The following is a 227,134-nucleotide window of genomic DNA, read 5'->3' on the forward strand; positions in this document are numbered from 1 at the left end:
AATACCTTGACCATGTTGTCGCCGTCGGCGATCCAGCGCATGGACGACTTGGTCGGCATCGAGATGCCGATCGCGCCCTTGTCTGCGGCGCTTGCCACGGGCATTACCGCCATGCCGGAGATGGCCAGCGCCAGGCTCGCGGTCAGCATTTTCATTGTTGTTTTCATTTCAGGTCTCCACCGTCTTCGATAGTTGAATGTGCCAGGGCCGTCGTCCAGCGGGCGGGCTCCGTGCGAATGGCCGATTGCGGGCCACGGCTGATACTAGTTTGTCCCTCCATCCCTCACCAATCACTTTTTTCGCATAGCCGATATCCAAAACGATATCGATAGGCCAATTGATGCGATGCGCCATTGCATGCTTTCCCGCCTGCGGAAAGGACGGGAACGGGGGCCGGGCGGCGGCTTTTTTTGGTGCACTGCAATACCAATAATCATCATTCAATTTGGTGATTTTCGTAATTGCGGCGACACAGGGCGGCGCGCAGAATCGGTCCGGACTTGAAGACCAGCCATCCCGTCACGACCTTTTGAAAGCTTGCCATGCAGCCGATTTCCCCCGCCTCCCTGTTGCCCACCGACCTTGCGCAGGCCCTCCTCATCGGCCGTATCTGGCGCGACGGCCCCTGCGTCGTTGCCGTGCGCGGCGGCGAGGTGGTCGACATCACGCAAACGGTAGCGACGGTGGCCGAGCTGTTCGAACGCAGCGATGCGCTCGATATCGCCCGCCATGCGCCCGGCACTGCGCTCGGCTCCGTGCAGGCGCTGCTGGAGCAGGCGCTGGCCGCGCCGGCCGGCGAGCCTTTGCTGCTGGCGCCGTGCGACCTGCAGGCCGTCAAGGCCTGCGGCGTGACCTTCGCCGTCAGCCTGCTCGAACGGGTGATCGAGGAACAGGCGGGCGGCGACGCGGCGCGCGCGGCAAGCTTGCGCGCCGCGCTGCAAACGACGCTGGGCGGCGACTTGTCCGCATTAAAACCCGGCTCGGAGGCGGCGCAGCGCTTGAAACAGCAGCTGCAACAACGCGGCGCCTGGTCGCAATACATGGAAGTGGGCATCGGCCCCGATGCGGAAGTGTTTACCAAGGCGCAGCCGATGTCGTCGGTGGGCTGCGGCGCGCAGGTGGGCTTGCTGCCATCGTCCGCCTGGAACAACCCGGAGCCCGAGATCGTCCTGGCCGTCAACAGCCGTGGCGAGGTGCTGGGGGCGACCTTGGGCAACGACGTCAACCTGCGCGACATCGAAGGGCGCAGCGCCCTCTTGCTGGGCAAGGCCAAGGATAACAACGGCTCCTGCGCCATCGGCCCCTTCATCCGCCTGTTCGACGAGCACTTCACGCTCGACACCGTACGCCAGGCGGAAGTGTCGCTGCTGATCGAAGGCGCGGACGACGGCTTTGTGCTCGAAGGCGCCAGCTTCATGCGCGAAATCAGCCGCGATCCGCTCGACCTGGTGCGCCAGACGGCAGGCCAGTACCACCAGTATCCGGACGGCTTCATGCTCTTCCTCGGGACCATGTTCTCGCCCGTGAAGGACCGCGGCGCGCAAGGCGGCGGCTTCACGCACCACCTGGGCGACCGCGTGACGATTGCCAGCGCCGCGCTGGGTGCGCTGGTCAACGAAGTGCAGCGCTGCGATGCGATTGCCCCCTGGACGTTCGGCGTGCGCGCGCTGTACCAGAACCTGGCGCAACGCGGTTTGCTTTGATCCGATTTTTTGAAAAGAGAGACACCATGCAGCATGCAACCTATCCCAGCCTGGCTGATAAACGCGTCGTCATCACGGGCGGCGGCACCGGCATCGGCGTGGCCATCGTCGAGGCGTTCGCGCTCCAGGGCGCCCACGTCACCTTCCTCGACATCGCCCGCGAAGCGTCGCTGGCGCTGCAGGAAAAGCTGGCGCACCTGGCGCAGCCGCCCGTTTTCCGCTATTGCGACCTGACGGACCTGGGCGCCCTGGCCGCCACCTTCGCCGAGATCGCACACAGCGCGGGCGCCACGGATATCCTCGTCAACAACGCGGCCAATGACGACCGCCACCAGCTGCAGGACGTCACGCCCGCCTACTGGGACGAGCGCATGGCCGTCAACCTGCGCCACCAGTATTTCTGCGCCCAGGCAGTGGCGCCGGCCATGCGCGCCAAGGGCAGCGGCGTGATCCTCAACCTCGGCTCGATTTCCTGGCACCTGGCGCAGGCGAACCTGTCGATCTACATGACGGCGAAAGCCGGCATCGAAGGGCTGACGCGCGGCCTGGCGCGCGACCTGGGTGCCGACGGCATCCGCGTCAACTGCATCATTCCCGGCGCCGTGCGCACGCCGCGCCAGGAGCGGCTGTGGCATACGCCGGAAGCGGAAGCCGTGATCCTGCAGGGACAATGCCTGCAGCTGCGCGTGGAGCCGGAAGACGTGGCGGCGCTGGCGCTGTTCCTGGCGTCCGACAACGCGGCCAAGTGCGCGGGCCGCGAATACTATGTCGACGCAGGCTGGTACGGCGCATGAGCACCCCAGGCAACCGCCAGGCGCGGCGCTTCCGCTCGCAGGACTGGTTCGACAATCCCGACCACATCGACATGACGGCGCTGTACCTCGAGCGCTTCATGAACTACGGTATCACGGCCGAGGAACTGCGCTCGGGCCGGCCCATCATCGGCATCGCGCAAAGCGGCAGCGATATCAGCCCCTGCAACCGCATCCATCTGGAGCTGGCCCAGCGCGTGCGCGACGGCATCCGCGACGCGGGCGGCATCCCGATGGAATTCCCGCTGCACCCGATCTTCGAGAACTGCCGCCGTCCCACGGCCGCGTTGGACCGCAACCTCGCGTATCTGGGCCTGGTGGAGGTCCTGCATGGCTATCCGATCGACGCCGTGGTGCTGACGACGGGCTGCGACAAGACCACGCCGGCGCAATTGATGGCCGCCGCCACGGTGGACATTCCCGCCATCGTGCTGTCGGGCGGCCCCATGCTCGACGGCTGGATGGACGGCGAACTGGTCGGCTCCGGCGCGGCCATCTGGAAGGGCCGCCGCCAGCTGTCCGCCGGCTTGATCGACAACGACAAATTCCTGCAGATCGCCGCCGCCTCGGCGCCGTCGGCCGGCCACTGCAACACCATGGGCACGGCATCGACGATGAATGCGCTGGCCGAAGCGCTGGGCATGTCGCTGACGGGCTGCTCGGCCATCCCCGCGCCGTACCGCGAACGGGGCCAGATCGCCTATGCAACGGGGTGCCGCATCGTCGGCATGGCGCATGACGACGTGCGCCCGTCGAGCATCCTCACGCGCGAGGCATTTTTGGATGCCATCATCGTCAACGCGGCCATCGGCGGCTCCACCAACGCCCAGCCGCACCTGATGGCCATGGCGCGCCATGCGGGCGTGGCATTGCATTCGAGCGACTGGATGGAACATGGCTACGATGTGCCGCTGCTGTTGAACATGCAGCCGGCCGGGAAGTATCTGGGCGAGCGTTTCCACCGCGCCGGCGGCGTGCCGGCCGTGATGTGGGAGCTGCAGCAGGCGGGCCTGCTGCACGCGGACCGCTTGACGGTCACGGGCCAGAGCATGGCGGCCAACTTGCAGGGCCGCGAGAGCGCGGACCGCGAGATGATCCGCCCGTTTGCCGCGCCGCTGAAGGAAAAGGCCGGTTTCATGGCCTTGCAGGGCAACCTGTTCGATTTTGCCATCATGAAAACCAGCGTGATCTCGCCCGCTTTCCGCGAGCGCTACCTGTCGCGTCCCGGCAGCGAGGGCGTGTTCGAGGCGCGCGCCATCGTCTTTGACGGTTCAAGCGACTATCACGCGCGCATCAATGACCCGGCGCTCAATATCGACGACAGCTGCATGCTGGTCATGCGCGGCGCCGGCCCTGTCGGCTGGCCCGGTTCGGCCGAGGTGGTCAACATGCAGCCGCCCGACGCCTTGCTCAAGGCCGGCATTTTGAACCTGCCGACCCTGGGCGACGGGCGCCAGTCGGGCACCTCGGACAGCCCCTCGATCCTGAACGCGTCGCCGGAAAGCGCCGTGGGCGGCGGCCTGGCGCTGCTGCGCACGGGCGACATCATCCGCGTGGACCTGAACGGGGGCCAGTGCGACATGCTGGTCGATGCGGCTGAACTGGCGCGCCGCGCCCAGGAACTGCCGCCGCCCGTCAACGACAGCGCCACGCCGTGGCAGGAAATCTACCGCGCCAGCGTGGGCCAGCTGGAAACGGGCGCCTGCATGGAGCTGGCCCTGAAATACCGCGCCGTGGGCCAGACCCTGCCGCGCCACAACCATTAGCAGTCGCAGCACGTAGGTCGGGTTAGCGCTTCGCGCGTAACCCGACACCACCACAGACATAAATTTTTTCAGCAGTACCCGCAGTTAAAAAATGTAGCTAAAAAATCCACAAGGAGACACACAATGAACAAGATCATCAGTGCAGCCATCATGACCGCCATGCTGGCATTGAGCAGCAGCGCCGCCCTGGCCGATGCGAAAAACCCGAAGATCGGCTTTTCCATCGACGACTTGCGCGTGGAACGCTGGACGCGCGACCGCGATTTCTTCATCGCCGCCGCCGAAAAGCAGGGCGCCAAGGTCTTCGTGCAGTCGGCCGACGCCAGCGAGCAGCGCCAGATTTCGCAGATCGAAAACCTGATCTCGCGCGGCGTCGATGTGCTGGTGATCGTGCCGTTCAACGCCACTGTGCTCAACAACACCGTCAAGGAAGCGAAAAAGGCCGGCATCAAGGTGTTGTCGTATGACCGCCTGATCCTGAACGCCGATATCGATGCGTATATCTCGTTCGACAACGAGAAAGTGGGAGAGATGCAGGCCGAAGGCGTGACCAAGCTGCAGCCGAAGGGCAATTACTATTTGCTGGGCGGCTCGCCCACCGACAACAACGCCAAGATGCTGCGCGAAGGCCAGATGAAGGTGCTCAAACCGTTCATCGACAAGGGCGATATCAAGATCGTCGGCCAGCAGTGGGTGAAGGACTGGAGCGCCACCGAAGCGCTGTCCATCGTGGAAAACGCGCTGACGGCCAACGGCAACAAGATCGACGCCATCGTCGCCTCGAACGACGGCACGGCCGGCGGCGCCATCCAGGCCCTGGCCGCGCAAAAACTGGCCGGCAGGGTGCCGGTCTCGGGCCAGGACGCCGATCTGGCGGCGGTCAAACGCGTCATCGCCGGCACGCAGTCGATGACCGTCTACAAACCCTTGAAAACCATCGCCGCCGAAGCGGCCAAGCTGGCCGTGCAACTGGCGCGCAATGAAAAGCCCGCCTACAACTCCAGCTATGACAACGGCCTGAAAAAAGTCAGCACGGTGCTGCTCAAACCCACGCCCTTGACCAAGGCGAACGTGAACATTCTCATCGACGACGGTTTCTATACCAAGGCGCAGCTGGGTAATTGATTACCCGCTTGCTGTCGGCTTACGCGCTGCGCGCTAAGCCGACCTACGATTGCCCGCATCGGCCGTTATCCGACAATCGCCGGCTCCGGAAACGCCGGTGGTGGTGTCGGCCGTCCGCATCGACCGTAGGTCGGATTAGCGGCGCCATGGGCGCCGCGTAATCCGACATTTCCCCCGTATCCGCAACGAGAGTGAGCATGTCCGACTATCTGCTTGAAATGAAAGGCATCGTCAAACAGTTTGGCGGTGTCCGCGCGCTCGACGGCATCGACCTGCAGGTGCGGGCCGGCGAGTGCATCGGCTTGTGCGGCGAGAATGGCGCCGGCAAGTCGACCCTGATGAAGGTGCTGTCCGGCGTGTACCCGCACGGCACCTGGGATGGCGAGATCCTGTGGGATGGCCAGCCCCTGCGCGCGCAATCGATCCGCGACACGGAAGACGCGGGCATCATCATCATCCACCAGGAACTGATGCTGGTGCCGCAGCTGTCCGTGGCCGAGAATATCTTCATGGGCCGCGAGCTCACCCTGCCCGGCGGGCGCATGCATTACGCGGCCATGTACAAGCGCGCCGACGAGCTGCTGCGCGAACTGAAAATTCCCGAACTGAACGTAGCGCAACCCGTGATGAATTACGGCGGCGGCCACCAGCAGCTGGTGGAAATCGCCAAGGCGCTCAACAAGAATGCGCGCCTGCTGATCCTCGACGAGCCGTCGTCGTCGCTGACGGCGTCGGAAATCGCCGTGCTGCTCGATATCCTGCGCGCGCTGAAGGCCAAGGGCGTCACCTGCATCTATATTTCGCACAAGCTCGATGAGGTGGCGGCCATCTGCGACACCATCGTCGTCATCCGCGACGGCAAGCATATCGCCACCACGCCGATGGCGCAGATGAACGTCGAGCGCATCATCGCGCAAATGGTGGGCCGCGAAATGAGCCAGCTGTATCCGCAGCGTGCGCAGCCGGCACCTATCGGCGAAGTGCTGTTCGAGGCGCGCCACGTAAGCTGCATCGACGCCGACAACCCGCAGCGCAAGCGGGTCGACGATGTGTCGTTCACCCTGCGAAAGGGCGAGATCCTCGGCATCGCCGGCTTGGTGGGGGCGGGGCGCACGGAGCTCGTCTCTGCCCTGTTCGGCGCCTACCAGGGGCCGTGCCAGGCCGAAGTGTGGCTCGATGGCCGCCGCATCGACACTGCGTCGCCGCAAAAGGCCATCGCCATGGGCCTGGCCATGGTGCCGGAAGACCGCAAGCATCACGGCATCGTGCCGGATCTGGACGTGGGGCAGAACATCACCCTGGCCGTGCTGGAGGAATTTTCGCGCGCCACGCGCATCGATGGCGAGGCGGAATTGACGGCCGTGCGCGGCGAAATCGCGCAGCTGGAACTGAAGGCGGCCAGCCCGTCGCTGTCCATTACCAGCCTGTCGGGCGGCAATCAGCAAAAGGCCGTGCTGGCCAAGATGCTGCTGACGCGCCCGCGCGTGCTGATCCTCGACGAGCCCACGCGCGGCGTGGACGTGGGCGCCAAATATGAAATCTACAAACTGATGCTGGCGCTGGCCGACCGGGGCGTGGCCATCATCATGGTCTCGTCGGAACTGGCCGAAGTGCTGGGCGTATCCGACCGCGTGCTGGTGATGGGCGAAGGCCGCCTGCGCGGCGATTTTATCAACGATGGCCTGAGCCAGGAAACCGTGCTGGCGGCGGCGCTCGACCAGCGCCCGGCGCCCGCCGCCAACACCGCAAACAAGGAACCCGCAGCATGAAACCGCACAGTATCAAACAGCTGTTCACCCAATACAAGATGCTGGCCCTGCTGATCGCCGTGGCGCTGATCTGGGCCTTCTTTTCGTGGAAAACGGAGGGCAGCTTCCTCACGCCGCGCAACCTGTCGAATCTGCTGCGCCAGATGTCCGTCACCGGCATCCTCGCCTGCGGCATGGTGCTGGTGATTATCGCCGGCGAGATCGACCTGTCGATCGGCTCCCTGCTGGGGCTACTGGGAGGCATCGCCGCCGTGCTGGACGTCACGCAGCACTGGCCGCTGGCGCTGAACCTGATGGCGGTGCTGGGCTGCGGCCTGGTGATCGGCCTGCTCAATGGCTACCTGACGGCGTACCGGGGCATCCCGTCCTTCATCGTGGGACTGGGCGGCATGCTCGCGTATCGCGGCATCCTGCTGGGCATCACGGGCGGCATCACGATCGCGCCCGTCTCCGAGCCGATGGTCTACCTGGGACAGGGCTACCTGCCCGCGGTGCCCGGCATCGTGCTGGGCATCGGCCTGTTCCTGCTGGCCGCCTTCCTGACGTGGCGCGCGCGCGCCAGCCGCGCCCAGCATGGCTTGCCGCAGACGGCGCCCTGGGCCGACGGCCTGCGCCTGGCCGTCATCGGCGCCGTGCTGTATGCCTTCGTGCGGACCCTGAACGGCTATGAAGGCATTCCGCTGCCCGTGCTGCTGTTGCTGGCCTTGCTGGGGCTGTTCAGCTACATCACCAGCCAGACCGTGTTCGGCCGCCGCATCTACGCCGTGGGCAGCAATATGGAAGCGACGCGCCTGTCCGGCATCAACGTCAAAGCCGTCAAGCTGTGGATCTTCGGCATCATGGGCCTGATGTGCGCGCTCGCTGGCCTGATCAACACGGGCCGCCTGGCGGCCGGTTCGCCGTCCGCCGGCACCTTCAGCGAACTCGACGCCATTGCCGCCTGCTTCATCGGCGGCACCTCGATGCGCGGCGGCTCGGGCACCGTGTACGGCGCCCTGATCGGCGCGCTGGTCATGGCCAGCCTCGATAACGGCATGTCCATGCTGGACGTGGACACCTACTGGCAGATGATCGTGAAAGGCAGTATCCTCACCCTCGCCGTGTGGGTCGATGTCAGCACGCGAGCCGGACGCAGATAGCCGTGAAACGATCTGGCACGGGAGGAGACACCATGAAGATGCCGACCGCGCACCGGATCGCGCTGCTGTTTAACGGGAATAAGATCTACGACCGCGACATCATCGCGGGCATCGCCGCCTACCTGAACACCACGCGCGTGTCGTGGGACCTGTTCCTGGAAGAGGACTTCCGCTGCCGCCTGCCCGGCATCGAGCGCTGGCAGGGAGACGGCATCATCGCCGATTTCGACGATCCCGCCGTCTGCGCGGCGCTGGCGCACAGCCGCCTGCCCGTGGTGGCCGTGGGCGGCTCGTATGCGCGCGAGGACGATTACCCGGCCGGCATCCCGTACGTGGCGACCGATAATTTCAAGATCGTCAAGCTGGCCTATGAACACCTGGTGGAAGCGGGACTGAGCCGCTTTGCCTGTTTCAGCCTGCCCGAGGCCGATGTCAACCGCTGGGCTCAGGAACGCGAAACGGCATTTTGCGCCCTGATGGAGCGCGACCACATGCGCGCCGACGTGTACCGGGGCGTGGCCACCAGCGCGCCGTCTTGGGACGAGGCGGTGGAGCAGCAGATCGCCTGGCTCAACAGCCTGGAAAAACCCGTCGGCATCATCGCCGTGAGCGACGCGCGTGCGCGCCAGTTGCTGCAAGCGTGCATGCATGCGGGCATCGCCGTGCCGGAGCAAGTGGCCCTGATCGGCATCGACAACGACCCGCTGGCGCGCATGCTCACGCGCATTCCCTTGAGCTCCGTGATCCAGGGCACCGAGGAAATGGGCCGCACGGCCGCGCATTTGCTGCACCAGATGCTCAACGGCGCGCGCCTGTCCGGCACGCGCATCCTCGTGCCGCCGGCGGGCCTGAACGTGCTCGCGTCCACGCGCCACCAGCCCTTCCAGCATCCGCAGGTGATGCAGGCGCGCCACTTCATCCGCCAGTACGCCTGCCAGGGCATCAAGACGGAGCAGGTGGCCGATTACGTGGGCGTGTCGCGCTCCTCGCTCGAAGCGCACTTCCGCCACGAGCTGGGGCGCAGCGTGCACGACGAGATCCTGCATTTCAAGCTCGATGCGGCCAAGACCCTGCTGGCGCGCGGGCCGGGACAGGTGGCCGAGGTGGCCGTGCGTTGCGGCTTTACCACGGTGCAGTACATGCACGCCGTCTTCAAGCGCGAACTCGGCTGCACGCCGCGCGAATTCCAGCAGCGCAGCCGGCCGCCGCCAGCGCCCGGGCAGGCGCCATGATGCATCTGCTGCGCAATGCGCGCGGCATGCGCGTGGCCATCGACGCGCACGATGCCAGCGTGCGGGCCTGGTGGGCGCCCGACCGTTATGGCCGCCTGGCCGACGTGCTGGGCGCGGCACCCTCTGCGGCGCACGCGTCCACGGGCTGGCGGTGCGACCCGCCGGACGACGGCCGCTTGCTGCTGCGCCTGGCGCAGGACGGCCTGTCGGTGCGACTGGCCTACCGGCTTGACGACGATGGCAGCTTGCACCTCGACTGCGCCGCCACGGCCGATGCGGTTTCCCGTTTTGCGCTTGCCGCGCCCCGCTTCAATCTGCAGGGCGGCCGCGCTGCAGTGGGAGACCATGTGCTGCGTCTGGCAGCGGACCGCTACTGGCCTGGCGGCCACTCTTGCAGCGCTCCGCTCGACGTGGCGGGCAGCGCGTTTGACTTCCGCCAGCCGGCACCGCTTGCTTCACGCCTGGCCTGGCCTGCGCTGGCGCAATCGGCGGGATTCCGGCATGACTTTTACTGGACGGGCAGCGGCCAGCTGCGCGAGGCGGCGCGGGTTGCCGACCCCGCTTCCGGCCGCGTCCTGCGTTTTTCCAGCACCCAGGACAGCTGTCATCTGTATTCCGATGCGCGCTGTTTTTCCCTGCTGGCGCAGGGCGTGCAATTGCAGCCGGGACAGGTGAGGCGGTTCCAGCTCGCCTACCGTTTGGGCGTGCAGGATATCGATGCGTTTGACATATCCGAACCGGTATCAATGATGTCAAATAAGTGATTGGTCAGATATGCGGGGCAGTTCTACCATGGGGTAGTTTTTCCCTCATTTATTTTTGCCCTTACCGACGCTGCCAACCTGCCCATGAACATACTCACCATCGATGCCGGCACCACCAATACGCGTACCTTGCTGTGGCGCGGCGGCGCCGTCGTCGCCCAGGCGCAGCTGGAAACGGGCGTGCGCAATACCGCCATCGATGGCCATAACGGCGCGCTGAAACAGGCGCTGCGCGACACCATCGCCAGCGTGCTGGCCAGCGCCGGCATCGCGCCGTCGGCCGTGGACCTGGCGCTCGCTTCGGGCATGATCAGTTCGCCCATGGGTGTGCAGGAAGTGCCGCATCTGCCGGCGCCTGCCGGCCTGGCCCAGCTGGCGCAAGGCATGCAGGCGGTGGACTTGCCCGACGTGCTGGCGCAGCCCCTGTGGTTGATTCCCGGCGTGCGCAACCAGCATGGCGCCGTCGGCCTGCATAACGTCGAAGCGATGGACATGATGCGCGGCGAAGAGACGGAAGTCGTCGCGCTGCTCGAGCGCCTGCAGTTGCGCGGCGCGGCGACCCTGATCATGCCCGGCTCGCATACCAAATTGATCAGCGTGGACGAGCAGCGCCGCATCCTCGGCTGCAGCACCACCATCGCCGGGGAATTGCTGCAGGCGATCACGCAGCACACCTTGATCAAGCAATCGGTCGATGGCGGTTTTGCCCAGACCCTGGTGCCGAAAATGCTGCTGGCCGGCGCGGCCGCGGCGCAAAAAACGGGGCTGGCGCGCGCCTGCTTCAGCGTGCGCACCCTGGGCCAGTTCAGCGCCATCGAATGCAATGAGCGGGCCAATTTCCTGATGGGTGCCGTCCTCAGCGGCGACCTGCTGGCGCTGCGCAACAGCACCGCCATCCAGATGCGGCCCGATACGCCGCTCGTCATTACGGGCAAGCCCATGCTGCGCCAGGCGCTCGGCTTGCTGATCGAAGAACACGGATTTTTTTATGGCAAGCGCATCATCGTCGACGACCAGCAGCAAGACTATCTGGCCGGTCACGGTGCGCTGCTGATCGCCGCCGCGCGCGGCTTGATTTCCCCGCAGGAGACAGTATGAGCAGCAACAAGAACAAGCGTCCCTTGCGTTCGCAAGCGTGGTTTGGCGGCGACGACAAGGACAGTTTCATTCACCGCAGCTGGATGAAGAACCAGGGCTATCCCGGCGACGCTTTCGATGGCCGTCCCGTCATCGGCATCTGCAATACCTGGTCCGAACTGACGCCCTGCAATGGCCATTTCCGCGACCTGGCCGAGATGGTCAAGCGCGGCGTGCTCGAAGCGGGCGGCTTTCCCGTCGAATTTCCCGTCATGTCGCTGGGCGAGACGAATCTGCGCCCGACGGCCATGCTGTTCCGTAACCTGGCCAGCATGGATGTGGAAGAATCGATCCGCGCCAACCCCATCGACGGCGTGGTGCTGCTGACGGGCTGCGACAAGACCACTCCCGCGCTGCTGATGGGCGCGGCCAGCGTGGACTTGCCCACCATCGTGCTGTCTGGCGGCCCCATGCTGAACGGGAATTACCGGGGCAAGCCGATCGGCTCGGGCACGGACGTGTGGAAGTTTTCCGAAGACGTGCGCGCCGGGCGCATGACCTCAAACGAATTCAAGCAGGCCGAATCGTGCATGTCGCGCTCCGCCGGCCACTGCATGACCATGGGCACGGCATCGACCATGGCCAGCATGGTCGAAGCGCTGGGCGTGACCCTGCCCGGCAACGCGGCCATTCCCGCCGTCGATGCGCGCCGCAAGCTGCAGGCGCAGCTGACGGGCCGGCGCATCGTCGACATGGTGCATGAAGACCTGAAACTGTCGCAGATCCTCACGCGCGAAGCGTTTGAAAACGCCATCATGGTCAACGGCGCCATCGGCGGCTCGACCAATGCCGTGATCCACCTGCTGGCCATTGCCGGGCGCATCGGCGTGGACATGCGCCTGGGCGACTGGGACCGCCTGGGCCGCGACATTCCCTGTTTGCTCAACCTGATGCCGTCGGGCCAGTACCTGATGGAAGATTTTTATTATGCGGGCGGCCTGCCCGTGATCATCCGCGACTTGCTGGGCAAATTGCATGGCGGGGCGCTCACCGTCACGGGCGCCAGCATGGCCGTCAACGTGGCCGAGGCGGAAAATTTCAATCCCGAAGTGATCACGCCGCTGGCGCAGCCATTCAAGGACGAAGGCGGCATCGCCGTCCTGCAGGGCAACCTGGCCCCGCGCGGGGCCGTCATCAAGCCCTCGGCCGCGTCGCCCGAGCTGATGCAGCACCGTGGCCGCGCCGTCGTCTTCAACAGCATCGAGCATTACAAAAAGCGCGTCGACGATCCCGCGCTCGATATCGATGCCAGCTGCGTGATGGTGCTGCAAAATTGCGGCCCGCAGGGCTACCCTGGCATGGCCGAGGTGGGCAATATGGGATTGCCGAAAAAACTGCTGGAGCAGGGCGTGCGCGACATGGTGCGCATCTCGGACGCGCGCATGAGCGGCACGGCCTACGGCACGGTGGTGCTGCACGTGGCGCCGGAAGCGGCCGTGGGCGGGCCGCTGGCGCTGGTGCGCGACGGCGACATGATCGAACTGGACGTGGCGGGACGGCGCTTGCACCTGGACGTCGACGAGGCCGAGCTGGCGCGCCGGCGCGCAGAATGGCGCGCCCCCGAGCCGGCCATGAAGGGCGGCTACCAGTCCATGTACATCAAGCACGTGACGCAGGCCGACGAAGGCGCGGATCTGGACTTCCTCGTCGGCTGCCGTGGTTCGGCAGTACCACGCGAATCTCACTGAAAGAAGGAATAGACATGGGGACACAGGCCCAATTACTGGTCGATGCGCAGAATTTCCTGGGCGAGGGTGTGCGCTGGTGCGAACGCAGCGGCCGCGTTTTCTGGACGAATATCGAAGGCTGCCAGCTGCATGCGCTGGTGCTGGCCACGGGGGAGCGCCAGCGCTGGGACATGCCCGAGCGCCTGGCCTGTTTCGCGCTGACGGACCGCGACGACATCCTGTTGCTGGGACTGGCCTCGCGCCTGGCGTGGTTTGACGCGTGCAGCGGGGCCGTCACGCCCTTGCATACGGTGGAGGGCGACCTGCCCATGACGCGCCTGAACGATGGCCGCTGCGACCGCCAGGGACGCTTTGTCTTCGGCACGCTCGATGAGCGCCCGTGCCGCGATGCGATCGCCAGCTTCTACCGCCTCAACCTGGACTTGAGCCTGGAACGGCTGCCGCTGCCGCAGATCGCCATCTCGAACAGCATCTGCTTCAGCGTCGATGGCACGGCCATGTATTTTTGCGATTCGATGAAGAAGGCGATCTACCGCTGGGATGATTACCTGGGCGGCGACGCCAGCCGGGTACGTGTGTTTGCCGTGCTCGATCCGGGGCCGGGCGCCGCCGACGGCGCCACCATCGATGCGGATGACCACTTGTGGAGCGCGCAGTGGGGCGCGGGCAGGGTCTTGCGCTTCGCGCCGGACGGCAGCGTCGAACGGGCGATAGCCTTGCCCGTCTCGCAGCCCAGCTGCGTCAGCCTGGGCGGCCCGCATTACGATGAATTGTTCGTCACGACGGCGCAGGAAAGCTTGACCCCGGTCCAGCTGGCGGGCGAACCGCTGGCCGGCGGATTGTTTCATGCGCGCCAGGTGGGCGTGCGCGGTTTGCCGGAAGTGCGCTTTGGCGCCCTGCCGGCCTGACAGGAGAGAGCCGATGCAAAAGCACATGGTTTTCAATGGCATCCTCGGGCGGGGCATGGTCGGCATCGTGCGCGCCAATTCGGCGCAGGCGGCCGTGCAGATCGCCGAGGCGTGCATCGCCGGCGGCATCACGGCGCTGGAAGTGGCGTTCACCACGCCCGATACCCTGGGCGTGCTGCGCACCTTGCGCGAACGCCATGGTCCTGACGTGCTGCTGGGCGCGGGCACGGTGCTCGATACGGAGACGGCGCGCGCCGCCATCCTGGCCGGCGCGCAGTTCATCATCTCGCCCGGCGTGAACGTGGAGACGATTACGCTGTGCCAGCGCTACCAGGTGCTGTCCATGCCGGGGGCGATGACGCCGACGGAGATCGTCACGGCCCTGCAGGCGGGCGCCGACATCGTCAAGGTCTTCCCCGCCGAGATGTTCGGCCCCGCCTATATCAAGGCCCTGCGCGCCCCGTTGCCGCAAGCGCCGCTGATGCCGACGGGCGGCGTGACGGTGGAGAACCTGCCGGAATGGTTTGCCAGCGGCGCCGTGGCCGTGGGCATCGGCAGCAGCCTCAGTGGCCCGGGCGCCACGGGAGATTACGCGGCCGTGACGGCGCGCGCGCAAGCTTTCGTGGCGCAGATGGCGGCCGTGCGTATGGCTAAGAGCCTATCCCAGTAGATGAATACATCCCCTGCTGACGCCCCTCAGGAGCGGGGACTGCGTTGATCGTCGTCGCGTGGCTCGCCACGCGTCCTCCTCACGCCTTGTCCGCGCTCCTGATGCGTTGCCAGCAGAAGACGCTCCCTACCGGGATAGGCTCTAAGTCTTCTGGCTAGCTCCCGGCGGGACGGGAATCTGCTACGCTAGGCGGGCAATGTCGCACGCCTCATAGACCAGAATATGCCCAACATCGCCCGCATCCTGCAAGACAGCCGCATCATCGCCATCGTCGGCATGTCCGACAAGCCTGAACGCGCCAGCCACGAAGTGGCCGATTACCTGCTGCGGCAGGGCTACCGCGTGTTGCCCGTCAATCCGGCCCTGGCCGGGCGCGACGTGCTGGGCCAGCGCGCCTATGCCACCCTGGCGCAGGCCGCGGCGGCTGTCGCGCCGGCGCGCATCGACATCGTCGACTGCTTCCGCAAGCCGGCAGATATCCTGCCCATCGCCGAGGAAGCCATCGCCGTCAAGGCGGGCTGCCTGTGGCTGCAGCTCGACGTCATCAATGAGGAGGCGGCGCAGCTGGCGCGGGCGGCGGGCCTGGACGTGGTGATGGACCATTGCACAAAAATCGAGCACCGCAAGCTGGCGGTGGCGGCATGAAGGCGCGCACGCAATTCCGGGCCGGCAAAGGTTTTGATCTGAACGAGGAATTCGCCGGCAAGCGCCTGCTGGGCGCGGCCACCAAGGCGGCCAACAAGAAGCTGACCCCAGCCCAGTGCAAGGCCCTGGACCGCGAGGAAACCGTGGCGTTGACGGCGCAGATCGCCGAGTGCCAGAGCATGCTGTACGCGCAGCACAAAAAGAAGGTGCTGCTGGTCCTGCAGGGCATGGATACCTCGGGCAAGGATGGCACGGTGAAGGCCATCTTCAGCAATATCAACCCGATGGGCATCCGCGCCGTGGCGTTCAAGGGCCCCACCGATATCGAACTGGCGCACGATTACCTGTGGCGCGTGCATCAGCACGTGCCGGTGAAGGGCGAGATCGCCATCTTCAACCGCAGCCATTACGAGGATGTGCTGATCACGCGCGTGCAGGACATGATCGACAAGGCCGAATGCCAGCGCCGCTACGCGCAGATCCGCGATTTCGAGCGCATGCTGAGCGAGACGGGCACCGTCATCCTGAAAGTCTTCCTGCATATTTCGAAAGACGAGCAGCGGGGACGGCTGCAGGAGCGGCTCGACGATCCCGACCGCCAGTGGAAGTTCGATCCCAACGATATCGCCCAGCGCAAGAAGTGGGATGGCTACCAGCGCGCCTATGAAACGGCGATCCGCGAGACCGATGCCGATCACGCGCCGTGGTACGTCGTGCCATCGAATTCCAAAACGCAGCGCAACCTGGTGGTGGCCTCGCTACTGCTGGAAACGCTGCAGGCCATGAAACTCGAATACCCGGCGCCGGACCCGAAACTGTCGTCTTTCAAGGTCGAGTAGTTCCGCCCATCGCCTGCGGAATCGGCCGCGCTGTGGCATAGTATCCCTCGTCGATAATTCAAACCAGACCGGAGATCCATATGCTGCAGTTGAAAGATCCTACCTTGTTGCGTCACCAGGCTTACGTGAATGGAGCCTGGGCGGATGCCGATGGTGGCCAGACGATTAATGTGAGCAATCCCGCCACCGGCGAGCATATCGGCACGGTGCCCCTGATGGGCGCGGCCGAGACGCGCCGCGCCATCGAGGCGGCCAATGCCGCCTGGCCCGCCTGGCGCAAGAAGACGGCCAAGGAGCGCGCGGCCGTGCTGCGCCGCTGGCATGACCTGATCCTGGAAAACGCCGACGACCTGGCGCTGATCATGACCACCGAGCAGGGCAAGCCCTTGCCGGAAGCGAAGGGCGAAGTGCAGTTCGGCGCCTCGTTCATCGAGTGGTTTGCCGAAGAAGGCAAGCGCGTTGCAGGCGATACCCTGCAATCGCCGTGGCCCGACCGCCGCCTGGTCATCACCAAGGAGCCGATCGGCGTGTGCGCCGCCATCACGCCGTGGAATTTCCCTGCTGCCATGATCACGCGCAAGGTCGGCCCGGCCCTGGCCGCCGGCTGCCCGATGGTCCTCAAACCGGCCGAGGCAACGCCGTTTTCCGCGCTGGCGTTGGCCGTGCTGGCCGAGCGCGCGGGCGTGCCGGCGGGCGTGTTCAGCATCGTCACGGGCGCGCCGAAAGACATCGGCGGCGAAATGACATCGAACCCCATCGTGCGCAAGCTGACGTTTACGGGCTCGACCCAGGTGGGCCGTTTGCTGGCGGAACAGTGCGCGCCGACGATCAAGAAACTGTCGCTGGAACTGGGCGGCAATGCGCCGTTCATCGTCTTCGACGACGCCGACCTGGATGCGGCCGTGGAAGGCGCCATCGCCTCGAAATACCGCAACGCGGGCCAGACCTGCGTGTGCGCCAACCGCCTGTACGTGCAGGACAGCGTGTATGACGCGTTTGCCGACAAGCTGGTGGCTGCTGTGGCCAAGCTGAAAGTCGGCAATGGCATCGAGGCGGGCGTCACGCAAGGCCCGCTGATCGATGCGAAGGCCGTCGCCAAGGTGGAAGAGCACGTGGCCGACGCGCTGGGCAAGGGCGGCCGCCTGCTGGCCGGCGGCAAGCGCCATGCGCTGGGCAACGGCTTCTTCGAGCCGACCATCATCGCCGACGTGACGAACGACATGCGCGTGGCCACCGAGGAAACCTTCGGCCCGCTGGCGCCCCTGTTCCGCTTCAAGACGGACGATGAAGTCATCGCCCTGGCCAACAACACGGAATTCGGCCTGGCCGCCTACTTCTATTCGCGCGACATCGGCCGCATCTGGCGCGTGGCAGAAGGCCTGGAAACGGGCATGGTCGGCGTCAACACGGGCCTGATCTCGAACGAGATCGCCCCCTTCGGCGGCGTCAAGCAATCGGGCCTGGGCCGTGAAGGATCGACCTACGGTATCGAAGACTACCTCGTGATCAAGTACATCTGCATGGGCGGCATCTAAGGCCGCTTAACGCGAGCCGCGGCGCGCGGCGAGGCGGTCCAGCATGCCCTTGACCGCTTCCATCTGCGTGCCGCTCTTGCGGTAGAAATCCGGGTCGATCGGGTTGATGCTGGTGTAGCCCCAGAAATCCCAGCAGCCTTTCGGGTTGTACGGATAGACGGGGCTCGGTTCGGCCTGCGGATACAGCACGATGATCTTGTTGGCGTCCGCCACCTGGTTGTAGCCGGTGCTGGTATAGAAACGGTCGCCGATCGCCTGCGTCGTTTGCAGGCAGCCGTGGAACACCACGTGCACGCGGCAGCTCTCGCTGTCGCACGCTTTCGGGATGTAGGCGTAGCCCGTATTGTTCATGCTCGAATACGCGTTCTGGATGAAGCTGCGCTGGTTGAAGGCGATCAGCTTGCCCGTCAGGGTGGTCGACGACGGTTGCAGGTCCGGGTACAGGTGCTGCAGGATGTCGCGCGCCTGGACGTAGTCGCAGTCGTTGATGAACGGCGACTCCGTCACGGCGCACGGCTTGTCCTGATTGCTGTCGGTCAAAATGGCGTGGCCCGCGCCTAGCGTGTCGACGAAGCGGATCTGCGCCGCCGGCGTGCCTGCCAGTTGATAGAATTTCCCCACCTGTTCCACCACCGGCCGCGTCACGGTCTGGTCTTTCGTTCCGCTGAACAGATACACGCGCTGGCGTTTCAGGTTGGCCGTGTCATCGATGAGACGTTCGCGCGCAAAATCGTTCGCCGCGCGCAGCAATTCGCTGGCGACGGGCGGCGCCACTTGCGCGCTGCCCGGATTCATGCAAGTGGTCAGGGCATTCGTCAGGTAGGGAATATACGGGAAGCGGCCCGGCTGGCCCGAGCAGAAATACGGGCCGCCCGCGATGATGCCGGCGCCGGCGACGGTGGCCGAGTAGGCGACGGCAAACTGCGCCGCCATGAAGCCGCCCGAGGACAGGCCGGACACGGTGGTCTGGCTCAGATCGGCCTGGTAGGCGGGCAGGGCGGGGGCGTCCTTGGTTGCGGCGGGCTTGGCGGCTTTGGCCGTCGTGGCGGCGTGCGTGCTGGCTGGCGCCAGGATGAGCAGGCTGGCGGCCAGCAGGGCGGTGGGTAATGCGGTCAGGTGAGGGAAGGGCATGGCAACTCCACAAGGCAGGGACAGGAAGGCCGAGCATAGGTAAAAAAACTGTGCGCTGGGCAAGTACTGCACCGTCGTTGATGTCGCTCAAGCTATCGCTGTTGTTGTCCGTCTTGTACGCGCGCGCGGCGTTTGACATAGAATGGTTTTTTTCCGTTCAACCATGGTGCCCCTCATGTCCAAGACCCTTGCCCAGCTGTTTGCGCTTACCACCCTTGCCGCCGGCGCCAGCCTGGCCATGCCGGCCCATGCCGCCGAAACCGCGCCAGCTGCCATAGCTCCGGCCGCCTGCCCCGCCATCCTCAAGCAGACCTTCAACCGCCTGCAGGATGAAGCGCCGCAAAACCTGTGCCAGTACGCAGGCAAGGTCGTGCTGGTCGTCAATACGGCCAGTTATTGCGGTTTTACCAATCAATATGAAGGTCTCGAGGCGCTGTACGCCAAGTACGGCAGCAAGGGCCTGGTGGTGCTGGGTTTCCCGTCGAACGATTTCGGCAAGCAGGAGCCGGGCAACAGCAAGGAAATCGCCGATTTCTGCTACAACACCTATGGCGTGAAGTTCCCCATGTTTTCGAAGTCCGTCGTCTCCGGCCCCAATCCGAACCCGCTGTATGTGGACCTGATCAAGCAGACGGGCAAGACCCCGGCCTGGAATTTCCACAAATACCTGATCGACCGCCACGGTAAAGTGGTGGAAAGCTTCCCCAGCAAGGTGACGCCGGACGACAAGAAACTCGTTGGCGCGGTGGAAAAAGCGCTGGCGATGTAAATTGCAGATACACAAGCAGGCTTGAACGCCTGCTTTTTTTTTAATGCCGTGCTTGTCGTCTTGCCATCATTATCCTAAGCTGGTTGTTCGCGTTTGTCACAACAAAGGAGATCATCATGGCATATGTCGATGGATTTGTGGTGCCCGTACCGAAAGCCAAGCTCGATGCTTATCTGGCCATGTCGCGCAGTTGCGGCGCCGTCTGGCGCGAATATGGCGCGCTGGAATTTCGCGAGTGCGTGGGTGACGATGTCAAGCCGGGCAAGCTGACTTCGTTCCCGCAGGCGGTGGACTTGCAGGATGGCGAAGTGGTGGTGTTTTCATGGATTGTGTATGAGTCGCGCGCCAAGCGCGATGAAATCAACGACAAGGTCATGAAAGACCCGCGCCTGGCCGAGATGATGGACCCGGCCAAGCTGCCGTTCGATGGCAAGCGGATGATCTACGGCGGTTACGAGATGCGTGTCGATCTTTAAATAAGAGCAGCCGGCAGCGCCCCGCGCAGCGCATTGCACACGACGATCGCCTCGGCCCGCGCCAGCATGGCCCGCGTGATGATGGTTTCCTGCGCGTTCCAGGCGGGATCGGCCAGCATGGCTGCGCGCTGCACGCCGGGCAGCAGGCCGCAGGACAGGGGCGGCGTGTGCCAGCGGCCATCGAGCAGGACGAAGACATTGCTGCGCCCGCCCTCCGTCAGCTCGCCCCGCTCGTTAAAGAACAGCATGTCGAAGGCGCCTTGCGCCTCGGCCGCGCGCCACGCTGCGTCATAGCGCGCGCGCACGCTGCTCTTGTGGCGCAGGAACAGGTCGTCGGCATTCGTGGCCTCGGGCGCCAGCAGGATGTTGACCGTCTCCGGCAAGGGCGACAGGGCGCCGCTTTGCGTCGTAAACTGGCCGTCCTGGCGCAGCGCCAGGCGCAGGCGGAAGGGCGCATCGTCGGGGCGCGCGGCGCAGGCGGCCTGCAGCGCGGCGCGGGCCGCGTCCGCATCCCAGGCAAAACCGAAGTAGGCGCAGGAGGCGGCCAGGCGCGCCAGGTGGCGCTCCTGCTGGCGGCAGCCGCCGGCGCGGCTCGCGTGCAGGGTCTCGAACAGTTCGAAGTCATTGGTCAGCCCCGTCAGGAAGCGGGCCTTGAGCTGGCATTCCGCAAATTCCTCGTGCGGGTCGCTGTCCAAGACGATGCCGGCGCCCACGCCCATCTCGCCACGCCGCAGGCCGTCAGGGCCCGCCGGCTGCAAGGCCAGGGTGCGTATCGGCACGGACATGCAGAAGTCACCCACCGGGTGGGCCGCGCCGATGGCCGGCGGATCGAACCAGCCGATGGCGCCCGTGTAGATGCCGCGCGGCGCCGGTTCCAGTTCGGCGATGATCTCCATGGTGCGGCGTTTGGGCGCGCCCGTGATGGAACCGCACGGATACAAGGCCTGGAAGATGTCGGCCAGGCTGGCGTCGTCGCGCAAACGCGCCTGCACGGTGGACGTCATCTGCAGCACGCTGCTGTAGCGCGTCACCTGGAACAGGGCGGGCACCTTGACGGAGCCCGTGGCGGCGATGCGGCCGATGTCGTTGCGCAGCAGGTCGACGATCATCAGGTTTTCCGCGCGGTTTTTCGGATCATTGGCCAGGGCGGCGGCGCGGCGCGCGTTTTCGTCCGTTTGTTCAGGCGGGGCCGCCGGCGCCGTGCCTTTCATCGGGCGCGCCGTCAGCTCGCCCTGCGCATGGCGCACGAACAGTTCCGGCGACAGCGACAGCAGGGCGCCGCCATCGGGCAGCATCACCAGCGCGCCATACGGCACGGGCTGGCGTTCCCGCAGCCGTGCATACAGGGCCAGGGGCGAGCCGAAGGCGTCGAAGCGCAAGCGATACGTGTAATTGACCTGATAGGTGTCGCCGGCCACGATGTAGTCGTGGATGCGCCCCAGCGCGCGCGTGAATTCGGCCTGATCCACGTTGGCGCGGATGCCGGCGATGCCGGCCGGCGTTTGCGCCGCCGGCGTACGAGCGGCCAGCCACTGCAGCACCTCGTCCTGCGACAGCTGGGTGCAATGTTCGAAGACGAGCACCTGCGCCAGCGGCGGTGCGCCGGGATCCGCCGCGCGCGGCGGCATGGCCAGCAAGTGCGCGCCCAGCTCGTAGCTGCACACGCTGACGGCATACTGGCCGCGTTCCAAGGCCGCTTGCAGCCCTTCGAGCAGGGCCGGCCACTGTTCCCCCTCGCTGCACCGCAAGACCGCCGTCAGGCCCGTGTACAGGCGCGATGCGGCGCCGGGCGTGCTGGCGTCGTCGAGCAGGGCGAAACAGTCGGTATGCATGGGGACAGCCGCGGCGGTGACTTACCCCAGCAGCATGGCGATTTGCAGCGCCGCTTCCTGGGAGGGATTGATCTTGAAGCCGCTCTTGGCGTAGCGGTGCCAGCGTCCGATGACGAAGCTGACGATCAGGGTGGCGCGCGCCGCCACTTCGCTTTCCTTGCCATGGCCTTCGGCGGCGGCCACGCGCAAGGCCTGCTTGAGCGCCAGCTCCACGCGGTCGTAGAACTGGTTCATGCGCACTTGCAGGCGCTCGTCCTCATTGACCAGCGCATCGCCGATCAGCACGCGCGTCATGCCCGGATTGCTGATGGCGAAATTGAGCAGCATGCCGATGATGTCGCGCGTCTGCGTCATCCCGTCGCTGTGCTTTTCCGCGATCTGGTTGATCAGGCCGAAGACGCTCGACTCGATGAATTCGATCAACCCTTCGAACATTTGCGCCTTGCTGGCGAAATGGCGGTACAGGGCCGCTTCCGAGACGGCCAGTCTGGCCGCCAGTGCGGCGGTGGTGATCTTTTCGCCTTTCGGCTGCTCCAGCATTGCGGCGAGGGCCTGAAGAATTTGTAGCCTGCGTTGGCCCGGCGGTGTGCTTGCCATATTTTCTCTTGTCGTTAAAAAAAATGCTGCCTTGATGGGGAAGTCCGTCACCGCCGCTAGCGGTGCGGCTTCCGGCGTCAGCCGGAAGTCCAGGAGTCCCCTTCAACGCAGACGGTGAAGGCGGCGTGCCAAATGCCGGACAGATTTTACTTTGACATCGACGTAAGCGGGGCGATTTAACGCCTTGGGCAACTTCGCCACGCCGATCGGGTCGGCCATTTTCAGGTATTGCGTGACCCAGGCCGTGCGCAGGCCCAGTCTTTTTGCGCCCTTCAGGTTGGCGAGGGTGTCTTCCACCAGGATGCAGCGGCCAGGGCGGATCTGGTGCTTGCGCATCAGTTTGCGCAGCATCAGCGTCGATGGCTTGGGCCGCAGCTGGCGGTGCACCTGCATCGCCTCGATGGCGACGTGGTGTGAAAAGTGCCGGCGCAGTCCCAGGTGGCGCATCACGTCGCTCGAATAGCGCAGCGGCGCGTTGGTGAGTAAAATTTTACGGCCAGGCAGGCGTTTGAGTAAAGCCCCCAGTCCCCGCTCGGCGCGTATCATGGCGCGCAAATCGTCGAAGGCGTGCGTCTCGTGCAAAAAATGCGCGGCCTGCACCTGATGGTGCTTGACCATGCCCAGCAAGGTGGCGCCATAGCGGCGCCAGTAGGCCGCGCGCGCCGCATTGACGATGGCGTCGTCGGCCGGCGTCACGCCGTCGCCCAGCACCCGGGCAATATACGTGTTCATATTGGCCGTGATGGTGGGGAAGATGGCGTGCGAGGCATTGTGCAGCGTGTTGTCGAGGTCAAACAGCCAGACCGGCGACGAGCGGTTAAGATGGGACACAGGCACGAGAGTCTTTGCTAGCGAGAGAAGATGAAAAATTCAACAATCAGGAAAACCATGCGACGCCAGATTATAGTGATGTTTTGCGGATTATTCTTGCTGCCGTTGCAGGCGGCCTTCGCCGAAGCGCCGCCCGTGGCGCAAAACCGCGGCGCGCTGTTTAAGGTGCAGGACGTGGCCCACACCCTGTATCTGTTCGGCACCATCCATGTCGGCGCGCCCGATTTTTACCCGCTCGAGCCGACAGTAACGCAGGCGCTGCACCGGGCCGGGGCGCTGGCGCTGGAGATCGACCCCGGCGCCGATCCGCGCAAGGCTGTGAGCGCCGTGCTGAAATACGGCATGGAGGCGCCGGGCAGCAAAGTGCCGGCCGACTGCCGCCAGACCCTGGCCCCGCGCCTGGCGCCGCTGTTGCAAAAATACGGCATTCCGGCCGAATCGGTGGCGCCGATGAAGCCATGGATGCTCGCCAGCGTGCTGGCCATCGGCGAATTTTCCACCCTCGGTTACCGCTCCGACCTGGCCGTCGACAATTATCTGTCGCAGCAGGCCAAGGCGCGCAAGATCCCCGTGGTGGAACTCGAATCGATGGAAGGCCAGATGGCGCTGTTTGGCGCCATGTCGCCGTTTGAGCAGTGCCGCTTCCTGGAAGACGGCGTGGCGTCGATCGAGGATCAGGAACAAAGCCAGGAAGCGCGCGAGATCGCCGATGCGTGGCGCAACGCCGACGCGGCCGCCTTCGACAAGCTGGCGGCAAAGGCAGCGACGGACCCCTCGTTCGCCGCGCAGTTCGTGCAAAAGGTGTTGCTGGACGGCCGCAACCCGGCCCTCGCCGACGGCATCGCCAAACTCCTGGCGCGTGAAAAGCACAGCCTGGCCGCCATCGGCGTGCTGCACCTGGTCGGAGCAAAAAGCGTGCCGGATTTATTGCGTCAGAAGGGCTTGAAGGTCGAGCGGGTGTATTGAAACGCGGAGGCGATGCGGGCGACGGATAGCAGAGCAGATGGAAAAATGTTCAGGGCAAGGCGGGCTGACGAAGACAGTACGAATGTACGGCGAGGAAGGACAACGCCGCCATGGGCATTTTTACAGCTGCGGGGAAAGGATACTGGTGCCCTTGACGTGGATCGAACACGTGGCCTCTCCCTTACCAAGGGAGTGCTCTACCACTGAGCTACAAGGGCATAAAAAATCGGCGCTGGGTGAATTGCGCCGAATTATTTTTAGTGCGAACGGATCATAGTACCAAAAGCCTGCTCGGTCAACACTTCCAGCAATAATGAGTGTTCGATGCGGCCGTCGATGATGTGCACCGTGTTCACGCCGGACTTGGCGGCGTCGAGCGCGGACGAGATCTTCGGCAGCATGCCGCCCGAGATCGTGCCATCGGCGAACATCTCGTCGATTTCACGCGCGGACAGGTCGGTCACCAGGTTACCCTGCTTGTCCTGGACGCCGGCGATGTTGGTCATCATGATCAGCTTTTCCGCTTTCAGGATTTCCGCGATCTTGCCCGCCACCACATCGGCGTTGATGTTGTAGGCCTGGCCATCCTGGCCGAAACCGATCGGCGAGATGATGGGAATGAAGGCGTCGTCCTGCAGCGCCTTGACGACGGCCGGGTTGATCGCGTCGATCTCGCCCACAAAGCCGATGTCGAGGAATTCGCCCGGATGTTCGCGGTCCGGCATCTGCATCTTGCGCGCGCGGATCAAGCCGCCATCCTTGCCCGTCAGGCCGACAGCCTGGCCGCCGTAATGGTTGATCAGCATGACGATATCCTGCTGCACTTCGCCGCCCAGCACCCACTCCACCACTTCCATGGTTTCTTCATCGGTGATGCGCATGCCTTGCACGAAGGTGCCCTGCTTGCCGATTTTTTTCAGCGCGTTGTCGATCTGCGGTCCGCCGCCGTGCACCACGACCGGGTTCATGCCGACCAGCTTGAGCAGGATGACGTCGCGCGCGAAGCCGTGCTTCAGGCGTTCGTCCGTCATGGCATTGCCACCGTATTTGATGACGATGGTCTTGCCGTGGAAATTGCGGATGTAAGGGAGGGCCTCGGCCAGAATCTGCGCCTTGATTTGCGGCGACACCGCCGTCAAGTCGTCATTCATGTCCAGGTTCAAGTTAGCTAGTTGATTCATGGCGAGTCCGGAAAATAGATTTGTGCGATTTTACAGGGAAGAAGAAAATCCTGGAGGCATTATAGGGCGATCTTGTTGTATTTTCCCTGATGATCCTATAGTCTGGCCCGATATGTTCCCCAGCCAGCCCTTTTACTGCCCGTTACATCTGCGTCGCGTCCCGGCGCAGCATGACACACACTTGCCAATTCAAACACAGCCATGAGCCAGTGCAGCCTGTGCGGCGCCACCTTCCAATGCGGCCAGACCGACCCGCAGGCCAGCGGACCGTGCTGGTGCACGGCCCTGCCGCCCGCCATGCCCGTGCCCGGCAGCGCCGCCGTGGGCTGCTGGTGCCCCGCCTGCCTGCAAGCCCATATCGCCACCCTGGCACCTCCTGTCAAGCCTAACGTCGGCTAAATAAGTGCTTCGGCATGCAATTGCTTTGCAATAAACCTTGCATTTCGTAGGGGAATACGTTCAGACTTCGATTTTCAAGAATTTCTTATAGGAAAGTTATGCGCTTCAGGGATATCAGTATCGGCGTGCGCATCAATGCCGGTTATGCCATGTTGATCGTGCTAATGCTGGTCGTCATCGTCCTTTCCGGCAGCCGCATCTACGCCATCCGCGCCGAGACCGACGATATCCTGCAGCGCGACTGGGTCGCCGCCAAGGCCACCAGCAAGATCCACGGGCTGGCGCGCGAGGCGGCCACGCGCATCGGCAATCTGCCGAACCAGCACGAGCGGGCGCTGCGCCAGGCGAACCAGGCGCGCCTGGAAGCGATCAAGCAAGGCATCGATGAGCAGGTGCGCATTCTCGACGGTCTCGATGCGCGGCCCGAGGAACGGCGCCTGCTGGAACAGATGCACCTGGCGCGCGCCGAGTACTACGGCTCGCTCAAGACGATGTTCGAACTGGTCGAGCGCGGCGAGGATGCCCGCGCCGAGCAGGCCATACAGACGCAGACCTTGCCGATGCTGGAAAAAGTGCTGCTGTACGTGGGCCAGCTCGACGATTTGCAGCAACAGCTGATCCGCGACAGCGCGGCCAGGATACGCAACGACATCGACACTTCGCTGCTGCTGATGGGCGGCATCGGCCTGGCGGCCCTGCTGACGGGCCTGGCCTTTGCCTGGTCGGCGCGCTCGATCACGCGTCCGCTGGGCGAGGCGGTGGCGATCGCCACGCGCGTGGCCAATGGCGACTTCAGTTCCGTCATCGAGGTGACGTCGCGCGACGAGACGGGCGAATTGCTGCAGGCGCTCAAGAACATGAGCACCAGCCTGGCCGTCGAGCAGGACCTGCGTCACGCCGTCGAAGTGGCCGAGGATGCGACCAAGATGAAGTCGGACTTCCTGGCCAATATGTCGCACGAGATCCGCACGCCGATGAACGGCATCATCGGCATGACCCATCTGGCGCTGCAGACGGAGCTCACGTCGACCCAGCGCAACTACCTGGAGAAGGTGGAATCGGCTTCGAAGAACCTGCTGGCCATCATCGACGACATCCTCGATTTCTCGAAGATCGAGGCGGGCAAGATGGCCTTTGAAAAAGTCGATTTCTTCCTCGAGGACGTGCTGGCGCAGATCGCCGACCTGTCCGTGATGCGCGCGCAGGACAAGGGGCTTGAACTGCTGTTCGACATCGCCCCCGACGTGCCGAACGCCTTGCAGGGCGACCCGCTGCGCCTGGGCCAGGTGCTGATCAACCTGACCAACAACGCGATCAAGTTTACGGACAAGGGCGAGATCGTCGTCACCATCCGCCTGCAGCAGCTGGAAGAGCATGCGGCCGTGCTGCGCGTCGACGTGCGCGATACGGGCATCGGCCTGACGCCGCCCCAGCGCAGCAAATTGTTCCAGGCCTTTACCCAGGCCGACACCTCCACCACGCGCCACCATGGCGGCACCGGCCTGGGGCTGACCATCAGCAAACGCCTGGTGGAAATGATGGAAGGCGAAATCGACCTGGTCAGCGAAGCGGGCGTGGGCAGCACCTTTTTCTTCACGGCCCGCTTCGGCCTGGCCGCCGTGCCGCGCGATAATCTGCCGCAGTTGCAACATCAACAGCAGTTCCAGGGCCTGCGCGTGCTGGTGGTCGATGACAACCCCAGCGCGCGTGAAATCTTCGTCAGCATGCTGGCGGCGCTGGGCTTCGAGGCGCGTGCCGTGTCTGGCGGCGTGCTGGCCATCGGTGCCGTGGCGCAGGCGCGCGCCGAGGGGCGTCCGTACGGACTGGTGCTGATGGACTGGAAAATGCCGGGCATGAACGGCCTCGATACCCTGGCCGGCATCCGTGCCGATGCCGCCGGCATCGATGCGACGCCGGCCTGCATCATGGTCACGGCCTTCCATCGCGAAGCGCTGCTGGAGGCGGCGCGTCAGCGCGATTTGCCGCTCGACGGGATATTAAACAAGCCGGTCAGCGCCTCGACCCTGCTCGACCAGATATCGTTCGTGTTTGGCGGCGTGACGGGACAGAGCCGCAAGACGCAGCGCCAGAGCAGCTACCGCGACGACGAGCGCGCCCTGCGCGGCGCCTGGCTGCTGCTGGTCGAGGATAATGAAGTGAACCAGGAAGTGGCGCAGCATATTCTCAACGACGCCGGCATCCGCGTCGACATCGCGGGCAATGGCGCCATCGCGCTGGCGAAGATCGAGGAAAACGCCTATGACGGCGTGCTGATGGATTGCCAGATGCCGGTGATGGATGGCTACCAGGCGACGCGCAAGCTGCGCCAGGACCCCCGTTATTCGAATTTGCCCGTGATCGCCATGACGGCCAATGCCATGGTCGGCGACAAGGAAAAATGCCTGGACGCCGGCATGAACGATTTCATCGCCAAGCCGATCGACGTGGCGCAGCTGTTCGGCACCCTGGCGCGCTGGATCGCGCCGGCCGCGCCGCAGGCAATGACGTCGGTAGCGGCGCAGCCGGAAGCGGAGCTGCCCGTGATCGCCGGCCTGAAAATGACGGACGCCATGCGCCGCGTGGGCGGCAATGCCGCTTTGATGCGAAAATTGCTGGACCGTTTTGTGGAAACCCAGTTCGACGCCATGCAGCGCATCGTTGCCGCCATCGAGAACAACCAGCTCGAGACGGCGATCCGCGAAGCGCATACCCTGAAGGGCCTGGCCGGCAATATCGGCGCCGGCGGCCTGGCCGACAGCGCCGCGCGGGTCGAGCACTTGCTCAGCCTGGGTTCGCACGACGGTTTGCCGCAGGCGCTGGCCGCCTGCACCCTGGCGCTCGACGAACTGGTGCCGAAGATCGTGCTGGCCATGCAGTCGCGCGGCAATACGGCCGAAGCGGGCGGCGCGGCGGTGGCGCACGTGGCGCCGGTGGACCGGGCATACCTGGAAGCAGGCTTGCGCGAGCTGTCGCAACTGCTGCAGCAGGACGATGCGCAGGCCGTCAAGCACCTTGACGGCATCGGTCCCGTGCTGGTCGCGGCGGGGCAGGCGGAACATGCGCGCCAGTTGAAGCGCATGCTGGGACAATACGATTTCGAAGGTGCGCTGGCGCAGCTGGGCGAAGTGGCCGATGCGCTGGAGCTGACACTGTGAGAAGGATAACTATGCAGAACGAAGGACGGGTATGAGAGCGCCGGCAAGCAAGCCAACCATCCTGGTGGTCGACGACACGCCAGACAATATCGATCTGCTGCGCGCGGTGCTGGAAGACGATTACCGCACCAAGATCGCCGTCAATGGCGAGCGCGCCCTGAAGATTGCCGCCGGCAGCGACCAGCCCGACCTGATCCTGCTCGACATCATGATGCCGGGCATGAGCGGTTACGATGTATGCCGCGCGCTGAAGGCCGATGCCGCCACGGCAGGCATCCCCGTGATTTTCGTGACCGCCATGAGCGAAGTGGCCGACGAGCAGCTGGGCCTGGCCCTGGGCGCCGTCGATTACATCACCAAGCCGATTTCGGCACCCATCGTGCTGGCGCGCATCAAGACGCAGCTGGCGATGAAGCAGATGCAGGATTTCCTGCGCGACCAGAACCAGTACCTGGAAACGGAAGTGGAGCGCCGCGTGCAGGAAGTGGCGGCGCTGCAGGACGTCACCATCCACGCCATGGCCTCGCTGGCCGAGACGCGCGACAGCGAGACGGGCAACCATATCCGCCGCACCTCGCACTACCTGAAGGCGCTGGCCGAGAAGGTGCGCAACTTGCCGCGTTTCCGCGATTTTTTGACGGACAAGAATATCGAACTGCTGTTCAAGACGGCGCCGCTGCACGACATCGGCAAGGTGGGCATCCCCGACCATATCCTGCTCAAGCCGGGACGTTTCGAGCCGCATGAAATGGCCATCATGAAGACGCACACCACCTTGGGACGCGACGCCATCCTGGCGGCCGAGCACGAACTGGGCATCGAAGTCGATTTCCTCAAGTATGCGAAAGAGATCGCCTACAGCCACCATGAAAAATGGGACGGCAGCGGCTACCCGCAAGGCCTGGCGGGCGAAGCCATCCCGATTTCGGCGCGCCTGATGGCGCTGGCCGACGTGTATGACGCCCTGATCAGCCGGCGCATCTACAAGCAGGGCATGGACCACGCGCAGGCCGTGCAGATCATCGTCGAGGGACGCGGTTCGCACTTCGACGCCGAGATCGTCGACGCCTTCCTGCAGATCCAGGACCAGTTCATCGCCATCTCCAACCGTTATGCCGACGGCGTATGCGAGATCGCCGACAAGCAGCGGCAGATCGCGCCCTACACCGAAAACATCAGCTGACGGTCTTGAAGAAGCGCAGCATTTCCCGGCTGGCGTCCGGCCCTTTGCCGTCCGTATAACTGCCGTTATCGCTGCCGCCGGACCACGCGTGGCCGGCGCCGTGGATGACCCAGTGTTCGCCCAGCGGCGAGCCGTCGGCCTGGCTGTGCGTGGTGCGCGTGTAGCGGTGGCCGTTCGGCACGCTGCCGTCGACGGATGCGGCCTTGGCCGCCTTGCCGCCCGCCTGGCTGCGCACGCCCTGCGCGATCAGTTCATCGCCATTGCGCGGGTTGACGGTGGTGTCGCGGTCGCCGTGGAAAACGATGATGGGCACGCCGCCGGCCGGCGCCTTGCGCTGGGCATTGGGCATGGCGCCGCCCTTCATGGCTGCCAGCGCCGACGGCAAGTCCTGCGCCGAGGCGAAGGGCAGGCCGGAATGCACGCCGACGGCGGCAAACAGGTCGGGGTACAGGGTACCGACGATGACGGCCATGGCGCCGCCCGCCGACAGGCCGGCGACGAACACTTCACGCTCGTTGACCGGGTAGTCGTCGATGACTTGCTGGGCGATGCCGGCGATCAGCGACGGTTCGCCCTGGTCGCGCTGCTGGTCGATGGCGTTGAACCAGTTCCAGCAGCGCGAACTGTTGGCACCCTGCGTCTGCGCCGGGTAGACGACAAAACACTCCTTTTCTTCGGCCAGCGCATTCATCTGCGTGCCGGCGGCGAAATCGTCGGGATTTTGCGTGCAGCCGTGCAGCATGACGATCAGCGGCATGGCCTGGCCGTGGTAGCTGCTGGGGATATACAGCTTGTACGAACGCGTACCCGCATGGTTGCGGTACACGCCATCGATGAACTGCGCGCCGGCGGGGATTTCCACCGGCGTGGCGGCCGGCGCGTTGAAGCCGGGCGGGTGGAAATTCGGCAGTTCGAAACTGGGCATGTCGAAGCTGTGCTGGCCCAGGCCGGCCGGCACGCCCAGGCGCGCCATGAAATCCTGTGCGAAGTCCTGCGCCGCCTGCGCGGGCGTGGGCGGCACCGATGCCGCTTCCGGTGCGGCGTCAGCTTGCGGCTGCCCGGCCCGGGCCTGTGCCGGTGGCGGCGCAGGTGGCGGATTGATGTCACGCATCGGCTGCGGTGGCGGCGCTTGCGTGGCGGCCGCTTGCGGCGCCAGGCCGGCCGCAGACAGCGCCTGCTGGATCGCTTCGGTGGCGGCGGCAGGGCCGCTGCCCATCAGATTACGGGTCGCGGCGCGCATCTGCGCCAGCATGTTGAGAGGTAGTTTCATGACCATCCTTAACGGTGCCGCGCATCGGCCGGGTCATCGCCGCGAACCAATGCGCTAGTGAATTCGCCCTGCGAGCGCCGTCTTGACGACGGTGCTGGCGTGCAGGGCACCTAATACGAAAATCGACTCGATGGTGGCCAGTGCCAGTTCCACCGAGACGTCGCTGGCGATGCTGGCCAGTCCCAGCACCTGTATCTGCAGGCGCTGGCCGGCTGCCTGGATCGCTTCCAGGTCGGCGCGCGAGTAATGCTGCATGCCCAATACCAGGCTTTTACGGGCCACGGTTTGTTTCACCACGTCGGCGTGGATACCCAGCTGGTTGCGTATGGCCGTACGGATCAGATCCGTGCGGTTGGAATAAAATCCCTCCTGGACCAGCAGATCGATCTGCCCCAGGTCAATCAAGCCGAGGTTGATCGTGATTTTCTCGGATTCCCCAATTTTGGGCTTGCTGTCTTGCTTGGCCATATCTCTCCATAAACTCCACGTGGCATCCATTTGCCATCTGTATGGATGGTAGTATAGTTCTGAAATGACTCAAGTCAAGCAGGATCTGGGCTGATCGTGTTGTAGGACGGGCACCCGCAGAGTGAGAATGTGTGCAAAATATATTTCCGGAACAGCGGTTGTTGAGCATTGTTTCCCTGGAAAATATATTCACGGAAACATTGCAGGGCGATGCCATCGCCTCGCCGGCGCCGTTTCGCGGCATAATGAAAGTCTTCACGTTTACCGATGCCGCTCCATGATGGTCGCTCCCCCACCTCCGCCAGCCGTTCCGCTCCCGTCGCCGGTGCCGTCGCCCTGCGTCAGCCTGTGCAAGATGAACCGCAACAGCGGCTTGTGCGAAGGCTGCCTGCGCACGCTCGACGAAATCATCGCCTGGAGCAAGGCCGACGACGACTTCAAGCGCGCCGTGTGGGCCGAATTGCCGGGCCGCGAATCTTTGCTCGATTTCGAGCCCGACTACTGAGGAAGCCATGCCGCGATCGCCAGCGCTGTTCCCCGATGCCATGCAGGTGTTCGAACGCGGCTGGCTGTCGTCGAACAACATCCTGTTCCAGGGGAAGGATGACACGGCCCTGATCGACAGCGGCTATGTCACGCATGCGCCGCAAACCCTGGCCCTGCTGCGCCACAGCCTGGCCGGCCGGCCGCTGGACCGCCTGTTCAACACCCACCTGCACTCCGACCATTGCGGCGGCAACGCGCTGCTGCAAGCCGAATACGGCTGCCATACGGCCATTCCCGTGGCGGAAGCGGACAAGGTGCGCGCATGGGATGTCGATGCCCTCAGCTTCCAGGCCACGGGCCAGCAATGCCCGCGCTTCCGCTTTGACGCCACCGTCTCGCCCGGCGACACCTTGATTTTGGCCGGCATGGCCTGGCAGGCGCTGGGCGCGCCGGGCCACGACCCGCACTCGCTGATTTTTTACTGCGCCGGCGAGGGCATCCTGATTTCCGCCGACGCCCTGTGGGAAAACGGCTTTGGCGTGATCTTTCCCGAACTCGATGGCGGCTCCGGCTTTCCTGAAGCGCGCGCCACGCTGGACCTGATCGCCAGCCTGGACGTGCGCGTCGTCATTCCCGGGCATGGCCGGCCATTCACGGAGGCCGCCGGCGCCCTGCAGCGTGCGTATTCGCGCCTCGATTACCTGGCGTCCGACCCCGTGCGCAATGCGCAGAATGCGGTCAAAGTGCTGCTGAAATTTTTGCTGCTCGAGCGCCAGCGCATCGCCCTGACCGGGATACCGGCCCTGTTGCGCGGCATGCCCGTCTTCGAAGAGGCCAACCGGCGCTTCCTGCGCCAGGAGGCAGCCGCGCTGGCCGAGTGGGCCGTGTCGCAACTATGCAGGGCGGCAGCGGCGCGGGTCGAGGGTGAGTACTTGCTCAACGAAGGTTGAACCGGCCTTGCGATAAATTCAGCACGATCGTACTTTTTCTGCACTATAATCAACGTTCAGTGTGTCTTTCACGTCCGATCAACTTTCCAGCGAGTCCGCCATGGCATTGCCTGTTGCGTTGCAAAACCTCTCCTTACCCGTTATCGCCTCGCCGATGTTCATCGCCAGCGGCCCGGCCCTCGTCGCGGCGCAGTGCAAGGCCGGCATCGTCGGTTCCTTCCCTGCCCTGAACGCGCGTCCCGCCGAATTGCTCGACACGTGGCTGACCGACCTGCAGGCCGAGCTGGCCGCCTTCCAGGCCGCCCATCCCGATAAAAAAGTCGGGCCGATCGCCGTCAACCAGATCGTGCACCAGTCGAACGACCGCCTCGCGCATGACGTGGAAGTGTGCGTGAAACACCAGGTCCCCATCATCATTTCCTCGCTGCGCGCGCCGCCCAAGGAAATGCTCGACGCCATCCACAGCTATGGCGGCATCGTGCTGCATGACGTGATTTCGATCCGCCACGCGAAAAAGGCGCTGGAAGCGGGCGTCGATGGCTTGATCCTGGTCGCCAGCGGAGCCGGCGGCCACGCGGGCACCCTGTCGCCGTTCGCGCTGGTAGGCGAAGTGCGCAAATTCTTCGACGGTCCGCTGGCGCTGTCGGGCTCCATCGCCACGGGCGACGCCGTGCTGGCCGCGCAAGCGATGGGCGCCGACTTTGCCTACATCGGCTCCCGCTGGCTGGCGACCAAGGAATCGAACGTCAGCGACGGCTACCGCGAGGCCATCGTGGAGTCTGCCGCGGCCGACATCGTCTACACGAACCTGTTTACGGGCGTGCACGGCAATTACCTGAAAAAATCGATCGAAGCGGCCGGACTCGATCCGGAAGCCTTGCCCGAAGCGGACAAGAGCGCGATGAATTTCGGCTCCGGCAGCGCCAAGGCCTGGCGCGACATCTGGGGCGCGGGCCAGGGCGTGGGCTTGATGGATGACGTGCCGAGCGTGGCAGAGATGGTGGCGCGCCTGAAGGCCGAATACGATGCGGCGCGCGCGCGGTTGAAGCTGTAACGCTGGTGGGTTTGTCGGATTACGCGCGGTGCGCTAATCCGACCTACGCCACCGGGCACTGGTAGGTCGGATTAGGCCAAAGGCCGTAATCCGACAACACCACAATCACTCCTGTTTCAAATCCTCGGGCTTGATAGCCCACAAACCTGGCAAGTTGCGCCAGTAGCCGTACGCATCCATGCCGAAGCCGACGACGAAGCGGTTCGGTATCACCAGGCCGACGATGTCGGCTTGTACGGGCTTTTTCTTGCCGATGGCCTTGTCGGCGAACACGGCCAGGATGACTTCGGAGGCGCCCATGTCCAGCAAGCGCTGCTTGACGTGCGCCAGGGTTTCGCCTTCGTCGAGAATATCGTCGAGCACGATGACGGTGCGGCCCGCCACGTTCGAGCGGGGGATGACTTTCCACACCACTTCGCCACCCTTGTCGTCGTCGCCGTAGCGGCTCACATGGATGTAGTCGAATTCGAGCGGGAAGCTCAGTTGCGGCAGCAGGCTGCCCGTAAACACGACGGCGCCGCCCATCACGCCCAGCACCAGCGGGAACTCTTTCGAATCCTCGGCGTTGAAGCGCGTGTTGAGCACATCGGCCATGCGCGTGATCGACGCCTGCACGGTATCTTGGTCGAACAGCAGTTCCGCGTTCTTGATCAGGTCACGGGCACGGTTGTGATGAAATTCTTGCATGGACTCTTGCATGGCGATGAAAGGGGCTGATGGTCAATGCCGGTATTATCCCGCAAATCGGCCTTATTTGTAATCGCGCATGTCGTCGATGATTTTCCCATCCTGGGCCAGACTGCCCACCGCCACCAGTACCACGTCGCCGCGCAACTTGGTCAGTTCGCGGATCGAACCGATGATGGCTTCCACGCCGCTGGCGTCATGCGGATCGTCGACTTCGCAATGCAAGGCCATCTCGTCGTTGGCCATGCGCCCCGACACCACCAGCCGCGCCTTCCTGATTTGCGGGTGGCGGCGCGCGATTTCATGCACCTGCGACGGATGCACGAACATGGCGCGCACCTTGGTGGTTTGATCGGCGCGCCCCATCCAGCCTTTGATGCGCGTATTCGTGCGCCCGCACGGCGACTGCGGCGCGTCCATCAGCACGGCCGACAGATCGCCGGTGGCAAAGCGGATCAGCGGGTAGTCGGCATTGAAGACGGTGACGACGACTTCGCCCACCTCGCCCGGCGCGACGGGAATGCCGCTGCCCGGATGGACGATCTCGAGCAGCACGTTCTCGTCGACGACCATGCCTGGATTGAGCTTGCCATGGCTGGCCGTTTCATAGGCGATGCTGCCGATATCGGCCGAGGCATAGGTCTGGAACACGTGCGGCACGCCGTTCTCGGCAAACCAGCTGCGCAAGGATTCGGGCAGCGCTTCCGCGCCCATCACGGCCTTGGTGACGCTGCTGATGTCGGCGCCCATTTCGCGCGCTTTTTCGATGATCAGTTTTAAGAATGAGGGCGTGCCGATATACGTGTCCGGCTTCAGGTCGGCCATCGCCTGCACCTGCATTTCCGTCTGGCCGATGCCGGCCGGGATGACGGTGCAGCCGATGCGCGCGGCACCCCCTTCGACCATGAAGGCGGCCGGCGTGAAGTGATACGAAAAACAGTTCTGCAGCAGGCCGCCGGCGCGCACGCCGGCCGCATACATGGGGCGCGCAAAGCGCCACCAGTCGGGGCCGCGGCCTTCCGGATCGAAGATGGGACCGGGCGAGACGAACACGCGCGACAGGGCGTTTTTCGGTGTCGTGTTCAAGCCGCCGAACGGCAGCTGCGCGTGCTGCAATTGCTTGAGGTCGGACTTGCGCGTCACGGGCAGCTGCGCCAGCGCGGCGCGGCTGGTGATGCCGGCCGCATCAACGCCGTCGAGGATGCGGGCCCAGCCCGGCGCCTGTTGCGCGCGCGCGATCAGCTGCGGCAGGCCGGCCATCAATTCGCGTTCGCGCGCTTCGGGGGCGCGTGCTTCCAGACTGTCGAGCGTATCGGTCATGTCAGTCATTCTCCAATTGTCATTGCATGTTGATTCGCACGCCTAGCCATCAGGACCGCCGGGCGCGTTGCAGCCAAGGTTTTTGATGGATCACGCCAGCCAGCGCTTGCGGCGGCGGTAGAACTTCATGTCGCGGAAGCTCTTGCGCCCGGCGCTGGACACGCCCAGGTAAAACTCTTTGACGTCTTCGTTGCTGGCCAGTTCCTGCGCTTGCCCTTCCATCACGACGCGGCCGTTTTCCAGGATGTAGCCGAAGTCCGCGTAGCGCAGCGCCACGTTGGTGTTCTGCTCGGCCAGCAGGAAAGACACGTTTTCCTTGTGATTCAAATCCTTGACGATGCCGAAGATCTCTTCGACGATCTGCGGCGCGATGCCCATCGAGGGCTCGTCCAGTAAGATCATCGACGGCTTGGCCATCAGCGCGCGGCCGATGGCGCACATCTGCTGTTCGCCGCCCGAGGTATAGCCGGCCTGGCTGCTGCGCCGCGTTTTCAGGCGCGGAAAGTAGTGGTAGACCTTGTCCAGCGCCTCTTTCAGCTCGCCGCGCGACAGGCTGCGCGTGTAGGCGCCCGTCAGCAGGTTTTCCTCGATGGTGAGGTGGCCGAAACAGTGGCGGCCCTCCATCACTTGCGACAGGCCCCGCTTGACCAGCTCATTCGGCGTCAACTGATCCACGCGCTCGCCCTTGAACTGGACTTCGCCCTTGGTGACGTCGCCGCGTTCGCCGCGCAGCAGGGTCGAGATGGTTTTCAGGGTGGTCGACTTGCCGGCGCCGTTGGCGCCCAGCAGCGCCACTATCTTGCCCTGCGGGACTTGCAGCGACACGCCCTTCAGGACCAGGATCACGTGGTCGTAGATGACTTCGATATTGTTGACCGACAGGTAGGGCGGCGCGGTGTCTGGTGTTTGCGTGGCAGTGGGTGTCATGGCTGCTTCGTTTTCATATGTGTTGGCGATGCTGTCGGATTACGCTACGCTAATCCGACCTACGTGAATGCGGTGTTGGTCGGCGTAGGTCGGGTTAGCGCGTAGCGCGTAACCCGACGCCACGTCGAGAGCCGCTTACTTCATGCACGCCGGCGTGATCTTTTTCTCTTCGGCGTACTTGCCGGACGATTCCTCGACCAGCTTGCGCACCAGGGCCTTGTCGCCGACGATCCATTTCGGCGTGATGGCGGTCCACTTCTTGCCGTCCCACTGCTGCACCTTCACGGCGCCCGAGCCTTCATGGTCGTCGCAGCTGGTTTTCACGGTGGGGAACATGCCCAGCGCACCGACGGCCTTCTGGCGCGCATCGTCGACGTTCAGGTTTTCCAGGCCCCAGCGCATCTGCTCGCCCGTGATCGGCTTGCCCTTGCCGAATTTTTCCTGCGCCGTGCGGATCGCTTCGACCCACAGGATGCCGGCCGTCACGCCGCGCATGTGGTAGACGGAGCCGATGCGCGACTGGTCGGACAGGTTGCCCTTGCCGGTGGCGTAGAGTTTCTTGCGGATGTCGTCGAGCACGGGGTAGTTGCCCGGCGTATTGAACGTCATCGCCGTGTAGCCCTTGGCCGCGTCGCCCGATGGAATCGTGTCTTCCTCGGAGCCGGCCCACCAGACGCCCAGCATTTTGTCGCGCGGGAAGCCGTTGCGCTGCGCCGTTTTGATGGCAACGGAGTTCATCACGCCCCAGCCCCACAGGATCACGTGGTCCGGCTTGGCCTGGCGGATTTGCAGCCATTGCGATTGCTGTTCGCTGCCGGGCGGCGCGACGGGAATCTTGATCAGTTCGAAGCCGTACTGTTTCGACAGCGCTTCGAGCACGGGCAGCGGCTCCTTGCCGAAGGCCGAATCGTGGTACAGGTGGACGATTTTTTTCCCTTTCAGCTTGTCCATGCCGCCATCCTTGTCGCCCAAATACTTGATCATGGCGGCGGCCTGGCTCCAGTAGCTGGAGATCAGCGGATACACATACGGGAAGACCTTGCCGTTGGCGGCGTCCGAGCGGCCGTAGCCGATCATCGTCATGGGAATCTTGTCCTGCGCCACGCGGTCGAGGATGCCGTAGGCGACGCCCGTGGACAGGGTTTCGACCAGGGTGGCGCCGCCCTGCTTGGTTTTCAGGCGTTCATAGCATTCGACGCCGCGCGACGGGTTGTATTCGGTTTCGCATTCTTCCCAGCTGATTTTCACGCCATTGACGCCGCCGGCCTGGTTGACCAGGTTGAAGTAATCGATGATGCCGCCGTAGAAACCGGAGCCGCCGGCCGCGTACGGACCCACGCGGTAGGAGGGCAGGGCGATGTACTGTTCCTTGTCCTGCGCCTGCGCGCTGCCGGCCATGGTGAGTGCGGCACTGGCGATGGCGGCGGCCAGCATGAGCGATTTGATGTGTTTCATTGTGTGTCTCCTCTTGTTTTATTTGGTATTCAAGTGAACCGACATCGACTGCAAAAACTTAATGGGGGAAGGGCCAGAGTCGCAACTTTTCCTTGGCGATCTGCCACAGCCTGGCCAGGCCGTGCGGCTCGACGATCAGGAAGAAGATGATCAGCGCGCCGAACACCATCAGTTCCAGGTTCGAGGCCACACTGGTCGGCAACGCCAGGCCATGCGCGATGGTGTTCAGGAAGACGGGCAGCAGCACGATGAAGGCCGCGCCCAGGAAGGAACCGAGGATAGAACCGACGCCGCCGATGATGATCATGAACAGGATGCGGAAGGACAGGTCCAGGTTGTACGCTTCCGGCTCCACCGTGCCCAGGTAGGCGTACGCATACAGGGCGCCGGCCACGCCGCAGTAGAAGGAGCTGACGGCAAACGCCAGCAGCTTGGTGCGCATCAATCTGAAACCGATCACCTCGGCCGCCATGTCCATGTCGCGCACGGCCATCCACGAGCGGCCCACGTTCGAGCGGATCATGTTCTTGGCCAGCAGCGCCATGCCGGCGACGATCGCCAGCACCAGCAGGTATTTGCTTTGCGGCGTGTCGAACTGGTAGCCGAGGATGGTCATCTTCTGCACCGTGATCACGCCCGAGGAACTGTAGTTGGTCAGGTACGGGATCTTGGTCAGGCACCAGACAACGAAGAACTGCGTCGCCAGGGTGGAGGCGGCCAGGTAAAAGCCGCGGATGCGCAGGGAGGGCAGGCCGAAGGCGATGCCCACCATGGCCGCGCACAGGCCGCCCAGGATGAACGACACCAGCAGCGGCAGGCCGGGCAGGCGCGCCATGAAGTTATACGAGGCAAACGCGCCCACGGCCATGAAGGCGGCCGTGCCCAGCGACAGCTGGCCCGCGTAACCGGTCAGGATGTTCAGGCCCAGCGCCGCCAGAGCGAAGATCAGGAACGGGATCAGGATCGCCGACAGCATGTACGGCGAGGCGAAATACGGCAGGAGGAAGACGGCGACGAGCAGTGTGGCCGTCAGCGCCAGGCGGTCTTGCCGGATAGGGAAAATCTGGTTGTCAGCCTGGTAGCTGGTCTTGAATTGTCCTGCTTCACGGTAAATCATGGCGTGTCCTTTGCTCACTGTTGGGGTGTTTGTCGGATTACGCCTTCGGCTAATCCGACCTACGATGCTCTTGGGGCCTTATATTCGACGGATGATCTTCTCGCCGAACAGGCCTTCCGGGCGCACGAGCAGGAACAGCAGGGCCAGCACATACGGGAACCAGCCTTCGATGCCGCCGCCCACCATGGGGCCGAGGTAGACTTCGGCCAGCTTTTCCGAGGCGCCGATGATCAGGCCGCCGACGATGGCGCCTGGCACCGAGGTAAAGCCGCCGAGGATCAGCACGGGCAGCGCTTTCAGGGCGATAAAGGTGAGGGCGAACTGCACCCCGTTGCGCGCGCCCCACAGCAAGCCGGCCACCATCGCCACCAGGCCCGCCACGCCCCACACCACTGCCCAGATGCGCTGCAGCGGGATACCCACGGCCAGCGCCGCCTGGTGGTCGTCGGCGACGGCGCGCAGGGCGCGGCCCACCTTGGTTTTCGAGAACAGCAGGGCCAGGCAAATCACCAGCAGCGCGCAGATGCCGGCCGCCACCACGTCGAACTGCGAAACGATGATGTTGAAATGGTCCATCAGGAAGGGCATCGGCACGTCTTCGATGGGCAGGTCCAGCTTGTGTACCTGCGAGCCCCACATCAGCTGCGCCAGGCCTTCGATGAAAAAAGTCAGGCCGATGGTGGCCATGAAGAGCGTGATTTCCGGCTGGTTGACGAGCGGCCGCAAGACCACCCTTTCAATCGCCATGCCCAGCACGATCATGGTGAGCATCGTCAGCGGGATGGCCAGCCACAAGGACAGGCCGAACTTGTCCATGATGCCGACGCAGGTGAGGGCGGCGAAGAACACCATCGCGCCCTGCGCGAAGTTGAACACGCCCGAGGCCTTGTAGATCAGAACGAAGCCGATCGCCACCAGCGCGTACATGACGCCCGACAGCAGGCCGCCGATCAGCACTTCAAAGAAAAAATTGATATTCATTGCTATTCCTTGTCTGGAGCTAGTGCGCGACACCCAAATACGCGTTGATGACATCCTGGTTGCTGCGCACCTCGTCGGGCGTGCCGTCGCCGATCTTCTTGCCGTAGTCGAGCACCACCACGCGGTCGGAGATATCCATCACCACGCCCATGTCGTGCTCGATCAGCACGATGGTCGTGCCCAGCTGGTCGTTGACGTCGAGGATGAAGCGGCACATGTCCTGCTTTTCTTCCACGTTCATGCCGGCCATCGGTTCATCGAGCAGCAAAATTTCCGGTTCGGCCACCAGCGCGCGGCCCAGCTCCACGCGCTTTTGCAAGCCGTAGGGCAGGCGCCCCACGGGCGTCTTGCGGATGGCCTGGATTTCCAGGAAGTCGATGATCTCCTCGGCCTTCTTGCGGTGCTCGATTTCCTCGCGCCGCGCCGGTCCCCAGTACAGGGCCTGCAGCAGGAAATTCGACTTCATTTTGAGGTTGCGCCCCGTCATGATGTTGTCCAGCACCGTCATGCCCTTGAACAGGGCGATGTTCTGGAAGGTGCGCGCGATGCCGGACTTGGCGGCCGCGTAGCAATCCATGCCGCGCCGATGCTCGCCGCGGTAGATGATCTCGCCCTGCTGCGGGCGGTACACGCCATTGATCACGTTGAGCATCGAGCTTTTGCCCGCGCCGTTCGGACCGATGATGGCGCGGATTTCATGCTGCTTCACGTCGAACGAGATGTCGGTCAGCGCTTTCACGCCGCCGAACGACAGCGAGATGTTCTTCAGGTCGAGGATCACGGGACCCGTCTTGCGGGCCGTGCCGAAATGGGCGTCGGGTTCGTTCATTTGCATCGTGCTGTGCTCCATCATGCGGCCAGGCCCTGGGGCCGGTACGTTTTGCTGTCCCAGATCTGCAGGTTGGCGCTGGTCGAACCAAGGCGGCCATCCTCGAATTTCACCTGGGTCTCGATGTATTGCGTTGCCTTGCCCTCGTACAGGGCGGAAATGAGCACCGCGTATTTTTCGGCGATGAATTTGCGGCGCACCTTGCGCGTGCGGGTCAGCTCGTCGTCATCCGGGTCGAGTTCCTTGTGCAGCACGAGGAAGCGGTGCACCTGCGTGCGGTCCATCAAGGGGTCGGCCGCCAGTTCCGCGTTGACCTGCTCGATGCAGTCGCGGATCAAGCCATAGGTTTCGGCGCGCGCCGCCAGGTCCGTGTAGCCGGAGTAGGCGATGCCGCGCCGTTCGGACCAGTTGCCCACCGCTTCGATGTCGATGTTGATGAAGGCGCACACCTGGTCGCGCGCATGGCCGAAGGCCACCACTTCCTTGATGAAGGGGAAGAACTTGAGCTTGTTCTCGATGTAGTTGGGGGCGAACATGGCGCCGCAATTCATCTTGCCCACGTCGGCCGCGCGGTCGATGATTTTCAAATGGCCTTCGCTGTCGAACACGCCCGCGTCGCCCGTGTGGAAGTAGCCGTCGTTGTCGATCACTTCGGCCGTGGCGTCGGGACGCTTGAAGTAGCCGCTCATGGTGGCGGGCGACTTGACCAGCACTTCGCCATTGGCCGCCAGCTTGACTTCCACGCCTGGCGCCGGCAGTCCGACGCTGTCGAACTTGATATTGCCGTCCGGTTGCAAACACACATAGGCGCAGGTTTCGGTGGAGCCGTACAGCTGCTTGAGGTTGACGCCGATCGAGCGGTAGAAGCGGAAGAGGTCGGGCCCGATCGCGGCGCCGGCCGTGTAGGCGACGCGCACGCGCGACAGTCCCAGCACGTTTTTCAGGGGGCCGTAGACGAGCAGCTCGCCCAGCTTGTAGCCGAGGCGGTCCGCCAGCGAGATTGGTTTACCGTCCAAAATCTGCGCGCCGCAGCGCTTGGCCACGTCCATGAAATGGCTGAACATGCGGCGCTTGATGCTGCTCGCGTCTTCCATGCGTATCATCACGCTGGTGAGCATGTTCTCGAACACGCGCGGCGGCGCAAAGTAGCAGGTGGGCCCGATTTCGCGCATGTCGATCATCACCGTGTCGCCCGACTCCGGGCAGTTGACGGTAAAGCCGGCCACCATGGCCTGCGCCAGCGAGAACAGGCAGTCGCCGACCCACGCCATGGGCAGGTAGGACAGGATGTCTTCCTCGTCGGTGAGCTGGTCGAAGGCGACGCCGCCTTCGCCGGCCGCCAGCAGCGCCGTATGGCTCTGGCACACGCCCTTCGGCTTGCCCGTGGTGCCCGAGGTGTACAGGATCACGGCCGAGTCGCTGCCTTGGACCGCTGCCACGGCGGCGTCGAAAAAGCCCGGGTGTTCGCGGTCATAGGCGCGGCCCAGCGTCTGCAGGGCGGCAAAGGACGTCAGCTCCGGCTGGCGGTAATGGCGCATGCCGCGTTCATCGTCATAGGCGATGTGGGCGACGTGCGGATACAGGGCCTTGAGTTCGAGCAGCTTGTCGACCTGCTCCTGGTCTTCGACGATGGCGTAGCGGATTTCCGCATCCTGCAGCACGTAGGCCATGTCGGCGGCCGGCGCGTCCTGGTAGAGTGGCACGGGCACGCCGCCCAGGCTTTGCGCGGCCAGCATGGCCCAGTACAGGCGGGGACGGTTGTCGCCGATGATGGCCAGATTCATGCCGCGCCGGAAGCCGATGGCGGCCAGGCCGCAGGCCAGCGCGCGCACTTCCTCGTTCACCTCGGACCAGGTCCAGGTTTGCCAGATGCCCAGGTGTTTTTCGCGAAATGCGGGCTTGTCGGATCGTACTGTCCCGTGTTGCAATAAGCGCCGCGGAAAAGTCGGCATTGCTGCTGTGGTATTCGTTTGCACCAGTGTCTCCCTGTTGCTTGTCTCAGGCCCCACCTCGTTGGATGGCGCTCTGTGTTTTTTATGTGTAAGGCGTTTGTGCAATGATAGTAGCCTGCGTTAGTTTGCCAAGTTGTCTTTTCGGGGACATTTACCCACTTTTCGATGGTGCATCGCACAATGATCAATCCTGATATCAGCCTCAAGGATGCCGTGCGCGCGGCCCACTGGGCGCAGCTGCTCGACCCCGTGCAAATGGCCCGGGTCGAGGCCGATGTGTTCGAGACTTTCGTGCCGAAAGGCGGCTTTGTCTGCCGCAAGGGCGAGCCGGTGGACAACTGGATCGGCGTCATCAGCGGCATGGTCAAGATGAATAATTTTTCCGCTTCCGGCAAGGCCATGACGTTTACGGGCTTGTCACCGGGCAGCTGGTTTGGGGAAGGTTCGCTGCTCAAGCGCGAGATGCGCAAATACGACACCATCGCCGTGCGCGATACGCGCGTGGCGCGCCTGCCCGCCACCACCTTCCACTGGCTGCTGGAAACGAGCCTGCCATTCACGCGCTTCCTGCTGATGCAGCTCAACGAGCGCCTTGGCCAGTTCATCGGCATGATGGAAAACGAGCGCCTGCTCGACCTGAACACGCGCGTGGCGCGCTGCCTGGCCTCGATGTTCCACTCGCACCTGTACCCGAGCGTGGACACCCTGGTGCAGCTGTCGCAGGAAGAAATCGGCCTGCTATCCGGTTCCTCGCGCCAGCGCGCCAACCAGGCCTTGCAGGTGCTGGAAAAAAAGGGTTTATTGCGCCTCGATTACGGCGGCATCCGCGTGCTGGACCTGGAAGGCTTGCGCCGCTACGAGGCCGATGATGGAGACTGAGATCTCCAGCCGTGCCGCAGCGCTGCGTGCACGCCTCGAGGGCGCTGCCGTCGACCATGCGCGTTTCGCGGGGCCGCCGGTCGATTTCAGCGACTGGACACCGGAAGAATTGGGCGCCATCTGGGGTGCACTGCACCGCGCGGCGGGCTTCGGCCATGACGATTATGCTCGGCGCGAACTGGCGCTGGCGCTATTGGCGCAAGCGAGCAGCATGAACCTGGCACCGGCGCTGGCAGGCGAGATGTTCCTCGACGCGCTGGACGCGGCCCGCGTGCACGACTGGGACTACGCAATCGGCTGCCTGGCTTGCCTGCGCGGCGCGCCACCGGAAGGCAGCGCGCAGCTGGCGCTGCGCATCCTCGATGAACCGAAGCATTGGGGCGAACAGCATTTTGCCGCCTGGCTGCTGGCGCAGCTGGCCGGCGGCGACGCCCTAACCCAGTTCGGGCAGATGATGGATGAGCGTCATGCGCGCTACCCGATGCCCTTGACCTTGCAGGAACTCACCGTGCTGCCGCAGCTGGCGAAAACGTCGCTGCTGGCGCTGGCCGGCTCGCGCTACAGCGGCCACTGGAACCGCGACAGCATCGGCGAGGCCGATCCCGCCGACGTGCTGGCCGACGATGCGGTGTATGTCGATTTTGCGCGCACGATACTGGAGCAGGCGGCGCGCCATATCGCCGCCATCCATGACGGCAGCGTGCCGTATGCTGCCGATGCCGCCTTTGCCACGGCAGATTCTCCGGTGCTGGCGCGCGCCGCGCGGGTGGCGTCCTATCGCGACGATGCCTGGTTGAGGCCCGTGATCACCATCCTGTTGCCGTTGGCATGCGTGGCGCCCGGCGCGGCCAAGAGCGCGCCGTCGCAATCGTTGGCGATGGCGCTGGGCCATGCGGTGGAAACCATTCCCACGCCCGAAAGCCTGCAGGCCCTGCGCGCGGCGCTGGCCCAGGTGCGCCATGCGGGCATCCGCAAGAAACTGGAACGCAATCTGAAACCGGCCGAACGGGCGCTGGCCGAACGGCCCGATATCGCCTGGAGGATCGGCATGCCGGGTCCCATGGGCAAGCGGCGCCAGACCATGCTGGCGCGCCGCCTGGAAGCGGGCTACGCCAGCGAGGTGTGGTTTGGCCTGGACCAATGGCGTGGCCTGCGCGACGATGCCGATATCGACGCGGTGGCGCGCGCGCTGGTCTGGCGCACGGGCGATGGGCTGGCCTTCATGCTCGACGGGAAGGGCGCCATCGATGCGCAGGGGCAGCCGGTGGATGTGCCGGAGCAAGGCGAGATCGGCCTGTGGCACCCCTTGCATGGCAGCGGGGAAGAGCGCGCCGCCTGGCAAGCCCTGCTCGCTCGGCGGCGCCTGCGCCAGCCGCTACGCCAGGTTTATCGCGAAATATATGCACCGCCCGGCGACGGCGGCGCCCCATTTGCCGGCTACCAGCTGTCGTTGCCCACCTTGCTGGGACTGGCGCGCCGCGAAGGCTGGCGCCTGGACCACGATGAAGGCCTGTCGCGCCAGTTCGGTGCCTGGTGCGTGTCGCTGCGCATCGAGGGACACGTGTATCCGGGGGCGGGCGGCGCCTGCACGTCAAACGGGCTGGCGCCCGCGCAGATGATGCCGATGGCGCCGGTGGCGTATTCGGAAGCGTGCCGCGCGGTGGACCTGCTGGTCAGCGTCAGCGCCTTGGCGCTGGTGGAGGAAGAGCAAAGCGTGGAGCGCGAACAGCGCCTGTTTTACCTGGCCAACCTGGCACCGGGGCCGATGGCGGGCATGCGGCGCGCCGTGCTGGAACAGGTATTCGCGGACCAGATCGAGGATGGCCGGATGACGCTCGAAGCGCGCCACCTGATGGTGGGCCGGCATGCGATCCACCTGACCACCGGCAGGGTCACGAAGGATGGCGCCGAGGCGGTGATCGAGGCGGTAGCGCAGGGGAACAAGCTGGGCGCCGTGCCGTGGCTGCCCTACGACGAGGCGCTGCTGGAAAAAATCGCCGCCGCCGCCGGGGCGCTGCTGGCGTTGCAGCGAGTGCAACCCGGCTGCTAATCGCGGTATCATAGACGCTTCCCAGCACCGCTCCATTTTCGCTCCCATGCAGACACCAGACCAATCCACCCCCGCCTCCCGTTTGTCGCAGCTGCGCGGCGCCATGCGCGCGCAGCACATCGATGCCCTGATCGTGCCATCGGCCGACCCGCATTTGTCCGAGTACCTGCCGGCCCGCTGGCAGGGCCGCGAGTGGCTGTCGGGTTTTACGGGGTCCGTCGGCACCCTGGTCGTGACGCAGGATTTCGCCGGCGTGTGGACCGATGGCCGCTACTGGGAGCAGGCGGAAGACGAACTGGCCGGCAGCGGCATCGTCCTGAAGAAAATCCCGTCCGGCGCCAGCGTGCTGTATATCGACTGGCTGGGCGAGACCATGCGGCCGGGGCAGACGGTGGCCGTCGACGGCGCCGTGCTGGGCCTGGCCAATGCGCGCCTGCTGCAGCAGGCGCTGGGCGCGCAAGTGACTCTGCGCACGGATACCGATGTGCTGCAAGCCGTCTGGCCGGATCGTCCGGCCATGCCCGCCGCGCCGGTGTACGAGCATGCGGCCGCGTATCCAACGCTGTCGCGCATGGAAAAACTGGCAGCCCTGCGTGCCGGCATGGCGGCGCACGGCGCCAGCCACCACGTCATTTCCACCCTCGACGATATCGCGTATTTGTTCAACCTGCGCGGCGCCGACGTCAACTACAACCCCGTCTTCCTCGCCCATGCGCTGGTGGGCCCCGAGCGCGCCACCCTGTTCGTCGCCGACGGCAAGTTGCCAGCGGCCCTGCGCGGCACGCTGGAGAGCGAAGGTGTGGACGTGGCCGCGTATGACCGCGCGGCCGCCGCGCTGGCCGCCCTGCCGGCCGGCGCCACCCTGCTGCTCGATCCGCGCCGCATCACGTTCGGCACGCGCCAGGCCGTGGCCGACGGCGTGCGCGTGGTCGAATCGATCAACCCGACCACCCTGGCCAAGTCGCGCAAGACGGACGCTGAAGCGGCGCACGTGCGCGCCGCCATGGAGCAGGACGGCGCCGCCCTGTGCGAATTTTTCAGCTGGTTGGACGCCACCCTGGCCGACACGCAACGCGCGCCGTTGACGGAAATCGGTGTCGACGAACACCTGACGGCCGCCCGCGCCCGCCGCGCCGGTTTTGTCAGCCCCAGTTTCGGCACCATCGCCGGCTTCAATGCGCATGGCGCCATCATGCATTACCACGCCCATGCGGGCAGCGAGGCCACCATCGAAGGCGACGGCCTGCTGCTGATCGACTCGGGCGGCCAGTATTGGGGCGGTACCACGGACATCACGCGCGTGGTCCCCGTCGGCACGATCACGGCAGAACACCGGCGCGATTTCACCCTGGTCTTGCGCAGCATGATCGCCCTGTCGCGCGCGCAGTTCCCGCGCGGCGTGAAGTCGCCCATGCTCGACTCGATTGCCCGCGCGCCCCTGTGGGCCGAAGGCATCGACTTTGGCCACGGCACGGGCCATGGCGTGGGTTTCTTCCTGAACGTGCACGAAGGGCCGCAATCGATTTCGCAGTCCGCCATGCCGGAGCCGCAGACGGCGATGGAACCGGGCATGATCACCTCCATCGAGCCGGGGATCTACCGTCCCGGCCAGTGGGGCATCCGCATCGAGAACCTGGTGCTCAACATTCCCGCAGGGACGACGCCCTTCGGCGAATTCCTGCGCTTCGAGACATTGACCCTGTGCCCGATCGATACGCGCTGCGTGGAACGCTCGCTGTTGCGCGACGACGAGGCGGCCTGGCTCAACGACTATCACGCCACCGTGCGCGCGCGCCTGGCGCCGCACCTGGCGGCGCCGGCCGATGCGCCTGCGCTGGCGTGGCTGGAACAGCGCACGGGAGCCATCTGATGCGCTCGACCCGCGCCACGTCCGCCATCGAGCGGCTCAAGGAACGCACCGGCAACCGCCTCTACACGATGGCGCGCACGGGCGATGAACTGTTCTTCCTCACGGAAGGCCCCGGCTTGCCGCCCCTGTGCCCGCCGCTGGAACTCGACGCCTTTGTCGCCTTCGTCAATGGCCTGGGACCGCAAAAGGCGCGCCGCGTCAGCAAGCTCGACGTGGCGTTTGAAAAGCAGCTGACCAAAAAACCCCAGGATTAAATGCCGACCATCGACTTCCTGCGCGCCTACTGGTCGCCGGCCGAGCTGGCGACGAATGGCGTGATCCTGCTGAACCTGCTGGGCGCGCTGCTGCTGGGCTTGCTGGTGGGGTACGAGCGTTCGTATCACGGGCGCGCGGCCGGCATGCGCACCTACAGCCTCGTGTGCATGGCCTCGGCCGCGCTGACCGTGCTGGGCGGCTATCCCGAGTTCTGGTACGGCGGCCATGGCGCCATCGTCGGCAGCGATCCCACGCGCGTCATCCAGGGCATCGTCACGGGCGTGGGTTTTCTGGGCGCCGGCGTCATCATGCGCGAGGGCTTCAATATCAGCGGCCTGACGACGGCCGCCTCGATCTGGGCTTCGTCCGTAATCGGCATCATGGTGGGCATCGGTTTTTATCTGTCGGCCATGGGCCTGGCCTTTCTGTGCGCGATGGCGATGATTTTTCTGTCAAAATTGGAGAACTGGCTGCCGTCGCGCCATGCGGTGGCCATCACCATGCGCTTCAAGCAAGGCTTCATTCCGCGCGAGGATGCGCTGCGGCGCATGGCCGCCAAGCGCGGCTACGACATCGCGGGCGGCTCGCTGACCATCGGCAGCACGGACGGCATGCAGGAATGGCGCTTTGTCGCCATCGCGCATGGCAAGAACACGGGCGCCAGCCTGTCGGCCATGTCGGCCGAACTGGCCGCCTTCGACGGCATCGCCGGCTTCCAGCTGTCGCATGCACGCAACTGAAAAGGATGGACATGGACCCCCAGGCTCAAAAAGTACTCGATTTCTGGTTCCTGCCGCCGGATCACCCCGGCCACGGCCAGGCGCGCATGGAATGGTTCCGCAAGGATGACGGTTTCGATTTGCTGATACGCGCGCGTTTCGGCGCGCTGATCGATGCCGCCATAGCCGGCGGCTTGGGTGAATGGGATGCGACGCCGCACGGCGCGCTGGCGCGCCTCATCGTGCTCGATCAGTTCACGCGCAATGTGTACCGCGGCACGCCGCGCGCCTTTGCCGGCGACGCCTGGGCGCTGGCGCTGGCCGTCGCCATGACGCAGCAGGGGCTGGACCAGCAACTGCCGCCGATGCTGCGCGCCTTCGTGTATTTACCGTTCGAACACGCGGAAGACCTGGCCATGCAGGCGCGCGCCGTCGAGCTGTTCCAGCGCTTGTCGCAGGCGCAGCCCGGTTTTGACAGCATGCTCGACTACGCCGAGCGCCACCAGGAAGTGATCGCCCGCTTCGGCCGCTTCCCGCACCGCAACGCCATCCTCGGTCGCCCCTCGACCCTGGAAGAAGTGGAATTTTTGCGCCAGCCGGGATCGAGCTTTTAGACAATCATCATGAACGTGACATTGAATATCATCGGCGCCGGCCACGTGGGCAAGGTGCTGGGCCGTCTGTTCGCCGGCGTGGACGGGATCGCGGTGCAGGATGTGCTGACGCGCTCGATGGCGTCGGCGCAGACGGCCGTGGACTTCATCGGCGCCGGCACCCCCGTCGACAGCTATACGGCCTTGCGCCACGCCGACGTCACCATGCTGGCCGTGTCGGACGACCAGATCGGCCCGGCCTGCGCGGCGCTGGTGGCCGAGGGGCGCCAGGCGGGCGCCATCGTGTTTCACTGCAGCGGCGCGCTGGCCTCGAACGTGCTGCTGGCGGCCACGCAGGCCGGTGCCTTTGTCGCCAGCGCCCACCCGATCCGCAGCTTTGCCGACCCGCAGCAGGTGGCCGCCACCTTCGACGGCACGTTTTGCGGCGTCGAAGGCGACCCGCTGGCGCTGGTTTTCCTCACGCCGGCCTTGATCGCCATCGGCGCGCGCCCCGTGCCCATCGATCCGGCCGCCAAGACCCTGTATCACGCCGCTGCCGTCTTCGCCAGCAATTACCTGGTGACGGTGCTCGACGCGGCCTTGCGCGCCTACCAGGCGGCCGGCATTCCCGAACCGGTGGCGCGCGAACTGGCGCAGCCGCTGGTGACGGAAGCGGTGGCGAACGTGTTTCGCCTGGGGGCCGCGCCCGCGCTGTCCGGCCCCATCGCGCGCGGCGATTCGGCCACCGTGCAACGTCAGCAGCTGGCCGTGCAAAGCTGGGATGCGGCCACGGGCGAGTTGTACCGGGCGCTGGTGGCGCCCACGCAGGACCTGGCCCGGCGCAAGTCCGCGCTTTAGGCGGCGTGCAGGCGGTTGCGGCCCTGCTCCTTGGCCTGGTACAAGGCGCTGTCGGCGCGTGAAAAGAAGGCCGATTCGCTTTCCTCCGGCCGGTACTCGGTCACGCCCAGGCTGATCGTCACGGGGACGCGCGGCTCGGGCAGACCGAAATCGTGGCGTTCGATGGCGGCGCGCAGGCTTTCCGCCACTTCCGCCGCTTTGGCCAGGCTGCAGTCATTCAGCAGCACCAGGTATTCCTCGCCGCCCCAGCGCGTGATGACGTCGCTTTCGCGCACGGTGGCGCGCGCCACGTCCGCCACGCCACGGATGACCTTGTCGCCCCACAGGTGGCCGTGGGTATCGTTGACGCGCTTGAAGAAATCGATGTCGAAGAGGATGGCCGACATCGGCTGCTCATTGCGTTTGGACAATAACATCGCGCGCTGGAACAGCAATTCCAGCGACTGGCGGTTCAATAGCCCGGTCAGCGCATCCGTCGAGGCGATGCGCTCGATGCGGCGCTGGTAGCGGTTCACCGTCAGCAGGGTCAGCAGCAGTACCAGCAGGGTGACGCCAAAGCTGATGGCCAGGTTGAAGATGAACACGCGCTGCAGCGACTGGACTTCGTCGCTGACGTTTTGCTCGACCACCAGGTACCAGCCCAGTTCGGGAATGAAACGCGAGTTGACGAGGATTTGCGCGCGGCCGAGCTGGTACGACAGATGCGTCGGCTCGCTGCGGTGGTTGATGATCTGCTCGGCAATGGCGTTCACGCCGGGCAGGCTGCGGATGTTGCCGTGCCCGTTGCGCACGCTCTTGCCTGCCAGCACCAGGGAGCCGGCGGCATCGACAAAATAGATGTTGCGGTGGAAGCGCGCCTGGTAGCGGTCGATGATGTGGCTCATGGTGGCCAGGGTCAGGCCGATGCCGGTGGCGCCGATGAACTGGCCATCGTAGTCGACCACGCGGTGGTTGATGAAGATGGTCATGCTGTCGCGGTTGGCCATGTCCACGTCGACATTCGTTTCATAGTCGGTCTTGTCCATGGCGCGCACGCGGTAGTACCAGATGTCGCGCGTCGCCTCCGGACTGACGGATTTCAAGGTGCCTTCCGCGTAATAATATTTGCTGCTCTTGTCCGAGACGAGAAAGCTGGTGATGGCGCCGTACTTTTTCTTGACTTCGGCCAGGTAGCGCACGATCTGTTCCGGCTTGTTTTCGCCGGCCAGTATCCAGTCGCGCACGAAGGTGTCGTGCGCCATCAGCGAGGAGATGAAGACGGGGCGCAGCATGTCCTTCTGGATTTCCGAGTAAATATTGTCGCCCGTCAGCGGCAGGGTCTGGTCTGCGATGCCGTGCTCGATGGCCTGGCGCGAAGCCAGGTAGCTGGCCAGGCTGGTGGCCATGAAGCCCGCCCCCAGGATCAGGGTCAGGAGGATAAGCAGGCGGTATTTGATCGACAGAAGACGCATGGAGACGAGGTAGTGGCAGGCGGGAAGGCCATGGTGAGGCAAGCTAAAAGTATGCAGCAGGGCGGATATTGGCGCAATGATAACTGGTTTTATTGACAATTTATGCTGGCGAACGCGACAAGATAACCACGACTTACCAAATAAAAGTGCCGATTTGTCGACAAAGATGCAAATTAGCAATAAGATTTGATGAGGGGAATCATTGCGCATCGCCCCTGTCTTGCCGCCCGTTTCAGGCGCGGGACATTCCGCGCAGGGAGTGTTGCATGTTATTTTTAAAGAGTACGTCCGTTAGCAAGGCCCCCGGCATCTACGAGGTCGACATCGCCGCCAAGCCGCCAGGCAAGACCTTCGGCATTTTTCTTGCCACCGATCCCGACCATCCGCCGCTGGCCTTGCTGGAGCAATTGAAGGCGCTCGGTTTCGAGAACACCTATAGTTCGCCCTACCTGCACAAGGATTCGGGCAAGGTGCTGGACCTGCATTTCCAGAAGGATGGCACGGATATCTTCAAGGGCTGGAAAACCGAGGAGTGCACGCACAACCTGGCGGCCATCACTGCCCTGTTCGAAGAGCACGGCATTACCATCGCGCCACGGGTGATGTCGATGGCCGAAGCCTACGCGTAATTTATCTCAACCGCTTCAACCCGCCTCCACGCCGATGTGATACAGCGCCCACGGGCAGCTGGCGAAGCGCTCGGCCAGGGGCAGGGCCGCCACGGCCGCGATGCGGTCCGCGTCGTGGATCGCCCATAGCGGCCCCAGGCCGCCCAGCGCCATCGGCTGCCCATCGAGGTGGGTGGCGACAATAAAACGCTGTGCGCGCGCCTGCGCCATGGTCAGCGCCGCCGCATAGCCATCCACGGCGCGCAGCAGCAGGCGGACCTCGCCTTCCTCGGGGGCGCCCGCCGCCTTCAAGACATCGACCAGCAGCGGACCGCGCAGCGCATGCGCCTTGCCGTCGTATTCCAGGGTGGGGCGAATCGTGTGTGCCGGCAAGTTCGTCAGCGCCGCAAAGTCGAATGCCCGCGCCCGCTCAAAACTGATTTTCTGCTTGTGCATCATCTGGTCGCGCACGGCGTCGAACGGGCCCCGGTTCGGCTTGTCGACGCTGCCCGTGACGGTCAGCAGGGCAGGGCCGCGCAGGCCGGCGGGCGCCGCCCGGCCGATGGCCGGCAGGGTGGCCGCCGCCATGGCGGCGGCGAGAAACTGGCGTTTGTGCATGCACTGCTCCTTCGGACTGAAAATCATTAATGTTCTTAAGTCTAGCTTAAGTTCGTTCAACGGTGCGCATTTTACGGTTATTGTCAGTTTGCAATCTCCGCTTACATCTTGTCACAGTTCTTACGCAATGGAGAAAGACGTAGCTTTTTTCGGCTGTTATTGTGTACTCATCGCACTTCGCTGAACTGCGAATCCAGGCACCATTCACTAATTGAGAGAGAGAGAACATGATGAAGAAGAAAATCCTGTTTGCAATGATCGCTTCCGTTACTGCACTGACCGGCATGAGCGCCGCACACGCCGAAGGCGCCTATGTGGGCGCCGGTGTCACGGGCAACCGCTACAACTTCGATATCCCTGGCGCCACCAGCGCCGATAATCACAGCGGCTACAAGGCCGGCGCCAAGATCTTCGCCGGTTACGATTTCGATAAAACCTGGGCGGTCGAGGGCGGCTACGCCGATTTCGGCAGCAAGGATTACAGCTATGTCACCGGCGCCGGCAACGGTTCCGTGAAAAGCGATTCGCACGGCTACTACCTGGCCGGCAAGGCCACCATGCCCGTGAGCGATAAAGTCGGCGTGTTCGGCAAGCTCGGCGTGGCCAAGGTCAAGAACAGCTTGAGCGGCACGGGCCTGTCGACCGGCATCAGCGGCAACGACAAGACGGGCGTGTACGCTTCCGTCGGTGCCCAGTACGCGATCAACGAGAAAGTCTCGCTGACGGCGGAAGTGGAACACTTCGGCAAGAGCGCCGACCAGGGCCGCAAGGCCACCGGTTTGGCACTGGGCGCACGCTACAACTTCTAATTTACTGGAAGTTTGCTGAAAAAAAAGGCAGTTACCGCGAGGTAACTGCCTTTTTGCATTGCCGGACCTAAATTACGTGGTCAAAGGCTTGTAGCGGATACGCTTCGGTTTCGCGCCTTCTTCACCCAGGCGCTTCTTCTTGTCGGCTTCATATTCCTGATAGTTGCCGTCAAAGAAGGTGACCTGTGAATTGCCTTCGAACGCCAGGATGTGCGTGGCGATACGGTCGAGGAACCAGCGATCATGGGAAATGACCATGACGCTGCCGGCAAATTCCAGCAGGGCGTCTTCCAGCGCGCGCAAGGTTTCCACGTCCAGATCGTTCGACGGTTCATCGAGCAGCAGGACGTTGCCGCCCATCAGCAGGGTTTTCGCCAGGTGCAGACGGCCGCGTTCACCGCCGGACAGGTTGCCCACTTGCTTTTGCTGGTCCGAGCCCTTGAAGTTGAAGCGGCCCAGGTAGGCGCGCGACGGCATTTCGAAGCGGCCGACCGTCAGCATGTCGGCGCCGCCGGAGACGTCTTCGAACACGGATTTGTTGTCAGCGAGACTATCGCGGTTCTGGTCGACGATGGACACGCGCGCCGTCTGGCCGATGGCCACTTCGCCGCTGTCCGGCGTTTCCTTGCCGGTGATCATCTTGAACAGGGTCGACTTACCGGCGCCGTTGGGGCCGATGATGCCGACGATGGCGCCTGGCGGGACGGTAAAGCTCAGGTTATCGATCAGCAAGCGGTCGCCGAACGCTTTCGACACGTTCTTGAACTCGATGACTTCATTGCCCAGGCGCTCTGCCACGGGAATGAAGATCTCCTGCGTTTCGTTGCGCTTCTGGTATTCGTGCTCGGACAGCTCGTTGAAGCGGGCCAGGCGGGCTTTCGACTTGGCCTGACGCGCTTTCGGGTTCTGGCGCGACCATTCCAATTCCTTCTGCAGCGCTTTCTGGCGCGCCGATTCCGTCGCTTCTTCCTGCTTCAGGCGGGCTTGCTTCTGGTCCAGCCAGGTCGAGTAGTTGCCCTTCCATGGAATGCCGTGGCCGCGGTCCAGCTCCAGGATCCACTCGGCCGCGTTGTCGAGGAAGTAGCGGTCATGGGTGATGGCTACCACGGTGCCGGGGAAGCGCAGCAGGAATTGTTCCAGCCAGTCCACCGATTCCGCATCCAGATGGTTGGTCGGCTCGTCGAGCAGCAGCATGTCCGGTTTCGACAGCAGCAGCTTGCACAGCGCCACGCGGCGCTTTTCACCGCCGGACAGCACGCCGATGGTGGCGTCCCACGGCGGCAGGCGCAGCGCGTCGGCGGCCATTTCCAGCTGCAGATTCAGATTGCCGCCGTCGGAGGTCGAGATGATCGCTTCCAGGCGTGCCTGTTCCGTGGCCAGGGCGTCGAAATCGGCGTCTTCCTCGGCATATGCGGCGTACACGGCTTCCAGCTTGGCTTGCGCTTCAAACACTTCGCCCAGGCCCGACTCGACTTCCTGGCGCACGGTTTTTGCCGGGTCCAGCTGCGGTTCCTGCGGCAGGTAGCCGATGTTCAGGCCCGGCATCGGCACGGCTTCGCCCTGGATGTCGGTGTCGATGCCTGCCATGATTTTCAGCAGGGTCGATTTGCCGGAGCCGTTCAGGCCCAGCACGCCGATCTTCGCGCCTGGGAAGAAGGAGAGGGAAATATCTTTCAGAATCTGGCGCTTGGGCGGGACGATTTTGCCCACGCGATTCATGGTGTAGACGTAATTTGCCATTAGAAATCTCGGGTGATATACAAAGACGGACAGGATACGGTAAACGCCCGCTTCCGGCCAGCGCTGCGCGCTGCCGGAACGGACCGATCAGGCGGCCAGGCGCGCGCGGCGGCTACTCCACAGGCCTTCGGCCGCATACAGGCCCAGCGCCGTCCAGATGACGAGGAAGCCCAGCATGCGTTCGGGCGTGAACGATTCGTGGAAGACCCATACGCCGATCAGGAGCTGGCCCGTGGGGGCGATGTATTGCAATAGCCCCAGCACGGCCAGCGGCAGGCGGCGCGCGCCGGCGGCGAACAGCAGCAGGGGAATGGCCGTGATGGGGCCGGACGCCAGCAGCAGCGCGCGCGTGGCGGTGGAATCCGTATTGACGAAGCCGCTCTGGCCATGCCAGGCCAGCCACAGCATGTAGGCCAGCGCCAGGGGAAATAAAATCAGGGTTTCGAACGACAAGCCTTCCAGCGCGCCCAGCGCGGCCGTCTTGCGCAGCAAGCCATAGCCGCCGAACGTGGCGGCCAGCAGCAGGGCGATCCATGGTACTTGCCCCGCCTGCCAAGTGAGCCAGGCCACGCCGCAGGCGGCCAGGCCGATGGCCAGCCACTGCAGGCGGCGCAGGCGTTCGTGCAGCAGCAAAAAGCCCAGCATGACATTGATCAGGGGCGTAATGAAGTAGCCGAGGCTGGCGTCGACCACGTGGCCGTTGTTGACGGCCCAGATATAGATGAACCAGTTGGCGGACAGCAAAAACGCGCTGGCGACGAAGCTGGCCACCACCTGCGGCTGGCCTTTCAGGGCGCCCAGCCAGCTCCACTGGCGGCGCACGGTCAGCACGATGCCTAGAAACAACAGCGACCAGACCATGCGGTGCGCCAGGATTTCCTGTGGTGCAATCTCGCCGATGGCGTGGAAATACAGGGGAAACAGGCCCCAGCACAGGAAGGCGAGGGAGGCGTACAACATGCCTGGATTCATGATGGGCTTCGCTGGAGAGTAGACAGTCTGTCATTATGGCTGAAAACATCGGGGGCTGCCCGGCGCCGCTGGCGAAGCGTAGAATGGCAACAAATCAATGGCCGCAAGCCCGCGCAGCAAGGCGGAGCGGCACAAAACCACGACTTTGGGGCAGCCCGTAACCATGCAAAAATACTCTTGCTATTTGCTAATACCTATCATATTGTGCGATGCAACAAAACAAAAACGGGTGCAATCTTGACGTCGGAACATAAAAAAAGCGGCCTGGCCGGCTTGACGCTGGCGGCCGTCGGGATCGTTTACGGCGATATCGGCACCAGCCCGCTGTACACCCTGAAGACGGTCTTCGACCCGGCCCACGGCCTGGCGCTCTCGCCCGAGAATTTGCTGGGCATCGTTTCGCTGATTTTCTGGGGCCTGACGCTGATCGTCTCGCTCAAGTACGTGACCCTGGTGCTGCGCGCCGACAACCGCGGCGAGGGCGGCATCATGGCCCTGATGGCGCTGGTGCTGTCGTCCGTCAGCCGCCTGTCGCGCTGGCATTTTCCGCTGATGGTGATCGGCGTCTTTGGCGCCACCCTGTTCTATGGCGACAGCGTGATCACGCCGGCCATTTCCGTGCTGTCGGCGATCGAAGGCCTGGAAGTGGCCACGCCCGCCTTCAGTCCCTACGTGGTGCCGCTGACCATCGCCGTGCTGGTGGGCCTGTATTCCGTGCAGTCGCACGGCACGGCCGGCATCGGCCGCTATTTTGCCCCCGTCATGGTGCTGTGGTTTGCCGCGCTGGCGGGCATGGGCGTGGTCAACATCATCAAGTCGCCCGCCGTCCTGGCCGCACTCAATCCCCTGCACGCGGCGACCTTCCTGATGAATAACGGCTTCGTTGCCTTCGTCGCCCTGGGCGCCGTGGTGCTGGCGCTGACGGGTGCCGAGGCGCTGTACGCCGACATGGGCCACTTCGGCAAGAAACCGATCCGCCTGGCCTGGTTCCTGATCGCCTTCCCCGCGCTGGCGCTGAACTACCTGGGCCAGGGTGGCTTGCTGCTGGCCCATCCCGAAGCCGTCTCGAATCCGTTTTACCAGCAGCTGGGCGCGTGGAGCGTGTATCCGCTGGTGATTTTGTCGACCATGGCTACCGTGATCGCCTCGCAGGCCACCATTTCCGGCACCTTCTCGATGACCAAGCAAGCGATCGCGCTGGGTTTCCTGCCGCGCATGCGCGTGCGCCACACGTCGGAAAGCGAAATCGGGCAGATCTACATCCCCGCCGTGAACTGGCTGCAGCTGGCCGTGGTGCTGCTGGCCGTCATCGGCTTCGGCTCCTCGGAAAACCTGGCCGCCGCCTACGGCATTGCGGTCACGGCCACGATGCTGTCGACCACCATCCTGACCTTCTTCGTCATCCGTTACCGCTGGAAGATGAACCTGGCCCTGTGCTGGGCCGCCACGGGCTTTTTCCTGATCATCGACATCAACCTGGTGTCGGCGACCGCCTTGAAACTGTTCCACGGCGGCTGGTTCCCGCTGCTGCTGGGTTCGATCTTGTTCATCGTCATGCTGACCTGGAAACGGGGCCGCCAGCTGGTGTTCCAGAACCTGGAAAAGCATGCGATTCCGCTCAACGATTTCCTTTCGTCGCTGTTCATCGCGCCGCCGCTGCGCGTCCCCGGCACGGCCATCTTCCTGCGTGGCGAAACGGATGGCGTGCCGCATGCGCTGCTGCATAACTTGCTGCATAACAAGGTTCTGCACGAGCGCGTGATTTTCCTCACCGTCTTCATGCATGAAGAGCCGTGGGTGGCGCCATCGGAGCGCGTGCGCGTGGTGGAGCTGGGCCACCAGTGCTACCAGGTCAACGTGCATTACGGCTTCAAGGATGAACCGGACATTCCGGCTGCGCTGGCGCAGTGCGCGCAGCAGGGACTGGACTTCGAGATGATGGAAACGTCGTTCTTTATCGCGCGCCAGACTATCATCTCGACGCCGGGCGCCGGCATGATGCCGTGGCGCGAGCACCTGTTCGTCACCATGTCGCGCAATGCGCGCACGGCGGCCGACTACTATCAGATCCCGAGCAACCGGGTAATCGAACTGGGCACGCAGGTGGAAATCTAGACGCGACAGTGCGGCGGAATGGTTGTTGTGACAATGTTGTATTGTTGCGCAATCTTCCGCCGTGCTTACGTCTGCTTACAAATTGGCTGCGCGACTCCTGTTAAACTGCTGCTCGCACTGGTCCGCACCGTACGGGCTGAGCCACACACCAATATTTAAAGGGAAACCATGAAATCGGTATTTCAAATGATCGCCACCCTCGCTTGCGCCGTGGCCCTGACCGCTTGCGGTGCCGCTGCCAACACCGAGAAACCGGTCGTGCTCGATCCGAATACGCAAGTGAAAGAACTGACCATTACCGATACGGTGACCGGCACCGGCACGGCGGCGGCAGCGGGCGACACCTTGCTGGTGACTTACACGGGCTGGCTGTATGACGCAAGCAAGCCGGGCAACAAGGGCGTGCAGTTCGATGCGAGCCCGGCAGGCAGCGGTTTTACTTTCCCTCTGGGTGTCGGCCGGGTCATCCTGGGCTGGGACCGCGGCCTGGTCGGCATGCAGGTCGGCGGCACGCGCACCCTGGCCATTCCGTATGACCTCGGTTATGGCAAGGCCGGCAGCGCGCCGAAGATTCCTGGCTACGCCGGCTTGCTGTTCGAGATCAAGCTGGTGAGCGTGACGAAAAAATAAGCACGCGCAGCGCACATGAAAAGGGCGATTCCACGGAATCGCCCTTTTTGCTTTGCGGCCCGGTTTAAGCGGGCGCCAGCTCCTGGAAGTAATACGTGGCGCCGCCCAGGTCGGCCGGCGCGTCATATTGCAGCACTTGCGTGCGGCGCAGCGCCACGGGGGCGCTGAAGGCGGGGCCGTCGTAGACGAAGGTGTGGAATTCGCCGTTTTCGCCGCAGGCATCGACGCCGGGCGGCAGGTCGGCCAGGAAGGCGGCGTCGAACTCGCGCCCGCAAAATTCACGCGGCAGATGCTGGCCATTGATGCACACGACGATGGCCTTGAAGCCGGCGGCGAGAAATTCGTCGACCAGCGCGCGCCGCGCTTCGCCCCACAGCGGCAGGTGCGCCGTCAGGCCGGCGACCGCGCAGACTTTTTCTTCCCAGTCGCGGTGCGGCTGCAGGTCGATGTCGCCGAAGATGGCGTGCTCGATGCCCTCGGCCTTGGCCGCGCGCAGCGTGGCGACGAACTGTTCTTCATAGCTGGCCCAGCTGGCGTGATAGCGCTGCAGGCGCGCGCCCAGGCTGGCTGCCTGCGCTTCGAGCAACTCGGGCGGCACGCCGTGCGAGCGCGACTTGCGGCCATCTTCATCCATGGCCGTGATCAACAGCGGCACGTCCATGCCGGCGTTGCGGGCGCGCCACAGGGCCAGGCAGGAATCCTTGCCGCCGCTCCAGGAAATCAAGGCCGTCGTCATGCCGCTGGCTCCGCGCGCAGCATGTCGACGTGCTGGATGCCGTCTTCGTCATACGGCGCGCTGACGGTGACAAAGCCGAACGATTGATAAAAGCGTTCCAGATAGTGCTGTGCGCCGATGCGGATGGCGTGGCCCGGATGCTGGCGCTCGGCCCGCGCGATGCCCTCAAGCAACAACTGCTTGCCGGCGCCGCTGCTGCGCGCCTCGGGCGCCGTCAGCACGCGGCCCAGCGACATTTCCACATACTTGGCGCCCGGCGCCAGCACGCGCAGGTAGGCGGCCAGCCGGCGCTGGCCATCGACCGTTTGCCAGCCCAGCAAGTGCATCGCCTGCTGGTCATGGCCGTCCAGGTCCGGATAAATGCACTGCTGTTCGATGACGAACACGCGCTGGCGCAAGGCCAGCACCTGGTACAAATCGTGGGGGCCGAGTTCGTCGAACGTGTTCCATTGCCAGCTGATCATGGTTCATCCTTGATTGAGAGTGGCGTGATTTTACCGGCTTCACGCCCCCGGCGTGGGATAGCGCTGCGCATACCACTGCTTCAGGTGCTCGATGCAGCGCGTCACGCGGGGCGCCACCAGCTGGCGCGACGGGTAGATGGCGAACAGCGCCAGGCTGGGGCGCTCGATTTCCGGAAACAGCTCGACCAGGGCGCCGCTGGCCAGCTCCTCGCGGCAGACAAAGGTGGGCAGGATGCCGATGCCCAGGCCGCGCAGGATCAGGCTGCGCATGAACAGCGTGTTGTTGGTGCGCACCCAGTTCGGCACTTCGATATCGCTGTGCAGCCCCGCATGGCGCAGCGGCCAGCGGTTGCCGAACAGGGCGTGGCTGTAGATGAAGCAGCGCTGGCGTGTCAGGTCCGTGGGTTCGGCCAAGGGGCCGTGGCGTTCCAGGTAGGCGGGCGCGCAGCAGATGTGCAGGCGGTAGTCGTGGATGTGGCGCGCCACATAGCTCGAATCGGTGAGCGCGGTGGTGACGCGAAAGCCCAGGTCGTAATTGGCGGCCGCCAGGTCGACATATTCATCCTTCAGGTCGACATCGAGGCGCAGCGCGGGCCAGTCGGCCATGAAATCGGCCAGGCCCTCGGCCAGCTCGCCCACGCCCAATGTCAGCGGCGCGTTGATGCGCAGGCGGCCCGTCACGTGCGCCGTGGAATGGGCCACCATGTCCTCCGCCTGCGCCAGCTCGTCGAGCAGCTTGCGGCAGTGCTCGAGATAGGCGGCGCCCGTTTCCGTCAGGGCCAGCTGGCGCGTGGTGCGCGTCATCAGGCGCCCGCCCAGTTCCTGCTCCAGCTGGCCGATGCGCCGGCTCACGTACGAGGCCGACAAGTCCAGTTCATCGGCCGCGCGGCGAAAGCTGCCCAGCTCGGCCACGCGGCGAAACAGCTGCATCGCGTGCAATTTATCCATCCCGGCTCCATTCAGTCGTATTCCGCATCAGTGCTATGCATTATTCATCATTTTTTCGCATTTTGATTCGGAATATGCTGGTGTCCACTCTACAGAAAGGCCACACCATGAAAAAATTACTGATCAGCAGCCTGTTGCTCGCCGCCTTTTCCACCGCCCAGGCGGCCGACGTCCTCGTCGTGCTGTCGGATGCGAATCACCTCGACTTGCGCGACGGTAAGGTCTTCCAAACGGGCTTTTATCTGAATGAACTGATGCAACCCGTGAAAAAGCTGCTCGACGCGGGCCACACGGTGACGTTCGCCACGCCGCAGGGCCAGGCGCCGACCCTGGACGCCAGCTCCGATACGGACGCGTATTTTGGCGGCGACGTGGCGGCCCACGCGGCGCACAAGGCCTTGCTCGAGCAGCTGGCGCTGACGGTGCCGGGCCGCTCGCCCGTGATCAGCCTGAAACGGGTGGAGCAGATCGGCTATGGCCACTATGCGGCCGTGCTGGTGCCGGGCGGCCACGCGCCCATGCAGGACTTATTGAAGGACGCCAGCCTGGGCGCCTTGCTGCGCCAGTTCCACGCGGACGGCAAGCCGACGGCGCTGCTGTGCCATGGTCCCATCGCACTGCTGTCGGCCCTGCCGCAGGCGGCGCAGTTTACGGCCGCGCTGGAAGCGGGCCGGACGCCGCCCACGCCGGCTGACTGGATCTACAAGGGCTACCGCATGACGGTGATCAGCAATGAGGAAGAGCTGGCGGCGCAGGGCGCGCTGAAGGGCGGATTGATGAAGTTCTATCCGCAGTCGGGCTTGCAGGCGGCCGGCGCGCAATATGTGCAGAACCAGGCGCCGTGGACCAGCAATGTGGTGGTCGACCGCGAGTTGATCACGGGACAGAATCCCGCCTCGGCGCCGGCCCTGGCAGACAAGCTGCTGCAGGCGCTGCGCTAAAAAAAAGCCCCGGCGGCGCCAAGGCGCGGCCGGGGAGTTACAGTGCGTGCAGCGTGGATTACACGATCGTCAGCGTGACGTCGATGTTGCCGCGCGTGGCGTTCGAGTACGGGCACACGATGTGGGCGGCGGCGACCAGCGCTTCGGCGGCGGCGCGGTCCATGCCCGGCAGCGAGATTTTCAGTTCCACTTCGATGCCGAAGCCCGTCTCGATGGCGCCGATGCCGACGTTGCCTTCGATCGACAGGTCCGCCGGCACGGCGATCTTGTCGCGGCCGCCGACGAATTTCATGGCGCCGATGAAGCAGGCCGAGTAGCCGGCGGCGAACAGTTGTTCCGGATTGGTGCCGACGGCGCCATTGCCGCCCAGTTCTTTTGGCGTCGTCAGCTTGACGTCCAGCACATTGTCGGATGACACGGCACGGCCTTCGCGGCCTCCGGTGGCGGTGGCTTGCGCGCGGTACAGGACTTGTTTGATCGACATGATGGTTTCCTTTAGGTAGATAAATAGGTGACTACTAAATAGTGTGCTACTTGTTTCGCGGGCCGTGGCCCCAGGATGCCCGTCTGAAGAAGTAAATCCGGCGTCCATGTGTGCAATATATATCGTGCGCTATTTAATTGCAAGCGATTTTATTCATGAAGTCACGACACCTGACAAAACCGTTGCGAGCGGAAGGGAGAGGTGGTCGAGACGCGGAACCGTACTTTGAGTACGGTGAGCATCGCAGGCCACCTGTACCGACGCGCAGCAGGTTTGGTCAGGTGTCTTGAACCTTTATTTTGATGCCTTTGTCGCCACTACCGGGCTTCCATCGCATAATGGCCACCGCCGCCGGGGCCGATGATTATGCTGGTCTCACTTCAATACCCAAGGAAAAATCATGACCAGCCTCTTCTTTATCCTGCGCCTCACCCTGGCCGCGATGCTCACGTACATCATCGCCACGGCGATCCTGGTCGAGAACTTTCTGCGCTATCTCTTTGGGAATACGGAAGGCTTCTTTGTCATCATCGGCGCCTTGCTGGCCTGCGCCGTCGTCACGAATGCGTTTTCGCACGTGCGCCGTGTGCGCCTGATCGCCGGCGCCGTCAATGCCGCCACCCTGTCGAGCCGCCAGCGGCGCCAGATCGAGATTCCGTTCGAGGCGGGCGAGGCGTTCGACATGGTCGATGCGGCCATCCGCGAGCTGCCGGGCAGCGAAGTGGTCGAAAGCGCGCGCGACAGCCTGCAGGTGCAGGCCCGCGTGCGCCGCGCGGCGCCGTATACGCACACGGGCTTGCCCCGCATGCGCGTGCTGGGTTTCCTCGAGCCGCGGCCGAATCAGATCCTCGCCACCGTCACGCCGAATGGCGAGGCGGGCAGCGTGACCCTGATCTGCGAGCCGGCGCGCAATGCGTGGACCGACTGGTTCCTCGTCGACCATGGCAGCAACCTGGAAAACGCGGAGGCGGTGACGCGGGCCATCACGCGCCGGGTGGCGCAGCGCCGCCGCGGCGAGCAGGCCGAGGCGCGCCAGACGGTGACGGAAAAGGAACTGACGGTGGCCAAACTGAGCCTGCTGCATGCGCAGGTGGAGCCGCACTTCCTGTACAACACGCTGGCCAGCGCGCAGCTGCTCACGCGCAGCGACCCCGTGCGCGCCGACGCGATGCTGGGCAACCTGATCCTGTACCTGCGCCACTCGCTGCCGCGCACGGAGCAAGCCATGTCGACCCTGGGCACGGAGCTGGAACGGGCGCGCGCCTACCTCGACATCCTGAAAATCCGCATGGGCGAGCGTCTGAACCTGCAGATCGAGGTACCGCAATACCTGCGCCAGGTGGAGCTGCCGCCGATGATGCTGCAAACCCTGGTGGAAAACGCCATCAAGCATGGCCTGGAGCCGAAAAGCGGCGGCGGCACCATCTGGATCATGGCGCGCAGCGGCAATGGCACGGTGATCGTCACGGTGGCCGACGACGGCAAGGGCTTCAGCGACGACGGCGCCGGCACGGGCATCGGCTTGCGCAATGTGCGCGAGCGCCTGCGCCTGACCTACGGCAATGCCGCCGCGTTTGCCATCGTTGCCAACTTCCCCGATGGCGTGACGGCCACCATCACGGTGCCGGACAGCACGGCGCAAGGAGTGTCGTATGCATCCGCCTGAAATGACCTGCGTCATCGCCGAAGACGAAACCCTGCTGCGCGATGCGCTCGTGGCCCTGCTGGCCGAAGAGTGGCCGGCACTGCGCATCGTCGCCGCCTGCGACGACGGCGGCACGGCGCTCGAGGCCATCGCCACGCGCAAGCCCGACGTCGCCTTCCTCGATATCCGCATGCCGGGCCTGACGGGGCTGGAAGTGGCGGCCGGCGCGCTCGAAGCGAGTCCCGCCACGCAGGTGGTGTTCGTCACGGCCTACGACCAGTACGCGATCGACGCCTTCGACAAGGGCGCCGTCGATTATTTGTTGAAACCGGTCGCCCGCGAGCGCCTGCAGGCGACCCTGCAGCGCGTGCGGGCACGGGCCGGCAAGGCCCGGGCGGACGACGGCGCGCTGGCCGGCCTGCTGCAGCAATTGAGCAGCGCCTTGCCGGCGGCAGCCAAGTCGCCGCCGCTGGTGTGGCTGACGGCCAGCAGCGGCAAGGATACGCGGCTGATCATGGTGGAAGACATCGCCTATTTCCAGTCCGACACCAAATACACGGCCGTCATGACGGCGGACGGCGAGGCGCTGCTGCGCAAGCCGATCCGCGAACTGCTCGACGTGCTCGACCCGGCCATTTTCAAACAGATCCACCGCTCCACCATCGTCAACATGAAGATGGTGGCCTCCGTCACGCGCGACGAGGTGGGACGCGGCGCCCTGCGCCTCAAATCGCGGCCGGAAACCCTGGCCGTGAGCCAGCCGTTCATGAGTTTGTTCCGGAATATGTAAAGCCGGGGTCAGACCCCCGTTTGTGTTGGCACTGAGCTTGACGTTAGCGGTGTTGAGGGTCTGACCCCACTAGCTCCGCTAGTTACTCCGCCGTCTCAAAACCTTCCAGCACGTTCACCACATTGATGCCGATTTCCTTGACCGCATAGCCGCCTTCGAGGATGAAGGCGGTGGGCAGGTTCAGATGCGCGAGGCGTTCGCCCACGCGCAGGTAGTCGCCGCTTTGCAGGGAGAAATGCGACAGCGGGTCGCCCACGAAGGTGTCGACACCGAGCGACACCACCAGCGCGTCGGGCGCATACATCTTGATGCGCAGGCAAGCCGTTTCCAGCGCGGCGAACCAGCTGGCCGTGGACGTGCCGGCCGGCAGCGGCAGATTGACGTTGTAGCCGAGCCCCGCGCCGCTGCCCGTTTCGTCGGCGTGGCCCAGGTAAAACGGATATTCGCTGCGCGGGTCGGCGTGGATGGAGGCGAACAGCACGTCGTCGCGCGCATAAAAAATGCTCTGCGTGCCGTTGCCGTGGTGGTAATCGATGTCGAGGATGGCGACCTTGCGCGCGCCATCGTCGAGCAGGTGCTGCGCGGCCAGGGCTGCGTTGTTCAGAAAACAGTAGCCGCCAAAGAAATCGCTGCCCGCATGGTGGCCCGGCGGGCGCGTCAGGGCAAACGTGGCCCGTTCGCCCAGGCGCAATGCGTGCGCCGCATTGACGGCGCAGTCGGCGCCCGTCTTGGCCGCCGTCCACGTGCCGGCCGTCAGCGGCGTGCCGTTGTCCATCGAGTACAGGCCCAGCTTGGCCGTGAAGTCGTCCGGTTCGATATCGCTGCGCAAGGTGCGCACGGGCCACACGGACGGCAAGGCATCCTTGCCCCCGTTGTCGGGGTCGAGCGCCAGCCAGTCGTGCCAGGCATGGCGCAGGAAATGCAGGTAACGGGGCGTGTGGATGCGCTCCAAGGAGGTCAGCGGCACGCCGTGCGGCGTGACGATGCGGCCCAGGTTGCGCCGCCCCAGCTCGGCCACCACCATGTCGGCCCGCTCCGGTGTCTCGAAGCAGGGCACCATGGTGCCGCGAAACATCTCGAAGCGGCCCCGGTGCTGGCTGTGCAATTCATTGTAGAAGGTCAGCATGGGGCGCCAGGCAAAAAGTCAGGCAGGATCAGGTGTGCGAACACAGGGTGCTGGCGCGGTAGGCGGCGACGAAGTCGTCGAAGCTGCCGGCGGGCGCCGCTTCCATGGCACGCTGCTCGGCCAGCGAGCTTTCCGCCATCGCGTCGAAATACGCGCTTTGCTCGGGGGTGGGCGGCTGCGCGCGGAACCAGGCAGCGTGGCGTTCGCTTTGCTGCAGGCCGAAGGCGGCAAACGAGCCGCCGTTGGCGCGCAGCGCGGCCAAGACCTTGGCCGATGGCGTCGTGTCCGGGTCGGCCAGTTTACGGGCTTGCGCGGCCAGGCTGTCCGCGTGCTGCGTGCCGCCCTGGCGCGCGTCGAGCAGGGCCGCCACGGGCGCGATACGCGCCAGCAATTCCTCGCCCCAGGCTTGCAGGGTAATGTCTTCGCCATCGCGGCGCAGGCTCAGGCCCGGCTTGCGGCCTTCCTTGACGGTGCGGGCGAAATTGTTCGTGTAGCAAGCACTTTGCTCGGCAGAAATCGGCGCGCTGTCGTCGAGCGCGCAGAACAGCAAAAACGCGTCGAGGAAGCGGCCCGTTTCCAGGCTGATGCCCACTGGTTCGAACGGGTCGACATCCATGCAGCGCACTTCGATGTATTGCACGCCGCGCAGGCACAGGGCCTGGATGGGGCGCTCGCCCGTGCGGATCACGCGCTTCGGACGGATGGTCGAATAGTATTCATTTTCGATCTGCAGCACGTTGGTGGACAACTGTATCCACTCGCCATCCTTTTTCGTGCCCAACGCCGCGTACGGCGGATACGGGTCGTTGACGGCGTGCGTGAGCGCGTTGACGTAATCATCGAGGCTGTTTTCGTGCGGGCGCAGGCCGGACTGGGCGTCGTTCTGGTAGCCGAGGTCGCTCATGCGCAGGCTGGTCGCGTACGGCAGGAACAGGGTATCGTCGGACAAGGTGTCGAGCTTGTGCGCGCGGCCGCGCAGGAAGCCGGCGGACAGGGCCGGCGAGGCGCCGAACAGGTACATCAACAGCCAGCTGTAGCGGCGGAAATTGCGGATCGTCGCCAGGTAGCTTTCCGACTGCACGTCTTTTGGCGTCGCGGCTGCGTGCGTGGGGCTGGCGCTGGTGTCCGGATGGCTGGCCAGCACTTGCCACAGCTGCTCGTCGAGCGAATAGTTGTAATGGATGCCGGCGATGCATTGCATGGCCTTGCCGTAGCGCAATGCCAGGCCGCGCCGGTAGACGTGCTTGAGCATGCCCATATTCGACGTGCCGTAGTTGGCGATCTCGATGTCCGCTTCGGGCGGCAGCTGGCACGGCATCGACTGACTCCACAGCAACTCGTCACCGAGGCGGCTGTAGGCGTGGCGGTGCACGGTATCGAGCTTGTCGAGCGTGACGGCGATGTCGGCTTCGGCCGGGGTGATGAATTCGAGCAGCGCTTCGGCGTAGTCGGTGGTGATTTCAGGGTGCGTCAGCGCCGAGCCCAGGGCGGCGGGGTGGGGCGTGGAAGCCAGATGGCCGGCGTGGTCGACGCGCAGGGTTTCACGCTCGATGCCGCGCAAGCCGCCCAGCAGCGCGCGGTTGGCATCTTCGGTCAGCAATGCCAGGCGGCGAGTCAACAGGTTGGGCAATTTGAGCTTCCTTTCTTGTGCAGCATATAAATAATTTGTGCTGAGATTAACCGAATTTTGGCAAATGCGTCGGCGCCGGCCCAAAAAACGCCGCGTCGCCAGCGTCCGCCCCGGGCAACGGGGGCGGCGCTTCGGTCAGGAATTCGCTTGATATTTTAACAAACTGCGGGGGGATCTGGCGCGCCGCCGGGTCAAGCTTTGCGCAGGTGGCAACGGTCAGCCCAGGCGGGCGCCGCTGACCCGTTCGATGCCGGCCAGGTCGCGCCAGCTTTGCACCTTGTTGTAGCCGGCAGCGGCCAGCAGCTCGCGCACCTGGGCAGCCTGGTCGTAGCCGTGTTCCATCAGCAGCCAGGCGCCCGACGCCAGGTGGCGCGCGGCGCCGGCAACGATGGTGCGCAGGGCCGACAGGCCGTCCGCATGGTCGGTCAGCGCGCCCGCCGGCTCGAAGCGCAGATCGCCTTCGGCCAGGTGGCGGTCGCCGCTGGCGATGTAGGGGGGATTGGAGACGATCAGGTCGAACTTTTCCGTGCCCAGCGCTTCGAACCAGTCGCTGGTCATGAAGGTGATGTTGACGCCGTTGGCGCTGGCGTTGCGGCGCGCCACGGCCAGCGCCGTGCTGCTCACGTCCAGGGCCGTGACGACGGCGTCGGGCCGCGTGTGCGCCAGCGCGACGGCGATGGCGCCGCTGCCCGTGCCCATGTCGAGCACCCGTCCGCCTGGCGGCAGGCGCTCGAGCGCCAGTTCCACCAGCACTTCCGTATCGGGGCGGGGGATCAGCACGGCGTCGTTCACTTCGAACGGCAAGCCGAAAAATTCGCGCTGGCCGACGATGTAGGCGATCGGCTCGCCCTGCAGGCGGCGCGCCAGCAAGCCCGATAACCGCTCGGTTTCATCAGGAGTAAGGACTCGCTCCGATTGCGTGATCAAGCTGACGCGCGACAGGCCCAGCGCATGGCCCAGCAGGATGCGGTTGTCGAGCGGGTCGAGCAGCGGACGGATTTGCAGGGCGCCGACAGTGCTGCCGGCAGGGATCAGTGTTTCTGGCATAGATAATTGATTATTGTTTGCGGCGCAGCAAAGTCCACAACATGGTGATGGCGAAGATGGCGAACCAGATGAATGCCCATTGCGGAATCGACAGGCCGAAAAACGGCTCGCCGGCATTTTCGCAGGCGCCATACGATTCAAACATGAAGGGCATGAGTTCGGCCGTGAAGACCTTGTTCAGCGCCGTTTCCACCGGATCGATGCCGCACGAGAAGCCGGGATTGGCCAGCACGTACAGATGCTTGGCGCCCACGCCCATGCCGCCCAGGGCCGCCAGCAAGCCGACGCCGGCGCCGATCTTCGGACGGTTGGCTGCCGCGCCCGCCAGGCAGGCGATGCCGATGGCGAGGAACAGGTAGCGCTGGATCACGCACAGCGGGCACGGCGCCATGTTCATGGCATGCTGCAAATACATGGCCACGCCCAGCATCAGGAAACACAGGGCGGCGGTCAACAGGAGGACGGTGCGTGAATTTTTCATGGGCGACACGGTGAGGTGGATGGAATCGAGCTGGTCATTTTCGCACAAGGGCCGATTTTTATTGCTTAGCCGCTACTTAAAGCTGTCGGCTTACGCGCTGCGCGCCAAGCCGACCTACAAATTGCGGCGTAGGTTGGCGTAGGTCGGCGTAGGTCGGCTTAGCGCAGCGTAAGCCGACACAACGGAGCCAGCGTTTAGTCGCCTAAAGCAGCCAGCAGTTCCGCCTGGTGCTCCGCCGCCAGCGCATTCGTCAGCTCCGTCAAATCCCCATCCATGATGAAGTCAAGCTTGTACAAGGTCAGATTGATGCGGTGATCCGTCAGGCGGCCCTGCGGGAAATTATAGGTGCGGATGCGCTCGCTGCGGTCGCCCGAGCCGATCAGGCTCTTGCGCGTGGCCGCTTCCTTCGACTGCTGCTCGCGCAATTGCACGTCCTTGATGCGCGCGGCCAGCACTTTCATCGCCTGCGCCTTGTTCTTGTGCTGGCTGCGGTCATCCTGGCACTCGACCACGATGCCGGTCGGCAAGTGGGTGATGCGCACGGCCGAATCCGTCTTGTTGATGTGCTGTCCGCCCGCGCCCGAAGCGCGGTAGGTGTCGATGCGCAGGTCGGCCGGGTTGATGTTGACGTCTTCCACCTCGTCCGCTTCCGGCATTACGGCCACCGTGCAGGCGGACGTGTGGATGCGGCCCTGCGTTTCCGTGGCCGGCACGCGCTGCACGCGGTGGCCGCCCGACTCGAATTTCAGCTTCGAATACGCGCCATTGCCGACCACGCGCACGATCACTTCGCGGTAGCCGCCCAGGTCGGAATCGGACGAGGACACCAGTTCCACCTGCCAGCGGTTGCGCTCGGCAAAGCGCGTGTACATGCGCAGCAGGTCGCCGGCGAACAGGGCCGATTCATCGCCGCCCGTGCCGGCGCGAATTTCCAGGAAGATATTGCGCTCATCGTTGACGTCCTTCGGCAGCAGCATGGTCTGCAGTTCGCGCTCGAGCCGCGCCATGGTGGCCTTGGCCGCCTCGATCTCTTCCTGGGCGAATTCCTTCATGTCCGGATCGCCCAGCATCTCTTGCGCCGTGGCGATGTCGTTGCCCGCTTCCTGGTAGGAGCGGTACAGGGCCACCAGCGGGCCCAGTTCGGCGTGCTCGCGCGTCATCTTGCGGTAGCTGTCCATGTTCGACGTGGCGTCCGGATGCATCAGCAGTTCGTCGAGTTCGACCAGGCGGTTCGCCAGTTGATCGAGTTTGGCCAGCATGGATGGTTTCATAGCGATTCGCGGTAAAAAGAGTGTAGGAATGATGCAAGCCCGGCAGGCGGGCAGGGGTAGCCGCGCGCGGGCGGCCAGCGGGGCTGCGCTAACGGCGGGGGCGGAACAGTTTCGGCAGCAGGGTGACCAGCTGCTTGCGCTCGTCGCCTTGCGCATGGTGCAGCGCTTGCTGCGGGCCGTGCAGGAACTTGGCCGTCAAGCCTTTCGACAGCGCTTCGAGTACGGCGTCGATGTCGGCGCCCTTGGCCAGCATCTTGCGCGCCCGTTCCACTTCCATCAGGCGCAAGGTTTCGCTGTTTTCATGCAGATGCTGGATGACGGGCACCATGGCACGGTCGTCGACCCAGCTCATGAAGGATTGCACGCGCGTTTCGATGATGGCTTCGGCTTGCGCCACGGCCGCTTGGCGGCTTTCCAGGCCCGTCTGCACGACCTTGCCCAGGTCGTCGACCGTGTACAGGAAGACGTCGTTCAAACGGCCCACTTCCGCCTCGATGTCGCGCGGCACGGCCAGGTCGACCATGAACATGGGCTTGTGGCGGCGCGCCTTGATGGCGCGCTCGACCAGGCCCAGGCCCAGCAGCGGCAAGGACGATGCCGTGCACGAGATGACGATGTCGAACTGGTGCAGCTGCTCGGGCAAATCCGCCAGGCGGATCGCCTTGCCGTTGAAACGGTGCGCGAGTTCCTCGCCCCGTTCCATGGTGCGGTTGGCAATGGTGATGCTTTTCGGGTTTTGCGCGGCAAAGTGCGTGGCGCACAATTCGATCATTTCGCCGGCGCCGATGAACAGCACGTTCTGCTCGGCGATCTTGTCGAAGATGCGCTGCGACAGGCGCACGGCGGCGGCCGCCATGGATACGCTGTGGGCGCCGATTTCCGTGCTGCTGCGCACTTCCTTGGCCACCGAAAAGCTGCGCTGGAACAACTGGTGCAGATACGTGCCCAGGCCGCCCGCCTCGTCGGCCGTGCGGATGGCGTCCTTGATCTGCCCCAGGATCTGCGTTTCGCCCAGTACCATCGAGTCGAGCCCGGAGGCGACGCGGAAGGTGTGGCGCACGGCATCGTGCTGCGGCAGCATATACAAGTGGGGGCGCAGCTCGCTGTAGTTGAGCTGGTGGTAGTCGGCCAGGAAATGCGCGCCCGCGTCGAGCGGATTGGGCACATGGCTGGCCGCATACAGCTCGGTGCGGTTGCAGGTCGACAGGATGGCCGCTTCGTCGTTGTCGCGCAAGTCGATGCGCTGGAACCAGGTGCGCGCCGCCATCACCGCCTGGCCCAAGTGCTCAGGCGCAAACGCCAGCTGTTCGCGGAGCGACACTGGGGCGGTGGTATGGTTGAGGCCGACGGCGAGCAGTTGCATTTCAGGGCTGTTGGATGACTTATGGCGACATTATAACGCTTTGTGCCCGCGCTTTGAGCAGGTCAGCCGTTTGCCGCCGTTCAGCCGCCCAGTTTTTCCAGGCGATAACCGTAGCTGTAGACGGGCACGAGCCTGTAGCCGTGTTCCGGTTTCAGCTGCAGCTTGTTGCGCACGCGCGAGACGTGGGTATCCATGGTGCGCGAGGGCAGGGCCGTGTCGCGCTGCCACACGGCTTCGTGAATGTAGGCGCGCGACAGGGGACGGCCCAGGTTGCGGAAAAACAGCAGCGCCAGGGCGAATTCCTTGTGTGTCACGTCCAGCACTTCGCCATCGCGCAACAGGCGGCCGGGACGGGTTTCAAACGTGTAATGACCGAATTGCAAGTACTCGGCGCCATTCTGGGCCGGGTACGCCACGCGCAGCAGCGCCTGGGTGCGCAAGGTCAGTTCGCTGCGCCGCAGGGGCTTGATCATGTAGTCGTCGGCACCTGCCGTCATGCCCGCCACCACGTCGTCTTCGCCGGAACTGTTGGTCATAAACAACACGGGCGCCTTCGGCGCCAGTTTTTCCCGGGCACGGCGCAAGACTTCCGCACCGTCCAGATCGCTCACATGCCAGTCGAGGATGAGCATGTCGCAACTGTCCTTGCGCAGCTGCCCCAGCATTTCCTTGCCACTCTGAAACTCGTGGCAGGCGTGGCCGGCGGCGGTGAGCACCTGGCATATCAGTTCTGCCTGGCTATGGTCGCTATCGAGTACGGCAATTCGCATAATTGGCTGGAGTGTGTAGCAACAAACAGACGACCTGCTCTGCTTATCGTAATGTTAAGGAATGCTCAAGTGAAATATAACAGAGATTGCAACTGTGTCCAGTGAAATCGGAGGGCAGATCCTTTACGTTACACTTGTTCATCTACCCCTACTAGCGGAGAAGCGGCCATGCCAGACAAGAGCACTACCGATTGGACACTGATACCGGCCAGTCGTGCCGAAATCGAGCAAGTGCGCGAGCGTTGCCGGCGCCTGGTGCAGCGGCGCGCCATGATGTCGGCGGGCGCTTCGGCCATTCCCATTCCCGGCATCGACCTGATGTCCGACGTGGGTCTGTTTTCCATGTTGATCAACGATATCAACCACGAATTCGGCCTGACGCCCGAGCAGATCGAGCGCCTGAACCCGCAGTTCAAGATGATGGCCTACCGCGCGGCGGTGGGCATGGGAGGCATGCTGGTAGGAAAGCTGGTGTCGCGCGAACTGATCCTCCACCTGCTCAAGCGCAGTGGCGTCAAGATTGCCACCAAGCAGGTGGCGCGCTTCGTGCCGTTCGCCGGCCAAGCGGTGGCGGCAGCCATCGGCTACGCCGTGTTCCGCCAGATCGGCAACCAGCACGTGAACGCCTGCGCCGCGGTGGCGCAGGAATTGCTCACGGTCAGGCCGGAGTAAAGCTGATTCCATTATGTTGAAATCAACGTGTGCTTGATCGCGGTGGAAAATGGCAGATATGCTGTCGCTGCCAGTTCGTCTTTATATAATTCGAGGCATTGCTCGCGTGTCAAATCACCAGATTCCACTATCTCAATGAATTCCATTCCTAATTCGATGTAACCGGCGATGGCGCTGCGCCGCATTTCACGTAAGGCGCCATTAAGATTGAAAATGCGTATGGTTTCCATTGCGCGTTTTTTATCCACGGCATTTAATCCTTCGCGCACGGCTACGCTACCGTCGCTGACGAACAGGAAAAAGTGTTCAGGGTCTTCCTCGTCCGGTTTGATCAGGTCGGCAGGATCGTAAGGTGGCAGTTCATCCTTGAATTTGCCGCAATTGTCCGGTCGATTGCAGGAACCAAAAAGGTTTGTCCAGAGAAAGATTACCTTCGAATCCCTTCGGTTTTGACGAAAGTGTTCGATATGCTTCTTGTCGGTGCGCAAAGAACCTTCGCAATAGGCGCAGCGATGTTGCTGCATCTCATTAAGCCTCTCCCATATCTCGCGCTTGTCTTCGGCAGTGACGGCCTTCCAGTTGTCTCGACCATGCCGATAGTTGGACAAGCACGCCGGCGCAGCACCGCGTTGCAGCTTATGCATCATCAGCCTCGCGCAACGGTAGTTTGCGTTTGAAGGCTTGCAGGCGTATCAAGCGGTCGCACTCCAGCATTTTTGGATGGTCGGCACCAAAATGCGCGTTCAGTTCTGCACGTAGCGCCTTGCCATCAGGCTCGTCATGCAAATTCTGTTGAATTAACGCCATGTAGTGACTGAGTTGGCGCGCCGGTTCGACATCGGGGACGGGATCGATACCCATCACATTGGCCAGTACGTCCGAACTGGCCACGCCCATGGTTTGTTGGTCGATCGTATTGACCGCCATGCGCTTGCGCCCGCTTTCTTCGTCCAGCTCCCAATCCAGCCGGCGTATGCAGTGCGCGTCAATGCTGCTGAGCACTTGAGGGCTGTGGGTGGTCACGATGAACTGGATATTCGGGAATGCATTTTGCAAATCAGGCAATACGGTCTGCTGCCACTCCGGGTGCAAATGCATGTCGATTTCATCGATCATGACGATGCCATGCGTTAGCTGGGCCGCCTTGTCGCCATAATGGGTATTGAGTTTGTAGCAGCGGTAGGCAATGTCACCGACGAGCGCCAGCATGTTGCGTATGCCATCGCTGAGTTGGCTGACCTTGAGCTTGCCCTGATCAGGATGTTCCAGTACTAGATCGTCGTGTTCGGCGCTATATTCCAGCCAATGCCAGCCAGTATGCGGTTCCAGAATCACGTCGATGGCCTGTTGCACGGCGCGTACGGGGGCAAGCAAATCGTTGGCGACTTTCGCATCGGGTCCGAGTTTCTTTTCGAGATTGCGGATCTGTGCATCCCTTAGCGCCTTGAATACCCTCGTGTACCACTGGGCAAAGTCCTTATAACTTGACGAAGGTGCGAGGCAATCGCGATAGGCCCAGGTGCGGGAAAACGATGCCTGATCCACTTTATCCGATTTGCCAGCCAGCTTCTTCTGGCTCCACAATCGGCCTGTGCCGTAATATCCGAGCATCGGCAATTCGTCTGCTTCAACCTCACCATTGGCAAAGACGCGCCTTTCCAGCACCTGCGCATGGCCGTAAAGCGCTATTGCGTCGGAGAACGCATTGTTTTTTGTTTTGCTGGATCTTTTGACGCTGTCGCGGAAACGTTTCCCATGCCATTCCAGATCAGTACGATCTGGGTCATGGACCATCGGCTCAACAGTGCCAAATGACTCAATCACGCAAGGAAGACGCCATTCCATTTGATGCGCTGCGAGTTTTTCGCGAAACACATCGTCGATCTGTATGCCGGTAGTATCGAGCGACATGCTGCCCAGGTCAAAGCCGGCAAGATACGGCCACAAGGCAATCTTGATCGCATCGAGCATGGACGATTTTCCCTGACCGTTGAGTGCGACGATGACGGTCAACCGGGGATCGAAAGCGAGCTGCACATTTTCAAAGCAACGGAAATTCTGCAGAGTGATCCGTTCGATTTTCAATGTTGGCTCCAGTACTGCATAAGTGAATGTCGTCGCGGACAACGCGAAAAGGGCTGACTGAATGTCAACCCTTTGATTATAGTACTGTTTTTGCCCGCCTCTGTTGCTTGGCCAGCTCTACGCGTCCGGCAGCACCACGTTCACGTCGAGGACTTCCAGGTTGCCCTGGCGGTCCAGCGAGATCTTGATGTCGTCGGCATTCACCTTGGTGTACTTGGAAATGACGGCGATCAATTCCTTGTGCAGGGCGGGCAGGAAGTCCGGACCATCGCGTCCGCTGCGTTCGCGGGCGATGATGATCTGCAGGCGTTCCTTGGCCGCGGTGGCCGTCTTCGGCTTGGGGGGGAAGAGGAAAGAAAGCAAGGCCATATCACTTCGCCCCAAAAATGCGCTGGAGTAATCCAGGCTTTTCATAGTTGGTAAAGCGCAACTCGACCTCTTCGCCGAGGAAACGCGAGACCACGTCTTCATAGGCTTGCGCCACGTCCGTGCCCGTGAAATGGATGGCCGGATTGCCCTGGTTCGAGGCGGCCAGCACTTGCTCCGACTCGGGAATGATGCCCACCAGCGGGATGCGCAGGATTTCCTGCACGTCCTGGTAGGACAGCATTTCATCCGATTCCACGCGTTTCGGCGAGTAGCGGGTGATCAGCAAATGTTCCTTGACCGGCTCGCCGCCCGTCTGCGCACGGCGCGACTTGGCTTGCAGGATGCCGAGGATGCGGTCCGAATCGCGCACCGACGACACTTCCGGGTTGGTGACGATGATGGCTTCGTCGGCGAACGTCAGCGCCATCAGCGCGCCATGCTCGATGCCGGCCGGCGAATCGCAGATGATGAACTCGAAACCCATGTTGATCAGGTCGTTCAACACGCGTTCCACGCCTTCTTCCGACAAGGCATCCTTGTCGCGCGTCTGCGAGGCGGGCAGGATGAACAGGTTGTCGCAGTGCTTGTCCTTGATCAGGGCCTGGTTCAGGGTTGCTTCTTTATTGATCACATTGATCAAGTCATACACGACGCGGCGCTCGCAACCCATGATCAGGTCGAGGTTACGCAGGCCCACGTCGAAATCGAGCACGGCTGTCTTGTGGCCGCGCATGGCCAGGCCAGTGGAAAAACTGGCGCTAGAGGTCGTCTTGCCGACACCGCCCTTGCCGGACGTCACAACAATAATTCTTGCCACAAATAATCCTTTTCAGATATCTCTTGAATTGTGCAGCTTAAGAGCGGTTCACGGGAGTGACCGGATTGACAGAGTGTATATCGATTCTGTCTCCAGCCAAACGAATTTGCGCGGGTCCGCGCGCCATTTCTGCAGGGAAACCATCCTCGAACGTGCGGTACACGCCCGCGATCGAGACCAGTTCCGGTTCCATGGCCAGCGCGAAGATGCGCGCCTGGGGATTGCCCGAGGCGCCGGCCAGCGCGCGGCCGTACAGCGAGGAATACACGTGGATGCTGCCGTCGGCGATGATTTCGGCGCCATTGTTGACGACGGCGGTGATGATCAGGTCGCAGCCGCGCGCATAGATGCGCTGGCCGGCCCGCACGGGCGTGTCGATCACCATCACCTGGGCGTCGGCGCCCGACTGGGCCGCCGCCGTGGGCGTATCCTTGGGACCATCCTTGGGCGGCGCATCGTCGCGCGTCTTGCCGCTGTCGAGGCTCAAGCCTTGCGCCAGGATGGCGTCATGCATGTCGGCCGGCGCATTGCGCACGGCCACGGCATTCAAACGGTATTTTTTCAGCAGGGCCACGAGGGCGGCCCAGTCGATGGGCACGCTGCCGGGCGGCAAGGCCGCCACGTCCAGCACGGCCAGGTCGTCTTCGAAAAAGTCCGCCACGCCTCCCGTCATGTCGCGCAAGGCGGCATCGAGTGCCTGCGTATCGGCGCTATGCAGGATGGCGGAGACAGCAACGACGGTGGAAATCTTGATTTCGATAGGCTTCTGCGACGGGCTTTTGGACATAAACATTTATCAAAGTGAAACTGCGGCAGGCCAGATGTTCCGTACGGCAACAATGGGAGCAGTAAATTTCTTGCATTCTACTGCAAAAAAATCAGCGTCAGGGGCCTGGCGCATGCTATTCCGCAGGGCAATACCTACTTCATGTCAAAAAAAACGGGCGGCGCCCCGGAAAACCGGTGCGCCGCCCCGAAAGCCGCCGCCCATGCGCCCTCAGGCGCCATGTCCGATTACGCTGCGCGCATCTGCCGTGCCGCCTCCACCATATGACGCAACGCTGTTTCCGTTTCCAGCCAGCCACGCGTCTTCAAGCCGCTGGCTTTTTGCCGTAATGTCACCATGTCGACGGCGGTGGAGATGCGCGGCGAGTGGATGCCGTACACGCCGGGGCCGATTTCGTTCGAGTACTGGAACTGGACTGAGCCCGTCAGCGGTTCCACGTCCGAGCGGCTCGTCTCTATCGTGATGACGTCGGCATCCATGGCGGCGATCTGCGGCAGGATGTCGTTGAACTCGGCACAGCACATGTGGGTATGGATCTGCGTCGTGTCGCTGACGACGGACGCGGCGATGCGGAAGGCGCGCGTGGCCCAGTCCAGATAGGCGTCCCGCTGGCCGCGGCGCAGCGGCAAGCCTTCGCGGATGGCCGGCTCGTCGATCTGGATGATGCCGATGCCGGCCGTTTCCAGGTCCTGCACTTCGTCGCGGATGGCCAGGGCCAGCTGCAGCGCCGTGGCGGCGCGCGGCTGGTCGTCGCGCACGAACGACCATTGCAAGAGCGTCACCGGGCCCGTCAGCGTGCCCTTCATCGGTTTGCTCGTCAGGCTTTGCGCATGGGCCGTCCATGCGACCGTCATGGGGGCCGGACGCTGCACGTCGCCGTAGATGATGGGCGGCTTGACGCAGCGCGAGCCGCACGATTGCACCCAGCCGTGACGGGTCAACACGAAGCCGTCCAGTTGCTCGCCGACGTAGTCGACCATGTCCTTGCGTTCCGCTTCGCCATGCACGAGCACGTCCAGGCCCAGCGCTTCCTGGCGGCCCACGGCGTGGGCGATTTCGGCGCGGATGGCCGGCGTCTGCGGGAAGGCGCCAATGGTCGTCGTCGGGAAGTCGGGCAGGCGCAGGCGTGCATGCTGCGCGGCCTGGCGCAACGGGAAGCCGGAATCGCGGCGGTCGATGGTGGGCGACAGCGTCTGCAGGCGCTGCGCGACCGGCGCACGGTGCACGCGGGGGCTGGCGCGGCGGCTGGCGATGGCCCGGCGGGACCTCGCCAGCGCGGTATCGTCGGGATGGCCTTCCAGTGCGTCTTTCAGCAGCGCAAGTTCCGTGAGTTTTTCCGTGGCAAACGCCAGCCAGCTATTGATGTCGCCATCGAGGTCCGTCTCCGCTTCCAGGCTGAACGGCACGTGCAGCAGCGAGCACGACGGCGCCAGCCACAGGTGCCCGTTGCGCTTGGCGGCCAGCGGCTGCAGCACGGCCAGGGCAGCGTCGAGGTCGGTACGCCAGATATTGCGGCCATCGACTATACCGATCGACAAGACTTTATGCGCGGGCAGCCAGTCCGTGACACTGATCAATTCATGCGGCGCGCGGATGCCGTCCACGTGCAGGCCGGCCACGGGCAGGCGGCATGTCAGGCTGAGGTTTTCTTCCAGCGGCGAGAAATACGTGGCCAGCAGGATGTTCACCCCCACCTGGTTCAGCTGCCAGTAGGCACTCTCGAAGGCGCTGCGCCAGGCATGGGGCAAGTCCAGGCCCAGGATCGGTTCCTCGAGCTGCACCCACGCCACGCCTTGCTGTTTCAGGCGGTCGAGCAGGGCGCCGTAGACGGGCAGCAATTGTTCCAGCAGCGCCAGGCGCTCGAAGCCCGGTGTCTTTTCCTTGCCCAGCCACAGGAAGGTGAGGGGGCCGATCAGGGCCGCCTTGACTTGGTGGCCGAGCGCCTGCGCCTCGGCCACTTCCGCCAGCAGGCGCTCGCACGCCAGCGAAAATTGGGTGTGCGGCGACAATTCGGGCACCAGGTAATGGTAATTGGTGTCAAACCACTTGCTCACTTCCAGCGCATGGCCGTGGCGGCAGCCCGCGTGCTCGGCGTGCGTCTCTGCACCGCGCGCCATGGTGAAATAGCGCGACAGCGACGACTGCTCCGGCGCAAAGCTGAAACGCGCCGGCTCGCAGCCCAGCAGCTGGATATGGCTGGCCACGTGGTCGTAGAAGGCGAAGTCGCCCACGGTGACGTAGGCCAGGCCCGCGTCCCTTTGCACGGCCCAGTGGCGCGCGCGCAATTGCCGGCCCGTCGCTTCCAGCGCCGCCTGGGACAGCTCGCCGCGCCAGTGGCTTTCCAGCGCCAGTGTCAGTTCGCGCGTGGCGCCGATACGGGGAAAGCCAAGGATGTGCGTACGAATGGGCATGATGTCATCGAGATTTAATGTGAATGCGCTAGAGTGTGCGGCAACTTGGTCTATAATCAAAACGAAACATTTTGCCGAATAACATGAAAATCATTCACGTATATCCTCCAATTTCCCGATGCTAGAAATTCGCCACCTGCGCACCTTGAGTGCCCTGCGTTCCTCCGGCAGCCTGGTGCGCGCCGCGCAGCTGCTCAACCTGACCCAGTCGGCCCTGTCGCACCAGATCCGTTTGCTGGAAGAGCGCTACAAGGCGCCCTTGTTCGAGCGCAAGTCGATGCCGATCGCCTTCACGGCCACGGGCAGCCGGCTGCTGGAGCTGGCCGACAAGCTGCTGCCCGAGATCGAGCTGGCCGAGCGCGACGTGGCGCGTTTGTCGCAGGGCGACAAGGGGCAGCTGCGCGTGGCGCTCGAATGCCATACCTGTTTCGACTGGCTCATGCCCGTGATGGATGCGTTCCGCCAGCGCTGGCCGGAAGTGGAAATCGATCTTGTCTCCGGCTTTCACAGCGAACCGGCGGACTTGCTGCGTTCGGGCGAGGCGGACCTCGTGATCGGCTCGCCGTACGGCCCCGATTTCACCGTGTTTCCCCTGTTCCGCTTTGAAATGCTGGTGGTGATGGCGCAGAAGCACCGGCTGCAGGCCCAGCGCCGCCTTGCGGCGAGCGACTTTACGGGCGAGACTTTGATTACCTATCCCGTGCCGGAAGAGCGCATCGACCTGATCCGTGAAGTGCTGCGGCCGGCCGGCATCCAGTTTGAACGCCGCACGGCCGAATTGACGGTGGCCGTGCTGCAACTGGTGGCGAGCCGGCGCGGCATCGCCGCCTTGCCGAACTGGGCCATCAAGAATTACGTCGATTACGATTATGTGGTGGCGCGCCCGGTGGGCGAGCATGGCTTGTGGAGCGATTTGTACGTGTCCGTGCCGGAGCCGTTGCAGGACAAGGCCTATGTGCGCGATTTCGTCAGCGTGATACGCGAGCAGTGCGCGGCTACGCTCGATGGTATCAAGTTGTCGTCTTGATCAACGTTGAGGTGGAAACAAACCAACAGCAAAGCTTGATAAATATCAAGGTTCAGCAATGAACCACCGCTTACAGTTGAGCACTGTGCGGCGCAACATGGCGCTGCCTACTCTTTGGGGAGGAACGACATGTTTTTATTTTCCGAACAATGGGCATTGGCTGGCAAGGCCGTGGTGGAAGCGCAATTGATCAGCGCGCAAGCGTATGCCCAGGCCGCCGTCGACAGCGGCGCCAGCGTGCTGGAGTTGCAGCTCGATGCGGCCCGCGCGGCGCTGGCTGCCGCTACGGTGGCGGGCAATCAGCTGCTGTCCGTGAAGGATACGCAAGCGCTGCTGCAACTGTCGCGCACCCAGTCGCAACTGGCCATCGAACGCATCGGTGCATATGGCCGCCAGGCAAAGGATGTTGCTCAAGAAACCCAGGAGAAATTTGAGACTGTGACAAAGGGTGAGTTTGCTGCATCGCGTCAAAAATTTGGCGAGCTGTTGCAGGTGGTAAAGCAAACACCCGTGCCCCTGATTATTCCCTTCAATAATTTTCTAAAAACCACTTTCGGCGGTGCCGATGAAGGGTATGATAAAAATAAAAACACGCGTCCTGCTCGCCAGGCCTAAGCGTTTTGCGGCCCGGCAGCGGCTATCCGCCGCGCCAGGTTGCCCGCCGCCACCGCAAGCAGGCTGTCATCGCCGCCGCCAGCGGTGCGGCGCTGGAACTGCGGCGCATGCCGCGCTAGAATGAAACGCAGCTTGCTGTGTCTTCCCGGATTCACTGGATTCCAATTGGATTCTATTAGCACCTTGACCTTGGCCCTCGTGGCCAGCATATCGGAGAAATAAATGGATGATGTCGTAATCGTGGCCGCCGGCCGTACCGCAGTCGGCAAATTCGGTGGCAGTCTGGCCAAGATTCCTGCGTCCGAACTGGGCGCGCATGTAATCAAGGGCTTGCTGGCACAAACCGGCATCGACCCGAACCTGATCGGCGAAGCCATCCTGGGCCAGGTGCTGACGGCCGCCGTCGGCCAGAACGCCGCGCGCCAGGCCGTCATCAAGGCTGGCTTGCCCAGTTCCATCCCGGCATTCACCATCAACAAGGTCTGCGGCAGCGGCCTGAAGGCCACGCACCTGGCGGCGCAAGCGATCAAGTGCGGCGACGCCAACATCATCATCGCCGGCGGCCAGGAAAACATGAGCGCCTCGCCGCACGCGATGAACGGTTCGCGCGACGGTTTCCGCATGGGCGACTTCAAGATGATCGACACCATGATCGTCGATGGCCTGTGGGACGTGTACAACCAGTACCACATGGGCATCACGGCGGAAAACGTCGCCAAGAAATACGAAGTGACGCGCGCCGAGCAGGATGAATTCGCGCTGCAGTCGCAGCTGAAGGCGGAAGCTGCGCAAAAAGCGGGCAAGTTCAAGGATGAAATCCTGCCGCTGGAAATCGCCAACAAAAAAGGCACGGTCGTCTTCGACAGCGACGAATACATCAAGCCCGGCTCGACCTTGGAATCGCTGGCCGGCCTGCGCCCTGCGTTTGCCAAGGACGGCACCGTCACGGCCGGCAATGCCTCGGGTCTGAACGACGGCGCCGCCGCCGTGATCATGATGTCCGCTTCGCAAGCGAAGGAACTGGGCTTGAAGCCGCTGGCGCGCATCAAGGCTTATGCCTCGTCGGGCCTGGACCCGGCTGTCATGGGCATGGGCCCCGTCTCCGCATCGCGTCTGTGCCTGAAAAAAGCCGGCTGGACGCATGAAGAGCTGGACCTGATGGAAATCAACGAAGCGTTTGCCGCGCAAGCGATTGCCGTGAACAAGGAAATGGGCTGGGATACCAGCAAGATCAACGTGAACGGCGGCGCGATCGCCATCGGCCACCCGATCGGCGCCTCGGGCGCGCGCATCTTGGTCACCCTGATCCACGAAATGATACGCCGCGACGCCAAGAAAGGCCTGGCAGCGCTGTGCATCGGTGGCGGCATGGGTGTCGCTTTAGCGATCGAGCGTGATTAAGTAGCTGGCACCGAACCCCGCCGTCGCGCGCAGTGCGTGACGGCGGGGTTCGCGGCGGTACGCCGCTGTAATTCTCGGCGGAACTGGGTTGCTTTCACTAAATAATTAACTTTTTGGCAATAGAACGACACTGAGGGGATGAAAATGGCAAGAGTTGCATTGGTAACTGGTGGCATGGGTGGTCTGGGCGAAGCGGTGTGTTTCAAGCTGGCGGCGCTTGGCTATCGCGTGGTGACCACATATTCCCCAGGCAATCCGAAGGTCGAGGAATGGCTGGCGACGACCAAGGACATGGGCTACGACTTCAAGGCATATCCGTGCGACGTGGCCGACTACGATTCGGCCGCTGCCTGCGTGGCGGCAGTGGAAGCGGAAATCGGTCCTGTCGACGTGCTGGTGAATAACGCCGGCATCACGCGCGACATGACGTTCAAGAAGATGGACAAGACGAACTGGGATGCCGTGATGAGCACCAACCTCGATTCCGTCTTCAACATGACCAAGCCCGTCTGCGACGGCATGGTGGAACGCGGCTGGGGCCGCATCATCAATATCTCGTCCGTGAACGGCCAGAAGGGCGCTTTCGGCCAGACCAACTATGCGGCCGCGAAAGCGGGCATGCATGGTTTCACCAAGTCGCTGGCGCTGGAAGTGGCGCGCAAGAACGTCACCGTCAACACCATTTCGCCAGGCTACATCGGCACCAAGATGGTCATGGCGATTCCGCAGGAAGTGCTCGACAGCAAAATCATCCCGCAAATTCCGATGGCGCGCCTGGGCAAGCCGGAAGAAGTGGCCGGCCTGGTCGCCTACCTGGCTTCCGATGAGGCAGCGTTCGTCACGGGCGCGAATATCTCGATCAACGGCGGCCAGCACATGTCGTAATCGGTATTGAGGTAAAACAGAAAAGACAGCTGCGGCTGTCTTTTTTTATGCTGGCCAGCAAAACAAGGAGATCGCCGGATTTACCTTAGAATCAGTATTTCTCCACTGCATCATCTCCATGACCCTTGTTCCCGCCTTGCGCCGCGCCAGCGTGGCCGCCATCCTTTTCCTGGGCGCCAGCGCGGCCCAGGCCAGCGTCGCGTTCCACGTTACGGTGGTTACCGAGCGCGTCAACCAGCCCGGCGTGAAAACCAGCCTGCCCGTGCGTGATACGCAGGACAGCGATGTCGTGCTGGGTCCCCATTACCTGAGCGTGCGCGATGGCAAGCGCTTGTCCGTGCTCGACTTTGCCACGCGCCGCCGCCACGTCATCGATACGGCGGCGTCCACCTACGACACGTATTCGCTGTTCGACGTGGTGGGCTTTCGCGCCGCCGAGCTGCGCCACCGGCAGGGGCTTGGCGGCATGCTGAAGGCGGGCGGCCTGGAGCAGCACGCAACGCCTCGCGTGTATGAGGAGCAGGCTTTGTCGGTGCTGGACAACAAGCGGCGCGGCGCTCTGCAGCCGCAAGTGCTCGACGGCGCCGTGCTGTGGTCGCTTGACGGGCAGCCCCTGTTGCGCCTGGGCATCGCGGGCAGTCCCGTCAGCGGCGACGACGCCACGGCCTTTGCCCAGTACTTGCGCTACACCTGGGGCGGCCACCCGCTGGTGCTGAAGATGCTGGCCGACGGCAAGCGCATTCCCGCCGACTTCACCTTGCACTACCAGGAGGTGGGCGGCGCGGTGACGCGGCAGTTCCGCATCAGCGCCATGACGGCGGGCGCACCGGCCACCTATACCTTGTCCGCCTACCGGCCCCGTCCGCTGGCGGCCGATGCGCCCCCGCTCGAGCGCGTGCTGGCGCAGGCGGCGCTGTTGCCGCCGCCGGGACCCCAGGCGCCTCAGGCACACCCTGCGCTGCGGGCCGAAGCGGAAAAACTGTTTGCCGCCGACCAGCCTTTCGAAGCTTTCTTGACCATGCTGGAAGATCATTTTTCCACGGGCGAACTGGTCGACAAGCTGTCGCCCCAGCAGATACTGGCCATGCAGGAATGCCAGCCCATCCACGATTTGACGCGAGGATTGCTTGCCAAGGACCATGAAGGCATCGCAGCCGCGCTGGCCACCGTGCAAGAGTTAAGGACGCAAACGGGGATGGCGCAGCCCGTGCTGGCCTTGTTCGAGGGGAATTTGCGCGCCAAGCTGGGGCAATGGCCGCAAGCGACGGCCTTGTATCTGCAAGTGCTGCAGGCAAAACCGCAGATGGCGGCCGTGTATCAGGACCTGGGCGACGCCTTGCTGGCGCAGTTCGATGCGCCGAACGCCTGGCGCAGCTGGGATGCGGGGCGGGCCATGGCGCCGGCGCTGCGGCAATTTCGCAAGGTTAACGACCTCGAGCGCAGCCTGCTGAACGATTACCCCGCCTTCTTTGCCGGCGGAGCGCCGCTGCCGCCGACAGTTCAGCCCAGCACCAGCCGCCCGGCCAGCAAGACGAAGACGGTGGGCAGCACGAACTTGCCGTAAGGCGAGGGTTTACCGCGCAGGCGGTGCGCCAGGCGCGCGGCCAGCACGGCGTAGATGGCGTCGAACAGCAATCCCACCAGTACCAGGATGGCGCCCAGGCGCAGGTATTGCAGGCCAACGCTGTCGCTGCCCATGACGAATTGCGGCAGGAACATGCTGCAAAACAGCAGTGCCTTCGGATTGAGCAGATTCGTCAGGAAGCCGCGCACCAGGCTGGCACGGGCGCTGTGCGCCGTGGCGGGGGCGGCTTTTTCCTCCGTTGTTTTGGCCGACAGGGCCGACTGCAGCAGGCGCAGCGCCAGGTACAGCAGGTAGGCGGCGCCCGCCCATTTGACCCACTGCAAGGCTTGCGGATGCGTGACCATCAGCGCCGCCAGGCCCGCGCCCGACAGCGCCACGTGCACGGCGCGCGCGCCGGCGATACCCAGTGCCGTCACCAGCGCCGTGGCCACGCCGCGCGCGGCGCCCGTCGCCAGCACCAGCGCCATGTCGGGGCCCGGCAATAAAAAGGCGCCGGCCAGTGCCAGCAGGTACATCAGGAAGGTAGAATCGGACATGGCTCAGTCGAAAAGAAAGCGGGAGCATGCGCACGCTGCAGCCTGCTCGCCGGGCCCCATTATGTTCTTGACGCGATGAAATGTGCTTGCTTTTCCTGCCCTGCATGCCCTAGTATTCGGGTAGATTCCACTCGTATCAAAACAAAAATTAGATGAAAATTCCAGAAGTTAGCCTCGACGCCACCGATTTGCAGATACTCAGGCTGTTGCAGGATGAAGGACGGCTGTCGAATGCGCGACTGGCCGAGCGCTTGAAGCTGAGCGAAACCCCCGTCTGGCGTCGTCTGCGCCGCCTGGAAGAGGAAGGGTTTATTACCGGCTACCAGGCTTTGCTCAACCGGAAGAAGCTGGGCATCGGCCTGGTGGCCTTCGTACGCGTCGTGTTTGCCAACCATGGCGGCGAGCAGCCGTCGCAGTTCGAGCAAGCGATCGCGACGATTCCCGAAATTCTGTCATGCCACAATGTGGCGGGCGAGGCCGATTATTTCCTGCAAGTGGTGGCGCGCGACCTGGAAGCGTATGGCGAATTCGTCTCGACCGTGCTGCGCCGCCTGCCGGGCGTGGCGGAAATCCAGTCCAGCCTGTCGATGCGCGAGATCAAGTCGTCGAACCGCCTGCCCCTGCTGCTGGCCTGAGCCGGCGGGGGCGCACTATAATTGGAGCAGTTGCCAGGAATCGTGCCTGGCGCCCTGACCGCCATTCCAAGGACCGCTCGCCATGCCCGATTCTTTGTCACCCCTGTTTCCCGCCCTGACGCCGAACCGGCACGGCATGCTGGCCGTCGATGACATCCACACCATTTATTGGGAAGAGTGCGGCAACCCCGACGGCATTCCCGTGCTGTTCCTGCATGGCGGCCCGGGCGCGGGCCTGTCGCCGCAGCACCGCCGCTTTTTCGACCCGCAGCGCTACCGCGTGATCCTGTTCGACCAGCGCGGCGCCGGCAAGTCCACGCCGCTGGGCGAATGGCGCAACAACACGACGCAGCTGCTGATCGAGGACATCGAACGCCTGCGCGCCCAGTTCGGCATCGCCCAATGGCTGGTGTTTGGCGGCTCCTGGGGTTCGACCCTGGCGCTGGCATATGGCCAGGCGCATCCGGCGGCCTGTCTCGGTTTCGTGCTGCGCGGTATTTTCCTGTGCACGCAGGCGGAAATCGACTGGTTCATCGAAGGCGTGCGCTGGTTTTATCCGGAACTGTACGAGGAATTCTCCGCCCCGATTCCGCTCGAGGAGCGGGGCGACCTGCTGGCGGCTTACGTGCAACGCATCCTCAGCAGCGACCCGGCCGTGTACTGGCCGGCCGCGCGCGCCTGGAGCCGCTTCGAAGGCCGCCGCGTGTATCTGATGCCGCAGCCGGAAGACGCGCCGAACGATGCGCTGGATCTGGGCGTGGGCCGGCTCGAATCGCATTACATGGCCAATCTCGGTTTCTTCGAAGAAGACCAGCTGATCCGCAACATGGGACGCATCGCGCATTTGCCGGCCGTCATCGTGCAGGGACGCTACGACGCCATCTGCCCGCCGCTGTCGGCCTACCGCCTGCAGCAGGCCTGGCCTGGTTCCCAGTTGGAAATGATTCCCGACGCGGGCCATGGCGCGCTCGAGCACGGCATCGCTTCGGCGCTGGTGCGCGCCACCGAGCGCTTTGTGCCGGGGCGCGGCTTCGCATGACCTTGCAACACGCCGGTTGGCAAAGCGGCCAGCCGGCGTGCGCCACCTGCTACACTATGGCCTGTGCTGGCGCCAGGGTCGGGCGCCGGTGTGAACCCACGACTTTTTATCCATGAACATACAGATCGGCGACATCGGCCATATCATCCAGCTGGCGATTGCGCCGGTTTTCCTGCTGACCGGTATCGGCACCATGCTGGTGGTACTGACCAACCGCCTGGGCCGCATCATCGACCGCACGCGCGTGCTGGAAGACCGGCTCGACATCGGCTACAACGATTTCTATATGGATGAGCTAGATACCCTGTATCGGCGTACCCATCTGATCAATTATTCGATTTCGCTGAGCACGGCGTGCGGTTTCTTCGTCTGCGTCATCATCGCCATGCTGTTTTTGGGCGATATTCTGAACCTGACCCTGGACAAATATATCGCGGCCTTCTTTGTGCTGGCCGTGATTTGCCTGATCGGCTGTTTTATTTATTTACTGCGCGAAATTTACCTGGCTGCCAGGGCCCAGCGCATCCGGCGCCACATCCGCCCGCCCCGCTAGGCGGCGCGCCGGTTTACCCTACTATTGAAGAACGAGTCCAGCATGCACGATTACAAACGTCCCCCCACCCTGCACCGCTACGGCCAGTGCAGCGAACTCGAGCTGGCGCTGAGCCTGGGCCAGTTCCGCCTGATGCCAGCGGGCAATTGTTTGACCCTGAGTTTTTCGCAAGTGTGGGACAAGCAACTGTTCGACCTGTTCGCCCCTGCCGACGCTTGTTTGATCATCCACAATACGGAAGAATTCGGCGAACGCCTGCACCGCGCCGTGCAGCGCACCTTGCCCAGCTGGGCCGGCATCGATGGCCTGGTCGAATACGGCCAGCGCGCGGCCCTGGGCGCCGCCTTCACCAAGACGCGTGCCGAAGCGCCCGAACAGGAATGGCTGTTCGCCTGGCGCTCGATGCAGCCGCAAGCGAGCCTCAACCCCGTCACCGTAAAACTGGGCAGCCTGGAAAACTTCGCGGAAATCCGCGACCGCGATACCTATCTGGCTTGATTTAACCTGCCTTTTCCGCGTACTGGCTGTCGATGCGGGTGAGTACGGCCGCCATCATGCGTTCGATATCGCCACGTATCATGGTCGTGCCCAGCATGCCGGGCACATAGAAGCCCGGCATCAGCCGGCTGGAAAAGACGATGCGCGTGCCGCCCGTCTCGGGCACGGGATACAGATTCCAGCGCGATTCGTAATGCCGCATGTCGCCCGAGATCAGGGCGATGTCGATGGCCGTCAACGGCGTTTCCGTGGCCCGCACCACCAGGTGGATGGGGTGGTTCATGAACAGGAAGCGCGCCATGCCCTGCTGCTCGATGATGACTTCATTGCCGTTGCGCGACAGCACGCGGCAGGAACTGAGGTCGGGCACGAATTCGCTCATGCGCTCGTAAGTGGTCAGGGTCTTCCACACGGAGGCCGGAGGCGCCTGCACGCTGCCGCTGGCATCGACTTCATACATGCGCTGCCCGTCAACCTCGATGCGCTTGACCTCGACCTTCAGCTTGTCCAGGCGTATCGCCTGTGCCAGCGCGGTAGCGGGGACGGCGCACAGCATCAACAGGCAGAGGAAGAGTCGCTTCATGCCACCTAGCCTACGGGAAAGTACCGCCCGGCACAAGCTGTACGCACCGCCGTCGGGCGCGCCGGGCGATTTAGAACTCCCGGTCTAGAGAAAGTCGCTGCGGCGAGCGGCAATGCTTGCTACCGTACGGCCTGCAACCACCTTACCGGACCGATCACCATGACTGCCTACCCCCATCTGCTGGCCCCGCTCGACCTGGGTTTTACCACCTTGCGCAACCGCGTCATCATGGGGTCCATGCACACGGGCCTGGAAGACCGTTTTTATCATTATGGCAAGCTCGCCGCGTTTTACCGCGAACGGGCACGCGGCGGCGTGGGCCTGATCGTTACGGGCGGCATCTCGCCGAACCGGCAAGGCTGGCTGCTGCCGTTCGGCGGCACCTTGAATTTCCTTGGCGACGTGCCCAACCACCGCAAGGTCACGCGCGCCGTGCACGAGGAGGGCGGCAAGATCGTCATGCAGATCCTGCACGCGGGCCGCTATGGTTATCAACCGTTCGTCGTCTCGGCATCGGCCAAGAAATCGCCGATCTCGCCGTTCCGCCCCCGTCCCCTCACGGAACGGGGCATCGAGCGCACCATCTGCGACTACGTGCGCTGCGCGCGCCTGGCGCAAAAGGCCGGCTACGACGGCATCGAAGTGATGGGCAGCGAGGGCTATTTATTGAACCAGTTCCTGTGCGCGCGCACGAATCTGCGCCAGGACCGCTGGGGCGGCACGATCGAGAACCGCATGCGCCTGCCCGTGGAGATCGTGCGCCGCATCCGGGCCGCCGTCGGCCCCAACTTCATCATCATGTACCGCCATTCCCTGCTCGACCTGGTCGAGGGCGGCAATACCTGGGACGACGTGGTGACGGTGGCCAAGGCGCTGGAACAGGCGGGCGTGACGATTCTGAATACGGGTTTCGGCTGGCATGAGGCGAGGGTGCCCACCATCGTCACCTCGGTGCCGCGCGCCGCGTTTGCCAGCGTGGCGGGCCGGCTGCGCCGCGAAGTGACGATTCCCGTGGTGGCGTCGAACCGCATCAACATGCCGCACGAGGCGAATGCCATCCTCGAGCGGGGTGACTGCGACCTGGTATCGATGGCGCGCCCTTTCCTGGCCGACCCTGACTTTGTCGCCAAGGCGGCCGCGGGTCGCGCGGACGAGATCAATACCTGCATCGGCTGCAACCAGGCCTGTCTCGACCACACCTTTGCCAACAAGCGCGCCAGCTGCCTGGTCAACCCGCGCGCCTGCCATGAAACGGAACTGGTCTATGCGAAAAAGGCCGTGCCGCGCCGCGTGGCCGTCGTCGGCGCCGGACCGGCCGGCTTGTCGGCCGCCACCGCGGCTGCCGAATGCGGGCACGAGGTGACGCTGTTCGACAGCAGCGACAGCGTCGGCGGCCAGTTCAAGGTGGCCATGCAGATTCCGGGCAAGGAAGAATTTACGGAAACCATCCGCTATTTTGCCCGCCGCATCGCCTTGTCGACTATCAAGCTGCGCCTGGGCCAGCGCGTGACGCGCGAGCAATTGCTGGCCGGCGGTTATGACGACGTCATCATCGCCACCGGCATCAAGGTACGCCTGCCTGCCATTCCCGGCATCGACCATCCGACCGTGCTGTCCTACCTGGATGTGCTGCAAGCCAAAAAGCCCGTGGGCGCGCGCGTGGCCATCATCGGCGCGGGCGGCATCGGTTTCGACGTGGGCGAGTATTTGCTGCACGACCCGGCGCACCCGCTGCCGCAGCCCGTATCGACCTGGGCGGGCGAGTGGGGCGTGGACTTGAATGCGGCGACGGGCGGCGGCCTGGTGCCGCCCGCAGCGCCGCATCCCGTGCGGCAGATCTTCCTGTTGCAGCGCAAGACGTCGAAAGTGGGCGCGGGGCTGGGCAAGACCTCGGGCTGGGTGCACCGCGCGGCGCTGGCGCGCAACGGCGTGGCCATGCTGGCCGGCGTCACCTACGACAAGATCGACGGGCAAGGCTTGCACATCACCGTGGGCGGCGAACAGCGCCTGCTGGCCGTGGATAACGTCATCATCTGCGCGGGCCAGGACAGCTTGACGGAACTCATGCCGGAAACGGACAAGGATGGCAAGCCGCTTGCGTCGGGCGGCCCCCGCTTCCATAAAATCGGCGGCGCCGCGCTGGCGGCGGAACTCGACGCCAAGCGGGCGATACGGGAAGGGGCGGAGCTGGCCGCCAGCCTGTAAAAAGAAAGCCTGCCGGCTGGGTAGCGGGCAGGCTTGCTGGTTGCAGAGGGCGCTGGCTTAGTGTCCGCCATGCCCCTTCTTCGCCGTCTCAAAACTCTGCAGCACGTGCTCGGCCATGCCATGGGCCAGTTCGTGCTCGCCGATAAACACCTTGCCCACGTTTTCCGCGCGCAGCAATTCCGCCTCTTCCTCGCTGTGCGTGCGTACCACCGTCAGGATGGCGGGGTTCAGCGCGCGCGCCGTCTCGATCATGGCGCGCACGTGGAAGGTGTCCGGCGTGGCGATGACGAGCATGGTGGCGTGCGTGATGTGCGCCTGGATCAGTACGGCCGGTTCGCCCGCATTGCCGGCCACGGCCGGGATGCCTTGCTTGCGCAGCTGATCGACGATCTCACGGTTTTCCTCTGCCACGACAAAGTGGATGCCCCGCTCCATCAGGGCGGCGGCGATGCGCCGGCCCACGCGGCCATAGCCGACCAGCACGATCTGGCCCGACAGTTTTTCCTGCGGCACCGTCATCGGCAGCTCGGCCAGCGGGTCCGTGGTGCGTTCGAACTTGCGCGCGAACTCGCTGTTGCCGATCACGCGCAGCAGCGGCTTGGCCATGCTGAAGACGAGCGGGTTAAGGGCGATCGACAGGATGGCGCCGGCCAGGATCAGGCTTTGCCCTTCCTGCGGCATCAGGCCCAGCGACAGGCCCAGGGCGGCCAGGATGAACGAGAATTCGCCGATCTGCGCCAGGCTGGCCGAGACGATGATGGCCGTTTTCGGCGGATAGCGCAGCGCCATCACGAGCAAGAAGGCGGCGATCGACTTGCCGAAGATAATGATGGCGCACACGGCCAGCACTTGCAGGGGCTTGTCGATGAGGATGGTCGGCTCGAACAGCATGCCGACGGACACGAAGAACAGCACGGCGAACGCGTCGCGCAAGGGCAGGGACTCTTCCGCGGCGCGGTGACTGAGTTCCGATTCGCGCAGCACCATGCCGGCGAAGAAGGCGCCCAGCGCGAACGACACGCCGAACAGCTTGGTCGAGGCGTAGGCGATGCCGACGGCGGCGGCGATCACGCACAGGGTGAACAGTTCGCGCGAACCGGTGCGCGCCACTTGCCACAGTATCCACGGGAACAGCTTGCGGCCGACGACCAGCATGAAGATGATGAAGCCGGCCACTTGCCCCAGGGTAACGGCCAGGGTTTGCCACAGGCTGACGGCTTCGGCATCGGGCGCGACCTTGCCGCCGAGCACACTGGCGAACGCCGGCAGCAGCACGAGGACCAAGACGGTGACCAGATCTTCCACCACCAGCCAGCCGACGGCGATGCGGCCGTTGAGCGAGTCGAGGATGCCCCGTTCTTCCAGCGCGCGCAGCAGCACCACGGTACTGGCCACGGACAGGGCCAGGCCAAAGATCAGCCCGCCACCGAGGGTCCAACCCCACCAGTGGGCCAGGCCCATGCCCATCGCCGTGGCGACGCCGATCTGCAGGATGGCGCCAGGCAGCGCGATCTTGCGCACGTCCCACAAATCTTCGATGGAAAAGTGCAGGCCGACACCGAACATCATCAGCATCACCCCGATTTCCGCCAATTGTCCCGCTATTTCCGCATCCGCCACAAAACCGGGCGTGGCCGGTCCGATGATGATGCCGGCGGCCAGATAGCCGACCAGTGCCGGCAGTTTCAGGCGCGCGGCGATGAAGCCGAAGATGAGGCCAAACCCGAGGGCGGCGGCGATGGTGGTGATCAGGCTGATGTCATGGGGCATGCGTGTGGGGTTCCTTATGGGGACGTGCGGGTAGAAAAAGATGTTGCTCAGCGGCCAAGTATAAACGCATCAAAGCCCTTGCCGGAATGTTCCTGCGGCTTTATTGCAAAAAACCTGTGCTATATCTTCGTCCAGGTGGCCGCGAACGCATGCCTATCCGTCACGAACATCGCCTAATTCAGGAATCAGGCGATGTTACACCCATGCGCTCAGAGCTTGCGCACGACCACGCAGCCGATGGAATAGCCGGCGCCGAACGAGCAGATGACGCCGGTGCTGCCTGCCGCCATGTCATCCTGATATTTATGGAAGGCGATGATGGAACCGGCCGACGAGGTGTTCGCGTAGGTGTCGAGGATCACGGGCGCTTCATTTGCTTCCGCGTCGCGGCCCAGGATCAGGCGGGCGATCAGCAGGTTCATGTTCAGGTTGGCCTGGTGCAGCCAGTAGCGGGAAACTTGCGCCACTTCCACGCCGGCCTTGGCCAGGGTCGCCTTGATCATCTCGGCCGCCATCGGGCACACTTCCTTGAAGACCTTGCGCCCTTGCTGGCGGAACAATTTGTCGGCCTTGCCCACGCCGGACTCGTCAAAACGGTTGAGGAAGCCGAAATTGTTGCGGATGGCGTTAGAGAAGCGCGTTTTCAGTTCCGTGCCGATGATTTCGAACTGGTGCGTAGAGACGGCCGTGTCTTTCGCTTCGACGATGATGGCGGTGCAGGCGTCGCCGAAAATGAAATGGCTGTCGCGGTCGCGCCAGTTCAGGTGGCCGCTGGTGATTTCCGGATTCAAGACCAGCACGGCGCGCGCCTGGCCGCTTTGCACGGCGGCCACGGCTTGCTGGATGCCGAAGGTGGCGGACGAGCACGCCACGTTCATGTCAAAACCATAGCCGTCGATGCCGAGCGCATCCTGCACTTCCACGGCCATGGCCGGGTAGGCGCGCTGCATATTGCTGCAGGCCACCAGCACCATGTCGATGTCGGCCGGCGTGCGGCCGGCGCGCGCCAGCGCGTCTTTGGCGGCGGCGACGGCCATTTCCGCCTGCAAGGACAGTTCGTCATCGCCCCGTTCCGCGATGCGCGAGACCATGCGCGCCGGGTCGAGGATGCCTTCCTTTTCCATTACGAAGCGCGACTTGATGCCGGACGCCTTTTCGATGAAGGCCACGCTCGACAGCTCCAGCGCCGTCACCGTGCCTGCGGCGATCGCGTCGGCGTTGTCGGCATTGAACTTTTCCGCGTAGGCATTGAAGCAGGTGACCAGCTCTTCGTTGGAGATCGAAAAGGGCGGCGTGTACAGTCCGGTACCGCTGATGACGACTTGTTTCATGGTTAAACTTTCAAATTTGGCAATCGGCGCGGCGCCGATAAGTGAAGCAAATTTTACACAAACGGGCTCGACTGTAGAGAGTTTCGTGTTGCGGGGCAGGGGGAAGTGTGGCGGAAGATTGATTTTTGTCGCGTGGACGGGTGCTGGGGGTATTGCGTGTGATGGGGTCAGACCCGGCGGGTCTGACCCCAAACTGCCTACTTTTTCTGTTCTTTCTTGACGTCGGCCTGCACCACCACCGGTTCGGCCTTGGCCAGCTGCACGGGCAAGCCCTTCAGGTGGTTCAGCGCCTGGTGCAATTGAAAATCGTCCTGGCTGCCAAATTCCAGCGGCTTGCGGGTCTTTTCCAGGGCGATGATGCGCAATTGCTCTTCCATCTCGTCGTTGACGGGTGCCGCCTTGGCACTTTCTTGGTCGCGGTCGTTGCTCAGGTGCTTGGTCAGGTCCGCTTCGCGGATGCGCAAGCCGTTCAAGCCGTCGCCGTCCGCATTCTCATCGACCAGCAGGTCGGGCACGATGCCCTTGGCCTGGATCGAGCGGCCGTTCGGCGTGTAGTAGCGGGCCGTCGTCAGCTTGACGGCCGTGTCGGCCGTCAGCTGGCGGATGGTTTGCACGGAACCCTTACCGAAGGTTTGCGTGCCGATGATGGTGGCGCGCTTGTAATCCTGCAGGGCGCCGGCGACGATTTCCGAGGCTGAGGCCGACCCCGTGTTGACGAGCACCACCAGCGGTACTTTCTTGATGGCAGCCGGCAATTTCGCCAGCGCGTCGCCTTCCGAGCGGAAGGTATAGTATTCGGCGCGGCCGTAGAACACCTGTTTCGAGTCCGGCAACTGGCCGTTGGTCGAGACGATGGGCGCGTCCTTCGGCAGGAAGGCGGCCGAGACGCCGATGGCGCCCTGCAGCACGCCGCCCGGATCGTTGCGCAGGTCCAGCACCATGCCCTTGATGTTCGGGTCTTGCTGGTATAGCGCCGTGATCTGCGCTGCCATGTCGTCGACGGTCGGTTCCTGGAATTGCGACACGCGCAGCCAGGCGTAGCCGGGTTCGACCATCTTCGCCTTCACGCTCTTTTGATGGATTTCCTCGCGCGTGATGGTGAACGCCAGCGGCTGCGGTTCATCCTTGCGGGCAATGGTAAGCGACACCTTGGTGCCCGGTTCGCCGCGCATGCGCTTGACGTTGTCGTCCAGGCTGACGCCTTTCACGGGCTGGCCATCGAGGCGGGTAATCAAATCGCCGGCCTTGATGCCGGCGCGGTAGGCGGGCGAATCCTCGATGGGCGAGACGATCCTGATGTAGCCGTCTTCGCTCAGGCCGATTTCGATGCCCAGGCCGACGAACTTGCCTTCGGAGCCTTCGCGCAGCTCGGCATAGGCTTTCTTGTCCAGGTAGGCGGAATGGGGGTCGAGCGAGGCGACCATGCCGGCAATGGCGTCTTCCAGCAGTTTCTTGTCTTCCACCGGCTCGACGTAATCGGACTTGATCAGGCCAAACACGTCGGCCAGCTGGCGCAGCTCTTCCAGCGGCAGGGGCGGCTCGACGGTTTTTTGCGCCATGGCGGAAAATTGCAGCGACACGGCGACGCCGGCCACCACGCCCAGGCCGATCAAGCCGGTATTTTTGAGTTTGCCCATCATTGCACCTTTGCAGCTAGCGTGTCTTGCACAAGCGCCAGTCCCCTTGGAGCGGCGCTTTGTTGAAAGTATAGACCTGAATCTCTGCCGGCGTGGGCCGGCCGCGGAAAAAGCATGCCTTGGCCCAGTCTACGCGCGAAAACGGGGCTGCCAGCTTGCCATATGTTGCGGTTTTGTATGCGATGTATAGGGGGTCTTGAGGGGAGTAAGCATTTGTAAGAGTCGAAAAAAAGCGTGTGCGGCGGCCCTATAGTGGACTCGCATTCTCGACCCGAAGTGGTTTTGCCTGCGTCCGCGGACGCAGGCTTTTTTTTGTCGGCGGGTTCAAGCTCATTTAGACTGGCGCTTCTTCCTTGGCAGCGGATAAAAAATGTTAACTGATTTGCAGGCACGTGCCGCGCTCACAGCGCTGATTGAAAAGTATCTGCGGGGGCGGTATCCCGATGCCGGCCTGCTGATCGACATCGTTCAGGATCCGTCACGGCAAGTGCCGATTCGGGGTGTGCTCGAAGATATCGGACAGTTCAACGACACGCAGTTCACGCAACAGGAGCTGGCGCTGATCGACGACTTGCTGTATCTGTATGGATAAGCTCCAGCCCACGCCATGCGCGCCTGCCTGGACAATGAAAGCCCCTTGAGCCTGGCCGAACTGAGCGGCGATTCTCAGGGTAGTCAGGGGGCAATATTGGCCAAAGGGCATGGCCGCGTGCTACATTCCTGCAGCGCCTGGCGCGGCAGGCTATCCGCCCGCAGCTATCTGCCCGGTCTTTTTGACATGCCCCATAAGGACAATTCGTGAATCGCTATCTCTTAAGCAGTCTGACCCTGACCCTGTTGGCTGCGTTTGCCCATGCCGCCGAACCCGTATCCGCCGTGGCCGCGCCGACCGTAGCCCCGAGCGCCGCGCCTGCCGCGGCCGGCGTCGTTTCCGGCATCGATGTGCAGTACATCGACCCCGCCGTGCGCGTGCAGGATGACTTCTTCACCCATTTGAACGGCAAGTGGCTGGCCACGACCGAGATTCCTGCCGACAAATCGAGCTGGGGTTCGTTCGCCAAGCTGCGCGACGACACGACGCCACAGTTGCGCGGCATCATCGAGTCCACGCAACAGGACAAGAACAAGAAGGCCGGTTCCGAAGCGCAGAAGATTGCCGACCTGTACGCCAGCTACATGGATGAAGCCAAGCTCGAAGCGCTGGGCACGAAGCCGCTGGCCGGCGAACTGAACCGCATCCGCTCGCTGCGCGACAAGAAGGGCGTGCCCGCCCTGATCGCCCACCTGAGCCAGACGGGCGTGTCGACCCCGTACGCCGTCTACGTGGGCCAGGATGCGCGTGCCTCGACGAAATATGCGGCTTACGTGAGCCAAAGCGGCCTGGGCATGCCCGACCGCGACTATTACCTGGAAGCCAAGCAGGCGGGCGTGAAGGAAAAATACCAGGCGCACGTGGAAAAAATGCTGGCCATGGCGGGCGACAAGAACGCCGCCGCCCGCGCCAAGGCCGTCGTTGCCCTGGAAACGGCTCTGGCCGAAGTGCAATGGACCAAGGTCGAGAACCGCGACCCCGTCAAACGCTACAACAAGACCGACATCAATAAACTGAACGACCTGACCCCGGGCTACGACCTGAAGTCGGGCCTGGCCGCCCTGGGCATCGCCAACAAGGTCGATTACGTCATCGTCAACCAGCCGAGCTACCTGGCCGGCTACGACAAGGTGCTGGCCGCCACGGACCTGGACACCCTGAAAGCGTATTTCGAATGGCAGTTGCTGCGCAGCTATGCCAGCTACCTGTCGAAAAACTTCGTCGACGAGAGCTTTGCCTTCTACGGCACGGTACTGAGCGGCGTGACTGAAAACCAGCCGCGCTGGAAGCGTGGCGTGGGTGCCGTCGAAGGCGTGCTGGGTGAAGCCGTCGGTAAGCTGTATGTGGCGCAATATTTCCCGGCCGAGCGCAAGGCGCACATGCAGGAACTGGTGAAAAACGTGCTGGCCGCCTACAAGGACAGCATCGACACCCTGGACTGGATGAGCCCGGAGACCAAGAAGGAAGCGCAAGCCAAGCTGGCCAAGTTCACGCCGAAGATCGCGTATCCGAACAAATGGCGCGATTACACGAAGCTGCAAATCGTCCAGGGCGACCTGGTGGGCAACATGATGCGCGCCGCCAACTTCGGTTCCGCGCGCCAGGTGGCCAAGCTCGGCAAACCGATCGACCGCGAAGAGTGGGGCATGACGCCGCAAACGGTGAACGCCTATTACAGCTCGACGATGAATGAAATCGTCTTCCCGGCCTCCATCCTGCAGCCGCCGTTTTTTGACGCCAACGCGGACGATGCCGTCAACTATGGCGCCATCGGCGCCGTCATCGGCCATGAAATCAGCCACGGTTTCGACGACAAGGGCAGCCAGTCTGATGGCGACGGCAACCTGCGCGACTGGTGGACCCCGGCCGACCGCAAGAACTTCGCCGCCAAGGCCGACGCGCTGACCAAGCAGTACGATGGTTACAGCCCATTGCCGGGCTATCACGTCAACGGCGCGCTGACCCTGGGCGAAAACATCGCCGACAACTCGGGCGTGGCGATCGCCTATAAAGCGTACAAGATCTCGCTGGGCGGCAAGCCGGCGCCTGTGCTGGACGGCCTGACGGGCGACCAGCGCTTCTACATGGGCTTTGGCCAGGTGTGGCGCAGCAAGATGCGCGAAGCGCAGCAGATCGTGCAGATCAAGACCGACCCCCATTCGCCGGGCCAGTACCGCGCGAACGGCACCATGGTCAACCAGCCTGGCTTCTATGAAGCGTTTGGCGTGAAACCGGGCGACAAGATGTATGTCGCCCCGGAAAACCGCGTGATCATCTGGTAAGTGTCATCCGACATACCGATGGCGCTCACCATGTTGTCGGCTTACGCCCGCCGGGTTAAGCCGGCCTACGTCATGTAAACGTTATCTTGTCACAACAAAAGAGACCACCGCGCGTGGTCTCTTTTGTATTTCTGTCAAAGTTCTTTCTGTCATTTCGGCCGGTATGCTACAGTCAAAAACCGGGCCAGAAGCCTAGGGCCTTCTGACCCTTATATTTCACACAATACAATATAGAGGACAACCGTGAATCGTTATTTGTTAAGTGCATTGACCTTGAGTTTGCTGGCTGGCGTGTCCGGCATGGCTGGCGCCGCTGATTCTGCCAAGAAAGCCGCCGCCGCTCCCGCCACGGCCGCCGCATCGGCCGCGCTGACGTCCGGCATCGCCATCGAATACGTCGACCCTGCCGTGCGCGCGCAGGACGATTTGTTCCAGCACCTGAACGGCAAATGGCTGGCGGAAACCGTGATTCCTGCCGACAAGTCGAGCTGGGGCAGCTTTGCCAAGCTGGCCGACGATACGCAAACGCAGCTGCGCGGCATCGTCGAAGGCGCTGCCGCCGACAAGGCCCGCGCGGCCGGTTCGAATGCGCAGAAAATCGGTGATTTCTATAACAGCTTCATGGACGAAGCCAAGCTGGAAAGCCTGGGCCTGACGCCCTTGAACGCGGAACTGGCGAAGATCGCCGCGCTGCAGGATAAGGCGGAGCTGCCTGCCGTCATCGCCCACTTCAGCAAGCTGGGCGTGACCTCGCCATACGACTTCGGCATCCACCAGGACGCCAAGGATTCCACCAAATACGTGGCGGACATCGTGCAAAGCGGCCTGGGCCTGCCTGACCGCGATTACTACCTGGAAGAGGGCAAGGCCGACACGCGCGCCAAATACCTGGCCCACGTGGAAAAAATGCTCAGTTTGGCCGGCGACGCGAATGCTGCCGCGAATGCGAAAGCCATCCTCGCGCTGGAAACGGAGCTGGCCAAGGCCCAATGGAGCAATGTGCAGAACCGCGACCCCGTCAAGACCTACAACAAGGTGGAACTGGCGAAACTGGCCAGCGTGGCGCCAGGCTATGACTGGGCCCGCTACCTGAAGGACACGGGCATCGCCGGCAAGGTCAATTATGTGATCGTCAGCCAGCCCAGCTACCTGAAGGGTTTTGCCGAGATCGCCAACAAGACGCCGCTGGAAACGTGGAAAGCCTATTTCCAGTGGCACTTGTTGCATGCTAACGCCGGTTACTTGCCGAAAGCCTACGTCGACGAAAACTTCGCGTTCTATGGCACCACCCTGACGGGCGTGACGGAAATGCGTCCGCGCTGGAAACGCGGCGTGGGCGCCGTCGAAGGCGCGCTGGGCGAAGCCGTGGGCCAGCTGTACGTCGAGCAGTATTTCCCGGCCGAGCGCAAGGTGCGCATGGAAGCGCTGGTGAAAAACCTGATGACGGCCTACAAGCAAAGCATCGACAAGCTCGACTGGATGAGCCCTGTCACCAAGAAACAGGCGCAAATCAAGCTGGCCAAGTTCACCACCAAGATCGGCTACCCGAACAAATGGCGCGATTACTCGGGCCTGACGGTGGCGCCCGATGATTTGATCGGCAACATCCAGCGTTCGCACCTGCTCAATTACAACCGCGAATTGAACAAGCTGGGTCAGCCTATCGACCGCGACGAGTGGGGCATGACGCCGCAGACCGTGAACGCCTATTACAACCCGGAACTGAACGAAATCGTCTTCCCGGCTGCCATCCTGCAAGCGCCGTTCTTCGACGCCAAGGCGGACGACGCCGTCAACTACGGCGCCATCGGCGGCGTGATCGGCCATGAAATCAGCCACGGCTTCGACGACCAGGGCGCCCAGTACGACGGCGACGGCAATCTGCGCGACTGGTGGACCAAGGCCGACCATAAAAACTTCGCCAAGAAAACCAAGCAGCTGGTGGCGCAGTACAACGGCTTCAGCCCCGTCAAAGGCCACTTCGTCAACGGCGAGCTGACCTTGGGCGAGAACATCGCCGACAATTCCGGCGTGGCAATTGCCTACAAAGCGTATAAATTGTCGCTGAACGGCAAGCAAGCCCCCGTCATCGACGGTTTCACGGGCGAGCAGCGCTTCTACGCGGGCTTTGCCCAGGTATGGCGCATGAAGATGCGTGAAGCGCAGCAACTGGTGTTGCTGAAAACGGACCCGCATTCGCCAGGCCAGTTCCGCGCCAACGGCACCATGCGCAACCAGCCAGGTTTCTATCAAGCCTTCGACGTGAAACCGGGCGACAAGATGTATCTGCCGCCGAAAGACCGCGTCATCATGTGGTAAGACGCTAAGTAATCCTCGGGAAATTAGTGTGAATTTATGACGAATAGAACCGGATGCTATGCAAGGCGCTCACTGCGACGCAGTGCGAGCACTGCTAGCGGCGAGCAAGCCTCGTCGGCCACCTTGCAGAGCGCCGGTTATAGAAGTCAGAAATCACAATAATTTATTGGGGGTTACTTAGTTCAAGGCATAAGTTGCCAGCCGCCCCGCGCAAGCCGGGCGGCTTTTTTACGGCCTGATGTAACGCAACGGCGGGTAAAAAAAAACCGCCCCTGCGGGCGGTTCCTCGATACGGGTGCTGCGCTGCTTACTTGGCAGGCTCGGCGGCTGGTGCGCTGGCGCCGTCAGCGGCTGCGGCCGGTGCCGGCACTTCCGGTTCCTTGAACTTGCCGCCCGACGCGTTGGCGATATAGACCACGGCGCGCGCCACTTCCACATCGTCGAGGTCGGGATTGCCGCCCTTGGCCGGCATCGCGCGCAAGCCTTCGATCGCGTGTTTCAGGACCGTATCGTAGCCCTGGGCCAGGCGGGCCGACCAGCTGCCCGCATCGCCAAATTTCGGTGCACCGGCTACGCCGGCGCCATGGCAGGCCACGCATGTGGCCGTGTAGACGGCTTCGCCGCTTTGCAGCACTTTCGGGCCGCTGGCATCCTTGAAGGTAAAGCCTTCATTGGCCACCGGGCTCAAGCGGGCATCGATGGCTTCCGGCGACTGGCTGTCCGTCCCGGCGCCCGTCAGTTTTTGCGCCGTGACGAACTGCACCAGCAGGATGATGCCGATGACGGTGACGAGGAAGAAGCCCGCTACGGCGGCAAGCAATTGTTTAGGCGTTTTGATCGCTGATTGTTGTTCGTTATGTGCGTCGCTCATGATGTCCTTAGTCCAGATTTGAAACTGATGGCCGTGTAAGGTAGCATTTTTACATGCTTGTATGTAAACCTTTATGAAACCCACAATTATAGGCACAAAAATTGAGCAGTGACATGCAATTGCCGACGATACGACAGTTTCCGTAGACGTAGGTAAAGAAAAACGGTATCCTTCGCATCACTTCAGAAATTCCCCCTACGCGGCTGTAGCTCAGTGGATAGAGTATTGGCCTCCGAAGCCAAGGGTCGTGGGTTCGATCCCCGCCAGCCGCACCAGTTTCCTCTATACAAATCAGGTATTTCTTCGTTTCATTCGTTTGCGATGTAATGCCAATTAGTTACTTCATCGTTAGCGGTTCGAGACCCCTGACAGCTAGCTAAGCTGGATTGCTAGATCCTTCGCAAACGGTACTGATCTGATACACTGACCAGCCGCGCCGTAACATATTGGCGCGCCTTTGCATTGTCAATCTTGGCCAAGGTCTGCAGCGAAACTGGCAAGGAGATGCTCGAACGTTTTTTAAGTGAATTGATGTCTAATCTAGCTGAAGCAATATCCTCCCTGCCGTCGTTAGCCACCGAATATATCGGTAACAAGCGTGCTTTACTCGATTTTGTGGCGGGCACTATCGTGGACGAGAGTGGTAGTGGCAAGAAGGAGATTTTGGACCTCTTTTCGGGTACAGGCGTGGTTTCAGCCGCATTCAAGACCTTAGGTTACGCCGTCACTGCCAATGACCATCTTTCCACATGCTTTAACCTTACATCTGCGGTTCTACTAAACCATACCGAGCCGAGCTTCTCGGGTCTCTCCTCGTCGCTTGTCGGCAGGATTTCGGCCGTGGGCCCCTATGAAGCAATTCTTGATCATCTCAATAATTTACCCTTGAGACCAGGGGGGTTCGCCCATAAGAATTTTTCCCCTGCATCTGCGATCGAAATCGAGACCGAGCGTCGTTATTTTACAGAGATCAATGCCCAAAAAATTGACGTAGTTCGTGATCAAATCGAGTCCTGGAGACCAGTGCTCACAGATGCAGAACATGCTTTACTGATCAGTGACCTTGTCCGAGCGGTCAGCGCAGTCAGCAACGTCGCCGGCACTTTTGGATGCTACCTAAAGCAGTGGAAGGTGAGGGCTTTAAATCCCTTGGTTCTGAGGCCGAGCGGGTTTGTTGATGGTCGTCGCAACGGCCATTCGGTATTATCGATGGAGGCCCATGACGCCGTTCCGCAAGCAAAGGCACGAATCATTTATGCGGACCCTCCTTACACGAAACGACAATACGCAGCCTATTATCACGTTTTAGAAACCATTGTTCGCAATGATAAGCCGGTTTTAATAGGTTCTACCGGCCTCCGTAACTGGGAAACCCATGCCTCTGATTTCTGCTATAAGCGCCGTGCTATCGGCGCATTGGACGCCCTCTTGAGCGTTATGGACTGTGAGCATTTCTTCTTAAGCTACAATGAAGATGGCCAAATGGAGCACGATCAGATTCTCGACGTTCTCGGGGGGTACGGCAGTGTGGGCTTCCGTGAAATGTCTCTTCGTCGATATAAGAGCAGTGCACTTCCTCATAAAGGGCCGAATGTGGCCGAGCGTATTTACCATCTTGCCGTGAGCTAGGAAAAGTCAATGCTAAAGCGTGTGAGTGCCATACTTTGGCGAAAATGTAACCAAGCCACCTTCGATACGCTAAACGATTCATCAAAAGGTCAGTACCATATCGGCCTCAGTACGCACGACTATGAAAATTTCTTTCTTGGCGTGGGCAGGATAGACGCCACCGAAAAAGGTGGATTTTCTATGGACGTCTCACTTGAACCATTTACGGGCCCATCACCTGTTGAGGCAACCTCAATTAAGGTGCGTTTTATGGGGAACTCGTCAGTACGAAAAGATTGGAACATTCCCTCGCAACGGATGGGCACGGCGTACCCTCTGTGGCGGCCGGGCCGAGGGGTTAGCAAAGTGTTTAAAGCGGATGCAAATGAGTTCATGTTGCTAATTCGCGACGTGGATGGAAAATTCCACGCGCGATGGATACATCATGCCGATTTTAGTGCTCTTCCACAGGATATTCAAAATATCCTCAATCGGAGCGAAGTGGGATGGGAGAAATTAAATTGAGCGTTACAGTTGCTGAGATTATCGATGCGCTTCGTCGCCATAAGAACGTCCTCCTATATGGCCCTCCCGGAACCGGCAAGTCTCATTTAATGAACGAAGTTTCTCGCCGGTTTAATGTCGAGAGCAATGGAGCGGCAGTCAATCACGGCATTTTGGTCGACACTGACGCCGAACAGGTTCCCTTAGTCGTAGCTACTGCTGCTCGGACGCCCAGTCGATGGGTCACGTTTCATCAGGGCTACTCGTACGAAGATTTTATCCTGGGCCTCAGACCTCATGCCGAGCCTGGCGGTGGTTTTTCGCTATTACCGCGTCCGGGTGTTCTTTTGGAACTTGCTGCTGAGGCCCAAAAGGGGGCTGGTCTTCTACTTATCGATGAGATAAATCGAGGGAACACTTCGCGTATTTTCGGAGAATTCATAACGTTGATGGAACCGAGTAAGCGATTGGATGCTGCGGGCCTGGAGACGACAGAAACTATTACCCTAACGTTGCCATATTTGGCCCCGGGTGAGACTGTCAAAATTCAAACCACGGGCGGCGGGGAACATGAATTTCATCGAAATTTCGCAATGCCTGAAGGGGTTTATACCCTAGCAAGTATGAACTCCGTGGATAAGTCCATTGCACCGATTGATACCGCCTTGCGACGCAGATTCCACACGATCAATCTGTTTCCATCCACTGATGATCTTCGTTCAGCGGTCGGCCTGGCGGCCGACGACAATGTCCCGCTTGACTCAATCGGAAATGTCAAAACTAATGAAGGTGTCGCCCGTCTGGCGGTGCGCATTATGGAGAAGCTCAACCGCGGAATCGGGCTTCATCTGGGACAAGACTTTATGCTGGGTCATTGGTATCTGCAATCGGTACAAGCAAACCCGGGCAGCGCGAATCCGGGTGCGCTGGTCGAGACTTGGCGGTTTCGAATTCTTCCGCAGCTCATTGAACTTTTTCATGGCCGCACCGAGGTTCTTATTGCACTCCTGGGCCTTGATTCTAGTGATACAGGCTCTGGTGTACAGGTTTATGAACCTGACTCTGATGAATCTGAGGCCGGGGCGATAGCATACTTGGCGTCCGCCGAGCCGGCGCCGCAGGTGGGGGACGTCCTGAAATTTCTACAACGGTTCGCTGGAGCTCCGGAAGCGGAAAGCATTGCCCCATGATTCCCTTAGGTCGGAGGCTCTCGTTGTGAAATCGGTAGACCGCCTTCTTCTCGAAAACGGTGACTGGCAACCCTGGGACTGCGGCTTTTCCGCAGGTCGCGGGGACCCGGACAAGCTACGAGCTTCGTTGGAAGCGTTAGGGAAAAAATTTCGAAAACAGTTGGGATTACGCGCGGACCCGTTCACATTTCGAAGTGGAATGGGCGGTGCGATTGAAGTTCGTACCTCAGGTATAGCGGGGACTGTGAGCATCGGTGATCTGGTGTTTGATATTGCCCCCAAATTCACGCCACTCGGGAACGGTTTGCAAGACTGGACCGCAAGTATGTTACTGCTCATGCAGTACGCGAGGAAACGTGATTTGGCTCTTAACCGTGCTAGACATTTGGCTGTTGAGCGCCACAGTTTCGTCGACTTGCTTGCCATGGCCTTTTCGGACGCTACCGAAGCCGGACTGGCTGATCAAGCCATCCAGACCTACCGAACAAGCCCCCAATGTTTGCCTGTTCTACGCGGACGCTTGAACCTCCCCCGACAGATGAAATCCGTCTTCGCGAGACCTCACTTGCTCGAATGCGACGTTGATGAACTCGATTCTGACAATGGATATAACGGGCTGCTCAAATGGGCGGCGTTGGCGTTCGCAGCGGCCGTTAGAGCGCCTAGCCTTCGCCGCAGGTTGGCCGACCTGGCGGTGAGAATCCCGGGGAAGCCCAGCCGGAGAATAGCACTACAAGGGGGGCGCATACAGCCGCCGCCGCAGTTTCGGGTCTGGACGGAAGCGCTCGAAATTTCAGCGCTTCTATCATCCGGCCTGTCGCATTCAACAGGCCGTGGGATTGCCCAAGGTTATTCATTCGTGTTCAATATGGAGCGCCTGTTCGAGCATTTTGTTGAACTCACCCTTGCACGCGCAGTTTCGAAGTTAGCTCAGCAAGGTCATAGTGCTCAAACTCAAGTCTCTACGGCCTACGCCGAGCCCCAGCCAGGAACAAGAATACGGTTCTTTTCCCGCCCAGATAACCTCGTGTTGAGAGACGGGGTGCCCTCAGTTGTAGTCGACGCAAAGTACAAGCGACTCTCGGACGCGGAGGGGATGCGAAATCGGAAGCCGGTAAATGCGGACGTATACGAGCTAGTGGCGGCAATGACCGCTCACAATTGTCGTTGTGGACTACTCGTGTACCCTCGAGTACTTGGTGACTCCGTCCTCAACGACCACGAGCTTCATACTTGGACCATTAGCTCGTTCGGCACGACGCTTCGAGTTGGGGCGCTTGCGCTGGACTTGAGCGAATTGCGCGTTCACGCAGATTTAGAAAAGATTGATAGGACTCTGGCTAGGGCGCTTGAGTCGCTATTAGCCCCCTAGTTTTAAGATTTTAAGAATGAATAGTGAAATGATTTCTCTACAAGAAGCAGTCGGTAACTTAGTAGTGTACTACGCGAAGCAGGCTATGGCAGTGGACGTCGTAGAGCCTCCAGACCTGCATGAACTGGCAATCGCGCGAGCAATGGACACCGCGTTGTCCAGAGTTTTTCGAAGACTGGGCTTGCCGGCGAGCCCTGCAGCGACACAACAAACTTCGCACGCGTCGACGCAGTTTGACGAAGCGCTCGGAGGAATGGTCGGCGGTGCCGACCAAATCGCGGCGCATCTCGGCACTGCGTTTGAGACGATTCGAGGAACCCGCCTCCTGATCAACAGCGATGCAGATGTTGTCATTGAGACATCTCCAGAGCGTAGGGGGAAAGGTATCTATTTCACGCCGGTCGCGCTGGCGGAGGCGATTGTCAGGCAAGCCTTATCAAAGGTTTTAAAAAACGTTCGCACGGCAGAGGACCTTGCCGACATTTCCGTCATTGATCCTGCTGTGGGGTGCGGTGCGTTTTTGTTAGCAGCTGTGCGAATTGGATCTGAAATCTTGTGTGCTCGTAAAGGGTTCAACAAAATGTCCCGTCCGGAAATCCGTGCGGCGATTGCGTCGCATTGCATTTTCGGAGTGGATATAGACCCACTCGCAATTGCGACGACGCGAGCGTTGCTGCGTGCAGAAGTTGGGCTTCCCGAATGGGATGGGCACGAGCTCGATCGGCACCTTCGTGTAGCCGATTCCATTAGTGTACCTTTGTCGGACTTCCACGCCTGGTTCCCTCAGGTCTTCCCTGCCGGATTCACTGCCGTGATTACCAACCCGCCGTGGAGCAAACTCCGGCCACTGCGTCACGAGTTCTTTGAGCATATGGACGCTCGAGTTCGACTTTATCAAGGTACTGAACTCGGCCGCTATTTGGATGCGCATCTTGCCGAACTTGTGAGCGGGGCGTGGGTGGAGCACGCTGAGAGAACGCTCGAATTGTCGCGCACACTCCGTGAGTCTGCCGAGTACTCGCTTAATCGTGACGGCGCCGGCGACGCAGACCTCTACAAATATTTTACCGAACGTTCGTTAGCGTTGCTGTCACCTAAAGGAATCGCTGCGCTCTTACTGCCATCAGGTGTCTTGCGTGCCCAAGGCTCGGCGGCCTTACGAGGCCTATTTCGCACCCAGGGCACGGTCACGCAACTCATAGAGTATATAAACCGGAAAAAATTGTTTGATATCCATTCGATGTACCGTTTTTGCACAGTCCTATTTGAGAAGGGGACGGCAGGCGGAATCGACGCCGCGAGTTTTGGTAGAGAGGACGTCGAAGGTAACGAAACGGACCCGGTAGAACTCAGTCTGGATTTTCTCGGCCTAGTCGGTGGCCCCGATTTGCTAGTTCCCGAGGTTCGCTCGGTTAGAGAGCGCGACATGATCAAACGAATCTACCAAAGATATCCCACGGTTGGTCAACCGACTAGCGGATGGGATTTTGGCTTCAAAAGAGAAGTTGATATGACCAACGACTCCGACGCTTTCATTCCTGTGGATGCGGCGCGGAAGAAAGGTTACTCACTTCAAGAGGACGGACGCTGGTTGTCAAGTCGATCCATCGTTGCGCTGTTACCGGTATATGAAGGACGCATGGTTCATCAGTTTGATAGCGTGGCGAAGATTCACGTTTCGGGACAGGGGCGATCAGCGACTTGGAGGGTGCCAACAATATCTGAGCGTCATGTTCGGCCACACTACCTCATACCTGAAGATTACCTGGTTAAACGTGGATGGACGCCAACAGTTCGAGTCGGGTACTGTGAGATTAGCGGGCATGCGAATGAACGTACTCTTTTGGCTGCGTTATTGCCGAAAAATTGTGTTTGTGGAAATAAAGTTCCAGTGCTTAAACTTAACTCGGGTGGGCCTGACGGCGAGTTATTGTGGCTTGCACTGGCCAATTCTCTGGTAGTCGATTGGCTAATGCGTCGTTTCGTCTCGACGACGGTGAACCATTTCTATTGGCAAAATATGCCGTTGCCGACCCGAGGTGCGAATCCTACGGAGGAAGCTCTGCTTGTCGAGGCCGCGCGGATGCTGTCATCCCCTTCAGACGGGGCAAAAGACACGGCAGTCTGGTTAGGGAGGCGGGCGCTCATTCGCGCAGCAATCGATGTTGTCGTAATGAAACTCTACGGTGTAAATGAGTTAGATTTGGTAGTTATTCTCGACGATTTTGAAAAATTAAAGGTAGCGCATACTAGGGGGGGGCCGGACGGGATATCTCTGGCTGAATTGTTGTCAAAAGCAAACTGCGCCTTGGCAGAGGGTAAGCTGGAGTTGACCAATCTAGAAGCGTCATTTGGCTCCGCAGCGAGATTTGCTGCTGCCTACACGCCCCGCGACCAAGCAAAGCATCTGTAGAAAATTGGCAACCCTTGTTTCGTAGCACACCGGTATCCTTAAGTACTGAACTGAATTTCTGGGAGGAATGGGGGGAAAAACGATGAATTTTTTGCATTGTCGCCGCTAGTTGTCTGACGTTGCTCATTGGCATATTCTGTAAAATCAAGGAGTTGTCGCTTGAACGAGGCCAACTGACAATTTTTAGGTTGGCCTCCGAAGCCAAGGGTCGTGGGTTCGATCCCCGCCAGCCGCACCAGACAAATCAAGACTCCGTGTTATCCAGCCGGCATTGCCATGCGGCTGCATGCTATATCCCCCACTATTACTTCAGCAAGCCTGGCAAGGCCTGTATCGCTGCTTGCCAGCTTGCCGGGGATGCCATGTGCGCAGTCCTCCCGGAAACACCCCTGACGCCCCTGCCGTTGTCGCTTCACACCCTCCAAAGTCCCTCCATCGCCGATATCGAAATTGATATCGAAACAGTGAAAAAATTGATTGGAGAGATTATCGCCCAGCCCCTAAGATAAACGCCGAGCATGCGAACGACATGCAAGCAGCACAAAAAATATCAATACAATATCTGGAGATTCATGATGCGCAACGCCACCGGCCCGCTCGCGGCCACTTTCCCTCGTCCATTCATGTTGAAGGCAGCCGTTGCGGCATTGGCCGGTATCGGCTTGCTGAGCACGGCTTCGGTGTGGGCGCAGGAGGCGGTGGCGGCCGATGCCAGTGCCGAGCCTGCCGCGGAAGTGGCTGTCGTGACCGTCAGCGGCGTGCGCCGCTCGGCGCAGAACTCGCAGCAGATCAAGATGCGCTCGGACCAGGTCATCGATTCCATCGTCGCCGACGACATCGGTAAATTCCCCGATAACAACGTGGCCGAGACCCTGGCGCGCATTTCCGGCATCCAGATCCGCCGCGATTCGGGCGAAGCCAGCGCCGTCATGATCCGCGGCTTGCGCGATGTCACGACCCTGCTCAACGGCCGCGAGCTGTTCACCACCACGGGCCGCTATGTCAACCTGGCCGACATTCCCGCCACCATGCTGCAGCGCGTGGACGTGTACAAGTCGCAGGGCGCCGACCAGGTCGAGGGCGGCGTGGCCGGCATCATCGACGTGCGTACGAACCGCCCGTTCGACTTCAAGGATTTCACGGCCAGCGTCAACACGCGCGCCGTCTACAGCGACAAATCGAAAGCCACGGACCCGAACATCAGCGGCATGGTGGCGAACCGCTGGAAGACGGGCATCGGCGAAGTGGGTGCGCTGCTGGGTCTGTCGCAGCAGCAGCATCGTTATCACGAGGAACGCGCGTTCAGTACGGCGCCTGTGGATAAGAGTTTCCTGTCGCCGGGCTTGACGGGGCCGGACCAGGTGGGTTTGTTGCCGATCAAGGGCGACCGCCGCCGCACGACCGCCAATGCCGTGCTGCAATGGCGTCCGAACGCCGACGTCGAACTGTATGCCGAAGGCATGGCGACGCGCTTCCTGCTCGACGCCGAGTCCGATTACTTTGTCGGCTTGCCGTGGTGGGGCACACCCGTGTCGGCGACCAAGATTCCCGGCAGCAACCAGCTGCAAACCCTGACCTCGACCAACGTCAACACCATCATGTCGACGCAGGCGAACAAGAACCAGACGAAGACGCACCAGTTTGCCGTGGGCGGCTTGTGGGATATCAACCCGGAATGGCGTTTCACGTCGGAAGTGGCCAGCACCAAAAGCACTTATAACTGGCGCAATCCGATTCTCGACGCCATCACCGTCGTGCCGAACGCCACCATCAATACCAACCAGAACGGCACCCTGCACGTCGACTACACGGGCATCGATCTGCAAGACCCGTCGAACTACTATCTGAAGGGCTTTTTCGACCGCTACGGCAAGGACCAGGGCAGCTCGAACGATGTGCGCGCCGACCTGGCGTACACGCCGAGCGCCGGCGGCATCTTCAAGGAAATCAGCGTCGGCGTGCGCGGCGTCAAGCGCGAAGCCGAATCGATCAAGAGTTTCGAGGGCAATGCGGAAGCACCGGACGTGTCCGGCGCCGCATTTCCGTTCGGTCGCCAGAACGTGACCTCGATCCCGGGCCTCAATTGCATGTCGGAACCGATGTCCGGCGGCGGCCCCGATTATGGCTTGAAGCAATGGTACACGCCGTGCGCCAGCTTCCTGCTCAATAACACGGGCGCCGTGCGCCAGGCCGTCACGGGCAGCAGCGCGGCGCGCGCCATGGATCCGGGTTCGTTCTTCAAGGATACGGAAAAGACGTATTCGATCTATACCAAGGCGAAGGTCACCTTCAAGCTGGGCACCTACCCCGTCGACGGCACCGTGGGTGTGCGCGTGGTGCGCACGGAGCAAAGCCTGCAAGGCAACAGTTCGCAGGATGGCGTCTACACGTCCGTCATCAGCGACACGGCCAGCACCGACGTGCTGCCGAGCGTGGCCCTGAAAATCAAGCTGCGCTCCGACCTGGTCGGCCGCTTCGCTGCGGGCCGCACCATCAGCCGTCCCGGCTTTGCACAGTTGAACCCGGGCGTGGCCCTTGTCAACTCGACGGAAACGGTGAAGGCGACGGGCGCGGGCGGTAATCCGAATTTGAAACCGGTGACGGGCGACAATGTCGATGCGGCCTTGGAATGGTATTTCGCGCCGGCCGGTTCCGTCACGGCCACCGTGTTCCACCATAAGTTCGACGGCTATATCCAGCAACGCATTGCCAGCGAAACCATCGGTGGCAAGGCCTACGACGTGGACCGCCCGTACAACACGGCCGCCGGCAAGCTGCAAGGCCTGGAAATCGGCTACCAGCAGTTTTATGACGGCTTGCCCGGTATCCTGAGCGGCCTGGGCCTGCAGGCGAACGGCACCTACATGAGCGGCACCACCGACGACGAGACGGGCAGCCATGCCATCACGGGCGTGTCGCGCTATGCCTACAACCTGGTGGTGCTGTACGAAAAGGATGCCTGGTCGGGCCGCCTGGCCTACAACTGGCGCTCGAAATTCATCGACAGCTACAACCAGGGCGGTCCCGGCCTGGACTTGAAAGTGGCGCCGACGGCCCAGCTCGACGGTTCGCTGTCGTACAAGATCAACGAGCAGTTCACCGTGACTCTCGATGGCAATAACTTGCTCGACACCAAGTTCAAGGATTACTGGAACGAGCCGGGCGTGTATGCGCGCGATACGCGGCGCTATGACCGGACCGTTGGCGTATCACTGCGCTGGAAAATGTAAGTTGATCACATCGTAAAAAATCAAGGGCGTTGCCATGGTTTCGGCCGGCAGCGCCCGTGTCAGTTGGGCAGTCACGCACGATTCATCATCAAAAGAATGGACGGAAAGCATGGAGACGCAAAAATTATCCACCGTTGAAAAGGTCGGCTTCGGCGCCGGCGACATGGCGCTCAATGTCGTCATCTCGTCGATGATGCTGATCATCACCTTTTTCTATACCGATATCTATGGCTTGAAAACCACGGATCTTGCCCTGCTGTTCGTGGCCGTGAAAGTCATCGGCGCCATCGCCGACCTGGTCATGGGCCAGATCACCGACCGCTACAGCTTTGCCTCGGGCCGCTACCGCCCGTATCTGCTGTGGCTGGCCGTGCCGTACGGCGTCAGCGTCTTCTTCGTCTTCAGCACGCCCGAGTGGCAGTATGACGCCAAGCTGATCTGGGCATATTCGACGTATATTTTGATGACCATCATGACGGCTGGCGTGGGCATTCCCTACATTTCCCTGATCAGCGGCCTGACCAGCGACCCCCAGGACCGCCTGTCGGCCAACGGCTACCGCCTGTTCTTCGCCAAGATCGGCGCCTTCATGGTGACCATCGTCGTGCCTATCCTGTCGCAGCGCTGGGGCGGCGGCAACCCGGCCGTCGGCTACCAGGCGGCCATGGCCGTGATGGCCGTCATGGGCGTGGCCCTGTTCCTGTTCTGCTATTTCTCCACCACCGAGCGCGTGGTGCACGTGGTGGAAAAGCAATCGTTGCTGGCGCAGTTGAAAGTGCTGCTGCAGAACGACCAGTGGCTGGTGCTGTGCGGTGTGTGCGTCACGGGCACCATCGGCTACGTGGTGCGCGGCTCCGTTGCCATCTATTACGCGAAATACTATCTGGGCGGCAGCACGGAAACGGTGGCCGCCTTCCTCACGACGGGCGTGGTGGCCGCCATCCTGGCCATGATCGCCTCGACCTGGATCACCAAGTTTTACTGCAAGGTCAAGCTGTTCCGCTACACGCAGATCGGCGTCGCACTGATCAGCCTGGCGATCTATTTCTTCGTGAAGCCGAGCGACACCGTGCTGGCCTTCGCCCTGTATTTCCTGCTCTCCTTTGTCGTGGACTTGCACGCGCCCGTGTTCTGGTCGGCCATCGCGGAAACCATCGATTACGGTCAAGTCAAGACGGGCAAGCGCGTCTCCGGCTTCGCCTTTGGCGGCATTTCCGTCTGCCAGAAGGCAGGCATGGCGGTGGCGGGCGGCCTGGTGGGCGTGCTGCTCGCGTATTTCGACTACCAGCCCAACCATGAACAAACGCAATTCGCCCTGAACGGCATCGCCCTGATGCTGTCGATCATCCCCGGCTTCTTCCACCTGTTGATGGGCTTGCTGATGTTCAAGTACCGCATCAGCGACAGTTATTACACGGGCGTGAAGTCGGAAATGCACAAGCGCGGTTTTGTCTCCGCGTAAGAATAATTGAATGGAGCAAGCAACATGGCAGACATCTTGAAACCGCTGATCGAACAGCGCGCAGACCCGCATATCTACCGCCACAGCGACGGCTATTATTATTTTACGGCCTCGGTGCCCCAGTACGACCGCATCGAATTGCGCCGCGCCGCCAGCATCGCGGGCCTGGCCGATGCGCAAAAAGTTGACGTGTGGCACAAGCCGGACACGGGACCGTACAGCGAGCTGGTATGGGCGCCCGAGCTGCATTTCAACCAGGGCGCCTGGTATGTGTATTTCGCCGCCGCGCCGAGCCGCGAAATCAAGCATAAGCTGTTCCAGCACCGCATGTATGCGATCCGCAATGCCAACGCCAACCCCTTGGAAGGCGAATGGGAATTCATGGGATCGATCGACACGGGCATCGACACCTTCTGCCTGGACGCCACCACGTTCGAACACGACGGCGTGCTGTACTACCTGTGGGCGCAGAAGGATGTGGCCATCGAAGGCAACTCGAACCTCTACATCGCACCGATGGCCACGCCGTGGCAGCTGGCCGGCCCGCCCGTGATGTTGAGCAAGCCGGAATTCGACTGGGAAATCCGCGGCTTCTGGGTTAACGAGGGACCGTCCGTGCTGAAACGCAATGGCAAGATCTTCATCAGCTACTCGGCCAGCGCCACCGATGAAAACTATGCGATGGGCCTGCTGTGGGCTGACGAGTCCGCCGACTTGCTCGACCCGTTTTCCTGGACCAAGTCGCCTGATCCCGTGTTTGCCACCTGCTACGAGCACGGTATCTATGGCCCCGGCCACAACAGTTTCACGACGGCCGCCGATGGCGATGGCGTGTTGCTGGTGTACCATGCCCGCACGTACACGGAAATCGTCGGCGACCCGCTGTGGAACCCGGATCGTCACACCTTTGTGAAGCCGCTGCGCTGGGATGCGCAAGGCATGCCCGTGTTTGGCCGCTCATCGACCCTGTAACGTTCCGGACCCGACGCCATGACCCCAGTTGATTCTGTTTCAGTGACGCAAGCGCCGTTCGGCATCCTGCCCGATGGCCAACAAGTGACGGCCTTTACCCTGACGAACCGCCAGGGCATGCAGGTGAAAGTGCTCGACTTTGGCGCCATCATCAGCGAAATCCACGTGCCTGACCGCGACGGCCGCTTTGCCGACGTGGTGCTCGGTTTCGATCGCCTCGAACCGTATTTGCACAACAGCGCTTTCCTGGGCGCCGTCATCGGCCGTTACGGCAACCGCATCGCCGAGGGCCGTTTCAGCCTCGACGGCAAGGAATATCAGCTGGCCGTGAATAACCCGCCCAATCACTTGCATGGCGGCAACCAGGGCTTTCACCAGGCCATGTGGCAAGCCGCGCCGTTCACCAGGGACGACGCCGTCGGTATCACGTTCACGCGCAGCAGCCCGCACGGTGAAGATGGCTACCCGGGAAAGCTCGACGTCACCTTGACCTATGCACTGGACAACGACAATGCGCTGAGCCTGCGCTACCACGCCGTCACGGACCAGGCCACGCCCATCAACTTGACTAACCACAGCTATTTCAATCTGGCGGGGCAGGGCACTATCCTCGGCCACGCGCTGTCCGTCAACGCGGACCGCTACCTGCCCGTCGATGCGGGGTCTATCCCCACGGGCGAACTGGCGGACGTCACCGGCACGCCATTCGACTTGCGCCAGCCCACCGTCATCGGCGACAGCATAGCCCTGCCGCATGAACAGCTGCGCATCGGCCGCGGCTTTGACCATAACTTTGTGCTCAATCAAAAGCCGGGGCACAGACTGAACCTGGCCGCCAGCGTGCGCGAGCCGCAATCGGGGCGGGTGATGCAGGTGTACACGCAGGAGCCGGGCATCCAGTTTTATTCCGGTAACTTCCTCGACGGCAGCCAGCACGGCAAGCAGGGCCCCATCCTTTACCGCGGCGCGCTATGCCTGGAAACCCAGCATTTCCCCGATTCGCCGAACCAGGCGCATTTCCCGAACACCATTTTGCGCCCGGGTCAGGTGTATCAGACGGAGACCGTGTACCGGTTTTCCGCAGATTAATCGTCTAACACCAAACGAAATCCGGGGACGTTCCCTGCGGGATCGGAATGCGCCCATTGGACGCATTCCCCCTCAGGGTACGCCGCCCAATACCTTCCACGCCCTGCCGCCATGCGCCCGCAGGGCGTTTTCATTGGGGCATGCCGATATCGTTTTCGATATCGGAACGCATTAAAAATTGATTGGAAAGGCATGGCAGGATTCTTTAGTATTCCAACATCGCTGCCCGGGCCGACGACCTTAGATCCGGCATGGCACAACCAGGAGAATGGCATGTCTGAGACAAAAAAGAAGGTAGCCCTGCGCTCGGCCGAGTGGTTCGGCTCGCAGGACAAGAACGGCTTCATGTACCGCAGCTGGATGAAGAACCAGGGCATACCTGACCACGAATTTCACGGCAAGCCCATCATCGGCATCTGCAATACCTGGTCCGAACTGACCCCCTGCAACGCGCATTTCCGCCAGCTGGCCGAACACGTCAAGCGCGGCATCCTGGAAGCGGGCGGTTTCCCAGTGGAATTCCCCGTCTTCTCGAACGGCGAATCGAATCTGCGCCCGACAGCCATGCTGACGCGCAACCTGGCCTCGATGGACGTGGAAGAATCGATCCGCGGCAACCCGATGGACGCCGTCGTGCTGCTGGTCGGCTGCGACAAGACGACGCCGGCATTGCTGATGGGCGCGGCCAGCGTCGACATTCCCACCATCGTCGTCAGCGGCGGCCCCATGCTGAACGGCAAACTCAATGGCAAGGACATCGGTTCCGGCACGGCCGTGTGGCAGTTGCACGAGCAGATGAAGGCGGGATCGATCACCTTGCACCAGTTCATGTCGGCCGAATCGGGCATGTCGCGCTCGGCCGGTACCTGCAACACCATGGGCACGGCCTCGACGATGGCCAGCATGGCCGAAGCGCTGGGCACGTCCTTGCCGCACAACGCGGCCATCCCAGCCGTCGATTCGCGCCGCTACGTGCTGGCCCACATGTCGGGCATCCGCATCGTTGAAATGGTGCACGAAGACCTGCGCCTGTCGAAAGTGCTGACGCGCGAGGCGTTTGAAAACGCCATCAAGGTCAACGCGGCCATCGGCGGCTCGACCAATGCCGTGATCCACCTGAAAGCCATTGCCGGACGCATCGGCGTGCCTTTGGAACTGGAAGACTGGACGAAAACGGGCCGCGGCACGCCGACCATCGTCGACTTGCTGCCGTCGGGCCGTTTCCTGATGGAAGAGTTTTACTACGCGGGCGGCTTGCCGGCCGTGATACGCCGCCTGGGCGAGGGCGATTTGCTGCCGCACAAGAATGCGCTGACCGTCAACGGCAAGTCGATCTGGGACAACTGCGTCGAAGCGCCGATCTACAACGACGAAGTGGTGCGCACCTTGGACAACCCGTTGCTGGCCGATGGCGGCATCTGCGTGCTGCGCGGCAACCTGGCACCGCGCGGCGCCGTGCTGAAACCATCGGCCGCCTCGCCGCATTTGATGCAGCACCGGGGCAAGGCCGTCGTTTTCGAAGACTTTGAACATTACAAATCGCGCATCGTTGATCCGGATCTGGACGTCGATGCCAATTCCGTGCTGGTGATGAAAAATTGCGGCCCGAAAGGTTATCCGGGCATGGCGGAAGTGGGCAACATGGGCTTGCCGCCGAAACTGCTGGCGCAAGGCATCACCGACATGGTGCGCATCTCGGATGCGCGCATGAGCGGCACGGCCTACGGCACCGTCGTGCTGCACGTGGCGCCGGAAGCCATGGCGGGCGGCCCGCTGGGCATCGTCAGGGACGGCGACATGATCGCCCTTGACTGCCACGCCGGCAGCCTGAATATCGACATCAGCGACGCGGAAATCGCCGAGCGCCTGGCGGCCCGCGAGCTGGGCAGCGCGCCCGGACCGAAGAGCGGCTACCAGCAGCTGTACATCGAACACGTGTTGCAGGCCGATGAAGGCTGCGATTTCGACTTCCTGGTCGGCAATCGCGGTTCCGCCGTGCCGCGCCACTCACACTAAGCGGAGAATCCCATGCTGTTGCTGCAATTTACGAATGAACATGGCGGCCGCCTCGTCGGCCTGCTGCAAGACGACCAGATCCGCGTCATTGAAGGCTACAACACGACCTATGCGCTGGCGCAAGACGCCATCCGCAAGCGTATCAACCTGGCGGAACTCGTGAACGCCAGCGTCGGCAACGCCACGCATGCGTATGCGGACGTGGCCGCCAGCGGCCGTTTGCTGGCGCCGCTCGACCATGTGGACGAGGCGCACTGCTACGTGACGGGCACGGGCCTGACCCATTTGGGCAGCGCCGGCGCGCGCGACGCCATGCACAAGAAGATCGGCGGCGACGCCGAGTCCCTGAGCGACTCGATGAAAATGTTCCGCCTGGGCGTGGAAGGCGGCAAGCCCGCCGACGGCACGGCCGGCGCCCAGCCCGAATGGTTCTATAAAGGCGACGGCTCCATCGTGCGCGCCAGCGGCCAGCCGCTGCGCATGCCGGACTTTGCCCTCGATGGCGGCGAAGAGCCGGAAATCGCCGGCCTGTACGTGATCGGCGATGACGGCCAGCCCTACCGGGTCGGCTACGCCATCGGCAATGAATTCTCGGATCACGTGACGGAACGCCAGAATTATCTGTACCTGGCCCACTCGAAGCTGCGCGTCTGCAGCGTGGGCCCGGCCCTGCTGGTGGGCGAATTGCCCGCGCATATCGCCGGCACCTCGCGCGTGCTCGATACGGCCGGCAATGTGCGCTGGGAAAAAGCGTTCGTCAGCGGCGAAGACAATATGTCGCACACGATCGCCAACCTCGAGCACCATCACTTCAAGTATCCGCTGTTCAAGCGCCCTGGCGACGTGCACGTGCACTTCTTCGGCACGGCCACCCTGAGCTTTGCCGATGGCGTGAGCGTGGCGCCGGGCGAAACCTTTGAAATCGAAGCGCCGGCCTTTGGCCCTGCCTTGCGCAACCGCCTCGACGTCTTCCCAACCGAATTTGCGAAAGTGAGCACATTATGAGTTTCAATATCACCGGTGATGCATTGATCGGCGGCGTCGCCGTCAAGGGCAATGGCGGCTCCTTCGAAGCGTGGGACCCGGCCGCGCGCGCACACATCGCGCCCGCCTTCCACATGGTTGACGTAGCGCAAATCGACGAAGCCTGCCGTCTGGCGCAAGCCGCGTTCGACCCGTTCCGCGCCACCAGCGATGCGCAGCGCGCCGACTTCCTCGACACCATCGCCGCGCAAATCGGCGAACTGGGCGATGACTTGATCGTGCGCGCCATGACGGAAAGCGGCTTGCCGCGCGCGCGCCTGGAAGGCGAACGCGGCCGCACCGTCGGTCAATTAAAACTGTTCGCCGGCTTGCTGCGCGAAGGCTCGTGGACCGATGCGCGTATCGACAGCCCGCTGCCGGACCGCGTGCCGCCGCGTCCTGACTTGCGCTTGCGCATGATCGGCCTGGGTCCCGTCGCCGTGTTTGCGGCCAGTAACTTCCCGCTGGCCTTCTCCGTGGCCGGCGGCGATACGGCCTCGGCCCTGGCTGCCGGTTGCCCTGTCGTCCTGAAAGCCCATTCGGCCCATCCGGGCACATCCGAGCTGGTGGCGCGCGCGATTGTGAAAGCGATTGCCATCTGCAAGCTGCCGGCAGGCGTGTTCGCCTTGCTGACGGGCACGGGCAACGGTATCGGCCAGGCGCTGGTCGCCCATCCGGCCATCCAGGCCGTGGGCTTTACGGGTTCGCGTTCGGGCGGTATCGCCCTGATGAAGGTGGCGGCGGAACGTCCGCAGCCGATCCCCGTGTATGCGGAAATGAGCAGCATCAACCCCGTGTTCGTGCTGCCGCAAGCCTTGGCTGCCCGTGGCGCGGCGATCGCCAGCGGTTTTGCCGCCTCGCTGACGATGGGCGTGGGCCAGTTCTGCACCAATCCCGGCCTCGTGCTGGGCCTGGAAGGTCCGGACTTTACGGCGTTTGCCGCCGCCGCCGCCGAAGCGCTGGCGCCGGCCCCTGCCGCCACCATGCTGACGGCTGGCATCGCCAGCAGCTATGCCAAGGGCGTGGCCGCGCTGGCGCAGCACGCGGACGTGACGCCGCTGGTGCAAAACACGGGCGACGAAGGCAAGGGCGCCGCCGCCCTGTTCGTGACCTCGGGCGAGGCCTTCCTGGCCAGGCACGATCTGCGCGACGAAGTGTTCGGTCCCGCCTCCCTGCTGGTGGCGTGCCGCGACATGGAGCAAATGCTGGCGATCACGGAAAGCCTGGAAGGCCAGCTGACGGCCACCTTGCAGATGGATGCGGGCGATCTGGAAGACGCGCGCCGTTTGCTGCCCGTGCTGGAGCGCCGCGTGGGCCGCATCCTGTCCAACGGTTTCCCGACGGGCGTGGAAGTGTCGACGGCCATGGTGCACGGCGGCCCGTTCCCGGCCACGTCGGACGGCCGCAGCACGTCGGTCGGTACGGCGGCCATCAACCGCTTCCTGCGCCCCGTGTCCTACCAGAACCTGCCGCAGGACTTGCTGCCGGAGTCGCTGCGCGATGATAATCCGCTCAGTATCTGGCGCCGCAAGGACGGCGTGTTGGGCAAGGAATAACAACACGGCGAGCCGCATATCGAATGCGGTACGCTGTGGTGCACGTGTACATAAAAATAAACAGGTGGAGACAAGATGAAGCAATTGGCGAAATATGGCAGCTTGCAGGGCAAGCGCGTGTTCATCACGGGCGGCGGCAGCGGCATCGGCGAATCCCTGGTGGCGGAGTTTGCCGCCCAGGGCGCGCTGGTGGCGTTTGTCGACATCGCCGTGGAAGCGAGCGAGGCCCTGTGCCGCCGCCTGGCTGAAGCGGGCCTGACGGCGCCCCTGTTCCGCCATTGCGACATCACGGATATTCCATCCTTGCAAGTCGTCATGGCGGAACTGGCGCAGAAGCTGGGCGACTTCGATATTCTCGTCAACAACGCGGCCAACGACCAGCGCCACCAGGCGCAGGACGTCACCCTGGAATACTGGAACGAGCGCATTGCGATCAATCAACGTCCCATGTTCTTCACCTGCCAGGCCGTCTTCGAGGGCATGAAGCGCAAGGGCGGCGGTTCCATCATCAACGTCAGCTCGATTTCCTGGCACATGAAGTCGGGCGGCTATCCTGTGTACGCCACCACCAAGGCGGCCGTCGTGGGCCTCACGCGGGGCCTGGCGCGCGATTACGGCGCTCACAATATCCGCGTCAACACGGTCACGCCCGGCTGGGTCATGACGCAGCGCCAGATCGACCTGTGGGTCGACGACGCGGCCAAAGCGGAAATCAAGAAAAGCCAGTGCTTGCCCAATAAACTGATGCCGCAGGACATCGCCGCCATGGTGCTGTTCCTCGCGTCGGACGACGGCGCGATGTGCTCCAGTCAGGAATTCATTGTGGATGCTGGCTGGATATAAGCCTTACCGCATCGTTTAATTCGCGCCGGCACTGACCGGCACCTCAGATCTTGAAGCCGCCCTCTTGCCGCCCCAACCCCGCGGCAGGAGAGGCATCGTCACATCCAGATTGCGCCGGGGTTGACCCCGGCCCTTGCTTTTCACTAAAAAACAGGAGACAGCATGAAATTCATCCATACCAGCATCGTGGCCCTCAGCCTGGCCATGGCCGTCGGCAGCGCCTTTGCCGCGCCCGTCAACGTCACCATCGACGTGGCCAAGCCTGGTTCCGTGATCAACAAGAACATCTACGGCCAGTTCGCCGAACACCTGGGGACCGGCATCTACGAAGGCATGTGGGTGGGGCCGGACTCTGCCATCCCGAACACCAAGGGCTGGCGCAATGACGTGCTGGGCGCTCTGAAACAGTTGCATGTACCGCTGGTGCGCTGGCCGGGCGGCTGTTTTGCCGATGAATACCACTGGAAGGACGGCATCGGCGCGCGCGACAAGCGCCCGACCAAGGTCAACACCAACTGGGGCGGCGTGGAAGAGTCGAACGCCGTCGGCACGCATGAATTCTTTGACCTGGCCGAGTTGCTGGGCGCGCAGACCTATATCAACGGCAACCTCGGTTCCGGCACGCCGCAGGAAATGTCCGAGTGGCTCGAATACATGACGTCGGACAGCAAATCGACCCTGGCCGAACTGCGCCGCAAGAATGGCCGTGCGCAGCCGTACAAGGTTGATTACTTCGGCATCGGTAATGAAGCGTGGGGTTGCGGCGGCAACATGCGCCCGCAGTACTACGCCGACCTGTACAAGCACTATCACACCTTCATGAAGACGCCGGAAAGCGCGCGCCCGAAATTCATCGCCAGCGGCGGCAATGACGACGACATCAGCTGGTCCAGCACCCTGAGCCGCGAGATCAAGCCGAACATGATGGATGCCATCAGTTTCCACTACTACACGGTGCCGACCGGTGTGTGGGAAAAGAAGGGCGCCGCCACGGGCTTTGGTGAAAATGAGTGGATTTCCACTCTGAGCCGCACCCTGCGCATCGATAGCTTGATCAAGAACAATCTCGCCGCCATCGACAAGAACGACCCGTCGAAAAAGACGGGCCTGTACGTCGATGAATGGGGCACTTGGTACGACGTCGAGCCGGGCACCAACACGGGTTTCCTGTTCCAGCAAAACAGCTTGCGCGATGCGCTCGTCGCTGCCCTGAACTTCAATATCTTCCATGCCCACGCGGACAGAGTGCGCATGACGAATATCGCGCAAATGGTCAACGTGCTGCAGGCGATGATCATCACGGACAAGGATAAATATTTCCTCACGCCTACGTATCACGCATTTGAAATGTATGTACCCTTCCAGGACGCCACTTCGCTGCCGGTCGCCATCGCCGGCAATGGCAAGTACAGCCTGGGCAAGGTCAGCATTCCTGAAGTGAGCGCCTCGGCCGCGCGCGCCAAGGATGGCAAGGTGTATCTGTCGCTGGTCAATACCAACCCGCACAAGGCCGTCGACGTCAGCGTGGCGCTGGCAGGTCAAAAAGTGACAGCCGTGAATGGCCGCGTGCTGACCGCAGGCAAGATGGATGCCGTCAACAGCTTTGCGCAACCGCAAGCCGTGCAGCCGGTGGCGTTCAATGCCCAGGCGCAGGGCGGCAAGCTGACCGTGTCGGTGCCAGCCAAGGCGGTGGTGGTGGTGGCGGTCGAATAAACCTGCCGATTTTGAGGTATCCAGCCGGCCCGCATGACGGGCCGGCTGGCCATGTGGAGAACACGATGCAATTTTCGACAATGATGGCCTTGGCGGCCATGCTTGCGTTCAGCCCCGTCCAGGCGGCCCAGGTCAGCGTGCACGACCCCGTGATGGCCAAGGAAGGCGACACGTATTATTTGTACAGCACGGGTCCCGGCATCACCTTCTACAGCTCGAAGAATATGCGCGACTGGCAGCCGGAAGGGCGCGTCTTCGCGGGCCAGCCGACCTGGGCCAAGACGGCCGCACCGTCGTTTGACGATCATATCTGGGCGCCCGATGTCCAGTTCCATGACGGCAAATATTACCTGTACTACTCGGTGTCCGGCTTCGGCAAGAACACCTCCGGCATCGGCGTGACCGTCAATACCACCTTGAATCCCCGCTCGCCCGATTACCGCTGGGTCGACCAAGGCATGCTGCTGCAATCGGTGCCCGAGCGCGACGAGTGGAATGCCATCGACTCGAACATCGTCACCGATGCCAAGGGCACGCCGTGGATGGCCTTCGGCTCGTTCTGGAACGGCATCAAACTGGTGAAACTCAACGCGGACTGGAAAACCATTGCGGAACCGCAAGAGTGGCATTCGCTGGCGCGCCGCGTGCCGCTGCCGCCACGGGCGGGCGAATTCAAGCCCGCGCCAGAGGAAATCGAGGCGCCGTTCATCTTCCAGCGCGGCAATGAATACTTCCTGTTCGTCTCCTGGGGCTTGTGCTGCCAGAAGGAAAAAAGCACGTATCACCTGGCCGTGGGCCGGTCAAAAAGCGTGACGGGGCCGTATCTGGACAGGGAGGGCCGCGACATGGCGCAGGGCGGCGGCACGGTGGTCTTGAAAGGCGACAAGGACTGGCAAGGCCTGGGCCACAACAGCGCCTACACGTTTGACGGCAAGGATTACCTGGTGCTGCACGCCTACGAAACGGCGGACAACTATTTGCAGAAGCTCAAGATATTGCCCATGACGTGGGACAAGGACGGCTGGCCGCAGGTGGACCCGCGCGACTTGAACCGCTACCAGAGCCGCGAATTGCCGGCCGCCAAACGATAAGCGGACCAGGGGATGGGCGGCAGGTGATACGCAAATCGGTATCGCAAGCGAAAAAGAATTGATTGGATGGCTATGTTGCTTTCTCCTACCATGGGTTCATAAAAAACCGCCCATCCGGCATCCGGCTGTGATGGTATTCCAAAAAAAAACTGGAGACAAGAATGAAATTGACACGCCGTACACTCCTCGCCAGCGCCATGCTGCTGGCCGCTTCCGCCACCACCTTCGCTACCTCGTCCGCGTTTGCCGCCAAGCCCCTCGTCATGGGCTTTTCGCAGGTAGGCGCCGAGAGCGAGTGGCGCACCGCCAATACCGTCTCCATCAAGGAGGCGGCCAAGAAAGATGGCGTCACCCTGAAATTTGCCGATGCGCAGCAAAAACAGGAAAACCAGGTCAAGGCCCTGCGCTCGTTCATCGCGCAAAAGGTCGACGTGATCGCCTTCTCGCCCGTCGTCGAATCGGGCTGGGATACGGTGCTGCGCGAAGCCAAGGCCGCCAAGATTCCCGTCATCCTGACGGACCGCGCCGTCAACGTGGCCGATAAATCGCTGTACGTGACCTTTATCGGGTCCGATTTCGTGGAAGAGGGCCGCCGCGCCGGCCAATGGCTGCTCGAGCACGCCAAGAAAACCCCGGATGCCACCCTGAACATCGTCGAACTGCAGGGCACGGTCGGTTCCGCGCCGGCCATCGACCGCAAGGAAGGCTTCCAGGAAGTCATCGGCAAGAATCCCAAGCTGAAGATCATCCGTTCGCAAACGGGCGACTTTACGCGCGCCAAGGGCAAGGAAGTGATGGAAGCGTTCCTGAAGGCCGAAGGCAAGAAGATTAACGTCTTGTACGCGCACAATGACGACATGGCCATCGGCGCCATCCAGGCAATCGAAGAAGCGGGCATGAATCCGGGCAAGGACATCATCATCATCTCGATCGATGGCGTCAAAGGCGCGTTCGAAGCCATGATCGCCGGCAAGCTGAACGTCACCGTCGAATGCAGCCCGCTGCTGGGCCCGCAACTGATGTCCATCGCCCGCGATGTGGTGGCCGGTAAACCCGTGCCGGCGCGCATCACAACGGTGGAAGGCGTGTTCCCTGCCGAGGTGGCCGCCAAGGAATTCCCGAACCGTAAGTACTAAGCTTGCCGCATGATGAAGACGCAAGCGCATCACTCTGCCGCGCCAGCTCCCTTGCTGGAGTTGCGCGGCATCAGCAAGTCCTTTCCCGGCGTCAAAGCCCTCAGCGACGTTGCCCTTCGCCTGTATCCGGGTGAAGTGCACGCTTTGATGGGGCAAAACGGCGCCGGAAAGTCGACCCTGATCAAGGTGCTGACGGGCGTCTACACGCCCGACAGCGGCCAGATTTTGTTTGACGGCAAGCCCATCGCCCCCGCGTCCACCTCGGATGCGCAGGCGCTCGGCATCAGCACCGTGTACCAGGAAGTCAATCTGTGTCCGAACCTGTCGGTGGCGGAAAACATCTTTATCGGCCGCTACCCGCGCCGTTTTGGGGCTATCGACTGGCGTGCCATGCAGCAACAGGCGCGTGCCTTGCTGCTGCAGTTGCAGATCGATATCGACGTCACCGCGCAACTGTCCAGTTTTCCGCTGGCCATCCAGCAAATGGTGGCCATTTCGCGCGCGCTGAATATTTCGGCCCGCGTGCTGATCCTCGACGAACCCACGTCCAGCCTGGACGAGGCGGAAGTCCATCTGCTCTTTTCCGTGCTGCGCCGCCTGCGCGAGCAGGGCATGGCGATCCTGTTCGTGACCCACTTCCTCGACCAGACCTACGCCATTTCCGACCGCATCACGGTCATGCGCAATGGCGAGCGCGAAGGCGAATACGCGTGCAGCGAACTGTCGCGCCTGGCGCTGGTCAATAAAATGATCGGCGTGGCGGCCGATACCGTGGCGCAAGAGCTTGACCTGGCGCAAGAAGCGGGCGCCGCCAGCTTCGGTCCGACCGTGCTGGAAGCAACAGGACTGGGTCGCAAGGGCGCCTTGCTGCCCATGGATTTCCACATCCGCCAGGGTGAATTGCTGGGCCTGGCGGGTTTGCTCGGTTCGGGCCGCACGGAACTGGCGCGCTTGCTGTTCGGCGCCGACAAGGCCGACTCGGGCACGATCACCATGCAGGGTCAGCCGCGCCAGTTCACCGTGCCGCGCGACGCGATTGCCCGCGATATCGGTTTTTGCTCGGAAGACCGCAAGCACGAGGGGGCGATTTTGTCGCTGTCCGTGCGCGAAAACATCATATTGGCCTTGCAAGCCCGTACGGGCTTGCTGCGCGCCATCCCGTTCAAACGCCAGCAGGCGCTGGCCGACGAATATGTGAAGGCGCTGGGCATCAAGACGACCAGCATCGAAACGCCGATCGGCAGCCTGTCGGGCGGCAATCAACAAAAAGCCTTGCTGGCGCGCTGGCTGGTGACCTCGCCCGCCATGCTGATTCTCGACGAACCGACGCGCGGCATCGACGTGCGCGCCAAGCAGGAAATCATGAGCTATGTCAGCAAACTGTGCCGCAAGGGCATGGCGATCCTGTTCATCTCGTCCGAACTGCCCGAAGTGCTGCGCTGCAGCGACCGTATTCTGGTCATGCGCGACCGCAAGGCTTGCGGCGACTATGCGCGCGGCGAGCTCGATGACAGTTCCGTGCTGCAAGTGATTGCCGGAGAGACAGCATGAGCATGACCACACCGTCGCCCGCCGCCCCTGCGGCGCGGGCGGCTGCCACCACGGATTCTTCCATTGTGCATACCGTTTTACACCATCCCCTGAGCCGGCCCCTGGCCGCGCTGTGCTTGCTGCTGCTGGTCGATCTTTTTGCCATCCCCGGCTTTTTCCACCTGGAAATCCGCGATGGCCATTTGTACGGCAGCGTGATCGATATCGTCAACCGCGCGGCGCCCTTGATGCTGGCGGCCCTGGGCATGACCCTGGTGATTGCCACGCGCGGCATCGACATTTCCGTGGGCGCCGTCGTGGCCCTGTCTGGCACCGTGGCCGCCATGTTGATCGGCGGCACCATGGTGATGGACAACGGCGTGCCCACTTACGTCAGCAACATCCCCATGGGCTGGGCCCTGGCGGCGGCGCTGGGCGCGGCCCTGCTGTGCGGCGCCTGGAACGGCGTGCTGGTGGCGGGCCTGGGCTTGCAGCCCATCGTCGCCACCCTGATCCTGATGGTGGCGGGCCGCGGCCTGGCGCAATTGCTGACGGATGGGCAGATCGTCACCGTCTACTATCAGCCGTTCTTTTTCATCGGCAGCGGCTATCTGTTCGGCTTGCCGTTCTCGCTGTTCCTCGTCGCGGCCGTGTTTATCATCACGGCCCTGCTGATGCGCAAAACGGCCCTGGGCCTGTTCATCCAGGCCGTCGGCATCAACCCGGTCGCCGCGCGCCTGGCCGGCATCAAGACGGCGACCCTGATTTTCTTCGTCTACGTGTTTTGCGCCGCCTGCGCGGGCTTGTCGGGGCTGATGATCAGCTCGAACATCAAGAGCGCGGACGCGAACAATGCGGGCCTGATGCTGGAACTGGACGCCATCCTGGCCGTCACCCTGGGCGGCACGTCCCTGGCCGGCGGCAAGTTCAGCTTGGTCGGCAGCATGATAGGCGCGCTCATCATCCAGACCCTGACCTACACCATTTATTCGCTCGGCGTGCCGCCCGAAGTAAACATGGTCGTCAAATCGGTTGTCGTCTTCCTCGTCTGCCTGTCGCAATCGTCGGAATTCAAGCAATTGCTGCATCGGAGAAAAGCATGAAGGGCTTGCTGCACACCCCGTATTTCACCTCGCTCGTCACGGTCTTGCTGCTGGTGGTGATGCTGGGCCTCGGCGGCGCCGCCTACCCGGGCCTGCTGTCGACGCAAGTGATCTTTAACCTGTTGATCGATAACGCCTTTTTGCTGGTGATCGCCGTCGGCATGACCTTCGTCATCGTTTCCGGCGGCATCGACCTGTCCGTCGGTTCCGTGCTTGCCCTGTCGACCATGATCGCCGCCTGGCTGCTGAACGTGGCGCACTGGCCGCCGCTCCTGGTGATCGTCACCGTGCTGGCGCTGGGCACCGTGTTTGGCGCCGGCATGGGCGCGCTGATCCATTACTTCAAGTTGCAGCCCTTCATCGTCACCCTGGCCGGCATGTTTTTGGCGCGCGGATTGTGTTATTTGATCAGCATCAATTCCATCACTATCGACGATCCGCTGTTCGTCGCCATGTCGCAGACGCAACTGGGCTTTCTCGGCGGCTTCGTCTCGCCCGGCGTCGTGATCGCCGTGCTGACCTTGCTGCTGGCCATCTGGCTGGCGCACGCCACGCCGTTCGGCCGCGCCGTGTATGCGATCGGCGGCAATGAGCAGTCGGCCCTGATGATGGGCTTGCCCGTGGGCCGCACCAAGGTCCTGATCTATGCCTTCAGCGGCTTTTGTGCTTCGCTCGGTGGCGTGCTGTTTTCGTTCTACATGCTGTCCGGCTATGGCTTGCATGCGCAAGGCACGGAACTGGACGCGATTGCCGCCGTCGTCATCGGCGGCACTCTGCTCAGCGGCGGCTACGGCTATGTAGCGGGCGCGCTGTCCGGCGTGCTGGTGCTGGGGACCATCCAGACCCTGATCGCCTTCGACGGCACGCTCAGTTCGTGGTGGACCAAGATCGTCATCGGCGGCCTGCTGTTCGTCTTTTGCGTCGTGCAAAGACTGATGGCCATGGGCCAGAAAAATACCAACGGGAGTTAATCTGATGTTCAAGCAACACACACGTGCCGCCATCGGCATGGCGGCGGTGCTCGCCTGCGCGGCATGCGGCGCGCAGGCGGCCAACCCCATCGTGAAAAATATCTACACGGGCGACCCGGCCGCGCTGGTCGACAATGGCAGGGTGTACCTGTACGTGGGCCACGATGAAGCGAGCGCCACGGATACGGATTACCGCATGCACGAGTGGCGCGTGTATTCCTCGTGCGACATGGCGAACTGGACGGACCACGGCTCGCCCGTGCGCTTTTCCACCTTCGCCTGGGCCGGCAAGGATGCCTGGGCCGGCGACATCGTCAAGCGCGGCAGCAAATACTATTTCTATTCGACCGTCGACCACAAGACCATTCCCGGCAAGGCCATCGGCGTGGCCGTCTCTGACAGCCCGACGGGACCGTTCGTCGACGCGCGCGGCAGCGCCCTGATCACGAACGACATGACGAAACAGACGGCGATCCTGTGGGACGACATCGACCCGGCCGTCTTCATCGATACGGATGGCCAGGCCTACATTTATTGGGGCAACACGGTCTTGAAATACGCCAAGCTCAAGGCCAACATGACGGAGCTCGATGGCCCGATTTTGACCTTCGGCATGGATGCGTTCACGGAAGCGGCGTACATGCACAAGCATGCGGGCATGTATTACCTGTCGTACTCGCGCAACTTCCCGGAAGAAACGGCGTATTCGACGGGGCCGACGCCCACGGGCCCGTGGCATTTCCGTGGCGCCATCATGGACAAGAATGCCGTCGTGAAAACCATCCACCAGGCCATCATCGAGTTTAACGGCAAGTCCTACATCTTCTATCACAACGACAAGTTGCCCGGCGGCGGGGAATACCGGCGTTCCGTGGCTGTGGAAGAGCTGAAATACAAGCCGGACGGCACGATCGAATTCATCCAGCAAACGGCTGGCCCGGCACCCAATCCCAGCGCCGCCTGCAAGGCATCGTGACCGCTCGTTGACCACGCACAAAAAGGAGACACACCGATATCAATAAGATCGATATCAGTGAGAAACTGATATCGATCATGATATGATTTATTCATGGATACCCTCAACCCCAACTGGTTCTTGCGAGCCCGCCTGAAGACGCGGCAATTGCTGCTGTTGATCGCCCTTGACGAGCAGCGCAACATCCATCGCGCGGCGGAAGAATTGCACATGACGCAGCCAGCCGCGTCCAAGCAAATCAAGGACCTGGAAGAGATGCTGGACGTGCGCCTGTTCGACAGGTTGCCGCGTGGCATGGAGCCGACCATCTACGGCGAAACGATGATACGCCACGCGCGCATGGCGCTGACGAGCCTGTCGCTGGCGCATGACGACATCGTCGCCCTGAAGTCAGGCCTGACGGGCCAGGTGGAAGTGGGCGTCATCATGACGCCGGCCATGGCCTTGCTGCCGCGCGCGATTGCCCGCATCAAGCAGCAGGCGCCGCTGATGCGCATCGGCGTGCACCTGGAGCACAGCAATACCCTGATGGACATGCTGCAGCACGGCACGCTGGACTTCATGATCGGGCGCATCCTGGAAAAGGAAAGCAGCGCCGGCCTCATCTATGAAGAATTGACGGAAGAGCCGGCCAGCGCCGTGGCGCGCAATGGCCACCCGCTGCTGTCGCGCAAGAATCTGCAATTGAAGGACCTGGCGGGCCAGCCGTGGATATTGCCGCCACAAGGCAGCATCCTGCGCCACCGTTTCGACATGATGTTCCGCCGCGCCAGCCTGGAGCCGCCCGTCGACGTGGTCGACACGACGGCCTTGCTCTTGATCACGTCATTGCTGCAGCAGACGGATTCCCTGCACGTGATGCCGACGGAAGTGGCCCATTACTATGAATCGCTGAACGTGCTGAGCATTTTGCCCATCGAACTGCCGTGCAAGATGGATGCGTTCGGCATCATCCGCCAGCAGGATCATTTGCTGTCGCCGGGGGCGGATATGCTGTTGAAAGCGGTACGGGCGACGGCCGCCGACATGTATTGACCCGAGGCGGTGGTTGTGTCGGATTACGCGCTTGCGCTAATCCGACCTACGCATGGTCCGGTGACTGGTAGGTCGGATTAGCCCGCAGGGCGTAATCCGACAATTGCCCGTTACGCCTAATCCGGCACCTCAAAGAAAAACAGCTGCACCAATCGTCCATTTTCCGGCGCGTCGCCAAACACATTGCTGATCGAGTGAAAGTAGTGCCCCTTGTACACGATCAACCGGTTATGGCGCATCGGCACTTCCAGCAGGGCTTGCCAACTGTCGCGCTGTTCCTGTAAATCGTTGAATTTCTGTACTTTACTGTTCGGCAGCCAGCGTTTCTGGAAATCCTTGAAGCTGGCGTAGCCGCCCGCCTTGACGTCCGCCTCGGGCAGTCTCCGGTACCAGCCGCTGGGCTGGTGGCGCCAGAACGTGGTGCCGCCCTGGCACTGCTCGGGCGGGTTCAGATACAGCACGCCCGCATAGAAATTGAAGTTATTCCCTGTCTCGTTGTCCACGTGGATATCCGTGCGCGCCATCGCGTCCGCATAGCTGAGGCGATACGAACCGTTGTCGGGCGAAATAAAACGGATGGGGCGGCCCAGCGCCGTGGCGATGCGCTCCATGATGGCTTGACTGGGCTGGCCCGCCGTCTGGCTGCCCGGATAATTCTGTCCCGCATAGCGCTGCTGCTCGAACGGTAAATTGAGCGCCTGGGCGCGCCAGGCGGCCGGATCGGGCAGGAAATCGTCGAGGATGTGCAGGTCGGTTTCACGGATAAAATCGTGTATGTCATTTGCGGCATTGAGCGGCGTCAATGTTTCTGCCTGTTCCGCTTGCGGACTGGCAAAGCCGATGCAGCACGTTTGCGCCAGCGCCGGATGCAGCGCCAGGGCTTGCGCATAGCGGGCCAAGGCCAGTTCCTGCTGTCCCGTGCGGTAATACAGCTCGGCCAGGCCTTGCAGGGTTTGCCAGCGCTGGGGGCGCAGGGCGTGGGCACGTTCCAGTTCGGCGATGGTCTCCATCAGCTGCTGTTTCCCCATCAACAATTCCGCATGGCTGATGGCGAAATCGTGCTCGTGCGGCGCCAGCCGCGCCGCCGTGGCGTAGCTGGCCAGCGCCGCCTCGCTGTCCGTGCCACGCAGTACATTACCGAGGTTGTAGTGGAACAGAGGGTTCTCCGGCTGCTGCCTGAGCGACAGTTTCAACAGGCCCAGGCCGAAGGCGCCCTGGCCCAGTTCCAGCATCGCCAGGCCCTGGAAATGCTGCGCTTCGGCCAGGGCCGGATCTTGCTTGTAAGCAGCCTGGTAAGCGTTGATCGCTTCGATCAGCTTGCCTTGCTGCTGCAGTTGCCGGCCCTTGGCCAGCTGTTGTTCCGCCAGTGTCTGTTCGCCCACGTCAGTATCCCGATGCAATGTGGCGAACAGTGTAACCGAGCTCGTTCTACAGTGCCTGGCTGACAGGAATTTCCTGCCCGTTCAGCTTGATCGCCACCTTGACGATCTGGGCCTTGACCTGGTTGCTGGCCATGTCCGCTTCCTGGGCGTAGGCGTACACGATGATGGCGAAATCCTTGTAGCCGCTGCGCGCCGCCTCGATCTTGCGCGCCGCCTCCTGGTCCACCTTCAGCAGCGCGTAGCCGTCGCCGTTGGTAAATGCCAGCTTGTAGTCGCCGTTGTCGTACATGTAGTAATACGTGCCCGCGTCGGCGAACTTGGCGGGGAAGGCGGCCTTGTCCATGGCGTACGGAGACAGCGCGCCCTGGCCGTTGATCTGATAGCGCAGGTAGCGTTTCGTTTTCGCTTCATTGACCTTGGCGTCGATCTGCGGTTTCAGCGCGTCGAGCACTTCCTGCTTGCGGAAGGCGTCGTTGCTGCCCGCATATTCGCGCGAGATGCGCTGCGCCACCGCCGCGTAGTCGGGCGGCACGCCGGACAGGGCGATGTAGCTGTACATCAGCTGGTTGCCGCTGGTGATGTCGATATAGCTGGCGTTTGGCGTGGCCGGGTCCGCTTGCGGCAGGCTGGCGGCCGCCGCTTTTACCTGGGCTTTGGCAGCCATGTCGGCGACATTCGCGGCGACGGGGGCGGAGGCGGCCGGTGTGGCGGTGTCGGTCTTGCTGCAGGCGGACAGGATCACGGCGATGGCGAGCAGGGCGGGCAGGGTACGGTTCATGATATTTCCTTTAGTGAATGTGTGAGGTGACTTAGCCGATGGTTTTACGTTTGTATTCGCCGATGCCGTAAGCGGCCAGGACAATGCTGGCCGCCAGCACCAGGTAAAAGCCGATGCCGAACGACAGCCCCTGCCACACTTGTCCCAGCATTTCGCTGGCCATCTGTTCGGCCATGCGGGCCGCGCGGCTGCCCATGATGCCGCCCATGGCGTTGCCCGCGTCGCTGACGGCGCCCTTGATCTTGATGAACAGCAAGCTGCTGTGGATGACGATGAACAGCAGCGGCGCGCACTTGCCCAGCGCCGCTTTCGGGTGACTGCTGGCCATGGTGGCGCAGCAGGCGGCAATCGCCAGCAGGAAGAAGAATTGGGCCGAGGTAAAACCGCTGCCGCCATCGCGGGCAAAGCTTTCCAGGCTGTCGGCGGACAGGCCCAGCAGCTGCCAATAGGTGCGCGAGACGGAGGCGAACAAACGGATGCCGATGGTGTTGAAGATGAAGGCGCCGGCGATCAGCACGCCAAGAGCCCCCAGCACCTGGATGCCGAGCGCCGAGACGGCCCGGCCCCACAGTTGCTGGCCCTTGTCGCGCGCCAGCTTGGCGGCACCGGCCATGTCTTCCTGGGCCAGCTGCTGGGCGGGAATGGCCGTGACGGTGGCGAGGCCGCCGGCATCATCGAAGCGCACGTCGACGACGGCGTTGATGGCGGGCGCCACGTCCGAGCGCCAGTGGGTGGCTACGTCGAAGGCATGCTGGATGCCGGCCACGCTGACGGAACCTTGTCCGCTCGGTTGGTAGGCGAGGATGCGGCCCCGTTGGCCGGTGGTAATGGTTGCTGCCGGGCTGGATGTGTGCATAAGATTTCCCTGGTCACTGTCATGCTGTATTGCATGTACCCACGGATAACGAAGGCAGTTCAGGGAAATCCAAAATTATTTTGAGTTATTTTTTCGGCGGCTGTAATACGTCCTTGGCGGCGCCCTGGTAGTCCTTCATCAAGCCCATGAAGGCATCCTGCAGATGGCGGGCCGCGTCCTGCGGCGGCGCGCCCGTGCGCCGCGCCAGGTCGAATTTATACGCATGGGCGGGGCTGTAGCCCGCCTGCGAGGCGGCGTCCAGCAACACACCCGCCCGTTTCAATGAGGCCGGGTCACCCTTGACCATCAGCAATTCGGCCAAGTAGGTTTGGGCGATAGGAAAATCTTTCGCGGCCGCTTTTTCCAGCCACTGCATCCCCGCCTTCGGCTGTTTGATGCCCGCGTCGCCGCCGCCGATGCCGTAGCCGAGCGCCGTCAGCGCCACCAGATCGCCGCCCCGCGCGCGCTTTTCCAGCTGCTGGCGGGGAAAGGGCCGGGCCGCGATCTGCATGCGGATTTCATAGTTGATGTCTTGCAGCACATTGCCTGGCCACACCTTGGCACCGGGGGCGGCCGACTTTTCCACCGCTGGCGCAGGCGCCGGGACCGGTGCGCGCATGCCGCCCTGTCCTTGCGCGCCGGCCAGCACGCTGGCTGGAGGCTGGCTGACGCCCTTGCCGCTGCCCATGTTCAGCACGAGGCGCGCCGACGTTTCGCCGAACGACACGCGCGGTTTTTGCACGTCGTGCGTCATGGCGGCGACCCTGGCCGCCACTTGCGAGAAGACGTCGCTCATGGGCAGACCCGGGGCGTCGAGCGCGTCGAGCAGGGCGCTGGTGTATGGGCTGTTGCGCGAATCGGGCGACCAGAAATCGCGCGCCAGGGCGCCCGGTCCGGCCGAATAGGCGATCACCACGCCGCGTGGCGCTTGCGTGTCGGCAAAGCCGTGGCTGGCCGCGTTGCCGCTGCCAGGGACCATCACGGCGCCGCCGCGCGTATATTCCTGCCGGCAAGCGTCGAGGATCAGCACGGCGCCGCGCGCGCCCGTGCGCTGCAGGTCGCCCGCCAGGCTGGAAACGGACACGCCCTGCGCGGCGATGGCCGCGGCACTGAGCGCATTCATGTTGGCGCCCAGCGGCAACACATAATTGGTTTCGCCCGCCTGTGCGCCGTGGCCCGCGTAAAACACGAGGGCGATATCGGCACCGCGCGCCTGCGTGGAAAACTCGGCCGACGCCTTTTGCAGCTGTTGCGCATTGATGTCCGTGCGCAACAGCACTTCAAAGCCCAGGCGGCGCAGGCGCTCGGCCATGGCGCGCGCATCGTTCACGGGATTCAATAGCGGCTGCGGATAGGCCGCGTTGCCGATCACCAGGGCGATGCGCTTGCCGGGAGCCGCAGGCGCGGTGGCGTGCGCGACGTTGCTGAGCAGTAAAAAGAACAGGCTGAAAAACAGGGGAATCAGGCGTTGCATCGGGGTCTCGGGGATTGTCGTGAAAGTAACAAAAGTTAGCGATTTTTACTGTGATATGAGAAAATTGCCTAAATGCATTTTACCTTACTGACAAGTTTCTCTTGTCTGGCCAGCGCACGGTGGGTATCGCCGCCGGCCAGTGGCGCGTGCCGCCCAACACACGATCGGACCGGCTTTGCAATCGGAACAATTTGAACGGATTCATGACTTCTGGACGCGCCGCCAGCGGCTGACACAAGGCGAACTGGGCGAGTTTTACCAGCGCGTCATTGCCGCGCTGACGCCGTGCCGCCCGCGCGAGGCGGCCTCGCTCGGCGATTCGCTGGTTGACTTGCGCCACCAGTTTTTCATTGAAAAAGTCCTGCACGGCGACAGCGACGCCGCGCCCCACCACGTCGGCGCCTTGTACCTATACTTCAAGCGCTTCATCATCGACCAGCTGCGCAAGCAGCGCGATGACGACGACGCCGATGCGCAGGAGGGCTGCGACTTGCAGGCGCCCGACTCTTATGCCGAACCGCTGCGCGACTACCAGCTCACGCCGCAGCAAGTGCGCGAAGCGGCCGACGTTTTTATCGCCACCTTGCCCCGCGATTTGATCTTGCTGTTGCGCCATTGCGGCTGCGGCGGCATGCCCGTCAAGGAACTGGCCGAGCAGATCGCTTCCGCGCATTACCATGGCGGCAAGCTGGGCCTCGTGCACCGGCAGAAGGGCGATCCCGCCAGCGCGGGACGCCAGGTGGTCGAGCCTGCCCACCGCGCCACCTTGCTGGGCAGCTGGGTCTTGATCCTGCTCAAGCTGCGCGTGGGCGATGCGCTGACCGCGCGCGACCTGCAGGCGGCGCAAATAGTTTTGGATATTCTGTGCGTGGCCGCGTTATCCCTGCACATGGACCCCGTGTCCACCCACCCGAACCCTGATGAAAGGCCACCGGCATGACTGCATTGACGCCCTCGCTGGCCATCGTTGCCGCGCGCCTGCCATCGCCGCCGACTTCCGCCGAGCTGCTGGACGCGGACGTGGCGGGCACTCCCCCCGACTGGCGCGGCATTGCCGTGCCGGAGCACTTGATGGAACGCTTTGCGCGCCGCAGCGACGCGGCGCCCTTGGCCGGGCGGCCCATCGCGGGCGGACAGATCCACCTGCTGGCGCGTTGCCCCGGCTTTGGCGCCGTGCTGCTCGACGCCTGGGACAGCACACGCCAGCGCTGGCGCGGCTGGCTCGTCACGCCGGACACGTCCTATGCGGATGCCTGCGGCCTCGTGGTCGAGGAGCGCGACGCGCCCGCCGACCCCCGCGCGGGCCTGGTGTTGTGCGACATGCCCATGACCCTGGCCGTGACGGATCTGGGCGCCTGCCTGGGCGTGTTCAGCCAGGAGCGCCTGCAGGCGGCGCGCTGGCTGGAAACGCATGGCCGTGCCAATGGGGCCACGGCGGCGCCGGGCGTCATCGCCCGCGTGGCCTTGCCTGGCGACGGCTATGCGCTGACGGGCACGCCCCTGTCGAGCGAGCTGGGCAAGGATGGCCGCGTGGCCTACCGGCAATTGCTGCGCCAGGGGCTGCAGCAGTTGCAGATCGCCCCGGCCGATGCCGCCGCGCCACAGTTGACGCCAATCAAGGCGGCCAATGCCAGCCGCTGGCTGAAGATCGTCACGGCCGTGGCCGCCAGCGTGATGGTGGTGCAATCGGCGTGGCTGTTCCTGCCGAAAGATCAGGCTGTCGTCGGCAATGCGGAATTCCGCAGCGGCAGTGGCAGCGGCGTCGAGACGGGCGTGCGCACGCGCGTGCTGTTCCGCGCCGAGGCGACGGAGGCGGAGATCCGCACCTGGCTGCAGCGCGAGCAGCTGGAAATCGTCGCCGGACCGGACACCCTGGGCGCCTTCACCGTGCTGTCGCGCAACCGCCAGAAAGTCTTGCCGCCGCCAGGCCCGGGCAATCCGCTGGCCGTCATCAATCCCTGAATCCTGAAATAAGAGAAAGTTATCGAGCATGACAACGTATAAGAGTTTTGCATCCGCGCACTGGCGCACACTGGCCATGGGTGTGGCCGCCGGCGTCTTGCTGACGGGTTGCGCCATGACGCCGAACGGCCGTGGCGGCGTGATGATGGGCCTCGATACGGCCGAGCTGTTCGGCACGCCGCTGTCCACCTTCCGCCTGCGCGACGGCACGGAAGGCACCTTGCGCAAGGATCCGCAAGGCAAGTATTCGATCAAGCTGTCGCAGGCGTTTCGCGTCGTGCCGCTGGCCAACGCGATCACGGCCCGCGTGGCGCGCGTGGAAAACGTGGGCGAGCGCACGGTGGTGATCGTGGAAACGCAGGAGCGCGGCTGCGCCTACCGCTATGAAGTGCTGGCTTTCCAGGGCACGGACGTGCTGCAGTGGACGGTGGGCAATTGCAAGGACCGCCCCCGCGTGGAACTGGCGGCGGACGCGAAATCGCTGAATATCGACTTTCCCAACTACAACCGCCTGTCGCGCATGATCTACACGGACAACCGTCTGCTCAACGCCAGCGTGGCCGTGCCGCCCGGCGTCGATACCCGCGCCCAGCCGTTTGCCGACGACGGCTTGCGCGGCACGGGACCCGCCATCGCCACCCTGCCTGGCAGCGGCAGCGACAGCGGCCGCGTGATTCCCGCGCCGCCGGCCCCGGCATCGGCCCCGGCCGCCGCGCCGAAAGCGGGCAGCCGCGCCAGCGCCAAGCCGCGCCGCCAGGAAACTCCGGCCAGGGCGGCGGCACCCGCCATCAGCGTGCCCGCCCCGCGCGGTGCCGCGCCGGCGGCCGCGCCGATGATCTTCCAGGCTGAAGAGATCAAGCCCGTCGTCATCGATCTGAGGAAATAAGATGGCCGCTAGTCTGCGCAGTCTGCAAATCCGGCAGACCTTGATCCTGATCGTCCTGACGATCATTTATTTGTGCTGCGAGCTGGGCTTCAATGCCCGTTTGCTCGACGTGGTGGGCGGCGACGTCAAGCCGCACGACGTGGAAGGCGTGGAATTCTATGGCCGCAGCCTGTCGGGCATCGCCGCCGCGCTGGTGGTGCTGCAACTGATGTGGCGCCGCCGCCTGAAGAACAATGGCAGCGGCCCCAGCTGGAAAAAGATCATCTTCTGCTGCATCGCCACGGCCGCGGTCGTATTCGGCATCCTGAAGACGACGGTCACGGTGCTGGTGGAAACGCGCGATGCGCAATTTCGCCGCCTGGCCTTCAACACCACCCTGATGCAGCGCTCGCTGGTGGGCGGCAGCCTGCAATTGCAGGGCCTGGTCGACGATGCCACCCTGTTTGCCAAGCCCGAAGGCAAGGCTTTCCTCGCCCTGTTTCCGTTTCTGGCCGTGTCGGTGGGCCACCTCGACGAGCGCATGGAGCCGGCCAAGGAGCAGTTGATCAACTTTAATGTCCGCAAGATCGCCGGCGGCGCGGCCGGTTACTACGACAAGTACCAGCAGGCGATCGGCGAAGTGCATGACAAGTGGAAATTGTATTCGGGAATCATTCCCGACGACGATGCGGGCTTGCGCCAGCAGCAGGAATCGGCGTGGAACGATTACCGCCAAAGCCTGTCGCGCCATGGCTGGCAGCCGCATTCCGTGCCGGCGCGGCGCAAGGCGGCCGTGGTCAACAATGTGCGTAAAAAGGTGCCCGTATCGGCCAACTGGCACCCGGCCGACCAGCTATCGTTCCGCCTGGCCGTCAAGCGCCGCTACGCGTCGGAAGCGGCCGGCAAGGGCTTGACTATCAAAGGCGACCGCATTCCGCCGGGCCTGTCCTTCCCCGCCTTCGTCGCGCGCCCCGGCATCCAGGCCGTGCTGCGCGACGGGCCGGACGGCGGCGACGGCAGCGAAGCGGGCAAGGGCTTGCGGCTGCCCAGGGGCGCCGTGGTGCAGGACGCGTATGCGAGCCCGGCCGAGTTCAGCCGCCTGTTCGACCAGTTCGCCGCGCGCCAGACGGCGGAAAAGCTGGTCGAATACCGCGCCAGTCGCAGCGACTTCGAAGTGCATGGCAAGTATTATGCGGAGGGCAAGGAAGCGGCGCGCGCGGCCATCGTGCCGCCCGTGGCCCTGTTCTTTTCGCTCCTGGGCGCCATCGGCCACTTTTCGAAACTGCTGTACCTGATCGCCACCGTGGGCTTGCTGGTGCTGGCGGCGCGCCGGGGCGAGCAGGCGGGCGCCGATGGCCAGCTGAGCCGCCGTTCCGCCTGGATCGCCACGGGCGTGCTGGCCGGCGCCTTCCTGGGAACCTGGGGCATTTTCAGCCTGTCGGACAACAATGTCACGAAGAGCGAGCTGTTCCGCCAGATGCTGGACTGGAACCGCCAGGCCGACGGCGACAGCACGCGCTGGCAAATCGCCGGCAAGGGCTTGCTGGCCAATATCACGCACGTCGTGGCGGTGGGGCAGGGCTACAGCTACCCCGTCAACGAAGCGATCCGCATCAATATTTTGCAGGGACTCGAATATGGTTATCACCCGGAAAAAAAATAAGGCGGCCGCCCTGGCCTTGCTGCTGTGCATGGCCAGCACGGCCGTCCAGGCCGACTGCCTGGGCATGAAGGTGCACGCCCACCGCGGCGCCGGCAATGCGCCGGAAAACTCGCTGAGCGCGCTGCGCAACACGTATTTCGGCACCTGGGACGGCGTCGAGACGGATTTGCAGCTGCTCGGTGACGGCAGCTGGGTGGTGCACCACGATCTGCTCACGGGCCGGGTGGTCGACACGGGATCGCCCCGTACCGTGAAACAATTGACGGCCGACGACTGGCGCGCGGCCAGCATGAAGAACCGCGGCGTGGCCACGCCGGAAACGCCGCCGTTCGTCAGCGATGTGGCCGACCTGGCCACCGCGTTCCCGGCCAAGACCCTGAATGCGGAAATCAAGGATGTCGTGCCGTCGTGCGCGCCCATCAATACGCTGGTGGCGCAGTTGCGCGCCAACATCAAGCATGGCAACTGGTTTTTGACGTCGGGCGTGCCGAACAACCTCGCCTGTGCGCGCCGTGCCGATCCGCACGGTTACCTGGGTCTGCTCGTGTTTGATGCGCGCAATGCGCAGGCGGCCGGCGCCAACCGGGTCAGCCGCTATATCACGAAAAATGCCCGTCCGCCCAAGCTGGACAAGCCCTGGCTGCAGCGCGTGCAGCAGCAGATCGGCATGCCGACGGGCGTGCACGTGGACGCGCGCAGCCTCGACGCCAATCCGAATTTGCTGGCCGATGCGGCCAGCCTGAACATGCCCGTCTTCGTGTATGCCGTCGACGGCGACTCGGCCCTGGCCGCGTCCCTGCTGCGCGCCCAGCAGCGCAGCCACCGCTGGCCCAGCGGCGTCATCCTTGACGGCAATCCGGAAACGTTTTGCGCGATGATGAAAAATTGATGGAAGGCGGTGTGGATATTTATGACACTGCTTTCAAAAAAAATAGCCAGCGATGTTCTCTGGTTTACTCTTGGTAAGTCACGGAACATCAAAATTTACAACAAACGTAATAAAGTGGAAAAATACTTTTGATTGCTTGATGAGAAATAAGTTACAATTTATGCTATTTCCATGAGGCAATAGAGGTTGGTTCGTGTGGTCGAAATCCAAGATATCTGCAGTTCTGTCATTTCAACTGATTTTTTTCCTGCTCGCGTTCCCAGCCTCTGCCGCTGATATAGCGGTAGCCGGATTTGCATTTTCCGGTGACTCCGCCACGGCCGGCGTTCGTTTTCCATATTCCCATCAAGTATATATGCGCTTGCGTGCCGATAAGTCGGGGCAGAACCTTTCGCGCATTATTCACGACCGTAGTGGCAAGGTGGCCAATCCTGCCCTCAGTCTGTTGCCGCCCGCATCTCTCGTTAATCTCAAGAAAAGTGATCAGGCCTTGATCACGGTGCTGGTACTGACCGGCGAAACGGTATTGACGGAAAATTTCGGCAGTTATTACAAGACCTTTGTCAATTTGCGTGGCGATGCCCTGATTTTCGATTACAAGAGCAAGACCGTGGTACGCAGTTATCCCGTCAATGCCGCCCTGTTTGATGCCACGCCGGACGCACCCGATGCGGCACGTATCAGCGGATTCATCGAGCAGTTATTGTTGAAGGAAGAGGGCAAGGGCCTGGTGACGCAATACCTTGATCGCCTTGCCCACGCGACTTTGCCGACCCCAGGCCAGCGCACGATCCAGATCCGGCGTGCCAAAGTGGCGCCGGAAGCGCTGGCTGTCATGCCCGACGCGCTGCGTAGCCAGCCGCAACTGATGGAAAGCATGGTGGTTGACGCCTTTGCTTCGGTACTGTCCGCCAAGGCTGGCGTACCGTTGCTGCCGAGCAAGGCTGGCGACGCCTTGGGACGCATGTCGCTGCGGCTCGAGAATGGCGATGACGTCGATTTGAATATCGGTGAGGGTGATTATGTTTTTGATATTGCTCTGAATAAGTTTGCCAAGATTAAAACGGCGGAAACCGCTGTCGCGATATCGTATGTATATGGTGCCTATGCGCATGTACAGTTCTCTGAGCCGTTGCTCAATTCCGATTTTCTGAATACAGACTTGAAAAACGGTGAAACGGCAATTGTTCCTGCCGGCCGTATTGGTTCTGATGATTTCGCTGCATATCAAGATGCCTTACGCGGTCTGTTTTTAAAACTGACCGCCGCATTTGAGGGTGGCGACATGAAATGGATACAGACCGCGGCTGGCGCCAAGGATATTGGTAAACAACTCGAGGCAACTCGGGTGATATTAAAGGCGAGTAAATAGATGAAAAAATTGATGTTGTTTTGCCTGGGCTTGCTTTTGGCAGGCTCTTGTTTTTCCCAGGTTGTTCAAATAAAAGGCGCGGCGACGGTGAAATATGCGGCCATGTTGACGGATGCCGACAAGGAAATGGCTTATCAGAAGGCGCAAATGGCGGCGATAGAACGCTATTTCGCTGAAAGCGGCGAAGCGGAATCGGAGAACTTCGAGGCGATCCAGGCAAAGATAGAGGCCAATCTGGATAAATTCTTGCTCAGTACTGTTGTCCTGAATGAGCAGGATCAGACCAGTTTGCGTAAATATTCCGTGGCGGTGCGTGCCGAACTCAATGTGGCGAAACTGAGGAATACCCTGAAAGGCGCCAGTGCCACCGGTCGGGTATCGAACGGGGAAAAATCGCAGATGGTGTATGTCTTTGTTGGCCGCGAAGTGGCCAGCGTCAAGGCATTTGATGAGCGTGTCGTCAAGCGTGCCGAGCTGACCCTCGACGGCAGCGCAAAAACGAGCGGCAGCGTGAATGGCCGCGAAGGCGAATCGCTGAGCGGCGGGGCCATTGCCACCAATGCCAGCGTGCGCCGGAATGAAAACGTTGCCCTCAAGCAGACTATCAAGGTCGAAACCGGTGGCAGCACCGTGCGCAAGGCCGATGAAACCGATTACCGTGTGTTTTCGCTGGCCAACCAGAAGACGGCCGTGACGAGCGTGTTTTCGCAAGCAGGGTACCTGGTCGCCGATCCTGAGTTCGTACTCGGTGACAAGGACATTCCATCAGTGAATAAAGATTTCTCCAAAGGTAATGATTTGGCGCCTGCGACCTTGCGCTCCATCGTTGCCGCCTTGCGCAAGGCGAATGTGCCCCTGCTGGCATTAGCCACGTTTGATGTCAATCCTGCCGCGACCGATGAAGCGACCGGCTTGCAGCGCGTCGTGGTATCGGTCACCGGCCGCGTACTCGATTTGCGTGGCGCATTGCCACGTGAAGTGGCGGCCGTGCCACCGGTACAGTATTTTGGCCTCGGTGCGGACAATGCGACAGCCCAGACCAAGGCCTTGAAGGACGCTTCCGCACTGGCGGCAAAGGAAATTATCAGCCGCTTGAGCGCTGCTGGCGTGTATTGACATACCGGTGCGGGCGGCAGGTCGAACGCCCGCATCTTCCATTTTCTCGACTGTTTCCCATTCTTTTTATAAAAAGGCAAGTCATGAAGCATATCCGTATTTCCGCATTGTTGGGTGCGACCCTGTTGGCAGTTTCGAGTCTGGCATCGGCTCAATTCGGTAGCCTGTCCGGTGCGCTGGGCGGCGGCAAAGGGGTTACAGCCGAGCAGATCGTCAAGAAATATGTCGGCGGCACGCAAAGCGTCATGAAAGCCGATGCGACCATGCTGGCCGCGTTTGGTTTGAAGGAACAGTCGGACAAGGCCGCCCTGGAAGCGCAGAACCTGACCGAAGGCGCCACCAAGGATAGCCTGCAGGGTGCAAGCAAGATGCAAAGCGAAAACAGCAAACTGCTGGAAGAGCAAATGAAGGGCAAGAAAGTAGCCATGGATGATGCGAGCAAGCAGCGCTTTACCGAAGGCTTGATTGATCTGTCGAAAGGCGTGATCCAGTACGTCGGCATGAGCAAGGATGTCGGCAGCTTCAAGCCATCGGTCACCGCTCTGGGCGCATCGGCCAATTCGGCCCTGTTCATTGCACAAAACCTGCCGTCGTCGATCAAGGCCGTCGGCAGCACCTTGAAAGTGGCGATCGACTTTGCCAAGAACAATAACATTCCGCTGCCAAAAGAAGCCAGCGACGCTACAGCATTGCTGTAAGTCAAAAGCGCACAGGGAAGACAGCAGGGCGACTGGTTCGCCCTTTTTTTTTGGGGACAATGGAATTGCCTATGAAGATCATAATGAAATCCGGTATGCCAGCCATACTGCTGAGTATTGCCTTGGGCTTGGCTGCTTGTGGCGAGAAAGCTGCGCAGCCGCCTGTTGCGTCCAGCGCGCCTAAGCTGACGCAGACAGCTGACGTCGGACAGGTCGAACAAGTCACTACGACGGCAACTGGCAGCGGCATTTCGCCCGGTGCCGCGCTCAATGACGCGCTCAAGCTGGCCATCATGCAAGTCAATGGTGCCACTGTGCAAGCCAGTTCGAGCAATGCGAGCATGTTTGAGCAGGTGACGGCAACGCTCGATGTCGATTCGACGGCCGGTTCGGGGAGCGCCAGTATGAAGGCGACCATGCAGGGCCAGGCATTTGCCGAGCAGATCATCAGTCAATCGAAGGGCGTGGTCTCCTCGTTCAAGGTGCTTGACATGGCATCGCCATTTTCCAAGGGCGGTCTTTACAAGGTGGAGATCGAAGCGCGCATTGCCAAGTTCAAGGCGCCAGCCGATAGTGGCAAGATCAAGATCGTCGTGGCGCCGCTGCGCAGCGAGCAAGCCAGCTTCAACATTGGTGGGCGCGTAGTGCCGGCGCAGGAAGTGCTGGCGCCGATCCGCCAGCAGATCATTGACGCCCTGTCGCAAACGGGCCGCTTTACCGTGCTGGATCGCCAGTTTGAGGGCGAGTTGCAGGATGAATTGAATATGATTACCTCGGGTAATTCCCCCAGTACCGATCTTGCCAAGCTGGGACAGGCGTTGAGCGCGGATCTGGTGTGGGTCGGCGTGGTCAATGAATTCGCTTACCAGCGACATGCACGCAGGCTGCAGACCTCGGACCGCGAACTGGTGTCCTATGCCGGTGCCTGGTCTGTCTCGCAACGCATGATCAATCTGGCTACGCGGCAGATCCTGCAAGCGACCACCCTGCATGGCGAGCCGCCAGCGATTGCCGCCACGACTCTGGGCAGTAACTTCAATGAGAGCCAGACGCTACAGAACATGCAAACAGCGATCGTCAAACAGGCTACCGAGGCTATCTTGCTGCGCACTTTCCCCATTTCCATCGTCGAGCGTGATGGTGATAACGTCGTATTGAGCCAGGGTGGCAATGCGGTGGTGCAAAACGGCCGCTATCGTGTGTATCAGCAAGGCAAGGAGATCAAGGATCCGCAGACCGGCCAGTCACTGGGCAATATGGAAAAACTGTGCTGCGAGGTACGTATCGAACGCGTGACGCCGAACTTGTCGTATGGCATTCTGGAAAACGTCAAAATCAAGCTCGATGGTATCGCTGCGGGCGTGTTGCAGGTGCGGGAAGCAGCACCGGTAGACAAGGCCATCGTCAAGGCTGAGCCTGCCGTGGCGCCACTGAAAACCCAGGTGAAGCGCAGTACATCCACCGCTGCCGCCAAAAATGCCACTGCGGATGGTGGCGACAAGGACTGGTAAGTCTCTACGGCTCAACGGATCCAGACAAGTCGACACGGATCCTTGTCGTTGGGTCGGCTTGGGTACCGAGCGGATATTGTCGGTGCCCATTTCTCCCTGATAAGCCATTTTGCCACGCAACATTGGCGCTCCAGCCCCGAAAATCTATACTGATGGTGGCCCGCACCGGGCCTGTTTTTTGCGCATCGCAGCATCGATAATGTTTGCATCGCGCGCGTGACTGGCCTATAAATGTAATCGATTACATTTATGTGAAAAGCCCCATGCCGCCAGCCGTCCCGTCTTCCTTGCCGACAGAAACCGTTTCCATCAGCGCCGTCGCCGCACATGCGGGCGTGTCGGTGGCCACCGTCTCGCGTGTGATGAACGAGCAGGCAGGGGTGCGGGCGCCCACGCGCGACAAGGTGCTCGCGTCCGTGGCCGCGCTCGGCTACCGCATGAACCACCTGGCGCGCAGCCTGCGCACGGCCGAGAGCCGCATGCTGCTGACCATGGTGCCCGACATGGGCAACCCTTTCTATGCGCAGATCGTGCGCGGCATCGACACGGTGGCGCGCGAACACGGCTACTTTGTATTGCTGTGCGACACGGGTGCCGATGCGGGCCGCGAGCGCTCCTACTTCGACTTGCTGCGCATGCACCGCGCCGACGGCGCCATCTGCCTGGACCCGGACACGGTGCAGCATGCGCTGTCGCATGAATCCGTCAGCCTGCCGTGGGTGGCCTGCTGCGAATTCGACCCCGGCGTGGCCGTGCCCTATGTCGGCATCGACAACCACCGGGCAGCGTCGGATGCCGTCGCGCATCTGCTGTCGCGCGGCCATACGCGCATCGGCCTGATCAATTCTGACGAACGCTATCTGTACGCGCGTCAACGCCAGCAAGGCTATCTGGACACCCTGGCGGCTGCCGGCTTGCCCGTGCAGCCGCAGTGGGTGCACACGGTGCAAAGCCTCGACTATGAAGCGGGCACGGCCGCCACCCTGCGCATGATGGCGGGACCGGACGCACCGACGGCCATCTTTGCCGTCTCCGACACCCTGGCCATTGGCGTGCTGAGCGCGCTGCGCCAGCTGAAAAAACGCGTGCCGGAAGACGTGGCCGTCATCGGCTTCGACGATATCGCCATCGCCGCGCAGATCGATCCGGGCTTGACCACCATCGCGCAGCCGATGCGCGAGCTGGGCGAGACGGCGGCGCGCTTGCTGCTGCAGCGGCTGGCTAACCCGGCAGCCAGCGTGCCGGGCGTGCTGCTGGAACATAACTTGGTCTTGCGAGGGAGTGCATAGTGAGCGTTGCCGTCGGTTTCGAGGGAGTGTGCAAGGATTTCGGCCCCGTGCGCGTCTTGCATGGCGTCAGTTTTACCCTGTCGCCCGGGCGCGTGTATGGCTTGCTGGGCGAAAATGGCGCCGGCAAGTCGACCCTGATGAAAATCCTCGCCGGCTACGAAGGCGTGAGCGAAGGCCAGCTGCTGATCGATGGCCAGCCCCGGCGCTTCGCCAGTTCGCGCGCGGCGGAAAGCGCCGGCATCGTGCTGATCCACCAGGAATTCAACCTGGCCGAGCACCTGACGGTGGCGCAAAACATGTTTTTAGGCCACGAAAAGACGCGCGGCTGGCTGCTGGACGAGGCCGCCATGCGCGAAGAAGCGTCGCGCTATCTGAAACAGGTGGGGCTGGACGTCTCGCCCGACACCAAAATACGCGACCTGATCGTCGCCGAGAAACAGCTGGTGGAAATCGCCAAGGCCCTGTCGCGCCGCGCCCGCTTTTTGATCATGGACGAGCCGACGGCCACCCTGACGTCGTCGGAAACCCAGCGCCTGTTCGCCGTCATGGCGCAGCTGAAAAGCGATGGCGTCACCATCCTCTACATTTCCCACAAGCTCGACGAAGTGGAGCGCAATACGGACGAGGTCATCGTCATGCGCGACGGGCGTTTCGTCACGCGCGAGCCGACGGCCAGCCTCACGCGTCAGCAGATGGCGAACCTGATGGTGGGGCGCGAATTGTCCGACATGTTCCCCGCCAAGGTGGCGCTGCCGAAAGAAGCTCCTGTGTTGCTGAAAGTCGAGGGGCTGACGGTGCCGGGTTGGTCCAGGGACTTGTCCTTCGAGGTGCGCGCCGGTGAAGTGCTGGGCTTTGCGGGCCTGGTGGGCGCGGGGCGCACGGAATCGTTCGAGGCCTTGCTGGGCTTGCGTCCGCGCAGCGCGGGGTTGATCCATCTCAATGGCCAAGCTATGGATATCCGCACGCCCAGGCAAGCGATGCAGCACGGCATGACGTATCTGAGCGAAGACCGCAAGGGAAAAGGACTGCACGTAAACCTGGGCTTGCGGGAAAACCTCACCATGATGACGATGGAGCGCTATGCGCGGCCGTGGCTGGACTTGAAAGCGGAAAAGGCGGCGCTGGCCAGGGCGGTTGACGATTTCAATATCCGCACGGGCGACCTGGACAGTCGCGCGCGCATGCTGTCGGGCGGCAACCAGCAAAAGCTGGCGCTGGCGAAATACCTGCATTCGGACCCCCGCGTCGTCGTGCTCGATGAACCGAGCCGCGGCGTGGATGTGGGCGCCAAGCGCGATATTTACTTTCTGATCCACCGCCTGGCTGCCGAAGGGCGCGCCGTGATCGTGATTTCATCGGAATTGATCGAATTGATCGGCCTGTGCCACCGCGTCGCCGTGATGCGCGCCGGCACCCTGCAAGCCACCCTGTCTGCTGACCACCTGACCGAAGAGGAGTTGATTGCCCATGCAACCGGCACGCACTGACACCACCGTATCCCCAATCTCCCGATTCGGCGCGCGCATCAAGGGCTTCGGCCCCGTGCTGGGCTTGTTATCTCTGTGCATCGCGGGCACCCTGCTCAATGGCGACTTCGCCACCGTGGACAACCTGATGAACGTGCTTACGCGCACGGCCTTCATCGGCATCATCGCCGTCGGCATGACCTTCGTCATCATCTCGGGCGGCATCGACCTGTCGGTCGGCTCCATGGCGGCGCTGATCGCCGGCTGCATGATCTATTTCATGAATGCGCTGGCGCAAGGCGCGGGCGGCGACCTGGCACCGATCACCATGCTGGTGCTGGGCATCGCCATGGCGCTGGTGCTGGGCGCCGGCTTCGGCCTGATGCACGGCTTGTTGATCAGCAAGGGCAATATCGAACCGTTCATCGTCACTCTGGGCACCCTGGGCATCTTCCGCGCCGTGCTCACATATCTGGCCGATGGCGGCGCACTGACCCTGGACGCCACGCTGTCCGAGCTGTACAGCCCCGTCTACTACACGAGCGTGCTGGGCGCGCCGATCCCGATCTGGATCTTTCTGTTCGTCGCCGCGGCCGGCGCTATCATCCTCAACCGTACGACCTTTGGCCGCCACGTGCAGGCGATTGGTTCCAACGAGCAAGTGGCGCGCTATGCGGCCATCAATGTCGACAGAGTCAAAATCGCCACCTACATGCTGCTGGGCGTCTGCGTCGGCATCGCCACGGTGCTGTACGTGCCGCGCCTGGGTTCGGCCACGCCGACGACGGGCTTGCTGTGGGAACTCGAAGCGATCGCCGCCGTCGTCGTGGGCGGCACGGCGCTGAAGGGCGGCGAAGGGCGCATCGTCGGCACCGTGATCGGCGCCATCCTGCTGTCCGTGATCAGCAATATCCTGAATTTGACCAGCATCATCAGTGTCTACCTGAATGCCGCAGTGCAAGGCGTGGTGATCATCGCCGTCGCCTTCCTGCAGCGAGGCCGCAAATAAAAACACAGCGGCGTTCTGAAAGGGCGGCCAACGGGCGCCCACAACCTTGGAGGAGAGCAGCATGAAGAGCTTTATACGGGTAGCAGGGATGGCAGTGCTGGTGATGCAGGCGTGGGCGCTGCCGATGGGGCCGGCGCAAGCCGCTGACAAGCTGGTCGTCGGCGTGGCCATCCCCACGGCCACGCACAGTTTTACCTCGGGCATCGTGTGGTGGGCCAACCAGGCCAAGGCGGAACTCGAGAAAGCCCATCCGGGCGTGAAAATCATCGTCAAGACGGCCGCCACGGCGCCCGAGCAGGCGAACCAGTTGCAGGACATGTTGACGGTGAACAAGATCAACACCCTGGTGATCTTCCCCATCGAATCGGCCTCGCTGACGCAGCCCGTGGCGCAAGTGAAAAACAAGGGCGTGTATGTGACGGTGGTGGACCGCGGCTTGACGAACACGCAGTCGCAGGATACGTACATCGCGGGCGACAACACGGCCTTCGGCAAGCTGCCGGCCGAATACCTGGCGAAAAGCCTGAATGGCAAGGGCAATATCGTCGTGCTGCGCGGCATGCCGACCACCTTGGACAACGAGCGTTTTGACGCGTTTTCCGCCGTCATGAAGGGCCATCCCGATATCAAGGTCTTGGATGCCAAGTACGGCAACTGGAACCGCGACGATGCCTTCAAGGTCATGCAGGATTATCTGACCCGTTTCAAACAGATCGATGCCGTCTGGGCCGCCGATGACGACATGGCCATCGGCGTGCAGAAGGCCATCGCGCAAGCCAAGCGCACGGACATCAAGCAGGTGTTCGGCGGCGCGGGCGCGAAGGGCGCCGTGAAAAAGATCATGGACGGTTCCGACCCGCTGATCGTGGCCGACGTGTCGTACTCGCCGAAGTTCATGTACGACGCCATCAAGCTGACGACGGAAGCGCGCCTGAAAGGTGATAAATTGCCGGCCAATACGATCATCCCCTCGGTGCTGATCACGCGCGAGAACGCCAAGCAGTTTTACTTTCCGAACTCGCCTTTTTAAATTCTGGGGTCAGACCCCCTCGCCCGCCAGCAATGACTTTTGCGTTAGCGGCATTGAGGGTCTGACCCCGGCTTTCTCCAACAGGACATTGACATGAAAACCATCCAGGGCCCGGCCATCTTCCTGGCCCAGTTTCTCGGCGACGAGCCGCCGTTCGACTCGCTCGAGCACCTGGCGCAATGGGCGGCCGGCCTGGGCTACAAGGGCTTGCAGCTGCCGACGGCGCCGCGTTTGTTCGACCTGGAGCAGGCGGCCGCCAGCCAGCAGTACTGCGACGACGTGGTCGCCTTGCTGGCGCGCCACGGCTTGCAGGTGACGGAATTGTCGACGCATTTGCAGGGCCAGCTGATCGCCGTGCATCCGGCCTACGACGCGCTGTTCGACGGCTTTGCGCCAGAACTAGTCCGCGGTGATCCTGCCGCGCGCACGGCCTGGGCCGCGCAGCAACTGCTGTGGGCTGCCACCGCCTCGCAACGCCTGGGCCTCAAGGCGCACGTGACGTTTTCCGGCGCGCTGGCCTGGCCGTATCTGTATCCGTGGCCGCAGCGCCCGGCCGGACTGGTGGAAACGGCATTCGCGGAACTGGCCAGGCGCTGGCTGCCCATCCTCGACGCGTTCGATGCGGCCGGCGTGGACCTTTGCTATGAATTGCATCCGGGCGAGGACTTGCACGACGGCGTGACGTTCGAGCGTTTCCTGGCCGCCGTCCACGACCACCCGCGCGCCTCGATCTTGTACGACCCCAGCCACTTCGTGCTGCAGCAGCTCGATTACCTGGCGTTCATTGATATTTATCATGCGCGCATCAAGGCCTTCCACGTCAAGGACGCGGAGTTCCGGCCCAACGGGCGCCAGGGCGTGTATGGCGGCTATGGCGACTGGCAGGACCGGGCCGGACGCTTCCGCTCGCTCGGTGACGGGCAGATCGATTTCAAGGCGATTTTCTCGAAGATGGCGCAGTACGACTTCCCCGGCTGGGCCGTGCTGGAGTGGGAATGCTGTTTGAAACACCCGGAGGACGGGGCGGCCGAAGGCGCGCGTTTCATCCGTGACCATATCATCCACGTGGCCGAACGCGCGTTCGACGATTTCGCGGGCAGCGCCGTAGACCAGGGCCAGATCAACCATTTGTTGGGATTGAAATAGGGAGACGACATGCAGCGACGCTTACGGCTGGGCATGGTAGGGGGCGGGCAGGGCGCATTCATCGGCGCCGTGCACCGCATCGCGGCGCGCATCGACGACCAGTACGAACTGGTGGCGGGCGCCCTGTCGTCCGACCCGCAGCGCGCGCGCGATAGCGGCGCGGCGCTGCACCTGGCGCCCGACCGTTGCTACAGCGATTACCGCGCCATGGCGCAGGCCGAAAGCCTGCGGCCCGACGGCATCGAGGCCGTGGCCATCGTCACGCCGAACCATTTGCACGCGCCCGTCGCCACGGCGTTCCTGGAAGCGGGCATCCACGTGATCTGCGACAAGCCGCTGGGCATCTCTCTGGCGGAAGGCCAGGCGCTGGCGGCGCTGGCCAGGCAGAAAAATCTGCTGTTTGCGCTCACGCATACCTACAGCGGCTACCCGCTCTTGCGCCATGCGAAAGCCATGGTCGAGGCGGGTGACATCGGCGAATTGCGCCTCGTGCAAGTCGAATATTCACAGGACTGGCTGGCCGACGCCATCGCGGCGGGCGGCATGAATGAAGGCAACTGGCATAACGACCCGCAGAAGGCCGGCCCGGGCGGCACCCTGCTCGACGTGGGCTTGCACGCGTATCACCTGGCGCAGTTCGTCAGCGGCTTGACGCCGCACGCCGTGCTGGCGGAACTGTCGACTTTTGTTCCGCACCGCACCCTGGACGACCACGTGCAGGTGATGCTGCGCTATGCCAACGGAGCCAAAGGTACCTTGTGGGCCAGCCAGGTGGCGACCGGTTGCGAAAACACGGTGCGATTGCGCCTGTTCGGCAGCAAGGCGCAGCTGGACTTTGACCAGGAACAGCCGAACGCGTTATGGTTCACGCCGCAGGGCGGCAACCGCCAGCTGCTGCGTCCGGGCCGGGTCGACAGCGCCGCCGCGCGCCACGCCACGCGCGTGCCGGCCGGCCATCCGGAAGGGTATCTGGAAGCGTTCGCCCAGCTGTACCTCGATGCTGCCTTGGCCATTCGCGCCCTGCAGGCGGAGACGCCGATACCGGAAGCGGCGCGCTGGCTGCCGACGGTGGCCGATGGCGTGGCGGGCCTGGCCTTTGCCGAGGCCGTGCTGCGCAGCCATGCGCAGGGCGCTACCTGGACCACCCTGGCGGACTGTTAAACTGGGCGCATGAGCGCGCCCCTCACCATCCCCACCTTTACCGTCACCATCGTCCCGCAAGGCTGGCAATTCCGGGCCGAGGCGGGCACCACCGTGCTGGCCGCCGCCGAGCTGGCCGGCATCCGCCTGCTCAGTTCCTGCCGCAACGGCACGTGCCGCACGTGCATTTGTCACATGCCCGAAGGAAAGATCCGCTACACGGTGGACTGGCCCGGCATCAGCCCCGATGAACGGCTCGACGGCTACATCCTGCCCTGCGTGGCCGTGGCCGAAAGCGATATCACCATCCAGGCGCGCGCCGTGCGCAAGTAAAGCATTGTTGTGAGTATCTGTTAGATTTTAACAATGTTTCTCATGCTATAACATTCAGTCCAGGTTTCCAGCACACCTCCATTGGGGAGGAAATGAAACCTCAACATGGACATTGCATGCGCACATTATTCCCTTCGTTGTGGCAGGCCGCCGCATTGGCGCTGGCCATCATGACTACCTTGTCCGCCTGTGGCGGCGGTTCCGGCAGCGCCGTTGGCGTGCCGCCTGGCTTGCAGGAAAAACCCGGCATGACGCTGGCGGAGGTGAGCGGCAGCTGCACGGCCCAGCCTGGCGCCACCTGCGATGATATTCGCGTGACAGTGCGCCTGGCCGATGGCGTGAGCGATGCGCGTCCCCAGCCGCAGGAAAAACCCGCCAGCGGCACGGCGCTCGTGCTGCAGGCGGCCGACCGTCAGAAGCAGGCCGATGGCAGCTGGCGGCTGACGTTCAAAACGGTGCCTGGCCTGCTTCCCGGCGAGTACACGGGCAAGATCGAGCTGTCCTTGCCCGCCACGGTAGGCCTGTACAAGACGGAAAGCATGGATTACAAGGTCATTGTCGCGCCGCTCGCCGGCAGCATGGGCGCCTTGCAAGCCCTGCCCGGCGTGGACGACTGGGAAGGCGTGAATGGCAATGCCGCGCATACGGGTCTGGTGCCGGCCACCTTCGACAGCCGCCGCTTCACGCGCCGCTGGACCTGGCTGGGCGCGAGCTCCCCGCGCGCGGTCGTCGGCAGTCCCGTGGTGACGGCCAACGGCCTCGTGTATGTCAGCCAGCAGTCCGCCGCGCCGGCGGAAGGCAGCAGCAAATATGTGACCACGTCGACGGTGACGGCGCTCAGCGAGAGCGACAGCCAGGCGCGCTGGACCCAGTCGCTCACGTCGGACGGTTACCTGGGCGCGCCGGCCGTGTCGGGCGGCAAGCTGGCCATGGCGGGCAGCGATACCGTGTATGTCTTTGACGCGCTTGCTGGTGGCGCGCCGCTCGGCGTGCGTCCGCCGAATACGAATGGCGCACTGCTGGGTGTTTCCCTGGCGACGGCGCCCACCTTTTTGGACGGCAATGTCTACCTGGGCGGGAATAACGATGTGAGTGCCATCGGTGCGGCGACGGGCCAGACACGCTGGTCTGCCAGCCTGGGCTTGTCCAAGCTGGGCAATGTTGATGAGTGGACACCCGCCGTCAATGCGAGCACGGTGTACAGCCATGCGGCAGGGGCATTGACGGCGTTCAATATCGCCGATGGCACGACGCGCTTCAGCGTGGCGGTGCCGGGCCAGGTGCTGGGCGGCTTGAACAAGAGCAGCCTGCGCCAGGCGCCCGTGCTGGCCGAGGCGGGCAGCGTGCTGGTGCTCAATCAGCGACCGCTGGCCGGCGAGGCGGCGGATAACAGCTTGAGCCTGGTTGACGTGGATAGCCGCGCCGTGCGCTGGACGGTGCAGGGGCAGTTCAGCACGCAGCCAGTGGTGGCGCGGGGCGTCGTGTACGTGGGCAACCAGGCCGGTCAGGCGCTCGAAGCACGCCAGCTCGCCGACGGTGCGCTCCTATGGCGCTGGCCCCTGGATACGGCCCTTGATGGGTATTTTGGCGGCGATCTGATCGTCACCGGCAATCTGCTGTTTGTTGGCGGGCGCAACAATACCTATGCTATCGACCTGGCCAGCCGCAAGACCGTCTGGACCTACCGCATGGGCGGCAGCCTGGCGCTGTCGCGGCATGGCGTGCTGTACATCCGCCAAGGCACGGATTTACCTGGCAGCAGCATGGTGTTGACCGCCATCAACCTGCAATAGCGGCTTGCCGCGCCGTAGTCAGGGCTTGCCCGGGTTCTTCAAACGCTGCAGCAGCGCTTCCACGCTGTCGCTGACGGGCAAGCCGTGGCGGCGCAGCAACTGCACGTGCAATACGAGGTTTTCCAGCACCAGCTTGGCCGCCACGGCCAGCAGGGCCAGGTTGCGGTCTTCCGGGCTGAAACTTTCCATGGCGTCGGCCATCTCGCACAGGTGGTTGGCGATCAGTCCGCGCAATTCCTGCTCGTTGAAGGGCAGGTCGGCAAAATCGATCGGGTCGGCCACTTCCACTTCCTGCATCAGCACCGCTAGTTCTTCCGGGGTAATCGTCATGCCTGGCCTCCTTGTGTGCTTGCCGCTATTGTAGCGGTATCGCCGTTGCATCGTCGGCGAATCGGACTAGAATGAGTCCAGGCCGATGACGTCGAAGGCAGCATGGCGCACTTGCATTTTACCCAACAACTGGCACGCTTCCTGAACGTCCCCACGGTGGACGTGTCCGCGTCAAGCCTGCGCGTCGCCTTGGACAGCGTCTTTGCCCAGCAGCCGCGCCTGCGCGGCTACGTGCTCGACGAGCAGGGCGCACTGCGTCCGAACGTCGTGATCTTCATCGACGGCGCCCGTTGCCGCGAGCGGCGCGAACTGGACGACGCCTTGCGGCCCGACAGCCAAGTTTATATCTTGCAGGCACTTTCCGGAGGTTAATCATGGGACCAGGCAGGGCGCAACGCGCGTATCTCGGCACCCGCAAGGGGCTGTTCCAGTTCGATGTCGATGCGGCCGGTGCCTGGCAGCTGGCGCTGGTGCAGTTTGCCGGCGATCCCGTCTCCATGCTGCTCCACGATGGCCGCGACGGTACCGTGTACGCAGCCTTGAACCTGGGTCACTTCGGCGCCAAGCTGCACCGCCTCGACGCGGGCGCCAGCGCGTGGCAGGAAGTCGCCGTGCCCGCCTATCCCGCCAAGCCCGAGGGCAGCAGCGATACGCTGGACTGGACCTTGCGGCAGATCTGGTCGCTGGCGGCCGGCGGCGCGGACCAGCCCGGCGTGCTGTGGGCGGGCACCCTGCCTGGCGGCCTGTTCCGCTCAAGCGACCGCGGCGACAGCTGGCAACTGGTGGAAGCGTTGTGGGACGTGCCGCAGCGGGCGCAGTGGTTTGGCGGCGGCTACGACGTGCCTGGCATCCACAGCATCTGCGTCGACCCGCGCGACAGCAATACCGTGCTGGTCGGCGTGTCCTGCGGCGGCGTGTGGCAAACGCACGATGGCGGCGCCAGCTGGGCCTTGAGCGCGACGGGCATGCGCGCCGACTACATGCCGCCCGAACTCGATGAAAACGAAGCCGTGCAAGACCCGCACCGCATCGTGCGCAGCGCCGGCACGCCGGACGCGTTGTGGTGCCAGCACCATAACGGCATCTGGCGCTCGCTTGACGCGGGCTGGCACTGGCAGGAAGTGACGACGGCGCCGCTGTCGCATTTCGGCTTTGCCGTGGCCGTCCATCCGCGCGATGGCGACACGGCCTGGTTCGTGCCGGCGCAGGCGGACGTGCTGCGCATACCCATCGACGGCGCGCTGGCCGTGACGCGCACGCGCGACGGCGGGAAAACGTTTGAAGTGTTGCGCGCGGGATTGCCGCAGCAGCATTGCTACGACCTCATCTACCGCCACGGGCTGGCGCTGGCCGACGACGGGCGCAGTTTATTGATGGCGTCGACGACGGGCGGCGCCTGGTATTCGGGCGACGAGGGCGAACATTGGCAGACGCTGTCTGCCCACTTGCCGCCCGTTTATGCCGTCTGTTTTGCCACGCCGTAATAGCACAGGAAGATATCGACGGCCAGTGCCGTCACTTCGCGCTGGCGTGCCGGGCTCAGCAGCGGTTCACCGAGGGTGATCTGTGGCCAGAAGGCAAAGGTCTTCAATGGAGCCATCAGCAGGTGTCCCACTTCCAGCGTCTCGCCCGCCTTGATGCGTCCGTCTTGCTGCGCCGCGCGGATCCAGATATTCAGGCCCGTTTCCTTTTCATTCAGGCGCGCCACCATCGCTTGCGCGCGCTCGGGCGAGTGGATGGTTTCGCCAAAGATCACGCGCGCCAGGTCGATGAAGGCCGGATCGCACAGCAAGGCCATCTTCTGCTCGACCAGGGCCAGCACTTGCGGGCGCAGCGGCTGGTCGGCCACATAGGGCACGGCGGGCTGGGCCATGCTGCTTTCCCACATGCGCTGCAGGATTTCCGCGAACAGCTCGTCCTTGCTGGGGAAATGGTTGTACACGGTGCGCTTGGACACGGCGGCCGTGGCGGCGATCTTGTCCATGCTGGTCGCATCGAAACCGTGCTCGCGGAACTCGGCGATGGCGGCATCGACGATGGCGACGCGCTTGCGGTCGGTGAGGCGTTGCGGTGCGGCCATGGCTGAAAATCTCCTTTGAAAACAATATTTTACACCTCCTGGTTTACTTTGCCAGAAATAGGAACTACACTGTGTAGTGTAATTTAATCCTTGTATTTTATTGACCGGGCTGCATATGTACCGCATCTTATTCTTGGGAGTTCTGATCATCATGAGTTCTTGCACCTTGCGCGCCGCGCCCGTCGCGCCGACCGAATCACCGCAACGCCTCGAAGGCAAGTTCCGCAATCCCGTGCAAATGCACAAGCTGGGCACGGCGGCAACGCTCAAGCTGATGTGGACATTTCTCTTTGATAAGCCCGACAGCACGGTACCGGCTGCGGCTGTGCCCGTGCAAGCGCTGACCCGGGCGCAACTGCTGGCCGCGCCGGACAACAGCCTGTTTCGCCTCGGCCATTCGACCCTGTTGCTGAAACTGAATAACGAATTCTTCCTCACCGACCCCGTGTTTTCCGAGCGCGCCTCACCGGTGCAGTGGGCGGGACCCAAACGTTTCCACCAGCCGCCCATCAGCATCGCCGACTTGCCGCCGATCAAGGCCATCATCCTGTCGCATAACCATTACGACCACCTCGACCATGCCGCCGTGCTGCAACTGGCCGCCAAGACCGAACACTTCGTCGCGCCGCTGGGCGTGGGCGACACCCTCGTCGAATGGGGCGTGCCGAAGGACAAGGTGCAGCAGTTCGACTGGTGGCAGGGGACGACGATTGCGGGCGTGAAGCTGGTGGCGACGCCATCGCAGCATTTCTCGGGGCGGGGCTTGTTTGACAGCAATCAAACCCTGTGGGCGTCGTGGGTCATCGACGCGCCGGACGTGCGCGTGTTTTTCAGCGGCGACTCCGGCTATTTCGACGGTTTCAAGCAGATCGGCGACAAGTACGGCCCGTTCGACGTGACCATGATCGAGACGGGCGCCTACGACAAGCTGTGGCCGGACGTGCACATGCAGCCGGAGGAAACCCTGCAAGCGCACCTGGACTTGCGCGGCAAGTGGCTCATGCCCGTGCATAACGGCACCTTCGACCTGGGCCTGCACGCCTGGCACGAACCGTTCGACCGCATCACGGGACTGGCGGCCAGGCAGGGCGTCAACCTGGCCACGCCGCAGATGGGCGAGGCGGTCGACCTGGCGCAGCCGAAGAAGGGGGAAAAGTGGTGGCTGGCGATGCTGGAAGAGGAGATGGCGAAGTAAGCTGGCTCAAGCCGTCACGTCGATCAGGCGGCCCAGGGTCTGGCCATAGCCGTTCAGCTGGGGCGTGCTTTTCGGCGCGGCCGGGATGGCTTGCTGCGGCACGGCCACCTTGATCGCCTGGTCCAGCTGCGGCGCCTTGATGGCGGCCGGGGCATCGGCCTGCGCTTGCTGGCTGCTGCGCTGCGTCTGGCTCAGCGATTCCTGTTCCCGCGCCAGCAACTGGCGGCTTTGTGCCAGCTGTTCGCTGTCGCGCTGTACCTGGTTCTGGCCTTGTTCGACCCGGCGCTGCGCCGTGGCCAGCGAAGCTTGCAGATTGTTGACGGACGTTAGCGATACCACATTGTTCACCTTTGAAAGTATGCCCAGGCGTGTACACAAGAGGAAGAATGCAGGCCAGGGGCTGCGGCATGTCTGCAGGCAATCTTTACCTTAGTCAAGAGTAGGATAAATTCTCGCACAGTTCCAGTGAATTATGTTTTCTTGATAATCTTATCGTGCGCGCTATGCCGTGCCGAAGCGGCATGCTGCACGTGGCGCGATAGAGAGTAAAGTAAGTACACGCTATCGATAACAGCATTTGTTTTCGTGCCATTCATCATGCCATGTTGCTGACTCGGCAAACACGCTTGTTTTTCAAAAGACAATTTTTAAAAATCCAATAAGTTGTTGTTTTTCTACCATGTTGGCGCACGGTCATGTGCCGCCTGTTTGGCGCTCTGGGCTATAATGGACGGTCAGAGTTGGTTTCTTTTGCCATACAGACAGGTAGTTAACATGAATCTCAAGAGCCTCGCAATTGCCCTCGGCATGTCGAAAACGACAGTCAGCAGGGCGTTGAACGGCTATCCGGAAGTCAATTCCCGCACCCGTGAAATCGTCCTGGCCGCCGCCAAGAAAGTCGGCTACCGGCCCAACCCCCTGGCGCGCAGCCTGGCCGTCGGCCGCACGAATGTGCTCGGCATGATCTATCCCTTGCTGCCCAGCGACCTGGGCGACAGCGTTTTTCTTTCCGTGGTCAATGGCATGTCCGACGCCGTCGAAGCGTCGAAGATGAGCCTGATCATCGCTCCCGTGTCGCCGCAGAACGAACAGCCGTCATATGAAAACATGGTGCGCGGGCGCCAGGTCGATGGCCTCGTGGTGGGCCGCACCAAGGTGGTCGACGAACGCATCGCGTATTTGACGAAAGTCGGCTTTCCCTTTGTCGCGAACGGCCGCACGCGCATCGACGCGCCCTACGCGTATTTTGATTACGACAACGATACGGGCATCGACCTGGCCGTGTCTTTCCTGGCGGCGCATGGCCACCAGCGCATCGCCCTGCTGAGCGCGCCGCTGGACTTGCACTTTGCTTACGAGCGCAAGGAAAGCTTTATCCGCTGCATGGCACAAGCGGGCCTGCCGGTCGATCCCACCTATCTGCTCGACAATACTTTTGATCGCCGCAGCGGTTACCAGGCCATGCAGCAATTGCTGGCCTGCTCGCCCCGTCCCACGGCCGTCATCGTCGACAACCACCTGTCCGGCGTGGGCGTGGTGCGCGCGCTGATGGATGCGGGCATCGAGATCGGCAAGGAGATCTCCGTCATCGTCTGGGGCAATGTGGAAGATACTTTGATCGGCATCAACGTCACCACCATCGACCAGCCCGACCTGCGCCGCGCCGGCGCCAAAATGGTGGAAATGCTGCAATCCCTGCTGGCCGGCACGCCGCCGGAACGGCTGCAGGAAATCTGGCAACCGGTGCTGTTGCCGGGGGCGACCGTGGGGCGCTGTCCGGAATAAAAAAACGCAGAGCCGAGGCTCTGCGTTGTCTTTTATGCCGCGTGCTTGCTTCCATCCGCCAGCACGGCCAGCAACCTCGCCTTGTCCTTGCGGTAAGTATCGACGGCCGCTTCCTTGACGTGGCCGAAGCCGCGGATTTTCTCGGGCAAGGATGCCAGTTCCACACAGGTACCAAGGTTGTCCGCCGTCAGGTTCACCAGCAGTCCGGCCAGCAGTTCGCGGTATTCGACGATCAGCGCGCGTTCCATCTTGCGCTCGGCCGTATAACCGAAGACGTCGAAGGTGCCGCCGCGCAGCCCCTTGGCTTTCGCCAGCAGCTGGAAGGCGCGCCACATCCAGGAACCGAACTCCGCTTTCACCAGATGCCCCTTCGCATCTTTCTTGGCAAACAGCGGCGGCGCCAGGTTGAATTTCACGGAGAAATTACCCTCGAACTGCTGCTGCAACTGCTCGACGAAACGGCCATCCGTGTACAAACGCGCCACTTCATACTCGTCCTTGTAGGCCAGCAACTTGAAATAGCTCCTGGCGACGGCCGTCGACAGCTTCTGGCCCAGCCCGAGGGTGTTTTCGCGGTCGCGCACCTGCTCCACCAAGGTGGCATAACCATCCGCATACGCGGCGTTTTGATACGCAGTGAGGAATTCCACGCGCTTTTTGATGACGCTATCGAGGCTTTGCGGCATTTGCACGATGATCGCTTGCGCCGGCGTGGCGATTTGCGTGACACGGCGCACGTCGACGGCGGCGCGGCGGCCCCACAAAAAGCTTTTCTTGTTCGATTCGATCCCCACGCCATTGAGTTCGATGGCGCGCAGCAGGGCCGCTTCCGTCAGGGGGATGCGGCCCTTTTGCCAGGCGTAGCCGAGCATGAACAGGTTGGCGGCGATCGAGTCGCCCATCAGCGCGGTGGCCAATTTCGTCGCGTCGATGAAGTCGGCCGCGTCCGCGCCGCCCACGGATTCCTCGATCAGCTGGCGCACTTCCGCCGCTGGATATTGCCAGTCCGCATTTTGCGCAAACGTGCCCGGCGGTTGCTCGTGCAGGTTGACGACGGCCAGGCTGCGGCCAGGACGCATTTTCGACACGGCATCCTGCGCGCCGGCCGTCAGCATGTCGCAGCCCAGGATCAGGTCCGCTTCGCCCGTGGCGATGCGCTGCGCGCGGATGTGCGCCGGGGACTTGGCGATCTTCACGTGCGAGGTGACGGATCCGTTCTTTTGCGACATGCCCGTCATGTCCAGCACGGACGCGCCCTTGCCTTCCAGGTGGGCCGCCATGCCCATCAGCGCGCCCACGGTGATGACGCCCGTGCCGCCGATGCCGTTGATGAGGATGTTGTACGGCGCGTCGCAATCGGGTAATACAGGTTCCGGCAGCGGACCGAAGTTGTCCGTCTCGCCTGCTTTACCGGCGCCCGTCTTGGTTTTTTTCAGGCTGCCGCCTTCGACGGTGACGAAGCTGGGGCAGAAACCCTTGGCGCATGAGTAATCCTTGTTGCACGAGGATTGGTCGATGGTGCGCTTGCGGCCAAATTCTGTTTCCTTCGGCAAGATCGACACGCAGTTCGACTGCACGCCGCAGTCACCGCAGCCTTCGCAGACGGCGTCGTTGATGACCATGCGCTTGGGCAAATCGGGATACTCTCCTTTTTTACGGCGCCGGCGTTTTTCGGCGGCACAGGTCTGGTCGTAGATCAGCACGGACACGCCTGGTACCTCGCGCAATTCGCGCTGCACGGCATCCATGTCCTTGCGGTCGTGCAAGGTGAGGTGGGCGGGCAGGTTGCTGCGGTCGCTGTAGCGGCTCAAATCCTCCGTGACCAGCGCGATGCGGGCGATGCCTTCGGCCGCCACCTGCTGCGCCATCATCGGTACGGTGATGAGGCCGTCCACGGGCTGGCCGCCCGTCATGGCGACGGCGTCGTTGTACAGAATCTTGTAGGTGATGTTGACCTTGGCCGCCTGGGCGGCGCGGATGGCCAGGTAGCCCGAATGAAAGTAGGTGCCGTCACCGAGGTTCTGGAACACGTGCGGCAATTGCGAGAACGCGGCCTGGCCGATCCACGGCGCGCCTTCGCCGCCCATGTGCGTGGTCAGCTTGTTCATCTCCGGGTAAATCGACGTGGCCATCACGTGGCAGCCGATGCCGGCCAGCGCCAGGCTGCCGTCCGGCACCTTGGTCGAGGTATTGTGCGGGCAGCCGGAGCAGTAGAACGCGGGGCGGAACGGCGTATTCACGGCCTTTTTCAATACCGCATCCTTGGCGTCGAGGAAGCTGAGTCTCGCCTTGATCAGGTCGCAGGTGACGGGATCGGAAATCAGGCGCGCGATGCGGCTGGCGATGACACGCGCCACTTGCGAGACGGAAAAATCCGCCTTCGAGGTCAGCAGCCATTCGCCGCGCGGCGCCACCCATTCGCCTTTTTCGTCGAACTTGCCGATGACACGCGGGCGCACGTCGTCGCGCCAGTTGTACAGCTGTTCCTTGAGCTGGTATTCGACGATCTGCCGCTTCTCTTCGACCACGAGAATTTCATCGAGACCTTGCGCAAACTCGCGCACGCTGTCCGGTTCCAGCGGCCACGGCATGGCTACCTTGAACAGGCGCATGCCCACGTCGGCCGCCATCTGTTCGTCGATGCCCAGCTCTTCCAGCGCTTCGAGCACGTCCAGGTAGGATTTGCCGGAGGCGATGATGCCCAGCTTGGCGTTCGGACTGTCGATGGTCGTATGGTTGAGCTTGTTTTCGCGCGCATAGGCCAGCGCCGCATAGATCTTGTAATCCTGCATCAGCGCTTCCTGGTTGCGCGCCTGCTGGCCCAGCGGGATGCTCGACAGGCGCGCGTTCAGGCCGCCTTCGGGCATGACGAAGTCCTGCGGAATCTTGACTTCCACGCGGAACGGGTCGGCGTCGATGGAGGCCGACGATTCGACCGTGTCGGCCAGGGCCTTGAAGGCCACCGTGCAGCCGGAAAAGCGCGACATGGCCCAGCCGTGGATGCCCAGGTCCAGGTATTCCTGCACATTGCATGGATACAGGACGGGGATCATCGAGGCGGAGAACAAATGGTCGGACTGGTGCGGCAGGGTCGATGAGTATGCGCCATGGTCGTCGCCGGCCACCAGCAGCACGCCGCCCAGTTTGGATGTGCCCGCATGGTTCATGTGCTTGAAGACATCGCCGCAGCGGTCCACGCCCGGACCCTTGCCGTACCACATGGCGAACACGCCGTCGTACTTGGCCGGGCCGATCAGGTCGACCTGCTGCGAACCCCAGACGGCCGTGGCCGCCAAGTCTTCGTTGACGCCGGGCACGAACTGCACGTGGTGCGCTTCCAGCTGCTTTTTCGCTTTCCACAGGTTTTCGTCGAGGCCGCCCAGCGGTGAGCCGCGGTAGCCGGAAATGAAACCGGCCGTGTTCAGGCCGGCAGCCTGGTCGCGCAAGCGCTGCATCATGGGCAGGCGCACGAGGGCCTGGATGCCGGACAGAAAGATGGCGCCGGATGTGGCCGTGTATTTGTCGTCGAGGCTGACGGTGGTCAAACGGGATGTGTCGGGGGGCGTAGATGGCGCGGCACCGGCGTTTCTAGCGAACGCTGCGGAGCCGTTTTCCGTGGTCACGGACATGGCTGTCTCCAAAAGGGTGTTTCAGATATCGGCTGTACCAGGGACGCGCCCGGTAAGGCGCGCGCTGTGCAGACGGGATGGCCGCGTGTGGGCGGCACATAACTAGTTTAAATTTAAAATAGTTAATGTGGTCAGTGTAGAACGACCGTGAGGAAGGGGCAAATACGCTTTGACGATGGGGGTATAAGAAAAAATGATGGCCTGCCTCGCGCCGCAAGACAGGCCATGTCTGCCGTGCCCGCTTAGGGCTGCGTCCATTGCAGCTTGCGCGCGCGCAAGGGATAGGCGACGGGCGTCAACTCGGGCAGCAGGGCATTGAGCGAGTCTTGCGTCAGTTCCAGGGCTTTTTGGGGGCTAAGCTCATTGACGCTGAGACTACTCATGAAACCTGTATCAACGCTCAGGTATACGGGAGGACCATTTTCCTTGATATTGACGGTCGTGCGCTTTTTGTAGAAGGCGAGCTCGTATGTGCCCGGTGCCAGCTCCAGCGCCACATGTGTCCTGGAATCATGATAGTAGAGGTTTTTTTTCGCGCTGCCCTGCAGATGGCTGGTCTCGATAGTGTAGAAGGTGCTGCCATCTTCGAATTTCTCGCTATCTACCGTTTCTTGCGGCATGCGGTTAAAGAGGATCAGATTGGCTTTTCTGTTGAGTACCGTGCCCGCTTGCCCAGGCGCATTTGACGGCTCCAGGGCGGTCGTGCGGCGCATGCCTTGTTCCTCTGCTTCGTGCTGGGCTTTGTGCCCCATGATCCCATTCAGCGCAATAGAGACGTTAAGTGGCCCCATGGATCTGGCCTCTTTTGCATCGTAGTGAAGGTCCTTCATGGTGGCACGCGTCGTTTCTATGGAATGCCAGATGGTTTTACCCGCCACTCGGTCATATACCACCGCTTCAATGAGCATGATGAGGGAGGAATGGCAGCCATAGCTATTACATTTTCCTAGCGTGGTATCGGCATATTTCCAGTCGATCAACGCCACGTAGCGCCGCCCCGTCGTGCTGGCAGGCAGTCCCTGCACGGTGTCGAGGATGGATGGTCGCTTGAACGCGGGTGGCATGGGGACGAAGGCGAATTCTTCTTTCGGATCCTTGGCAGCGTCGACATAGGCACGGCAAGCCCAGCTTTTGAACAGGGAGGTGTTGTCCGACGAGACGATGGTACCCCAGGTACTTTCATGGGTCTTGGGCGTACAACTTTCCGGCGCAATAAATACCACCACCTCGATTTCTTTTCTTTCGATGGGCTGCGCAACATCGCTGAGCAGCACCTCGCGCAAGGGAAATTCGGATTGAGGGCGCGCGGCTTGAGCGCCCTGCATCAGTAGCAGCAGGACGGCGCTTGCCGCCAGACGGCGCAAGGAAGTGGTAAGCAAGAACATGATGACGATGGTGAAATGAATAAGACCATCATTTTATTTCTTTTGAGAAATTATTGTTGGAAAAATAATTCACGCTACAGCACGTGCGCCCCCACCCAGCGTCCGCTGCCGCACAGTTCGGCGGCCACTTGCAGCACGAGGTTTTTCACGGCGTTGCCTGCATTGGTGAGGGGAATGTTTTTCGAGGCGCACAGGGCCACCGTGCGCGACAGCACGGGGCTGTGGATGGCGTAGCTGCGCATGGCGCCGCTGTCCAGTTCGGCCAGCAGGGGCGCGGCCGGCAGGATGGTGGCGCCCATGCCGGCCAGGATGGCCGATTTCAGGATGGCGATCGAGTTGATCTCAATCACGTTCGCCGTCTCCAGTGCCAGTTCGCGGGCGCGGCTGTCGATGCGGGGGCGCACGCCATGCTGCAGGCCCGGCAGGATCAGGGTGGCGCTCAATGCCTGCGCGAATGACAGCGCCGTGCCCGGGGGCGCGAACGGCGAATCGCTGCGGCAGATAAAACGCATTTCTTCCTCCACCAGGGGGCAGCAGGAAAACGGCGTCAGCTGACCATCGTCGAACAGCACGGCCAGATTGATGCGGCCCGATTTGAGCTGTGCATTGAGGTTGCCCGTGATTTCTTCCGTCAGTTGCAGGGTGATCTCGGGATAGCGTTCGCGCGCGGCCAGCAGCAGGGGCAGGGCCAGGGCGCCGGAGATACTGTGCGGCAAGCCCAGGGTGACATTGCCGGACGGCCGCGTGGCGCTTTGCGTAACGGCCGAGCGGGCGTCCGCCACCTGTTTCAGGATCGCCTGCGCATGTTCGTAAAACACCTTGCCCGCATCCGTGCTGAGCACGCCCTGGGCCGAGCGGTGCAGCAGCTGCACGCCCAGTTCCTCTTCCAGCTGGCGCAGCTGCTGCGTCAGGGCCGGCTGCGCCACGTGCAGGATCAGGGCCGCGCGCGACAGCGAGCCGTGGTCGACGATGGCGACAAAGTAGCGTAATTGGCGCAGTTCCATGGGTCCCAATAGCGGTGCGGTGAGCGGAAAAAACAGGGTGTTGCGCCGCAGCGCCGAACGCGGCCAGCAGAATAACAATTTTGTTATACTCATTCTAGCGCCTTCGGTGCTCCAGCCGCGTATTTGTGGGATGACAGCATGCTCAAGAAAGTTGATTCGTCTCAATTAAAAGTGGGCATGTACATTCATGACCTCAGTTGTGACTGGATGACGCATCCGTTCGTGCGCAACCGTTTTCTGTTGCGCAGCGACGATGAAATCCGCAAGATCGTGCAGGCCGGCATCCACGACGTGGTGATCGACAGCGGCAAGGGCCTCGACGTGCAGGATGCGCCCACCGTGGCGCAGGCGCGCGCCGAGACCGAGCGCGAACTGGTGCAGATCGCCGCGGCGCCGCAGGTGGTCACGCGCGTGTCGTTGGGCATGGAACTGGCGCGCGCCGCGCAGGTGCGGCGCCAGGCGGCGAGCCTGGTACGCACGGTGATGGCCGACGTGCGCCTGGGCAAGGCGGTCGAGCTCGACCGCGTGCAGCACACGGTGCAAGATATTACCGAATCGATCCTGCGCAATCCCGGTGCCCTCGTCGGCTTGTTGCGCATCAAGACCAAGGATGACTACACCTTTTTGCATTCCGTCAGCGTGTGCGCGCTGCTGGTGGCGTTTTGCCGCTCGCGCGGCATCGATGCGGCCACCACGCACCAGGCGGGCCTCGGTGGCCTGCTGCACGACACGGGCAAGGCGCTGGTGCCCGACAGCGTGCTGAACAAGCCCGGTCCCCTCACGTCCGAGGAATTTGCCCTGATCAAGCGCCATCCGCGCGATGGCTACGAGATCCTGCTGCAGTCGCCCGACCTGGGCGCCATTCCGCTCGACATCGCCTTGCATCACCACGAGCGGCGCGACGGCAGCGGCTATCCGGACCAGCTGGCCGGCGACGCCATCAGCGAGCTGGCGCAGATGGCCGCCATCGTCGACGTGTACGACGCGCTGACGTCGGACCGCAGCTATCACAAGGGCATTCCCGCCGCCGAAGCCCTGCGCAAGATTTACGAGTGGAGCAAATTCCATTTCAACCCCGTGTTCGCGCAGGATTTCATGCGCTGCGTGGGCATCTATCCGGTGGGCACCATGGTGATGCTGGAATCGGGCCGCCTGGCCGTCGTCGTCGAAGCGCACGAAAGCAATCTGCTGGCGCCGAAAGTGAATGTGTTTTTCAGTACGAAGAGCAAGACCTACATCAAGCCCGAGACGGTCGACCTGTCGCGCGGCTTCGGTTTTGGCGGCGCCGACAAGATCGTCGGCCATGAGTCGGCGGCCAAGTGGCAGGTCGATCCCATGCGTTTTATCTCGCTGGCGGATGCATGAACGGTGTGTGTTCTTTGAAAAAGAGCGCCTGAAAAACGTTCAGGGCAAGGCGCTGGCGCGAAGACAGTACGACGAGTACGGCGAGCGCCGGCAACGCCGCGATGGACGTTTTGTCAGGTGATCAGAAAAATTCCGCCGTATCGTTCGAGGCAATGGTCGTTAACAAACCTTTCGCTACCAGCTCGTCGTAATGGCAAGCCAGGTTGCGGCCATGGCTCTTGGCGTAATACAAGGCCTGGTCGGCGCGGCCGAGGATGATGACGGGCGCCTCGTAGGCGTTGATGCTGACGAAGCCCACGCTGACGGTGACTTTGCCCACTTGCGGGAAGTCGTGCGCCTCGACATTGGTGCGGAAGCGGTCGATGATTTTCTGCGCATTTTCCAGGGTGATCGAGCGCAGCAGCACGACGAATTCCTCGCCGCCGAAGCGGAAGATGCGGTCTTGCGAGCGGAACGACGATTGCAGCTGGTTGGCGATCAGGATCAGCACTTCATCGCCATACAGGTGGCCAAACTTATCGTTGACCAGTTTAAAATGATCGACGTCGATCACGGCCAGCCATTGCCGTTCCGTGTCCGTATGGTGGCGCCGCTCTTCATCGACGGGACGCGGCTTGTCCGCTTCCGGTTCGCCGCGGCTGTGCAGGATTTTCGCCAGCTGGTCGTCAAAGGTCTTGCGGTTCAACAGGCCGGTGAGCGAATCGCGTTCGCTGTAGTCGAGCAGGTTCTGGAAATTGCGGTACACGCTGACGATGCCGCCGATCACCTGGATGGTGGCGCCCGTGTAGGGCGTGGGGTTGGTGATTTCCAGGCAGGTGGTGACCTGGTCGCCGATCCAGATGGGCAGCCACAGCAGGTGGCGGCCGTCGGCGCACAGGGTGTCGGCGCTCGCTTCATGGCGCTTGATGCAGGCGGCCAGGGCCGGGTAGTCGGACAGCGGTTCGCCTGGCAGGGTTGGGTCGGTATGCTCTTCCATGCGGGCCACGCTGCCCGCCACGATGATGGCCCGCGACCGCACGAACACCTGGCCACGCACGGTGGTCAGGGCCAGCACACGGGTCTGCGACGCGGCAGCGAGTTCCTGCACTGCCGAGATCACGGAAATGTCGAGCATCGTGTGGTCGCGGTGCCCGGTCATGTCCACCATGTGTTTCAGTAGGGAATCCATTGTCGTTCTCTGGAAAGTAGTCACACAAGTGTCGTCATACCAGCATTGCATCAAGCAAGAGCATGTTCGCGTCCGTCTACAAGAAGCCAAGATTTATTTGGTGGCATGACGCTCTGTACCGCCGGGCGAGAGGCCTTTCCAAAGAAGAGCTAAGCAGGATAATGTCTTTTTGCCTAATAGGCAATTAACGTATGCAATATTTCATGTAAATACATGAGATTCATGCACTACATTGCAAAAAACTTGCCCTGACGAAGGCTTTCAATCCGGATCGCAACATTTGTTTGCGCCAGCCGCCATGTCGACAAGGTTTGATAATTTCCATATGGAAACTTGTGGCGCGTCAATTTGCCAAAACGTGGACGCTTTATAGTCAATGCAATGGCGCAGAAATTTACGGCAGGAAACATATTAGCAGGAAAGGGCAATGTTTCACACCCGATTGCGCCAGGGACTTGTGATTCACTTTTGGGAGCTTGTCATGCATACCTTCCTGTCGGCAGTACAGCAGTTTGTCAAGGATGAGGATGGCATTACGGCAATCGAATACGGCCTGATTGCGGCCTTGATGGCCACCGCCATCACGGCCGGATTCTTGCTGATCAAGACCAACTTGCTGGCCGTCCTCACCGACATCTCGTCGAACCTGGTGTTGACGCCCTAAGCGGGTGCCCGCTGCTGGCCGGCCGGCAGCGGGTTTTTTCGGGAGGTGTGCCATGCCTGCAACTGCCTTGTGCGACCTGCTGTTGCTGTGCTTCGTGACGGGGGCCGCCGTCAGTGATCTGATCCAACGCAAGATTCCGAATTGGCTGGTGCTGGCCGGCATGCTCGCCGCGCTGGCGCTGCATTTGTGGTTGTGGCCACACCGCGTGCCGCAGCTGGTGCTGGGCGGCATGGCGACGGGCTTCTTCCTGTTCCTGCCTCTGTATGTGCTGCGCGGCATGGCCGCCGGCGACGTCAAGCTGATCGCCATGGTGGGCACCTTTGCCGGTCCCTGGCCCGTGCTGCAGATCTGTTTCGCCACGTTTGTCCTGGGCGGCCTGATGGCCGTGCTGATGATCACGTACCAGGGCAAGTGGCGCGCCTGCCTCGGCAATCTGCGCCAGCTGCTGTGGCCGATGATCGCGCGCATGGCCGGCATTCCCCTGGCGCCGACCGCACTGGGCAGCCATGCCAGCGTGGGCAACATGCCGTACGGACTGGCCATTGCCCTGGGCTGCCTGGTGGTGCAAGGGCAGCATTATTTCTGATTGGCATTCATTGCTCTGAATCAATGGGCGCCAGTGCCCGCTCGCTAGAATGAATTCTGTTCAAAGCAGTCTTAACCGGCTAGGAGACGCAGCATGACCGAGGTCGACTATTCCATGAGCACCGACAGCGTTCCGCGCCCCGCCGACGCGAACCTGATGCCGCCCTTGCCGCCGCAGCCGAAGAGCTTGCGTGAAACGGGGCTGGAGCGGCCGCTGGTCGTCGAACTGATTGCCAAGCTGATGTTTGTGGGCGGCAAGACGCATCTGTCCGCGCTGACGACGCGCTTGCGCCTGTCGATCAATGTCTTGCGCGAAGTGCTCGATTTCATGGTGACGGAGCAGATGGCCGAAGTGGCCTGGCGCGGCGAATCCGACATCGACGTGCAGTACCAGCTGACGGGCGCCGGCAAGCAGCGCGCCAGCGCTTTTCTCGAACGCTGCGCGTATATCGGCGCCGCTCCCGTCACCCTGGAAGCGTACCGCGCCATGGTGGCGCGCCAGTCGTGGCTGGCACAGGAACAGCGTGTCGGCAGCGATGACCTGGCCGCCGTGCTGGGCGGTGCCCATGCGGGGCCGGGCATGCTCGACGTGGTGGGCGCGGCCCTGCATTCGGGGCGCTCGCTGCTGCTGTACGGTCCGCCCGGCAGCGGCAAGTCGACCCTGGCGCTGCAGCTGGGGCAATTGCTGCACGGGCTGGTCGCCGTGCCCTACGCCATCGTCGTCGGCCACGACATCATCCAGTTGTACGATCCGGCCCAGCACCTGCCGCCCGCGCCGCAGCACGTCAGCCATGCGCGCCAGGCGCTGGAGCGGCGCAGCACGGATATCCGCTGGGTGCTGTGCCAGCGTCCCGTGATCCACGTGGGCGCCGAGCTCGACGCCGGCACGCTGGAGCTGCGCCTTGACGCCAGCGGCGGCTGCTACCAGGCGCCGCCCCATGTGCGGGCCAACAATGGCATGCTGATCATCGACGACCTGGGCCGCCAGCGCCTGGGCGCGCAAGAACTGCTGACGCGGCTGATGCAGCCGCTGGCACGGGGCAGCGATCAGCTGGGCCTGCCCGGCGGCGTGCAGATCAGCGTGCCCTTCGATAACGCCCTCGTGCTGGCCACGAATGTGCCGCCGGGCGAGCTGTTCGATCCTGCCTTGCTGCGCCGCATCGGCTACAAGGTGCAGGTGGGGCCGCTGGCCGAGAACGCCTATCGCGCCCTGTTCCGCCAGCAATGCCGCCTGGCCGGCATGACCATCGACGAGCTGGCCCTGAACCATCTGCTGCAGCTGCATGGCGCGCAGGGACGGCCCCTGCTGGCCAGCTATCCGCAGGAATTGCTGGCGCGCATAGGCGACTTCGCCGGCTTTGCCGGCAGCGAGGCGCGCCTGACGGTGGGCGCCCTGGAGCAGGCCTGGAGCAGCCTGTTTGCCAGTTGCGACATGCCGGCCGCCAGCCTGTGCGAGCGCATCGCATGAAAAACCGGCGCGCCCTGCTGATGATGGGCCTGGCCGTGGTGCTGGGTCTGCTGGCCGTGCTGCTGGCCTCGCACTGGCTGCTGCGCCAGACGCCGGCCGGCAAGGGCAAGATCGTCGTCGCCTCCAGCGATGTCAACCTGGGCCAGCGCCTGACGCCAGAGATGCTGCGCCTGGCCGAATGGCCGGCGGAAAGCTTGCCGCAAGGGGCGCTGCAAGACCCGGCGAAACTGGCGGGACGGGTGCTGAAAACCAGCGTGCTGCGCGGCGAGCCGCTGAGCGAAGCCAAGCTGGCGCCCGTGGGGACGTTGGGCGGCCTGTCGGCCCTGATAACGGAAGGGCGGCGCGCCATCACCGTGCGCGTCAACGACGTGATCGGCGTGGCCGGCTTCGCCTTGCCGGGCAATTATGTCGACATCATCGTCAGTACCCAGCAGGATGCCGGCGACCGCGCGTTTCCGCAAAGCCGCAACATTTCCAAGATCGTGCTCGAACGCATCCTCGTGCTGGCCGTGGCGCAGGAAGTGGGACGCGACGAGACCAAGCCGCGCGTGGTCAATGCCGTGACCCTGGAAGTGACGCCGGAACAGGCGGAAAACCTGGATCTGGCGCGCAGCGTGGGCAGCCTGTCGCTGGTGCTGCGCAACCAGGTCGACCCGCAGCCGGGCGTGACGGCGGGTGCCACCAAGCTGACCCTGCTGGGCGGACCGCATGAAGCCGAGCCTGCTCCCGCCGCCGCGCCCGTGCCGGCCGTGGCGCCGCGTCCCGTGCGCGTGGCCAAGGCGCCGCCGGAGCCCAAGCGCCAGTGCAGCGGCGTCATCGATGGGACGCGCCAGTCGCGCGAATGTTTTTAGCCTTGTTGCCTTGATCAACCATGGACACGCTCATGAACCGCGCCCTGCTGACACTGTGCTGCCTGCTGTTGCCGCCTGCCGGCGCGGCAGCCGATCCTGGCCCCCGCTGCGGCGGCGAAGCGGCGACGCCCGGCAACTTGCAGCTGCAGGTGGGCAAGTCGAGCATGTTGCACCTGCCCGAGGCGGTGCTGGCCCGCAGCGTCGGCAATCCGGCCATGCTGCAAGCCATGCTGGTCGCACCCGACACCTTGTATGTAGTCGGTGTCGACGTGGGCAGCACGAATATGATCATCCAGGGCAGGAGCGGCGTGTGCAGCGTGGTGAACGTCAGTGTCAGCATGGACCCGTCCGGCCTGCAAACGACCCTGGCGGCCCTGATGCCGGAAGAAAAAGCCATCCGCGTGACGGCCGTGGCCGATACCCTGGTGCTGTCGGGCACGGTGCAGGATGCGGGCGCCGTGCTGCGCGCCGTCGAGCTGGCGCATGCGTATGTGCGCCGCGCCACCGCACCGCTGGCGCTGCCCAAGCCAGCCGATGGCGCCGCCTTGCCGCTCGCGGCCGCTGCACCCGGCGGCGCGGGCAGCGCGAACAGCCGCGTCATCAATATGCTCGACGTCAGCGCGCCGCAGCAGGTGATGCTGGCCGTGCAGATCGCCGAAGTGTCGAAGTCGCTGCTGGAACGGCTGGAAGTGGGCGCCACCCTGCGCTTCGCCTCCGGCAGCTGGGCCACCACCTTGCTGTCGAATTTCTTGAGCGGCACGGCCAATGGCTTGCTCGACGTGCGCAAGTCGAATGGCCAGCAGCTGACCATCGAGGCGCAGAAACAGGATGGCCTGGTACGCATCCTGGCCGAGCCGACGGTGATGGCGATCAGCGGACAGGAGGGCAGTTTTCTGGCCGGCGGCAAGATATTCATTCCCGTCGGCCAGGACAACAACAAGATCACGCTGGAAGAGCGCGAGTATGGCGTCGGCCTGCGATTTACCCCCACCGTGCTGTCGGGCGGGCGCATCAATTTGAAGGTGGCGCCGGAAGTGTCGGAACTGTCGCGCGAAGGGGTGGGCATTTCCGCCGCCGGCGTCAGCGGACGTTCTATTTTGCCCGTCATCACCACGCGGCGCGCTTCGACCACGGTGCAGCTGTATGACGGCCAGAGCTATGCCATCGGCGGCTTGATCAAGAACAACCAGGTGAGCAACATCGCGGGCGTGCCGTGGCTGAGCGAACTGCCCATCCTCGGCGCGCTGTTTCGCAGCACGGACTTCCAGCATGACCGCACGGAATTGTTGTTCGTCATTACCGCGCACCTGGTGAAACCCTTGCCGGCCGATGTCGTGCTGCCGACGGCGCAGCTGGCGCCGCCTTCGCGCACGGACTTGATGTTGCGCGGCAAGATGGAAGCCACCGTGCCGCCAGCGCCGCCGTCCGTGCCGCCGCCGCGCGCGGCCAACGGCTTCGAGTTGAAATGAGACGGGGAGACACGCCATGCCGAATTCGCTCCTGATAGGGCTGCGGCGCCTGGCCGCGCTGACCCTGGCGCTGCAGCTGGCAGCCTGCGCGCACAGCAGTAGCAGCACGCCGCAGCTGGACCCGCGCTTCGGCGACGCCGTGCGTCTGGCCATGGCGCAGCAGGTGCGCGATCCGGCCAGCGCGGACAATCGCCAGCCTGCCGACGGGCTTGACGGCCCCAGCGCGCACGCCGTCATGCAGCGCTACCGCGCCTCGTTCGCCGAACCGAACGGCCAGACGCCGCAGCCGGTGCAGTTCATGCTGGGAGGCGCCAATGGCAAATAGACGCCGGCGCGAGCGCGGGGCGATGCTGATCGCCTTTTCCATCCTGCTTATCCTGGTGCTGGGCTTTATCGGCCTGGCGCTCGACGTGGGACAGGTCATCGGCCGCAAGACGGAATTGCAGAACCTGGCCGACAACGCGGCGCTGGCGGCGGCCGCCGAACTGGTGGGCACGCCCGAAGGCTTGCTCGCTGCCGTGGACAAGGCCAAGCAGAGTGCGGCCGACAAGAGCGCGTGGCGGCGCCGCATGCAGGGCGCGATCCTGTCGGACGCCAGCATCCGCTTCGCCAGCGCGCCCGGCGCGCCCGCCAGCGAATGGCATGCGGCGGGCGCCGTGCCCGACGCCGCCACGGCGCTGTTCGTGCGCGTCGATACGCAGGCCAATGCACCGTCGCTGGGGCGGGTGGCGACGGCGTTCCTGGGCGCCTTGTCGCCGGCGCTGCGCACCCTGGACACGGGGGGGCGCGCCGTGGCAGGACGTACCAGCCTGAACCTGACGCCGCTGGCCGTGTGCGCGCTGTCGGCCAGCGCGGCCAGCCCGCGCACGAATGCTGCGCTGCTGCCGGCCGTCGAGCTGCTGGAATATGGTTTTCGCCGCGGCGTGGCGTATAACCTGTTGAAACTCAATCCGCACGGCCCGGCGGCCGAACACTTCGTGCTCAATCCCCTGGGCCAGCCCGGCGTGGTGGGCTCGTCGCTGCAGGTCGGCGAGTCCAGCGTGCTGCCGTTTGTGTGCAGCGGCACGGTGCTGTACCCGCGCATCGGCAGCGCCCAAGTGCATGTGCACCGGCCGTTTCCCGCCGCCTTGTGGCCGGCCTTCAACGCGCGCTTCAACCTGCATGCGGGCAGCGGCTGTCATCCCGTCACGGCGCCGCCCGACACGAATATCCGCGCCTATCCGAATACGGCCACGAACTGGTGGATGACGAACACGCCCGACGCGCCGAGCGCCCTGAGCACCGGCAATCCGCTGCTGTCCGTGGCCGATCCGGAATCGAACGCGACGCCGCCTGCCGTTGGCAGTTACGGCCCGCTGTGGTCGTTTGGCAAGGCGGTCAAGTACAGCAGTGTGAAGCCGGCCGGCGGCTACGTGCCGTTTGCCACCAGCGACTGGGCCAAGCTGTATCCGGCTAGCCCTGCCGCGCCGGCCGCCAAGCCCGGCTACCCTGCCACGCCGCCATACCAGACGCTGGCTTACCAGACGGCGCCGACCGGCAATACGGGCGTGGCGCAGCGGCGCCTGCTGCATATTGCCCTGCTGGCCTGCCCTGTGCCGGTCGGCAGCGACGTGCTGGCGCAGGTGCGGGGCATCGGCCGCTTCTTCATGACGGCGCCGGCCAGCAACGGCGTGTTGAGCGCCGAATTTGACGGCCTCGTGGCCGAGGGCGCGCTGGCGGGCCCTGCGGAGCTGCTGCAATGAGGCCGCCCTGCCGCGCGCGACGCCGCCAGGAGGGTGTCGCCGCCATCGAGCTGGCGCTGATCCTGCTGTTTTTCATGGCGCTGCTGCCTTTCGTGCTGCTGTTCGGCCGCGCGCTGCTGGTGTACACGGCCCTGCAAAAAAGTACGCACGATGCGGCGCGCTACCTGGCCACCATGCCGCTGTCGCAGATGGCCAGGGGCGACACGGCGAACCAGGGTGCCGTGTTTGCCCGGCAGATGGTGGTCGATGCCATGGCGGAAAGCTGGCCGGCCATGCAGCCATACCTGATCAGCGTGGAATGCGTGTATGCCGACGATTCCTACAGCTGCGGCACTTATGCGGCGGCGCCGCTGCAGGTGCGCATCAAGTTGTCCGTCGACATGCCGGTGGATTTCCTGCCCGAACTGACCCGCAAGTGGCTGCCGCAGCTGGCGCCGATCCCGCTGCGCGCCAATGCGACAGTACGCTATGTTAATTAACCTGCGCCCCCGCCGACAGCGCCAGGGCGGCGTCTTCGCCGTCGAGTTCGCCATGCTGGCGCTGCTGTTTTTTCTCTTCCTGTTCGCCATGCTGGAAGTGGCGCGCGCCGTGTATCTATGGAATATGGTGCACGAGATTACCCGGCGTGCCGCGCGCGGCGCCGCCGTTACCGATTTCAGCAATGCAAGTGCGCTGCAGGCCGTGCGCGCGCAAGCCGTGCTGCGCGCCGCGCCTGGCGTGCTGCCGCTGGGCGGCGGCATCAGCGACGCGTATGTGCGCATCGATTACCTGTCACAGTCCAGCGGCGGCGCCGCGCTGGCGGCATTGCCGGTGACGGTGATGCCCGGTTGTCCGCAGCGTAACCGCATCAATTGCCTGGACGATCCGCATGGCGCCAGCTGTATCCGTTTCGTGCGCGCGCGCCTGTGCGTGCCCGGCGATGGCGGACGCTGCGAGAGCGTGCCGTACCGGCCCATCCTGCCGCTGCTGGCAGTGATGTTTCCTTCCGGCGCAGGCGCCGTGCGCCTGCCCAACGGCGCCACCATGGCCGTGGCCGAGTCGCTGGGTTATCCGGACAATCCCGGTTTTTGTCCTTGAGCGCCACTTGGCGGCGCAGCCGACTGTGTAGACCTGAAAGAAGCGAGGAAGTGCGATGAAAGCCCTGATGATTAGCCGCGATGCCAGCTTGCACGATGAAATTGCCGCGCAGGGGGCGGCCCGCATGCCCGTGCTGCGGCTGCTGGAACGGCGCAGCGGCCTGCGCGACGCCGTCGAGCGCATGCTGCCGGAAGCGCCGGAACTGGTGATCGTCGACGCCAGCGGTATCGATGCCGACGAAGCCGACCTGCTCGAGCGCCTGGCGCGCCAGTATCCGCTGGCCGTGCTGATGCTGCTCACGCGCGGACAGCAGCAGGATGTGCTGATCCGCGCCATGCGCGCCGGCATGCGCGAAGTGCTGCAGCTGCCGCTGGTGCACAAGGCCTTCCACGAGGCGATGGACCGGGTCGATATCCAGGCCGGCGTGACGCAGATGCGCGACGGTAAAGTCCTCGCCTTCATCTCGTGCAAGGGCGGCAGCGGCGCCACCTTTCTATCGACGAATTTTTCCTACGCGCTGGCCAGCCTGGCCGGCTGCAAGGTGCTGCTGATCGACCTGCATGGCCAGTTCGGCGACGCCACCCTGTATGTCTCGGACCAGAAGCCGGCGATGACACTGTCCGATATCTGCGCCCAGATCGCGCGCATGGACGGCGCCTTCCTCGCCTCGTGCCTGGTGCACGTGACGCCGAACTTCGGCGTGCTGGCGGCGGCCGACGACCCCGCGCACAAGGTCGACATGCAGCCCGAGCACATGGACCGCATCCTGGCCGTGGCGCGCCAGCACTACGACTACATCGTGCTCGACGTGGGACGCCAGATCGATGCGCTGTCGCTGCGCGCGCTCGACAACGCCGACGCCATCTATCCGGTGCTGCAGCTGGCCTTGCCCGACATCCGCGACGGGCGGCGCCTGCTCGACATTTTCCGCTCGCTCGGCTATCCGGGCGAGCGCCTGCGCCTGATCGTCAACCGTTATGAGAAGGGCGGGCGCCTGCGCCTGGCGGACCTGGAGCAGGCGCTGGGCGCGGAAGTGGTGCACACGGTGCCCAACGATTACATCGCCGCCACCGATTCCGTCAACCAGGGCATCCCGCTGCTGCAGCTGTCGCGCACCAGCGCCGTGGCGCGCAGCCTGGCCGAGCTGGTGGAACTGGTGACGGCGCGCCGCGTGACGGAAAGCCGCGGCCTGTTCGACCGCCTGTTCAGCCGCAGCGAGGTTTAGGACAGAAACATATGTCAAGGCTCCCGCCGGGGGCCATCATGGGAGCCGAGATGACTTTACGCGAACGCCTGGCGGCAAATGAAACGGTGCGCCCCGCCAGCAATGGACAAGGCGCGCTGGCGCTGCACGCCTACCAGGAACTGAAAAAAACCATGCACCAGACGATACTCGACCGTATCGACTTGGAACGCCTGAAACGCCTGACGGCCGAGCAGTTCAAGCATGAGCTGGCGCTGCTGGTGCAGCGCGTGATCGAGGAAGAGCGCATCGTCCTCAACCAGCACGAGCGGCATAGCCTGGTGCTCGACATCCAGCACGAGATGCTGGGCTTTGGTCCGCTCGAACCCCTGCTGGCCGATGCCAGCGTGTCCGACATCCTCGTCAATACCTGCGACAAGGTGTATGTGGAGCGGGGCGGGCGGCTGCAGCTGACGGACGTGACCTTCCACGACAATGCGCACCTGATGAAGATCATCGAAAAGATCGTCTCGCGCGTGGGACGGCGCGTCGATGAATCGAGCCCGATGGTCGACGCGCGCCTGCCGGACGGCTCGCGCGTGAATGCCATCATTCCGCCGCTGGCCGTCGATGGCCCGATCCTGTCCATCCGGCGCTTTGCCGTGCAGCCTTTGAGCATCGCCAACCTGCTCGACTACAAAAGCCTGACGCCGCCCATGGTGCAGGTGCTGCAGGCGCTGGGCCAGGCGAAGATCAATATCCTGATCTCGGGCGGCACTGGCAGCGGCAAGACGACCCTGCTCAACGTGCTGTCCGGCTTCATTCCCGGCAGCGAGCGCATCGTCACCATCGAGGATGCGGCCGAACTGGCGCTGCGCCAGCCGCACGTGGTACGGCTGGAAACGCGCCCGCCGAATATCGAAGGCAAGGGCGAAGTAAGCCAGCGCGCGCTGGTGCGCAATGCGCTGCGCATGCGGCCCGACCGCATCATCCTGGGCGAGGTGCGCGGCGCCGAGGCGCTCGACATGCTGCAGGCGATGAACACGGGCCATGAAGGGTCGCTGGCGACCATCCATTCGAACACGGCGCGCGATGCGCTGGCGCGGCTGGAAAACATGGTCGGCATGGCCAACGTGAACCTGACGCCACGCGCCACGCGCCAGCAGATCTGTTCGGCCGTGACGGTGGTGATGCAAGTGTCGCGCCTGACGGATGGCGCGCGCAAGCTGGTCAGCCTGCAGGAAGTGACGGGGATGGAAGGCGACATCATCGCCATGCATGAAATCTTCCGCTTCGAGCAGACGGGCGTCGATGCCGATGGCAAGGTGCAGGGCCACTTTTGCGCCACGGGCGTGCGGCCCCGCTTTACGGAGCGCTTGCGCATGTTCGGCGCGCCGGTGCCGGACACGGTGTTCGACCCGGACCGAATTTATGAGTAAGGGGGAGGGATCATGGACCTGGTGTTCTACGGCTTTGCCGTGCTGCTGTTCGCCGCCTGCATTCTGATGGTGGAAGGGGCCTGGCTGTGGTGGTCGGGCACGCATGGCAGCGCGGCGCGGCGCATCAACCGGCGCCTGCGGCTGATGGCGGCGCGCGGCGAGGCGGGCGGCGAGCGCGTCTCCATCCTCAAGCAGCGCCGCTATGCGCGTTCGCCCGGCCTGGAGCGGCTGCTGCGGCGCATGCCGCAGGCGGCGCGGCTGGACCATTTGCTGCTGCAATCGGGCTTGTCCTGGTCGGTGGCGCAATTCCTGGGCGGCACGGGCGCCTTGCTGCTGGCGGCCTTGCTGCTGTTGGCGGCCTGGTCCATGCCCTTGCCCGGCGCCTTGCTGCTGCTGTCCTGCGCCGTGAGCGCACCGTGTTTGTTCGTGCTGCGCGCGCGCGCGGCGCGGCTGAAAAAGATCGAGGCGCAACTGCCGGAAGCGGCCGATTTCCTGGCCCGCGCGCTGCGCGCCGGGCACTCGTTTTCGAACGTGCTGCAGATGGTGGGAGACGAACTCAATGAGCCGATCAGCGGCGAATTCAAGACGGCGCACGAAGAGATCAATTACGGCGTGCCGATGAACGAGGCGCTGCAAAACCTGGCTGCGCGCATACCGCTGACGGACTTGCGCTACCTCGTCATCGCCGTGCTGGTGCAGCGCGAATCGGGCGGCAACCTGGCCGAGGTGCTGGTCAGCATCGCGCGCATCATCCGCGCCCGCTTGAAGCTGCTGGGACAGGTGCGCGTGCTGTCGGCCGAGGGGCGCATGTCGGCCTGGGTGCTGGGCCTGATGCCGGTGGTGATGATCGGTGTCATGGCCCTGGTCAACCCGCAATACATCCGCCTGCTGTGGACCGATCCCAGCGGCATCAAACTGCTGTGGTACGCGGCTGGCATGGTGGCGCTGGGCGTCGTCTGGATGCGTAACGTCATCCGTATCCGTATTTGAAGGGCGCGCCTGAAAAAAAGTCCATGGCGTTGTTGCGTCGCCTCGCCGTACGTCCGTACTGTCTTCGGCGACGCGCCTAGCCCTGAACGTTTTTTCAGTCGATCAGAGGAGGAATACTTCATGACCGGTGCACAACTGCTGTTCTTGTTGATCGTCTTTGCCGTGGTGGTGGCGCTGGCCCTGCTGGCGTGGCTGATCTTCTTTCCCGGCACCTTGCGCCAGCGTCTGTTCGGCGCCACGGCGTCGGCCGCCAGCGAGGCGGTGGCCGATACTGGCTGGGTCGAGCGGGTGGTGCGCGTGGCGCAGCCGTTCAGCAAGCTGTCGCTGCCGGAAGAGGGCTGGGAACGCTCGCCGCTGCGCACGCGTTTCATGAACGCGGGCTGGCGCCAGGCGAGTGCGCCGGCCCTGTACTTTGCGGCGAAAAGCGTGCTGGCCCTGCTGTTTCCCACCGTGCTGGGCCTGTATGCGGCCAGCGCCATGGCGGCGCAGCTGCGCAGCGTGCTGCTGTTGCTGCTGTGCGTCAGCGCCACCATCGGCTATTACCTGCCCAACCTGGTGCTGGCCAGTACGGCCAAGCGGCGCCAGCGCGACATTTTCGAAAACATCCCCGATGCGCTCGACTTGCTGACCGTGTGCGTCGAAGCGGGCCTGAGCCTGGAGCGCGCGCTGGTAAAGGTGTCGGGCGAGATCCACATCAAAAGCGTGGTACTGGCGCAGGAATTGCAACTGGTGCTGATGGAAATGCGCGCCGGTTTTTCCAAGGAAAAGGCGCTGCGCAACCTGGCCTTGCGCAGCGGCGTGGAAGACGTCGATACCCTGGTCGCCATGCTGATCCAGTCGGAACGCTTCGGCACCAGCATGGGCGATTCGCTGCGCGTGCATTCGGAAAATCTGCGCGGCAAGCGCAGCCTGCTGGCCGAGGAGGCGGCGGCGAAGATCGCGTTAAAGCTGCTGTTCCCGCTGATTTTTTGCGTCTTTCCCACCCTGATGCTGGTGCTGATGGGGCCGGCCGTGATCGAAGTCTATCGCGTGCTCGTGCCGGCCATGGCCAGCCGCTGAAAGGAGTCTCACCATGCGCTTGACGATATCCCGCCTGGCCGCCGCGTGCGCCTGTCTGGGCCTGGCCGCCTGTACCACGCAGCTGGCCCATGCACCGGCGCCGCAGTGGCCTGACGCCGATGCCGCCTATGCGGCGGGGCGCCAGCATGTCGAGCGGGGCGACCTGCCCGCGGCGCAAGCGGCTTATGAGCAAGCCCTGCGCCATGCGCCGCGCCACGTGAACGCGCGCAACGGACTGGCCGTGCTGCACGCGCAGCGGGGCGAGCATGACGCGGCGATCGCCCATTGGCTGGCCTTGACGCAGGAGGCGGGTACACGGCAGCCGCAGCAGGCCTATCTGTTCAGCAATCTCGGCTACGCCTATTATTTAAGCGGACGCGACGCGCAAGCCTTGCCCGTGCTGGAACAGGCATGCCTGCTCGATCCGCTCAATGCGCTGGCCTGGCAGCACCTGGCGCAGGTACTGGAACGGCTGGGACAGCACGAGCGCGCCGCCGTCATGCGGCGCCAGGCGGCCAGCTTGCAGGAACACGATGTGCGGCGCGATCTGGCCTTGTTGCGCGGCGAGGCGCCGCCGCAGGGCGTGCCCGCGCCGGTGCCCGATGCGCCCGCCATGGCGCGCGTGGAGATCACGCAGAGCGATGGCATGGCCCGCCTGAGACGCGTGCCGGCGGCGGTGCGCAGCCTGACCGTTAGCCCATTGGTGCCGGCTGCGCCTGTGGCTGGCACGCCGCGTCCGCGCCTGGAAATTGTCAACGGCAACGGCGTGCCGGGCCTGGCCGCCGCGCTGGCGCGCAGTCTGGCAGGAGCGCCCGTGCAGGTGGTGCGCCTGGCCAATGAAGCCAGCTTCCAGGTGGCGCGCACGCGCGTCGAGTACCGGCCCGCGCAGGAACAGGCGGCGCGCCAGCTGGCCCGCCAGTTGGGTACGCAGGTGCAGACCCAGGTGCAGACCCAGGCCGCCGATTGCCCCGCCAGCGAGCTGCGTCTGGTACTGGGGCGCGACTTGAGCGACCCCGCCATGCTGCACCGCTATTATCTGCAGCAATTGCAGCTGGCGCGCCAGGCGCTGGCACGGCTCGGTTAACACGCATCGGCTGGCATAAAAAAACGCGGCGCCTTTTGCGGGCGCCGCGTGCTTTTGAGCGTGCCAGTGCTTATTTAGCCTGGCGGCGGCGCGTAAAGGCGAGGGCGGCCAATCCCGTCCCCAGCAGGAACAGGGTGCCTGGCTCCGGCACTTGCAAGGGATCGATGACGACGATGTCGGTGCGCGTGGACTTGGAAAAATTCAAGGTGTAGCTGCCGGCGGGCAGGGCGAAATTCGAGGTCAGGGAAAACATCGCGAAGCCATTCGTGAAGGCGCGCCCGGTGGCCGGGTCGTTGGTGCCGGCCGTCATGTTCAGGCTGAACGGGTCCAGGCTGCCGACCGTATGGTTGCCATTGATGTCGCTGCCATTACTGGCATCGCCATCAGGCGCGAACTGGAAGATCACGCCGTCGGCATTCGCATGCGACAGGCAGCCGACGGGACTGGCGGCATTGCACGAGATATTGAAGATATCCATGATCGACACGTTCGACTTGTCGCCCATGGTCGTCACGCTGGTGCGCAGGTCGCGTCGGCCCATGAAGCTGAAGGTGATGAAGCCGGCGCTCGACAGGGTCAGGTTGACGGAGCCGGTCAGCGTGTCGCCGGCCGTGGCCGTGGCGGCGCCCACCGTGTTGCGCTGTGCTTCCGCCACGGCGCTCACGGTCGAGCCGGTGCCGTTGAGCATGTTGCCGAAGGCGTGCGCATCGCCGCGGGCGAACTCCAGGGTGGAGCTGGGGCTGGGCGCGTAGTGGTTTTGCGGCAAGCCGCTGCAGCCGCCGCCCGAACATACTTGCAGCACATCGGCGTTGGCGGCCGGACCCGTATTGACGGCGCGCGGATTGACGGCCACGCCGCCTTCGAAAAAGGCGCTGTCGCTGGCATTGCGGTTGGCGCCAGCCAGCGACAGCGCGCCGGCGCTGGTGGTGATACGGAAATTGTTCAATTCGTTGACGGCCAGGCCGTACGCGCCTGCCTGCGCCTGACCGCTGGCCAGCAGACTTGCCGCCGCCAGTGCGCCCAGCCAACCCAGGGTCTTGTTTCGTGTGTGATCGACGTTCATCGCAGCCTCTTATCGTAGTCAGTCTCGGGAAATCCGGGGGACAAAGAATCCAGAATGGCTTGCCTGGACTCATCTCGTAGACAGTGATAAGCAGCTTGCGTGCCACACAAGAAAAGCATATTGAATCAAACACTTGCGTAAAGCGGGCTGAGCTGGAGAGGGTAAAGTGTAAGAAAGGCCGACGCCGCCTGGCGGGCAGCGCCGGCCAGCCTCAGGTACCGCGGTGATAGCCCAGGTGGCCGCCCGAATTGCGCGCGCAACCGCAACCGATGCGCGCCACTTCCTCGCCTTCCGTCAATTTCCAGTTGGTAATCGTCGTGTGCTGCCAGTCGATGTCGCTTTTCTTGACAGGTTTTACCGTCAGGGTGCGTGCTTGCGCATCCGTGTATTCCATCAGTTCCTCGTCGTCGGCGATGTCGAAATGGCGGTGGATCAGGGAAATGCCGAAGCGGTCGAGCGCGCCATAGCGTTGCAGCACATCGCGCAGTTCGCGAAAGCAGGCAAGATCCTCGGGCAGCAGCGGATCGACGGCGGAAATATCGGCAACGGGCTGCCATTGCATGGCGTGGATGTTCAGGCTGTGCATGATAGGCTCCTGTGCCCCATGATGATAGGCCCAGGCTGGCAGAGGGGCGCTGGCACGCCTGGCGGAATGTCCATCGTGGCCGTAAAGTCACTGCGCCGCTTGCGCCAGATCAAAGGTGCGGCACATCACCTCTCGCCCGATCATTGCCCGGTAAAATAGGCCATGGCAAACAAAATCCCCACCTTCCCCGGCGCGCGCACGGGCCGCGGCCAGGTCCTGGCCGTGCTGCTGTCGAACCGCGACCAGTCCGGCGCCGAACCGCTGCAAGGCCGCGTCTCCCTGGCCGCCATCGTCAAGGCGCTGAAACGCAAATACCACTGGCCGATCGAGACGCACAGCTTTCCCGCCAACACGCAGGATGGCCGGGCCAGCTGGGCGACCGTCTACAGCTTGCCGGACAAGGTGATCGAGGCCGCGCTGGAGGCCGGCGGCCGGGAGTGGCTGGAGAGCCGGGGAACGGTCGGGCGGCGGTGACTGCGCCGCAGTACGTTATTCGAGCCGGAAGCCGACCTTCAGCGTGACCTGGAAATGCGCCACCTTGCCATCGACGATATGCCCGCGCGATTCCGTCACTTCATACCAGTCCATGTGCTTGACCGTCAGCGCCGCCTTGGCAATGGCATCGCGTATCGCCTGATCGCTGCTCTCGGTCGACGTTCCCACCAGTTCGATCAGCTTGTAAGTGTGTGCGGACATGATATTTCCCCAGGTAGGCAAGCCAGACATCGGGAGCCTGCTTTGCGCAGGCACGTGCTCATCTTGCGCCTAAATGTGCTGATAGTCATTGCGCGGTGCAGCAATGCACGTAAAATCTTCGATCAAGGTAAGCTACTTCAGTTGCTCGTCAGTGGCTCACTTAGATGCGATGTGGAGGAGTGGACGGAGTAACAAACAACATAAAAGACTTAATGCATTGAATTTCACTCATCGTATGGATTAATGCTCAAACGCTGGCTCTAGCGTTGGTAACATTCGTTTACGACTCAGTAATCGCTGCCGGCTCTTCGAGGCAAAGACGGTCACGATCCGTCTTCCTAGAAGTTCCTGTTGGCAATCTGGAATTGTTTATCTCGTCTTACACGCAACCAGCATAGTGCGTTCTGATGTTTTTACAGCCGATGCGCCGAATGAGCCGTTGCTTGCTGCGGCGCTCGCTATCGACACAGCTTCACTCGATTTATCGAGGACATCATAGCCTGTGCTGCCACAAATGTTACCTGCCGCCGCAAGGCATTTGTCCCAACCTCGCACTGTACCGCTGCAGTTTAATGCGTAGGCTTTTCTACCATCTGGGCCATAACTTTCTTTCACTGTTGCGCAGCCGGCCAAGGTCAGGAGCCAAAGCACAGCGAAGCCTAAACTGCAAAAACTGCAAAAACTGCGAGAAATTTTCATAAGTTACCTTTAGTTGTTATATGTGAAATTCTATCGCAGAGTGGAGTTGAGCATACTATTAGAAAACGACCGTTTTCCAACATCTATCAAAGTCAACGATTACTCATGTTGGAAATATAGGGGTTGCGATTTCTAGTAGGTGAGAATATTCGAACAGTATTCTCTAACACCACTTACCCGGAAATCATCATGGCAACCTTCGCATACGACCGCGTCAGCACAAAAGAATAGGCCGCTGACAATCAGCGTCTTGAAATTGAGGGCGCCGGCTACCAAGTCGATTAGTGGTTATCCGACACCATCAGTGGCAGACAAGCGCAACGAACGGCGATAATTGCCGAGTACGGGCGGGGCGGGAGCTTCAGTGCACTGGCTTGTAGGTATGGCGTGTCGCGCGCCAGTATTTTGAGCATAGTAAACAAGGGCTAAAGTCCATCCGCGATTCCCCGCTTTTGCCAGGCATCCGGCCGGCACTTTTCTAAAAATTTTCCCTCTGCGCGGAGTATTCAAAGGGATGGGTTAGGCATGCCCATAAAATAATAATTGTCTAAGTTGACATGTCGGTCCGGTACATCGATGTAGCCGGTGCTTCTCCCGCTGGAAAGCGATGCTACATAAGCTCGTTTTCCTGCTCGCATCACAGCCTCAATAAGAGGGCGATAGTCGACGTCACCGGACACCAGATATACAGCATCCAAGGCGTCGTTTTTCACATACTCCATAACATCAACACAAATACTGATGTCGACGGATTTTGTTTTCGTCTTACGTGCTTCTTTCTTGAAAATCTTTGGCAGTACTCGAAGTCTCGGCCGATAGTACCCTCTGAAAAAACCTACACAATGCCTACACGATTCGAATAAAAAACCAAAAAACAAAAAGGGTTACAAGCATAAGCATGTAACCCTTTGATTTTCCTACTGAATTCTGGTGCCGACTGCCGGTTTCGAACTGGCCACCTGATGATTACAAATCAACTGCTCTACCAAATGAGCTAAGTCGGCAAAAACTGTGCGTTGCGAATTATACGCTATTTAATGCGTGTCAGGGTCGGGCGGCCGCCTTTTTTTGGTGGCTCGTCGTCGCCGGGCGTGGCGTTGTCGCGTTGTTCGGGGGAGCTGGCCGGCACGGACGACAGGGTCGGGCCGCTGGCGGCGGGGGCGAGCACGGGCGGCGGCACGTCGGCGGAAGCGGGGCTGTCCGTCGGTTGCGCGTCGGGGTCATCGTTGCCCAGCACGGGCTCGAAGGCCATGCCCTGGCCGTTTTCGTTGGCGTAGATGGCCATCACGTTGTCGACCGGCACGTAGATTTCGCGCGAGACGCCGCCAAAGCGGGCGTGGAAGCGGATGGCGTCGTTGTCCATCTTCAGGCCGCTGGTGGCGCCGAAGCTGATGTTGAGCACGATTTCGCCCTTTTTCACGTATTCCATCGGTACCGTGGTGCGCGAATCGACTTTGACCGCGAGATAAGGCGTGTAGCCGCTGTCGGTGCACCATTCGTAGATGGCGCGCAGCATATAAGGTTTGGTTGAGATTTCAGACATGATAGGCACTGTGAGGCGGGAGCGCCCCCGTCAGCATGAGGCGGGCGCACCGGTAGTTCAAAAGACTGGGACAGCGCAAAAAACAACTTTAACACGTGGCCCAAGATGCCCCAGAAAGCGTCGCGAGCAAGCCCGATATCGGCTTGAGTAACGCAGCCGTACTTCAGTACGGCGGGTAACGCCTAGTCGAGAGCGGGCTGCGCAGCAGCTTTATGGGGATATCTTTTAGCGGCGCATGACTTTTTCGGATGGCGTCAGCGCTTCGATGTAGGCAGGACGCGAGAAGATGCGTTCGGCGTATTTCATCAGCGGTGCAGCCGTCTTCGACAGTTCGATGCCGTAGTGGTCCAGGCGCCACAGCAGCGGCGCGACGGCCACGTCGAGCATCGAGAATTCGTCGCCCAGCATGTACTTGTTTTTCAGGAACAGTGGCGCCAGGGTCGTCAGGCGGTCGCGGATTTCCGCGCGTGCCTTGTCGTGGGCCTTGTCGTTGCTCTTGGCGCGTTCGCTTTCCAGCACGTGCACGTGCACGAACAGTTCTTTCTCGAAATTGAACAGCATCAGGCGCGCGCGGGCACGCATCAGCGGATCGGCCGGCATCAGTTGCGGATGCGGGAAGCGCTCATCGATGTACTCGTTGATGATGTTCGATTCATACAGGATCAGTTCGCGTTCGACCAGGATGGGCACCTGGCCATACGGGTTCATGGTCGAAATGTCTTCCGGTTTGTTGAACAGGTCGACGTCGCGCACTTCGAAGTCCATGCCTTTTTCAAACAGGACCAGGCGGCAGCGTTGCGAAAATGGGCAGGTTGTACCCGAATAGAGAACCATCATTTTTTATAGTTCCTTAGAAACAAAGGGGGTGAAGCCGCGAACGGCTCACCCCAGGTCGCTTGTCCACTCATGCGGACAACGCAGAAACAGGCATAAACCGGCCTAAGGCCGGCGCCTCACTTATTTGACTTCCTTCCAGAACGACGCGTTAAGGCGCCATGCCAGCAGAGCAAAGACCGACAGGAACAGCAGTACCCAAACGCCCAGGCGCTTGCGTGTCTGCTGTGCCGGTTCGGCCATCCACTCCATGTAGCCGACCAGGTCGGCTACCGCATTGTCGTACTCGATCTTGTTCAACGTACCTGGCTTGACCTGCTCGAAGCCGGTAAATTTGTGGATCTTCTTGCCAGCTTCGTGCGGATCGTTCTCTTCCACGAACTTGGCAGTCTGGACACCTTGCAATTCCCATAATACATGCGGCATGGCAACATTCGGCACGACCATATTGTTCCAGCCGGTCGGACGAGTGTCGTCTTTATAGAACGTACGCAGGTAAGTATACAGGTAGTCGCCGCCTGTGCCAGCGGAAGATGATTTCGCGCGCGAAATTACCGACAAATCCGGCGGTACGACGCCAAAGAAGGCCTTGGCGTCCTGCGGCGCCAGGCTGGTCGTCATCAAGTCGCCGACTTTATCGCCGGAGAACAACAGATTCTGCTTGATCTGGTCTTCCGTCAAGCCCAGGTCGCGCAGGCGGTTGTAGCGCATCGACACGGCGGCGTGGCAATTCAAGCAATAATTGACGAACAATTTGGCGCCATGTTGCAGCGCTGCCATGTTGGTCTGGCGGTCAGGCGCCTTGTCCAGCGGAAAGCCGCCTTCGCTGGCGAGAGCCATGGCGGGCACGAGTGCCAGGATGGCGAGCAGTTTTTTTGCAATCTTCATATGATGTATGTCCTTTGAGCGTGGCGTGAGAGCGGCTTAGTGCGGGTGAAACGTCACACGCGACGGCACGGTCTTGAACTTGCCCATGGCACTCCACCATGGCATCAGCAGGAAGAAGCTGAAGTAAATCAGGGTGCACACTTGCGACACGATGGTTCTGAAGTCCGTTGGCGGCTGGGTCCCGAGGTAGCCGAGGATCAGGAACGACAGGCCGAAAATGGCGTACACATATTTGTGCCAGTTCGGACGGTAGCGGATCGATTTCACGGGCGAATGGTCGAGCCATGGCAGGAACGCCAGGATCACGACGGAACCGCCGAAGAACACTACGCCCCAGAATTTCGCATCGAGCACCTGCGGCAGCATGCCGATGATGGCGACGATGGCGATGCCGGCGATGATGGACTTGATCGTCGTCGACAGGCGCGACTTGAGCCAGATGAACACCACGTAGGCGGCCACGGCACCCATCAGCACGTACATGAAGTCGGCCGTGGTGGCACGCAGCACCGAGTAGAACGGCGTGAAGTACCAGGTTGGCGCGATGTGCAGCGGGGTTTTCAGCGAGTCGCCCGGCAGGAAGTTGTTGTATTCCAGGAAGTAACCGCCCATTTCCGGCGCGAAGAAGACGACGGCGCTGAAAATGACGAGGAAGATCGAGACGCCGAACAGGTCGTGCACGGTGTAGTAGGGATGCGAAGGGATCGAATCGACAGGGTGGCCATCGGCGCCCAGGTTTTCCTTCACTTCGATGCCGTCGGGATTGCTCGAGCCGACTTCATGCAGGGCGATCAAGTGCGCTGCAACCAAGCCCAGCAGTACCAGCGGGATGGCGATCACGTGGAAGGCGAAGAAGCGGTTCAGGGTGGCGTCGGACACCACGTAGTCGCCGCGGATCCACAACGACAGGTCAGGGCCGATGAACGGGATGGCGCCGAACAGGTTGACGATCACTTGCGCGCCCCAGTACGACATCTGGCCCCATGGCAGCAGGTAGCCGAAGAACGCTTCGGCCATCAGGCACAGGAAGATGGCGAAACCGAACAGCCAGATCAGTTCACGTGGCTTGCGGTACGAACCGTACAGCAGGCCGCGCGTCATGTGCAGGTAGACGATGATGAAGAAGGCCGAGGCGCCCGTCGAGTGCATGTAGCGCACCAGCCAGCCCCACGGCACTTCGCGCATGATGTACTCGACGGAATTGAAGGCCAGGGCCGCATCCGGTTTGTAGTGCATTGTCAGGAAGATGCCGGTGACGATCTGCAAGACCAGCACCAGCATGGCCAGCGAGCCGAAGATGTACCAGAAATTGAAGTTTTTCGGAGCGTAGTACTTGCCCCATTGGTCGTTCCACAGCTTGGTCAGGGGAAAGCGGTCATCGACCCAGCCCAGCGCTTTTTCGGCGGCGGGAGCGTCTGCCGGGAACTTCGTTTCTTTGAAAGCAGCCATGATCAAGCCTCGCCTTTCTCGTCTTTACCTATCAGCAATTTGGTGTCGCTCAGGTACATATGGCGCGGCACTTGCAGGTTGTCCGGCGCCGGCTTGTTCTTGAACACGCGGCCTGCCATGTCGAAGGTGGAGCCGTGGCAAGGGCACAGGAAGCCGCCTTCCCAGTCATCGGGCAGCGATGGTTGCGGGCCGGGGGCAAATTTCGAGGAAGGGGAGCAGCCCAGATGGGTGCAGATGCCGACGGCGACGAGAATTTCAGGCTTGATCGAGCGCCATTCGTTCATGCAATACGACGGCGTGAATTCGGCGGGGTTGCGCTGGGAATTGGCGTCGGCGACTTTGCCGTCGGTCTTTTTCAGCGACGCGACCATTTCCGGCGTGCGCTTGAGGATCCAGACCGGCTTGCCGCGCCATTCGACGGTGCGCATTTCGCCGGGTTGCAAGGTGGTGATGTCTACTTCGACCGGCGCGCCAGCCGCTTTCGCGCGCTCCGACGGCTGGAAGGTGCTTACCAAGGCTCCCGCGGTTGCCAATCCAACTACACTGCCCGCCGCGCACGTGGCGACGAGCAAGCCGCGACGGCCTGAATCGACCTGCTTTTCGTTACTCATGCAAACCCCAATCAGTCAAAATGCGAATCTTTATTATGAGTGGCAGCCGCGAAAAACCCGTCGCCGAAGCTCTATCCCACTGATTGCCGCAACCCGCATCTTTGTACGGTAAAGTGGCAACATCCCTGCGGAACTTCGGACTATGGCGCAGCCCGTGCCAGTTTCTTGTTGATTATCCGGAAGTGAAAAAGCCACTTCTGGCAACCGCAAATTATAAGTGAAGCAAACAACGAATAAAACAAAAACGTTGCTTGTACCATAATTTATATACTTTTGCAGGAGGTGGCTAGTTCTTTCGAACTAGATGCGCGCGGCTGTGCACGAATTGGTCCTGCCGGCAACCACAAGTTGGTATCCCCAGGAATCAATAGTATGATCGGCATGTTTTTTATACATATCCGAAGGAGAAATTCATGGCAATGATGAAGGAATTTAAAGAATTTGCAATGAAAGGCAACGTCGTCGATCTGGCGGTTGGTGTCATTATCGGCGGCGCCTTCGGCAAGATTGTCGATTCCTTGGTGCAAGACGTGATCATGCCGCCTATCGGCCGTATTTTCGGCGGCCTCGATTTCGCCAATTACTATCTGCCCCTGAATGGCCAGGCGACGACGATGACCCTGGTGGAAGCGAAAAAAGCGGGCGCCGTGCTGGCCTACGGTAACTTCCTCACCATTTTGCTCAACTTCATCATTCTTGCCTTTATCATCTTCCAGATGGTGCGCCTGATGAACAAGGCCCGCCGCAGCGAACCGGTCGCGCCGGCCCCGGCACCGGCCACGCCGGAAGACATCGTGCTGCTGCGTGAAATCCGCGACTCCCTGCAGCAGAACGCACGCAACAGCAACAATCTGGCAAAATAAGCCGTTCCGGCACCGGCCGGCTGACCTGGGCAGAGAACTGTATGCGACGATTCTGGTTATTGTTTGCGCAAACCGTGACGATCGCGTTGGCGCTGTACTTTGTGTACGGCGCGCTGCGCCCGGCCAGCCGGGTACAGCAGCTGGGTTCTCCCGCCAAGCCGGTGCCCGTGGTGGAAACGGCGTCGAGCAGCCTGGCGCCCGGTTCCTACCGCGACGCGGCGGCGCGCGCCATGCCCGCCGTCGTCAACATCCTCACCCTGCAAGTGCCCAAGCGCGGCGCCCATCCGCTGGCGCGCGATCCCTTCTTTAAACGTTTCTTCGGCGACCGCGACCCGGACGGCGAGGATGACGAGGACTTGAAAAACAGCCTCGGCTCGGGCGTCATCGTCAGCCATGAAGGCTATGTGCTGACCAACAACCACGTGGTCGAAGGCGCCGACGAAATCGAAGTGGTGCTCACCGACGGCCGCAAGGCGCCTGCCAAGGTGGTGGGGCTGGACCCGGAAACGGACCTGGCAGTGATCAAGATCAACCTCGACAAGCTGCCCGTCATCGTGCTGGGCCAGTCGGAACTGGCGCGCGTGGGCGACGTGGTGCTGGCCATCGGCAACCCGTTCGGCGTGGGCCAGACGGTGACCATGGGCATCATCTCCGCCCTGGGCCGCAACAACCTGCACATCAACAGCTTTGAAAACTTCATCCAGACGGATGCGGCGATTAACTTCGGCAACTCGGGCGGCGCCCTGGTCGATACGCGCGGTAATCTGATCGGCATCAATACGGCGATTTACTCGCAAAGCGGCGGTTCCGTCGGCATCGGCTTCGCCATTCCCGTTTCGACGGCCAAGACCGTGATGGAAGCCATCATCAAGGATGGCCACGTGGTGCGCGGCTGGATCGGCGTGGAAACGCAGGACATCACGCCCGAGCTGGCGCAAAGCTTCAACCTGCAGCGATCGAGCGGCGCCATCATCGCCGGCGTGGTGCGCAACGGCCCGGCCGACAAGGCGGGCATCGTGCCCGGCGACATCCTGCTGACGGTGCAAGGCAAGCCTGTCGGCGACACGACGGAAATGCTCAACCTGATCGCCCAACTGCCGCCCGGCGAAAAAGCTAAAATGACGGTGCTGCGCAAGAATCGCGAAGCGGCACTCGACGTGATGGTGGGCAAGCGTCCCATCCCGAAAGAGCTTTCCAAATAGTTGCTGATCGGAATTTGACACATGCATGTGCGTGATTTGACCCAATTTTTACGTGAACTGAGCGACAACAACAACCGTCCCTGGTTTGTCATGAACAAGCCCCGCTACGACATCCTGCGCGAGGAATTCCTCGCCTTGGTGACGTCGCTGATCGGTGAGCTGGGCAAGTTCGATCCGGCCGTGAAATACTGCAATCCGAAGAAGGCCTTGTTCCGCATCAACCGCGACGTGCGTTTCGCGCACGACAAGAGCCCGTATAAAACGCGCTTTTCGGCCGCCATCGCGCCGAACGACATGCGCCGTCCCAGCAAGGCGGGCGGGCCCACGTATTATCTGCAGATCGACGGCCAGGGCAATCTGCTGTTCGGCGCCGGCGAATACATGCCGCCACCGGGCCGCCTGAAGGCGCTGCGCGAGCACATGGTCAACGACGCGCCAGGTTTTTCCAAAGTGCTGAAGAATAAACGTTTGAAGGCCCGTTTCGGCACCATCCAGAACGAGGGCAAGTTGCAGCGCCCGCCCAAGGGCTTCGAGGCGGATGCCGAACATATCGAATTCATCAAGCTGAAGAGCTTTTTTGTCTGGACCGAAGTGCCGCTGCCCGTGAACGCACCCGAGAAACTGCTGCCGACCCTGGCGGAAGGCTTGAAGGATGCGTGGCCGCTGGTCGAGTGGATGCGCGGCGCGAAAGAGCCGGAGGAAGTCACCGAGTAATTGCCGAAGGAGCACATGATGGCACTGGAGCACGCAAGTTCAGGACAGGTGATCGAGGTGCTGCGCCGGGATGGCGACGACCTGTCGCAGTTTTCCGCCATCGCGCTGGCCAGGACGGATGAACTGGAATTGATCCGCATGTGCATGCCCAAGGGCAAGACCATGCCCGAGCATCATGTGCTCGGTGAAATCACCTTGCTGTGCCTGCAAGGGCAGGTGGCGGTGACGGCGCATGGCGGCGAGCACCTGCTGGGGCCGGGGCAGATGCTGTACCTGCTCGGCGGCCAGGCGCACGCGCTGGAAGCGCGCGCAGACAGTTTATTGCTGCTCACCATACTCATGCACAAGGCGGGCCGCTAGGCGCCGCCCGGTTTATTCTCAGGCCGCCTCGGCGCGCGGGTCGCGCGACAGCAGCTGCTGCACCATCACGTGCGGCAAATCGCCATCGAACAGCACGCCGGCCACCGCATTGGTGATCGGCATGTCGACGCCCATGCGGCGCGCCAGTTCGCGCACGGCCTTGGCGCAGGGCACGCCTTCGGCCACATGACCGAGTTCGGCCACGATGGTGTCCAGTGCCTTGCCTTGCGCCAGGCCCAGGCCGACCCGGCGGTTGCGCGACAGGTCGCCCGTGCAGGTGAGAATCAAGTCGCCCATGCCCGTCAAGCCCATGAACGTTTCCGCCTGACCACCCAGGGCCGTGCCCAGGCGCGTGATTTCCGCCAGCCCACGCGTGATCAGCGCGGCGCGCGCATTCAAACCCAGGCCCAGGCCGTCGGCCACGCCCGTGGCAATGGCCAGCACGTTCTTGACGGCGCCGCCCACTTCCACGCCTACCAGGTCTTCGCTCGCATACACGCGGATGGTGCCGCCATGCAAGGCCGAGACGACGGCGCCGCGCAAGGTGGCGCTATGCGAGGCGATGGTCAGCGCGCATGGCAAGCCGCGCGCCACTTCCTGCGCAAACGAGGGGCCGGACAGGGCGCCGCCGGCCACCGCGTCGCCCAGCACTTCCTGCACGATCTGGTGCGGCAGCAGGCCCGTGCCGCCTTCAAACCCCTTGCACAGCCATACCAGGTTCGGGATGGCCTTGTCTTTCAGCTGCTGCAGCATGGGGCGCAAGCCCGCCACGGGACAGGCGGCGATCAGGAGGTCCTGTTCGCCCCTGGCATGCGCGACGGCCGCGTCGAAATCGGCGCTGATGCGCAGTTGCGGCGGCAAAGGGAAGCCCGGTAAATAGCTGTTTTCGCCGCTGGCGGCCATGGCGGACATGGCCTCGGCATTGCGGCCCCACAGCAGCACGTCGTGGCGGCCGGCCAGGGCCATGGCCACGGCCGTGCCCCAGGCGCCGGCGCCGAGGATGGTGATCTTGCGGGGCAGGGCCTTGGCGGCGGGAGATGTATCTGGAGAAACTTGCATGCAACCTCAGTGGGGCGGAAGAAACGGGTGCGGCGCCCGGGCCGGTCGCCCGGTGCGCAGGGCGGGGCTTACAGGCCCCACACTTCGCTGGTCTTGACGTAGCCGCTCTGGCCATCCTTGTGGCGCACCTTGACCCAGCCGGAGCTCGGTTGCTCGCTCATTTCCAGCAGCACGCCCTTGTCGACGAGGATGATGGCGGAGGCGGTGTCGTCGGGGCTGGCGCGCACCTTGAGGTTCGCGGCGCGCGCCACGACGTTGCGCTTGGCGGACAAGCCCTTGGCTTCCGTCCAGGCCATTTCGCCGCTGGCGTCGCGCACCTTGACCCAGTCGCCGTAGCTGAGCACGACTTCCAGCGGCATGCCGCGCGGCGCCACGTACAGCTTGCCGCCCTTGCTGGACGGCGCGTCGTACAGGATCACGGGGTTGGCTCCCACCGTTTTGAAATCGACGGCGTGGCTGGCGGCGGTCGCCAGCAACAGTACGGCGCCGGCCATCCAGCGGAACTTGCTCAAGAGCGCACTTTTCAACATGATATTTTGAACCTTAACGAAACACGGCGGCCAGGCCGCCGTGTCAGGCCAGCCTTGACGGCCGGCGGGGTCTTGCAAGAGCTTAGTGCGTTTCGCTGGCTGCTGGTGCTGCTGCAGCGGCGTCAGCAATAGCTTGCAGACGTTGTTGGTAGAACACTTCGAAGTTGATCTCGGCCAAGTGCACTGGCGGGAAGCCGGCACGGGTGATCACGTCGGCGATGTTGGCGCGCAGGTAAGGGTAGATGATGTTCGGGCAGCCGATTCCCAGCAGCGGATCGAGTTGATCGGCAGGAATATTGCGTGCTTCGAAGATACCGGCTTGCTTGCCTTCGACCAGGAAAGCGACTTTATCGCCGACTTTGGCGGTGACGGTGATGGTCACGGTGGCTTCGAAGATGCCGTCGGCCAGAGGTGCAGCGCCCACGTCCAGAGCTACTTCGATCGCTGGCGCTTCTTGTTCCAGGAAAATAGCTGGGGAATTTGGTTGTTCCAGCGACATGTCTTTCAGGTAGACGCGTTGGATTTGGAAGACTGGTTGCAGGTTTTCGTCAGACATGGAACGCTTTCGTTGTAAAGGACAAGAACGGCACACCGTTCAAATATGGTGCTTGCGGTATTCAAACCGCGCCGGATAGGCGCGGCCAGATCAGGTGCGAGGGCAATTGTATCAAAACAATACGACAAAAAACCAAGCAATTTCTCGAACCCGCTTTATATCAGGCTGCCGTGCCATTTAACAAGGGGTCGAGCTTGCCAGCTTGATCGAGCGCATACAAATCGTCGAATCCGCCCACGTGGGTGTCGCCCACATAGATTTGCGGCACCGTGCGGCGGCCCGTGCGTTCCATCATCTTGATGCGCTCTTCCGGGTCGAGGTCGACGCGGATCTTTTGCACGGCGACGCCCTTGGCTTCCAACAGGCGCTCGGCGCGCACGCAATACGGGCACACGGCGGTGCTATACACAATTACGGGGACGGTCATGATGATTCCTTCTAGTTAAATGCCGGCTTACTTCGCCAGCGACAGGGTTTTCAATGGCAAACCCTGCTTTTTCCATTCGTCGAGGCCGCCTTCCAGGCTTGTTGCCTCAGCGAAACCGGCTTTGCCCAGCAGGCCGACGGCGGTTGCCGAACGCGAACCTTTCTGGCAAACCACTACAATGGGGCGCGTTTTGAATTTTTCCAGCTCGCCCATGCGTTTTGCCAGTTCCGGCAGCGGAATATTTTTTGCGTCAGGCAAGTGGCCTGTGGCGAATTCTTCCGCGCTGCGCACGTCGACGATGATGGTCTTGCCACGGTTGATCAGTTGCGTGACTTCCAGCACGGTCGCGCGCTTGCCGCGCATCGACAGCAGTGGCCAGAGGAGGGCGCCGCCGGAAATAATGACGATGGCAAACAGAAAAATGTGGTCGATAATGAATTTCACGTAGGGTCCAATGGTTTAAGTCAATCCGCGCATTATAAAATAGAAGCTGGACGAGGTCTTTTTACGTTTTGCTTTTTTGATTTGAACCCCTTGAGAAGATAGAACTATGTACAAAATCGTTTTCATGCGTCACGGCGAGTCCACCTGGAACCTCGATAACCGCTTTACCGGCTGGACCGACGTCGATCTGACGGAAAAGGGCGTCAACGAAGCCAAGGCCGCCGGCCAGATCCTCAAGCAGGAAGGTTTTACGTTCGACGTGGCCTACACTTCCGTCCTGAAGCGCGCCATCCGCACCCTGTGGCTGGCGCTCGACGAGATGGACATGATGTATTTGCCGATCAAGAACGACTGGCGCTTGAACGAGCGTCACTACGGCGCCCTGCAAGGCCTGGACAAAGGCGAGACAGCCGCCAAGTATGGCGACGAGCAAGTACTGGTGTGGCGCCGCAGCTACGACACGCCGCCGCCGCCGCTGGAAGCGAACGACGACCGTGCCTCGTACAACGACCCGCGCTATGCCGGCTTGCCGAAAGCGGCTATCCCGCTGACCGAATGCCTGAAAGACACCGTGGCGCGCGTGATGCCGGCCTGGGATGAGGAAATCGCCCCGGCCATCCGCGCCGGCAAGAAAATCATCATTTCGGCCCACGGCAACAGCCTGCGCGCGCTGATCAAGATGCTCGATGGCATCAGCGACAGCGACATCGTCGGCCTGAACATCCCGAACGGCCAGCCGCTCGTGTATGAACTGGATGCCGACCTGAAACCGATCCGTCATTACTACCTGGGCGACCCGGCAGCGATTGCGGCAGCGCAAGCTGCCGTGGCGAACCAAGGGAAGGCCAAGTAACTTGTTGTCTTTCTTCCGCGGCACAGCGATCGCCCCCTCTGCTGAACGACCCCTGCCGGCGTGGCGCGCCGGCGCCATGCTGTGCGCAGCGCTGCTCTTCTCGAGCGGTGCCGCACAGGGTGCCAAGCCCACCGAACGCAGCAAGCAGAAAGCGGCCGCGGAAGCACAACGTGCTGGATTGCAACAAAAGCTGACGGCGCTCAAGCGCGACATCAGCCGCACGGAAAGCGCCAAGGATGACGCGGCCGATACCCTGGCCGAGTCGGAAGAGGCCATTTCCAACGCCAACCGCGCCTTGCGCGACCTGGCGCAGGAACAAAGCGAGACGGGCGTGAAGCTGACGGCGCTGGGGCAGGAGCACCAGCAGCTGACGGCCACCGTCGAGAAACAAAAGACGCAGCTGTCAAAGTTGCTGCGTGAACAATATGTCGCCGGCAACGAAGACCGCATCAAGCTGCTCTTGTCGGGCGATAACCCGAACCGCATCAACCGCGACTTGCAATTGATGGCGTATGTGTCGCAGGCGCAGGCGCGCCTGCTCGATGCCTTGCGCGCCAACTTGCTGGCCGTGGAGAAAAACCAGGCGGACGTGCAAAACGCCAAGGATGAGCTGGAAGAAATCGCGCAGGAAGAGCGCGACCAGAAGGCTTTGCTGGTGCAGGAGAAGGCGCGCCGCGCCGCCTTGCTGACGAGTTTGTCGCAGCGCCTGGTGGCGCAGCGCAAGGAAGTGGGCAATGTCGAGCGCGACGAACAGCGCATGGGCAACCTGGTCGACAAGCTGGCGAAACTGATCGAAGAGCAGGCCGCGGCCGCCGCGGCCGAAAAGAAACGCCAGCAATTGCTGGCCGAGCAGCGCGCCGCCGCGAAAGCGGCCGCCGACGCCAAGATTGCCGCGGAAAAACGCGAACGCCTGTTGGCCGCGCGCGCCAAGGCCGCCCAGGCGCAGGCCGAACGCGAACGCATTGCGAAAGAGCAACAAAACAAATCGGGCAAGATCAAGCCGCAGACGCCGCCAGCGCCGCCCGTGAAGCTGGAACCGATCGATGACGACGAGCCGCCGCAAGTGGCCAAGGTGGCACCCAAGCCCGAGCCGAAGCCGGAACCGGAGCCGGAACGCCCAAGCCTGGGCCCGGCCGCGCCGGCCGGCGCCTTTGCCAGCATGAAAGGGCAGCTGCGCGCGCCCGTGGCGGGCAAGATCGCCGCCCGCTTCGGCAGCAAGCGTGGTGACGGCCCCAGCTGGAAGGGCGTGTTCATCCGCACGGGCGAAGGCAGCGAGATCCACGCCATCGCCGGCGGCCGCGTCGTGTTTTCCGACTGGCTGCGCGGTTTCGGCAATTTGATCATCGTCGACCATGGCGGCCAGTACATGAGTATTTATGGCAATAACCAATCCTTGCTGAAACGCGTGGGCGATGCCGTCAAGGGCGGCGACGCCATTGCCAGCGCGGGCAACAGCGGCGGCAACGAGGAATCAGGGCTATACTTTGAATTGCGTCATCAGGGCCGCGCCTTCGACCCCGCCACCTGGGTGAAGTTTTAAGTTCCCACCATTGCTGCGGCAGCAAAATTGTAGATTGCGAAGAATTCATGGGTATCAAAGTCAAAAGTATCGGCCTGATCGGTCTGGGCGTACTGGCCGGCATCGGCATGTCGCTGCAGTTCCCGGCCGTGGCGCAGAAAATCACGAATGCCCCGCTGCCGCTCGACGAGCTGCGCCAGCTGTCCGACGTCTTCGGCCTGATCAAGACCGATTACGTCGAGAAGGTGGAAGACAAGAAACTCTTGACGGAAGCCATTTCCGGTATGGTGTCCTCGCTGGACCCGCATTCCGTCTACCTCGATAAAAATGCCTTCAAGGAAATGCGCGAAAGCGTGCAGGGCAAGTTTGTCGGCATCGGCATCGAAGTGAGCATGGAAGACGGCTACGTGAAAGTCGTCTCGCCCATCGAAGACAGCCCCGCCGCCAAGGCCGGCATCCAGGCGGGCGATTTCATCACCCGCCTCGACAATCTGCCGCTGAAGGGCATGCAGCTGGAAGAAGTCATCAAGAAGATGCGCGGCCAGCCGGGCAGCAAGCTGGTGCTGACCATGTCGCGCAAGGGCGAAAGCAAGCCGCTGGTCTTCCCCATCGTGCGCGAGGAAATCCGCGTGCAGAGCGTGAAGGCCAAGATGGTCGCGCCCGGCTATGCCTGGCTGCGCATCGCCCAGTTCCAGGAACCGACCGTCGATGACATGGTCAAAAAGATCAACGCGCTGTATGCGCAAGACCCCAAGCTCAAGGGCCTGGTGCTGGACTTGCGCAACGATCCCGGTGGCGTCGTGCCGGGGGCGATCGGCGTGGCGACAGCGTTTCTTCCTGGGAATTCCGTGATCGTCTCGACCAAGGGCCAGTTGCCGGAATCGAAACAGGTGTTTTATGGCCGCCGCGAATTTTATGCGCCGCCGGGCGCCAAGGCCGACCCGCTGGCCAAGCTGCCGGCCGCGCTGAAAACCGTGCCTCTGGTGGTGCTGGTCAATGCGGGCTCCGCGTCCGCCTCGGAAATCGTCGCCGGCGCCTTGCAGGATTACCAGCGCGCCACCGTCATCGGCACGCAGACGTTCGGCAAGGGTTCCGTGCAAACCTTGCGCCAGATCACGGCCGACACGGCCGTCAAGCTGACGACGGCCCGCTACTACACGCCGAAAGGCCGGGCCATCCAGGCGCGCGGCATCGTGCCCGACCTGCTGGTCGATGAAACGGCCGAGGGCGACGGCTGGAACAGCCTGCGCGTGCGCGAAGCGGACCTGGAAAAACACTTGAGCAGCGACGATGGCAAGCCGGAAGCGGCCAAGCCGACGATGGAAGGCATGCAGGATCAGCTGGAAGAAGAGCAGCGCCTGATCGCCACGGCGAAAAAGCGCAAGCCGCTCGAATACGGCGCCAAGGATGATTTCCAGCTGCAACAAGCCCTGAACCACTTCCAGGGCTTGCCGGTGCAGCTGGCCAAGGTGGACCCGAAGGTGGAGAAGATCGGCGCCAAGCCGGAAATCGCTTCCGACATCAAGGCGGACGACAAGAAGATTCCCGTGCGCAAACCGTAGTCGCCGCCATGAACGACGCCCAACTGCTGCGCTATTCGCGCCACATCCTGTTAGACGAGATCGGCATCGAAGGCCAGCAAGCCTTGCTCGACGCGCATGTGCTGGTGATCGGCGCGGGCGGGCTCGGCTCGCCGGCGGCCATGTACCTGGCCGCCAGCGGCGTCGGCAAGCTGACCCTGGTCGATGACGATACGGTCGACCTGACCAATCTGCAGCGCCAGATCGCCCACACGACGGCCCGCGTGGGCCAGCCGAAAGTGCTGTCGGCGCGCGAAACCTTGACCGGCATCAATCCCGAGATAGCCATCATCGCCTTGCAGGAGCGTCTGGACGGCGCGCGCCTGGCCGAACTGGTCTGCTCCAGCACGGTGGTGCTCGACTGTACCGACAACTTCGCCACGCGCCACGCCGTCAACCGCGCCTGCGTGGCGCACAAGGTGCCGCTGGTGTCGGGCGCCGTGATCCGTTTCGACGGGCAAGTGAGCGTGTTCGACCCGCGCACGGGCACGCAACCCTGTTATTCCTGCCTGTTTCCGCAGGAGCAGCAGTTCACGGACGAGGCGTGCTCGACCATGGGCGTGTTCGCGCCGCTGGTGGGCGTGGTGGGCGCCATGCAGGCGGCCGAGGCCTTGAAACTCATCATGGGCGTGGGCGAATCGCTGGCCGGACGCCTGCTGCTGCTCGACGGCTTGCACATGGAATGGAGCAGCATGCGCGTCGCGCGCGACCCCGGCTGCGCCGTTTGCGGCGAAGTGGTCTTGCCCGCCTGACGGCCGCCGCACAAATTTTTCCCCATATGACAGGCTTTGTCATATTTCCGCTTTATACTCTGCTCTCATTACTCACCTTCTTCTCTCTTTCATATGCAAAACGCAGCAAACCATCCGATACGCCAGCGCCGCGCGCGCGGCTTCACTTTGATCGAAATCATGGTCGTGGTGGTGATCATGGGCATCCTCGCCTCGCTGGTGGTGCCCAAGCTGATCGCCCGCACGGGCGAGTCGAAAGTGGCGGCGGCGAAAGTCGACATCGCCACCGTGATGCAAGCCTTGAAACTGTACCGTCTGGATAACCAGCGCTACCCGACCACCGAGCAGGGCTTGCAGGCGCTGATCGAAAAACCGACCACGGGACCGGCCGCGAATGGCTGGAAAGCGGGCGGCTATCTGGAAAAAATGCCGAAAGATCCATGGGGCAATCCATACCAGTACCTGTCGCCGGGCGTGAAGGGCGAAGTTGACCTGATCTCGCTGGGCGCCGACGGCCAGCCTGGCGGTAGCGGGGACGATGCCGATATCGGTTCCTGGGAACTGTAAGTTTTCCATTGCATGCCTGCCATGACCACCGGTCGCGCACTGCCCCGGCCACGCGCCAGCGGCTTCACGCTGATCGAGTTGCTGGTGGTGATGGTCATCATCGGCGTCACCCTGGGCCTGGTGTCGCTGAATGCGATGCCGAACGGCCAGCAGGCGCTGCAAAAGGAAGCCGAGCGCATCGCCCTGCTGCTGCAGCTGGCGCGCGATGAAGCCATCGTGCGCAGCCGGCAGGTGGCGTTCGAGGCGGACGAAAATCAATACCGTTTCCTGGTCCTCAATGAAAAGCTGTGGCAACCCGTGACGCAGGACGATTTGCTGCGCGAGCGCGCGTTTGCGAATACTCCCATGCTGCTCAGCGTGCAGCCGTCGAGCAGCGTGGCCCAGCCGCTGCGCATCATCTTCGGCCGTGAACCGGTCGACAAGCCTTTCGTGCTGACCCTGGCCAGCGGCGAGCGCAGCGTGGCCATCCGCGCCGACGGCATCGGCCACTTCACGGTCGAGCAATGATGCGGCGCTCGTTTCGCCGCCAGCGCGGCTTCACCTTGCTGGAAGTACTGGTCGCCCTCGTCATCGTCGGCACGGCCCTGGGCGCCTCCTTGCGCGCCGTCGGCAGCCTGACGCAGAACAGCGACGGCTTGCGCAGCGCCATGATGGCCACCTGGTCGGCGGAAAACCACCTGGTGCGCCTGCGCCTGGCGAAGACGTTCCCGCAGACGGGCAAGCGCACGGTCGATTGCCCGCAGGGCGACTTAAAACTCATCTGCGAGGAAGAAGTGGTGGCCACGCCGAATCCCCGTATCCGCCAGGTGCGCGTCAACGTATATGACGTGCAATATCCGGCCCGCCGCATCGTGCGCCTGGTCTTGCTTTCCTTTAACGACTGATGGCGCGCCGCCCTGTTCCTGCTGACGGTTTCACGCTGATCGAGCTGCTCGTGGCGATCGGCATCCTGGCCATGGTCGCCGTGCTGGGCTGGCGCGGCCTGGACAGCATCATGCGTTCGCGCGAAGTGCTGACCAGCCAGCTCGAGCAGGCGCGCGGCATGCAGCTGGCGTTTGCCCAGATGCAGAGCGATTGCGACCACCTGGCCGGCGCCGGCCAGAACAACAATCTGCTGAATGGCCGCACCAACCTGACAGCCGAGACCGACCGCCTGACCCTGGTGCGCCTGGCCGCGTCGGAGCAGGAGCCGCAGCAGTTGCAAGTGGTCACTTACCGCCTGCGCGGCGGCGTGCTGACGCGGCGCGAGTCGAACGGCACGCGCGACCTGGCCGTGCTCGACACCCTGTGGCAGGCGGCGCGCGACGATACCGATACCTCCAGCGCCGACGTGACCCTGATGCGCGGCGTCGACAGCATGGTCATGCGCGGCTGGAACAACGGCGCCTGGAACGTACTGACGGCGGGCGCCACCATCTCCACGCAAGTGCCGGGCCTGGAAGTGACCTTGCAGATGCCGGGCCAGGATGCGGGCCTGTCCAAAGTCTTTTTATTGGGACCGGGATGAAGCCGTTTATTCGCCCCGTGCGCCAGCGCGGCGTGGCCGTCATCACGGCTCTGCTGCTGACGGCGCTGGCCATTACCGTCGTCGCCAGCCTGTTCTGGCAGCAGCAGGTGCAGGTGCGCTCGATGGAAAACCAGCGCCTGCGCCTGCAGACGCAGTGGGCCATGCGCGGCATGGTCGACTTCGCCCGCTTCTGGCTGCGCCAGGACAATCCCATGCTGACGGCGCTCGATGGCGTCTGGGCCACGCCCATCGAGGAAGCGCGGCTCGACGATTACGTGGACCGCGAAAAGGTCGACACGGAAAAATTCGATGCCACCGTCTCGGGCCGCGCGCTCGATGCGCAGGCGCGTTTCAATATCACCAACCTGGCCACCGCGACGGGCATCGTCAGCCAGCCCAACGTGCAGGCGTACCAGCGCTTGCTGGCTAACTTGCAGCTCGATAGTTCCCTGGCGCAGGCGACGGCAGATGCCGTGCTGCGCGCGCGGCCGAAACCACGCACCGCCGACAGCGGCGCCGACGGCAAGACGCCCGCCGCCAAGCCGGCCACGGGCGGCGGCAGCGAGCCGGTGGCGTTCACGCAGGTCGAGGATTTGCTGGCCGTGCCCGGCTATACGCCGCAGGCCATCGAGAAGCTGCGCGACTTCGTCATCGTCCTGCCGGAGCTCACGCCCGTGAACGTGAATACGGCGCCGGCCGAGGTGCTGGCGGCCGTGACGATGATGTCCTTGTCCGAGGCCAGTGCCCTGACCTTGAGCAATCCGCGTAAAAAGTTTGTCGATTTTGCAAACTTCAAGAATAATATTAATGGCAATGTGATTGAGGGCGTCGAGCTTGACGTGAAGAGCCGCTACTTCCTTACCGTCATCCGCGTGCGGCTGGACCGTGCCGCCTTGGATGCCGTGGCCCTCATCTATCGACAGCCAGACCGGGAGCGGGCAACCCGTCTGGTCTGGCTGCGGGAAAATTAACAGCTGAAAGCGAGTCACTTTGACAATATTGTATATCCGTCACCCGGCCAAGGCGTCCACCGACAGCGCGCCCGCCTGCTCCTTCGTGCTGGCCGGCGACGGCGGCGCCTTGCTGCAGCAGGGCAGCGCGCCGCTGGGCAGCCTGGGCCAGCTGATCGCCGGCGCGAAGCAGGTGGTGGTGCTGCTGGCGGCGGCCGACGTGACCCTGCTGCGCCTGAAAACCCCGCCGCTGGCCGGCGCCCGTCTGCGCGCGGCCTTGCCGGGACTGGTGGAAGAACACATCCTCGGCGACGCCCAGGATTGCCTGCTGGCCGCCGGCGCGCCCGACGCGTCCGGCATGCGCACGGTGGCCGTGGCGCAGCGCGCCTGGGCCGAGGTACTCGTGAAAGCCTTGCTGGCGCAGGGCGCGCGCAAGGTGGCGCTGCTGCCATCGCAGCTGTGCCTGCCCTTGCAGCCGGGCAGCGTGACGGCATCCTTGCACGCGGCCGGCGACGGCCTGGAACTGGCCTTGCGCCAGGCGCCGCAAGAGGGCCTGGGCCTGGTATTGCCGGCCCAGCCGCAGCAGGCGCTGCTGACGACGCGCGCGTTTGCCGGCGACGTGCCCCTGACGGTCTATGTGGCGCAGGCTGAGTTGGCGCAGTATCAACAGCTGGCCGCCGGCATGGACGGCGTGACGGTGGAATCCGACCACTGGGCGCACTGGATCGCCGGCGCAAAGGGCGCGGGACTGGACCTGGCGCCTGCGCTGGGCACGGCGACGGGATCGGCTACCGAGTGGCGGCGCTGGCGCTGGCCGCTGCGCTTGGCGCTGCTGGCCGTGGTCGTCAACCTGGCCGGCATGAATATCGAATGGATGCGCTTGAAGCGCGAGGCCGCCACCGTGCGCACCTCGATGCAGCAAACCTTCAAGGCCGCGTATCCGAACGAAGCGCCCGTGTATGGGCTGGAAGCGGAGCAGATGCGGCGCAATATCGCCGCCGCCCGCCTGCAAAGCGGGCAGGCAAGCATGGATGACTTCACCAGCATGAGCGCGGCCCTGGGCGAGGCGCTGGGCGGCCTGGCCGGACGCGGCGTGGTGGCCTCGCTGGAATACCGCGAGCGCAGCCTGATCGTCAAGCTGAAGCCGGACATGGTCGACGCCAGCGCCCAGGCGCAGGTGCGCGACGGCCTGGCCGCGCGCAAGCTGGCCTTGAATGAAACGGCGCCTGGCGTGTGGAAAATCACGCCGGCCACGGGAGCAAAAGCATGAGTGCAGCAGTGAACAAGGCGCGCGCCGCGTGGATGGTCAAGCAGCAGGCCGTGCAAGCCTTCTGGGCCGAGCGCACGCAGCAGGAGCGCAAGCTCTTGAGCATCGGCGGCGTGGTGGCGGGGCTGGCCCTCGTCTACGCCGTGTTTTTCGAGCCGGCCTGGACGGGCCGCATCGCCTTGCAAAAGAGCTTGCCCGAGCTGCGCCAGAACGCGGCCCAGCTGCAGGCGCTGGCGCGTGAAGCGGGCGAGCTGGCGCGCCAGGCGCCCGTGCAGGTGGCACCCATGAGCCGCGAAAGCCTCGACGCCTCGCTCAAGGCGCGCGGCCTGGCGCCGCAATCGCTGTCGCTGACGGGAGAGTATGCGCGCGTGCAGTTGAACGGCGTGCCGTTCGCCAGCGTCATGCTGTGGCTGGACGGCTTGCGCCGCGAAGGCCGCATCGCCGTGCAGGAAGCGAAGATCACGGCGCAGACGGTGCAGGACAAGGCGGTGGCGGGCCTGGTCGACGCCAGCCTGACCCTGCACCAGAGCCCGGGCGCGGCACGATGATGCGCCTGCTTGGCTGGCTGCTGGCCATCATCGTCAGCGTCTGCGTCACCCTGCTGGTGTTTTTCCCGGCCAGCTGGGTCGCTGGCATCGTGGAAAAGCAGACGGGCGGACGTTTGACCTTGGGCGACGCGCAAGGTACCCTGTGGCGCGGCTCGGCCTTTATCGGCGGGGCGGCCAGCGCGAATGGCGCCGTGACGCCCCTGCTGCCGGGGCGTTTCAGCTGGCGCATTTCTCCCTCGGTGCTGTGGGGATCGGCGGACGTGGAACTGCAGAATCCGCAGGCGCTGTCGCAGCCGGTGAACCTGCGCGGCTCGTGGTCGCACTGGCAAGTCAGCCCGGCGGCCCTGCTGCTGCCGGCCGACGGCCTCGGCGGTCTCGGTGCGCCGTTAAATACCGTGGCGCCGACGGGCAGCATGCGCCTGTCGTGGAGCACCTTGCAGCTGGCCCTGGAGCAGCGGCAGTTTTCCGCCATCGGCCGCACCACCCTGCAGATGACGGACATGGCCTCGCGCCTGTCGTCCTTGCGTCCGCTGGGCAGCTACGAGCTCGATTTCGATTGGCAGGGGCAGCAGGCGACGTTGACACTGCGCTCCATCAAGGGACCGCTGCTGCTTGACGGCAGCGGCAGCCTGCAACAGGGGCGCATGCAGTTTTCCGGCCAGGCCCAGGCCGCAGCAGGATATGAAGAGACCTTGGCGAGTTTGTTGAATTTGCTGGGACAGCGCCGTAGCAATAGCGAAAAAAACATCATCGCCTTAGAGTTCAGACAATGAAAAAACCATCCGTGAGCCCAATTACTTCCTCCTTCTCGCTGCGCCGCCTGTCGGCCGCCGCCTTGCTGTGCTGTTCCGTGGCCGGCATGCCAGCGCCCGTCTGGGCCGCGCCCGGCGATGAGGCGGCGCTCAATTTCGTCGGCGCCGACATCGAATCGGTGATCAAGGCGGTGGGCCATTACACCAACATCAATTTCGTCATCGACCCGCGCGTCAAGGGCACGATCACCCTGGTGTCGGAAAAATCGATCAGCAAGTCGCAAGCGTTCGGGCTGCTGGCTTCCGCGCTGCGCCTGCAGGGCTACGCGGTGGTCTCCGGCGACGGCTATGCCAAGGTGGTGCCGGAAGCGGACGCCAAGCTGCAATCGGTGCCGACCCAGGTGGGCAATGGCAGCAGCCAGGTGAAGGGCGACCAGATCGCCACCCAGGTGTTTTACCTGAACTACGAATCGTCGGCCAACCTGCTGGCCGTGCTGCGGCCCCTGATTTCGCCGAATAACACGATCAATGCCAACCCGGGCAACAACTCGCTGGTGATCACCGATTACGCCGATAACCTCAAGCGCCTGGCGAAAATCATCGCCGCGCTCGACGTGCCCGCCTCGACGGACCTGGACGTGATCCCCGTGCGCTATGCCATCGCATCCGACCTGGCATCGATGGTGAATAAACTGATGGAAGGCGGGAATGCGGGCGCCGCCGCAGGGGCAGACGCGGGCAAGGTCTCCGTGCTGGCCGACCCGCGCACCAATTCGCTGGTGCTGCGCGCGCCGTCGGCGGCGCGCGCCAACCTGGCCAAGTCGCTGATCTCGAAGCTGGACCAGCCCACCACGCAGCTGGGCAATGTGCACGTGGTGTACCTGAAAAATGCGGACGCCACCAAGCTGGCGCAGACCCTGCGCTCGGTGGTGACGTCGGACGGCACGGCCGCCACGGCGCAGCAGGGCGTCGGCAACCAGAATACGAATAACCAGATCAGCCAGAACAACAGCGGCATGAACAGCACTGGCCTGGGCGGCAATACGCAAAGCGGCACCACGGGCGGCGCATCGCTGAGCAACGGGCCGCAGCAGCTGTCGTCGGGCGGGGCGGCCGGTTTCATCCAGGCCGATGCTTCTACCAACACCCTGATCCTGACCTGCAACGAAGCCGTCTACCGCAACCTGCGCGCCGTGATCGACCAGCTCGACGTGCGCCGCGCCCAGGTCTACATCGAGGCGCTGATCGTCGAAGTGACGTCGGCCAAGGCGTCCGAATTCGGCGTGCAGTGGCTGGGGCTTTCCGGCGACAGCACCAGCAACTACCGCGTGGGCGCGCTGCAGTCGTTCGCCAGCGGCACCACCAACAACATCGGCGCCATCGCCACGGGCGGCGGCAAGGTCTTGCCGACGGGCGGCCTGACCCTGGGCATCTTCAAGCAGATCAACGGCGCGCTGGGCCTGGGCGCCGTGGCGCATGCGCTGGAATCGGACGGCAACGCCAATATCCTGTCGACGCCGAACCTGATCACCCTGGACAACGAGCTGGCGACCATCAAGGTGGGCCAGAACGTGCCTATCCTGACGGGCCAGTACACGAGCACGGCCGGCACCAACACGAATCCGTTCCAGACCATCGATCGCAAGGAAGTGGGCCTGACTCTGAAGGTGCGTCCGCAGATTTCCGAAGGCGGCACGATCAAGCTGGGCATCTATCACGAGACGTCGAGCGTGGACAAATCCACGGCGTCGGCCGTCAGCGGCATCACCATCAACAACCGCGTGATCGAAAACAATGTGCTGGCCGACGATGGCCAGATCATCGTGCTCGGCGGCCTGATCGAGGACAGCACGGGCGACAATGCCGAGAAGGTGCGCGGCCTGGGTGACATTCCCGTGCTGGGCAACCTGTTCAAGTACCAGACGCGCGAGCGCAAGAAAACCAATCTGATGATCTTCCTGCGCCCCGTTATCGTGCGCAACAAGGAGCAGAGCGGCAGCCTGGCGGCCGACCGCTACGACTACATGCGCTCGGCCGAGACGGCCGCCGTGCCGGCCACGGGCAACCTGATGCTGAAAGACCTCGGTACGCCCGTGCTGCCGGCCCTGCAGGATGGCCAGCCCGTGGGCGGCAACATGGTGACGCGTCCCGTGCCGCCGGCACCGACGCCGCCGCCAGGCGCGCCGGCCAATGCCGCTACGCCGCCGCAGCCGCTGCTGCAGCAGTATCAGCAACAGCCGCAGAAGTGATGGGGCAGTCATGAGCAATCTGCTTCCCTACGCCTACGCGCGCGATTTCGGCCTGCTGGCCCGGCCCGGCGCCGTCGACGGCGCCCCCGTCGAGGTACTGGTGGCCGCATCGACGGCGCCGGCGGCGATTGCCGAAGTGTCGCGCCGTTTCGGCCAGATTCAATTGACGGTGCTGCCGCGCGGCGAGCTCGATGCGGCCATTGCCGGCGCCTACGCGGGCGGCGGCGGCGATGCGTCGCAGATGGCCGATGAATTCGACGCCGACCTCGATCTCACCAAGCTGCTGCAGGACGTGCCGGCCATCGAGGACTTGCTCGAATCGTCCGACGACGCGCCCGTCATCCGCATGATCAACGCGCTGCTGACGCAGGCGCTGCGCGAAGGCGCGTCCGACATCCATATCGAGCCGTTCGAGCAAACGTCCGTCGTGCGCTTCCGCATCGACGGCAGCCTGCGCGACGTGGTGCGTCCGCGCAAAGCCATCCACGGCTCGCTGATCTCGCGCATCAAGATCATGGCGCAGCTCGACATCGCGGAAAAACGCCTGCCGCAGGACGGCCGCATCACCCTGCGCGTGGGCGGCAAACCCGTCGACGTGCGCGTCTCGACCCTGCCCACGGGGCATGGCGAACGGGCCGTATTGCGCTTGCTGGACAAGGAAGCGGGCCGCCTCGACCTGCAGCACCTGGGCATGAGCGCGCCCATGCTGGCGCAGTTCGATGGCCTGATCACGCAGCCGCACGGCATCGTGCTCGTCACCGGTCCCACCGGCTCGGGCAAGACGACGACCTTGTATGCGGCGCTGTCGATGCTCAACGCCACGACGACGAATATCCTGACGGTGGAAGACCCGATCGAGTACGACCTGGCCGGCGTGGGCCAGACGCAAGTCAATCCGCGCATCGACATGACCTTTGCCAAGGCGCTGCGGGCGATTTTGCGGCAAGATCCCGATGTGATCATGATCGGCGAGATCCGCGACCTGGAAACGGCGCAGATCGCCGTGCAGGCGTCGCTGACGGGCCACCTGGTGCTGGCGACCCTGCACACGAACGACGCGTCGGCGGCCGTCACGCGCTTGCTCGACATGGGCATCGAGCCGTTCCTGCTGTCGTCGTCTTTGCTGGGCGTGCTGGCGCAGCGGCTGGTGCGCAAACTGTGCGGCGCGTGCAAGACCTTCGATGGCCAGTACTGGCAGGCGGTCGGCTGCGAACATTGCGGCCAGACGGGCTACCAGGGGCGCGTGGGCGTGTATGAATTGCTGCGCACGACGGAGCAGATCCGCGCGCAGATCCACAACCGCGCGTCGGAGGCGGAAGTGCGCGCCGTCGCCCTGCAGGACGGCATGACGAGCATGCGCGACGACGGCGAACGCTGGCTGCGCGACGGCACCACCACGCAGGCCGAATTGCTGCGCGTGACCAAAGACTAGGCCCGCCACCATGCCCGCATTCCGCTATGAAGCCGTCGACGCCCAGGGCGCTACCCGCAAGGGCGTGCTCAATGCCGACAGTCCCCGTTCCGCGCGCGCCGAGTTGCGCGTGCAAGGCCTGGTGCCGCTGGCCGTCGAACCGATCGCCGCGCAGGTCGACGCCGCCGGCGTCACCAGGCGGCGCGGCTTCGGCGAGCGCCTGTCCAGCACCGAGCTGGCGCTGTTTACGCGCCAGCTGGCCAGTTTGCTCGAAGCGGGCCTGCCGCTGGAGCAGGCCTTTTCCGCGCTGCTGGAACAGGCCGAGCGGCCGTATCTGCGAGACCTGATCGCCTCGATCCGCTCCGAAGTCATCGGCGGCGCCGCGTTTTCCGACGTGCTGGCGCGCCACCCGCGCGATTTCGCGGAAATTTACCGGGCACTGGTGGCGTCGGGCGAGCAGATCGGCCATTTGTCGCGCGTGCTCTCGCGCCTGGCCGACTATATCGAGCGGCGCAATGCGCTGGTGCAGAAGGTCAAGCTGGCGTTTACCTATCCGGCCATCGTCACGGTGGTGGCGTTTTCCATCGTCATTTTCCTGCTCACCTACGTGGTGCCGCAGATCGTCTCCGTGTTCGCCAATACCAAGCAAAAGCTGCCCATGCTCACCGTGATCATGCTGGCGCTGTCGGACTTCGTGCGCAATTACGGCATCGTCGTGGCGATCGCCCTTGCCGGCGCCTGGTTCGCCTGGCGCCGCGCGCTGCAGCAGCCGGCATTGAAACGGCGCTGGCATACCTGGCTGCTGACGGCGCCTTTGTACGGCAAGTTCGAACGCAGCCTGAATACGGCGCGCTTTGCCAGCACCCTGGCCATCACCACGGGGTCCGGCGTGCCGATTCTGCGCGCGCTCGACACCAGCCGCGACACCTTGACCAACGTGGCGATGCAGGAACTGGTGAGCGATGCCAGCGGCGCCGTGCGCGAAGGCGTGAGCCTGGCGCGCGCGCTGTCGGCGCAAAAGCATTTTCCGCCCATGCTGATCCACATGATACGCGCGGGCGAAATCACGGGCGAGCTGCCGGCCATGCTGGAACGCGCGGCCAGCGCGCAGGAGCAGGACCTGGAGCGCCGCACGCTGACCATCGCGGGCCTGCTGGAGCCGGCCCTGATCCTGGCCATGGGCGTGGTGGTGCTGCTGATCGTGCTGGCCGTGCTGATGCCGATTATCGAAATCAATCAGCTCGTCAGATAAGAAAACCAAGGAAGCCATGAAGCGTTTGCCTCAATTTACAAGTTTGCTCGCCGTCGTGGCGCTGTCCGTGTCGCTGGCCTACTGGGCCATGCAGCTGTTCAAGGCGCCGCAGCGCCCCATCAATCCACCGGCCATACCGGTGGTGCAGGATGCCAGCGTGGAGGCGGGCGCCTCGCTGTTCGGCGGCCAGGTCAGCGTGGCCACGGCCAGCAATTATCAGCTCAAGGGCGTGGTCGCCGCCGGCAATGGCCGCGGCAGCGTGGCCATCATCTCGACCGATGGTAAGCCCTCCGTCGCCTTGCCGGAAGGCGCCGAGGTGGTGCCCGGCGTGACGGTGCTGGAAGTGCATGCGCGCCACGTGCTGCTGCGCGATGGCGGCGTAAGCAAACGCATCGACCTGGTGGCCGACGACAAGGCGCTGGCCTTGCCGGGGCCAGTGTCCGCCACCCCCGCGCCGGCACCGGCCCCCGCGCCGGCAACGAACCTGGTGCCGCCGCCGCTGCCGATGGAACAGCAGCGTCCGGCGACCGTGATGCCGGCGCCGCCGCAGGTGACGACCAGTACGCCGCCGCCGTCGAATTAACGCCAATTAACGCTGTTCTTATCGTATTTTGCCGATGGCGCCATGCCGCCGTCGCGACAGGAGTCTTCATGTTCTCGATCCGTGCCGTCCTGGCGGGCTGCGTGGCGGCGCTGTGCGTCTTGCCGCAAGCCGGCGCCGCCGCTGACGTTCCCGCCGCCGCTTCCTCCGCTCCCGCACTGGCCGTTTCTGCGCCGGCACCGGCGCGTCCGCGCATCGCCCTCGTGCTGTCGGGCGGCGGCGCGCGCGGTCTCGCGCATATCGGCGTATTGAAAGTGCTGCAGGAGCTGCACGTGCCGATCGACATGGTGGTGGGCACCAGCATGGGCGGCGTGGTGGGCGGCGCGTATGCGGCCGGCGCTTCCGTGGCGGACCTGGAAAAGATGGCGCGCGAGACCAACTGGGCGCGCGTGGTGGCCGACCGGCCGCCGCGCGACGAACTGGCGTTCCGCCGCCGCGAGGAAGATTTATTGCTGCCGTCGCGCATCGAGTTCGGCACCAGCCGCAACGGCATTTCCACGCCGCCGGCGGCGGCCAGCAATGCGGCGCTGGAAATGGCCTTGAACCGGCTGCTGCCGGCCGGCATGCGCGACCGTCCCGCCAGCCAGCTGCCGCTGCCTTTCCGCTCGGTGGCGTCGGACCTGGTCAATGGCGAGCTGGTGGAGCTGGTCGATACGCCCCTGTTCCTGTCGATGCGCGCCTCGCTGGCCGTGCCGGGCGTGTTTGCTCCCGTGCGCGTGAACAACCGCCTGGTGGTCGACGGAGGCCTGGTGCGCAACCTGCCCGTCGACATGGCGCGCGCCATGGGCGCCGACATCATCATCGCCGTCAACGTGGGCACGCCGCTGGCGCCGGAAAAAGAGCTGGGCAGCGCCATCGGCGTGGCGCAGCAGATGCTGCAGATCCTCACGGAGCAGAACGTGCAGCGCTCGCTCAAGGAGCTGCAGCCGCAGGACATCCTGGTGGCGCCCGATCTGACGGGCGTCAGTTTCCTCGACTTTGAAAACTATGCGCGCGCCATGCGCGCCGGCGAACAGGCGGCGCAGGCACTGGCCGCCCGCCTGGCGCCGCTGGCGCTGTCGCCGGAACAGTATGCGGCGCGCGAGCAGCTGCGCCTGGCGGCGCCGGCCCTGCTGGACGTGGCCTTGCCGCTCACGCGCCTGGCCGTGGAAAGCGAAGGCGATATCAATCCGCGCATCCTGCAGGCGCAATCGGGCCTGGTGGAAGGGCAGGCCGTCAGCCAGGAAGATGTGCTCAAGGCGGCGGCCAGGCTGTATGGCCGCGGCGACGTGGCGCGCGTGGAGACGGAAGTGGTCGACGCAGGCGAGCAGCGCGCCGTCACCATCAAGGCGGTCGAAGCGCCGTGGGCCAGCAGCCGCTTGCGCGTGGGTCTGGAAATGGCCAGCGATTTCAGGGACAGCAATACCTTTGCCCTGAAGCTGCTGCATGTGCGCTCGAACTTGAACAGTTGGGGCGGCGAATTGCGCAGCATGGTGCAGATCGGCACCGCGCGCAATTTCGGGGTGCAGTACTGGCAGCCGCTGGGCGCCGGCAACCCGTGGTATATCGCGCCATCGTTCCAGTACACCTCCCAGGCGGTCGACCTGTTCGACAAGGGACGGCGCAATGCGCGCGTCGCCTACAGCGGCCAGGGCGCCAGCCTGGTGCTGGGGCGCCAGTTCGGTTTCTGGGGCGATCTGCAGTTCGGCGTCACGCGCAGCGAAGTCAAGGCGGACGTCAGCATCCCCGCCGACCCGAGCTATCCCAAGGAGCGGGCGCTGGGCACCAACCAGTTCGTCCAGTTCCGCGTCGATACGCTCGATTCGCCCGGTTTCCCCACGCGCGGCGTGCTGTTCGACGCCACCTGGACGCGCTCCGCGACCACCGGTACGGGCGAGTCGGGCCTGGGGCGCTCCGCCATCACGGGCCTGAAGGCGTTTGGCAGCGGCAACTGGGCCGGCCATGTGTATGGCGAATGGGCGCGCGCGCAACGGGGCGAGGCGCCGCTCAGCCTGGGCGGCTTCCTGCGCCTGTCCGGCACGCAGTTCGAGTCGGTGACGGGGCGCAGCGTGGCCCTGGCGCGCTTCGTGATGGCGCGCCGCATCGGTTCCCTGCCCAGCACCCTGGGCGGCGCCGTGCGGGCCGGCTTTTCGCTGGAAATGGGCGGCGGCTTCGATCAGAGCGAGCGCTGGAAAGCCACCAAGTTCACGCAGGCCAGCAGCGCCTTCATCTCGGTCGATACGCGCTTCGGTCCCGTGTACGTGGCCTCGGGCGCATCGAAGGGCGGCGAGAGCACGCTTTATCTGTTCCTGGGACCGGTCTGGTAAGGCGCCGCCGGGGCGGCGGACGCCGAGCTGCGGCGCAGGGCCGTGAAGGCGGCAAATTCCCATGAGCGAAAGCCCAGCAGCAGGGTAAAGCCGTCGCGTTCCTGCGGCGGCAGGCGGCGGTCGTTCTGATGCAGGCGCGCCAGTTCCTCGGCCAGCTGGCGGATCTTCTGTACCAGCTCCTGTGCGCTCGACAGCGACAGGCGCGCCGGGATGCACATCAGGGTCTCGCCGGCGCCGTCAAAATGCCCGCTGAAATAATCGGCCACCACATATTCGCGGAAGTACTGTTGCACCGGGCCGTCGGCCAGCCAGTGGAAGGCGTTCGAGACGCGCAGGCTGTAACGGTTCAGCGGCTTGAGTTCGATCAAGCCCAACCGGTCCAGTTCGGCCAGGCAACCGATGCATTCGGCCTGCGTCAGCGCATACGTTTCCACCACCTGCTCCAGGCTCCAGTGGCCGAGGCAGCAGATCGCCACCAGCAGCAGACGCGGATGCGCCACCAGCGACTTTTCCTGCACCAGGGTGAGCGTGTCGGCATGCGGCGTGATGTCGGCCGCGCCGCGCAGCACGTCTTCCATGGCGATGCCCGATGCCTTGCAGATCAGGGCCAGGCGCGACAGCGACATGTCGTGCTGGCCAAACATGCGCTTGACGCTCGACTCGCTCATGCCGATGCGTTCGGCCAATACCTTGTACGTGATGCCGGCGGCACGCAGTTGGGTGCGCAGCACGCGCAAAACCAGTTCAGGTGAACTCACGGAATATCCTTTTTGGTAAGTTTGGTAGCGGGTGGCGGTACCGAATGTAGCCCTTAATGGAACTTTGCACAAGGTGATAGTACTTTTCGGCAAAAGCGATGACACTCCCGCTTGTGGCTCGCGCAGCGCGCTACAACCAGGCAATCCATCCACTTGTAGAGGTTATCCATGTTCCCATCTTTCCGTTTCCCCGCAGCGCTGCTGGCGCTGGCCGCCATCGCTCCCTTGCACGCCGCCGCCGCCGAACCGGCGCCGGGTCCCTTCTATGCGGGCGCCAGCTACGGCTTTCGCGCCAGCACAGGCCTCGATTGCATCGCCGGACAAAGCGATTGCGACAAAAGCAGCAAGCGCAATGGCAAGGCCTACCTGGGTTACAGTTTCGACGCGTTGCCGTTTCAGGGCGGCGTGGCCCTGCCTTCGGTTGAGTTGGTGGGGTACATGGGCGGCGAGGTCAAGTCCGGCTTCGATACGGACGCCGGCAAGCGCGCTGGCCGCGGCAAGTTCACGGGCCTCGGCATCCAGGGCGTGCTCGGCTACCAGTTCGACGCCTTTACCCTGAGCGGGCGCGCCGGCGCGGCGTACACGCAGGGCAAGGTCGATTATCTGGGCGGCGGTTCGGACAAGAAGGACAAGATCGGCCTGACTTACGGCATCGGCGCGGCGTATGCGCTGAACCAGAACTGGTCGCTGCACCTCGACTGGGACCGCGTGCCGGTCAAATACAGCAGCAAGCAAACGACCAAGGTCGACATGTTTTCGCTGGGCGCGTCCTACCGTTTCTAAGGGGATGATGCTGCGGCAGAGAGTGGCCTGATGGCGGACGCCCTATGAAAAGGGTGTCCGCGGGCGGCCTATTTGTCCGTCTCGACTTTCAGCAGCAATTTCGCCAGCAGGCGTTTTTCCTGCTGGCGCTGGCCGGACACGGTCTTTACGTGCGCCCCGGCGGTGCGCTGCAGGGCGGCCGTGGCGACGGGGTTGCGCGGTTTTTGCGAGGGTTCGACGCGGAACTGCATTTTCTGCCGCGTCGCCAATGCCTTGTTTGCCATCGGTCCCTCCTTGATTACAGCACGTAGCGCGACAGGTCCTCGTTGACCGACAGCGCTTCCAGGCGTTCGTTGACGTAGGCCGCATCGATCACCAGCAGGTTTTCCGTACTGCTGCTGCCTTCGCTGGCCGTAAACGACACTTCTTCCAGCAGCTTTTCCATCACCGTGTGCAGCCGGCGCGCGCCGATGTTTTCCGTGCGCTCGTTGACCGAATAGGCGATTTCCGCCAGGCGCGTGATGCCTTCCGGCGCGAATTGCAGTTTCAGGTTTTCCGTCGCCAGCAAGGCTTCGTACTGCATCGTCAGGCAGGCGTCGGTGCTCGTCAAAATGCGCTCGAAGTCCGCAATCGACAGCGATTCCAGCTCCACGCGGATGGGGAAGCGCCCCTGCAGCTCGGGAATCAGGTCCGACGGCTTCGACAAATGGAAGGCGCCCGAGGCGATGAACAGGATGTGGTCCGTGCGGATCATGCCATATTTCGTGTTGACGGTCGTGCCCTCGACCAGCGGCAGCAGGTCGCGCTGCACGCCGGCGCGCGAGACGTCGGCGCCGCCCGATTCCGAACGCGAGGCGATCTTGTCGATCTCGTCCAAAAACACGATGCCGTTCTGCTCGACGTTCTGGATGGCCTTCTGTTTCAGCTCATCTTCGTTGAGCAGCTTGGCCGCTTCTTCCTCGACCAGCAATTTGAGCGCTTCCTTGATCTTGACCTTGCGCGCCTTCTTGCGCTGCCCGCCCACGCCCGAAAACATGGACTTGATCTGCTCCGTCATTTCTTCCATGCCCGGTGGCGCCATGATTTCCATCTGCGGACCCGCCTCGGCCAGCTCGATCTCGATTTCCTTGTCATCGAGCTCGCCCTGGCGCAGGCGCTTGCGGAAGGTCTGGCGCGTGCTGTCGCCGCTGCCCGTGTCCACGGCCGCTGCCGTATTCGGCGTGAAGCCGAAGTCGCGCGCCGGCGGCACGAGAATGTCGATCACGCGGTCTTCGGCCGCATCTTCGGCGCGCGCGCGCACTTTTTTCATTTCCAGCGCGCGCGTCTGCTTGATGCCGATATCGATCAGGTCGCGGATGATGGTGTCGACGTCGCGGCCCACATAACCGACTTCCGTAAATTTGGTCGCTTCGATCTTGATGAAGGGCGCCTCGGCCAGCTTGGCCAGGCGGCGCGCGATTTCCGTCTTGCCGACGCCCGTGGGGCCGATCATGAGGATATTCTTGGGCGTGATTTCATGGCGCAGAGGCTCGGCCACCTGCTGGCGGCGCCAGCGGTTGCGCAGGGCGATGGCGACGGCGCGCTTGGCCTTGGCCTGGCCCACCACGTGCTTGTCGAGTTCCGTGACGATTTCCGACGGGGTCATGTTCATGATCATAGTTGGCTTTCTATTCTTTGCTCGCGGACGCTTAGTCGAGCGTCTCGATGATGTGCGACATATTCGTATAAATGCACAGCTCGGCGGCGATGGTCAGCGATTTCTTGACCACGTCGGCCGGCGACAAATCCGTGTTTTCCTGCAGCGCCTTGGCGGCGGATTGGGCGTAGGTGCCGCCCGAGCCGATGGCGCCGATGCCGTCTTCCGGTTCCAGCACGTCGCCATTGCCTGTGATGACCAGGGTCGACTCGCTGTCGGCCACCAGCAGCATCGCTTCCAGGCGGCGCAGCACGCGGTCGGTGCGCCAGTCCTTGGCCAGTTCGACGGAGGCGCGCAGCAAATTGCCCTGGTGTTTTTCCAGCTTGCCTTCAAATCGGTCGAGCAGGGTAAAAGCGTCGGCGGTGCCGCCGGCAAAGCCGACCAGGACCTTGCCCTGATACAACTTACGCACTTTGCGGGCCGTGCCCTTCATGACGATGTTGCCGAGCGTTACCTGGCCGTCGCCACCCAGGGCGACTTGCTTGCCGCGCCGGACGCAGAGGATGGTGGTGCCGTGAAATTGTTCCATAGTGACCTCAAAAGATTCGTGCCGATGCGTGCAAGGCCATGCGATTGCGCGCCCATGGTTCAAACGTGGGGATGGAAAAGGCAATTGCAAGCGGCATGTGCCGCTGTCGTGCTTGCTTCAGTGTAGTCGGCGCGGGACGAAAAAAAAGCACGCAACCGGAGTCGTGTGCTTTTTATCGCCAGCGCGGGACCGCTTGGGCGGCCGCGCAAGGGGAGGGGTGATCAGTCGCCGTACAGCTTTTGCTTCAGTTCGCGCCGTTGCTGGGCTTCCAGCGACAGGGTGGCGGTCGGACGGGCGATCAGGCGCGGGATGCCGATAGGCTCGCCCGTTTCTTCGCACCAGCCATAGTCGCCGGCATCGATGCTGGCGATCGATTGCTGTACTTTCTTCAGCAATTTGCGTTCGCGGTCGCGCGTGCGCAGTTCCAGCGCATGCTCTTCCTCGATGGTGGCGCGGTCGGCAGGGTCCGGTACGAGCACGGTTTCACGCAAGTGTTCCGTGGTTTCGCCGGCGTTTTTCAGCAGGTCTTTCTCGAGCTGCTGCAGGCGCGCCTTGAAGAATGCCAGTTGTGCCGGATTCATGTAGTCATCTTCGCTCATGGCGCGAATTTGGTCTTCGCTGATGAGAGGGATGTCTTGGTTGGCGGCCGGGGTCGATTTATTAGTTTTGGTCATAACTTCGCTTACCTTCGATACGACAGAGTTTTCAAATTGATCAGTTGATGCGGCGATACCGAGCAACTGTACAGGTTCCGCTTGGCATTGCTGTCCCGCTGTACTGCGTGCGACCTTGGCTTGCCGGCGAAAGCCAGGACTACCGGCCGGCCATGGTGCCATGTTGATAACTTTTTACCGCTCTATGCCAATCGCGCTCTGTGCGCGACAACGGGCGTGTTGGGTGGATCGCTTGCATGCCTGGCATGCGGCCAGCGGCAGTTTGCCAGCATTTCATGACAGGCTAACGACATGGGCCGTTTTCGTCGCTGATTTTGGCACGCTTTGCCTTATATTGCCATCCCGATTTGTTGACTAGCCGATCAGGGACGGCTACTTGTTGGTTTATGCCAGCAAGATCGGTGTCGGGCAGCGGGAAAGCGTGCTTAACTTTCCCTTTTGTTTCTGCTTTGCAAAGGATACTTTGCAAAACCCGGCTAGTTTATACCAAACATTGTTCGAGTCCGCGAATAAAAATGTCTTTTGGTAGATTTTTGCCAATAAAGACCATTTTGCTGCCACGCACTTCGTGTTCGCCCCATTTGGCGCCCAGGTCGCTGCCCATCAGCTGGTGCACGCCCTGGAAGACCACCTTGCGTTCGGCGCCCTGCATCAGCAGCACGCCCTTGTAGCGCAGCATGCGCGGTCCATACACTTGCACCAGGCCGCCGAGGAACTCGTCGAGCTTGGCACTGTCGAACGGTTGCGTGCTCTTGAAAACAAAGGCGGCGATGTCGTCGCTGTGTTGCGCATGGTGGTGGTCGGCATAACCGCAATCGGTGGCGCAGGCGTCGCTGTGCTCATGCGCGTGCGCATGGCCGTGTGCATGTACGTGCTCGTGCGCATGGTCGTGCGCTTTGTCGTGGTCATGCACGTGCGCCGTCTCTGTCTCCAGGAAATCCGGGTCCAGTTCCAGCTTTTCATTCAGGTTGAAACCGCGAATGTCGAGTACTTCGGCCAGCGGCGCGCGGCCGAAATCGACCCTGGCGATGGGGGCGCGGGGATTGATGCGTTTCAAACGGCGCGTCAGGGCGGCCACGTCGTCTTCACTGACGAGGTCGGTTTTCGACAGCAGCAGCTTGTCGGCAAAGCCCACTTGCCGCTGGGCTTCCTCGTATTCATCTAGTTGCTTCATCGCATGACGCGCATCGACCACCGTGATGATGGCATCGAGCATGTAGTGGCTGCCCACTTCTTCGTCGACAAAGAAGGTCTGCGCCACGGGGCCGGGATTGGCCAGGCCCGTCGTTTCGATGACGACGCGGTCGAACGCCAGCAGGCCGGCGTCGCGCTTGCGCGCCAGTTCCGTCAAGCCCACGATCAGGTCGCCGCGCACGGTGCAGCAGATGCAGCCGTTGTTCATCTCGATGATGTGTTCGTTGCTGTCCTGCACCAGGATGTCATTGTCGATGTTTTCCTGGCCAAACTCGTTTTCGATCACGGCGATGCGCATGCCATGGTCTTCCTGCAGTATGCGGTTGAGCAAGGTGGTTTTGCCTGCGCCCAGGAAGCCGGTGAGGATGGTGGTTGGAATCAGTGCCATGAAGGATGCCTATGCTGTAATCGGTGGTGCCGCCGCGCAAGCGGAAGAATGCGGACGATTATGCCGGAATTTTGCAAAAGCTTGCAAATGCGCGCCGATCCGCTTGATATGGATCAGGCTGGCCAACGGGCGCGGCCTACTTGACCTTGGCGCGCGGGTGCGCCTGGTCGTATACGTGCGCCAGGTGCTGGAAATCGAGGGCCGTGTAGACCTGGGTCGAGGTGATGCTGGAATGGCCCAGCATTTCCTGCACGGCGCGCAAGTCGCCCGACGATTGCAGCACATGCGAAGCGAACGAGTGGCGCAGCACATGCGGGTGCACATTCGCGGGAATGTCGGTCGCCAGCGCGTGCGCCTTCAGGCGCAGCTGCAGCACACGCGGCGAGATGCGCGTGCCGCGCGTGCTTAAAAACAAGGCAGCGCTGCCATCGGCCGCTGGCGGGCGCACGGCCAGCCAGGCCGTCAGGGCCACGAGGGCCGCCTTGCCGACGGGCACCTTGCGCATCTTGTTGCCCTTGCCTGTGACGATGACTTCGAAGCTGGCCATGTCGAGCCAGCCCAGCGAAGACTCCCGGCCGTTCTCGGCCTTGCAGTAATGGGTGTCCAGGCTGGTCAGTTCGGACACGCGCAAGCCGCTCGAATACAGCAGCTCGAACATGGCGCGGTTGCACAGTTGCTCCGGCTCGGCAGCGCCTTGCTGGTGTTGCGCGGGCGCCACGAGGCGCACGGCGTCGTCCACCGACAGGGCTTTCGGTAACGTTTTGGCCCGCTTGGGCGCGCGGATGCCGTCGACGGGATTGGCGTCGAGCGCCGTTTCACCGCTGAGCCAGTTGTAAAAGCCGCGCCACGACGACAGCTTGCGGGCGATCGAGCGCGGGTCCAGGCCGCCGGCATGCAGCTTGGCCGTGTAGCGGCGCACTTCGTTGTGCGCCAGCGCCGTCCACGGCGTATTGCCGCTCAGTTCCAGCAGGGCGCGCAAGTCGCGCCCGTAAGCGTCCAGCGTATGCGGCGACAGCTTGCGCTGCGTGGCCAGCTGCGCCAGGTAGGCGTCGAGCCACTCTGCCTTGCCGCGCGCCGCATGCATGGCTGATTCAGGCCGGCGAGCCGGCGCGCAGCGCGGCCAGGGCGGCGCCGGCTGTGGCGCCGATGTGCACGAGGAAGTCGGTGCCCATGCTGGAGGTAAAGCGTTCGCTGTCGGGCGAGCCGAGCACCAGCAAGCCGAAGGTACCCGTGGTGTTCGGGGCGCGCAGGGCGATCATGACGGTCGATTCGATCTTGTCCGCCTGCAGCCAGTGCACGGCTTCGAAATCGCGGTTGCTGCCGCAGTACGGCGTTTGCAGGCTGTTGGCGAACATGCGCACATCGGCCGTCACATCTTCCGTGAACCAGCCGTCGGCGTGTTCCGGCAGCACTTGCCACAGGCGCAGGCTGACGTAGGGCACGTCGAAATTGCTTTGCAAGGCATCGACCAGCACGCGCGGCATGTCCGCATCGTTGCGCACTTGCAGCATGGCCTGGTTCCAGCCGTGGAACTTGCTGGCGATATCGCCATTTTCCTCGGCCAGGCGGCTCAGCTTGGACATGCGCAGTTCGAGCGCCTTGTACTTGTCGCGCATCACTTCCATCTGCCGCTCCTGCAGCGAGATGGTGCGTCCCGTCAGCGGGCTGCTCAGCTTGACCTCGCCGAGCAGCGCGGTATGCTCTTCGAAGAACGTCGGATGCTCGCTCAGGTACTGGGCGACGGTGCTGGAATCGAGTGTGGCGGTCATTGATAGTGTCAGAAGATAGAAGGATGAACACTTGATTCTAACCGAGAGTGCGCCGCAATATGGAGCAAAAGCGCGCGCCCATGAAAAAAGCGGCATGGTTGCCCATGCCGCCTTGCTCCGTCTGACGAGTCACGTCACCCGTCGCGGGAGACGCGCGATGCCATTAGAAGTTGTGGTGTACGCCGATGCCGACGTAGTTGACGCTTTTCGCAACGTTGTAGTTGATACTGTCAGCAACAGCGGCTTTTTTGTTCGAGATATCTGCATATACGTAGGTGCGCTTCGACAGATTGTAGTCATAGCCCAGCGATGCTTGCTTGGTTTTGACGACGCCATCGGGCGTTTTCTGGCCATAGCCGGCGCGGATCTTGCCTGGGCCTACGTCGTAGTTGGCGCCCAGTACCCACGATTTGGTGCCGGTATTGATGATTTTGAAGTCATCATCTTTCTGGTGCTGGATCGACAGCATGACTTTCAGCTCAGGAATAGGATTGACCGAGGCAGCAACCGACCACAGCTTGGCTTGCAAGCCATTGCGCTCGTAGGCAGCCATGGCGGCAAATCCAGTCGAGGTGTACGTTGCGGAGATCGAGTACGGGGTCGACGTCGGCGCCACGTTGGCTGCCACGGCACGGTTGCCCGAAGCAAATGTTACCGAGTTGCCCGGCGCGCGCGCTGGTACTGCGCTGTTGTTATTAGCTTCCTTGGCAGCAACGGTGGCGTTGAGCTGGAAGCCATTGAACACTGGCGTGTTGTAGAACACGGCGTTCGAGAAGCGGTTACGCGAGTTGCCTGGTGCGCTCAGCGGATCGCTGGTGTAGCCGGCGACGGTCAGGTCGGTCTGAAAACCGGCTGGCGTAGGCATGCCCGACCATGGTTCGAACGAGGTGCTCACTTCCTGGTATGCGGTCAGGCCACGGCCCAGGCGTACGGTACCGAAGTCGCCTTGCAGGCCGACGCGGCTTTGACCCTGGAACAGCGGACGCGAATTGGCGCCCGACGTGTTTTCTACGGTGCCGGTGTCGGATTCATAGCGAATTTCCAGTTGGAAAATAGCTTTCAAGCCATTGCCCAGATCTTCCGTACCTTTGAAGCCCAGTTTGTTGTTGTCGCGCTTCGTGACAGCGGTGGTCGAACCAGTCGCTTTGCCCAGGCCTGCATCGATCGTGCCGTAGATTTGGACGGACGACTGCGCTTGTGCGGTTGCGGCAAAGGCGCCGAAGAGTGCGAGGGCAACGAGTGATTTTTTCATGTCTTATTCCCTATTAAAAGTGAGTTCCGTCCGAGATCCGAGCAGATTGAAACACGCCAACTGCCGCGTTTCGATGAATGAACCTTAATTCGTCGGCGCGCTAGACGCGTGGGATTGGTCAAATATGCGTGAAAAGATTGGTGAAAAGCGGCATAACTGCATGCCCCTGTTGTATTTTTGTAACGCGCGGTTTCTGCCAGTCCTGCGCCGATGGACAAGGTTCTCCCATCGCCACGGTATCGGCGCCTTGTGATATTGGCATGTCCTGACCGCGAGATTGTTGCGTTGAATCAAGTTCTTGCGGCCGCTTTGGCGGATTTATGACACAAGGACGTTACACTAAGGGACGGCCTGCACTGATGGGCCTGGAGACGACTCACTATTATTAGAATCATTGACTCAATATCGAGAATCGATGGCAAATCGCGAAACATTAGGATTGATCAAGGGGGCGCGTGCGGGCGACGTGGCTTGCCAACTGGCGTTGGGACGGGTGTATCTGTTTGGACAGGGTGTGCCGCAAAGCTTGCCGACGGCCTTGCACTGGCTGGCGCGGGCGGCCCAGGAGGATAGCGAGGAAGCGTGCCGGCTGATTGGCACCCACGTGCCTTTCGAAGTGGCGCAACCGGCAGCCAAGGCGCTGATCCCGTATTACGCGCAAGCGTTCGATGCGGGCCTGGTGCAGGCGGGCCTGGTACTGGCGCAACTGGTACTGGGCAACGCCGCCAGTCACTGTGAAGCCTTGCGCGCCAAGGCGCGCGTGGCGCTGGACGCTGCCGTACGCGCCGGCTTGCCCGATGCGCAATGGTTGTTGTCGCTACAAGAAAAATCATCGGCAACACCGGGGCCGGCCACCAGCGTGGCTGGCGAGCTGGCCTTCGATGGCGACGCGCCGCTGCACGCCTGGCTGGAGCAGGCTTGGCGCCAGGGCAACCATGCGGGTTTTCTGTCGCAAGGCTTGCCGCTGGCGCGCGAGCTGCTGCAGCGCCAGGCCGCCGCCGGGGCGCGCACGATCGCCCTCGGCGCGCAGCAGGTGTTGTTGCTGTCGCGTTGCGCCCAGGCATTGGCGCCTGGCGGCGATGCCGAGGGCTGGCAGTGCTGCGAGCTGGCCGCGCATGGCGGCGACCGCACTGCGCAGCTGGAGCTGGGACTCGGCTATGCGCGCATGGATGCGCACGGCCAGCGCCTGGCCACGCGCAACGGCGCGGCCAATTTCAAGCGTGCCGTGCGCTGGCTGACGCAGGCGGGCGAGCAGGGACTGGCCGAAGCCTGGTTCGTGCTGTCGCGCATCTATACGAAACCGGAATTTTCCCAGCGCAATGTCGTCGAAGCGCATTTCTGCCTGGAGCGCGCGGCCGACCTGGGGCATGGCCCGGCGCAGCTCGAGTGCGGCATGCATGCCTGGCGTAACCGCCGCGACGGCGTCAACAACGATGTGCGCGCCGCGTATTGGCTGCTGCAGGCGCAGGCGCAGGGCAGCCGTGAAGCGGAGGCGGCGCTGGCGAAAATCGCGCCTCGAGGCGAGCCCGGCGACTGGGGCCAGTGCGCCGCCATGCACGCCGACGGGCATGTGCGCCAGCTGGGCCAGAACCACCCCCTGCTGGCGGCGCGCCTGGAACTGGCGCGCTGCTTTCATCTGTCGCGTGCCGAGGCCTTGCTGCTCGATATCCATGCGGCCGACCAGGGGCATTGTCTGTTGATCGATATCAGCGCCACGCATGGCCGCGGCAAGCGGCGCCTGGTGCTGATCCGCACGGCGCAGGAGCGCCAGCTGCTCGATCAGGTAGTGCGCCTGTTCGAGCGCGTCGATTGCGGCGTGGCGGGACCGGAAGGCAATTACCGGCAGCGCCTGTATCGCTTGAAGTGCTACCTGGCGGAACTCGATGTGGTACAGGAACAGCAGTTCCTGGCCGCCTGACTTTTACTTCTGACCTTCACCCGTCTACAGCTCGATCGTGCCTTCGAACACGGTCACGGCCGGGCCCGTCATCAGGACGGGATGGCCGGGGCCTTGCCAGGCGATCGACAGTTCGCCGCCGCGCGCGCTGATGCGCACGGGGGAATCGAGCAGGCCGCGACGGATGCCGGCCACGGCAGCGGCGCAGGCGCCCGTGCCGCACGCGAGGGTTTCGCCCGCGCCCCGTTCAAACACGCGCAGTTTCACGTGCTGGCGGTCGACGATCTGCATGTAGCCGGCGTTGACCCGGCGGGGAAAGCGTGGG

The 227,134-nt window shown here is 62.9% G+C and carries 211 protein-coding genes and 3 tRNA genes (2 of these 214 cut by a window edge); 134 read left to right on the forward strand and 80 right to left on the reverse strand.

Annotated elements, in window-relative coordinates; all coding sequences use genetic code 11:
- Positions 1–113 carry the 5' portion of a multiple monosaccharide ABC transporter substrate-binding protein gene (chvE, locus tag AC3RCG_RS01715; RefSeq protein ID WP_223278970.1) on the reverse strand. 910 nt of this gene lie to the left of the window's left edge, so only the first 113 of its 1,023 coding nucleotides appear in the window; it begins with the start codon at positions 111–113; the stop codon falls past the left edge of the window.
- 429 nt (positions 114–542) lie between these two features.
- Here chvE and AC3RCG_RS01720 point away from each other — a divergent pair, with 429 nt between their 5' ends.
- The 15 genes from AC3RCG_RS01720 to gabD all read left to right on the forward strand — a co-directional run bounded on the left by AC3RCG_RS01720 (position 543) and on the right by gabD (position 17,732).
- Positions 543–1,703 (forward strand): fumarylacetoacetate hydrolase family protein, encoded by a 1,161-nt coding sequence (locus AC3RCG_RS01720; RefSeq protein WP_492402455.1) that lies wholly within the window; start codon positions 543–545, stop codon positions 1,701–1,703.
- A gap of 26 nt (positions 1,704–1,729) precedes the next feature.
- A complete protein-coding gene (gene xylB, locus AC3RCG_RS01725) occupies positions 1,730–2,497 on the forward strand; it encodes a D-xylose 1-dehydrogenase (RefSeq protein ID WP_492402454.1) in 768 nt (255 codons plus the stop codon).
- Complete coding sequence (locus tag AC3RCG_RS01730) at positions 2,494–4,281, forward strand: IlvD/Edd family dehydratase (RefSeq protein ID WP_492402453.1); 1,788 nt, start codon at positions 2,494–2,496, stop codon at positions 4,279–4,281. Before xylB ends, AC3RCG_RS01730 begins: the two co-directional genes overlap by 4 nt.
- Before the next feature lie 150 nt (positions 4,282–4,431).
- Positions 4,432–5,406, forward strand: coding sequence for a D-xylose ABC transporter substrate-binding protein (gene xylF, locus AC3RCG_RS01735; protein WP_492402559.1), 975 nt, complete (start codon positions 4,432–4,434; stop codon positions 5,404–5,406).
- A 197-nt stretch (positions 5,407–5,603) separates the two neighbouring features.
- Positions 5,604–7,175, forward strand: coding sequence for a D-xylose ABC transporter ATP-binding protein (gene xylG / locus AC3RCG_RS01740; protein ID WP_492402452.1), 1,572 nt, complete (start codon positions 5,604–5,606; stop codon positions 7,173–7,175).
- The gene (locus AC3RCG_RS01745) at positions 7,172–8,314 is read left to right on the forward strand and encodes a sugar ABC transporter permease (RefSeq protein ID WP_070218947.1); all 1,143 of its coding nucleotides are present in this window, start codon (positions 7,172–7,174) and stop codon (positions 8,312–8,314) included. The genes xylG and AC3RCG_RS01745 overlap by 4 nt, the downstream gene beginning before the upstream one ends.
- A 32-nt stretch (positions 8,315–8,346) precedes the next feature.
- On the forward strand, positions 8,347–9,546 hold the full coding sequence (locus AC3RCG_RS01750; protein ID WP_070218948.1) for a XylR family transcriptional regulator: 1,200 nt from the start codon (positions 8,347–8,349) through the stop codon (positions 9,544–9,546).
- On the forward strand, positions 9,543–10,310 hold the full coding sequence (locus tag AC3RCG_RS01755; protein WP_083287248.1) for an aldose epimerase family protein: 768 nt from the start codon (positions 9,543–9,545) through the stop codon (positions 10,308–10,310). The genes AC3RCG_RS01750 and AC3RCG_RS01755 overlap by 4 nt, the downstream gene beginning before the upstream one ends.
- 84 nt (positions 10,311–10,394) lie before the next feature.
- Entirely contained in the window at positions 10,395–11,408 is a 1,014-nt protein-coding gene (locus AC3RCG_RS01760) for a 2-dehydro-3-deoxygalactonokinase (RefSeq protein WP_070218950.1), read from the forward strand.
- Positions 11,405–13,135 (forward strand): L-arabinonate dehydratase, encoded by a 1,731-nt coding sequence (araD, locus tag AC3RCG_RS01765; RefSeq protein WP_070288884.1) that lies wholly within the window; start codon positions 11,405–11,407, stop codon positions 13,133–13,135. Before AC3RCG_RS01760 ends, araD begins: the two co-directional genes overlap by 4 nt.
- A 14-nt stretch (positions 13,136–13,149) precedes the next feature.
- Positions 13,150–14,043 (forward strand): SMP-30/gluconolactonase/LRE family protein, encoded by an 894-nt coding sequence (locus AC3RCG_RS01770; RefSeq protein ID WP_070218952.1) that lies wholly within the window; start codon positions 13,150–13,152, stop codon positions 14,041–14,043.
- 13 nt (positions 14,044–14,056) lie between these two features.
- Positions 14,057–14,713, forward strand: a complete 657-nt coding sequence (locus AC3RCG_RS01775; protein ID WP_070218953.1) for a bifunctional 2-keto-4-hydroxyglutarate aldolase/2-keto-3-deoxy-6-phosphogluconate aldolase — start codon at positions 14,057–14,059, stop codon at positions 14,711–14,713.
- 222 nt (positions 14,714–14,935) lie between these two features.
- The gene (locus AC3RCG_RS01780) at positions 14,936–15,358 is read left to right on the forward strand and encodes a CoA-binding protein (RefSeq protein ID WP_070288883.1); all 423 of its coding nucleotides are present in this window, start codon (positions 14,936–14,938) and stop codon (positions 15,356–15,358) included.
- Positions 15,355–16,197, forward strand: a complete 843-nt coding sequence (locus tag AC3RCG_RS01785) for a PPK2 family polyphosphate kinase (RefSeq protein WP_121670809.1) — start codon at positions 15,355–15,357, stop codon at positions 16,195–16,197. The genes AC3RCG_RS01780 and AC3RCG_RS01785 overlap by 4 nt, the downstream gene beginning before the upstream one ends.
- Positions 16,198–16,277: 80 nt before the next feature.
- A complete protein-coding gene (gene gabD, locus AC3RCG_RS01790) occupies positions 16,278–17,732 on the forward strand; it encodes an NADP-dependent succinate-semialdehyde dehydrogenase (protein WP_070218955.1) in 1,455 nt (484 codons plus the stop codon).
- Positions 17,733–17,738: 6 nt separating this feature from the next.
- On the opposite strand, the gene AC3RCG_RS01795 is transcribed toward gabD, so the two are convergent.
- Positions 17,739–18,863 carry an extracellular catalytic domain type 2 short-chain-length polyhydroxyalkanoate depolymerase gene (locus AC3RCG_RS01795; protein ID WP_070288882.1) on the reverse strand — a complete coding sequence of 375 codons (1,125 nt, stop codon included), beginning with the start codon at positions 18,861–18,863 and terminating at the stop codon, positions 17,739–17,741.
- Between the two features lie 175 nt (positions 18,864–19,038).
- On the opposite strand from AC3RCG_RS01795, the gene AC3RCG_RS01800 reads away from it, so the two are divergent.
- Entirely contained in the window at positions 19,039–19,632 is a 594-nt protein-coding gene (locus AC3RCG_RS01800) for a glutathione peroxidase (protein ID WP_070219106.1), read from the forward strand.
- A 116-nt stretch (positions 19,633–19,748) separates the two neighbouring features.
- Complete coding sequence (locus AC3RCG_RS01805) at positions 19,749–20,108, forward strand: DUF1428 domain-containing protein (RefSeq protein ID WP_070218957.1); 360 nt, start codon at positions 19,749–19,751, stop codon at positions 20,106–20,108.
- Here AC3RCG_RS01805 and pabB read toward each other — a convergent pair.
- From pabB to AC3RCG_RS01820, 3 genes are all read right to left on the reverse strand, one after another.
- Positions 20,105–21,940: an aminodeoxychorismate synthase component I gene (pabB, locus tag AC3RCG_RS01810; RefSeq protein ID WP_492402451.1), complete on the reverse strand. Its 1,836-nt coding sequence runs from the start codon at positions 21,938–21,940 to the stop codon at positions 20,105–20,107. The two genes, AC3RCG_RS01805 and pabB, sit on opposite strands and share 4 nt — an antisense overlap.
- A gap of 21 nt (positions 21,941–21,961) precedes the next feature.
- Entirely contained in the window at positions 21,962–22,537 is a 576-nt protein-coding gene (gene slmA, locus AC3RCG_RS01815) for a nucleoid occlusion factor SlmA (protein WP_070313104.1), read from the reverse strand.
- Between the two features lie 102 nt (positions 22,538–22,639).
- The gene (locus tag AC3RCG_RS01820; protein ID WP_121670813.1) at positions 22,640–23,374 is read right to left on the reverse strand and encodes a pyrimidine 5'-nucleotidase; all 735 of its coding nucleotides are present in this window, start codon (positions 23,372–23,374) and stop codon (positions 22,640–22,642) included.
- 90 nt (positions 23,375–23,464) lie between these two features.
- Between AC3RCG_RS01820 and AC3RCG_RS01825 the strand changes: the two genes are divergently transcribed.
- Positions 23,465–24,334 (forward strand): TraB/GumN family protein, encoded by an 870-nt coding sequence (locus AC3RCG_RS01825; RefSeq protein WP_492402450.1) that lies wholly within the window; start codon positions 23,465–23,467, stop codon positions 24,332–24,334.
- Positions 24,335–24,477: 143 nt separating this feature from the next.
- On the opposite strand, the gene AC3RCG_RS01830 is transcribed toward AC3RCG_RS01825, so the two are convergent.
- Together AC3RCG_RS01830 and argB are read right to left on the reverse strand one after the other, a co-directional pair.
- Positions 24,478–24,552 (reverse strand) — tRNA-Thr (locus AC3RCG_RS01830).
- Between the two features lie 39 nt (positions 24,553–24,591).
- Positions 24,592–25,485 carry an acetylglutamate kinase gene (gene argB / locus AC3RCG_RS01835; protein WP_010393729.1) on the reverse strand — a complete coding sequence of 298 codons (894 nt, stop codon included), beginning with the start codon at positions 25,483–25,485 and terminating at the stop codon, positions 24,592–24,594.
- A gap of 231 nt (positions 25,486–25,716) precedes the next feature.
- Here argB and AC3RCG_RS01840 point away from each other — a divergent pair, with 231 nt between their 5' ends.
- From AC3RCG_RS01840 to AC3RCG_RS01850, 3 genes are all read left to right on the forward strand, one after another.
- Positions 25,717–25,914, forward strand: coding sequence for a cysteine-rich CWC family protein (locus AC3RCG_RS01840; RefSeq protein ID WP_070289374.1), 198 nt, complete (start codon positions 25,717–25,719; stop codon positions 25,912–25,914).
- A 98-nt stretch (positions 25,915–26,012) separates the two neighbouring features.
- Positions 26,013–29,069, forward strand: a complete 3,057-nt coding sequence (locus AC3RCG_RS01845; protein WP_492402449.1) for a response regulator — start codon at positions 26,013–26,015, stop codon at positions 29,067–29,069.
- 31 nt (positions 29,070–29,100) lie between these two features.
- Positions 29,101–30,252 carry a response regulator gene (locus tag AC3RCG_RS01850; protein ID WP_070218963.1) on the forward strand — a complete coding sequence of 384 codons (1,152 nt, stop codon included), beginning with the start codon at positions 29,101–29,103 and terminating at the stop codon, positions 30,250–30,252.
- Here the strand turns inward: AC3RCG_RS01850 and AC3RCG_RS01855 are convergent.
- Both AC3RCG_RS01855 and AC3RCG_RS01860 read right to left on the reverse strand, forming a co-directional pair.
- The gene (locus tag AC3RCG_RS01855; RefSeq protein WP_492402448.1) at positions 30,245–31,522 is read right to left on the reverse strand and encodes an extracellular catalytic domain type 1 short-chain-length polyhydroxyalkanoate depolymerase; all 1,278 of its coding nucleotides are present in this window, start codon (positions 31,520–31,522) and stop codon (positions 30,245–30,247) included. The genes AC3RCG_RS01850 and AC3RCG_RS01855 overlap by 8 nt on opposite strands.
- 54 nt (positions 31,523–31,576) lie before the next feature.
- Complete coding sequence (locus tag AC3RCG_RS01860) at positions 31,577–31,990, reverse strand: CopG family transcriptional regulator (protein ID WP_034783786.1); 414 nt, start codon at positions 31,988–31,990, stop codon at positions 31,577–31,579.
- Positions 31,991–32,270: 280 nt separating this feature from the next.
- On the opposite strand from AC3RCG_RS01860, the gene AC3RCG_RS01865 reads away from it, so the two are divergent.
- The 3 genes from AC3RCG_RS01865 (at position 32,271) to AC3RCG_RS01875 (ending at position 34,480) form a co-directional block, all read left to right on the forward strand.
- Entirely contained in the window at positions 32,271–32,495 is a 225-nt protein-coding gene (locus AC3RCG_RS01865; RefSeq protein WP_268993882.1) for a DUF1289 domain-containing protein, read from the forward strand.
- 7 nt (positions 32,496–32,502) lie between these two features.
- The gene (locus tag AC3RCG_RS01870; protein WP_492402446.1) at positions 32,503–33,426 is read left to right on the forward strand and encodes an MBL fold metallo-hydrolase; all 924 of its coding nucleotides are present in this window, start codon (positions 32,503–32,505) and stop codon (positions 33,424–33,426) included.
- Between the two features lie 100 nt (positions 33,427–33,526).
- Positions 33,527–34,480, forward strand: coding sequence for an NAD(P)H-dependent flavin oxidoreductase (locus AC3RCG_RS01875; RefSeq protein ID WP_070218965.1), 954 nt, complete (start codon positions 33,527–33,529; stop codon positions 34,478–34,480).
- Between the two features lie 105 nt (positions 34,481–34,585).
- Here the strand turns inward: AC3RCG_RS01875 and AC3RCG_RS01880 are convergent, their stop codons facing one another.
- The 8 genes from AC3RCG_RS01880 to AC3RCG_RS01915 all read right to left on the reverse strand — a co-directional run bounded on the left by AC3RCG_RS01880 (position 34,586) and on the right by AC3RCG_RS01915 (position 43,748).
- The gene (locus AC3RCG_RS01880; protein WP_070218966.1) at positions 34,586–35,167 is read right to left on the reverse strand and encodes a hypoxanthine-guanine phosphoribosyltransferase; all 582 of its coding nucleotides are present in this window, start codon (positions 35,165–35,167) and stop codon (positions 34,586–34,588) included.
- A gap of 63 nt (positions 35,168–35,230) precedes the next feature.
- Positions 35,231–36,487, reverse strand: coding sequence for a phenylacetate--CoA ligase family protein (locus AC3RCG_RS01885; RefSeq protein WP_492402556.1), 1,257 nt, complete (start codon positions 36,485–36,487; stop codon positions 35,231–35,233).
- A 90-nt stretch (positions 36,488–36,577) separates the two neighbouring features.
- Complete coding sequence (locus AC3RCG_RS01890) at positions 36,578–37,414, reverse strand: ABC transporter ATP-binding protein (RefSeq protein ID WP_492402445.1); 837 nt, start codon at positions 37,412–37,414, stop codon at positions 36,578–36,580.
- A 135-nt stretch (positions 37,415–37,549) separates the two neighbouring features.
- Positions 37,550–38,869: an ABC transporter substrate-binding protein gene (locus AC3RCG_RS01895; RefSeq protein WP_070218969.1), complete on the reverse strand. Its 1,320-nt coding sequence runs from the start codon at positions 38,867–38,869 to the stop codon at positions 37,550–37,552.
- A 58-nt stretch (positions 38,870–38,927) separates the two neighbouring features.
- Entirely contained in the window at positions 38,928–39,986 is a 1,059-nt protein-coding gene (locus AC3RCG_RS01900) for a branched-chain amino acid ABC transporter permease (RefSeq protein ID WP_034752817.1), read from the reverse strand.
- Between the two features lie 78 nt (positions 39,987–40,064).
- Positions 40,065–40,961: a branched-chain amino acid ABC transporter permease gene (locus AC3RCG_RS01905; RefSeq protein WP_175444778.1), complete on the reverse strand. Its 897-nt coding sequence runs from the start codon at positions 40,959–40,961 to the stop codon at positions 40,065–40,067.
- A 25-nt stretch (positions 40,962–40,986) separates the two neighbouring features.
- On the reverse strand, positions 40,987–41,802 hold the full coding sequence (locus AC3RCG_RS01910; RefSeq protein ID WP_029496076.1) for an ABC transporter ATP-binding protein: 816 nt from the start codon (positions 41,800–41,802) through the stop codon (positions 40,987–40,989).
- A 14-nt stretch (positions 41,803–41,816) separates the two neighbouring features.
- Positions 41,817–43,748, reverse strand: a complete 1,932-nt coding sequence (locus AC3RCG_RS01915; protein WP_492402444.1) for an AMP-binding protein — start codon at positions 43,746–43,748, stop codon at positions 41,817–41,819.
- 180 nt (positions 43,749–43,928) lie between these two features.
- Between AC3RCG_RS01915 and AC3RCG_RS01920 the strand changes: the two genes are divergently transcribed.
- The 7 genes from AC3RCG_RS01920 to AC3RCG_RS01950 are packed head-to-tail and all read left to right on the forward strand — an operon-like array spanning position 43,929 to position 50,972.
- Positions 43,929–44,627, forward strand: coding sequence for a Crp/Fnr family transcriptional regulator (locus AC3RCG_RS01920; RefSeq protein ID WP_070289386.1), 699 nt, complete (start codon positions 43,929–43,931; stop codon positions 44,625–44,627).
- A complete protein-coding gene (locus AC3RCG_RS01925) occupies positions 44,614–46,677 on the forward strand; it encodes a DUF4132 domain-containing protein (RefSeq protein WP_492402443.1) in 2,064 nt (687 codons plus the stop codon). Before AC3RCG_RS01920 ends, AC3RCG_RS01925 begins: the two co-directional genes overlap by 14 nt.
- A gap of 46 nt (positions 46,678–46,723) precedes the next feature.
- Complete coding sequence (locus AC3RCG_RS01930; RefSeq protein ID WP_492402442.1) at positions 46,724–48,547, forward strand: aminopeptidase P family protein; 1,824 nt, start codon at positions 46,724–46,726, stop codon at positions 48,545–48,547.
- Positions 48,547–48,801: a hypothetical protein gene (locus tag AC3RCG_RS01935; protein WP_046681889.1), complete on the forward strand. Its 255-nt coding sequence runs from the start codon at positions 48,547–48,549 to the stop codon at positions 48,799–48,801. Before AC3RCG_RS01930 ends, AC3RCG_RS01935 begins: the two co-directional genes overlap by 1 nt.
- A complete protein-coding gene (locus AC3RCG_RS01940; protein ID WP_070313099.1) occupies positions 48,802–49,542 on the forward strand; it encodes an MgtC/SapB family protein in 741 nt (246 codons plus the stop codon).
- Between the two features lie 5 nt (positions 49,543–49,547).
- Positions 49,548–50,135, forward strand: coding sequence for a DUF924 family protein (locus tag AC3RCG_RS01945; RefSeq protein ID WP_492402441.1), 588 nt, complete (start codon positions 49,548–49,550; stop codon positions 50,133–50,135).
- A gap of 9 nt (positions 50,136–50,144) precedes the next feature.
- Entirely contained in the window at positions 50,145–50,972 is an 828-nt protein-coding gene (locus tag AC3RCG_RS01950; protein WP_070218978.1) for a Rossmann-like and DUF2520 domain-containing protein, read from the forward strand.
- Here AC3RCG_RS01950 and AC3RCG_RS01955 read toward each other — a convergent pair.
- Positions 50,969–52,465 carry a sensor domain-containing diguanylate cyclase gene (locus AC3RCG_RS01955; RefSeq protein WP_492402440.1) on the reverse strand — a complete coding sequence of 499 codons (1,497 nt, stop codon included), beginning with the start codon at positions 52,463–52,465 and terminating at the stop codon, positions 50,969–50,971. The genes AC3RCG_RS01950 and AC3RCG_RS01955 overlap by 4 nt on opposite strands.
- Positions 52,466–52,689: 224 nt before the next feature.
- Between AC3RCG_RS01955 and AC3RCG_RS01960 the strand changes: the two genes are divergently transcribed.
- Positions 52,690–53,052, forward strand: coding sequence for a hypothetical protein (locus AC3RCG_RS01960; RefSeq protein WP_070218980.1), 363 nt, complete (start codon positions 52,690–52,692; stop codon positions 53,050–53,052).
- 15 nt (positions 53,053–53,067) lie between these two features.
- Here the strand turns inward: AC3RCG_RS01960 and AC3RCG_RS01965 are convergent, their stop codons facing one another.
- Positions 53,068–53,649, reverse strand: a complete 582-nt coding sequence (locus tag AC3RCG_RS01965) for a putative pterin-binding protein (protein ID WP_070218981.1) — start codon at positions 53,647–53,649, stop codon at positions 53,068–53,070.
- A 227-nt stretch (positions 53,650–53,876) separates the two neighbouring features.
- Here AC3RCG_RS01965 and AC3RCG_RS01970 point away from each other — a divergent pair, with 227 nt between their 5' ends.
- Complete coding sequence (locus AC3RCG_RS01970; RefSeq protein ID WP_070218982.1) at positions 53,877–54,458, forward strand: porin family protein; 582 nt, start codon at positions 53,877–53,879, stop codon at positions 54,456–54,458.
- Between the two features lie 72 nt (positions 54,459–54,530).
- Here AC3RCG_RS01970 and ettA read toward each other — a convergent pair whose 3' ends face one another.
- Together ettA and rarD are read right to left on the reverse strand one after the other, a co-directional pair.
- Positions 54,531–56,198, reverse strand: a complete 1,668-nt coding sequence (ettA, locus tag AC3RCG_RS01975; RefSeq protein ID WP_034752850.1) for an energy-dependent translational throttle protein EttA — start codon at positions 56,196–56,198, stop codon at positions 54,531–54,533.
- An 87-nt stretch (positions 56,199–56,285) separates the two neighbouring features.
- Positions 56,286–57,170 carry an EamA family transporter RarD gene (gene rarD, locus AC3RCG_RS01980; protein WP_070218983.1) on the reverse strand — a complete coding sequence of 295 codons (885 nt, stop codon included), beginning with the start codon at positions 57,168–57,170 and terminating at the stop codon, positions 56,286–56,288.
- 237 nt (positions 57,171–57,407) lie between these two features.
- Here rarD and AC3RCG_RS01985 point away from each other — a divergent pair, with 237 nt between their 5' ends.
- Positions 57,408–59,285 (forward strand): potassium transporter Kup, encoded by a 1,878-nt coding sequence (locus AC3RCG_RS01985; RefSeq protein WP_070313096.1) that lies wholly within the window; start codon positions 57,408–57,410, stop codon positions 59,283–59,285.
- Positions 59,286–59,453: 168 nt separating this feature from the next.
- Positions 59,454–59,915, forward strand: coding sequence for an FKBP-type peptidyl-prolyl cis-trans isomerase (locus AC3RCG_RS01990; protein WP_070218985.1), 462 nt, complete (start codon positions 59,454–59,456; stop codon positions 59,913–59,915).
- Between the two features lie 64 nt (positions 59,916–59,979).
- Here the strand turns inward: AC3RCG_RS01990 and AC3RCG_RS01995 are convergent, their stop codons facing one another.
- Genes AC3RCG_RS01995 through AC3RCG_RS02005 form a run of 3 tightly spaced genes read right to left on the reverse strand, consistent with a single transcriptional unit; the run spans position 59,980 to position 62,063 of the window.
- Positions 59,980–60,651, reverse strand: a complete 672-nt coding sequence (locus tag AC3RCG_RS01995; RefSeq protein ID WP_492402439.1) for a Dph6-related ATP pyrophosphatase — start codon at positions 60,649–60,651, stop codon at positions 59,980–59,982.
- Positions 60,648–61,115: a GNAT family N-acetyltransferase gene (locus AC3RCG_RS02000; protein WP_070313095.1), complete on the reverse strand. Its 468-nt coding sequence runs from the start codon at positions 61,113–61,115 to the stop codon at positions 60,648–60,650. The genes AC3RCG_RS01995 and AC3RCG_RS02000 overlap by 4 nt, the downstream gene beginning before the upstream one ends.
- A gap of 39 nt (positions 61,116–61,154) precedes the next feature.
- Positions 61,155–62,063 (reverse strand): LysR family transcriptional regulator, encoded by a 909-nt coding sequence (locus tag AC3RCG_RS02005; protein WP_070313094.1) that lies wholly within the window; start codon positions 62,061–62,063, stop codon positions 61,155–61,157.
- A gap of 107 nt (positions 62,064–62,170) precedes the next feature.
- Here AC3RCG_RS02005 and AC3RCG_RS02010 point away from each other — a divergent pair, with 107 nt between their 5' ends.
- Positions 62,171–63,004, forward strand: a complete 834-nt coding sequence (locus tag AC3RCG_RS02010) for a type 1 glutamine amidotransferase domain-containing protein (protein WP_070313093.1) — start codon at positions 62,171–62,173, stop codon at positions 63,002–63,004.
- A 58-nt stretch (positions 63,005–63,062) separates the two neighbouring features.
- Here AC3RCG_RS02010 and AC3RCG_RS02015 read toward each other — a convergent pair whose 3' ends face one another.
- Complete coding sequence (locus AC3RCG_RS02015; RefSeq protein ID WP_070289401.1) at positions 63,063–63,488, reverse strand: organic hydroperoxide resistance protein; 426 nt, start codon at positions 63,486–63,488, stop codon at positions 63,063–63,065.
- Positions 63,489–63,888: 400 nt separating this feature from the next.
- Here AC3RCG_RS02015 and AC3RCG_RS02020 point away from each other — a divergent pair, with 400 nt between their 5' ends.
- Entirely contained in the window at positions 63,889–65,154 is a 1,266-nt protein-coding gene (locus AC3RCG_RS02020) for a histidine kinase (protein WP_070313092.1), read from the forward strand.
- Positions 65,141–65,923, forward strand: a complete 783-nt coding sequence (locus tag AC3RCG_RS02025) for a LytR/AlgR family response regulator transcription factor (RefSeq protein WP_141750053.1) — start codon at positions 65,141–65,143, stop codon at positions 65,921–65,923. The genes AC3RCG_RS02020 and AC3RCG_RS02025 overlap by 14 nt, the downstream gene beginning before the upstream one ends.
- Before the next feature lie 82 nt (positions 65,924–66,005).
- Here AC3RCG_RS02025 and AC3RCG_RS02030 read toward each other — a convergent pair whose 3' ends face one another.
- From AC3RCG_RS02030 to AC3RCG_RS02060, 7 genes are all read right to left on the reverse strand, one after another.
- Positions 66,006–67,049 carry a histone deacetylase family protein gene (locus AC3RCG_RS02030; protein ID WP_492402438.1) on the reverse strand — a complete coding sequence of 348 codons (1,044 nt, stop codon included), beginning with the start codon at positions 67,047–67,049 and terminating at the stop codon, positions 66,006–66,008.
- A 28-nt stretch (positions 67,050–67,077) separates the two neighbouring features.
- Positions 67,078–68,679 (reverse strand): glutamate--cysteine ligase, encoded by a 1,602-nt coding sequence (gshA, locus tag AC3RCG_RS02035; RefSeq protein ID WP_492402437.1) that lies wholly within the window; start codon positions 68,677–68,679, stop codon positions 67,078–67,080.
- A gap of 216 nt (positions 68,680–68,895) precedes the next feature.
- The gene (gene prmC, locus AC3RCG_RS02040; protein WP_492402436.1) at positions 68,896–69,726 is read right to left on the reverse strand and encodes a peptide chain release factor N(5)-glutamine methyltransferase; all 831 of its coding nucleotides are present in this window, start codon (positions 69,724–69,726) and stop codon (positions 68,896–68,898) included.
- Positions 69,727–69,736: 10 nt separating this feature from the next.
- Positions 69,737–70,207, reverse strand: a complete 471-nt coding sequence (locus AC3RCG_RS02045) for a disulfide bond formation protein B (RefSeq protein ID WP_070289512.1) — start codon at positions 70,205–70,207, stop codon at positions 69,737–69,739.
- 194 nt (positions 70,208–70,401) lie between these two features.
- Entirely contained in the window at positions 70,402–71,478 is a 1,077-nt protein-coding gene (gene prfA / locus AC3RCG_RS02050; RefSeq protein WP_475416953.1) for a peptide chain release factor 1, read from the reverse strand.
- 88 nt (positions 71,479–71,566) lie between these two features.
- Positions 71,567–72,841 (reverse strand): glutamyl-tRNA reductase, encoded by a 1,275-nt coding sequence (gene hemA, locus AC3RCG_RS02055; protein ID WP_099408115.1) that lies wholly within the window; start codon positions 72,839–72,841, stop codon positions 71,567–71,569.
- An 80-nt stretch (positions 72,842–72,921) separates the two neighbouring features.
- Complete coding sequence (locus AC3RCG_RS02060; RefSeq protein WP_046681910.1) at positions 72,922–73,611, reverse strand: response regulator transcription factor; 690 nt, start codon at positions 73,609–73,611, stop codon at positions 72,922–72,924.
- Between the two features lie 168 nt (positions 73,612–73,779).
- Between AC3RCG_RS02060 and AC3RCG_RS02065 the strand changes: the two genes are divergently transcribed.
- On the forward strand, positions 73,780–74,283 hold the full coding sequence (locus AC3RCG_RS02065) for a hypothetical protein (RefSeq protein WP_070313088.1): 504 nt from the start codon (positions 73,780–73,782) through the stop codon (positions 74,281–74,283).
- An 11-nt stretch (positions 74,284–74,294) separates the two neighbouring features.
- Here the strand turns inward: AC3RCG_RS02065 and ptuB are convergent, their stop codons facing one another.
- From ptuB to AC3RCG_RS02095, 6 genes are all read right to left on the reverse strand, one after another.
- Entirely contained in the window at positions 74,295–74,930 is a 636-nt protein-coding gene (gene ptuB, locus AC3RCG_RS02070) for a retron Ec78 anti-phage system effector HNH endonuclease PtuB (RefSeq protein ID WP_240453496.1), read from the reverse strand.
- On the reverse strand, positions 74,920–76,368 hold the full coding sequence (locus AC3RCG_RS02075; RefSeq protein WP_121670827.1) for an AAA family ATPase: 1,449 nt from the start codon (positions 76,366–76,368) through the stop codon (positions 74,920–74,922). Before AC3RCG_RS02075 ends, ptuB begins: the two co-directional genes overlap by 11 nt.
- Before the next feature lie 117 nt (positions 76,369–76,485).
- Positions 76,486–76,737 (reverse strand): cell division topological specificity factor MinE, encoded by a 252-nt coding sequence (gene minE, locus AC3RCG_RS02080; RefSeq protein WP_034752886.1) that lies wholly within the window; start codon positions 76,735–76,737, stop codon positions 76,486–76,488.
- Position 76,738: 1 nt separating this feature from the next.
- Positions 76,739–77,554, reverse strand: a complete 816-nt coding sequence (minD, locus tag AC3RCG_RS02085; protein ID WP_034752889.1) for a septum site-determining protein MinD — start codon at positions 77,552–77,554, stop codon at positions 76,739–76,741.
- A gap of 37 nt (positions 77,555–77,591) precedes the next feature.
- On the reverse strand, positions 77,592–78,341 hold the full coding sequence (gene minC / locus AC3RCG_RS02090) for a septum site-determining protein MinC (protein WP_070289408.1): 750 nt from the start codon (positions 78,339–78,341) through the stop codon (positions 77,592–77,594).
- A 227-nt stretch (positions 78,342–78,568) separates the two neighbouring features.
- Positions 78,569–80,752, reverse strand: coding sequence for a 5-methyltetrahydropteroyltriglutamate--homocysteine S-methyltransferase (locus AC3RCG_RS02095; RefSeq protein ID WP_492402435.1), 2,184 nt, complete (start codon positions 80,750–80,752; stop codon positions 78,569–78,571).
- Positions 80,753–80,870: 118 nt separating this feature from the next.
- On the opposite strand from AC3RCG_RS02095, the gene AC3RCG_RS02100 reads away from it, so the two are divergent.
- The 5 genes from AC3RCG_RS02100 to AC3RCG_RS02120 all read left to right on the forward strand — a co-directional run bounded on the left by AC3RCG_RS02100 (position 80,871) and on the right by AC3RCG_RS02120 (position 86,244).
- Complete coding sequence (locus AC3RCG_RS02100) at positions 80,871–81,779, forward strand: LysR family transcriptional regulator (protein ID WP_492402434.1); 909 nt, start codon at positions 80,871–80,873, stop codon at positions 81,777–81,779.
- Between the two features lie 129 nt (positions 81,780–81,908).
- Positions 81,909–82,394, forward strand: coding sequence for a phasin family protein (locus AC3RCG_RS02105; protein WP_492402433.1), 486 nt, complete (start codon positions 81,909–81,911; stop codon positions 82,392–82,394).
- A 222-nt stretch (positions 82,395–82,616) separates the two neighbouring features.
- Entirely contained in the window at positions 82,617–83,795 is a 1,179-nt protein-coding gene (locus tag AC3RCG_RS02110) for an acetyl-CoA C-acetyltransferase (RefSeq protein ID WP_034783723.1), read from the forward strand.
- 144 nt (positions 83,796–83,939) lie between these two features.
- On the forward strand, positions 83,940–84,680 hold the full coding sequence (gene phbB / locus AC3RCG_RS02115) for an acetoacetyl-CoA reductase (RefSeq protein ID WP_070219113.1): 741 nt from the start codon (positions 83,940–83,942) through the stop codon (positions 84,678–84,680).
- 118 nt (positions 84,681–84,798) lie between these two features.
- On the forward strand, positions 84,799–86,244 hold the full coding sequence (locus tag AC3RCG_RS02120; RefSeq protein ID WP_492402432.1) for a hypothetical protein: 1,446 nt from the start codon (positions 84,799–84,801) through the stop codon (positions 86,242–86,244).
- On the opposite strand, the gene AC3RCG_RS02125 is transcribed toward AC3RCG_RS02120, so the two are convergent.
- Positions 86,181–86,801 (reverse strand): LysE family translocator, encoded by a 621-nt coding sequence (locus tag AC3RCG_RS02125; RefSeq protein ID WP_492402431.1) that lies wholly within the window; start codon positions 86,799–86,801, stop codon positions 86,181–86,183. The two genes, AC3RCG_RS02120 and AC3RCG_RS02125, sit on opposite strands and share 64 nt — an antisense overlap.
- 152 nt (positions 86,802–86,953) lie before the next feature.
- On the opposite strand from AC3RCG_RS02125, the gene AC3RCG_RS02130 reads away from it, so the two are divergent.
- From AC3RCG_RS02130 to AC3RCG_RS02145, 4 genes are all read left to right on the forward strand, one after another.
- Complete coding sequence (locus AC3RCG_RS02130; protein WP_034783718.1) at positions 86,954–87,436, forward strand: Lrp/AsnC family transcriptional regulator; 483 nt, start codon at positions 86,954–86,956, stop codon at positions 87,434–87,436.
- 82 nt (positions 87,437–87,518) lie between these two features.
- Positions 87,519–88,475 (forward strand): prolyl aminopeptidase, encoded by a 957-nt coding sequence (gene pip, locus AC3RCG_RS02135; RefSeq protein WP_492402430.1) that lies wholly within the window; start codon positions 87,519–87,521, stop codon positions 88,473–88,475.
- A gap of 112 nt (positions 88,476–88,587) precedes the next feature.
- Positions 88,588–89,028, forward strand: coding sequence for a DUF2721 domain-containing protein (locus AC3RCG_RS02140; RefSeq protein ID WP_070219003.1), 441 nt, complete (start codon positions 88,588–88,590; stop codon positions 89,026–89,028).
- A gap of 42 nt (positions 89,029–89,070) precedes the next feature.
- On the forward strand, positions 89,071–89,526 hold the full coding sequence (locus AC3RCG_RS02145) for a hypothetical protein (RefSeq protein WP_492402429.1): 456 nt from the start codon (positions 89,071–89,073) through the stop codon (positions 89,524–89,526).
- Between the two features lies 1 nt (position 89,527).
- On the opposite strand, the gene AC3RCG_RS02150 is transcribed toward AC3RCG_RS02145, so the two are convergent.
- On the reverse strand, positions 89,528–90,109 hold the full coding sequence (locus AC3RCG_RS02150; protein ID WP_227742081.1) for an SRPBCC family protein: 582 nt from the start codon (positions 90,107–90,109) through the stop codon (positions 89,528–89,530).
- A gap of 159 nt (positions 90,110–90,268) precedes the next feature.
- Between AC3RCG_RS02150 and AC3RCG_RS02155 the strand changes: the two genes are divergently transcribed.
- The gene (locus AC3RCG_RS02155; protein WP_492402428.1) at positions 90,269–92,314 is read left to right on the forward strand and encodes an oxidoreductase; all 2,046 of its coding nucleotides are present in this window, start codon (positions 90,269–90,271) and stop codon (positions 92,312–92,314) included.
- A gap of 57 nt (positions 92,315–92,371) precedes the next feature.
- Here AC3RCG_RS02155 and AC3RCG_RS02160 read toward each other — a convergent pair whose 3' ends face one another.
- The 3 genes from AC3RCG_RS02160 to AC3RCG_RS02170 form a co-directional block, all read right to left on the reverse strand.
- Positions 92,372–94,084: a cation:proton antiporter domain-containing protein gene (locus tag AC3RCG_RS02160; protein ID WP_492402427.1), complete on the reverse strand. Its 1,713-nt coding sequence runs from the start codon at positions 94,082–94,084 to the stop codon at positions 92,372–92,374.
- Positions 94,085–94,293: 209 nt separating this feature from the next.
- Positions 94,294–95,415 (reverse strand): beta-ketoacyl-ACP synthase III, encoded by a 1,122-nt coding sequence (locus AC3RCG_RS02165; RefSeq protein WP_492402426.1) that lies wholly within the window; start codon positions 95,413–95,415, stop codon positions 94,294–94,296.
- A gap of 197 nt (positions 95,416–95,612) precedes the next feature.
- On the reverse strand, positions 95,613–97,055 hold the full coding sequence (locus tag AC3RCG_RS02170) for a S41 family peptidase (RefSeq protein ID WP_492402425.1): 1,443 nt from the start codon (positions 97,053–97,055) through the stop codon (positions 95,613–95,615).
- Between the two features lie 367 nt (positions 97,056–97,422).
- On the opposite strand from AC3RCG_RS02170, the gene AC3RCG_RS02175 reads away from it, so the two are divergent.
- From AC3RCG_RS02175 to AC3RCG_RS02185, 3 genes are all read left to right on the forward strand, one after another.
- Positions 97,423–97,644: a hypothetical protein gene (locus AC3RCG_RS02175; protein ID WP_230504228.1), complete on the forward strand. Its 222-nt coding sequence runs from the start codon at positions 97,423–97,425 to the stop codon at positions 97,642–97,644.
- 206 nt (positions 97,645–97,850) lie between these two features.
- Positions 97,851–99,926 (forward strand): M13 family metallopeptidase, encoded by a 2,076-nt coding sequence (locus AC3RCG_RS02180; protein ID WP_070289420.1) that lies wholly within the window; start codon positions 97,851–97,853, stop codon positions 99,924–99,926.
- Between the two features lie 243 nt (positions 99,927–100,169).
- Positions 100,170–102,245, forward strand: coding sequence for a M13 family metallopeptidase (locus AC3RCG_RS02185; protein ID WP_368858613.1), 2,076 nt, complete (start codon positions 100,170–100,172; stop codon positions 102,243–102,245).
- A 307-nt stretch (positions 102,246–102,552) separates the two neighbouring features.
- Here AC3RCG_RS02185 and AC3RCG_RS02190 read toward each other — a convergent pair whose 3' ends face one another.
- Positions 102,553–103,116: a c-type cytochrome gene (locus tag AC3RCG_RS02190; protein ID WP_070219012.1), complete on the reverse strand. Its 564-nt coding sequence runs from the start codon at positions 103,114–103,116 to the stop codon at positions 102,553–102,555.
- A gap of 199 nt (positions 103,117–103,315) precedes the next feature.
- Here AC3RCG_RS02190 and AC3RCG_RS02195 point away from each other — a divergent pair.
- The 22 genes from AC3RCG_RS02195 (at position 103,316) to AC3RCG_RS02300 (ending at position 131,949) form a co-directional block, all read left to right on the forward strand.
- A tRNA-Arg gene (locus tag AC3RCG_RS02195) sits at positions 103,316–103,391 on the forward strand.
- A gap of 229 nt (positions 103,392–103,620) precedes the next feature.
- A complete protein-coding gene (locus tag AC3RCG_RS02200; protein WP_492402424.1) occupies positions 103,621–104,745 on the forward strand; it encodes a DNA adenine methylase in 1,125 nt (374 codons plus the stop codon).
- Between the two features lie 9 nt (positions 104,746–104,754).
- Positions 104,755–105,249 carry a hypothetical protein gene (locus AC3RCG_RS02205; RefSeq protein WP_492402423.1) on the forward strand — a complete coding sequence of 165 codons (495 nt, stop codon included), beginning with the start codon at positions 104,755–104,757 and terminating at the stop codon, positions 105,247–105,249.
- Positions 105,231–106,418 (forward strand): McrB family protein, encoded by a 1,188-nt coding sequence (locus AC3RCG_RS02210; RefSeq protein WP_492402422.1) that lies wholly within the window; start codon positions 105,231–105,233, stop codon positions 106,416–106,418. The genes AC3RCG_RS02205 and AC3RCG_RS02210 overlap by 19 nt, the downstream gene beginning before the upstream one ends.
- Positions 106,419–106,617: 199 nt before the next feature.
- Positions 106,618–107,790, forward strand: coding sequence for an McrC family protein (locus AC3RCG_RS02215; protein WP_492402554.1), 1,173 nt, complete (start codon positions 106,618–106,620; stop codon positions 107,788–107,790).
- Between the two features lie 16 nt (positions 107,791–107,806).
- A complete protein-coding gene (locus tag AC3RCG_RS02220; protein ID WP_492402421.1) occupies positions 107,807–110,203 on the forward strand; it encodes an Eco57I restriction-modification methylase domain-containing protein in 2,397 nt (798 codons plus the stop codon).
- Between the two features lie 572 nt (positions 110,204–110,775).
- The gene (locus AC3RCG_RS02225) at positions 110,776–113,433 is read left to right on the forward strand and encodes a TonB-dependent receptor (protein WP_492402420.1); all 2,658 of its coding nucleotides are present in this window, start codon (positions 110,776–110,778) and stop codon (positions 113,431–113,433) included.
- A gap of 109 nt (positions 113,434–113,542) precedes the next feature.
- Positions 113,543–114,895 carry an MFS transporter gene (locus tag AC3RCG_RS02230; protein ID WP_409027439.1) on the forward strand — a complete coding sequence of 451 codons (1,353 nt, stop codon included), beginning with the start codon at positions 113,543–113,545 and terminating at the stop codon, positions 114,893–114,895.
- Between the two features lie 24 nt (positions 114,896–114,919).
- On the forward strand, positions 114,920–115,867 hold the full coding sequence (locus AC3RCG_RS02235) for a glycoside hydrolase family 43 protein (protein ID WP_409027438.1): 948 nt from the start codon (positions 114,920–114,922) through the stop codon (positions 115,865–115,867).
- 18 nt (positions 115,868–115,885) lie between these two features.
- Positions 115,886–116,956, forward strand: coding sequence for an aldose epimerase family protein (locus AC3RCG_RS02240; protein ID WP_492402419.1), 1,071 nt, complete (start codon positions 115,886–115,888; stop codon positions 116,954–116,956).
- Between the two features lie 273 nt (positions 116,957–117,229).
- Positions 117,230–118,972 (forward strand): IlvD/Edd family dehydratase, encoded by a 1,743-nt coding sequence (locus AC3RCG_RS02245; RefSeq protein ID WP_492402418.1) that lies wholly within the window; start codon positions 117,230–117,232, stop codon positions 118,970–118,972.
- Between the two features lie 12 nt (positions 118,973–118,984).
- The gene (gene araD1, locus AC3RCG_RS02250; RefSeq protein WP_492402417.1) at positions 118,985–119,977 is read left to right on the forward strand and encodes an AraD1 family protein; all 993 of its coding nucleotides are present in this window, start codon (positions 118,985–118,987) and stop codon (positions 119,975–119,977) included.
- Positions 119,974–121,551, forward strand: coding sequence for an aldehyde dehydrogenase (NADP(+)) (locus AC3RCG_RS02255; RefSeq protein ID WP_070219030.1), 1,578 nt, complete (start codon positions 119,974–119,976; stop codon positions 121,549–121,551). The genes araD1 and AC3RCG_RS02255 overlap by 4 nt, the downstream gene beginning before the upstream one ends.
- 75 nt (positions 121,552–121,626) lie before the next feature.
- A complete protein-coding gene (locus tag AC3RCG_RS02260) occupies positions 121,627–122,394 on the forward strand; it encodes an SDR family NAD(P)-dependent oxidoreductase (RefSeq protein WP_492402416.1) in 768 nt (255 codons plus the stop codon).
- Between the two features lie 162 nt (positions 122,395–122,556).
- On the forward strand, positions 122,557–124,107 hold the full coding sequence (locus AC3RCG_RS02265; protein WP_099408092.1) for an alpha-N-arabinofuranosidase: 1,551 nt from the start codon (positions 122,557–122,559) through the stop codon (positions 124,105–124,107).
- 65 nt (positions 124,108–124,172) lie between these two features.
- Positions 124,173–125,198: an arabinan endo-1,5-alpha-L-arabinosidase gene (locus tag AC3RCG_RS02270; RefSeq protein WP_492402415.1), complete on the forward strand. Its 1,026-nt coding sequence runs from the start codon at positions 124,173–124,175 to the stop codon at positions 125,196–125,198.
- Positions 125,199–125,359: 161 nt separating this feature from the next.
- Positions 125,360–126,334 carry an ABC transporter substrate-binding protein gene (locus AC3RCG_RS02275; protein WP_492402414.1) on the forward strand — a complete coding sequence of 325 codons (975 nt, stop codon included), beginning with the start codon at positions 125,360–125,362 and terminating at the stop codon, positions 126,332–126,334.
- 9 nt (positions 126,335–126,343) lie between these two features.
- Positions 126,344–127,885, forward strand: a complete 1,542-nt coding sequence (locus AC3RCG_RS02280) for a sugar ABC transporter ATP-binding protein (RefSeq protein ID WP_492402413.1) — start codon at positions 126,344–126,346, stop codon at positions 127,883–127,885.
- A complete protein-coding gene (locus tag AC3RCG_RS02285; protein WP_180278920.1) occupies positions 127,882–128,967 on the forward strand; it encodes an ABC transporter permease in 1,086 nt (361 codons plus the stop codon). The genes AC3RCG_RS02280 and AC3RCG_RS02285 overlap by 4 nt, the downstream gene beginning before the upstream one ends.
- Positions 128,964–129,938 (forward strand): galactofuranose ABC transporter, permease protein YjfF, encoded by a 975-nt coding sequence (gene yjfF, locus AC3RCG_RS02290; RefSeq protein ID WP_492402412.1) that lies wholly within the window; start codon positions 128,964–128,966, stop codon positions 129,936–129,938. The genes AC3RCG_RS02285 and yjfF overlap by 4 nt, the downstream gene beginning before the upstream one ends.
- 4 nt (positions 129,939–129,942) lie before the next feature.
- Entirely contained in the window at positions 129,943–130,914 is a 972-nt protein-coding gene (locus tag AC3RCG_RS02295; protein WP_492402411.1) for a glycoside hydrolase family 43 protein, read from the forward strand.
- Positions 130,915–131,007: 93 nt separating this feature from the next.
- Positions 131,008–131,949 (forward strand): LysR family transcriptional regulator, encoded by a 942-nt coding sequence (locus AC3RCG_RS02300; protein WP_035823672.1) that lies wholly within the window; start codon positions 131,008–131,010, stop codon positions 131,947–131,949.
- A 116-nt stretch (positions 131,950–132,065) separates the two neighbouring features.
- On the opposite strand, the gene AC3RCG_RS02305 is transcribed toward AC3RCG_RS02300, so the two are convergent.
- The 4 genes from AC3RCG_RS02305 to AC3RCG_RS02320 form a co-directional block, all read right to left on the reverse strand.
- The gene (locus AC3RCG_RS02305; protein ID WP_492402410.1) at positions 132,066–133,331 is read right to left on the reverse strand and encodes a DUF6445 family protein; all 1,266 of its coding nucleotides are present in this window, start codon (positions 133,329–133,331) and stop codon (positions 132,066–132,068) included.
- A 46-nt stretch (positions 133,332–133,377) separates the two neighbouring features.
- Positions 133,378–134,109: a hypothetical protein gene (locus AC3RCG_RS02310; protein ID WP_492402409.1), complete on the reverse strand. Its 732-nt coding sequence runs from the start codon at positions 134,107–134,109 to the stop codon at positions 133,378–133,380.
- Positions 134,110–134,140: 31 nt separating this feature from the next.
- Entirely contained in the window at positions 134,141–134,965 is an 825-nt protein-coding gene (locus AC3RCG_RS02315) for a hypothetical protein (protein ID WP_492402408.1), read from the reverse strand.
- Positions 134,966–135,050: 85 nt separating this feature from the next.
- Positions 135,051–136,439, reverse strand: coding sequence for a caspase family protein (locus tag AC3RCG_RS02320; RefSeq protein ID WP_492402407.1), 1,389 nt, complete (start codon positions 136,437–136,439; stop codon positions 135,051–135,053).
- A 175-nt stretch (positions 136,440–136,614) separates the two neighbouring features.
- On the opposite strand from AC3RCG_RS02320, the gene AC3RCG_RS02325 reads away from it, so the two are divergent.
- The 17 genes from AC3RCG_RS02325 (at position 136,615) to AC3RCG_RS02405 (ending at position 155,721) form a co-directional block, all read left to right on the forward strand.
- Positions 136,615–137,379 carry a hypothetical protein gene (locus AC3RCG_RS02325; RefSeq protein WP_492402406.1) on the forward strand — a complete coding sequence of 255 codons (765 nt, stop codon included), beginning with the start codon at positions 136,615–136,617 and terminating at the stop codon, positions 137,377–137,379.
- The gene (locus tag AC3RCG_RS02330; protein WP_492402405.1) at positions 137,376–138,401 is read left to right on the forward strand and encodes a hypothetical protein; all 1,026 of its coding nucleotides are present in this window, start codon (positions 137,376–137,378) and stop codon (positions 138,399–138,401) included. Before AC3RCG_RS02325 ends, AC3RCG_RS02330 begins: the two co-directional genes overlap by 4 nt.
- 28 nt (positions 138,402–138,429) lie before the next feature.
- Positions 138,430–139,287, forward strand: coding sequence for a hypothetical protein (locus AC3RCG_RS02335; RefSeq protein ID WP_492402404.1), 858 nt, complete (start codon positions 138,430–138,432; stop codon positions 139,285–139,287).
- A gap of 1 nt (position 139,288) precedes the next feature.
- Entirely contained in the window at positions 139,289–140,929 is a 1,641-nt protein-coding gene (locus AC3RCG_RS02340) for a hypothetical protein (RefSeq protein WP_492402403.1), read from the forward strand.
- Positions 140,904–141,818: a glycerophosphodiester phosphodiesterase gene (locus tag AC3RCG_RS02345; RefSeq protein WP_492402402.1), complete on the forward strand. Its 915-nt coding sequence runs from the start codon at positions 140,904–140,906 to the stop codon at positions 141,816–141,818. Before AC3RCG_RS02340 ends, AC3RCG_RS02345 begins: the two co-directional genes overlap by 26 nt.
- 193 nt (positions 141,819–142,011) lie before the next feature.
- On the forward strand, positions 142,012–143,190 hold the full coding sequence (locus tag AC3RCG_RS02350) for a hypothetical protein (RefSeq protein ID WP_492402401.1): 1,179 nt from the start codon (positions 142,012–142,014) through the stop codon (positions 143,188–143,190).
- Positions 143,191–144,306, forward strand: a complete 1,116-nt coding sequence (locus tag AC3RCG_RS02355; protein ID WP_492402400.1) for a hypothetical protein — start codon at positions 143,191–143,193, stop codon at positions 144,304–144,306.
- 83 nt (positions 144,307–144,389) lie between these two features.
- Positions 144,390–145,004, forward strand: coding sequence for a hypothetical protein (locus AC3RCG_RS02360; protein WP_436542791.1), 615 nt, complete (start codon positions 144,390–144,392; stop codon positions 145,002–145,004).
- Between the two features lie 71 nt (positions 145,005–145,075).
- Positions 145,076–146,515, forward strand: a complete 1,440-nt coding sequence (locus tag AC3RCG_RS02365; protein WP_492402399.1) for a CsgG/HfaB family protein — start codon at positions 145,076–145,078, stop codon at positions 146,513–146,515.
- Positions 146,516–146,778: 263 nt separating this feature from the next.
- Entirely contained in the window at positions 146,779–147,804 is a 1,026-nt protein-coding gene (locus AC3RCG_RS02370; RefSeq protein WP_492402398.1) for a LacI family DNA-binding transcriptional regulator, read from the forward strand.
- A complete protein-coding gene (locus AC3RCG_RS02375; protein WP_492402397.1) occupies positions 147,804–149,291 on the forward strand; it encodes a sugar ABC transporter ATP-binding protein in 1,488 nt (495 codons plus the stop codon). Before AC3RCG_RS02370 ends, AC3RCG_RS02375 begins: the two co-directional genes overlap by 1 nt.
- Complete coding sequence (locus tag AC3RCG_RS02380) at positions 149,272–150,279, forward strand: ABC transporter permease (protein ID WP_492402396.1); 1,008 nt, start codon at positions 149,272–149,274, stop codon at positions 150,277–150,279. Before AC3RCG_RS02375 ends, AC3RCG_RS02380 begins: the two co-directional genes overlap by 20 nt.
- Before the next feature lie 61 nt (positions 150,280–150,340).
- Complete coding sequence (locus AC3RCG_RS02385; protein ID WP_492402395.1) at positions 150,341–151,309, forward strand: substrate-binding domain-containing protein; 969 nt, start codon at positions 150,341–150,343, stop codon at positions 151,307–151,309.
- Between the two features lie 93 nt (positions 151,310–151,402).
- Positions 151,403–152,455: a sugar phosphate isomerase/epimerase family protein gene (locus AC3RCG_RS02390; RefSeq protein WP_492402394.1), complete on the forward strand. Its 1,053-nt coding sequence runs from the start codon at positions 151,403–151,405 to the stop codon at positions 152,453–152,455.
- Positions 152,456–152,464: 9 nt separating this feature from the next.
- The gene (locus AC3RCG_RS02395; protein WP_240453501.1) at positions 152,465–153,616 is read left to right on the forward strand and encodes a Gfo/Idh/MocA family protein; all 1,152 of its coding nucleotides are present in this window, start codon (positions 152,465–152,467) and stop codon (positions 153,614–153,616) included.
- A gap of 9 nt (positions 153,617–153,625) precedes the next feature.
- The gene (locus AC3RCG_RS02400) at positions 153,626–153,928 is read left to right on the forward strand and encodes a 2Fe-2S iron-sulfur cluster-binding protein (RefSeq protein ID WP_409027415.1); all 303 of its coding nucleotides are present in this window, start codon (positions 153,626–153,628) and stop codon (positions 153,926–153,928) included.
- Positions 153,929–154,044: 116 nt separating this feature from the next.
- The gene (locus tag AC3RCG_RS02405; protein WP_070219055.1) at positions 154,045–155,721 is read left to right on the forward strand and encodes an outer membrane protein assembly factor BamB family protein; all 1,677 of its coding nucleotides are present in this window, start codon (positions 154,045–154,047) and stop codon (positions 155,719–155,721) included.
- Positions 155,722–155,739: 18 nt separating this feature from the next.
- On the opposite strand, the gene AC3RCG_RS02410 is transcribed toward AC3RCG_RS02405, so the two are convergent.
- A complete protein-coding gene (locus AC3RCG_RS02410; protein ID WP_492402393.1) occupies positions 155,740–156,051 on the reverse strand; it encodes a hypothetical protein in 312 nt (103 codons plus the stop codon).
- A 102-nt stretch (positions 156,052–156,153) separates the two neighbouring features.
- On the opposite strand from AC3RCG_RS02410, the gene AC3RCG_RS02415 reads away from it, so the two are divergent.
- Together AC3RCG_RS02415 and AC3RCG_RS02420 are read left to right on the forward strand one after the other, a co-directional pair.
- The gene (locus AC3RCG_RS02415; protein ID WP_099408069.1) at positions 156,154–156,423 is read left to right on the forward strand and encodes a MoaD/ThiS family protein; all 270 of its coding nucleotides are present in this window, start codon (positions 156,154–156,156) and stop codon (positions 156,421–156,423) included.
- 2 nt (positions 156,424–156,425) lie between these two features.
- Positions 156,426–157,535, forward strand: a complete 1,110-nt coding sequence (locus tag AC3RCG_RS02420) for a WD40/YVTN/BNR-like repeat-containing protein (protein ID WP_492402392.1) — start codon at positions 156,426–156,428, stop codon at positions 157,533–157,535.
- On the opposite strand, the gene AC3RCG_RS02425 is transcribed toward AC3RCG_RS02420, so the two are convergent.
- Entirely contained in the window at positions 157,508–158,131 is a 624-nt protein-coding gene (locus AC3RCG_RS02425) for a TetR/AcrR family transcriptional regulator (protein WP_070219059.1), read from the reverse strand. The two genes, AC3RCG_RS02420 and AC3RCG_RS02425, sit on opposite strands and share 28 nt — an antisense overlap.
- Positions 158,132–158,282: 151 nt before the next feature.
- On the opposite strand from AC3RCG_RS02425, the gene AC3RCG_RS02430 reads away from it, so the two are divergent.
- Positions 158,283–159,326: an MBL fold metallo-hydrolase gene (locus tag AC3RCG_RS02430; protein ID WP_070289517.1), complete on the forward strand. Its 1,044-nt coding sequence runs from the start codon at positions 158,283–158,285 to the stop codon at positions 159,324–159,326.
- Positions 159,327–159,332: 6 nt separating this feature from the next.
- Here AC3RCG_RS02430 and AC3RCG_RS02435 read toward each other — a convergent pair whose 3' ends face one another.
- Positions 159,333–159,665, reverse strand: coding sequence for a hypothetical protein (locus AC3RCG_RS02435; RefSeq protein ID WP_492402391.1), 333 nt, complete (start codon positions 159,663–159,665; stop codon positions 159,333–159,335).
- Between the two features lie 435 nt (positions 159,666–160,100).
- Here AC3RCG_RS02435 and AC3RCG_RS02440 point away from each other — a divergent pair, with 435 nt between their 5' ends.
- Positions 160,101–161,111 carry a substrate-binding domain-containing protein gene (locus AC3RCG_RS02440; protein WP_070219060.1) on the forward strand — a complete coding sequence of 337 codons (1,011 nt, stop codon included), beginning with the start codon at positions 160,101–160,103 and terminating at the stop codon, positions 161,109–161,111.
- A gap of 32 nt (positions 161,112–161,143) precedes the next feature.
- On the opposite strand, the gene AC3RCG_RS02445 is transcribed toward AC3RCG_RS02440, so the two are convergent.
- The 3 genes from AC3RCG_RS02445 to AC3RCG_RS02455 form a co-directional block, all read right to left on the reverse strand.
- On the reverse strand, positions 161,144–164,740 hold the full coding sequence (locus AC3RCG_RS02445) for an indolepyruvate ferredoxin oxidoreductase family protein (RefSeq protein ID WP_492402390.1): 3,597 nt from the start codon (positions 164,738–164,740) through the stop codon (positions 161,144–161,146).
- Between the two features lie 242 nt (positions 164,741–164,982).
- Positions 164,983–166,125 carry a hypothetical protein gene (locus tag AC3RCG_RS02450; RefSeq protein WP_492402389.1) on the reverse strand — a complete coding sequence of 381 codons (1,143 nt, stop codon included), beginning with the start codon at positions 166,123–166,125 and terminating at the stop codon, positions 164,983–164,985.
- A 74-nt stretch (positions 166,126–166,199) separates the two neighbouring features.
- Positions 166,200–167,129: a LysR substrate-binding domain-containing protein gene (locus tag AC3RCG_RS02455; protein ID WP_070219121.1), complete on the reverse strand. Its 930-nt coding sequence runs from the start codon at positions 167,127–167,129 to the stop codon at positions 166,200–166,202.
- A gap of 138 nt (positions 167,130–167,267) precedes the next feature.
- Here AC3RCG_RS02455 and AC3RCG_RS02460 point away from each other — a divergent pair, with 138 nt between their 5' ends.
- Positions 167,268–168,494, forward strand: coding sequence for an HD-GYP domain-containing protein (locus AC3RCG_RS02460; protein WP_070219063.1), 1,227 nt, complete (start codon positions 167,268–167,270; stop codon positions 168,492–168,494).
- A gap of 121 nt (positions 168,495–168,615) precedes the next feature.
- Here the strand turns inward: AC3RCG_RS02460 and AC3RCG_RS02465 are convergent, their stop codons facing one another.
- Complete coding sequence (locus AC3RCG_RS02465) at positions 168,616–169,662, reverse strand: GGDEF domain-containing protein (protein ID WP_070219064.1); 1,047 nt, start codon at positions 169,660–169,662, stop codon at positions 168,616–168,618.
- Between the two features lie 481 nt (positions 169,663–170,143).
- Here AC3RCG_RS02465 and AC3RCG_RS02470 point away from each other — a divergent pair, with 481 nt between their 5' ends.
- The 14 genes from AC3RCG_RS02470 to AC3RCG_RS02535 all read left to right on the forward strand — a co-directional run bounded on the left by AC3RCG_RS02470 (position 170,144) and on the right by AC3RCG_RS02535 (position 183,273).
- Positions 170,144–170,326 carry a Flp family type IVb pilin gene (locus AC3RCG_RS02470; protein WP_034752975.1) on the forward strand — a complete coding sequence of 61 codons (183 nt, stop codon included), beginning with the start codon at positions 170,144–170,146 and terminating at the stop codon, positions 170,324–170,326.
- 52 nt (positions 170,327–170,378) lie between these two features.
- Positions 170,379–170,912, forward strand: a complete 534-nt coding sequence (locus tag AC3RCG_RS02475) for an A24 family peptidase (RefSeq protein ID WP_070219065.1) — start codon at positions 170,379–170,381, stop codon at positions 170,910–170,912.
- Between the two features lie 93 nt (positions 170,913–171,005).
- Entirely contained in the window at positions 171,006–172,379 is a 1,374-nt protein-coding gene (locus tag AC3RCG_RS02480; protein WP_083287654.1) for an ATP-binding protein, read from the forward strand.
- Positions 172,376–173,230, forward strand: coding sequence for a Flp pilus assembly protein CpaB (cpaB, locus tag AC3RCG_RS02485; RefSeq protein ID WP_070289459.1), 855 nt, complete (start codon positions 172,376–172,378; stop codon positions 173,228–173,230). Before AC3RCG_RS02480 ends, cpaB begins: the two co-directional genes overlap by 4 nt.
- A 20-nt stretch (positions 173,231–173,250) precedes the next feature.
- A complete protein-coding gene (locus AC3RCG_RS02490; protein ID WP_492402388.1) occupies positions 173,251–174,699 on the forward strand; it encodes a type II and III secretion system protein family protein in 1,449 nt (482 codons plus the stop codon).
- A 16-nt stretch (positions 174,700–174,715) separates the two neighbouring features.
- Positions 174,716–175,024, forward strand: coding sequence for a hypothetical protein (locus AC3RCG_RS02495; protein ID WP_070289460.1), 309 nt, complete (start codon positions 174,716–174,718; stop codon positions 175,022–175,024).
- Positions 175,014–176,441 carry a pilus assembly protein TadG-related protein gene (locus tag AC3RCG_RS02500; protein WP_070289461.1) on the forward strand — a complete coding sequence of 476 codons (1,428 nt, stop codon included), beginning with the start codon at positions 175,014–175,016 and terminating at the stop codon, positions 176,439–176,441. The genes AC3RCG_RS02495 and AC3RCG_RS02500 overlap by 11 nt, the downstream gene beginning before the upstream one ends.
- A complete protein-coding gene (locus tag AC3RCG_RS02505; protein ID WP_070313047.1) occupies positions 176,438–176,920 on the forward strand; it encodes a TadE/TadG family type IV pilus assembly protein in 483 nt (160 codons plus the stop codon). Before AC3RCG_RS02500 ends, AC3RCG_RS02505 begins: the two co-directional genes overlap by 4 nt.
- A complete protein-coding gene (locus AC3RCG_RS02510) occupies positions 176,910–177,518 on the forward strand; it encodes a TadE/TadG family type IV pilus assembly protein (protein ID WP_070219070.1) in 609 nt (202 codons plus the stop codon). Before AC3RCG_RS02505 ends, AC3RCG_RS02510 begins: the two co-directional genes overlap by 11 nt.
- 55 nt (positions 177,519–177,573) lie before the next feature.
- The gene (locus tag AC3RCG_RS02515) at positions 177,574–178,743 is read left to right on the forward strand and encodes a CpaE/TadZ family protein (RefSeq protein ID WP_070219071.1); all 1,170 of its coding nucleotides are present in this window, start codon (positions 177,574–177,576) and stop codon (positions 178,741–178,743) included.
- 50 nt (positions 178,744–178,793) lie between these two features.
- Entirely contained in the window at positions 178,794–180,140 is a 1,347-nt protein-coding gene (locus AC3RCG_RS02520; protein WP_083287262.1) for a TadA family conjugal transfer-associated ATPase, read from the forward strand.
- Between the two features lie 12 nt (positions 180,141–180,152).
- Positions 180,153–181,130: a type II secretion system F family protein gene (locus tag AC3RCG_RS02525; protein WP_070289463.1), complete on the forward strand. Its 978-nt coding sequence runs from the start codon at positions 180,153–180,155 to the stop codon at positions 181,128–181,130.
- 120 nt (positions 181,131–181,250) lie between these two features.
- Positions 181,251–182,189: a type II secretion system F family protein gene (locus AC3RCG_RS02530; RefSeq protein WP_070289464.1), complete on the forward strand. Its 939-nt coding sequence runs from the start codon at positions 181,251–181,253 to the stop codon at positions 182,187–182,189.
- Positions 182,190–182,202: 13 nt separating this feature from the next.
- The gene (locus tag AC3RCG_RS02535; RefSeq protein WP_492402387.1) at positions 182,203–183,273 is read left to right on the forward strand and encodes a LytR C-terminal domain-containing protein; all 1,071 of its coding nucleotides are present in this window, start codon (positions 182,203–182,205) and stop codon (positions 183,271–183,273) included.
- 70 nt (positions 183,274–183,343) lie between these two features.
- Here the strand turns inward: AC3RCG_RS02535 and AC3RCG_RS02540 are convergent, their stop codons facing one another.
- Positions 183,344–184,336, reverse strand: coding sequence for an EDSAP-1 family PEP-CTERM protein (locus AC3RCG_RS02540; RefSeq protein WP_492402386.1), 993 nt, complete (start codon positions 184,334–184,336; stop codon positions 183,344–183,346).
- A gap of 211 nt (positions 184,337–184,547) precedes the next feature.
- Positions 184,548–184,922: a hypothetical protein gene (locus AC3RCG_RS02545; protein WP_099408051.1), complete on the reverse strand. Its 375-nt coding sequence runs from the start codon at positions 184,920–184,922 to the stop codon at positions 184,548–184,550.
- A 162-nt stretch (positions 184,923–185,084) separates the two neighbouring features.
- Here AC3RCG_RS02545 and AC3RCG_RS02550 point away from each other — a divergent pair, with 162 nt between their 5' ends.
- Complete coding sequence (locus AC3RCG_RS02550; protein ID WP_099408050.1) at positions 185,085–185,396, forward strand: hypothetical protein; 312 nt, start codon at positions 185,085–185,087, stop codon at positions 185,394–185,396.
- A 15-nt stretch (positions 185,397–185,411) separates the two neighbouring features.
- Here the strand turns inward: AC3RCG_RS02550 and AC3RCG_RS02555 are convergent, their stop codons facing one another.
- From AC3RCG_RS02555 to petA, 8 genes are all read right to left on the reverse strand, one after another.
- Complete coding sequence (locus tag AC3RCG_RS02555; RefSeq protein WP_034753599.1) at positions 185,412–185,618, reverse strand: dodecin; 207 nt, start codon at positions 185,616–185,618, stop codon at positions 185,412–185,414.
- A gap of 1,205 nt (positions 185,619–186,823) precedes the next feature.
- Positions 186,824–187,195 (reverse strand): NYN domain-containing protein, encoded by a 372-nt coding sequence (locus AC3RCG_RS02560; protein ID WP_071653840.1) that lies wholly within the window; start codon positions 187,193–187,195, stop codon positions 186,824–186,826.
- A gap of 50 nt (positions 187,196–187,245) precedes the next feature.
- Positions 187,246–187,321: transfer RNA gene (locus AC3RCG_RS02565), tRNA-Thr, on the reverse strand.
- A gap of 26 nt (positions 187,322–187,347) precedes the next feature.
- Positions 187,348–187,860, reverse strand: coding sequence for a ClpXP protease specificity-enhancing factor (locus AC3RCG_RS02570; protein WP_070223748.1), 513 nt, complete (start codon positions 187,858–187,860; stop codon positions 187,348–187,350).
- A gap of 225 nt (positions 187,861–188,085) precedes the next feature.
- The gene (locus AC3RCG_RS02575) at positions 188,086–188,697 is read right to left on the reverse strand and encodes a glutathione S-transferase N-terminal domain-containing protein (protein ID WP_010394154.1); all 612 of its coding nucleotides are present in this window, start codon (positions 188,695–188,697) and stop codon (positions 188,086–188,088) included.
- A gap of 120 nt (positions 188,698–188,817) precedes the next feature.
- Positions 188,818–189,582, reverse strand: coding sequence for a cytochrome c1 (locus tag AC3RCG_RS02580; RefSeq protein ID WP_070223750.1), 765 nt, complete (start codon positions 189,580–189,582; stop codon positions 188,818–188,820).
- 36 nt (positions 189,583–189,618) lie between these two features.
- The gene (locus AC3RCG_RS02585) at positions 189,619–191,031 is read right to left on the reverse strand and encodes a cytochrome b (RefSeq protein ID WP_492402385.1); all 1,413 of its coding nucleotides are present in this window, start codon (positions 191,029–191,031) and stop codon (positions 189,619–189,621) included.
- A 2-nt stretch (positions 191,032–191,033) separates the two neighbouring features.
- Positions 191,034–191,642 carry a ubiquinol-cytochrome c reductase iron-sulfur subunit gene (gene petA / locus AC3RCG_RS02590; RefSeq protein ID WP_070313043.1) on the reverse strand — a complete coding sequence of 203 codons (609 nt, stop codon included), beginning with the start codon at positions 191,640–191,642 and terminating at the stop codon, positions 191,034–191,036.
- A 413-nt stretch (positions 191,643–192,055) separates the two neighbouring features.
- Here petA and mscL point away from each other — a divergent pair, with 413 nt between their 5' ends.
- The 4 genes from mscL to AC3RCG_RS02610 are packed head-to-tail and all read left to right on the forward strand — an operon-like array spanning position 192,056 to position 194,781.
- Positions 192,056–192,505 carry a large conductance mechanosensitive channel protein MscL gene (mscL, locus tag AC3RCG_RS02595; protein ID WP_070223752.1) on the forward strand — a complete coding sequence of 150 codons (450 nt, stop codon included), beginning with the start codon at positions 192,056–192,058 and terminating at the stop codon, positions 192,503–192,505.
- Between the two features lie 41 nt (positions 192,506–192,546).
- Positions 192,547–193,707, forward strand: a complete 1,161-nt coding sequence (locus AC3RCG_RS02600; RefSeq protein ID WP_099408048.1) for a Do family serine endopeptidase — start codon at positions 192,547–192,549, stop codon at positions 193,705–193,707.
- A 21-nt stretch (positions 193,708–193,728) separates the two neighbouring features.
- Positions 193,729–194,421 (forward strand): DUF2461 domain-containing protein, encoded by a 693-nt coding sequence (locus AC3RCG_RS02605; protein ID WP_070223756.1) that lies wholly within the window; start codon positions 193,729–193,731, stop codon positions 194,419–194,421.
- Between the two features lie 15 nt (positions 194,422–194,436).
- On the forward strand, positions 194,437–194,781 hold the full coding sequence (locus AC3RCG_RS02610; RefSeq protein WP_230504142.1) for a cupin domain-containing protein: 345 nt from the start codon (positions 194,437–194,439) through the stop codon (positions 194,779–194,781).
- A gap of 18 nt (positions 194,782–194,799) precedes the next feature.
- On the opposite strand, the gene AC3RCG_RS02615 is transcribed toward AC3RCG_RS02610, so the two are convergent.
- From AC3RCG_RS02615 to AC3RCG_RS02635, 5 genes are all read right to left on the reverse strand, one after another.
- On the reverse strand, positions 194,800–195,840 hold the full coding sequence (locus tag AC3RCG_RS02615; RefSeq protein WP_492402384.1) for an NAD(P)H-dependent glycerol-3-phosphate dehydrogenase: 1,041 nt from the start codon (positions 195,838–195,840) through the stop codon (positions 194,800–194,802).
- A 68-nt stretch (positions 195,841–195,908) separates the two neighbouring features.
- Positions 195,909–196,370 carry an SH3 domain-containing protein gene (locus AC3RCG_RS02620; protein ID WP_070289474.1) on the reverse strand — a complete coding sequence of 154 codons (462 nt, stop codon included), beginning with the start codon at positions 196,368–196,370 and terminating at the stop codon, positions 195,909–195,911.
- A gap of 82 nt (positions 196,371–196,452) precedes the next feature.
- Positions 196,453–196,926: a protein-export chaperone SecB gene (gene secB, locus AC3RCG_RS02625; protein ID WP_010394167.1), complete on the reverse strand. Its 474-nt coding sequence runs from the start codon at positions 196,924–196,926 to the stop codon at positions 196,453–196,455.
- Between the two features lie 160 nt (positions 196,927–197,086).
- The gene (gene grxC / locus AC3RCG_RS02630; protein ID WP_070220900.1) at positions 197,087–197,353 is read right to left on the reverse strand and encodes a glutaredoxin 3; all 267 of its coding nucleotides are present in this window, start codon (positions 197,351–197,353) and stop codon (positions 197,087–197,089) included.
- 27 nt (positions 197,354–197,380) lie between these two features.
- Complete coding sequence (locus AC3RCG_RS02635) at positions 197,381–197,797, reverse strand: rhodanese-like domain-containing protein (RefSeq protein WP_070220898.1); 417 nt, start codon at positions 197,795–197,797, stop codon at positions 197,381–197,383.
- Positions 197,798–197,903: 106 nt separating this feature from the next.
- Here AC3RCG_RS02635 and gpmA point away from each other — a divergent pair, with 106 nt between their 5' ends.
- The 17 genes from gpmA to AC3RCG_RS02720 all read left to right on the forward strand — a co-directional run bounded on the left by gpmA (position 197,904) and on the right by AC3RCG_RS02720 (position 215,890).
- Positions 197,904–198,650, forward strand: a complete 747-nt coding sequence (gene gpmA / locus AC3RCG_RS02640; protein ID WP_070313039.1) for a 2,3-diphosphoglycerate-dependent phosphoglycerate mutase — start codon at positions 197,904–197,906, stop codon at positions 198,648–198,650.
- 76 nt (positions 198,651–198,726) lie between these two features.
- On the forward strand, positions 198,727–200,190 hold the full coding sequence (locus AC3RCG_RS02645) for a murein hydrolase activator EnvC family protein (protein ID WP_121670869.1): 1,464 nt from the start codon (positions 198,727–198,729) through the stop codon (positions 200,188–200,190).
- A gap of 47 nt (positions 200,191–200,237) precedes the next feature.
- Complete coding sequence (locus AC3RCG_RS02650) at positions 200,238–201,731, forward strand: S41 family peptidase (RefSeq protein WP_070220891.1); 1,494 nt, start codon at positions 200,238–200,240, stop codon at positions 201,729–201,731.
- An 8-nt stretch (positions 201,732–201,739) separates the two neighbouring features.
- The gene (locus tag AC3RCG_RS02655) at positions 201,740–202,501 is read left to right on the forward strand and encodes a HesA/MoeB/ThiF family protein (RefSeq protein ID WP_070289477.1); all 762 of its coding nucleotides are present in this window, start codon (positions 201,740–201,742) and stop codon (positions 202,499–202,501) included.
- A gap of 93 nt (positions 202,502–202,594) precedes the next feature.
- On the forward strand, positions 202,595–203,047 hold the full coding sequence (gspG, locus tag AC3RCG_RS02660) for a type II secretion system major pseudopilin GspG (protein WP_070220887.1): 453 nt from the start codon (positions 202,595–202,597) through the stop codon (positions 203,045–203,047).
- Between the two features lie 12 nt (positions 203,048–203,059).
- Positions 203,060–203,554, forward strand: a complete 495-nt coding sequence (locus AC3RCG_RS02665) for a GspH/FimT family pseudopilin (protein WP_051991350.1) — start codon at positions 203,060–203,062, stop codon at positions 203,552–203,554.
- Positions 203,554–203,931, forward strand: coding sequence for a type II secretion system minor pseudopilin GspI (gene gspI / locus AC3RCG_RS02670; protein WP_070289523.1), 378 nt, complete (start codon positions 203,554–203,556; stop codon positions 203,929–203,931). The genes AC3RCG_RS02665 and gspI overlap by 1 nt, the downstream gene beginning before the upstream one ends.
- Entirely contained in the window at positions 203,931–204,554 is a 624-nt protein-coding gene (locus AC3RCG_RS02675; protein ID WP_070289478.1) for a PulJ/GspJ family protein, read from the forward strand. The genes gspI and AC3RCG_RS02675 overlap by 1 nt, the downstream gene beginning before the upstream one ends.
- Positions 204,551–205,525, forward strand: a complete 975-nt coding sequence (gspK, locus tag AC3RCG_RS02680) for a type II secretion system minor pseudopilin GspK (RefSeq protein WP_492402383.1) — start codon at positions 204,551–204,553, stop codon at positions 205,523–205,525. Before AC3RCG_RS02675 ends, gspK begins: the two co-directional genes overlap by 4 nt.
- Before the next feature lie 19 nt (positions 205,526–205,544).
- Complete coding sequence (gene gspL / locus AC3RCG_RS02685; protein ID WP_492402382.1) at positions 205,545–206,774, forward strand: type II secretion system protein GspL; 1,230 nt, start codon at positions 205,545–205,547, stop codon at positions 206,772–206,774.
- Positions 206,771–207,319 (forward strand): type II secretion system protein M, encoded by a 549-nt coding sequence (locus AC3RCG_RS02690; RefSeq protein WP_230504131.1) that lies wholly within the window; start codon positions 206,771–206,773, stop codon positions 207,317–207,319. The genes gspL and AC3RCG_RS02690 overlap by 4 nt, the downstream gene beginning before the upstream one ends.
- Positions 207,316–208,092, forward strand: coding sequence for a type II secretion system protein N (locus AC3RCG_RS02695; RefSeq protein ID WP_070313033.1), 777 nt, complete (start codon positions 207,316–207,318; stop codon positions 208,090–208,092). Before AC3RCG_RS02690 ends, AC3RCG_RS02695 begins: the two co-directional genes overlap by 4 nt.
- Complete coding sequence (gene gspD, locus AC3RCG_RS02700) at positions 208,089–210,320, forward strand: type II secretion system secretin GspD (RefSeq protein ID WP_070289483.1); 2,232 nt, start codon at positions 208,089–208,091, stop codon at positions 210,318–210,320. The genes AC3RCG_RS02695 and gspD overlap by 4 nt, the downstream gene beginning before the upstream one ends.
- Before the next feature lie 10 nt (positions 210,321–210,330).
- Positions 210,331–211,752, forward strand: a complete 1,422-nt coding sequence (gene gspE, locus AC3RCG_RS02705; protein WP_070313032.1) for a type II secretion system ATPase GspE — start codon at positions 210,331–210,333, stop codon at positions 211,750–211,752.
- A gap of 10 nt (positions 211,753–211,762) precedes the next feature.
- Entirely contained in the window at positions 211,763–212,983 is a 1,221-nt protein-coding gene (gspF, locus tag AC3RCG_RS02710) for a type II secretion system inner membrane protein GspF (protein ID WP_070289485.1), read from the forward strand.
- 16 nt (positions 212,984–212,999) lie between these two features.
- Entirely contained in the window at positions 213,000–213,566 is a 567-nt protein-coding gene (locus AC3RCG_RS02715) for a type II secretion system protein N (protein WP_492402381.1), read from the forward strand.
- Positions 213,567–213,634: 68 nt separating this feature from the next.
- A complete protein-coding gene (locus AC3RCG_RS02720) occupies positions 213,635–215,890 on the forward strand; it encodes a patatin-like phospholipase family protein (RefSeq protein ID WP_070220864.1) in 2,256 nt (751 codons plus the stop codon).
- Here AC3RCG_RS02720 and AC3RCG_RS02725 read toward each other — a convergent pair.
- The gene (locus AC3RCG_RS02725; RefSeq protein WP_070220862.1) at positions 215,863–216,648 is read right to left on the reverse strand and encodes a helix-turn-helix domain-containing protein; all 786 of its coding nucleotides are present in this window, start codon (positions 216,646–216,648) and stop codon (positions 215,863–215,865) included. The two genes, AC3RCG_RS02720 and AC3RCG_RS02725, sit on opposite strands and share 28 nt — an antisense overlap.
- A 168-nt stretch (positions 216,649–216,816) precedes the next feature.
- On the opposite strand from AC3RCG_RS02725, the gene AC3RCG_RS02730 reads away from it, so the two are divergent.
- Entirely contained in the window at positions 216,817–217,431 is a 615-nt protein-coding gene (locus tag AC3RCG_RS02730) for an outer membrane protein (RefSeq protein WP_070220860.1), read from the forward strand.
- A gap of 68 nt (positions 217,432–217,499) precedes the next feature.
- On the opposite strand, the gene AC3RCG_RS02735 is transcribed toward AC3RCG_RS02730, so the two are convergent.
- From AC3RCG_RS02735 to AC3RCG_RS02770, 8 genes are all read right to left on the reverse strand, one after another.
- On the reverse strand, positions 217,500–217,694 hold the full coding sequence (locus AC3RCG_RS02735; RefSeq protein ID WP_070220858.1) for a hypothetical protein: 195 nt from the start codon (positions 217,692–217,694) through the stop codon (positions 217,500–217,502).
- Between the two features lie 14 nt (positions 217,695–217,708).
- Positions 217,709–219,061: an ATP-dependent protease ATPase subunit HslU gene (gene hslU, locus AC3RCG_RS02740; RefSeq protein ID WP_070220905.1), complete on the reverse strand. Its 1,353-nt coding sequence runs from the start codon at positions 219,059–219,061 to the stop codon at positions 217,709–217,711.
- Positions 219,062–219,098: 37 nt separating this feature from the next.
- Positions 219,099–219,635 carry an ATP-dependent protease subunit HslV gene (hslV, locus tag AC3RCG_RS02745; protein ID WP_034753065.1) on the reverse strand — a complete coding sequence of 179 codons (537 nt, stop codon included), beginning with the start codon at positions 219,633–219,635 and terminating at the stop codon, positions 219,099–219,101.
- A gap of 221 nt (positions 219,636–219,856) precedes the next feature.
- Positions 219,857–220,309: an RNA polymerase-binding protein DksA gene (gene dksA / locus AC3RCG_RS02750; RefSeq protein WP_034753066.1), complete on the reverse strand. Its 453-nt coding sequence runs from the start codon at positions 220,307–220,309 to the stop codon at positions 219,857–219,859.
- A 481-nt stretch (positions 220,310–220,790) separates the two neighbouring features.
- Positions 220,791–221,891: a CobW family GTP-binding protein gene (locus AC3RCG_RS02755; RefSeq protein ID WP_492402380.1), complete on the reverse strand. Its 1,101-nt coding sequence runs from the start codon at positions 221,889–221,891 to the stop codon at positions 220,791–220,793.
- A 136-nt stretch (positions 221,892–222,027) separates the two neighbouring features.
- Entirely contained in the window at positions 222,028–222,975 is a 948-nt protein-coding gene (locus tag AC3RCG_RS02760; protein ID WP_070289489.1) for a tyrosine recombinase XerC, read from the reverse strand.
- A gap of 7 nt (positions 222,976–222,982) precedes the next feature.
- Positions 222,983–223,660 carry a DUF484 family protein gene (locus AC3RCG_RS02765; protein WP_070220852.1) on the reverse strand — a complete coding sequence of 226 codons (678 nt, stop codon included), beginning with the start codon at positions 223,658–223,660 and terminating at the stop codon, positions 222,983–222,985.
- Between the two features lie 163 nt (positions 223,661–223,823).
- Positions 223,824–224,912, reverse strand: a complete 1,089-nt coding sequence (locus AC3RCG_RS02770; protein WP_070220850.1) for a porin — start codon at positions 224,910–224,912, stop codon at positions 223,824–223,826.
- A gap of 415 nt (positions 224,913–225,327) precedes the next feature.
- Here AC3RCG_RS02770 and AC3RCG_RS02775 point away from each other — a divergent pair, with 415 nt between their 5' ends.
- Entirely contained in the window at positions 225,328–226,830 is a 1,503-nt protein-coding gene (locus AC3RCG_RS02775; protein ID WP_492402379.1) for a tetratricopeptide repeat protein, read from the forward strand.
- Positions 226,831–226,854: 24 nt separating this feature from the next.
- Here AC3RCG_RS02775 and dapF read toward each other — a convergent pair whose 3' ends face one another.
- Positions 226,855–227,134 carry the 3' portion of a diaminopimelate epimerase gene (gene dapF, locus AC3RCG_RS02780; RefSeq protein ID WP_099408032.1) on the reverse strand. Its footprint extends 584 nt past the window's final position, so only the last 280 of its 864 coding nucleotides appear in the window; its start codon lies beyond the right edge, outside the window; it ends in the stop codon at positions 226,855–226,857.

This window comes from Janthinobacterium sp. GW823-FHT01H08, from assembly GCF_058797855.1.

Excerpts from the sequence above, each read along its gene's own strand:
- AC3RCG_RS01720 (WP_492402455.1), top strand. The coding sequence starts at position 543 with ATGCAGCCGATTTCCCCCGCCTCCCTGTTGCCCACCGACCTTGCGCAG.
- xylB (WP_492402454.1), top strand. The coding sequence starts at position 1,730 with ATGCAGCATGCAACCTATCCCAGCCTGGCTGATAAACGCGTCGTCATC.
- AC3RCG_RS01730 (WP_492402453.1), top strand. The coding sequence starts at position 2,494 with ATGAGCACCCCAGGCAACCGCCAGGCGCGGCGCTTCCGCTCGCAGGAC.
- xylF (WP_492402559.1), top strand. The coding sequence starts at position 4,432 with ATGACCGCCATGCTGGCATTGAGCAGCAGCGCCGCCCTGGCCGATGCG.
- xylG (WP_492402452.1), top strand. The coding sequence starts at position 5,604 with ATGTCCGACTATCTGCTTGAAATGAAAGGCATCGTCAAACAGTTTGGC.
- AC3RCG_RS01745 (WP_070218947.1), top strand. The coding sequence starts at position 7,172 with ATGAAACCGCACAGTATCAAACAGCTGTTCACCCAATACAAGATGCTG.
- AC3RCG_RS01750 (WP_070218948.1), top strand. The coding sequence starts at position 8,347 with ATGAAGATGCCGACCGCGCACCGGATCGCGCTGCTGTTTAACGGGAAT.
- AC3RCG_RS01755 (WP_083287248.1), top strand. The coding sequence starts at position 9,543 with ATGATGCATCTGCTGCGCAATGCGCGCGGCATGCGCGTGGCCATCGAC.
- AC3RCG_RS01760 (WP_070218950.1), top strand. The coding sequence starts at position 10,395 with ATGAACATACTCACCATCGATGCCGGCACCACCAATACGCGTACCTTG.
- araD (WP_070288884.1), top strand. The coding sequence starts at position 11,405 with ATGAGCAGCAACAAGAACAAGCGTCCCTTGCGTTCGCAAGCGTGGTTT.
- AC3RCG_RS01770 (WP_070218952.1), top strand. The coding sequence starts at position 13,150 with ATGGGGACACAGGCCCAATTACTGGTCGATGCGCAGAATTTCCTGGGC.
- AC3RCG_RS01775 (WP_070218953.1), top strand. The coding sequence starts at position 14,057 with ATGCAAAAGCACATGGTTTTCAATGGCATCCTCGGGCGGGGCATGGTC.
- AC3RCG_RS01780 (WP_070288883.1), top strand. The coding sequence starts at position 14,936 with ATGCCCAACATCGCCCGCATCCTGCAAGACAGCCGCATCATCGCCATC.
- AC3RCG_RS01785 (WP_121670809.1), top strand. The coding sequence starts at position 15,355 with ATGAAGGCGCGCACGCAATTCCGGGCCGGCAAAGGTTTTGATCTGAAC.
- gabD (WP_070218955.1), top strand. The coding sequence starts at position 16,278 with ATGCTGCAGTTGAAAGATCCTACCTTGTTGCGTCACCAGGCTTACGTG.
- AC3RCG_RS01795 (WP_070288882.1), bottom strand. The coding sequence starts at position 18,863 with ATGCCCTTCCCTCACCTGACCGCATTACCCACCGCCCTGCTGGCCGCC.
- AC3RCG_RS01800 (WP_070219106.1), top strand. The coding sequence starts at position 19,039 with ATGTCCAAGACCCTTGCCCAGCTGTTTGCGCTTACCACCCTTGCCGCC.
- AC3RCG_RS01805 (WP_070218957.1), top strand. The coding sequence starts at position 19,749 with ATGGCATATGTCGATGGATTTGTGGTGCCCGTACCGAAAGCCAAGCTC.
- pabB (WP_492402451.1), bottom strand. The coding sequence starts at position 21,940 with ATGCATACCGACTGTTTCGCCCTGCTCGACGACGCCAGCACGCCCGGC.
- slmA (WP_070313104.1), bottom strand. The coding sequence starts at position 22,537 with ATGGCAAGCACACCGCCGGGCCAACGCAGGCTACAAATTCTTCAGGCC.
- argB (WP_010393729.1), bottom strand. The coding sequence starts at position 25,485 with ATGAATGACGACTTGACGGCGGTGTCGCCGCAAATCAAGGCGCAGATT.
- AC3RCG_RS01840 (WP_070289374.1), top strand. The coding sequence starts at position 25,717 with ATGAGCCAGTGCAGCCTGTGCGGCGCCACCTTCCAATGCGGCCAGACC.
- AC3RCG_RS01845 (WP_492402449.1), top strand. The coding sequence starts at position 26,013 with ATGCGCTTCAGGGATATCAGTATCGGCGTGCGCATCAATGCCGGTTAT.
- AC3RCG_RS01850 (WP_070218963.1), top strand. The coding sequence starts at position 29,101 with ATGAGAGCGCCGGCAAGCAAGCCAACCATCCTGGTGGTCGACGACACG.
- AC3RCG_RS01855 (WP_492402448.1), bottom strand. The coding sequence starts at position 31,522 with ATGAAACTACCTCTCAACATGCTGGCGCAGATGCGCGCCGCGACCCGT.
- AC3RCG_RS01860 (WP_034783786.1), bottom strand. The coding sequence starts at position 31,990 with ATGGCCAAGCAAGACAGCAAGCCCAAAATTGGGGAATCCGAGAAAATC.
- AC3RCG_RS01865 (WP_268993882.1), top strand. The coding sequence starts at position 32,271 with ATGGTCGCTCCCCCACCTCCGCCAGCCGTTCCGCTCCCGTCGCCGGTG.
- AC3RCG_RS01870 (WP_492402446.1), top strand. The coding sequence starts at position 32,503 with ATGCCGCGATCGCCAGCGCTGTTCCCCGATGCCATGCAGGTGTTCGAA.
- AC3RCG_RS01875 (WP_070218965.1), top strand. The coding sequence starts at position 33,527 with ATGGCATTGCCTGTTGCGTTGCAAAACCTCTCCTTACCCGTTATCGCC.
- AC3RCG_RS01880 (WP_070218966.1), bottom strand. The coding sequence starts at position 35,167 with ATGCAAGAATTTCATCACAACCGTGCCCGTGACCTGATCAAGAACGCG.
- AC3RCG_RS01885 (WP_492402556.1), bottom strand. The coding sequence starts at position 36,487 with ATGACCGATACGCTCGACAGTCTGGAAGCACGCGCCCCCGAAGCGCGC.
- AC3RCG_RS01890 (WP_492402445.1), bottom strand. The coding sequence starts at position 37,414 with ATGACACCCACTGCCACGCAAACACCAGACACCGCGCCGCCCTACCTG.
- AC3RCG_RS01895 (WP_070218969.1), bottom strand. The coding sequence starts at position 38,869 with ATGAAACACATCAAATCGCTCATGCTGGCCGCCGCCATCGCCAGTGCC.
- AC3RCG_RS01900 (WP_034752817.1), bottom strand. The coding sequence starts at position 39,986 with ATGATTTACCGTGAAGCAGGACAATTCAAGACCAGCTACCAGGCTGAC.
- AC3RCG_RS01910 (WP_029496076.1), bottom strand. The coding sequence starts at position 41,802 with ATGCAAATGAACGAACCCGACGCCCATTTCGGCACGGCCCGCAAGACG.
- AC3RCG_RS01915 (WP_492402444.1), bottom strand. The coding sequence starts at position 43,748 with ATGCCGACTTTTCCGCGGCGCTTATTGCAACACGGGACAGTACGATCC.
- AC3RCG_RS01920 (WP_070289386.1), top strand. The coding sequence starts at position 43,929 with ATGATCAATCCTGATATCAGCCTCAAGGATGCCGTGCGCGCGGCCCAC.
- AC3RCG_RS01925 (WP_492402443.1), top strand. The coding sequence starts at position 44,614 with ATGATGGAGACTGAGATCTCCAGCCGTGCCGCAGCGCTGCGTGCACGC.
- AC3RCG_RS01930 (WP_492402442.1), top strand. The coding sequence starts at position 46,724 with ATGCAGACACCAGACCAATCCACCCCCGCCTCCCGTTTGTCGCAGCTG.
- AC3RCG_RS01935 (WP_046681889.1), top strand. The coding sequence starts at position 48,547 with ATGCGCTCGACCCGCGCCACGTCCGCCATCGAGCGGCTCAAGGAACGC.
- AC3RCG_RS01940 (WP_070313099.1), top strand. The coding sequence starts at position 48,802 with ATGCCGACCATCGACTTCCTGCGCGCCTACTGGTCGCCGGCCGAGCTG.
- AC3RCG_RS01945 (WP_492402441.1), top strand. The coding sequence starts at position 49,548 with ATGGACATGGACCCCCAGGCTCAAAAAGTACTCGATTTCTGGTTCCTG.
- AC3RCG_RS01950 (WP_070218978.1), top strand. The coding sequence starts at position 50,145 with ATGAACGTGACATTGAATATCATCGGCGCCGGCCACGTGGGCAAGGTG.
- AC3RCG_RS01960 (WP_070218980.1), top strand. The coding sequence starts at position 52,690 with ATGTTATTTTTAAAGAGTACGTCCGTTAGCAAGGCCCCCGGCATCTAC.
- AC3RCG_RS01965 (WP_070218981.1), bottom strand. The coding sequence starts at position 53,649 with ATGCACAAACGCCAGTTTCTCGCCGCCGCCATGGCGGCGGCCACCCTG.
- AC3RCG_RS01970 (WP_070218982.1), top strand. The coding sequence starts at position 53,877 with ATGATGAAGAAGAAAATCCTGTTTGCAATGATCGCTTCCGTTACTGCA.
- ettA (WP_034752850.1), bottom strand. The coding sequence starts at position 56,198 with ATGGCAAATTACGTCTACACCATGAATCGCGTGGGCAAAATCGTCCCG.
- rarD (WP_070218983.1), bottom strand. The coding sequence starts at position 57,170 with ATGAATCCAGGCATGTTGTACGCCTCCCTCGCCTTCCTGTGCTGGGGC.
- AC3RCG_RS01990 (WP_070218985.1), top strand. The coding sequence starts at position 59,454 with ATGAAATCGGTATTTCAAATGATCGCCACCCTCGCTTGCGCCGTGGCC.
- AC3RCG_RS01995 (WP_492402439.1), bottom strand. The coding sequence starts at position 60,651 with ATGACGACGGCCTTGATTTCCTGGAGCGGCGGCAAGGATTCCTGCCTG.
- AC3RCG_RS02000 (WP_070313095.1), bottom strand. The coding sequence starts at position 61,115 with ATGATCAGCTGGCAATGGAACACGTTCGACGAACTCGGCCCCCACGAT.
- AC3RCG_RS02005 (WP_070313094.1), bottom strand. The coding sequence starts at position 62,063 with ATGGATAAATTGCACGCGATGCAGCTGTTTCGCCGCGTGGCCGAGCTG.
- AC3RCG_RS02010 (WP_070313093.1), top strand. The coding sequence starts at position 62,171 with ATGAAAAAATTACTGATCAGCAGCCTGTTGCTCGCCGCCTTTTCCACC.
- AC3RCG_RS02015 (WP_070289401.1), bottom strand. The coding sequence starts at position 63,488 with ATGTCGATCAAACAAGTCCTGTACCGCGCGCAAGCCACCGCCACCGGA.
- AC3RCG_RS02020 (WP_070313092.1), top strand. The coding sequence starts at position 63,889 with ATGACCAGCCTCTTCTTTATCCTGCGCCTCACCCTGGCCGCGATGCTC.
- AC3RCG_RS02025 (WP_141750053.1), top strand. The coding sequence starts at position 65,141 with ATGCATCCGCCTGAAATGACCTGCGTCATCGCCGAAGACGAAACCCTG.
- AC3RCG_RS02030 (WP_492402438.1), bottom strand. The coding sequence starts at position 67,049 with ATGCTGACCTTCTACAATGAATTGCACAGCCAGCACCGGGGCCGCTTC.
- prmC (WP_492402436.1), bottom strand. The coding sequence starts at position 69,726 with ATGCCAGAAACACTGATCCCTGCCGGCAGCACTGTCGGCGCCCTGCAA.
- AC3RCG_RS02045 (WP_070289512.1), bottom strand. The coding sequence starts at position 70,207 with ATGAAAAATTCACGCACCGTCCTCCTGTTGACCGCCGCCCTGTGTTTC.
- prfA (WP_475416953.1), bottom strand. The coding sequence starts at position 71,478 with ATGAAACCATCCATGCTGGCCAAACTCGATCAACTGGCGAACCGCCTG.
- hemA (WP_099408115.1), bottom strand. The coding sequence starts at position 72,841 with ATGCAACTGCTCGCCGTCGGCCTCAACCATACCACCGCCCCAGTGTCG.
- AC3RCG_RS02060 (WP_046681910.1), bottom strand. The coding sequence starts at position 73,611 with ATGCGAATTGCCGTACTCGATAGCGACCATAGCCAGGCAGAACTGATA.
- AC3RCG_RS02065 (WP_070313088.1), top strand. The coding sequence starts at position 73,780 with ATGCCAGACAAGAGCACTACCGATTGGACACTGATACCGGCCAGTCGT.
- ptuB (WP_240453496.1), bottom strand. The coding sequence starts at position 74,930 with ATGATGCATAAGCTGCAACGCGGTGCTGCGCCGGCGTGCTTGTCCAAC.
- minE (WP_034752886.1), bottom strand. The coding sequence starts at position 76,737 with ATGGCCTTGCTTTCTTTCCTCTTCCCCCCCAAGCCGAAGACGGCCACC.
- minC (WP_070289408.1), bottom strand. The coding sequence starts at position 78,341 with ATGTCCAAAAGCCCGTCGCAGAAGCCTATCGAAATCAAGATTTCCACC.
- AC3RCG_RS02095 (WP_492402435.1), bottom strand. The coding sequence starts at position 80,752 with ATGCCCATTCGTACGCACATCCTTGGCTTTCCCCGTATCGGCGCCACG.
- AC3RCG_RS02100 (WP_492402434.1), top strand. The coding sequence starts at position 80,871 with ATGCTAGAAATTCGCCACCTGCGCACCTTGAGTGCCCTGCGTTCCTCC.
- AC3RCG_RS02105 (WP_492402433.1), top strand. The coding sequence starts at position 81,909 with ATGTTTTTATTTTCCGAACAATGGGCATTGGCTGGCAAGGCCGTGGTG.
- AC3RCG_RS02110 (WP_034783723.1), top strand. The coding sequence starts at position 82,617 with ATGGATGATGTCGTAATCGTGGCCGCCGGCCGTACCGCAGTCGGCAAA.
- phbB (WP_070219113.1), top strand. The coding sequence starts at position 83,940 with ATGGCAAGAGTTGCATTGGTAACTGGTGGCATGGGTGGTCTGGGCGAA.
- AC3RCG_RS02120 (WP_492402432.1), top strand. The coding sequence starts at position 84,799 with ATGACCCTTGTTCCCGCCTTGCGCCGCGCCAGCGTGGCCGCCATCCTT.
- AC3RCG_RS02125 (WP_492402431.1), bottom strand. The coding sequence starts at position 86,801 with ATGTCCGATTCTACCTTCCTGATGTACCTGCTGGCACTGGCCGGCGCC.
- AC3RCG_RS02130 (WP_034783718.1), top strand. The coding sequence starts at position 86,954 with ATGAAAATTCCAGAAGTTAGCCTCGACGCCACCGATTTGCAGATACTC.
- pip (WP_492402430.1), top strand. The coding sequence starts at position 87,519 with ATGCCCGATTCTTTGTCACCCCTGTTTCCCGCCCTGACGCCGAACCGG.
- AC3RCG_RS02140 (WP_070219003.1), top strand. The coding sequence starts at position 88,588 with ATGAACATACAGATCGGCGACATCGGCCATATCATCCAGCTGGCGATT.
- AC3RCG_RS02145 (WP_492402429.1), top strand. The coding sequence starts at position 89,071 with ATGCACGATTACAAACGTCCCCCCACCCTGCACCGCTACGGCCAGTGC.
- AC3RCG_RS02150 (WP_227742081.1), bottom strand. The coding sequence starts at position 90,109 with ATGAAGCGACTCTTCCTCTGCCTGTTGATGCTGTGCGCCGTCCCCGCT.
- AC3RCG_RS02155 (WP_492402428.1), top strand. The coding sequence starts at position 90,269 with ATGACTGCCTACCCCCATCTGCTGGCCCCGCTCGACCTGGGTTTTACC.
- AC3RCG_RS02160 (WP_492402427.1), bottom strand. The coding sequence starts at position 94,084 with ATGCCCCATGACATCAGCCTGATCACCACCATCGCCGCCGCCCTCGGG.
- AC3RCG_RS02165 (WP_492402426.1), bottom strand. The coding sequence starts at position 95,415 with ATGAAACAAGTCGTCATCAGCGGTACCGGACTGTACACGCCGCCCTTT.
- AC3RCG_RS02170 (WP_492402425.1), bottom strand. The coding sequence starts at position 97,055 with ATGATGGGCAAACTCAAAAATACCGGCTTGATCGGCCTGGGCGTGGTG.
- AC3RCG_RS02175 (WP_230504228.1), top strand. The coding sequence starts at position 97,423 with ATGTTAACTGATTTGCAGGCACGTGCCGCGCTCACAGCGCTGATTGAA.
- AC3RCG_RS02190 (WP_070219012.1), bottom strand. The coding sequence starts at position 103,116 with ATGAGCGACGCACATAACGAACAACAATCAGCGATCAAAACGCCTAAA.
- AC3RCG_RS02200 (WP_492402424.1), top strand. The coding sequence starts at position 103,621 with ATGCTCGAACGTTTTTTAAGTGAATTGATGTCTAATCTAGCTGAAGCA.
- AC3RCG_RS02205 (WP_492402423.1), top strand. The coding sequence starts at position 104,755 with ATGCTAAAGCGTGTGAGTGCCATACTTTGGCGAAAATGTAACCAAGCC.
- AC3RCG_RS02210 (WP_492402422.1), top strand. The coding sequence starts at position 105,231 with ATGGGAGAAATTAAATTGAGCGTTACAGTTGCTGAGATTATCGATGCG.
- AC3RCG_RS02215 (WP_492402554.1), top strand. The coding sequence starts at position 106,618 with ATGGGCGGTGCGATTGAAGTTCGTACCTCAGGTATAGCGGGGACTGTG.
- AC3RCG_RS02220 (WP_492402421.1), top strand. The coding sequence starts at position 107,807 with ATGAATAGTGAAATGATTTCTCTACAAGAAGCAGTCGGTAACTTAGTA.
- AC3RCG_RS02225 (WP_492402420.1), top strand. The coding sequence starts at position 110,776 with ATGATGCGCAACGCCACCGGCCCGCTCGCGGCCACTTTCCCTCGTCCA.
- AC3RCG_RS02230 (WP_409027439.1), top strand. The coding sequence starts at position 113,543 with ATGGAGACGCAAAAATTATCCACCGTTGAAAAGGTCGGCTTCGGCGCC.
- AC3RCG_RS02235 (WP_409027438.1), top strand. The coding sequence starts at position 114,920 with ATGGCAGACATCTTGAAACCGCTGATCGAACAGCGCGCAGACCCGCAT.
- AC3RCG_RS02240 (WP_492402419.1), top strand. The coding sequence starts at position 115,886 with ATGACCCCAGTTGATTCTGTTTCAGTGACGCAAGCGCCGTTCGGCATC.
- AC3RCG_RS02245 (WP_492402418.1), top strand. The coding sequence starts at position 117,230 with ATGTCTGAGACAAAAAAGAAGGTAGCCCTGCGCTCGGCCGAGTGGTTC.
- araD1 (WP_492402417.1), top strand. The coding sequence starts at position 118,985 with ATGCTGTTGCTGCAATTTACGAATGAACATGGCGGCCGCCTCGTCGGC.
- AC3RCG_RS02255 (WP_070219030.1), top strand. The coding sequence starts at position 119,974 with ATGAGTTTCAATATCACCGGTGATGCATTGATCGGCGGCGTCGCCGTC.
- AC3RCG_RS02260 (WP_492402416.1), top strand. The coding sequence starts at position 121,627 with ATGAAGCAATTGGCGAAATATGGCAGCTTGCAGGGCAAGCGCGTGTTC.
- AC3RCG_RS02265 (WP_099408092.1), top strand. The coding sequence starts at position 122,557 with ATGAAATTCATCCATACCAGCATCGTGGCCCTCAGCCTGGCCATGGCC.
- AC3RCG_RS02270 (WP_492402415.1), top strand. The coding sequence starts at position 124,173 with ATGCAATTTTCGACAATGATGGCCTTGGCGGCCATGCTTGCGTTCAGC.
- AC3RCG_RS02275 (WP_492402414.1), top strand. The coding sequence starts at position 125,360 with ATGAAATTGACACGCCGTACACTCCTCGCCAGCGCCATGCTGCTGGCC.
- AC3RCG_RS02280 (WP_492402413.1), top strand. The coding sequence starts at position 126,344 with ATGATGAAGACGCAAGCGCATCACTCTGCCGCGCCAGCTCCCTTGCTG.
- AC3RCG_RS02285 (WP_180278920.1), top strand. The coding sequence starts at position 127,882 with ATGAGCATGACCACACCGTCGCCCGCCGCCCCTGCGGCGCGGGCGGCT.
- yjfF (WP_492402412.1), top strand. The coding sequence starts at position 128,964 with ATGAAGGGCTTGCTGCACACCCCGTATTTCACCTCGCTCGTCACGGTC.
- AC3RCG_RS02295 (WP_492402411.1), top strand. The coding sequence starts at position 129,943 with ATGTTCAAGCAACACACACGTGCCGCCATCGGCATGGCGGCGGTGCTC.
- AC3RCG_RS02300 (WP_035823672.1), top strand. The coding sequence starts at position 131,008 with ATGGATACCCTCAACCCCAACTGGTTCTTGCGAGCCCGCCTGAAGACG.
- AC3RCG_RS02310 (WP_492402409.1), bottom strand. The coding sequence starts at position 134,109 with ATGAACCGTACCCTGCCCGCCCTGCTCGCCATCGCCGTGATCCTGTCC.
- AC3RCG_RS02315 (WP_492402408.1), bottom strand. The coding sequence starts at position 134,965 with ATGCACACATCCAGCCCGGCAGCAACCATTACCACCGGCCAACGGGGC.
- AC3RCG_RS02320 (WP_492402407.1), bottom strand. The coding sequence starts at position 136,439 with ATGCAACGCCTGATTCCCCTGTTTTTCAGCCTGTTCTTTTTACTGCTC.
- AC3RCG_RS02330 (WP_492402405.1), top strand. The coding sequence starts at position 137,376 with ATGACTGCATTGACGCCCTCGCTGGCCATCGTTGCCGCGCGCCTGCCA.
- AC3RCG_RS02335 (WP_492402404.1), top strand. The coding sequence starts at position 138,430 with ATGACAACGTATAAGAGTTTTGCATCCGCGCACTGGCGCACACTGGCC.
- AC3RCG_RS02340 (WP_492402403.1), top strand. The coding sequence starts at position 139,289 with ATGGCCGCTAGTCTGCGCAGTCTGCAAATCCGGCAGACCTTGATCCTG.
- AC3RCG_RS02345 (WP_492402402.1), top strand. The coding sequence starts at position 140,904 with ATGGTTATCACCCGGAAAAAAAATAAGGCGGCCGCCCTGGCCTTGCTG.
- AC3RCG_RS02355 (WP_492402400.1), top strand. The coding sequence starts at position 143,191 with ATGAAAAAATTGATGTTGTTTTGCCTGGGCTTGCTTTTGGCAGGCTCT.
- AC3RCG_RS02360 (WP_436542791.1), top strand. The coding sequence starts at position 144,390 with ATGAAGCATATCCGTATTTCCGCATTGTTGGGTGCGACCCTGTTGGCA.
- AC3RCG_RS02365 (WP_492402399.1), top strand. The coding sequence starts at position 145,076 with ATGAAGATCATAATGAAATCCGGTATGCCAGCCATACTGCTGAGTATT.
- AC3RCG_RS02370 (WP_492402398.1), top strand. The coding sequence starts at position 146,779 with ATGCCGCCAGCCGTCCCGTCTTCCTTGCCGACAGAAACCGTTTCCATC.
- AC3RCG_RS02380 (WP_492402396.1), top strand. The coding sequence starts at position 149,272 with ATGCAACCGGCACGCACTGACACCACCGTATCCCCAATCTCCCGATTC.
- AC3RCG_RS02385 (WP_492402395.1), top strand. The coding sequence starts at position 150,341 with ATGAAGAGCTTTATACGGGTAGCAGGGATGGCAGTGCTGGTGATGCAG.
- AC3RCG_RS02390 (WP_492402394.1), top strand. The coding sequence starts at position 151,403 with ATGAAAACCATCCAGGGCCCGGCCATCTTCCTGGCCCAGTTTCTCGGC.
- AC3RCG_RS02395 (WP_240453501.1), top strand. The coding sequence starts at position 152,465 with ATGCAGCGACGCTTACGGCTGGGCATGGTAGGGGGCGGGCAGGGCGCA.
- AC3RCG_RS02400 (WP_409027415.1), top strand. The coding sequence starts at position 153,626 with ATGAGCGCGCCCCTCACCATCCCCACCTTTACCGTCACCATCGTCCCG.
- AC3RCG_RS02405 (WP_070219055.1), top strand. The coding sequence starts at position 154,045 with ATGCGCACATTATTCCCTTCGTTGTGGCAGGCCGCCGCATTGGCGCTG.
- AC3RCG_RS02410 (WP_492402393.1), bottom strand. The coding sequence starts at position 156,051 with ATGACGATTACCCCGGAAGAACTAGCGGTGCTGATGCAGGAAGTGGAA.
- AC3RCG_RS02415 (WP_099408069.1), top strand. The coding sequence starts at position 156,154 with ATGGCGCACTTGCATTTTACCCAACAACTGGCACGCTTCCTGAACGTC.
- AC3RCG_RS02420 (WP_492402392.1), top strand. The coding sequence starts at position 156,426 with ATGGGACCAGGCAGGGCGCAACGCGCGTATCTCGGCACCCGCAAGGGG.
- AC3RCG_RS02425 (WP_070219059.1), bottom strand. The coding sequence starts at position 158,131 with ATGGCCGCACCGCAACGCCTCACCGACCGCAAGCGCGTCGCCATCGTC.
- AC3RCG_RS02430 (WP_070289517.1), top strand. The coding sequence starts at position 158,283 with ATGAGTTCTTGCACCTTGCGCGCCGCGCCCGTCGCGCCGACCGAATCA.
- AC3RCG_RS02440 (WP_070219060.1), top strand. The coding sequence starts at position 160,101 with ATGAATCTCAAGAGCCTCGCAATTGCCCTCGGCATGTCGAAAACGACA.
- AC3RCG_RS02445 (WP_492402390.1), bottom strand. The coding sequence starts at position 164,740 with ATGTCCGTGACCACGGAAAACGGCTCCGCAGCGTTCGCTAGAAACGCC.
- AC3RCG_RS02450 (WP_492402389.1), bottom strand. The coding sequence starts at position 166,125 with ATGTTCTTGCTTACCACTTCCTTGCGCCGTCTGGCGGCAAGCGCCGTC.
- AC3RCG_RS02455 (WP_070219121.1), bottom strand. The coding sequence starts at position 167,129 with ATGGAACTGCGCCAATTACGCTACTTTGTCGCCATCGTCGACCACGGC.
- AC3RCG_RS02460 (WP_070219063.1), top strand. The coding sequence starts at position 167,268 with ATGCTCAAGAAAGTTGATTCGTCTCAATTAAAAGTGGGCATGTACATT.
- AC3RCG_RS02465 (WP_070219064.1), bottom strand. The coding sequence starts at position 169,662 with ATGGATTCCCTACTGAAACACATGGTGGACATGACCGGGCACCGCGAC.
- AC3RCG_RS02470 (WP_034752975.1), top strand. The coding sequence starts at position 170,144 with ATGCATACCTTCCTGTCGGCAGTACAGCAGTTTGTCAAGGATGAGGAT.
- AC3RCG_RS02475 (WP_070219065.1), top strand. The coding sequence starts at position 170,379 with ATGCCTGCAACTGCCTTGTGCGACCTGCTGTTGCTGTGCTTCGTGACG.
- AC3RCG_RS02480 (WP_083287654.1), top strand. The coding sequence starts at position 171,006 with ATGACCGAGGTCGACTATTCCATGAGCACCGACAGCGTTCCGCGCCCC.
- cpaB (WP_070289459.1), top strand. The coding sequence starts at position 172,376 with ATGAAAAACCGGCGCGCCCTGCTGATGATGGGCCTGGCCGTGGTGCTG.
- AC3RCG_RS02490 (WP_492402388.1), top strand. The coding sequence starts at position 173,251 with ATGGACACGCTCATGAACCGCGCCCTGCTGACACTGTGCTGCCTGCTG.
- AC3RCG_RS02495 (WP_070289460.1), top strand. The coding sequence starts at position 174,716 with ATGCCGAATTCGCTCCTGATAGGGCTGCGGCGCCTGGCCGCGCTGACC.
- AC3RCG_RS02500 (WP_070289461.1), top strand. The coding sequence starts at position 175,014 with ATGGCAAATAGACGCCGGCGCGAGCGCGGGGCGATGCTGATCGCCTTT.
- AC3RCG_RS02505 (WP_070313047.1), top strand. The coding sequence starts at position 176,438 with ATGAGGCCGCCCTGCCGCGCGCGACGCCGCCAGGAGGGTGTCGCCGCC.
- AC3RCG_RS02510 (WP_070219070.1), top strand. The coding sequence starts at position 176,910 with ATGTTAATTAACCTGCGCCCCCGCCGACAGCGCCAGGGCGGCGTCTTC.
- AC3RCG_RS02515 (WP_070219071.1), top strand. The coding sequence starts at position 177,574 with ATGAAAGCCCTGATGATTAGCCGCGATGCCAGCTTGCACGATGAAATT.
- AC3RCG_RS02520 (WP_083287262.1), top strand. The coding sequence starts at position 178,794 with ATGACTTTACGCGAACGCCTGGCGGCAAATGAAACGGTGCGCCCCGCC.
- AC3RCG_RS02525 (WP_070289463.1), top strand. The coding sequence starts at position 180,153 with ATGGACCTGGTGTTCTACGGCTTTGCCGTGCTGCTGTTCGCCGCCTGC.
- AC3RCG_RS02530 (WP_070289464.1), top strand. The coding sequence starts at position 181,251 with ATGACCGGTGCACAACTGCTGTTCTTGTTGATCGTCTTTGCCGTGGTG.
- AC3RCG_RS02535 (WP_492402387.1), top strand. The coding sequence starts at position 182,203 with ATGCGCTTGACGATATCCCGCCTGGCCGCCGCGTGCGCCTGTCTGGGC.
- AC3RCG_RS02540 (WP_492402386.1), bottom strand. The coding sequence starts at position 184,336 with ATGAACGTCGATCACACACGAAACAAGACCCTGGGTTGGCTGGGCGCA.
- AC3RCG_RS02545 (WP_099408051.1), bottom strand. The coding sequence starts at position 184,922 with ATGCACAGCCTGAACATCCACGCCATGCAATGGCAGCCCGTTGCCGAT.
- AC3RCG_RS02550 (WP_099408050.1), top strand. The coding sequence starts at position 185,085 with ATGGCAAACAAAATCCCCACCTTCCCCGGCGCGCGCACGGGCCGCGGC.
- AC3RCG_RS02555 (WP_034753599.1), bottom strand. The coding sequence starts at position 185,618 with ATGTCCGCACACACTTACAAGCTGATCGAACTGGTGGGAACGTCGACC.
- AC3RCG_RS02570 (WP_070223748.1), bottom strand. The coding sequence starts at position 187,860 with ATGTCTGAAATCTCAACCAAACCTTATATGCTGCGCGCCATCTACGAA.
- AC3RCG_RS02575 (WP_010394154.1), bottom strand. The coding sequence starts at position 188,697 with ATGATGGTTCTCTATTCGGGTACAACCTGCCCATTTTCGCAACGCTGC.
- AC3RCG_RS02580 (WP_070223750.1), bottom strand. The coding sequence starts at position 189,582 with ATGAAGATTGCAAAAAAACTGCTCGCCATCCTGGCACTCGTGCCCGCC.
- AC3RCG_RS02585 (WP_492402385.1), bottom strand. The coding sequence starts at position 191,031 with ATGGCTGCTTTCAAAGAAACGAAGTTCCCGGCAGACGCTCCCGCCGCC.
- petA (WP_070313043.1), bottom strand. The coding sequence starts at position 191,642 with ATGAGTAACGAAAAGCAGGTCGATTCAGGCCGTCGCGGCTTGCTCGTC.
- mscL (WP_070223752.1), top strand. The coding sequence starts at position 192,056 with ATGGCAATGATGAAGGAATTTAAAGAATTTGCAATGAAAGGCAACGTC.
- AC3RCG_RS02600 (WP_099408048.1), top strand. The coding sequence starts at position 192,547 with ATGCGACGATTCTGGTTATTGTTTGCGCAAACCGTGACGATCGCGTTG.
- AC3RCG_RS02605 (WP_070223756.1), top strand. The coding sequence starts at position 193,729 with ATGCATGTGCGTGATTTGACCCAATTTTTACGTGAACTGAGCGACAAC.
- AC3RCG_RS02610 (WP_230504142.1), top strand. The coding sequence starts at position 194,437 with ATGATGGCACTGGAGCACGCAAGTTCAGGACAGGTGATCGAGGTGCTG.
- AC3RCG_RS02615 (WP_492402384.1), bottom strand. The coding sequence starts at position 195,840 with ATGCAAGTTTCTCCAGATACATCTCCCGCCGCCAAGGCCCTGCCCCGC.
- AC3RCG_RS02620 (WP_070289474.1), bottom strand. The coding sequence starts at position 196,370 with ATGTTGAAAAGTGCGCTCTTGAGCAAGTTCCGCTGGATGGCCGGCGCC.
- secB (WP_010394167.1), bottom strand. The coding sequence starts at position 196,926 with ATGTCTGACGAAAACCTGCAACCAGTCTTCCAAATCCAACGCGTCTAC.
- grxC (WP_070220900.1), bottom strand. The coding sequence starts at position 197,353 with ATGACCGTCCCCGTAATTGTGTATAGCACCGCCGTGTGCCCGTATTGC.
- gpmA (WP_070313039.1), top strand. The coding sequence starts at position 197,904 with ATGTACAAAATCGTTTTCATGCGTCACGGCGAGTCCACCTGGAACCTC.
- AC3RCG_RS02645 (WP_121670869.1), top strand. The coding sequence starts at position 198,727 with ATGCTGTGCGCAGCGCTGCTCTTCTCGAGCGGTGCCGCACAGGGTGCC.
- AC3RCG_RS02650 (WP_070220891.1), top strand. The coding sequence starts at position 200,238 with ATGGGTATCAAAGTCAAAAGTATCGGCCTGATCGGTCTGGGCGTACTG.
- AC3RCG_RS02655 (WP_070289477.1), top strand. The coding sequence starts at position 201,740 with ATGAACGACGCCCAACTGCTGCGCTATTCGCGCCACATCCTGTTAGAC.
- gspG (WP_070220887.1), top strand. The coding sequence starts at position 202,595 with ATGCAAAACGCAGCAAACCATCCGATACGCCAGCGCCGCGCGCGCGGC.
- AC3RCG_RS02665 (WP_051991350.1), top strand. The coding sequence starts at position 203,060 with ATGCCTGCCATGACCACCGGTCGCGCACTGCCCCGGCCACGCGCCAGC.
- gspI (WP_070289523.1), top strand. The coding sequence starts at position 203,554 with ATGCGGCGCTCGTTTCGCCGCCAGCGCGGCTTCACCTTGCTGGAAGTA.
- AC3RCG_RS02675 (WP_070289478.1), top strand. The coding sequence starts at position 203,931 with ATGGCGCGCCGCCCTGTTCCTGCTGACGGTTTCACGCTGATCGAGCTG.
- gspK (WP_492402383.1), top strand. The coding sequence starts at position 204,551 with ATGAAGCCGTTTATTCGCCCCGTGCGCCAGCGCGGCGTGGCCGTCATC.
- AC3RCG_RS02690 (WP_230504131.1), top strand. The coding sequence starts at position 206,771 with ATGAGTGCAGCAGTGAACAAGGCGCGCGCCGCGTGGATGGTCAAGCAG.
- AC3RCG_RS02695 (WP_070313033.1), top strand. The coding sequence starts at position 207,316 with ATGATGCGCCTGCTTGGCTGGCTGCTGGCCATCATCGTCAGCGTCTGC.
- gspD (WP_070289483.1), top strand. The coding sequence starts at position 208,089 with ATGAAAAAACCATCCGTGAGCCCAATTACTTCCTCCTTCTCGCTGCGC.
- gspE (WP_070313032.1), top strand. The coding sequence starts at position 210,331 with ATGAGCAATCTGCTTCCCTACGCCTACGCGCGCGATTTCGGCCTGCTG.
- gspF (WP_070289485.1), top strand. The coding sequence starts at position 211,763 with ATGCCCGCATTCCGCTATGAAGCCGTCGACGCCCAGGGCGCTACCCGC.
- AC3RCG_RS02715 (WP_492402381.1), top strand. The coding sequence starts at position 213,000 with ATGAAGCGTTTGCCTCAATTTACAAGTTTGCTCGCCGTCGTGGCGCTG.
- AC3RCG_RS02720 (WP_070220864.1), top strand. The coding sequence starts at position 213,635 with ATGTTCTCGATCCGTGCCGTCCTGGCGGGCTGCGTGGCGGCGCTGTGC.
- AC3RCG_RS02730 (WP_070220860.1), top strand. The coding sequence starts at position 216,817 with ATGTTCCCATCTTTCCGTTTCCCCGCAGCGCTGCTGGCGCTGGCCGCC.
- AC3RCG_RS02735 (WP_070220858.1), bottom strand. The coding sequence starts at position 217,694 with ATGGCAAACAAGGCATTGGCGACGCGGCAGAAAATGCAGTTCCGCGTC.
- hslU (WP_070220905.1), bottom strand. The coding sequence starts at position 219,061 with ATGAACATGACCCCGTCGGAAATCGTCACGGAACTCGACAAGCACGTG.
- hslV (WP_034753065.1), bottom strand. The coding sequence starts at position 219,635 with ATGGAACAATTTCACGGCACCACCATCCTCTGCGTCCGGCGCGGCAAG.
- dksA (WP_034753066.1), bottom strand. The coding sequence starts at position 220,309 with ATGACCAAAACTAATAAATCGACCCCGGCCGCCAACCAAGACATCCCT.
- AC3RCG_RS02755 (WP_492402380.1), bottom strand. The coding sequence starts at position 221,891 with ATGGCACTGATTCCAACCACCATCCTCACCGGCTTCCTGGGCGCAGGC.
- AC3RCG_RS02760 (WP_070289489.1), bottom strand. The coding sequence starts at position 222,975 with ATGCATGCGGCGCGCGGCAAGGCAGAGTGGCTCGACGCCTACCTGGCG.
- AC3RCG_RS02765 (WP_070220852.1), bottom strand. The coding sequence starts at position 223,660 with ATGACCGCCACACTCGATTCCAGCACCGTCGCCCAGTACCTGAGCGAG.
- AC3RCG_RS02770 (WP_070220850.1), bottom strand. The coding sequence starts at position 224,912 with ATGAAAAAATCACTCGTTGCCCTCGCACTCTTCGGCGCCTTTGCCGCA.
- AC3RCG_RS02775 (WP_492402379.1), top strand. The coding sequence starts at position 225,328 with ATGGCAAATCGCGAAACATTAGGATTGATCAAGGGGGCGCGTGCGGGC.